The sequence below is a fragment of the Microbulbifer sp. ABF4_107 genome (assembly GCF_056312215.1).
The window spans coordinates 1,158,545-1,389,230 of sequence record NZ_CM149983.1; the positions used below are offsets into that span (position 1 = coordinate 1,158,545).

The window sequence follows — 230,686 nt, forward strand, 5'->3', positions numbered from 1 at the left end:
CATGAAATTGTTGATCACCCGGTGGAAGATGGTGCCGGTGTAGAAATCGTCGCGGCAGTACTGCAGGAAGTTCGCGGCGGTCTTCGGTGCCTTGTCAAAATCCAGTTCGATGGCGATATCGCCGTAAGTGGTGTGCAGAGTGATCATAAAATGTCCTGTCCGGGGTCGGTTTGGGGCGGCATGATACTCTGTTCACAGACCGACGCAAGCCGCGCAGGCTGGCGGCATACAAGCAGTGAAAACCCCATGCGGCGGCAGCCATCTGCGTTATAATCCGCCGCTTACTTCGAGTAGTTGATTTAGAGAAAGCCATGACATCCGAGAGCAAGCCCGCTCACTTCCTCCAGAACATCATTCGCGAAGACCTGGCCGAGGGCCGCGTCGAGCAATTGACCACCCGTTTCCCGCCGGAACCCAACGGTTACCTGCATATCGGCCACGCCAAATCTATCTGTTTGAATTTTGGCCTGGCGAAAGAGTTCGGTGGCGAATGCAACCTGCGCTTTGATGACACCAACCCGGCCAAAGAAGAAGAGGAATACGTAGACGCGATCAAGCGCGACGTTTCCTGGCTGGGATTCGATTGGGCAGGGGATGTGCGCTACACCTCGGACTACTTCGACCAGTTGCACCAGTGGGCCATTTACCTGATCGAGCAGGGCAAGGCCTACGTCTGTGACCTCAATGCTGAGCAGGCGCGGGAGTACCGCGGCACCCTGAAAGCGCCGGGTAAGAACAGCCCCTTCCGCGATCGCACCGTGGAGGAGAATCTGGACCTGTTTGCGCGCATGGCCGCGGGCGAATTCGATGAGGGTAGCTGCAGCCTGCGCGCCAAAATCGATATGGCGGCGCCGAACATCAACCTGCGCGACCCGATCATCTACCGCATCAAAAAAATTGCACACCACCAGACCGGTGATAAATGGTGCGTGTATCCGAGCTACGACTTCGCCCACGGCCAGTCCGATGCCATCGAAGGGATCAGCCACTCCATCTGTACCCTGGAGTTTGAAGACCACAAGCCGCTGTACGACTGGTTTATCGAAAACCTGCCGGTGCCGGCGCGCCCGCGTCAGTACGAGTTTGCCCGCCTGCACCTGAACTACACCGTGGTGTCCAAGCGCAAACTCAAGCAGCTGGTGGATGAGGGCTTTGTGGACGGCTGGGACGACCCGCGTATGCCCACCATTTCCGGCCTGCGCCGCCGCGGTGTGACTCCGGCTTCCATCCGTCAGTTCTGTGAAATGATTGGGGTGACCCGTTCCGACTCCACCGTGGACGTGGGTATGCTGGAATACGCGATCCGCGACGACCTGGACAAGAATGCGCCGCGCGCCATGTGCGTGATGAAGCCTCTCAAGGTGACCCTCACCAATTACCCCGAAGGGCAGCAGGAAATGCTGAGCGCCCCGGGCCACCCGGTGCGCGAAGATCTGCCGGCACGAGAGCTGCCGTTCACCAAGACCGTATATATCGAACAGGAAGACTTCCGCGAGGAAGCCAATAAGAAGTACAAGCGTCTGGTACTGGGCAAAAAAGTGCGCCTGCGCAACGCCTACGTGATCCAGGCGGACGAAGTCGTCAAGAACGATGCCGGTGAGATTGTGGAAGTCCTTTGTTCCGTGGACCTGGATACCCTGGGTAAAGATCCCGCCGACGGCGTCAAGCCGAAAGGCGTGATCCACTGGGTGTCTGCGGACAACAACGTGGATTGCGAGGTACGCCTCTACGACCGTCTGTTCAATGAGGAATCCCCGGACGTGGGCGACAAAAACTTCCTGGAGTCCGTCAACCCGGACAACCTGCAGGTGCTGACCGGCTGTAAAGCCGAAATCGGCCTCGCCGAAGCCCAGCCGGAAAAGGGTTACCAGTTCGAGCGCAACGGCTACTTCTGTCGCGACAGCAAGTACGGTACCCCGGAAAAGCCCGTGTTCAACCGCACCATTGGCTTGCGGGATAGCTGGGCCAAAGAGCAAAACAAATAGGCTCCGGTCGCTGGATTCCGGCATGCGCCGGAATGACGGTATTCAAAGTTCGTCATGCCGGCGAAAGCCGGTATCCAGAGCGTTGGCACCGAGCCAGTAGGGTGGATAAGCGAAGCGCATCCACCACTAGTTACTACAAAGTCACATAATCAGAAACAGTGAGAAGAGATGTCTCTCAAGGTTTACAACACCTTCTCCGGTGAAAAGGAAATCTTCACGCCCATTCAGGAAGACCGCGTGCGTATGTACGTGTGCGGCCCGACCGTGTACAACCGTGTGCACATCGGCAACGCGCGTCCGGCGGTGGTGTTCGATACCCTTTATCGCGTACTGAAAAGCCTCTACAGCGATGTGGTGTACGCGCGCAACATTACCGACATCGACGACAAGATCATGAAGGCCGCGCGGGACAACGGTGAAGAAATTGGCGTGTTGAGCGCGCGCTTCGCCCAAGCCTATTTCGAGGATATGCAGGCGCTGAACACCCTGCAGCCGGATGTTACGCCCTACGCCACCGAGCACCTGCCAGAAATGATCGCCATGATCGAGGCGCTGGTAGACAAAGGGCACGCATACGCCGCGGAAGGGCACGTGCTTTTCGCGGTGGAATCCATGGAGGATTACGGCAAACTCTCCAAGCGCTCCCTGGACGATATGCTCGCCGGTGCCCGTGTGGAAGTTGCGCCGTATAAAAAATACGCCGGTGATTTCGTGCTGTGGAAGCCGTCTTCCGAAGGTGAGCCCGGTTGGGACAGCCCCTGGGGTTACGGCCGTCCGGGTTGGCACCTGGAATGTTCGGCGATGATCAAGAAACACCTTGGGGATACCATTGATATCCACGGCGGCGGCCGCGATCTCACCTTCCCGCACCACGAGAATGAGCGCGCCCAGAGCTGCTGTGCCAACGGCAAAGACTTTGTGCGTTACTGGATGCACAACGGCTACGTCAATATCGACGGCGAGAAGATGTCCAAATCCCTGGGCAACTTCCGCATGGTTAACGACCTGCTGCAACAGTACCCCGGTGAGGTATTGCGCTTCGCATTGCTGTCTGCTCACTACCGCTCGGAGCTGAACTTCAGCGCAGATTTGTTGGATCAGGCTTGGCGTACCCTCGATGGTTTGTACGGTGCACTGCGTGAAACCCAATCCGTTGAAGCGGCTGAAGCGAATCTGGAAGGCTCCGCATTTATCGAAGCTCTCCACGACGATCTGAATACGCCAATCGCGATCAGCGAGCTGCATCAGCTGGCGCGCGAACTGAACAAGGCCGCCGATGCCGATAAGCCGGCACTCAAGGGGCAGTTGCTGGCCGCAGGCGAGATGCTGGGAATTCTGCAGTTGGATGCAGAAGCTTGGTTCAAGCAATCCCGCGGTGGCGACGAGATCAGTGAAGACGAAATCGAAGCCCTGATCGCCGAGCGTCAGCAGAGCAAGAAAGACAAAAACTTTGCCCGTGCGGATGAAATCCGTGAGGAACTCAAGGCTAAAGGTGTGGTGCTGGAAGACAGCCGCGAAGGCACCAAGTGGCGTCGGGAGTAATGTTCGGATAAGCGCTACTTAAACCGTCATACCGGCGTATGCCGGTATCCAGTTCGATGCTCCGTAGCCTGGATTCCGGCGTGAGCTTCGCTGCTCTTGCGAGTCGCCGGAATGACGAAAGAGAAGATAAAAAATTAGAGAAAACGACCATGAAAAAGATCTTCACAGTTGCATGTATCCTCTCCGCCGCCTTCCTGCTCAGTGCCTGCGAACCAAAACGCGGCTCCGACGCCTGGTGCAAGAAAATGGATGAAACCCCCAAAGGCGACTGGAGCTTCAAAGACGCCGGTGACTACACCAAATACTGCGTGCTAAATCAAAAACCTGAAGACCAATAAGTCGTCCACTCGGAAGCCTGCCCGTTGTTTTTCGCAGATTCCTATCAGCACTTCTTCCGCCCGCTCACCGGTAAATACCGCGAGCAGGTGGTCGAATGCCTGCGCCTGTTATACGAGCGCCTCTACACCGCCAAGGCGGACTACGGCGAGTCGCTCACCCGCGAACAGATTCTGGAAATCTTTTCCGAGGCCCTGACCCGAGCCCCGCAGCTGGACAGTGACGGCAGTGCGGAGCCGGAAGGGCGCTTTCGCGGTTTGCGCGAGCAGTCCGTCTGGGTGCTGAACAGTCTGGTGGAGTTTGGCTGGCTGGAGAAGCTGGTGGACACCGCCACGCTCACCGTCTCTTATCCTTTCAGCCGGCGCGGTCGGCTGTTTACCCAGCCGCTGGTGGAGCTCAACAGCACCCGCGTGCGCACCCGCCACCGCAATACCCGCAACACGCTTAACTCCCTGGATGCCTTTGCCAACCGCGGTGAGGTGTACGACCTGATTGACGCCTGGGAATATTCCGAGCGTATCGTCGCGGACTTCACCGATATGATTGCGGAGCTGGAGGAGCGCAAGCGGGAGATGGTACGCGAGGTGGAAGCGCAGATTCTTGTGCAGCAGGCCACCGACGAATTCTTCTCCTTTATGGAGAGTCGCTTCCAGCCGGACCTGGCGATCCGCCTTTCCGCGGATAGCGTGGAAAAGCATCGCGACAGTATCAGCCGAGTCATCGGCCAGATTCGCCGCAAGGACAACAGCAAGAAAGCCGAGTGGGAGCAACGCCTGCGCCAACAGTTGCCGGAACTGCACGCGGAAGGGCAGTCTGTGCTGTGGCTAATGCTGGACACCATCGAAGACCGCATGCGCCGAGCCTGTGAAGTGAAGCTTCCGGCATTGCGCCAGGCCCTGCAGGGGTTTACCAAGCGTGCGGAAATCATCATCCGCCAGCTGAGCTACCTGCAAAGTACCACCGAAGGGGCCTTTACCGATCTGTGCCAGGAGCTTGGTGCAAACAGCGATCGCGACGAATTGCTCGGCAAACTGGGTAGCGACCTGTCCGCTTTCCAACTGCGGCTATATGACCCCAAACAGACGCAGCTGTGGCAGCGCAGTCGCCGGCAGCCGGTCAACACGCTGGTGGAAGACGAAGCGCCCATCAGCGACGAAAGCCAGCGCGACATACTGCTGCAGCAGTTGCTGGATCAGGCATTCAATTTCAACAGTAGTGACTTGCGAAGCTATCTTTCCAGTACCTTGGGCAGCGGCCAGCGGGTGAACAGCCGCGACCTGCCGTTGAGGAATGCGCGGGATCTGCTGGCCATGAGTCATGCGCTGGAGGCCGCAGCGGTATCGCAGGACGGCAGTGGTCCGTTTATGGAAGTGCACTTTACCGGCGACGTAGCGAGTAATGATTACTTCCAGCAATTTGATGAATACACGCTTGAATTGAAAACCGAGTTGAACAAACGTGATTGAACAGGCACTGGAAGAGGCTTTGGCCCAATCCAAACTCACACGCAGCGAATTTTCCGAGCTGTTGGTGCGGTTACTGGACTACGGCGTCATTTGCCGAGATGAAAGTAATATCGAAACGGTGCTCTATGACCGTTTTCAACGCTGCGAGCAGATCGTCCGCGAGTGGATAGCGCCACTGGGGCTGCGGCTGCAGCATGACAGTCGCTTTCAGTTTATCCGCGTGTACCCGCCGGGCTCGGAAGTGCCGGGAATGCCCGATCAGGAAGAGCCGCATCACGGTGGCTTCCGCGCGCGACTGTCGCAGCAGGAAGTCGCAGCGATTCTGGTGCTGCGAGTGGAATACGACAAGTCGCTGCGCGAAGGGCAGGTGGACGACCACGGCTGTGTTGCACTTACGCTAGAAGCGCTGGAGCTGGGGTTACGCAACCTGCTGAAGATGTCCCTGCCGGACAAACTGGCCGAGCGCAAGCTACTGCTGAAAAAACTGCGGCAGCTGCGCCTGATTCAGTTCAATGGGGATGACAGCGAGTCTGCGGCCGAGTTCCTATTGCGGGTGCGCCCGACCATTGCCCAGTTTGTGAGTGAGGCTGCATTGGCTCAATTGCTTGAGAGCAGTTCGAAAAGTGAAGTGCCGGCAGAATCGGCAAAAATAGAGCGGATTACGCCTGTGAGCGAAGATCACAGCTTGTTTGCAGTGGAAGAGTAGAACCGTCATTCCGGCGAAGGCCGGAATCCAGAGCTACGTAGTACTGGATGCCGGATCAAGTCCGGCATGACGAAAGTGCATCCGCCAATGAGAAATAATTAAACCGAGCACACGAAACGTATGTTTCTGAAAAAACTCATGCTGATCAACTGGGGCAATATCCCCCAGCTGGAATATGACTTTGGCCCGATCAATCTGTTTTCCGGTGGCAATGGTTCCGGTAAAACCACCGCCGCCGATGCCATTCAGACACTGATGACCGCCGCCCACGATACTCTGTTTACCTTCAACCCGGGACAGGACGAGACCACCCAGCGCGGTCGTGGTGGCAAGCAGGTACGCACACTTGCGTCCTATGTGCTCGGTTGTGACGACGGCAGTTACGCGCGTCTCAAGCCTACTGATTGCTATATTGTCGGTAACTTCTATCCGACCGATGGCGAAGATGGCGAGCCCTTTACCGCCATTATGGGCATTCGCGCGCATCTGGATACCAGTACCAAGCCGAGCCAGGCGCGCCAGGACAGTCTGAAGTTTTTTGTTATCCCAGGTGAACAGCTGGCGATGAATGATTTCATCAAGGAATACAAAGACGGCAAACACCTGTTGCCGCTGGACAAGTTTTACGGTGTTGTCAGTAAACAGTTCGAGCGGGTAGAGGAGTACGACAAGAAAAAAGCGTACCTCCGTCGACTCTACGGCGCGCTGCGCGGCCGCAAAGACGCAGTGCCGGATCGCGAAGCCACTCATGCAGCACGTACCTTTGCCAACTTTATGGCCTACAAGCCGGTAAAGAGCATCAACGATTTCGTCGCCCAGGAAGTGCTGGAAAAGCGCGACCTTGGCGAAGCCATCCGCTCGGTTTCCGAGCTGATGAAAACCATCCACGGCATGGAGCTGGAAGCGCGGGAGATTGTCGATCGCGTCGATGCCCTGCAACGCATTGCTGAGTCCGCGGAGCTCTACACCGAGCAGTGGCTGCAACTGCGCGTGCAGGAATATCTGCAGGCCAAGCACCAGCAACTGCGTGTGCAGAAAACCTACGTGGAAGGTAAAAATCGACAGAAGGAAACCCGGGTTGAGCTCGAGCGCACTGGGCAGGAAATTCAGCAGTCCGAGAACCGCGCACGTCACCTGAACGAGCAGTGGGTGGCAGTGCAAGCGCAGCGCCAAGGCATATCGGCGCTGCGCGCCAAAGACGAGCTGGACCGTAAAATCGCCGAGGCCAACCGCACCTTGTCTTCGCTAGCGGCACCACTTGCCAGCCGGCAGCAGGTGTTCGCATCCAATCAGGCGGCGGCGGGTGAACTGTTGTCCTTGCTCAGCACGACCTCGGTGTCACTGGAGATACCGGCTTTTGGCGATGGCGGGCTGGTGAAGTCACTGAAAGCGGTCGGTCGTAGCGATGCGCTGCCGCAATTGGATGGGCTGCTCGCCAAGGACTGGATTGACCTTGCTGCTCAGGAGTCGTTGCGCGATCAAGTGGCCAACGCCGAAGCTGTGCAAAGCCGCCTGGTGCGCCAGATGACTGAGGCCGAGGCCGGCGAGATTACCCTGCGCGATCAGGTTAATGATCTCGTATCTCGCGGCGAGCTAAAGGTGCAGCAGTTGCAGAAACAGCTGCACACCCAGGAATCCCGCATTCAGCATTTGCAATCCAATCGCGTGCGCTACCCGCAATATGTCGATCAGGCGCTGGCGGCCATTCGTGAGCAGTGCCCGCAGGCGGAGCCGCAGGTGTTGTGTGATTTTGTGGAAGTGCTCGACGAGCGCTGGCAGATGGCGGTGGAGGGCTATTTGGGTGGGGCGCGTTTCTCGATCATCGTCGATCCAGATTACGAGGCCGAGGCCATCGCCGTGGTGCGCGCCATACCCGGCCGCAGCAACCGCGCGCGGGTGATTCAGGGCGACAAGGCTCGGTGCGATGCAGAGCGCATGGACGCGCCGAAAAATTCGATCGTCGACTTGATGACCTTCAATCACAAGACCGCGGAATACTATCTGCGGGCATCCTACGGCACCGTGTTGCAAGTGCGTGACGCACAGGAGCTGCGCGGCACGCGGCGCGGCTTGACCCCGGAAGGACTGGCCAGTGGCAATTACAGCATGTGGCGCTGCGATATCGACGACAGCGAGCTGGTGTTCGGACAGGGCGCACGCGCGCGGGCGCTGGCTGCGCAGGAGCGCGCGCTGCAACAACTACTAAAAGAAGCCGGGCAGATGCACGAGCAGCAACAACAGCTGCGTAACCTCGCACAGGCCGTGCGCAGCCTGACCCCGCTCAAACTCCTGGATGCGGTGGATGCCGCGCTGGACGCCCAGCGGCAGGGGCGCAATGCCGAGCAGGCACTGGCAAACCTGGACCTGGACGACGGCCTGGAGCTGGAGCAGCAGGCCAATGCCCTGCATGAAAAACTCGAAAGCGAGCGCCAGCAAGGTGCCGGGCTGCAAAAGCTCGCCGGCAAACTGGAGAGCAATCTCGACAGTATCGCCAAGCAGCTACAAGCGCTGTCCACGCAACTGGATCAGCTCGACGATGCGCTGACGGACAGTGAAGCAGCGGTGCAGCGTATTGCACAGATCACCCCGGATTTCGATGTGGAGTCCGTGCTGCAGCAGGCAGACCAGCAGGCTGCACAAGCGGATGACGGCTTTGATTTCTCCCAGGATGTGGCCGAATGGCGCGGGCTACTGCAAAAGTACAGCCACCATTTGCTAAAGGCGGTGATGGACTACAACAGCAGTTGTAGCACCGGCGACACGCTTTCTTTCGATCCGGATTTTGCCGGTGGCCACAATGAGGCGCAGTTCAAGCTGGTATGCCAGCTGGTGGAGCAGTTGAATGCGCTGCGCAACCGCCTGAAAAACAATCTGCTGGTGGATCGTCACGAGCAATTGCAGGGCCTGAAGAAGTCCTTCAACACCACCTTTGTCACCCACCTATGCCATGCGATTTACCAGTCGATCAATGACGGTAGGCGGGTGCTGGATGACCTGAACGGCGAGCTGGAGCACCACCGCTTTGGTGCAGACCGCGAGCGCTTCCGCTTCGACTACCGCTGGGTGCCGGAATTCAAGGAGTACTGGAATTTCTTCAAGGCGGTGATCGAGCTGCCCAATCTCGGTGAAGAGCAGAGCCTGTTCGATGCGGACCTGGAACCCAAGCATCAGCAGGTGCGGGATAAGCTGCTGAATATGTTGCTGAGCGAGGACGAGCAGCTCGCCCGCCGTGAGCTCGACCGCATCAGCGACTATCGCAACTACCGCAACTACGAGATCTACAAAGAACCTCAGGGCAAGGAGCCCATCGCGCTCAGCCAGTACGGCACCGGCTCCGGCGGCCAGCTGGAGACGCCCGCGTATATCATCCGCTCCGCCGCGGTCACTTCCGCGTTCCGCTTCAACGACGGCAACAGCCACCTGAAAATGGTGCTGGTGGACGAGGCCTTCTCCAAAATGGACGAATCCCGCTCCCGCGAGGTGATCCGGTATCTGACCGAAACTCTGGGTCTGCAGCTGCTGTTCATCATGCCCAGTAGCAAGTCGGGTCCCTTTATGGATCTGATTTCAAACCAATTCGTGTTCAGCAAATGCCCGAGCCCCAAACCCATCGGCGAGCTGAATACCCGGGTTTACGTAGACCGCAAGGTGTGCAATCAAGAGAAAATCGCCAAACTCTGGGCCAACCACCGCCGGACTATCCGGCAACAGGCAAGTCTGGAGTTCCTGGATCTGCTTGAGACGGAAGACGCGTGAACACTCTCGGGTCAGTATCGCCTCTGGCGGGGTTGCAGCACAGCGACGAATTACTCAAGTTGCTTGGGTTCGTTGTTGATCGATTGGATCGTCGACTCAAGCAGAGTGTGAAAACACCGTCGCGACCAATCGTGCTGAACCCTGATAACCCCAATGGAAATGCTGCCCGAAGTCTGGTGGCAGTCCTGCGAGACCCGACAGTTTCTGAGTCAGAATTTTGGGGGGAACTTTGCTGGGTGAGTCGGAAGTTCGAATGTTTCAATATTGAAGTGACTGCTAGAAAAAGAGCGCTTTCTGATCCCGAGTGGGTCAATGCGAAGTTGTACTTTAATGATTCTGCGGAAGCCATGGTCCGACGGTGGCTGGGACGGCCGGCGACAGATCCCCGGGATGCTGAATGGCGAAGTGCGTTAGAGATACACCTGAATTCCTTTGAGGCGACCGAGGAAATTTTGACCTGGAAGCGTCCGGAATTGCCGCCTGGGTATTCGGATTATGCCCAATTTTTGTCCTGCTGGGGTTCAATAGGGGCGGCTTTATCTGCCGGCGGCGGTGCCAGTTGGCGGCACCTCTCTGCACGCTGTTTTTTAGGGGATTCGAAATTTTTGGAATCCGAGGCGCATCAGTCGTTGGTGAAGAAATTTTATCCGAGGCTTTCTGAAAAAATTATCTCTCGCCCACTCTTACTGCATGTGTACCTGCCTAAGAGTATTGAGCGTGTGCTGATCATAGAAAATCAGGATTCCTTTACCGAGCTGGCCGCGTTTGGTCCTCAGTCTACCGCTTTAGTATACGGAATGGGGTATCGGGCTGGTGCGACGAGGGTGCGGCAAGAGGGTGTGCCTCATTTCAGCCTGTTCGGTTGCTCGAGAGAGGCGGCTGCGCTTAGGCAGTTTGAGCAGTGGTGGGTAAGGCAAGAGGATCAGGGCTGGGACGTGTATTTTTGGGGGGATTTGGATTGCGCAGGGCTCGACATCGCAGCCAGCCTGAAAAAGAGTTTCCCAAACCTCGATTGTTGGCCTATAGGTTACGCGCCCATGCTAAGAGAACTTGCGGCGGGTAATGGCCACACTCCTGAGCAAGCTGGTAAAGGTAAGCAGAGGGCCTTAGTCGCTACGGGATGTGCCTATGCAGACACATCTCTACTGCCAGCCATTGCCGAGACCGGCAGATTTGTTGACCAAGAAGTTGTTTCGGTGCGCGACCTGGTGGGTGTCACTTGCTTGTAGTCAAATTCTACGTCTAAAACGGTTGTGATTCTTTAGTCACTGATTGATCTTGCGTTTTACACGCGAGTTCACGGAACATATACCCAACTCCGGTACCATTTATCGAAGAACTGGTACCAGAAACTTTAATGAGAAACGCGTAAGCAGGGGAGGCTTGAATGCGTCAGTTTTCGATTTTGTTGGTCTTCGTGGTGGCCTTTGGAGGCGCTGCAGTGTTGTATGAGCAGGAAAGTCGCAAGGTAAAAGGGGTTTTGTCCCAGATTACCGACCTCCAGGCCAAGCTGGGTGATATGCAGGCAGAGATCAATCGCCTGAATGCGGAGCTGGAAGCCGTCAAGCTGTCCGAACGCCGCCGCCCGAACCTGAACAATATTGCCAGCCGTGTGCTCAAAAATGAGCCCGCAGCACCCAGCGCACCAGTAAGTCAGCCTGGGCCAAATGCGCGCAAGCGCGCTCTGGTGGCCGGGGACGTTACCACTACCGGGCCTGCGATCCGCTCGAATCAAGCGGAAAGTGACGATAGCGAGTGGGCAAAGCCCACGGTGGACGCGGAGGCGTATGAGACTCAGTCCGAGTCTGAAGCACCGGTAACAGACCCTTACCAGTAACAGCAGTAACTTGGTTGCATGACGGAACCGGCGGACTTTATTCCGCTCTATCCAACCCGTACAATCGCCCGAAAGCCCGCTGACTGCGGGCTTTTGACTTTCTGGTACTGGAGTCACCTTGCGGACTCCAATGTTTAGAGGGCGCTATGACGGTGACTACTTTCTACCAATCTCTCTCCAGTCAACTGGCCGGCCTACTGACCGGTGAACGCGATTGGCTGGCCAATACGGCCAATGCCAGCGCGCTGTTGTGGCTGGAAATGCCCGATATCAACTGGGCTGGGTTCTATTTCCTGCATGGCGACGAGCTGTGTCTCGGTCCTTTCCAAGGTAAGCCAGCATGTACTCGCATTGCGGTCGGCGCCGGTGTTTGCGGTACCGCCGTGAAGACGGGGCTGCCCCAGTTGGTGGAAGATGTACATGCCTTTCCGGGGCATATCGCCTGTGATGCGGTCTCCGCATCGGAAATCGTGGTGCCGCTCTACAATGGCGAACGCTGCATCGGCGTACTGGATATCGACAGCCCGCAGATCGCCCGCTTTACCGAGCAGGATCTTGCGGGTATCGAGCTGTTCGCAAAAACATTGCTGGAACACTCGGACCTTCCGGCCGGTTAAGGACAATTGGCTCAGGGATGGCAGTAATCTGGCAACAGCGCCGCGGGGGCGACCACTACGAAGTGCGAACCCACGGCGCAACGGTAAGGCTCTATAGCAACGGAGTGTTCCATTCCCAGTGGAACCCGAAAGACCCGCTCAAAGGTTCCCTGTGGGAACTGTTGCTACTGCCTGTTTTCTTTCGTCCTCCCGAACAGTTCAAGCGCGTCCTGCTGCTTGGCGTGGGCGGCGGCGCGTTGATCCGGCTGTTGCAGACGTTCGCAGGGACGGTATCCGTTGTGGGTGTGGATATTGACCGGGTGCACCTCAATGTTGCGAGGCGTTTTTTTGGTGTGAAGGGCGCAGAGCTGATCTGCGGGGATGCCAGGCAGGTTGTTGCAGAGTTTCAGAATTCTTCGGCTGAGCACTTTGACTTGGTGGTCGACGATCTGTTCGGTCACGTTGATGGCGAGGCACAGCGAGCCATTCCCGCTGACCCACAATGGTGCGCTCAATTGCTGAACCTTCTCGCGCCCCAAGGGTTAGTGGTCAGCAATTTCGGCAGCCGCCGAGAGCTGCTGAACAGCGGCTGGCGAGCCCCGGATATTCGCGCCCGATTGGCCCAAGAAAACGGCACCTGGACCCTGGAACATCCCGAATACGAAAACTGCATTGGCGCCTTTAGTCGAGCGCCCCTAATTCGCAAAGAGTTAAAGTCCCACGCTCCAGCGGCCATTAATCCCGGTAACGTCCGCCGTAAACTGCATTCCCGCCTGCGCCCGCTTCCATAGCTTTCTGCCAAGCCGGTATTTAGGTTGGCGGGTTAATGATCCTTGAGTCTATACTGGTTTTAGTCAGTTATTTTCCCGGGACCAGTTGATGCGGTACAAGACCTTGGAAGATGTGATCCAGGAGGGGAGGGAGTTCCACTTAAAGTTGAGTCGTCAGTATGAAGAGTTTGAGCTGCTCTCTGCGAATGAGCGCGCGAGCCTGTTGCTGGATCAGCTAAAGCGAAGAGAAGTCTCGATGTCCCATACCCTGGAAAATTTCCGGGATGATGTGGGGGAAGGTGCTCTGCATACTTGGGTTCAGTTTGCGCCTGAAGGGCGTGAGCCGGAATTGCTCCAGCGTTTGCGCAAAATTGATATATCGGATGTGGACGCCATTGGCCAGTTGGCAATGGAGATCGAGATGTACCTTGCCGATCAGTACCGCGATCTTCTACTGATTGCAGATACGCCCTCAGCAAAGCACGCGCTGGAAAGGTTGCTGGAGTTAGAGCGCCTGGAGGAGCACACCTTGTCGGTGAATCTGTTTAATTTGCGTGACTATTGAGTGGGCAGCTTGCACTGAAATGGTTTGATAATCGCGCGAAGAGTTAGCGTGTCAGTCGGTATACGCAGAACCCTTTCGTTTTTTCCAGCAACTCTACCTTGAGGAAGAGTTGCTCGGCCTTTTTTCCCGCGGGAATAAATTCATTCACGACAAACAGGCCCACGCCTCCGGGGCGCAGAATTCTGGCTGCTTGAGTCAAAAACCTGTCGGTTAGATCCCCTTCAACCTGAAACCCCTGATGAAATGGCGGGTTGCAAAGAATCAGATCTGCGGAAGCGCTGTCGATCGCCGACCCTGCGTCGCCGGGAATCACTTCTCCTGGAATTTGCAGCGCAAAGAAATTTTTGCCGCAGGCGTTCAGGGCTGCCGCGTTGTTGTCTGTAGCCTGAATGCGCACATGTGTAGTCAACGTTGCCAACTGCTGGCTTAAATAGCCGTAGCCACAGCCAAGGTCGACCGCGGTGAACGGAGTTGGGCGCAGGTGGTCTGTCAGGTGGGTGGCCAGCAGGGCACTGCCGACATCGATCTTATTCCAGCCGAACAGGCCTGGCTTGGAATAGAGGCCGTCCAGCTCCATTAAACTCCGAAGAGACGGATAATCGCTGTCATCCAGTTGCGGGCCTGGAGTTGCACCAGCGGGCAGAATGCTTCGGCTCAGGTATTCGGTGCCGTGCTTCAGAAGATTTTTCGTCGTTCCAAAGTACTGTGCGGTTTTCTGCGCATAGGTTTTGATACCACTGTTCTTGCTGCCCAGCAGAATCAGCTCGCCGTTTTCGCGCAAAACGCTCGGTGCGGAATTGATGACATGGTGCACCGCCGCCTTTTCCTTGGAAACGGGATAAATAATCTGCGAGAAATCCGAGCCGGCTTTCGCCAGCTTGAAGTCTGAAAAAATGGCGGTAATCCCACACTGTAGTGCTGCCTGCACCAGGTCCCAGCGGTTACTGAGCAGCGTGCCAGAAAAGGCGAAGCCCTGGGTTAGCAGGGCTTTGGCGTTTTCATCTGCGATCCACAGAGTGTTTGCATCACTGTCGCGTAACAGTTGGGAGAGCATGGCAGACATAAACAGATTCCGGCGGAAGTGATCGGAGTGAATCAGCCAATACTGGCGACTTCTTCTGGCGTCAGTGGGCGGTATTCCCCTTCCGTCAGCATCTCGTCCAACTGGACCTCACCGATGCTTTCCCGGTGTAGCTCCAAGACCTTGTTGCCAAGGGCGGCAAACATGCGTTTTACCTGGTGGTAGCGGCCTTCGGTAATGGTGATGCGCACTTCGTTGCGGTAAAGGATTTCAAGCTTGGCGGGTTTGGTGCGGGTCTTCTCGTTATTGAGCCAGATCCCTTTTTCAAACTTCTCTACCGCATCGTCGGCAATCGGCTCCGCCAGGTGCGCATAATACGTTTTGGCGCACTGGTGGCGTGGCGAGGCAATCCGGTGCGACCACTGGCCGTCGTCGGTAATCAGTACCAGTCCGGTGGTGTCGATATCCAGGCGCCCGGCGATATGCAGTTTCTGCAGGTTCGGCTCATCCAGCAGGTCCAGCACGATGGGGTGCTCGCCATCTTTGGTGGCGCACACGTAACCGAGAGGCTTGTTCAGCATAAAGTAGCGCGGACCGGCGGCACTTAGTACGTCCCCGTCCAGGCACAGCTCGTCGGTATCGCTGATTTTGGCAGAGGGGTCGGTTACCGCCACGCCATTGACGGTAATCCGCTCCTGGCGTGCGGCACGCTTTACGTCCGCCCGGGACAGGTCCGTGACCTGGCTGACGGCCTTGTCTAGCCGTATGGATGTTGAAGAAGTGGATTTAGCCAAGTTTCTTCTCACCGGAATCAACAGATTGGTAAATCAGGGTGTTGATGGTCATGGGGCCAACACCACCGGGCACCGGAGTGTAGGCAGATGCGCGCTCCGCCAGAGGGCCCAGCTCGATATCGCCCACGCCACCCGGGTGGTAGCCCGCATCCACAACCACGGCGCCATCCTTGATCCATTCCGCCTTGATAAACTCCGGGCGACCCACCGCGCCCACTACGATGTCGGCTTGGCGGATATGGTCTGCCAGGTTTTGGGTGCGGGAGTGGCAAATGGTCACGGTGGCGTTGGCATTCAGCAGCATGGCGGCCATCGGCTTGCCGAGAATGGGGCTGCGGCCGACAACAACGGCGTGTTTGCCTTGCAGTTCGATGTTGTAGGCTTCCAGCAGGCGCATAATGCCTTTGGGGGTCGCGCAGCCGTAGGCCTCTTCACCCATCGCCATACGGCCGAAACCGAGGCAGGTTACACCGTCGACGTCCTTCTCCAGGGCGATCGCATCAAAGCAGGCGCGCTCGTCGATCTGCTCCGGTACCGGGTGCTGCAGCAGGATACCGTGTACGTTCGGGTTGGCGTTCAGCTCTTCAATCTTTGCCAGCAGCTGCTCGGTGGTGGTAGAGGAGGGGAGTTCCACCTGCAGGGAGTCCATGCCGACACGGCGGCAGGCATTGCCCTTCATCTTTACGTAGGTGGCGGATGCGGGATCGTCGCCGACCAGGATGGTGGCCAGAATCGGCGTTTGACCGCCGCTCTTTTCCTTCATCGCCGTCACGCGGGCAGACAGTTCTTCTTCTGTTTTCTGGGCAAGGGCCTTGCCGTCCAGAACCAGTGCAGACATAGAGTTTTCTCAACCTGAACAGGGAGTACCGGTGCCAAGCGGGCAGGGCACTCATTGGGTGTAGGAGCGAGCAGGCCGTCGAGGACTGCTCTGCTACAGCTTAATTTAGGCGCGGCATTTTCGCACAAGCGGCGAACATTTTCCCTATTCAGTCACTCATAAGTTCACCACATTGGCGAAAGGCTAAACTACTTTAAAAAAGAATGGCTTAGCGCCGTTGACACCCTAGGGGGGCGCAAGTAATATGCGCGCTCTCGAACGGGGGGACACCCTCGGGAAAGAAACGGGGCATAGCGCAGTCTGGTAGCGCGCCTGCTTTGGGAGCAGGATGTCGGGGGTTCGAATCCCTCTGCCCCGACCAATTTACCGGGTTTTCTTGCGCCCGTAGCTCAGCTGGATAGAGCATCCGCCTTCTAAGCGGATGGTCGCAGGTTCGAGTCCTGCCGGGCGTGCCATATCCTTGATGGTGGCTGCGAGCTTGGCAGGCTAGGAATAGTCCGCAGCGAGCTTCTAAACGCAGGACTATTCCGGCCCATCAGCTGTGCTGATGGGCGTAAAAATCGCCGCAAAGCGGTGCTTTGCAAGCGGCGATTTATACCCTGCCGGGCCCTGTGCCGGGTTGGGGTGCGGTGGAAACATCGCCGTTGTACAGCCACAGTGTGCAACGTTAAACACCGCTCAATGGTGGCCGTAGCTCAGTTGGTAGAGCACAGGATTGTGGCTCCTGAGGTCGCGGGTTCGATCCCCGTCGGCCACCCCATATAAAACCCTTGTAAATCAAGGTCTTAGAAACCCTGCCAAGTGCAGGGTTTTTTGGTTTCGAGTGGCGCTGGGTGGGATTATTGTAAATCCGCAGTGCGCGTCACCTTATCACCATTCCATTGCCAGGCGCTGTTGCCATTGCTTTGTACACGTAACGTGTGCGTGCCCGCGGACAAGGTAACCGGGGAGGGCAGGGCGAAGTCTACGTAGCTTTCCCAGTCGCCGGTATTGCTGATGGCGATAGTGCCCACATTTTGGCCATCGACGGAAACCTGGGTGTTAATATCTCCTGACATCGGAGTTGCTGCCGCAAGGGTAAGCACGTAATTACCGCTATTGGCTACATCCAGCTAGTACTCTGCCCAATCACCGCTGGTGTTGTAGTTGATGTTACTGCCATTGTGGTTGAAGCCAGGCACCGTATCGCGAGACACGCTCGCCCCGTCTTTCCCGGTGCTATAGAAATCTCCCAGCTCAACGGTGGTCACGTCGCCCTCTGTGCTGCCGCCGGAACTGCCACCTGAACTACCACCAGAGCTGCTGCCGCCACTGCTGGAACCGCCGCCGGTCGCCACCGGCTTATAGAAACGCACCCAATCTACGTTATAGGTATTGCGATTCGGATCGGCCAGCTCCGCATCTGTAGGAGTGATGCCGTTGTCGGAGCGCCAGCCCTGGTCTTCCATATTGATAATGGCGTGCATCGGTTTGCTCAGGCCGGTGCCGTTGGTAAAGCCGTTGGGGTCGATAATGTCGGGCCCGGACGCCGTGCGTACCAGCTGCCCATCCACGTAGTACTCGAGATGCCAATGGTCACGCCAGTAAACGCCCACACGATGGTAGTCGCCGGCCCAGCGGGTGCCGTTGCCGTCGGCATACCAGGTGCTTTCGTCTTTTGGCTGGTAATCCTGAAACGGCTCGCGAATGAACACATGGTGCGAGAGATGCAAGCGCTCTGCAAACCACTCCTGCCCCGGACGGTCACTGCCGTAGGCCTCGATCACGTCGATCTCTTCGGTGGAATCCGCACTCAGCAGCCAGAAATCGGAAGCCAGCACCATATTGCTCAGCTTGGCTCGCGCTTCCATATACAGCGGATAGGTGAGGGTGGTCTTTGAGGTAATGCTGCCCAGATACACCTGATTGGTGCCCGGCTTGCGGCCGGATTTGATCTGCAGGCGGCCATCGCTGACCTGTGAGTATTCTGGGTACCATTCGGTCAGGCCCGGCCCGGTCCAGGGGTTGATAAAGCCTTCCTTCCAGCGCTCGTAAAATACCGTGCTTTTACCGGCAGCCGGGGCCTCATAGTTGAAGTCGTCGGAAAGCGGGTGCAGCTCCCAGACATTGCCTGCGCCCGGGTCTGCCGGCACCGGGATGCCGTCCCAGTCCGCAGCGGTTGCTCCCGTGCCCAGCAGGGGTGCGAGGAGGGTGATGAGTAAACGGTTCATCGCTTCTTTCTCCTTGGGTTTTTTATCGTTATTCCCGGGCACCTTATCGCAAACACCACTCTTTGTTAACAATTAACTATTGACATTGAGTGGTGAGGCGCACAGGATGGCTGCGCAGTCTGCGATAGGCGGGATATTCATTCGCCGCCGCGCGGGCCGCATCGGAAGGTTCAACTCAATAACAAATAAGCGCTCGATGCTCGGTCACCTGGCGGCAGGTATGAGGTCTGAGCTTCGAGCCTCCAGATGGAGAGAGAGCATCCATGCCTATCTATAACAAGCGCTTTACCCTGAGCGCCTTGTCCGCTGCCGTGATCAGTGCGGCATCTACCGGTGTTTACGCCCAGGAAGCGAGTAACAACACACTGGAAGAAATTACCGTGACCGGCATCCGCCAGTCCCTCACCAACGCCATGGACATCAAGCGCGATTCCGCCGGTGTGGTCGACGCGATTTCCGCGGAAGACATCGGTAAATTTCCCGATACCAACCTGGCTGAGTCCCTGCAACGTATTACCGGCGTATCCATTGATCGCAGTAATAACGAAGGCAACAAGGTTACGGTGCGCGGCTTTGGCCCCAACTTTAACCTTGTGACCCTGAACGGTCGTCAGATGCCGAATTCTTCGGCGCTGCAGTCTGAAGGGATTACCCGCAGCTTCAAATTTTCCGAGATATCCGCAGAAAGCGTGTCCGGCGTTGAGGTATATAAAACGGGTAAAGCCGATGTCTATTCCGGTGGTATTGGTTCTACTATAAATATCAAGACTGCGCGCCCGTTTGATTACGACGGCTTTGTCGCTTCTGCCAGCGTAAAAGGCGTAATGGACACCAGTGTCGAAAAAGGTGATACCGTAACCCCGGAAATCGCCAGTATGGTGAGCAGCACCTTTTTTGAAGATAAATTGGGTGTGCTGGTGGCAGTGTCCCACGCTGTGCGCGATAGCCGTAGCGAGTCCGTAAGCACCCAGGCCTGGGTACCGAATTATGGGGTGGCAGATACTTCCGCTATTGACCGTAGCAAGAACCCGGAAGGGACTTATTGGGCACCCTGGACCTTTGACGTAGACGTGGCCGACCACCAGCGCGAGCGTCAGAATGCGCAGCTGGTTGTGCAGTTTGCGCCGGTTGACAACGTAACGGCGACCCTGGATTACACCGCGTCCCGTTACGACGAAGATATTTCCATGAACCGCACCAGCGTCTGGTTTGACAGCTCCACCGGCGTAGCGGACAGCAACGGTACCGTAATCAACCCAAGTGTCCAGAACGACGAGCTGAACTTCTGGGCGTGGAATTATCAGTTTGTCACAGACAATGACTCTGTCGGGTTGAATGTCGAATGGGATGCAACCGAATCCCTGAGCTTCGGCCTGGACGTGCACGATTCTACCTCCCACTCCCAGCCGGGCGGCATTCCCGCAGAGACCATCGCAAATACCAAGAACCCGGGTAAGTTGGTGGATATTACCGCGGACTTTTCCAGCGGAAGTGGTTTACCAGGTATCAGCTTTGACGACTCCGCGCTCGCTGGTGGTGCATTTTCTCCAGAAAACATCGCTTCCGACCTGTTCCAGGAACGCGGCCTGGAAATCGAAAATCAGATTCAACAGGTCCAGCTGGACGGTACCTGGGAGAACCTGGACGACGGTGCGCTCAAAACCATCAAATTTGGTATTGCCAGCACGGATTACAAGGTGGATTCCTACGATAGCCAGTCTTTTGCCTTTGTAGATCTGGGGGACTTGGCATCTCTCGGTATCGACTTTGAAGAGCGGGGCGACTTTGGCGATCAAATTGGCAGTAACGCTGGGCTTTTCCCACTGCTTGCTGACTATGAGGCATCTGACTTTATCGATGCGGTTAAAGCCAGCGGCCAGTACTTCGAGGCAACACCAACCTTCAACAAGGTTGAAGAGGAAACCCTGGCGGCCTTTGTTACGGCCGATTTTGAAACCGAATTTAACGGCTACCCCGTTCGCCTGAACACCGGGCTGCGGTTTGAAGATACAGACGTGGTCGGTACTTCAATCCAGAACGGCATTCTCGGTCTTAGCTACTGGCACGATGAAGAACTGCGCGAAGTCAACGATGACACGCCAAGCGCCGATACCCTGGAAGGCAGCTACACCCGCTTCCTGCCGAACCTGGACGCGAGCATTGAACTGACCGAAACGCTGGTTGCCCGTACCTCGTACAGTCGTACTCTGAGCCGCGCGGATATCTCAGCGATGTTCCCGTCGACTTCCTTGAACGTTTCACGCCCTGGCGGTCCATTCAATGCGTCCCAGGGCAACCCGGGGTTGTTGCCGATTACATCCGACAACTTCGATCTGTCTGTCGAGTATTACTACGACGAGGGTAGCTATGCGTCTGTGGGGTACTTCAAAAAGTACGTCGAAAACTTTATCGGCGCAACCTTTGAGGATCGTGTAATCAATGATGTGAACGGTAATCCGATTACTGATCCAAGCATCAACCCGCGCCCGGGTTGCCCGGATTCCACCGGTGCAAATCCGGCCTGTTTGGGCACTGGCAGCGATCCGGTGGTTACCTGGAATGTAGCAACTCCCGGAAACCTGGAAGATGCGGAAGTTTACGGCTGGGAGCTGGCTGTTCAGCATATGTTTGGTGACAGCGGGTTCGGGGCGATTTTCAACGCGACACTGGTTGACGGTGATGTTGATTACGATGTTTACGACAATGAAAATGTCTTCGCACTGACAGGTATGAGTGACTCCGCGAACCTGATCGGCTTCTACGAAAAAGATGCCTTCCAGGCTCGTCTGGCTTACAACTGGCGCGATGACTTCCTGTTGGCCACCCGTCAGTCTCAGATTGGCGGCCAGCCGGTATTCACTGAGGCCTACGGTCAGTGGGATCTGAACGCCAGCTACGAAGTAACTGAAGACATTTCCGTCTTCCTGGAAGGCCTGAACATCACCGAGGAGACGATCCGTCGCCACGGCCGTTTCTCCAACCAGCTGGTTAGTGCCCAACAATACGGCGCTCGCTACAATATTGGTGTTCGCGCCAAATTCTAAGTGAGAACAGTATTGTTCATGTAATACCAGGGAGGGCTGCCACAAATGTGGTGGCCCTCTTTGTTTGAAATTGTAATAAATAGAGGTCAGAGATGACTGATCCAGTAAAGTCAGTGGTCATTCTTGGCGGCGGCACCGCCGGTTGGATTACCGCCGGCACACTCGCTGCCCGCTTTAAAAAAGACCAGGCAAACCCCGTCAGTGTCACTCTGGTCGAGTCGTCCAATGTGCCGACCATTGGCGTAGGGGAGGGCACCTGGCCCACCATGCGCAGTACCCTGAAAAAGATGGGTATTCGCGAGACCGATTTTATCCGTGAATGTAACGTAGGATTTAAACAGGGGGCTAAATTCGCCCGCTGGACCAGCGGTGCAGAAGACGACTTCTACTACCACCCCCTGGTTCTGCCGGAAAATTTCAACCAGTTCAATCTGGCCCCTCACTGGCTGAGTAGCGACCGGGAGCAGTCTTTTTCGGACACGGTCTGCCCACAGGAGGCCCTGTGCGAGCACAATCTGGCGCCCAAACAGATCGGCACCCCTGAATATTCGGCGATAGCAAACTACGCCTACCATTTGGACGCCGGAAAATTTTCCGGGTTCTTGCAGAAACACTGTTCTGAAAATCTCGGTGTGCGGCATATTCTGGCTGAAGTGACCGCAGTGAATGCGACGCGAGTCGGTGATATCGCCAGCCTGCAAACAGAAACCGCCGGGCAAATTTATGGTGACCTGTTTATCGATTGCAGCGGTTTCCGCTCGCGTTTGCTAGGGGATCACTACGGTATCCCGTTCCGCTCCTGCAAAGACGTGCTGTTTATCGACAACGCGCTAGCGGTTCAGGTCCCGTACGAAAATGAAGACAGCCCCATTGCCACCCACACCATCTCAACTGCCCAGAGCGCCGGTTGGGTGTGGGATATTGGCCTGCAGAATCGCCGCGGAGTAGGGCATGTATTTTCCAGTGCGCATACCGACGAAACCGGAGCCTACCGCGAGCTCGCCGCCTACCTGAACCTGAGTGAGGCAGAGCTGGATAGCATGGGGGTACGCAAAATCCCCATCGTACCCGGCCACCGGGAAAAATTCTGGCACCGCAACTGTGTAGCGATTGGGCTTTCCGCGGGATTCCTGGAACCACTGGAAGCCTCTGCACTGGTGCTTGTGGAAATCTCGGCAAATATGATTGCCGAACAGTTTCCGGCCAGCCGCGCAGCGATGGATGTGGTGGCGCGCCGTTTTAACGATACCTTCCTGTACCGCTGGGACCGCATCATCGATTTCCTGAAGCTGCACTATGTGCTCACCCAGCGCACCGACAGCCGCTTCTGGATCGACAACTGCGACCCGGCGACGGTGCCAGAGAGCCTGCAGGAACTGCTGACCTTGTGGCGCTACCAGCCCCCGTGGCACGATGACTTTGACCGCGCCGTGGAAGTGTTCCCTGCCGCCAGCTACCAGTACGTGCTCTATGGCATGGGATTTAACACCGAGCCCAGTGCATTCGGCCTTTCGGAACAGTATCAGACGCAGGCACAACAACTCCTGCAGCAAAAAAAGTCAGCCACACAGCAGTTACTCGCAGGCCTGGATAATCACCGCGACCTGATCAATAAAATCTGCCTGCACGGCATGCAAAAAATTTGAACGAGAGAAAAACAATGATCGCTCAATCTACCTCACAGAATGGCAACGTGGTTGCCCTCAACAACGAAAGCCACCGCAACCTCACCGTCGTAACCCAACGCGGCGCCGAATACGGCGAAGCCACCCACCTGATTCCAGTGATTGCCAATGAACTGCGCAACCTGGTACTCGAATACCCGGTTTGTATCACCAAAGATCCCAACAACGGTCAGTTCTCACTCTGCGCATTGCTCGGCTTCGAACCCGGCGAAAACCTCTATCTGAACGGTGACCGCTGGGATGCTCAATACATCCCCATGCACATCCGCCGCCAGCCATTTATGGTCGGCTACAAAAAACCACAGGCAACTCCCGGCGAAGACAAGGGAGCTGTAATCACGCTGGACCTGAACAGCAAACGGGTTAAAGAAGAAGGCGGGGAGGGCGAGCGCCTGTTCGACGATGAAGGCAACAATACCCCGTTTATGCAACAGGTCAGCGACCTGATGGGACAGTTGATGGCCGGCATGGAATCCACCACCGCGTTCCTCAACATATTGGCAGACAACGACCTGATCGAACCCGCCCATATTAACGTGCAGTTTGCCAGTGGCGAACAGAAGCGTTACGAAGGCCTTTACACGATCAACGAAGAAAATCTGCAAAAGCTCGACGCGGATAAACTCGTGCATTTTCATCAACACGGATATTTGCAGGCGGCGTACTGGTTAGGGGCGTCTATGGGGCAGGTGCGGAAGTTGATAGCACTAAAAAATACAAAACTGAAATGAATTAAAACTCTCGAGAGTTTGATGCGAAGACGGTGATGCCGGGTATAGCTTTGCTAGACCTTCTAAAACAGGGACGTTTTAGAAGAGCCCCCATGGGCCTGAGGCGCCGCGTTGAAGCGGCCGGGCTGGGTTCACGGCGTGTCTAGCAAAGCTATACCCGGTGGCACCGGCGCCACCAGGCGTATAAAAACTATTAACTGGGTAGGTCAGAACTACTTACAGACTCTATCGGGTGAGACTGCGGCCAGCCGGCAAACTGTCGATCCTTTGTTGGTTTGGCATCCCAGGGCCAGCATTCCAGGTGATACTGTCCCCCTGCGTGGTCCACTACTGCAATGCCGTAGCCCTCACTTTTCAGATTCCGGTCCGAAACAAACTTACCCCAGGTCGTATTGTCATCGCTGAACTCCGCATGGGTAATCTTCGGATTGGCACTTGCCAACACCCGCATATTATTGCCGAACGGATCGGTAAAATTACCGGTATTCGGATCGTCCCCAAAGCGGTTATCCAGCTTGCCAAAGCCTTCAAACCAGCGCTGCCAGAAAGCCGCAGAAGCCGGGCCTGAGAAAAACAGCGCTCCGTGCGGTTCATTATCGTCTGCCGGGAAGGCACCACTGTATTGTCGTGCCACCAGCCCCAGATGTTGGTCACCGGCAAGCACCAGCGCCTTCGCATCTTCCACCAGTTTTACCGCCCGTTTGCGCCCATCCGGTGGATAGCAGTTGGCATCGTAGTCTATCAGGCCCTTACCTTCCTCGTCGGTCTGCGGGGAACCCCAGATGGAGGCAGTCAGGCAGATCTTCGGCATGCCCTGATCCATGGTGGCCCAGTCTCGCAGGAACTGCTCCTGGCGCGCACCCAGCAGATCACCGGTTACCGTCAGGCGGTCCGCCTCATAGTCTGGTGCGGATTTGAACTTGCGGTCTTCCACCATGGCAAAGCTGGTGCCACCGTAAACAAAGTGGGCGTAAGTGACCGGGATACCGTGGCGGATGGGCGTGGGGTCATAGGCATCCGGTGTGTGGCTGCTCTGGATACGGTACACCATCTTTACCAGATCGATATCGTGCTTGAAGCCGCCGTCTTCCTCCCGCGGGCCGCCGGTGGCATCGCCCTTGTTGCCCCACAGGTTACCCTGCAACACATCGTGATCGTCCACCAGCACAATCGACGGGCGGTTACGCACCGACTCGCGGAAGGTCCAGTACCACAGATACCAGCGGTACAGGGTGTCCAGTTTTGCCTGGGGAGTATCGCGGCCGTAGCGAGTGGGGAAGGTCTCGTAGTACTGGTCACCGGCGAACACATACAGATCCGGTTGGTGACTGTCGCAGTGGTTTACCAGTGTGTTGTGCGGGAAGAAGATGCTGTCTTCGGTATAGCGGCCGAGGATGCGCTCTTCCGGAATATGCTTTTTGAATTCCGTTTCATCCAGGCTTTTCGCCGTGGGAATGATGCAGGAATAGAGGGCAATTTTGAGTGGGCGCGCATTGCCCGGGTCCCGCGCAATAGTGCCGCTAAACAGCGTTTCGTCGCTGTCGGCGAAGCGTATCCGGTAATCGTGATCCCGGCTCGCGTCCCAGCCGCTGATGCGGAAAGCGGCGAGATACCCGTCTTCGATCGGGCGCTCGGCACCCAGCTGCCATTTTCCTGTGCCTGCAGTGCGGTACTCCAGCACCGCGCTGGGGTTCGCCGCAGTATCAATGGGCATAAACTGCGCAGACAGTTTCATTACCGGCTGTTCACCGCTGCTGTTCAGGCTGTGCATACAGCCCATGACCTGTCCCAGCGCGCGCTGCGGGTCATGGGTAATTTTTTCACCGCCGGTCTCAATATCCGCAAACCACCAGCGTGCACCTTCCGCATCGGTGGGTGGTGAGGAAACCAGCATCAGGCCGCCGCGCAGTTGTTCCGCCGGCACATCGTTGCGCACGGCAAAACCAAATTCCTCACCACTGTGGGCATCACTGGCGATGAGGCGCACATCAAAGCGGCCATCGGCCACCGGGTCGATATGGCAATCCAGCTGAATTTCCCGCTGGCCCACTTCCGAGATACTGGTGCTGCCTTCCCGCTCCAGGCGGGTAAACGCCATGCTGTTTTCCTGATCAGAAAAGTCCCGGAAACCCAAGTTGCCGCTCTCATCCAGCACCGCCATAAAGCCGCCGTTGGTGCCGCCCGCCCGTTGCGCCAGCGCCGCGCCCCGGTAATCCAGGGCACCGGCACCAACACCCAGCAGAAAACCGCAGAAGCCTTTGGCCTCCGGTGTCAGCAAGCCCACACGGGCGCGGATTCGGCCGGGCTTGTGCGCCTCGTTTAGTTCCCGGGTAAGTATGGACGCGGTGCGCACCTCGAACGTCTTGTCCCCCTGTAAACACTCCAGGCGGCCGCCGCTGCATTGCCAGTCCTGCAGGCGGTTGCCCCAGAAGTGGCCACCCAGCCAGTGTTGAGTGGTTTTGGGCAGTTCGCCAAGGGGAGTGGTTTCCACCAGTTTCGGGCGCGCTGCCGCCATGGCGACGGCCAGGGAGGGGGGAAGCGCGGGCGCCAGCGCGGCACCGGTGCCAAGTTTCAGAAAGCTTCTTCTTTTCATGGTCGGGTTTCCGTTTTCTCGATCGGATTTATTGTTCGCTGAGTGCAGGTGTTGTTATTGAACGGCGGAATACTTCGGCATCCACCAGCGCCCCTTTGTGTTGAATCACCAGCGCAGACACTTTGGCCGCATGTGCAATGGCGTCGCGCGGGCTCAAGCCCTGGCTGCGGTAGGCGAGATAGGAGCCATTAAACGAATCCCCGGCAGCGGTGGTGTCCACTACCTGAGCAACCGGGGTAATCGGCTCCAAAAACTGTTCCGTCGGCCCGCGGTAGCAGACTCCATTGGGGCCGTCCTTGATCACCAGCTCTTCGATATCAAAGTCATCCAGGAAATCGCAGGCACCGTCAAAGCTTTTCACCCCATACAGAGCCGAAAGGTCCTCAATACCGGGCAATGCTAGGTGCGCGTACTCAAAGGCGCGCGCGTACTCCGCTCTGGTCTCTTTGACCGAGCTCCACAGCTTGGGGCGGTAGTTCGGGTCAAACACAATGCGGGTGCCGGCGCCGTGCAGTTGCTCGATAAGTTCCCAGAACGCGGGGCGGGTATTGGGGGTTAGCACGGCCAGAGAGATACCGCTGAAGAAAAACAGGTCCGGGCGCGGGGCGATGCCGCAGGGCAGGTAACCGCCATCCCCAGCCACCTGGGTGGCCTCGCGAAATAGTGGCATCACCTCCCGGGCCGCAGAGTCCGATCGCCAGTAGCTGAAGCTGCGCTCACCCCGGTTATCGGTATTGACCATATACAGCCCCAACTGGCGGGTGGGGTGGCGAAACACCAGTGAGGTATCGATGGATTCCTGCTCAAGGGCAGCCTCCAGCCCATGGCTGGCTGCATCGTGGCCGACCGCGGTCATGAGGCGCACCCGGTCATTGGGACTGACCAGTCTCTTGAAGTACACCGCCACACTGTGCACGTCCCCAGCGTAGGATTGCTGGAAGATTCCGGGCTCCCGCTGGCTGAACTCCACCATGCTCTCTCCCAGAATTACCAGATCTGTCATAGCAGTCACCTTTATACGTTGCCTTATACGCGCCATCTGGGACAATTCGTGCCACTAAATGAACTAATGGCAATTAAGTCACGCCGCTTGCGTGGTGAGGGTCTGGGACGAGAGGATTGCACCTTTACTCCCCCAGGGCGACCTTGTAAATTGTCAACAACGGGCTGCGAAGAAACGCGTAGCTTATTAAAAAATGCTTATAAAACAATAACTTAAAATATTTAGGCTCGGATCGCCTCAAGCTGGCGGCTGACGCCCCCTTCACCAACCATTAAACAACGGATTTAGATTGTTAACAATCAACAGTTGACATGGTTTCCGGGGTTGGTGGATGATTAAGCCATCGATGGAAGAAACCCACTAGATAACAAAACCGGGTCTTCTTTCGAAAACTAGGGGCGGCGCCACTAGCGGTATCAGTGAATGCCGAATTGATAATAAAAATGCGATCCGATGGAGAGAGTGAGCCATGTCTACGTCCACTGTACGTAATCGCTTCCGTATGTCTGCACTGTCAGTTGCCGTACTGTCCGTTTGTAGCGGCCAGGCATTTGCACAGGAAGACCAAAAAGAAGATGAAAGCCAATATCAGGCACTTGAAGAAATTCAGGTGACCGGTATTCGTGCCAGTATCGAAAAGTCCATTGATGACAAACGCTACGGCGGCAACATCAAAGACACGATCAACGCCGAAGACATCGGCAAAACCACCGACCAGAACATTGCAGAAGCCTTGTCCCGCGTGACCGGTGTTTCCATGCAGACCGCTGACGGTGAAGGCACCACCATCACCGTGCGCGGCGCCAATGCGCAGCAGAACAACATCAGCTTGAATGGTGTGCAGCTGGGTTCTACTGGGTTCAGCCAAGCAGTGGATCTGTCTGCTTATTCCGCAGATATCCTCTCAAAAATCGAAGTGGTGAAAACCCCCAGTGCAGACCACGATGAAGGTTCGCTGGGCGCGAATATCAATCTGGTTTCTGCCAAACCGCTGGAAGTAACCGAAGGGCTGAATATTACCGGTCAGGGCCGCTATAACGATTTGTCTGAGAAAGAAGATCACAAAGCATCGGCAACATTCACTGGAAAGTTTTTTAACGGTACTTTCGGGGTAATCGCAACCGCATTTGATGAAGCCAACTCTGTTCGGAAGGATCAGTTTTCTCAGGATACCTGGGGCGCGCGTAGCTCTCAGCGTGCAAGAGACGAAAACGGCAATATCGTAAATGATGTTACGGGCCTTGTTCCGTTCTACACAAAAATGCAGCTGCACGAAAATGATCGTGACCGCCAGGGGGTAAACCTTGGCCTGCAGTGGCAGCCTAATGACGATACCGAGCTCAACGCAAACCTGAGCTGGAATAAGCAAGAAATTGATAACACCATGCATGAAGTTTCTGTTCGTGCGGGTGACTACTATACCTACCAGAATATGGTGGAAGGTGATGACTACTTGTGGCTCGGAATTCCGTCAGAATGGACAGACCCACAAGAGGATTGGCATACCTACGATTCAGAATCGCGTACCTTTACAAAATACCTGAACCGCAACTCTGCGGGTGACTTGACGCATCAAATCAACAAATTCACCAATGAAAATCGTATTGCGTCTGTTGATTTCAGTCATTCATTTACTGACGAAGTAATGGTCAGCGGTGGCCTGAACTACTCGAAAGCGGAAGAAATTCCGGATCAAGCTCTGTATGTCAATATGCAGAACTACCGTCGAGTTAACGCATGGTTGGTGCGACAGGCTAGCCCGGAAGAGCTTGAACCCGTAGGTTTCGACTGCTCAAGTGGTAAATGTAATATTGTAGCGGGCACCGGCCTAATTGATTACGGTACTGTTCTTCATCCCGACCCGGCTGCTCTGTGGGATAACACTAGTACCACGATGTTTAACCCAGACGACCTTGAGGCTCAACACCTTGCCTATCTGGCGCGCACCGTTCGTGCAGTAGAAGACACCCAGCAGTCCGCGTATTTTGATGTGGATTGGGATGTGGATTTTGCCGGTGTTCATCGCCTGGAGTTTGGTGCCAAGGCGAGTAAACGGGAAAAATATGTTGATAATCAGAGTGGGGCATTTAATTCGATTGGGGAAGGTGTAACGGTTACTGATCCTGAAACTGGCCGACCGTTTACCATTGTGGAAGGTATTACCGATATTGATGGTAACTTTATTGCCGAAGGATCGTTCCCTGTTGATGACTTCATGCAATCACTGGGGTATGCGGATAACAACGTTACCGATGGTTGGAATACGATTTCTGCTGAGAAAGCATTTATCACTGCGCTGAATAACCCAGCAGCAGCTTTTATCCCAGATGATACTGAAACTCGCTCCGCTGATCTGGATACCCAGGCTATCTATTTTAAAGCGAATTTCTCTTTCCTGGATGAGGCGCTTTCCGGTGATGTCGGTCTGCGTTACGTTAATACCACGGTAGATACCAGCGGTTATTCCGGTGTTAATTTCTACAGCAGTACCGGTAATCTGGGTAAGGTGCTGGATGTGTTCAAACTGCAGGAGCTGCGTGACTCGTCAAATCCCGCTTGTGCGCCTGTTCTGGATTATGATCCGTCAATTATCCTGGATGACCCATCCACACCAGATGTCAATGAAGGTAATGCGGGCGATCCGCTAAATCAGCAAGAGCTGCGCTGGTCTCGCCTCGATGGTATGGGGTGGGATACCAAAGGTACCCTGGATACATCTGATGATACCCGTATTGACGCTCAGGGGCCCTGCTACGACTCGTACGCTGAACGCGACAACATGAATGAGTGGTTCCTGTGGCGCTATTCTGATCTGTCCACGGAGCAGAATTACGGCACCGAACGCGATGCCAACGGCAATGTGATTGTTACCGAAGATCGCAGTAATCGATCCTTTGCGGTGACTGGTGAGCACGAGTACGACGTATTGCTGCCGAGCTTGAACCTGAACTATGTATTCAATGACGAGTTGATTGGTCGCCTGGCTTTATCTAAAACCATGTCGCGCCCTCAAATCGACTCACTGCGCCCAGGATTCAAAGTTCAGGAAACTGTTTGGGCTGATGAAGCTGGCCGTGGTAACGCGATTACTCTGACAAACACCAAACTCGATCCGCTGGAATCCAAAAACCTGGATCTTTCTTTGGAGTGGTACTTCGGGGATAACGCGCTTCTCGCCGCGGGCTTGTTCTACAAAGACATGACCAACTTCGAAGAATCTCAGACGATCATTACCTATATGGATGACCTGCGTGACCTTGGGTTGGATGAAAATGAAGGACCTTACGACACTGCAGATCTGATCAAAACCGCTGACGATCTTGAAGGCTGTATGCCACGTCGTATCGAGGGTACCCAAGAGTACGCATCCGATTGGTTGTTCTCTGATGATCTGGCGGATCTGTGTGCCAAGTTCCAGACTACTACCATTACTAACGGTAAAGGTGCGGAGATTCTGGGCGCAGAGTTCCAGTACACCCAGACTTACGACATGCTCCCGGGTGTGTTTTCTGGTCTCGGTACCATGTTCAACTACACCTATCAGGATAGTGCCTACGACCAGGAAGTTTCCTCGCTGGACCCGAGCGTAACACTGCCGGAGCTACCGGTAGCCTTTACACCTGAGCATAGTTATAACGCGACGGTGTTCTGGGAAATGAATGGTCACCAGCTGCGACTGGCTTACCAGGGCACTTCTGACCAGCTGGCACAGCGCTCATGGGAAAGCGGCTCTCTTTGGCAGGAAGGGCGAGGAACGCTGGATCTATCCGCCAGTTATGCTCTGAACGACAATATCACCTTGTCATTCAATGCGGTTAACCTGACCGACGAGAAGGTGCGCCACTATTTTACCAGCCGCTTTATCGAGCTGCCTGACGAGAATGGCAACATGGTTGTGTTTGATGAAGGTAACCCGCTGGATGGTGGTAACGATGGACGTACTACCATGGAATACAAAACCGGCACCTTCTACCGGTTCGGTGTTCAGGCGCGCTTCTAACTCTCATTTTGTTATTGATTTGTCATTGTGATTTGCCGCGCCTGGAAACAGGCGCGGCTTTTTTAACTATGAATAAAAAGAAACTGATCATTGTCGGCGGTGGAACTGCCGGGTGGATGGCCGCGCTGATGCTGCAAAAGGCTGTCGGCGATGCATGGAATATTGAACTTATTGAGTCGAGCAAGCGAGGAATCATTGGTGTTGGGGAGGGTTCTACTCCGGCTCTAAAGTCATTCTTTGATGAGGTTGACATTTCCGAGCATGAATGGATGCCTGCTTGTAGCGCTACCTACAAAACAGGGATCACATTTGATCGTTGGTCGGAAAAACCGGGATTTGAGAGCTACTTTCATCCGTTCTATAGCTACTTTGATCGTGATCGCGCCAAGGCGCTAATTCACAATTCGATCGTCAGGCGCTCGGGGAAAAATGTGCATGCACACCCGAATGTGTTTGCTTATAACCACTACCTTTCTGAAAAAAATCTCTGCCCGGTTACGCCCTATCACTTTCCATTCGAGGTACAGTACGGCTACCACTTCGATGCCGGCCTGCTGGCACAATTCTTAAAGAATACAGCATTGGCGAGAGATGTCATTCATCGGGATGCGCTGATTACTGATGCTACCCTCGATGGAAGGGGCAATATTCTTAATGTCACTGATGAGACGGGACAAGAATTTTCTGCGGATTGGTTTATTGACTGTTCGGGATTTGCGGCTTTGCTGATCGGGGATACGATGAAAACACCGTTCAAAAGCTACGCAGACACTCTGTGGAATGATCGGGCCGTAACCCTGGCGATGCCACCGGAAAAAGAGCCATCCTGCGAGACTGTGTCAACAGCGTTGAAGAGCGGATGGGCTTGGCGAATTCCTCTGAAAAGTAGGGTGGGCTACGGCTATGTGTATAGTAGTCGCTACACCAGTGCTGAAGTGGCGGAGGCAGAGCTGCGCGAACATGCTGGAGCAGATGCTTCCGTGGAAGTGCGTCATCTTTCCATGAAAATTGGTCGGCGTGAACTGCACTGGGTAAACAACTGTGTTGCGGTTGGCCTCTCGCAAGGCTTTATTGAGCCGCTTGAAGCAACTTCCCTAGCATTAACACAGCAAACAATCTCTCGATTTATTAATGCGTTTAAACACGGAAATACCGATCAAGGATTTCGCGATATTTTCAACCGATCCGTCAATAAAAGTTATGACGATGTGCGGGACTATATATCCGTTCATTTTCTGATCAATAGCAGGTCGGATACCCAGTACTGGATTGATAATCGTGAAAAGCCCGGCCCTGCGAGTCGTGAGATATGTGCTGTATTCAATTGCTGGTTCGATAGCGGCGATCTTCCGGGATTGCTCAAGCACTTGAAGATTGATGGGGCATACAGTAATCACTCGTGGCACTATATTTTGTGTGGTATGGGGTTGTTCCCAGACGAGAGCGCCCTGGTTTCGCCCTCACAAGAGGATGTCGATAAAGTAAATCTGGAAAATTTTCGCGAATTTTTCAATCGATGCGCTCTGAATCATCAGCCTCACGGCGAGTTTCTGAATAGCTTTTCTAGCGATGAAGCCTGATATTTTTCTCCTTGTGGAAGGCTCTAATCATATCCAGGCGGTAAAGGAGTAAGTTTATATGCAAAGGCGTAAGTTTTTAGTCGACATGGCGGCTGTGCTCGGTTGTAGTCTCGCCTCACTCAATGTAAAGGCTGTAAACGTAGCCCTGTCGTACTCGCCCCGTCCTGCGGCTTCTACCGAAGGTTTGAGTGGCGATTTTTTAGATATCATCTCCGATATTATTATTCCTGAAACGGATACGCCATCGGCGAGCCAGGCTGGAGTTCCCGGCTATATTCAGTATTATCTGACTGAATTTCTTTCTCCTGATATGTCGAAGGAGCTTATTCGAGACGTAAATTCTCTATTCTCCACTGACGTGTTTTTAACATTACCTTCTGAAGTTCAAATACACCGAGTCCAAGAATTGGATGATTTTCTCGGAACGGATAATGAATTCGTTGCATATCGAAAGCTCAAAGAGCTTATCGTAATCGGCTACTACACCTCCCAAGTCGGCGCCACTCAAGCGCTACGTTACGACCCGGTTCCAGGCCCCTACAAAGAAATCAAGCTGGCAGAAGTCGGGCGCGCCTGGTTGTAACGCGAAACATGTCTGAAGGAAAGCAATAATGAGCAATACTGAATACGACGTAATCGTCGTCGGCTCCGGTATGAGCGGCGGTTACGCGGCGAAAGAATTCTGTGAAAAGGGCTACAAAACCCTGGTGCTGGACCGGGGTGAGATGGTCAAACACGGTCAGTATAAAACTGAGGGTAAAGCTCCGTGGCAAATGCCTTTCCGCGGTGATGTGCCGGAGGAGTTCAAGGCGGAGCAGCATATCCAGAAAGAGGTGTATATCTACAATGATTACACCCGCCACCACCTGATCAATGACAAAGACCACCCTTACGAACAGAAAAAACCGTTTATCTGGTACCGCAGCGCCACGGTGGGTGGCAAGTCGCTGATCTGGGGTCGGCAGAGTTACCGCTGGAGCAAACTGGATTTTGAATCCAACAAGCTGGATGGCAATGGTATCGATTGGCCGGTGCGCTATGAGGATATCGAGCCCTGGTATGACCGGGTGGAGCGGTTTGTGGGAATCTCCGGTAGCTATGAAGGACTCGATGTTTTGCCCGACGGCAGGTTTCTGCCCGCATTGCCGCTCAATGTGGTAGAGCGGGATATGAAAAAGAAAATTGAGAAAACTTTTCCGGGTCGTCACTTTATCCCTGCGCGGGTCGCGCATCTCACACAACCCCAGAAGCAGCACCTGGAACTGGGTCGGGTGCAGTGCCAGGCCCGCAGCGAGTGTCCTCGCGGTTGTTCATTTGGTGCCTACTATTCTTCCAATTCGGCGGCGCTGCCGGCCGCCGAGCGCACCGGCAATATGACGCTGGTGGCGAATGCCCAGGTTCAGGAGGTGCTGTACGATCAGGCCAGCGGCCGCGCCACTGGCGTGGCCTATGTTGATATGCGCAGCGGAGAGCGCAAGCAGGTGTCTGCGCGTACCGTATTTATGTGTGCCTCTACACTGGCCTCGGTACAGATTCTGCTGAATTCAAAATCCGAGGCCTTTCCTGAAGGGATTGGCAACCGGTTTGATGTGCTCGGTCGTTATGTGATGGACCACTGTGGCGGGGGCGGGGCTTCGGGCATGGTGCCTGGTTACCTTGAGGACTATTACAAGGGACGCCGCCCGGGCGGAGTCTATATTCCCCGATTCCGAAATATCAATAGTAAGCACGGAAAGTTCGAACGCGGCTATGGTTTCCAGTGCGGTGCCAGCCGTGCAGGGTGGCACTGGGCCAAAACGGGAAAGGGGATTGGCAAAGCCTTCAAGGAAAGCGTGAGCCAGCCGGGCAACTGGTACTTCACCATGTGGGGTTTTGGCGAGAGCCTGCCGAGGTATGAAAACCGTATCTATCTCCATTCGTCCAAAAAAGACAAGTGGGGTATGCCATTGCTCGTCACCGATGTGGCCTATGGAGAAAACGAAAGCGCGATGGTGCGGGATATGAGCGATACCGCAGTTGAAATGCTGGAAGCCGCGGGGCTTAAAAAAATCCGCCGCTTTGAGGGCGAGGCACCGCCGGGAGGCGCGATTCACGAAATGGGTGGCGCCTGTATGGGGCATTCGGTGGAGACCTCTTACCTGAACAAGTGGAACCAATGTCACGATGTGAAAAATCTGTTCGTCACCGATGGTGCTGCGTTTTCATCCGTCTCCTGTGTGAATCCTTCGATCACCTTTATGGCGTTTACCGCGCGGGCGGTAGACTATGCCCATCGCCAGATGGCGCAGGGACAAATCTAGGGAGAGGCCGAATGACAAAAACACACACAATCCGATCATTGGCATCACTGCTGGCCCTGATGACAGTGGCCGGCCCTGCTGCTGCCAGCCAGTTCAAGACTCTGTTGTTTACCAAAACAGCGGGTTGGCAACATGACAGTATCCCCGCCGCAGTATCCGCGCTCACCGAGCTTTCCCGGTTACACAACTTTGAGGTGATGCACACGGACAGTGCGGAAGTTTTCACCGCGGAAAACCTGCAACAGTTCGATGTGGTCGTTTTTTTGCTGACTTCTGGTGATGTCCTGAATGAGCAGCAGCAGGATGCATTCCAGGACTTTATCCGCGCAGGGAACGGATATGTGGGCGTCCACTCTGCAGCGGATACCGAGTACGACTGGTCCTGGTACCGGGGCTTGGTAGGGCGGAACTTTGTGATTCATCCCGCAATACAGTCTGCGAAAGTGGATGTGCTGGAGGCGGGATTTCCGGGTGCCGAGTATATGCCAGCGCGTTTCCTGTGGACCGAAGAGTATTACACCTATGGGCCGGAGCACAGCGATTCCCTGAAGTATCTTTTGTCCGTGGATGAAACCACCTACAAGGCACAGGCCGCATGGGGTGATGTGAAGTCCAACGGTATGAGTGAGTTTCATCCCGTTGCATGGTACCAACAGTACGATGGCGGCCGTGCTTTCTACACGGGCCTCGGCCATTTGCCGGCGTCCTACGGTAATGCCATGTTTTTGTCGCACCTTTATGGTGGAATTTACTGGGCCGCGACCGGAAGAGGGATCGAATAGGTTCCGATGATCTCGACCTTTAACGTTTACTGAATCATTAAAAAACCCCGCCCTGGTAACAGGGCGGGGTTTTTTGTTTTACCTTGTGGTCAAGGAGACTTAGTTGCGCACCGGCACGGTGCTGTAGTCTTTGACAACCAGGTTGGCGACGGTCAACTCACCATTGTGTCGGAAGTCGACGCTGATGGTGTTGTTGGCCTGCAGTACGTCAGCCGGAACGGGAATCTCCAGGGTGTTGAAGTACCGTTCTGCCGCGTTCTGCTTGCGTCCACGCCAGTCCAGTGGCGTCTCAACGGTCTGGCCATTGATGGTCAGGCTGTCGATTTGCAGCAGGCTGTCGGGGTTGTCGTCTTCACCCGGAAAGAGGGCCACGGTAAGGCGCAGTTGCGCTTCCGCATAGCCAGCCGGAACCGTTACGTTGTTCACCTGTAGCGTTTTCGCACCACCGGCGACGGAGATACGGTGCGGCTCACTGCCGCCACTGACGCTCTCACCGAAGTATTTTTTCTCGTCCATGGTCTGATTAACGGCGATGTTGTTGCTCAGGGAGTAACGGAGTACAACGGTGCCGTCGGCCGCCAAAGTGAGATTACTTGGTGCTTGCTGCATATGATGACGATCGGTCACGGTGTCGAAGCTGCCATCGAAGTGCATATTACGCATTTCAACATTTTGTACAGCAGACCCAAGGCCCGCGACATCGAGATTGATGGTAGTTGCAACGGTTTCCAAGTTGTTGATGATGACAAACAGCTCATTGCCGTCTACATAGGATTGCACCTGCACATCCGCATCGCTGGAAACGCTGTCAACACGGGTACCGTCGACATCAGCCCACAGCTCAAAGAACTGAATATAGTCAGACCAGTGCCAGTCGTCGTTATTCAGCTGAGACTCTTTCATCATGCTGTAGTGGTAGGGCGCGGTACAGGTGCGCACTTCTTCATAGCCACAGCCGAATGGCTTGTAGCCCCACAGTGGTTTGGCTGGAGTAAATGGCATTGATTTGATCACGTAATCCGGGCGATCGAGAATCTGCATCAGCATACCGTTGAAGGACTTGATCACCTCGGACTCATAGCGATTGTTATGGGGCAGATAGTCCCAACCACCCTGTACGGCACCGTATTCGGAAAGCACGATTGGGGTGCGATTGGCCTCGCCGTTTTTATGCACCTCGTACCACTCCATCATGTCCAGCATGGCGGGCAGGTGACCACCGCGGCGCAACGTGGAGCGAGAATCATCGTTTACTCCAGGCCAGTCATAGACGTGTACTGCATAGAAGTCCATGTTGTGGCCGGCGGCATCCATGAAGCCTTTCCACATAACGTCCCACTGGTACCAATCCTGATTGCGCGTGTCATCCACGGTGGTGGTCATGGCCTCGCGGAAGAAGGCGCGTGCACTTTCCTGGACTTCCGGGTCTTCGTTGGTAATCCACTGGTCGTAGTTATCGTCCGCAAAGCGGGAGATACCATCGCGACGGTAGAAGTCGTGCTGACCCCAGGTCATACCGCCAATCATGGGTGCTTCGTTGCCCAGCTTGGAGCGGATTTCCTGTGCTACGAGGTTGTGGTATTCCCACAGTGTTTCCTGGTTGGTGACCATAAACTTGCCGGTTTTCATTTCCATATCCGGTTCGTTGATCACTTCCCAGTACTTGGGCATGGGGTCGCCCAGGTAATCGTTGCTGGAGTTGGCGTAGTAGTGCTTCAGGTACTGGCCCATCCAGGCAGCAGAGGTCTCGATATTCATCGGCTGCCAGTTGTGCCAGGTTTTGCCGTTGTCATACCAGCTCAGAGTCGGGTAGGTTGGGTGCGGGTTGGTACCGGCGATTAGCTCAGTACTCTCAGCACTGAAGCGTTTGTAGAAGGGATTGCCTTCGTACAGTTCACGTAGCTCCTGCCCACGTTCCACCATGTAGTCCATATCCGGCCAGTTGTCCCGGTTTGGATCTTCCTTGGTGTCTTGGAATTTCCAGGTGGCGGTACCGTTATCGCGACCGAGTGTCACATCCAGGGTATTTACGAAATAGTTCAGCTTGTCCGAATGACCGTTCCAATCATTTTCGTAAATGGTGGTGTGTGCGGTGATGTGGCGCTTGCGTCCGAAGTCGGAAACACCGTTCACACTGTGCTTGATATTGGCGTTGACCGTTACCGTAGCGGCGTGGCTGTTACCCACTTGTGAGGCAGAGCAACCAGACTCATTGGCAAACTCACCTGCAGGGGTAGAGGGGCAGTTGTCCGCACTGTTGGCGATACCGTCGTTATCGCTGTCGGCAAAACCGGTACAGCCAGATGGGTCGACATTTTGACCGAACGGGGTGTTTGCACACTGATCGGCACCGTTCAGTACGCCGTCGAAGTCGTCATCGTCTCCGCCGGGGCTGGCACAGCCGACCGCGTTGACAAACTCGCCGGCGCCCGTGGTCGGGCACTGATCCAGATTGTCGGTAATGCCATCTTCATCGGTGTCCAGTTGAGAGGGCGCACAACCTACGCTGTTGGCGGTTTCTGCTGGGTCCGTGCTCGGGCATTGATCGTCCACATCCGGGGTGCCGTCGCCGTCGCCATCAAGGGCCAGGTTCGCATCGCCCACACGTTCAAAAGTGGCGTAGTCGATATTGAACTGGAAGTCCTGACTGCCCGCGCCGTAGATGCGGATGGTGAGGTCGCCGGCGAACAGGTTGATTTCGCTGGAGGCGTTGAGCAGATAGAAAGTGTCCCAGTCGCCCCCCTGGCTTTGTACATCAGTGGTGTTCTTGATGACCAGCTCACCCTCGTGGTCGGTGGCCATCAGGCCAACAGACGTTCCGGAAGTGTTGCCGGTACCAACGAAGAATTTCGGACGGTAAAGACCGGATTGATCCAGGCTCAGGTTGTACTCGAGGTAGTCGCCACTATTGAAGTAGTTCACCGCCGTACCGCCGTTGATGGCGTAGGTATCGATATCACCACCCACAACGTGTGCACTTTCGGCCTGCAGGGTGAAGGTGCCGGAAACCGGGCTGCCGTTACCGGGACTGCTACCACCGGAGCTCGAACCGCCGGAGCTTGAGGAGGACGAGCTCGACGAACTGGAAGAAGAGCTTGAGCTGCTACCACCAGAGGAGCTGGAGCTACTGGATGAGCTTGAGCTGGAAGAAGATGAGCTGGACGATGAGCCGCCGCTGGAGCCGGAGCCTGCGCTGTCGTAGCTCAGTTCAAAGCGATCCAGGTTCCACTGCCAGTCGCTGCTGCCACCGCCGTACACGCGGATCTGCTGAGCGCCGGCGGGCAGGTAGACACTGCCACCGACCAGTGCCTGGAAGTTATCCCAACCGGCGTTGGGAACACTGGTTTGTGCCAGAGTCTGCCAATTGCCACCGCTGTTGTGCTGGAAGTCAATACGACCGCCGTTAATCGCTGTGCCAGCGAAATAGGTCAGGTCGTAGTTGCCGGCCTGGGGAATGGATATGGTGTATTCCGCGTAGTCGCCTTTATTGACGTAGTTAATCGCCGTCGCACCGTTTACGGAGTAAACGCTGATTTTTTGTGGTTGGCCATCGGCGTAAGTACCACCGACCTGGGAGAAGCTCTCTGCTTCTACGGTGAGGTCGAGGCTACCACCGCCACTGCTACTGGAGCTGCTGCCGCCGCTGCTGGAACTGCTACTGGAACCGCCACCGGTGCTGACGTGGGTGAGTTCCAGTGCGTCCAGGTTCCACTGCCAGTCGTTACTACCAGAGCCAACCACACGCAGATTGACCGTGCCCGCCGGCAGGGAAATGTTGCCGGCATCGAGTGGCTGGAAGTTATCCCAGTTTCCGGCGGGAACAGCTTTTTTAACCAGCGAGGTCCAGCTGGAACCACTGCCGATCTGGAAGTCGATCTCCGCACCGGAGGCCACGCTGGTACCAATCAGGTACTGGAGGTTGTACGTACCCGCTTCGGCTACTTGCAGGGAGTACTCGGCGTAGTCGCCTTTGTTGACGTAGTTGATGGCGGTTACGCCGTTGACTGTGTAAACACTGATTTTTTGTGGCTGCCCATCAGCGTAGGTGCCGCCTACACTGCTGAAGGCTTCCGCCTCGATGCGGTAATCCGCCGCCGTCGCTGCCGTACTGAAGGCGATACCAGCGGCCAGCACAGACTGTGCCAGCGCCAGTGGGCGCCTGGGGTAAGGGAGTTTCATCGCTTGCTCCGAGATTGAGACACGGTACATCGGGTGTCGTTATTATTTTCGAACCGCTCGGGCGTTCCGCCGGTACCTCGGAATGGCGGAGCGCACAGTGAGTGGCTCCAGATCGACTGCAGTTGCCGCAAAAACCGTATGTTGTGAAAGGTTTGGAAGTGCGGCGTTGTTAGCGTTATATCTGCCGTCACAAGGATTAAACAATAAACTGTTAACAATCTACAATATGTTTGATTGGAATTGTCGTGTAATTCGCTCATGTTTTTTGCGGGGATGAGAACTGCCTCTAGTTCTCGAGAAGTGGAGGGGGAATAAAAGGCAGGCCGGGGTTGGAAACCACCGGCCTGAAAAGGGTGAAAAGAAAGCTGAAAAAGCTCGTAGTTGTTTTTTTCTATGAACTTGAATTATTCACGGACGCCACGCGCGAGTGCTGACGAGGTATTGAATACCTGCAGTGTTGCCGTACTGACAAAACCTCCTTCGTCCTCAAACACGATTTCTACGATGTTGTCCTCATTCAGGTATTCGAGATCCACGGGAATTTCGAGTACTCCAAAAAACTGTGCGCGGCCTTTGCCGCCGTAGTACTGATCGTACCCCTGGTAATCTTCCGGGACGGTGACCGCATTACCGTTCACCGTAACGCTCGGCGTCAGGGATTTGCCGTGCTCGCGACCAACGCCCAAGCGTAGTACCGCTTCACCAGTATCGCCAACCACCACGTCATTAATTGCAAGCTGCAACTTGGCATCGGCACTGATGGCCTGCTTGTATTTGTCGGCGTAGTATTTAGTTTCTGTCCCATCACCATCAACGGCAATTGAGTTCGTATAAGTCAATTGCAGAATGGTCGTCGCTTCGGACTTCAGCGTGTACATCTGTGGCAGTTCTGCTCCGTCACTTACGTCCAGCACCGGCTTGCCATCCGTGTCGTAATAGAGTTCTTTGATGGTTGCGCTTTGCAGGCTGTTTCCATCGACACCCAGTGCAGCCAGGTTAAGTTCGGTGTCTTCCTGCTCCAGATTGTTCAACACCAGGTAGGCCGTTTTATCATCTACATAGGCGTTTACCTGAATATCCAGATCGCTGGCCCAACTATCTACCCGCGTGCCTTTTACGTCAGACCATAGCTGGTAGAACTTCACAAATTCTGTATATACCCAGGCGTCTCCGGTCTCCCCTTCGGCTTCAAATTTCTGGCGCATCAGGCGGTTGGTGTAGGGCACCTCGGTACGACCCCATTCCGCTTTGATGGTGACAAACGGAATGGATTTCAGGATCTGGTCCGGGCGCTCCAGCATATTCATGGTCAGGCCATTCAGCGCGCGCAGCTTGTAGCCGTCCCGCTCCGGAGTCCAGGGGTCGTTCATCATGCTGTGCACGGTGGCACCAATTTCGGAAACCAGAAACGGCATTCGCTCGCCGGTTGCCATCAGGCTGTACTGTTCGAGCATGTCGAAGGTGGCTTCCACGTTACTGCCGCGGCGCAGCTGGCGAGTACCGTTGAAAGATGGGAAGTCATAGAAATGCACGGACAGGAAATCCATGTTCGTGCCGGCAATATCGATAAACAGCTTGTCGCGCTCTTCCCAACGGTTGAAATTGTCTTTTTCTAAGTCTGGGAAAGCAACGGTGTAACCGCCGATCAAGACATTTTCGTGGGAAGCCAGGCCCCACTGGTCCCGGTAGGCTCGGACTTCATTAGCGACCGCATTGTGGAATTTGAATACGTCTTCCGGTGTAGTGCCTGCGTCTTTATCTTTCGGATAGTCAACGAGGTCATAGAGCGGCTCGTTCATCACTTCCAGAAACACGGGCTTCGGTTGACCGTAGGTGTCACTGCCGCCGCGATTGAAATACTCGTAGAGGTAGTTCGCCATATAGTGGCCGACCGCCGTGCCCAGTGGTTCTTCCTCAGTGTCGGTTTGGGAGAATGACCAGCCCATGCCCACGTCGTCACCGTTGGGCCAATAAGGGTGCTGTTGACCACCGACAACCATATCCGTTGCCCGATGCTCGTGCTTCCGTGCCAAGGCCGCGTTATCGGTAGTGCCTTCGGTGTAATTCCAGCGCACACCGCCGCCATTGGTTTTTGCTGCCTCAACATCAATGAAACCGGCGCGTGTGCCATCCTCCGGGAGCTGGCTTAATTGCCACTTCATACCGCCGGTATCCCGCCCGAAATACACGTCGTAGCCTTCTAGGAAATTGGTCATCAGGTTCGGGTCGTCATTGGGGGCGCCGGCGCTTTGCGAGTTGCCGCCAAACCAATCGTTCTCAATATTGGAGGCATGCACAGTAATAAACTTGCGCCGATCAAATTCTGATTCCCCACCAACGGTGTGACGCATATTCAGATTGAAGTCTACTTTTACCGCATCGTCAGTTGGGGGCTCGGGTTCCGCAGGCTCTGCCATGGTGGTCACCGAATAGTCTGCGCTAACGCCGCCAATAGTCAGTGACGCAGTGACTGCGGTGATGGATTCGGTACTGGTGGTGACACGAACGGAAATGGTGTCCCCGTTATTCACGGTACCTGCGTCACTGGTGAAATCCCCGTTGTTTACCGAGTACTCGCCACCACTAACGCTGATGTTGGCCGCGGTGTTAATGCCGGAGACAGTAATGGTATTGGAGATGTAGGTGGTGCCCATTTCGGCATCGGAGACGGCGGTAAAGGAGAACGCATCTGGTCTCGTGTCCTGTTGGGTTTCGCCACCGTCTTGTGGCGGCTGGTCATTGCTGGAACCGCCACTGCCGCCGCCACCGCAGGCAGCCAGAGCGGCGGTGAGGGTCAATAGGGCAAATCGTGCGGGCAGGGAATGCGGCTTCATCCGTTCTCTCCAATCTCGTTTTATGATTTTTGTAGGGAAGGATGCTAATAGCGTCGTGATCTATTTGTAAATGGTAAATTGTTAACAAAGTGGTCAGAGTTGGAACATTTATGCCAGGCGTGTCTTTTTGGCGGGGTAGGTGGCGCTTGAATATAAATTGAGCGGAGAGCGCCTCAAAATCGTTGTAGATTGTTAACAAAAAAGGTAGTGTCGGGTTCAGAGCAGTCCCACCTTGCGTCGATAACCAACAATAATGGGTAAAGTGATGATTGAAACTACCGCGAAAGTCCAGGCATTCCTTGGGCAATCCCCCGTTCCTTTCTATTCCAATGGTGCCTGGGTGACCGGCGGCACCAGCAAGTCCATGGCGGTGGAGAACCCCGCAGATAAATCTCCCCTGGCTAACATTGCGGAAGCGGTCGCCACCGACGCGGAACAGGCCATTGAGGCTGCACATACCGCGTTTCAATCCTGGCAGGACACCACACCCGCCGAGCGCGCCACGCTGCTGCGCAAACTCGCGGATCTGTGTGAACGGGATGCAGAAGAGCTCTCGCAGCTGGAAGCTCTGGATGTAGGCAAGCCGGTAGAGAACGCCCGAGGCTTTGACGTCCCCTTTGGTATCGAATGCCTGCGCTACTTCGCGGACCTGTGCGAAAAGGAAGAGTTTGAAACCCCGTTGACCCTGACCGGTATGAAGCAGGCCCGCAAGGTACGTCTTCCCTACGGCGTGGTCGGCTTTATCTTTCCCTGGAATTTCCCGTTGACCCTGTGCCAGTGGGGCATTGCGCCGGCACTGGCCGCGGGTAACACCGTGGTGGTTAAACCGTCTGAAGTGACTCCGTTGTCCACTCTGTATCTCGCCAAGCTGGCAGAAGAGGCGGGTTTCCCTGCGGGCGTCATTAATGTGCTGCCCGGTGACGGTCCGGAAGTGGGTACCGTGTTCACCCGCCACCCGAAAGTGCGTTTTGTTTCCTTCACCGGCTCCTCCCGGGTTGGCCGCCTGATTGGCGAAGCCTGTGGCGCGAACCTGAAGCCAGTGAAGTTGGAGCTGGGCGGTAAGGGTGCATCCATTATTTGTGACGATGCCAATACCAGCGCGGCGGCAGCCGGCCTTGCCGGAGCCATTACCCTGAATACCGGGCAGGTATGCTGCACCGCCACCCGCTGGATTGTGCATGAGAGCGTCGCCTCTGAATTTATCGATAAGGTAAAGGCGGAGCTGGACAAGGTGCTGATCAAAGCGGGTATGAACGAGAACAGCCAGATGGGCCCGCTGGTCAGCGAACGTCAACTGAATACCGTCAACGGGTATATTCAGCAAGGCCAGGAACAGGGCGCCGAAGTGGTTTACGGTGGCAAGAATATCTCCGATGCGGAGCGCTCCGGTTATTACGTCAGCCCAACACTGCTGATGGGCTCTGAAGAAAACATCTGTTTCCGCGAAGAAATCTTCGGCCCGGTCGCCTATATCACCACCTTCAAAGACGATGCGGACGCACTGCGTCAGGTCAACAGTCTGGACTACGGCCTCGCCAACAGTGTCTGGACCGGTAACAACGACCGCGCCATCGCCATTGCCAAGAAAATGGTTTCCGGCAATAGCTGGGTCAATGCCCACAACGTATTTGCTTACGGACTCCCCTACGGCGCCTGCAGTGCCAGTGGTATGGGTGGCGGTGTGAACAGCCGTGAAACCATGCTGGACTACACCCGCAATCTGTCGATTGCCGAACCCGAAGAGGAATAAGTGTGGATCAGGTAGCGTTATGTAATTACCTGATCGACAAAGGTCTTCTGCTCTCACAGGATGCAACCTTTACCCCGCTCTCCGGCGGGGTTTCTTGTGAAATCCTGCTGGTAGATGACGGCCAGTCGCGCTTCGTGGTGAAGCGCGCGCTGGACAAGCTCAAGGTAAAAGATGATTGGTTTGCGGATATCAAACGCAATATCACCGAACAAGAATACCTCCGCTATGTGGGCGTATTCCTGCCGGAATCCGTACCCGCCATTCTCTACTCTGATACGGAAAATTACTTTTTCTGTATGGAGATGATTGAAGGTGGCCTGGAAAACTGGAAGTCCCGCCTGCTATTGGGCGAATACGACCGGCAGTACGCGCGCCTCGCCGGCGACTATCTTGGAACCATTCACCGCCGATCTCTCGGGGATGCGGTTGCCCGGGAAAAATTTGACACCCTCAAAGACTTCACCGAACTGCGGCTGGATCCCTACTTGCTGAAAACCGGAAGCCGACACCCGCAGTTGAATGCGTATTTCACGGCAGAAGCCGAGCGGATTGCGGGTACCAGAACCTGCCTCATTCACGGTGACTACAGCCCCAAAAATCTGATGGTGGGCAGTGGCCGGCTGGTGATACTGGATTGTGAAGTCGCCTGGTACGGCGACCCGGTATTCGATGTGGCCTTTCTGTTGAATCATTTCCTGTTGAAAGCGCTGTACCGGCCCAAAAATGCCGCGCAGATACTCGGCCTCGGCCTGAAAGTGTGGGAAAGCTACGCCACATCTGCAGATGCGGTCGTCGACGACGCATTCGAGGCGCGGCTGTGTCACCTGTTGCCCATGCTGATGCTGGCCCGGGTGGATGGAAAATCCCCGGTGGAATACCTCGACAGCAGCCAGCAGCAGACCGTACGGGATTTTGCGTACGCAGTAATTCCTGATTCCCCCAAAACACTTAACCAACTTGTCCACCAATGGACCGAGCTTTTGACCGCTGAATGAATAACGGTAAGAAAACCATGAATATCCAGAGTATTGACGCCTTTCAGATTTACGATTCCCGCGGTTTTCCTACCGTAGAAGTACAGGTCACCCTCGAAAGTGGCGTCAGCGGTACCGGCCTGGTGCCGAGTGGTGCATCCACCGGGCAGTTTGAAGCGCTGGAATTGCGCGATGGGAACAAGGCGCGCTTTCGCGGCAAGTCCGTCTTCAAGGCCATTGAAAATATCCAGAAAGAAATCGCCCCCGTGTTAAAGGGGATGCCGGTCACCGATCTGAAAGCCATCGACAACAAACTGGTGGAGCTGGACGGCACTACCAACAAATCCCGCCTCGGCGCCAACGCCACCCTCGGTGTGTCCATGGCGTGTGCCCGCGCTGCGGCCAATGCTCGCGGTGTACCGCTGTATGAATACCTTGGCAAAGGGCAGGGCACCCTGTTGCCGCTGAACGAAATTCAAATCCTCGGTGGCGGTGCACACGCCGACTGGGCCATCGATATTCAGGACTTCCTGATTATCGCCGTGGGTGCCAAGACCTACGAAGAAACCCTGGAAATGACCTTCAATATCTACCACGCCGCCGGCGAAGTGATGAAGGCGCGGGGAAAAAGCGTCGGTCTTGCCGACGAAGGCGGTTGGTGGCCCGCATTCGACAGCAACGAAGAACCTTTCGAAGTACTGCTGGAAGCCGTGCGCATGGCGGGCTATGAAGCAGGCAAAGACGTTGCCATCTCACTGGACATCGCTGCCAGCGACCTCTTCGATGGTCAACGCTACAACCTGAAGAAAGATGGTGCTTCCTTCACGCCAACGGAATTCTGCGACCTGATGATCCAGTGGTGTGACAAGTACCCCATCATCTCCATCGAAGACCCCTTCGCCGATACCGATTTCGACAGCTGGAAGCGTTTCACCGCAGAAGTGGGCAAGCGCGTACAGGTTATCGGCGATGACCTGTTCACCACCAATATCGAACGCATCCAGAACGGTATCGACAGCCAGCTCGCCAACTCGGTACTGATCAAACTCAACCAGATCGGCACCGTTTCCGAAACCATGGCCGCCATCGAAATGACCCAGCAAGCCGGCTGGCTCCCCGTCGTCTCCGCCCGCTCCGGCGAAACCGAAGACGCCTTTATCGCCCATCTCGCTGTTGCGACCAATGCGGGCCAGCTAAAAGTAGGTTCCTTTGCCCGCAGTGAGCGGATGGTGAAATGGAATGAGGTACTGCGGATTGAGCGGAGCCTGGGTAGCCGGGCGCGGTTTGTGGGGGCGGAGCTTTATCAGACAATATTTTCCTGACTGGAAATCACCTTCAGAGCAGATACAAAAAAACCGGAACTGAATTCAGATCCGGTTTTTTGTTTTTAGAATCTGGCAGGTCAATTGCTCAATACAAATTTGTCCAGATTCCACTGCCAATCATTACCCCCCACACCATGCAACCGAATCTGCTGGCTTCCCGCCTCCAGATAAACACTGTTGCCAGATACCGCCTGGAAGTTGTCCCACCCCTGGTTGGGAACGGTGGCGATGGTTTTGCTGTTCCAGCTGCCGTTCTCGTTCACTAGAAACTCAATACTCGCACCGCTAACGCCGGATCCCGCGTAGTAGGTGATGTTGTAGTTTCCGGTGGCAGGGACGTTGATGGTGTAGTCGGCGAAGTCCCCTTGGTTGACGTAGTTGATCGCGGTGCTTCCATTGGTGGTGTACACGCTGATCGCCTGTGCCTGGCCGTCGTCAAAGGTCCCGCCGACGGTGTCGAAGTTTTCCGCTTCTACGGTGACGCTTTCACCGCTACTGGGGGGCGGTTGGGTGCCATTGTCTTCGACTTGGGTGAAGCGGATTTCATCCCCGTTCCACTGCCAGGCGCTGCCGCCGGTACTTTGTACGCGCACGGTGTGCGTGCCGGCGCTGGCAACGTAGATGGGATCGGCGAGGGTGAAGGTGTCGTACAGCTCCCAGGCGCCGGTGCTGCTCATGTTGATGGTGCCGGAGAAACTGCCGTCGAGGGAAATATCGGCACCGATGCCCGCGGTTGTCGGTGAGGCGGCAACCACGGAGACCTGGTAATAGCCCGCGGCAGGGAAGTTGACGGCGTAGTCGCCCCAGTCGCCCTGGGTGTTGTAGTTGATGTTCTCGCCGTTGGCATTGAAGCCGACCACGGTATCGCCTTCGACGGCGCTGCCGCTTTTACCGGTATCGGTGAAGCTGCCCATTTCTACGGTGATGGTGTCGCCATTACCGGTTTCGCCACCATCGCCGGGGTTGCCACCGCCATTGTCGCCACCGTTGTCGCCCGCCGGTACCGGTTTGTAGAAACGCACCCAGTCCACTTCAAACCGGTTGCGGCTGGAATCCGCCAGTTCTTCGTCGGTGGGGGGCGCGGTACCCTGGGCATCGCGCCAGGGCTGGTGCTCGGCATCAAAGATGACCTGCATGGGTTTGCTGAGACCGGTTCCGCCCGTGTAGCCGTAGGGGTCAATCATGTCCTGGCCGGATACGGTGCGTACGTGCTCGCCGTTTACGTAGTACTCCAGGGTCCAGGGATCAATCCAGTAAACACCAATACGGAAAAACTGGTCGCGCCAGGTGCCGCCGTTGGGGTTGGGGTACCAGCTGCCGGCGTCTTTGGGCTGGTAGTCCTGGAAGGGTTCGCGGATGAAAACGTGATGGCTCAGGTGCAGGCGCTCGTCGAACCAGGTCTCGCTGGGGCGGTCGCTGCCGTAGGATTCCAGTACGTCGATTTCCTGGGTGGAGTCGGAACTGAGCAGCCAGAAGGCATTGGCCAGGGTGAGGTTGGTGATTTTGGTGCGCGCTTCCATGTACAGCGGGTAGGTCATGCTCTCCTTGGAGTGAATCGCACCGGTATGGACCTTGATGGTGCCGGGCTTACGGGTGGCCTTGATCACCAGGTTGCCGTTTTCCACGGAAGAGTTGGGCGCGTGGTACTCGGTCTCGCCCGGGCCGAGCCAGGGGTTGATAAAGCCTTCGCTCCAGCGCTCAAAAAAGGTGCTGCTTTTGCCGTTTGCGGGGGCGCTGTAGTTGAAATCGTCTGACAGTGGGTGCAGCTCCCAGGTGTTACCGGCGCCCGCATCGGCGGGAACGGGAATGCCATCCCAGTCTGCGGCCATAGCGGCACTCGAAAGTAGGGGGGTGGAAAGGATCAGCGCAGCCAGTGCGCGTTTCGAGGTCTTCATCGCTTTGCTCCTTGCGCTCCATCCAACACTGGATGAGCGGGTTATTGTTATATCGGAGCGCTTAGGTTACTGTTAATTGTTAACAATTTGAAGCGGCTGATGATTGTGCAGGTGTGGATTGGGTATTCGTTCGCATTTTCTGGGTTTCAGAGCTGCCTCACCTGGACACAACACCGGCCAACACCAACCAATAACAATCAATAACAACGACGATGCAGTAGCGGTATGAAAGCAGCCAATAAATTCGGAGTTCTCGCGCTGATCTTTATCAGTGTGGTGATCAACTATATGGACCGCACCAATATCTCGGTGGCGGCCAATGCGATTTCTCAGGACCTGAGTCTTACCCCGGTTCAGATGGGGATTATCTTCTCCGCCTTCGCCTGGACCTATTCCATCATGCAGATTCCCGGTGGAATGATTGTGGATGTGGTGAAGGTACGGATTCTGTATCCGTTTATCCTGGTGGCCTGGTCGTTGGCGACCATCGTGCAGGGACTGGTCAGTTCTCTGGCGGCGATGGTCGGATGCCGTATGGCAATCGGCTTTTTCGAGGCGCCATCCTATCCCGCCAATAACAAGATCGTTACCCAATGGTTCTCTCAGCAGGAGCGGGCCAGCGCGATTGCCGTATACACCTCTGGTCAGTTTATTGGTCTGGCCTTTCTGATGCCGGTACTGGCCCTGATTCAGGAGTGGTTCGGTTGGCGCGGGCTGTTTATTGTCTCCGGTGTGATCGGCATTGTGTGGGCGGCGATCTGGTACTGGCTGTATCGTGAGCCCGGGGGTGAGAATAGCGATGCGACCGGGCATGAGAAGGGACAGAAGTCGTCGGGAAGGGAGAACACTGAAACACCGGCGGCGGTCAGCTGGGACAATATCCGTCTGGCATTCTCCAGCCGCAAGCTCTGGGGTATTTATATCGGGCAGTTTTGCCTCGGCAGCACCTTGATCTTCTTCCTTACCTGGTTCCCGACCTATCTCGCCGAATACCGGGGAATGGGAGATCTTAAAACCGGTTTACTGGCATCGGTGCCGTTTCTGGCGGCTTTTTGCGGGGTGTTGCTTTCCGGGTTTACCTCGGACTGGCTGGTGCGGCGTGGCTTCTCGAACGAGTTTGCGCGCAAGACACCGGTAATTCTCGGCCTGCTACTTTCCGGCTCCGTGATTGGTGCTAACTATGTGGACTCGATTGCCGCCGTTACCTTTTTCCTGTCCCTTGCCTTCTTCGGCAACGGTCTCGCTTCCATCAACTGGGTATTTGTCTCCCTGATCGCCCCGAAGCAAATGGTCGGTTTGGTGGGAGGCTGTTTCAACTTTATCGGTGGTCTCTCCGCCGTAACCATCCCCGTAGCCATTGGCTTCCTGGTACAGGATGGTGACTTCCGCCCCGCGCTGGCCCTGATCGGAGCCCTGGCATTGCTAGGGCTGTGCGCCTATGTGTTCCTGGTTGGGAAGATTGAAGAAATTCCCATGCAGCGCCCAAATCAAAACCCTGATCTCGAAGATGCCAAGCCTTCGGCTTGACCCCTCTACCTGAAAATATTGATGAGTCGATTTATGAACTTCCCGATAAAACAACTTTCAGCCGCTGTTTTTCTTGCAACCCTGATCAGTGGTTGTGGCGATGATGCCCGTTCCAACGCTACAGAGTCGGCTACGGAAAATACACAAGCGTCCGAGAAAGGTGGTGATGCCAAATCCCTGTGGACGTTTGAACAGGGGCAGGTGCCGGCTGCAATACAGCTTGAGAATGCGGATGCCCGTATGATTGATGGGGAGACTGGCAAGGCGCTGGAAGTGCAGCTGCGTACCAAAACCCAGTACTCGGCGAATCTTACCTTCGCCCCTGAGCAGCCGTGGGACTGGAGCGGTCTGGGAAATTTTGCCTTCGCCCTGGATATCGCCAATCCGAAGGCCTCTTCCGTGCACCTGTACGTTACCGCGACGGACAAAAACGGTAAGGCGCACAATCGCAGCTTCGCGGTGCCGGAGAAATCCAGCGGCACCTATTTTATGGAGTTGAAAGGGCCGGATCTGATGGTGGAGACCGGGATTCGTTCCAACCCACCCGGCTGGGACTCCGAGTTTCAGGACATGATCTACCGCTGGGGTGATAAGCAGTTGGATGTCAGTGCGATTGAGAGCATCGCCTTTACGGTTACCGGGGTACTTGAAGACAAGACCCTGGTGATCGACAACGTACGGTTGATTCAGCCCAAATCTCTGGATAAAGACTACCTCAAGGGGCTGGTGGATGAGTTTGGCCAGAACGATAAGCTGGATTTCGCCAACAAGATGGAATCCCTTGAGGAATTGCGTGCAATCTCTGCAGAAGAGCAATCACAGCTGCGCAAAACGCCGATGGATGGCCGCTCCCGCTTCGGCGGCTGGGCAGAAGGGCCGCAGCTGGAGGCGACCGGCTATTTCCGCACTGAGAAAGTCGATGGCAAATGGGCTTTGGTAGATCCGGAGGGCCATCTGTTTTTCTCCACCGGCATTGCCAATGTACGTCTGGCCAATACCTCTACCATTACCGGGTACGACTTTGACAAGTCCAAAGTTCCCCAGCGCACTCCCGGCGATCTGACGCCAGAGGATTCTCTCGGTCTTAACCGGGTGCCCGATGCGGCCATTCCGACGCGCCACATCAGTTCACCGCTACGCGCGGAGATGTTTACCTGGCTGCCGGAGTACGACGAGCCTCTGGGACAAAACTTTGGCTACCGCCGTGAAGTGCACACCGGTGCTGTTGAGCACGGTGAGACGTTCAGTTTTTACCGGGCCAATTTACAGCGCAAATACGACATTGCCGATGAAGAGCAATTGATGGCGAAGTGGCGGGAAACCACCGTTGATCGCATGCTCAGCTGGGGTTTCACTTCCTTCGGTAACTGGATTGATCCCGATTACTACCAGATGGATCGCATTCCGTATTTTGCCAATGGCTGGATTATCGGCAATTTCAAAACCGTGAGCAGCGGCAATGATTACTGGAGCCCGCTGCCGGATCCGTTTGACCCGCTGTTCAAAGAGCGCGCCTATATCACTGCCGAACAGATTGCCAGGGAAGTGGCCAACAACCCCTGGTGCGTGGGTGTATTTGTGGACAATGAAAAGAGCTGGGGGCAGGAGGGTTCCACCGCTTCCCAGTACGGCATTGTGATCAATACTCTGGGCCGCGCTGCGGATGAAAGCCCGACCAAGGCGCAGTTTGTGGAACTGCTGCAGGATAAGTATGGCGAAATCGGCAAGCTGAATGCTGCCTGGAATATTCAGCTGGCGGATTGGGACAGCTTTGCAAACGGTGTGGCGCTGACCGACTTCAACAATGCCATGGTCGAAGACTTCTCCACCATGCTGGAGCATTACACCGGTCAGTACTTCAAGATCGTGCGGGAAGCCGTCAAGCACTATATGCCCAATCATATGTATCTGGGCGCACGTTTTGCCGACTGGGGAATGACGCCGGAGGTGCGCAGCGCTGCGGCGAAATACGCGGATGTGGTGAGTTACAACTACTACAAGGAAGGCGTCAGCGATAAGTTCTGGCATTTTCTGGAAGAAATCGACCGCCCTTCCATTATTGGTGAGTTCCACAATGGCGCACTGGATTCCGGCCTGCTGAACCCGGGTCTGATCCACGCCAGCTCCCAGGCCGATCGCGGCAAGAAATTCGCCGAGTACATGAACAGCGTGATCGACAATCCGTACTTTGTTGGCGCGCACTGGTTCCAGTACATCGACTCCCCGCTGACCGGCCGTGCTTACGATGGCGAAAACTATAACGTGGGCTTTGTATCTGTTACCGACATCCCTTATGAGCCGTTGGTGGAAGCGGTCAAGGAAGTGAACCAGAACCTCTACCAGCGGCGCTTCGGGAAAGCGGCAGGTTCCAGCAGCGAGGCCAATTGATCATGAAGCGATTTCCGGCTTTGCGCCTGCCTCTTGTAGCCCTTGCGTTCATTGGTTCCGGTTGTGCTTGGGCAGATGTGTATTTCACGGAAGTCAGTGAAGAGCACGGGCTGAACACCGAGCCGACCTGGAAATACGGCGGCCCTGCTGTTGCGGATCTGAACGGTGATGGTCGTTATGAATTGTTGCTGAGCAATCACGACAAGGTGCCTGCACAACTATTCTGGGGCGGGGCTGATGGACACTACCGCGAGCACGATTCACCGCTTATGCGCTGGGACGTACACGGTATTGCGGCCGGTGACTATGACGGGGATGGTGACCAGGATGTGGCGGTCGCGCTCGGCGGGGGTAATGGCACCAGCCCGCAACCGCCGCGGATCCTGAAGAACGACAGGGGTAACTTTCGCGATATAACCGTCGGCAGTGGTATCGAAAATATGGGCGCCCGCGGGCGCTCGGTGCGCTGGGTCGATATGGATCTGGATGGAGATCTCGATCTATTGCAGATCAATGCGGTCATGCTGCCCGGCGAAACAGGACCACGGAATATCTTGTTCGAAAATATTGGCGAGGATCAGTTTCGCTATCGCCCCGCACCGGCGTTCGAGCAGCTGGAGGCCGAACGTGTATTGATTACGGATTTTAACGGCGATCAGGTCAGATGATCTGATCGCTTTCTCCCCACTGAGTCTGTGGGCGGGCAATGGCGACTTTGGCTTCCGAAATGTCACCGGGCAATGGTTGTCGAAGGGTATAGACCTGGAATATGTGATGGCGGTGGCCGAGGCCGACATCGACAACGATGGCGACCTGGATTATTACCTGGCCCGCGGCAAAACGTATTACCAGATCGCCAACAACGCGGTGTCATTTGATACCGCCAGTGGACGTCTGGACCTGCGCGATGAAGGTAATCGCAGTCGCGACGGAATTACGTTTTACAGTGACGGGCCGCTGCAACTCAATGAATTTTTCCATTGGCAGCGCGGACAGGAAATTACCCTGCCGGTGCATCTCGGCGCGAATGGAGAAACTCTGGCCACCCCAGCGGGCAAATCCCTGGTGACCGTGTCTCCGGAGAAGGCGCAGGGCTTTCCCGCAGAACTGAGCGAAAATGGCTGGCATCTCGGCGTGGTGGAGCAACCGGATTCCCGGGCGACAGGCAATGGCCCTTACCAGTGGCGTCTGGAGTGGCTGTTAAACGGTGATCTCGCCTGGGATATCCGCGCCAGTGTACATGGCGTTAAGCAGATAGCGCCTGACTGGACGCCCCAGGCGCTGGGCGTTGCCGATATCCTGTTGCGCAACGATGGCCGGGGTTTTACCGACATCAGCGACCGTCTTCCCCCACAAACTGCCGACAATAACTGGGGCGTGACCACCGGGGATCTCGACAATAACGGCTACGCCGACTTTTTTGTGTACCGCTTCGGCGAATTGCACCGTCGGGTAGAAGATCTTTTGTTGTTGAATCACGATGGCGATTCTTTCCGGCAGGCATCCAGTCACGGCGGCACCGTTCTGGGCCAGTCTGGTCACGGCGACATGGGCGCGGTGTTTGATTTCGATCAGGACGGTGACCTGGACCTGCTCAGTGGAGATGACGATCAGGGGCGCTGGCATCTGTTCGAAAATGGGCTGAATCCCCATAAATCTCCGTCGGCTAAAAATAATTACCTGCAGGTGCGCGTTGGCTACTCAGTCAAAGGTACCGATCCAAAGGGTGCCGAGGTTTCCCTAACCAGCCCCCAGCGTCGCTATCAAAGAATCGGCGCGGGCAGCGCAACCCACTCACAGGGGCAGCTGGATATCGCCCACTTTGGCCTGGGGCGGAGTAGTGACCCGGTAGATATTCATGTGCGCTGGCGCGATGGCACCGAGGTGACGTTTAATGGCATCTCGGTAAATCAGAGAGTGTTGGTAAGTGGAATGGACCGTAGACAGGGCAAGTAAGTCAGTGTTGATTGGTCAGTCGAAAGGAATGGAATTTGGAAAGTCGAAAGAATAGGTTGACCCGTCGCAAGCTGGTGCTGGGCATCCTGTCCAGCGCCCTCGGCGCACTGCCGTTAAGCGCCGCGGCCAGATCGCTGTTAACGAACAGTCGGGCTACCGCGACAATGAACGATAAAACGAATCGCGAGGAAGTGAGCGTGAGTGAGCATTCACAGAATTCTGCCGGAAGCAATGAGGCGGAAGTTTTCGACCAGCGTATCTGCAGCCTGGGTGAAGGTCCCCTGTGGCATCCGGAACGCAAAAATCTGTACTGGGTGGACCTGCTGAACAAGCGGGTGCTTGGCAAGGGTGCCGATGGCGAGCAAGTCTGGGAATTTGATGAAATGCCCTCGGCCATTGGCTGGATTGATCGGGACCGTCTTCTGGTTGCCTGTGAAAGCGGCCTCAACCTGATGAGCCTGGAAAGCGGCGATAAATCGGTGCTGTGCGAACTCGAACCGGATCTTCCCGGCAACCGCAGTAACGATGGCCGCGCCGACCCCTGGGGTGGTTTCTGGATTGGCACCATGGGCAAGGAAGGGGAGCCGAACCAGGGCAACCTGTACCGCTGGTACAAGGGTGAGCTGCGCCAACTGGACAGCGGTATGACGGTGCCGAACGGGATCTGTTTTGATCGCGCGCGCAACCTCGGCTATTACGCAGATTCGGCCAAGGGTGTGATTTATCGAGTGCCACTCAATGAAGCCGATGGCTGGCTCACAGGAGAGCGCGAAGTCTTTCTCGATTTGAGTGACAAAGGTCTGATTCCGGACGGTGCGGTAATGGACGGGCAGGGGAATATGTGGTCCTCCCTTTGGGATGGTGCCCGTACCCAGTGTTTCACCCCCGCCGGCAAGGCCACTTCCGCACTCAGCGCCCCAATAATTCGCACCACCTGTCCGGCATTCGGCGGCGATGATTTTACCGATCTGTACGTGACCACCGCCGCGGTCGGACTGGAGGATGAACCCGGTGCAAAGGTCGCCAACGGGGTAACCCTGGTGTACCGCAATGCGGTGAAGGGGCAGCCTGAACCCGCGGTAATTATTTAACAGAGCAATGAGCGTGCATAAATCATGAAATTGATTCCGATAGTACTCGCCGTTGCACTTCTATCCGTAAAGACGGTGGCAAGTGCGATGGAAAAGTTTCCAAGCCAGGAGCGATCTGGCGGCGACGGGGCAAACAAACCCAATATTCTGTTGATACTTGCCGATGATCTTGGTTATGCGGATACCGGTTTTACCGGAGCCAAAGACATCAAGACCCCGAATCTTGATCAGCTGGCGAGTGAAGGGGTGGTAATCGAGAATGGCTACGTCAGTCACCCCTATTGTGGTCCCTCTCGTGCCGGTCTGTTGACCGGTCGCCACCAGGCGCGTTTCGGGATGGAAAACAACAGTACCTATTCGCCTTTTGACAACTATATGGGGCTGCCCGTCAGCGAGAAGACCTTTGCCAAGCGTCTGCAGGAAGCCGGGTACTACACCGGGCTGGTTGGTAAGTGGCACCTCGGTGCGGCACCTCCGTTTCATCCGAACAATCGCGGCTTCGACCACTTTTACGGGTTTCTTTCTGGCGGCCACACGTATTTTCCGGAGGGGGTTTCCAACAAGATTTCTCTGGAAACAGTGGATGGTGTCAACGATTATATGGCCAACGAAGGTGGCTACCTGCCACTGGTGCGCAATGGTGGCGCCGGTGAGCTGAACGAATACCTGACCACGGCCCTGAGTCGCGATGCCGCCGAGTTTGTGCGGGAAAGTACAGATCCTTTCTTCCTGTTCCTGTCATACAATGCGCCGCACTCACCGCTGGAGGCGCCGGAAGAGACCATCGAAAAATACCGGAATATTGAGGATCCGGAACGCCGTATTTACGCGGCGATGATCGATGAGATGGACGCTGGCATCGGCATGGTGATGGACGCGCTTAAGGCATCCGGAAAATTTGACAATACCCTGATCTTTTTCCTGTCGGATAACGGTGGGGTCTACCCGGAATACTGGATGCCCGATAGTGATTGGGCGGATAACACGCCCTTTCGCCGCGGCAAGGTCAGCCTGACGGAAGGTGGCATTCACGTCCCATTTATTCTGCACTGGCCGGAAAGACTTGAGCCCGGTCGATTTTCCGGGCTGGTTTCCTCTCTGGACATTGCCGCCACTGCAATGGCTCTGGGGGAGACTCCGGCACCCGAAAAGCCACTGGATGGCGTGAACCTGATACCTTACCTGACCGGTGCTGCAGAGGGTTCACCCCACCAGGCATTGTTCTGGCACCTTGAGGAAGGTGATGGGAATACCTGGGCGGTGCGTACGGAAGATGCGAAATATATGCACCAGACGCTGCCGGGTGTAGGGCGCAGCTACTTTGATATGCGGAATGATCCCTATGAGCAGATAAATCGGGTGGATCAATTTCCGCAGCGTCAGGCAGAACTGGCAGAGTTGTGGAATCAGTGGAATGCTGGCAATCAACAGAACGTGCTGCAACAGGCCTCCGAGTACCAGAAGAGTCGGCAGGCGTTTTACAAGGCGCTGTATGAGGAGCGTGTAAAGCAGGCGCGTGAACGCGAGCCAATTGTGGTGCAATAATCCGGGAATAAACCTCGACAAAAAGCGGCGCTTTTTTTGAGCACCGCTTTTTTACATTCATTTTGTCAATTACTGTTGAGTAGCGGATTCAGGGACTTTCGCCTTGCGGTATTCGTCCATCCGCTGCATGGCGTGTCCTTCATATTCGCGTTTGAGCTGCCATCTGGGGCGTTCCAGTTGCAGTTCCCACTGGAAAAGCTTGCGGTACAGCGCAGCAACTATGTCCGGGTGTGCTCCAGCAAGGTTGTTGAGTTCTCGAACGTCTTTCCCCAGGTTATACAGTTCGGCAGGGCGATCGGGGAAGCGCAGTAGCTTCCAGTCACCATCGCGAATTGCCGCGCGGTTCTCCTTCTTCCAGTAGAGCGATTGGTGCGGTTTTCCGCTTGCCTCGCCACTGACGAAGGGCAGCAGGTTTACACCATCGATACCCTCGAGTGTGGAAGTCTGGCCACCGGCGGCGGCGTAGAATGTCGGTAACAGATCCAGCAGGCTAATGGGGGCCGGAAAGGTATGCTTTGCTGGAATTTGCCCGGGCCACTGCATCACAAATGGAACGCGGATACCACCCTCCAGGTGTGTGGCCTTGGTGCCGCTCAGTGGAAAATTGTTGGATGCATTCTGGTCCGTGGGCCCGCCGTTGTCGTTAGTGAAGACAATCAATGTGTTGTCGGTCAGTCCGTATGAGTCCAGCGCATCCAGTAGTTTGCCCACGCCACGGTCCAGTGCGCGGGTCATGGCCGCTACCTTCTGGCGATTGCCGCTCAGTTGTGGAAAAGCTGCCAGGTCTTCTGGCAGGGCGTCCATGGGGGCGTGTACGGCAGTGAAGGAGAGGTACAGGAAGAAAGGATTGTTTTTGTTGCGGGTTACAAAGGCTACCGCTTCATCGGCAAGTGCGTCAGTAAAGTACTTTGGTGTTTCCCCGTAGGCGCCAAAGTCGCGTTCGAGAAAATCTTCCCGGCGGTGGTTCGGATTGCTTTCAGTAAAAGGAAAGTAGGAGCGGGCACCGCCGCGAAAGCCGTAGAATTCATCGAAGCCCCGGTTCATTGGGTGATAGCGGTCCGCATTGCCCAGGTGCCATTTGCCCAGAATGGTGCTGCGGTAGCCCAGTGGCTTCAGGTGATCCGCGATAGTTTTCTCAGCCAGCGGTAACCCCATATCGTCCCCGGTTGTGCCGCTGGCACTCATATATCCGGGCACATTGTTTTCTTCATAGCCAAACCGCTGCTGGTATTTACCAGTAACCAATCCCGCGCGAGACGGGCCACAAACCGCCGCGCTGACGTAGGCCTGTTCAAAGCGGGCACCATTCTCCGCGATGCGGTCAATATTCGGTGTCTGGAATACCTCACTGCCTTGAAAACTGAAATCTGCGTAGCCCGCGTCATCCGCCAGAATCAGAATAATATTGGGCTTTTGTGCGGCCTGCGCCGTGGCGGAAACCAGGATCAGCGCGACGAACGCGGAAAGGACGCGCAGTGTGGCGAATAAGCGGCGACAGCCACCGGTATGGTTGTGGTAAGACATGGAAAACCCCAATGCTGGATGATCGGGGTAGTGTACCGTCATTTGTATATTGTTAACAAAGATGTGGCGTGGTCATTTGAATCTCAAAGGACCAGTTATGGGCAGTGTGGGGTGGAATCGCCGGCGCCGTCCCCCTGTCCAGAAGTTCCCGCAGGCTGTCGGCGTTGCCAATCGCCGGCTCCAGTACCAGATTGAAATAGGGCGCACCGCCATCCCCGGCCCAGCCCCGGTAGTTGAGCCACAGGGCGATATGGGGCACTTCCGCCGGTGGCAATACAAAATGCAGCGCTTCACCGGTTGCCGGATTCTCCAGCCCGGCTATGGCCAGCGAATTACCGCTGGTGCAGTCGGATAGGTCCTGATGGGAAAGTAACTTTGCAGCGTATCCGCTATCGGTATCCGGGTCTGGAATGATCGCCATATCGATACCGTTCGGGGTTAGTGGCCAGCTAAACTGATCGCCGGTGGTCAGTGGCGCATGGTCGCTGGCGTAGGAGCAGTAAAGTTGGTGGTTCTCCGGCAATCGTAGTTTCATTCCTGGTGCAATGGCGAGAGCAGGGTGCAAACACCAGCTAAAGGGGACGGCGCTGTCGCTCTTGTTTCGTACGCAGTATTCGAATCGGATTGTTCCCCGGTCCGGGGCGACGGTCAGGCGGCGTTCGAAAACCACAGGCAGTGACTGGCACTGCTGCTTCATCAGCAATATCGCTGAGCCATCGTCTGCCGTTCTGCATTCGTGCTCGGTCCAGTTGCGGCCATACAGTTCGCCATGATCTGGCAGTGGGCGGCCAGGCCTGCTGCCTACCGTCTGGGGTAGTTCACAGGCATCCACACTTGGGAAGCACTCATCAATGCCGCCGGTGTCGTGTTGCTGGGTGTAGCTGTGGTTGAGCTTGGCGGCTTTGTAAACGCTCCGGTCGCTTTGCCACAGCCACTCACGGTCGCGAGTTTTTATACTCACGATTTTTCCCCCTAGTGCGGGAACTATGGTGAGAATCACAATCGAATTTTGAAGATGAAAGGCGGAAAACCCGGAAAAACTTCCTTGTGATATGGATGCGACATTATTTTTACTTGGCATATATCAGCTTTTCTGACCTAAGGCTTTGAAAGACGCTCATATTATCCACAACTGATCGGATGTTGAAAATTCATGGGTCAAGCTACTTTAACGATCAGAATATGAGACTTCTCAATTCCATTAAGCCACCCATGGGGTGTATTCGGCTTGAAGGTAATAAAATCCCCCGCCTGATACTGCACGCCCTCGGTACGGTTTTCTTCCGCGTCGCCCGCGTATAGCGTGCCGTGCCCGCTGGCCACGAATGCAAGCCAGGCTTCATCTGACGTGTGGATAGGGTACTCCACCGCGCCCGGCTCGATTTCAAACTGAAACATGAAAATACCGGCATCTTCCACGGCACGGGCTTTCCAACCGGGCATATTTTCGTGGCTGGTAAAGGCCGGGGCATCGGAGGTTTCGATACCGCTGGCACCCTGGTATTCGAACATGATGTGATGCTTGGACATGGTGTTTCCTCTCTTTATTTTTATGTCTGGTTATTGCTGTAGTTTGGATAGAAAAACGGGGACATATGCCCCCGTGTGATTTTCTGGAATCAATTGCAGTTCAGATACACCGCACGCTTCTGCAAATAGCCCTCGATACCGTAAATCCCATCCTCGCCACCGATACCACTGCGCTTGTGCCCGGAGTGGTAGCCCTGGATGTAGCCGACAATCTGTTTGTTCACGAACACGGTGCCCACTTCCAGGCGGCTGATGCCGTCCATGATTACCCGGTAATCGTTGCTCCACAGGTAGCAGCTCAGACCGTCGTTGCGGCGGTTGGTGATTTCTACCGCTTCATCGAACGAAGAAATTTTGACGATCGGCAGTACCGGGCCGAAAATTTCTTCCCGCGCGGCGGCCATATCGGCGGTCACGTCGGTGAGCACGGTGGGCTGGTACCAGTTGCCGTTTTCAAACTCGGGGCCTTGCGGGCGCGCGCCGCCGCAGGCGAGGGTGGCACCGGCTTTGATGGTTTCCTGCACGATGGAATCCACCCGGTCCAGGCCTTGGGCAGTCACCGATGGGCCCATGCTGGGGTTGTCCATGGGATTGCCTACTGTCAGTTCTTTGACTTTTTCCAGCACTTTGCGGGTAAATTCCTCCGCGACCTTTTCGTGTACCAACACCAGTTCCGCACAGATACATACCTGGCCGCAGTTGGCGTAGCGGGAGATCACTACCGCATCCACCGCCTTGTCGATATCCGCATCGTCAAGCACGATAAACGAGGCCTTACCCCCCAGTTCCAGAGAGACTGCGGTGACGTTTTCCGCTACCGCGCGGCAGATGGCCTGGCCGGCGCGGATGCTGCCGGTGAGGGTGACCAGCTGGGTGATGGGGCTTTTTACCAGGTGCTCACCCACAGCGATGCCGCTGCCGCTGATGATATTGATCACGCCCTTGGGGATACCCGCTTCTTCCACCGCCTTTGCAAATTCCATGGCGGTTACCGGGGTGGCCTCGTGGGGTTTTACGATCATGGTGTTGCCGGTCACCAGTGCCGGACCTACCTTGCGGCCGATCAGGGCCAGTGGGTAGTTAAACGCGCACAGGCCGACGGTCACGCCGTAGGGGACTTTTTGAATCCACAGCTGCTCACCGGCATTGTCCGACGGGAAGATATTGCCTTCGATGCGGCGGGCGGCTTCGGCAGAATAGGTGAGGTAATTGAGCGTATCGTCGAACTCGCCGTAGGCTTCGTTCAGGGTTTTACCCTGCTCCAGTACCAGCAGTTTGGCAAACAGGTCGCGCTTGGGTTTGAGGGCTTCTATCAGGTTGAACAGGTGGCGGCCGCGCGCGATGGCGGGGAGCATTTTCCAGCTCTGCAGCGCCGCCTGCGAGGAAGCGAGGGCGGTGTCAGCCTGTGCCAGCGTGCAGTCCGGGACACTGGCAAATATTTTGCCGTTCGCGGGATTTTCCACTGGGAGCTTACTATCACTGTCGACCCATTCACCGTCGATATAACACTGGTAATGTTGTTGAGCGGTTTCCGCTATCTGTGTACTCATCATCTTCTCCGTCGCATATTTTGTTTGTTGTTCGGTCGAATCTGTGGGTTGGGTGCTACTGGTCGGGAGCTACTGATTGAATACCGGTGCTCGCTTTTCAACGAAGGCTTTCAGTCCCTCCACCGCATCTGCGGTTTCATAGAGAGAGTCTGCCAGCTTCGCCTCTAGCGCGAGGCCGCGATCCAGCGGCAGGGAACTGCCTTCACGCAGTGCACGCTTGGTGGCCGCGATGGCGTGTCCGGGACCGCGGGCGATTTCTTCGGCAAACTCGGCGGTGCCGGCAGCCAGGGATTCCGCGCTGTAGACGCCGTCCAGTAAACCCAGCTCCTGGGCCTGGGCGAGCCCGAAGGTATCGCCGGTAAGCAGGATCTCCATGGCGGCGCGGCGGCCGATCCGGCGCACCAGGCGCTGAGTGCCGCCATTGCCGGGGATTAGTCCCAGTTTGATTTCCGGTAGGCCGAAGCGGTAGTTGCCTTCTGCCGCGAAAATAAAATCGCAGGCCATGGCAATTTCCAAACCGCCACCGAGGCAGTGGCCGGCGACTTCGGCAATATAAATCTTGCTGCTGTTCTCGATGGCGTTGGCGTTCTCCCGGGCAGCGGCGACCAGGGCGAGGTTTTGCTGCACGCTGTTGTTTTCAAACACTTTGATATCGGCACCGGCACAGAAAAATTTCGGTAGCGCGCTGTTGATCACCACCACGCGTACGCTGTCGTCCTGTTCCAGGGTGCGAATGACAATGCCGATTTCCCGTAGGAATGACTCGTGATAGGCATTCGCTGGCGCTAGCTGCAAGGTAATGTGGGCCACCCCGGGGGTAGACTTTGATAGCGAAACATTCGATTGCGAATGGCGCTCATTCATGACCGATTCCTCTCATTTTTCACTTCTCATCTCTCATCTTTGATTTCGTTATTAATGACGCCCTGGTGTTGCCCCAGTTTCGGCGCGGGTGTTCTTCCCCACAGGCACTGTTCGTCAATGCGAATGGGGCAGCGGCTGGTGGTCAACTGGCTTTCGCCGGACATGGGCAGGGACTGCAGCATGTCGAGGGATTTGAAACCGTCGTGTGCCAGCAGTTGATTCCAGTCGAGGACCTCGGCACACCAGATATCCGCCGGCTCGAGCAGGGATAGCCAGTGCGCGGTGGTCTGCGACCGCAGGTGATCGGCGAGAATCTGTTTGATGGCGTCCCGCTCGGCAAAGGCGAGGGTCGGCTCGCAATAGGGCAGTAGTGCGGGGCAGTCGAGCAGTCGCGCAAGGTCTTCTACGCGGCCCATGGAGAGCGCGATATAGCCGTCGTTGGTCTGGTAAAAGCCGTAGGCACCGGCCACCAGTGCGTGGGCGCCATTGACGGCGGCCCGCTCGATGGTCTGCTGAGAATCCTGTAAGGCGATGGTGAGTGGCTCGAACTGAAAATCCAGCATGGCTTCGAGCATGCTGATCTGTACCAGGCTGCCTTCACCGGTAAATTCCCGGGAGAAAGCGGCGGCGAGAATGCCCTGCACCAGCTGCGCGCCGGTAAAAATATCCGCAACCGGTACACCCATGGCTACCGGGCCATCGTCGCGGCTGCCGGACAGCCAGGTGAGGCCGGAGAGCGCCTGCAGCAGCAAATCCTGTCCGGGACGTTCGGCCCAGGGGCCGGTGTCGCCGTAGCCGGTAATTTCACCGTAAATAATGCGTGGGTTTATGGCTTTTACATGGTCGTAGTCGAGTTCCAGTCGCTGCGTGACACCGGGACGGAAATTGACGATCAGGATATCCGCTTTGCGGATCAGCGCGTTTAGCGCGTCGCGCTGGGCCGGATCTTTCAGGTCGAGGCAGTAGCTTTCCTTGTCGCGGTTGATGGCGTGGAACAGGGTGGATTCCCCTTCCAGCATACAGTCGGAAAGGTACAGGTTGCGCCCGTCTTCGCCGCGCTCGGGGCGCTCGATTTTGATAACCCGTGCGCCCAGGTCGGCCAGGCGCAAAGCCGCAGAAGGACCAGACAGAAATTGAGAGAAGTCGAGTACCAGCATACCGGCGAGCGGTTTTTGGAACTGGCTCATTGTGCGGCCTCCCGTTGGCATAAACCCGCGAGCAAAGTGTCGCGAATGTGATTGGTATCTTCACCCAGGCGTGGGGCGGCTGTAGCACTGGTAAAGCGCTGGCCGTTGATCCGCAGTGGGCAGCGGGTGGTGTTTACGGTGACCGCACTTTTCCCCGGTGAGCTGTGGTGGTCAGCCGATGAGGTGGGGCGGGAAACCTGCAGCTCCATGGCCACGGCCTTGAAGGCGGGGTGGTGGAGCAGCTGGTCGTAATCCACCACTTCCGATGCCCAGATGCCGGCGGCATTCAGGCGTGTCATCCAATGGCCGGTGGTTTGGGTGCGCAGGTGTTTTGCCAGTACGGCTTTGATCGCATCCCGCTGGCTGAAGGCTTCGCTATCACTTTTATTCAGTGCCGGGCACTGCAGTGCTTCGGCCAGTGGCCCGAGCGGTCCCATGGAAATGGCAATCCAGTGGTCGCTCGTTTGATAGATACCGTAGGGCGCGCCGAGGAATGCGTGGGCATTGGCAATCTCGCTGCGGCTGGCCAGTTGGCGGCCGTTGTTGAGGTAGGTGGTGAGACCTTCGAACTGAAAATCCACCATGGACTCCAGCAGGCTCGCCTGCACTTTGGCGCCGATACCGTGTTTTTTCCGGCGCACCAGGGCGGCGAGAATGCCCTGTGCCAGGTGCGTTCCGCACAGCATATCGGCAATGGCGAGGCCCAGGGGTACCGGGCCGTCACTGTGATTACCGGAGAGCCAGCCCACGCCGGAAACCGCCTGCGCGAGCAAGTCCTGCCCGGGTTTGTGCACCCAGGGTCCTTCGTTGCCGTAACCGGAGACTTCTCCGTAAATAATCTGCGTGTTAAGGGCTTTGACACTGGTGTAGTCGAGGCCAATTTTTTCCATCACGCCAGGGCGGAAGTTGTGGGTCATCACATCCGCCCGCGCGATCAATTCGCGTACTGCATTCAGGTCGCTCGGGTTTTTCAGGTCCGCACAAAAGGACTCTTTGTTGCGGTTAATGGTGTGGAAAAGCAGGCTGTCGCCATCCACCCACAGGTCTTTGGTGGCGAGACTGCGACAGGCGTCTCCGCTGCCGGGACGCTCTACCTTTATCACACGCGCGCCGAGATCCGCCAGGCGTAGGCCCGCGTAGGGGCCTGCCAGGTACTGGCTGAATTCGAGAACGGTTATACCTTTTAACGGTTGCATCATAAATTTCAGTGGTTGTTAGCTTTGACGTGATTTCACGTACAGCGCATTAAGCTGATCAAGTAGGGTATTTGCGTCGCCACCGTACATCAGGTAGTTGCGAATGGGCGCGCCGGCGTTGTCCTGGAAAAACATATGCCCATGGTAGCGTGGACGCAGGAAGGCGCGGTCCAGGGTGGGCAGGGTGTTGGTGAAGTAGTTGTTGGTCAAATGATTGGCAGACTCGCTGGTCCAGGCTTTGCGGTGCCCCGGTTGTCCACCGTACTGGATGTAAAAGGAGGCCTGCAGTTCCGGGTTGCCGGCAAACTCCACGAATTGTGCGGCCACTTCCGCGTGCTTGGTGTGCGCGGAGATGGCGAGGCCGGTGCCGCCCAGGGTGGTTTTCAGGTGGTCACCTTTGGGGCCTGCGGTCACGGTATCGCGGAATTCCAGCAGCTTGCGCGCATAGCCGGGTTGCGCGTAATTGGCGTAGCCGTAGGCGAAGGGGCAGTAGGCGAAGTCGTCACTGCGGGTCATGGCCTCGTACACCTTGATGGGATTCCAGTCGAAGCAGCGGCGATCCAGATTGTCGGACAGCGCCTTCAGCATGCCCAGGGCTTCGATACCCACTGCTTTGCTCACGACTTCTTCGCCCACACAGGGATCTTCACCCATGGCGGAGCACAACATGTAGAAGTTCATCAGGGTGTCCTGGGGAATACTGGGTACCGCCACCAGACCTTTTTCCGCCAGTGCCATAAGGTCTTCCCACATTTTGGGTTCTTCCAGTCCTTTTTCTTGCAGCAGGTCCGGGCGCAGTGACGCGACCGGGGTGGCGGCGTCCAGGGCGAGGGCCCACTGCTGGCCATCGTAGTGATAGGAGGTGTGAGAGTGCCCCACGGCATTGTCTGCCTGGTCCTTGAGGAAGGCGGCGGGCAGGTGCTCGTCCAGGGGCAGGATGACTTTTTCCCGTGCGGCAAAACCGGTCCAGGGGTGATCGATCACCAGCAGGTCGTAGCGGCTGGCGAGGTCGTCGATGGGGTGGTCGGCAAAGGCCTGCAGTGAGCGCTTGTCCCACTGGATGGTGACATTGGGGTTCAGTTCTTCAAAGCGCTGGGCGGCCGCCACCATGGGGGTAAAGCCACGGGTATGGTTCCAGGTCATGCCACGCAGGACGATGGGTTCCGCCGCCTGCTGTGGGGCGCCTTGCTTCAGTTGGTCGATGTCGGAGCTGCTCATAGTTTTCTCTCGATTCTCTCTAGAGTGTCTCGCTGTGCGAGGCGCGGGTGCTGGTCCGGGATTAGGGGCACCCGCAGGTTGGCGGCTCATCAGGATTATATTTTTATATTTGAAAGTGTTGTTCAAGTATAAAAATCGTTTTTTGGTGGTGTCAACCTGTGCTTAAATGCGCAGGCTTAACAAATCGATAAATTGGATGGGTCAGGGGGAAGCAGTGCCCGAGAAAGTGAGCGCAAAGGCCGGCAGCCAGAAGAATGGCAATGGCGCGAATAAATACGCGGTGCCCGCGCTGGATAAGGCGTTGGAGATACTGGAGTTTCTCGCCGCGGAATCGCTTCCGCTGTCCCAGTCGGATATTGCCCAGGGTATCGGGCGTACCAATAGTGAGATCTTCCGGGTGCTGGTTGGCCTGGAGTCCCGGGGTTATCTGCTGCGGGATGAGGTGTCTGGCAAATACCGGGTGTCTCTCAAGCTGCTGGAGCTGACCCGTACCCTGTCGCCAGTATCGCAATTGCGCTTTGCGGCGCAGCCGGAGATGGAGGCGCTGGCGGCACGTCTCGGCCAATCCTGCCACCTGAGTGTGATCCACCAGGGGCAGCTGATGGTGGTGCTGCAGGTGCAGAGTCCCGGGCCGGTTTCCCTGTCGTTCAACGAGGGTACGCTTTTCCCGTTGCTGCAGACCGTATCCGGGCGGGTGTTGCTGGCGAACTGTGAGGCCGGGCGCCGCGCCGGCCTTCTGGCGAAAACCGCTGTCCAGGAAGGTGAGGCCGAGCTCGAACACTCGTTGCTGTCGGTGCGCGATCAGGGGTTTGAACTGCGGACCAGTGAATTGACCGATGGCGTGACCGATTGCGCAGCCCTGGTAGGACAGCCGGACGGGGCGACCATTGCTGCACTGGCGGTTTCCAGCCTGACGTCGGTAGTGGGTAAGAAGCTGGAGCGGGAAGAGCTGGTGCGGGCGGTGCGGGAATCTGCCGCGCGAATCAGTGCGTCGCTTGGCCTCGGACCGGGGCAGTGAATAAATATATTCAAGAGTTAAAAAAACGCCCCTGAAAAGGGGCGTTGAAGCGAGAGAAATGCTTGCATTGCGGTACAAGCAAAGGTCACGAAGAGTCAATCGCAACTGACAAGGTGCACCGGATTCCATCACTGGGAGAGTCTCCGGTGTAAGAGAGAAATTGTTCAGGCGCCCAGTGCTTTGGCGCGGTTGGCCGCGTCCACCATGATGCGCGCCTTGTCCGCGATCTGGCTGGCATTGTCGCCGGCGGCGTAAATATTGGAGCCGAGGCCGAATCCGCGGGCACCGGCTTTCCAGTACTCTTCCATATTGGTATCGGTGATGCCGCCCACCGCCAGGGTGAGGATGTCTTTCGGTACCACGGCGCCCAGAGAAGCCAGATATTGGGCCGGGAAGTCCGCCACCGGGAACATCTTCAGCACCCGGGCGCCGGCTTTCAGAGCGTTGAACGCCTCGGTCGGGGTGAGACAGCCGGGAACCGAAATCAAATCCCGCTCTAGGGTGGCCTGGATCACCTCTGGGTCGCAGTTTGGCGAAACAATGATCTTTCCGCCCGCATTTTGTACACTCTGCACCTGTTCCGGGGTGAGTACGGTGCCGGCACCGCAGATGGTGGTTTCACCGAATTCATCCATGATTCTGGCCAGCCGCTCGATGCTTTTGAGGGGCTCAACCGGTGAGTTCAGTGGGATCTCGATAGCGCGCACGCCGGCATCCAGCAGGGTGTTGGCGACCATGTCGATCTCGTCCGGTGTCACGCCACGAATAATGGCGATCAGCGGGCAGGCCTCCAGGGCCTGATGAAACTGTTGGCTCAACATCGGGTCTTCCTGTGCTGTTTTCTGTTTATTCCCGGTGACGGGACAGGATGGATGCAGTATAAAGGGACTCAGGAATATTTGTATATAGTTAATTGTTAACAAAAATGGATTAGGGTTGTATGATGGGCCAACATCAAGTGGTGGCCGACCGTGCAACCAGAAGATACCTGAAGGTACCCCTGAAGAGGGTGGCAGGTATCAGCGGTCGGAGTACCCATAACAATAAAGAGGGTTATCCGATGAGAGGATTCCAATTGACCGCCTTCAAATTTGCCGCGATCGTGGCATTTGGCGGTTTCATCTTTGGACTGGATGCGGCGCTGATCTCCGGCACCGTGCGTTTTATTACTGCCGAATTTACCCTGTCCGACTTGCAGGTGGGGACCGTGGTCAGTGCGCCCGGTTTCGGGGTGATTTTTGCGTTGATGGTCACCGGGCGGATTTGTGACGCTTGGGGCCGTAAATCGGCGCTGCTGATTATCGCCGCTCTTTATCTTCTTTCTGCCGTTGGCTCGGTGCTCGCCCCCAATTTTGAAATGTTGGTGGCGGCGCGCTTCCTCGGTGGCCTTGCGTTTACCTCCCTGTCTCTCGCCTCCATGTATATCGGCGAGATCGCCCCGGCCAATATGCGCGGCAAGCTGGTCTCCATGAACCAGATCACTACCGTAGTGGGGCTGTCGGCGGCGTACTTTGCTAACTACCTGATTCTGCAGGCGTCCAATGCGGACGCAGCCTGGGTGGGCGCGCTTGGGATCGATCAGTACACCTGGCGTTGGATGCTCGGAGTGGAAGTGATTCCGGCGCTGATCTGGCTGTTGATGTTGCTGGCCATTCCCGAGAGCCCGCGCTGGCTGGTACTGAAAGGGCGCCTGGATGAGGCCCGCGACGTGATGGGCAAGTTGATCCCCGCTGGCCATATCGAACCGCAGATCCAGGAAATCCAGGAGAGCGCCGCGGCCGCGCCTACCGGCAGTTTCCGCCAGCAGGTGGCAGAGATTTTCAAACCGCGCCTGCGCACCGCCTTTTGGGTTGGCCTGGTGATCGCCATCGCGCAGCCGATTACCGGTATCAACGCCATTATGTTCTACGCGCCCACGGTGTTTGAGCAGGTGGGTATCGGCACCAATGCCGCCTTTATGCAGGCAGTGATCGTCGGCGTAGTGAGCGTGATGTTCACGATTCTGGCGCTGCTGCTGATTGATCGTCTTGGGCGCCGCCCACTGGTGCTGTTCGGCCTCGCCTGGGGTGGTGTCAGCCTGTTTCTGTGCAGCTGGGCGTTCAGTCAGGCCAGCTATGAGTTGACCGCGGCTTCGCTACAGGCGCTGGCGAATGCGAATATTGATGTGTCTGGCTTGCAGGCTTTGGTCGGCACTGCCTTTGAGAGCGATGTGGCCTTCAAGCAGGCCATGTATGAGGCGCTCGGCGACGCAACCGCGCGGGCCAACGAGGGTGTGCTGATCCAGAATGCAATCCAGATCAACGCTAAATTGGTGTTGATGGGCATCATGTGTTTCATCGCCGCGTTTAACCTGTCCATCGGGCCGGTGATGTGGGTGCTCTTCTCGGAAATTTTCCCCACGCATGTTCGCGGTGTAGCGATTCCATTCTTTGCGCTGATTGTGAGTACCGTCAGCTACTTCGTGCAGCAGTTTTTCCCCTGGCAATTGAACAATATGGGCGCGACGGAAATCTTCCTGTTCTATGCCGCCTGTATCAGCGTGAGCCTTGCACTGCTGTTCCGTCTGCTGCCGGAAACCAAAAACAAATCCATCGAAGAAATCGAAGCGACCATGGTGCGCGCCTGAGCGCGCACTGGTGGACCGATCAAGAAAGTGAGAAGTCTTCATGTCTAAAGCCTTGCTGGATCAGAAGGTTGTTATCGTCACCGGTGCCGCTGCAGGCATCGGTTGGGGTATTGCACAGGTGTGTGCCGAGGCGGGTGCCAAGGTGGTACTGGCGGATATCAATGATGCGAGTAACCGGGTGGAAACCCTGCGCGATCGTGGTTTTGAGAGCGCCTATTTTCCGCTGAATGTGGGGGACGCTTCCGCCATTTCTCCGTTTATCGACGAGGTCTTCGAAAAGTTCGGGCGCATCGATGGCCTGGTGAATAACGCCGGCGTCACCATCGAGGGGGACTTTCTCGACTTCGACTTGGACAAACTGGACTGCCTTTGGGAAGTCAACCAGCGCTCGGTATTTCTGTTGTGCCAGGCGGCAGCGCGCCGCATGCAGCCTGGTGCGACCATTGTGAATATTGCCTCCAATCACGCTGGCGCCAGCGTGGCCGGCTACGAAATGTATTCCGCTACCAAGGGGGCGATCGTCGCCATGACCCGCGCCATGGCCTGGAGTCTGGGGAAAAAGGGGATCCGCGTAAACAGCTTGTGTCCGGGGCTGACTAAGACCGAAGCGGTGGCGAAAGTCGCCGATGAAAATCCGGCGCTGGCGGCGTCTTTCGATAATATGCACGCGGACAAAAAATACAACACGGTGGAGGAGGTCGGCCACATTGCTGCCTTCCTCCTGTCGCCCTGTTCCGGTGCCATGACCGGCTCCAATATCACCGCAGACCATGGCCTCAGTGCCAGCCTCTGTCCCACCGACGATCTGAAATGAGCGGAGTGCGAGCATGAAGATTAGCGATATCAAGGTTTACCCGGCCTGGGTTGGACACCGCAATCTGTGCCTGGTGAAGGTGGAAACCGACGAGGGAATCTATGGCTGGGGCGAGTCCGGTCTATCCAGTCGCGAGCTGGCGGTGGCCGGTGCGGTAAAACATTTCCGCGAGTTTCTGATTGGCCGTGATGCACGCAACATTGGCGCCCTGTGGCAGGAGATGTACCGCAGCCAGTATTTCGAAGGTGGCCGGGTGCTTACCGCAGCCATTTCTGCTATCGACATCGCCCTGTGGGATATTGCCGGCAAGGCGCTGAACGTGCCGACCTATCAATTACTTGGCGGCAAGCAGCGCGATGAAATTCCGCTGTTTGTGACTTCGACCAAATCCATGGGGCAGGCGCTGCTGGATGACTTCCGTGCACTGCGGGAGCAGGGCTGGGAAGTGATTCGTGCAACCACAGGCGAACACGGTTCGCCCACCGAGCCCACCACGTTTGATGTGCGCAAATCCATTGCCGCCGCAGCCGGGAGCTTGAAGGAAATCCGTCAGGAGCTGGGGGAGGAGTTGGTGCTGGGTATCGACTATCACCACCGCCTCTCTGTTGCCGAAACCGCGAGTTTCTGCCAGAAACTGGGCGAGGGTGTGCTCGATTTTCTCGAAGAGCCAATCCGCGATCAGTCGGTTACCGCGTACCAGGGGCTGCGCAAACTGGTGAATGTGCCCTTTGCCATCGGTGAAGAGTTCGCCAGCAAGTGGGACTTTATACCTTATATCGAAAACGATCTCACAAACTTTGCCCGTATCGACGTGTGCAACGTGGGTGGTTTGACCGAGGCGATGAAAGTGGCGGCGATGGCGGAAAGCCACTACATCGACATTATGCCCCACGACCCACTGGGCCCGGTGTGTACCGCTGCCACCATTCAGATGTGCGCGGCGGTGCCAAATCTTTCCTGGTGTGAGATTGCGCCTTACGACAGCAACAAATCCGATCACGACAAGTATTTCATCAACCGCCCGAAAGAAGTGAATCGGGTGTATCCGGTGGGCGATGCGCCGGGCATCGGCATCGATGTGAATGAGGAAATGCTCGCAGAGCAGTCTTTCAAATTCTGGGAGGCACCAAGACTCTACAAGCCCGACGGCAGCTACACCAATTGGTAAGAAATCTACTGCGCGTGCGCCTGGCGGCGTTCGATACGATTTCCAGCATTGATGAAAATTGATAATTAGAACGAGTAAGACGATGGAAACCAAGACCACTTCCAAGTATTCCCGCCAGCTGCTGTTGCGCTCCGTGCTGAGCCTGGCCGTTGCTGCCGCCACCCTGGGTGGCCTGGCTGCGTGTTCTTCCGGTGACAAGGGGGGTGAATCCAGTGCGGTTGCGAAAGTCTCTGCGGACTCCAACCTGTTGGCCGAAGATTTTTTCCTCGAAAACTTTAACGAGGGTGGGATTCCCGCATCGGTGCAGGTCAATAATGGCACCGCGAATCTGGTAGACGATGGTGCCGGTGGCAAGGCGCTGCAGGTGAAGTTGAAACTGCAGGAAAACAACGGCGCGGGCCTGGTGATTCAGCCGGCGGAAGCCTGGGACTGGAGTGAGTTTTCCGACTTCAACCTGGCGTTTGATGTGGCCAACAATGGTGACGAGTCCGTTCAGATCGATGTCACCATGGGCGATAAGAATGGGGATTTCTACACCCGCGGCCTGGTGGTACCTGCCGATGGTGTGTACCGTACCTATTACGCCAAGCTGCACGGGCACGACCAGGAAGATCCGAAAGCGGCCGCACAGAACGAATTCAATTTTGCCTCTGGTCTGCGCTCCAACCCGCCAACCTGGCAGTCCGACGATATTATGCTGCATTCCTTCTGGGGCAAGAAGCTGCTGGATCTGAGTGGCATTACCCAGATTTCTTTTGGCTCCGACGGCAGCCTGAGCGATCGCCAGTACACCATCGACAATCTGCGCCTGCGGGCAAACCCGGCCATGGATGAAAATTTCCTCACCGGACTGTTGGACAAGTACGGTCAGAACGCCAAGGTGGACTACGAAGGCAAGATCCACTCCGATGAAGAACTGGAAAAGGTAGTGGCAGAAGAGCTGGCGAGTCTTTCCGGCAAGCCCAACAGCGACCGCTCCAAATTCAGCGGCTGGAAAAATGGCCCGCAACTGGAAGCCACCGGCTATTTCCGCACGGAAAAAGTCAATGGCAAGTGGGCCATCGTGGATCCGGAGGGTTACCTGTATTTCTCCACCGGTATCGACATTATCCGCTTGTCCAACTCATCCACCATTACCGGATACGACTACGATCAGGACCTGATTCCCAAACGCAGCGCCGATGAAGTCATCGCCGAAGACGATCAGCCCCTGAACCGGGTGGACGAAAAAGCCTGGGCGACCCGAGAACTGATCTCCAAAACCCGCGCCGATATGTTCAACTGGCTGCCCGGTTACGACGATGACCTGGGTAATCACTACGGCTACCGCCGCGAGACCCAGTCCGGCCCGCTCCGACACGGTGAAACGTTCAGTTTTTACAGCGCCAATTTAGAGCGCCGTTACGGGGAAACCTATCCCGAGTCCTACCTGGATACCTGGCAGAAAGTCACCATCGACCGCATGCTGGACTGGGGCTTCACTTCCCTGGGTAACTGGGCGGCGGATTCCTATTACAGCGAGGAGCGCATTCCGTTTGTGGCCTTTGCGGACATCATCGGTGAGTTCAGCACGCTTTCCAGTGGCTTTGATTTCTGGCATCCGGTGCCGGATCCGTTTGATCCGCGCTTTTACCAGCGCACCGTGGTGGCTGCACAATCGGTCAGCAAGCAGATTGACAACAGCCCCTGGTGCATGGGCATTTTCTTCGACAATGAGCAGAGCTTCGGTCGACTGGAAAGTGATGAGTTGCATTACGGTATTGTGATCAATGCGCTGTCGCGGGATGGCGCGGACACCCCGGCCAAGGCCGCGTTTACCAAAGTGCTGAAAGAAAAATACGGCACCATCGAGGCGTTGAATAACGCGTGGAATAAAGAAGTGGCGAGCTGGGAAGCGTTCGAGAAGGGCATGGATTCCAGCCTCACTACCGATGCCCAGCGCGAAGACTATGCGACCCTGTTGTTCGAGTACGGCAATCAGTATTTCGGCACCATACGCAAGGCGATGAAGTCTGTAATGCCGAATCACCTGTACCTGGGGTCCCGTTTGCCGAGCTGGGGTATGCCCCCGGAGATTGTGAAAGCGGCGGGCAAGAATGTGGATATCATCAGCTATAACCTGTACGAGGAGGGCCTGGTGCCGTCCAAGTGGGATTTCCTGGCGGAGATCGACAAGCCCAGCCTGATCGGTGAGTTCAGTTTCGGTTCCGACGACCAGGGCCACTTCCATCCGGGGATTGTGATTTCTGCGGACCAGAAAGACCGCGGCCGTATGTTCAAGAACTATATGCACTCGTTTATCGACAACCCCTGGTTTGTGGGTGTGCATATGTTCCAGTACATGGATTCGCCGATTACGGGCCGCGCTTACGATGGCGAGAACTATGCCAACGGATTTGTTTCCGTGGCGGACGTGCCTTACGTGGAAATGGTCAAAGCGGCCAAGGAAGTCCACGAGGGGCTGTATGAGCGCCGCTTTGGTGATGTGAAGCCTGTCGAGTGATTTTTCGAGCGCTGTAGATAGTTCGGTGGCGGCGACGCTGCCGGGCAGGGCTTCCCAGGACACGCCGTGAACCCGTCCATGGGGGCTCTTCCACGAGGTCCCTCTCGCGGAAGGTCGTGGAAAGCCCTACCCGGCATCGACGCCTGCTCGAACAGATAGGTGGTTCAAACGTGCCTGCGCCAAAAGCCGGGCGATGGAGACAAGCGCGGTGCCCGAGAGGGCATCGCGCTTTTTTTATTGGTAAAACAAAGGTTTAAGCCCCTCAAGGGACATTGAAACGTTTACATTGAGTCTGGATGACTGTAGATTGTTAACAAAATATTGTTGATAAAACAGAATGACGATCTTTTGGTTCCGGGTAGCTCAATGTCGATCTCTTCTTCCTCAGTTCAATGTCTGTTGAAGCAACTTCGTTTCGGAGTACTGTGGCTTTCTGTGCCTCTTGTGCTGCTGTCTGCCTGCGGTCAGCCAGGCGATAAAGGCGCAGTAGTTGCGGGTCCGGGCAATGAGCACGAATACCCGCCGGTTTTATTGATTGGTGGTCGCGGGATCCCCGCAGGTGTGGAAGGGCAGGGAGTGTCGCTTTCCCGACTGTCGGTGGACACCGGAATCTCCCCGTTGCAGGCGATTTTCTCCAAAAACACCTACGAGCCGCGACTGGATCTTGCCCCGGATTCCGGCTGGGACTGGAGTGGTACCGGGGAGAATATCGGTCTGTCCCTGAAAGTAACCAATCCCGGGGACCACTCGGCGCAGTTGTTTGTGTCAGTCTACGATGATGAGACTTACGGTACCCGCTCGTTCAATGTGCCCGCGGGCGGGACCGGTACTTATTATTTCGATCTGAATGGTCCGGCACTTGCCCTGGATACCGGTATGCGGGATGCGCCGGCACTCTATGATAACGCCGCAACGGCGATGACCTGGATGTGGGGCAGCAAGTCACTGGATCTGGCGAATATCCGCCGTCTCGAACTCAATATGAAAAGTATCCTCAGTGACCGGACTCTGGTGATTGAGGATATATCCCTGGCGGGCAATGGCGATTTCCAGCCGCAGAAGTTGCAGGGAATTTTCGATCAGTACGGCCAGTATGTGCCCGAGGATTACCCGGAAAAAATCCACAGTGACGACGGGCTACGCGAAAGTGCCGAGCGCGAGGCGGAACAGTTTTCCGGCCCAGCTGGATTTACAGATCGCTCCCGGTTTGGTGGCTGGGCCGAGGGGCCGCGGTATAAGGCAACGGGATATTTTCGAACGCAAAAAGTCGATGGCCAGTGGGCGCTGATCGATCCCGAGGGGTACCTGTTTTTTGCCACCGGCGTCGACAACATGCGCATGGACAACACGGTCACCATGACCGGTGAGGATTTTGCGAATCCAGAAACCGAAGACGGGAAGACCATTGCATCCGAGCTGCGACGCAACCTGTTCCAGTGGTTGCCGGATAGCGACGATCCGCTCGCGGCGCATTATTTTTACCGCCCGGTAGTACACACGGGGCCGATGGAAAAAGGGCAGGGCTTCAGTTTTTATCGGGCCAATCTGCAGCGCAAGTACGGCCCGGAATTTATGCAGCGCTGGCGCGAGGTGACTATTGATCGCCAGTTGGCCTGGGGATTTACCACTCTCGGGAACTGGGCCGATCCCTCCCTGTATGACAACGGCAAGGTGGCGTATGTGGCCAACGGCTGGATTCGCGGCAATCATAAAAGAGTCAGTAGCGGCGAAGACTACTGGGGGCCGCTGCACGATCCGTTTGATCCTGAATTTACCGCATCCGTTCAGCGCACCGTCGCTCAGGTTGCCTCGGAAGTCGAGGACGACCCCTGGTGTATGGGCGTGTACATCGAAAACGAGCTGAGCTGGGGCAACACAAAAACCGATGCCGGCCACTTCGGCCTGATCATTCATACCCTGACCCGGGATGCGGCGGATAGCCCGGCCAAAGCGGCGTTTGTCGATATCCTGAAAAGCAAATACACCAGCGTGGAGAGCCTGTCCCGCGCCTGGTCCCACCCGGTGGATTCCTGGGCCGCATTCTCCCGCGGGTTTGACCTTGCCGAGTCTGCCGGCGGCAAGCAGCCCATTGCGGGGCCGCTGCGCGAAGATTTCTCCCTTTTACTGGAAGCGCTTTCCAAACAATTTTTCTCAGTGGTGCAGCGCGAGCTGGCGGCGGTAATGCCCAATCATCTGTTCCTTGGTGCGCGCTTTGCCGACTGGGGTATGACCCCGGAAGTGGTGCGCGGTGCCGCTGCCCATGTGGATGTGGTCAGTTACAACCTCTATACCGAGGGCCTCGCGGCAGACAACTGGGATTTTCTCGCCGAGATCGACAAACCCTCGATTATCGGGGAGTTCCATATGGGCGCCACGGATTCTGGCAGCTTCCATGCCGGTCTGGTTTCCGCCGAGAGCCAGCAGGAGCGGGGCGCCATGTTCCGCGACTATATGCGCACCATCATTGATAACCCTTGGTTTGTGGGTGCCCAGTGGTTCCAGTACATCGATTCGCCGGCCTCCGGGCGCGCTTGGGATGGCGAGAACTACAACGTCGGCTTTGTCACCGTGGCGGATGAGCCCTACGGCCCGCTGGTGGCCGCAGCCCAGGCGCTGAACCGGGAACTGTATCCGCGGCGATATGGGCAAAAAAAATGATTGATGTTAATTGTTAACAATATACAATGGTTTCATTGATTGAGGTCTAATCAATGGATGTATTGAAGTGCTAATAAGAAATCACGGATTTTGGGGTTCCTCCATGCTGATGGAAGTACAAGAGCAGGCGAAAGAACTGCTGTCTTCGAGCACCATCGCCGCCACCAAGGTTGAGTATTACCAGATTCCCCTGGCAGAAGTACTCTCCGATGCGCGCCACGGTGACCATACTCACTTTGAGGTTCTGGTGTTTCGTGTGCGCTGCCAGGACGGCCTGGAGGGCGTGGGGTATACCTACACCGGTGGTCGCGGCGGTCGCGCCATTTACTCGCTGTTGCAGGACGATATCCAGCCGCTGCTGGAAGGCCGCGATGCCTCGGATATCTTCGCCATCTGGGAGGGGATCCAGTCTCACCTGCATTACGTTGGCCGCGGTGGCCTGCTGAGCTTTGCGCTGTCGGCGGTGGATATCGCCCTGTGGGATCTGCGCTGCAAACGTCTGAATCTGCCCCTGTGGAAGGTGGCCGGCGGCGTTGGGAATACCACCAAATGCTATGCCGGTGGCATCGATCTGAATTTCCCTGAGCCCAAACTGCTGGACAACATTTGCAACTATCTGGCGCGCGGCTTTAACGCGGTCAAGATCAAGGTGGGCAAGGAAGACTACCGGGAAGACGTGGCCCGCGTGGAAGCAGTGCGCAAGCTGATCGGTGATGACGTCACCTTTATGGTGGATGCCAACTATTCCATGACCGTGGAGCAGGCGGTGCGCTTTGGCCGCGCGATCGACCACTGCGATATCACCTGGTTTGAAGAGCCCACTATTCCCGATGATTACCTGGGGTACGGCCGTATTGCCGACGCCATCAATATTCCCTTGGCGATGGGGGAGAACCTGCACACGGTGCACGAGTTCACCTATGCCATCGCCCAGGCCAAGCTCGGTTTCCTGCAGCCAGATGCCTCCAATATCGGCGGTATCACCGGCTGGCTGAAAGTGGCGGAACTGGCCTACGCGCACAACCTGCCGGTGTGCAGCCACGGCATGCACGAACTGCATGTATCGCTGATGGCGAGCCAGCCCCACGCCGGCTACCTGGAAGTGCATTCATTCCCCATCGACGAATACACCACCCGCCCGATTGTGCTCGAAAACGGCCGCGCTGTTGCCTCTAACGAGCCGGGTACCGGGGTGACTTTTGATGAAACTCTGCTGCGACCACATCTGGTCAAGCATTCTTAACAGGTGAAGTTCATGCAAGCTCAAGCTGCACAGTATGTCGGCAACAAATCGTTTGAAGTTGTGGAAGGTCGCTGCGATGCACCAGCGGCGGATGAGGTTCGTCTCAAGGTCGGTTACGTGGGAATCTGCGGCACCGATATGCACATCTACCACGGTGTGATGGACCAGCGTGTACAGCCGCCCAAGGTTGTCGGCCACGAAATGTCCGGAGTTGTGGATGCGGTGGGTGAAAACGTAAAGGATTACGCCGTGGGCGAGCGCGTTGTCGTGCGTCCGCTGGATTACTGCGGTGATTGCCCGGCCTGCGATGAGGGTCACAGCCATATCTGCCACAACCTGAAGTTTATGGGCATTGACTCTGTCGGTGCTTTCCAGAGCTACTGGAATGTCAAAGCCCGCACCCTGCATAAGCTGCCGGAAAACGTTTCCCTGAAGCAGGGCGCACTGATCGAGCCGCTGGCGGTAGCCTGCCACGATATCTCCCGTGCGCGCCTGAAGGCCGGTGAAAAAGCGGTGATTCTTGGTGGTGGTCCTATCGGCCAACTGGTGGCCCAGGTTGCCTTGGGTATTGGTGCCGAGGTAATGATCTCAGAACCGAGCCCGGAGCGTCGCGCGTTTGCCGAGAAAACCGGTGCGCTGGCGGTAAACCCCATCGAGCAGGATCTGAAAGCGGCGGTGGAAGACTGGACTCGCGGCAAGGGCGCAGACGTGGTCTTTGAAGTGTCCGGTGTGCAGCCGGCAGTGGATGCCATGACCGACATTGCTGCCGTGCGCGGACGCATCTGTATGGTGGCCATCCACTCCCAGAAGCCACAGCTGGATCTGTTCAAGTTCTTCTGGCGCGAGCTGGAACTGGTGGGTGCCCGCGTATACGAAGCGGCGGATTTCGAGCAGGCCATTGAGATGGTCGCCAATGGCAAGATCGACCTGGTGCCATTTATCAGCAAGGTCGCACAACTGAATGATATCGGCAGCGCATTCGCCTCCATGGATGGCAATCCGTCCGGCATGAAAGCGCTGGTTTCCTGCGGCGCTGAAGACTGAGCCGCACATCCGAGAACGAATTGAAGTGAGAAATACTATGTTGGATAAATTCAGCCTCGCCGGCAAAAAAGCCCTGGTCACCGGCTGCAACCGCGGTATCGGCAAGGCCATGGCCGTGGCGCTGGCGGAAGCCGGCGCGGACGTGATCGGTGTCTCCGCCAATCTGGATCTGAATGATTCTGAGGTAGGCCGCGAAGTGGCCGCCGCGGGCAAACAGTTTTTCCCCTACCAGTGCGATTTTTCCGACCGCAGTTCTCTGTATGCCTTTATTGATAAGGTAAAGAGTGAGCATAAAGAGATCGATATTCTGGTGAACAACGCGGGCACTATTTTGCGCGCACCGGCGGCCGAGCACGGCGATGACCTGTGGGACAAAGTGATTGAAGTAAACCTGAATGCCCAGTTCATCCTGAGTCGGGAGATCGGCAAGGAAATGGCGGCGCGCGGTGCGGGCAAGATCATTTTTACCGCATCGCTACTGACCTTCCAGGGTGGCATTACGGTGCCGGGTTACGCGGCCAGTAAAGGCGCCATCGGCCAGATTACAATGGCACTGTCCAATGAGTGGGCGTCCAAGGGCGTCAACGTGAATGCGATAGCGCCGGGCTATATCGCTACGGACAATACTCAGGCACTACGCGAAGATAGTGAGCGCGCCAGCAGTATTCTCGCGCGTATTCCCCAGGGGCGCTGGGGTGAGCCGGAAGACTTCAAGGGCCCGATCGTATTCCTGGCCAGTGAAGCCTCCAACTATATGAATGGCAGCGTCGTCCTGGTAGACGGCGGCTGGATGGGGAGATAACTCATGGCTCTCGAACTGAAAAACAATGCCTTGAAAAACAACGTCAACTTTGTGAATGGCGAGTACATCGCCTCCAAAGCGGACGGCATTATCGAAGTGCTGAACCCCAGCACCGGCGAAGTGCTCGGCAGTATTCCCAAGGGCTGCGCAGAAGATGCAGACAAGGCACTGCAGGTTGCCAAGGCCGCGCAAAAAGCCTGGGCCAAGCGCACCGCGCGGGATCGCGCTGCACTGCTGCGTAAATTCGCCGCGGCGATTCGTGAGGAAACCGAAGCCCTGGCGGAACTGCTGGTGAAAGAGCAGGGCAAGCTGATCAGTGTTGCACGCGGAGAAGTTGGCGCAACCGCCACTTTCATTGAATACGCCTGCGACAACGCGCTGACCCTGGAAGGGGATATTCTTCCGTCCGACAACGAAGATGAAAAAATCTACATCCACAAGGTGCCCCGCGGTGTGGTGGTCGCGATTACTGCGTGGAACTTCCCGCTGGCACTGGCCGGCCGCAAAATTGGCCCGGCCCTGATCACCGGCAACAGCATTGTGATCAAGCCCACCCAGGAAACCCCGCTCACCACCATGGAGCTCGGCCGCATCGCCAACGAAGTGGGTATTCCGGCAGGGGTGCTGAATATCGTCAACGGCGAAGGCTCCATTGTCGGTCAGGCCCTGTGCGAGAGCCCGCTGACCGCAATGATCACCATGACCGGCAGCACCCGCGCTGGCCAGATCATTCACCAGGCCAGTGGCAAGCACATGATTCCGGTGATGCTGGAACTGGGCGGTAAGGCGCCGTTTATTGTGATGGAAGATGCGGACCTGGATAAAGCCGCGGAGGCCGCGCTTTGGACCCGGTACGCCAACTGCGGTCAGGTGTGCACCTGTGCCGAGCGGCTGTATGTGCACGAGAGTGTGTACGACGCCTTTATGGCCAAATTCCTGCCCAAGGTGCAGGCACTGAAGGTCGGCGACCCGCTGGACGAAAACACCCAGATGGGCCCCAAAGTGAATGCCCGGGAGATCGAGCATATTCACGAACTGGTGCAGAAAAGTATTGCCCAGGGCGCCGAGCTACTCACCGGTGGCAAGCCGGCACAGGTTGCAGGTTTTGAAGGCGGCAACTGGTATGAGCCCACGGTGCTGGGCAATGTGACACAGGACAATGTCCTGGTACACGAAGAGACCTTCGGGCCGATTCTGCCCATCGTAAAAATCTCCAGCATCGATCAGGTGATCGAATACACCAACGACAGCGAATACGGCCTGTCCGCCTATCTATTTACCGAAAACCTGCGCTACATCCATCAGTCCATCGCGGAAATGGAAGTGGGCGAGGTGTATGTGAACCGCGGTATCGGCGAGCAGCACCAGGGTTTCCACAATGGCTGGAAGCTGTCCGGTATCGGCGGTGAAGACGGCCGCTACGGCCTTGAGCAGTATGTGGACAAGAAAACGGTTTATCTTTCGGAGGCTTGAGCAGCCTCTGGACTCTTCCTTTCATCTCATCAGGATGAACACCTTTGCGGGGACTCTAAGTCCCCGCTTTTTTTATCTTTTATTTTTGCTTTGTGGCTATTTTCGCCATAAGTTCCGGGCATAAAAAAGCCCGGCACTTGGCCGGGTTCCGTGTGCGGATTCGGTATTATTTGATGTTGGCGCGAAGTGCAGTGGTCGCCACATTGATTTTATTGGCCTTGAGCGCTTGCAGGATCGCGCGGTGCTCGTCCACGCAGTCTTTCGGCTTGGAAATACGCTTGTAGTTCATGCGCATACGCAGCACGATGGGGTACCAGAGGTTGGTCAGCTCATCGCCGCCAGCGGCCTGCACCAGGTAGCGGTGAAAATCGATATCCGCTTTGGTGACCTCGTTGAATTCCTGCGCGTCAAACGCGTCTTGCAGGCGTACCAGAATATCCTCAAGCTCGGCAAAATCCATTTCTGACAGCTTGCCTTTCAGCTGGGAGATGGCGAACACTTCGATACGCCGGCGGATATCCACCATCAGTTCCTGCATGGACGGATCCAGCACACTGTTTACCGATACGCCACAGTTGTTTTTGGCGACTAGCAGCCCCTCTTTGGTGAGCTGCAAAAGTACGTCTCGCACCGGTCCACGGGAGACTCCGAAACGATTGGCGAGCTGCTGCTCGTTGAGTTTTGTGCTGGGGGCTAGCTCTCCGGAAATAATGTCGGAGCGCAATTGGTCCGCGATCTGCTCGCGCACCGGAATGATCTTTGTGGCTTCACGCATAATGGATTCTGCTACCAATTATCCTAGGGTGGGGAGTCTGTCCCACCGTGTCTGACGTTCTTTAGCTCAAGCTTCTTGCCCTGTACGCCCATGCTCGCTCTATCTACCGACGTGACTGGCCCTAGAAAAGCTGCAGCGACTTGTAACAAATCTACAACAGGTACCTGATTAAGGGATAGTACCCCAGACGAACAAAAAAATCGCCATTAAACTGTTAACAATCAACAGTTAAGCTGGTTAAATCTAGTGTTTACGGGACCTTCGAGCAACTAATCAGTGGTTTCGAGAGCGGATCAATATGGATTGTCCGTTAATGGTCAACAATCAACCAATAGATAATTCAAATAGGTCGTCGGGGTGCCCCAATGAGTGAAGTTTTGGTGTGTGACTGGGGAACCAGTAGTTTTCGGCTGATGAGGGTTGGTGAGCACGGAGAAATAGTTTCACAGATCAGTACCGATTGTGGGGTAAAAAACCTCAAACAGGCGGATATGGAAGCCTACTTGAAGGTGCAGCTGTCGGCGATAGGTGGGTCTGATTGCCCTGTGATCCTGTGTGGCATGGTGGGGTCCGGCATTGGTTGGTATGAAGCGCCCTATGTCGACTGTCCGGCTTCAAAGACTTCGCTTGCCCGGGATCTGGTAAAGATTCCGGATACCGACCTGAACGCCTGGTGTGTACCCGGTGTAAAGCGCATAAGCAATACGGGCGCTGCTGACGTGATGCGGGGAGAAGAGACCCAGGTGGTAGGCTGGCTGACCCAGGCAAGCCCAGAGGAGCAGGCGAGGAGCACCCTCTGCCTGCCGGGAACCCACAGCAAGTGGGTCCAAATTGAAGGTGGCGAGATCTGTAGCTTCAGCACAGCTTTCACTGGTGAGCTCTACGCTCTACTCAATGACTACAGCGTGTTGGTTCAAGGGGAACAGGAATACTGTGCCGAAGCATTTCATGCGGGCTTAGCAGCCAGTGCTGATGAGACCGGGCTGATTCATCAGCTTTTCAATGCTAGAAGTCGTGGGGTTTTGGGCCTGCAACCGATAGCTGCCAGCGCGGTGTACCTATCAGGGCTGCTGATAGGAAGTGAAGTGGCTGCCATGGCGAGATCACTGGAAAAAGGGAGCCTTGTCCACTTAATTTGTGGGGACTATTTAGCAAAGCCCTATGGCCGGGCACTTGAATACTTTGGCCTCGCCTTTAAGCACTATTCCGGAAGCACCTACTCCGCGCTGGGATTGTGGGCTATTGGTGATGAGTGCTTATTTTGATCGGCAGGAGTGTTAGTTTGACCGGAATCCAGTTGACATGAAGACTGAGTCTTGGCCCGTTGTACGTCCGAAACCTGGGCCATTGCGGTGCGACGTGACCATTTTACTGCGATAGTAAAGTGGTGTGCATATATACAGCTCGGTGGTGTGGTAACATTTGCAACATCACGGCGCCATGCGGGTTACAAGGGTGTCATCAACGGGGTGGCTTACCACTGCGATCCACATAAGTCATTGATTTATAATGATTTTATATCTGGTTGTGGCTCCTGAGGTCGCGGGTTCGATCCCCGTCGGCCACCCCATATTTGACCTTTTGGTCCCGCAAACCCGGCTATATGCCGGGTTTTTTGGTTTTGGGACGGTATTGTTCTATCGGTTGCCTTTACCCACACTGGGGCGATCTAGGATAATGCGCGCCAGTTCTATCTTTTTCGGCTGGGGAATCAGTCGGGATTTTCTATTAGCAAGTTCAAAAAAGTACTTAGGGGAAGAGCGTGACGGAAGTAGTCGAGCGTAAGGCAACCAATGTTCATTGGCACGATGGTGAAGTTACCCGTGGTGACCGTGCGGCAATGCTGGGTCATAAAGGTGTGACTCTGTGGTTCACCGGTCTGTCCGGTTCCGGTAAAAGCACCGTTGCGGTTGCTGTAGAGAAAGCGCTGACGGCCCGTGGCGTTCTGACTTACCGTCTCGATGGCGACAATATCCGCCTCGGTATCAACTCCAACCTGGGTTTCTCCGCGGAAGACCGCCAGGAAAACATCCGTCGCGTGGGCGAGATTTCCAAGCTGTTTGCGGATACCGGCGTAGTCGTTCTGAGCAGCTTCATCAGCCCGTATGCGGACGACCGCGCCATGGTGCGCAAGGTCCACAAAGAGGGCGACCTGCCGTTTATGGAGGTGTTTGTAGACTGCTCCCTGGAAGCGGCCGAAGAACGCGACCCCAAGGGCCTCTACAAGAAGGCCCGCGCCGGCGAAATCCGTGGATTCACCGGTATCGATGATCCCTACGAAGCGCCAGAGGCACCAGAGCTTCATTTGCGCACGGACAAAATGACATTGGAAGAAGAAGTTGAAGCGGTGATCAAGTCCCTTCAGGACCGCGGTATCATCGTCTAATTTCGACGCTTCTTGTAGAAGCCTGCTTGCGGCGAACCCGGGGTTCTAAAAACCTCCCAACAGGTTCGCCTGCAAGCAGGCTCCTAGCTCCGACGGGTTTGGGAGTCATCGAAATCCTCGTTGGCCCAGCCACCGAAGCAACATTAGCCAAATGTTCTCCTGCCACCCAAGTTCCGACACTTAAGTTCTTTGATTTCTCCCTCCTTGCTGTCTAAGTTTTAAACGACAACCCCTGCCAAATATTCTTCGAGTAATCTCGCCCGCCAACCGGCCCACGCTTTTCCCGGCGCCACATATACTGTTGCTGTGCCCGCAGTTTTTGATGACGAAAGGTTCGTCTCTTCGGTGCACAGGGATACATAGCGTACGGAGGCGCATATGGCTTGGAGCGCAAGGAATTTGACTGCGCGATTTGGGGTTCGGCGTGTGGTGACAAGTTTTGCTGTCGCACTTTTTGTTCTGCTTGGGCTGGGCACCTGGTTTGTTTACGAGAATTTGCCAAGGTTACCCGGTGTGCCCAAAGCACCGGTGGTGGGAGTTCCCGAAGGGGCGCTGGATCACTCCCCGCAGTCGGCTTACCTCGGGGATCACCCACGGAAGAGCGGTCGCCCCACAGATTATTTTCCTTTCCCAATTGCCATTGGTGAAAGTGGCCCTGTTGAAACACTTTTTTCCGGGCCGTCTACGTATCCATTTTTATGTGGTCAAAATAAGGTAACCAATAAGCAGCCGCTGGTCGACAATCACAGCGGTGAGGGTATTCCGATTTTTGACCTTAATGAAAAAGGGGAGCAGACGGATGAAGTGGTTGGCTATAGCCGCGACTGTAGCCACGCAACCTCCGTGTCCTATTTTTATCGAAGCTCGATAGATGGCCAATTCCATCCACTGGAGGATGCGAATGGGGATGTTGATCAGGTCACTGTCAACGGCCGCACTACCGACTTTGTGGTGCGCCTGGAAACAGGCACTATTAACCGCTTCTTTTACGCTATTGCCGTTTTGAGAGGCGACGGTGAAACGGCAGAAAATCCGAATACCAGTAATTGGAATAAGCGGCTGATCTATCAATTTCGCGGTGGTGTAGGTATCGGGCGCAGCCAGGGAGATATCGGGCGTCATCACATCGTTGAGCGTCGCGAAGACCAGCTTGCGCGCGGCTACGCCGTTGTGTACTCCACCGCGAACCAGACCAGTAATCATTACAATATCTGGTTGGCTGAAGATACTGCCCGGCGCTTGAAAAAACAATTCGCCGCATTATATGAAGAGCCTTTGTATACCGTCGGTATCGGTGGCTCCGGCGGCGCTATTCAGCAATACCTGATCGCACAAAATGCCCCCGGTGTTCTGGATGCGGCGTTACCACTCTATTCATATCCGGATATGGTGAGTCAGACTATTTATGTTTTTGATTGCGAGCCACTTGAATATTACTTTGATGTGGTAGCCGCGGGTAATGAGCGGTGGAAGGAAGTTTCCGAGCGCGAAGCAATCATCGGCCTTGCGACCAAGGCTGGCTTCGAGCATCGATTCAAAATCCTGGAAGACGCGGTAGGGTTATTTGATGGCCGCTATAAGGGTACCGCCAATGGAGCCTCCGAGTGTGTGCAGGGCTGGAGAGGTTTGGTACCGTTGGTGAACAATCCGAATTTTATTCATTTCAGCGCCAGTTTTGCGGATTCGGTGGCAGAAAAGACCCATTGGACACATTGGGAAGATCTGCGGAATTTCTATGGCGCGGGGCAAGACGGCTACGCCAACAGTGCCTGGGATAATCAGGGTGTTCAGTATGGCTTGAACGCACTAAAGCAGGGCAAGATCGATATCGATGAGTTCCTGCGTCTGAATGCAACTATCGGTGGTTGGAAAGATCCGACGGAGCAGGGCGGTGAGAAGCTCTGGTTTATGAATGGGGATGTATTCCCTGTCGAGCTATCGGTGTGGAGTGAGCACAATATGAACCTGGGTGGCCTGGATAATCCGGCCCCCAGAAGTGTTGCGGACGTTGAAGCTATAGAGGGGATTTACCGGTCAGGGCATGTATTTCTAGGAGATGTAGAGATCCCCATCGTCGACTTGCGGCATTACCTCGATGGAGAGTTGGATATGCATCATAGCCTCGCTTCCTTCTCGAGCCGCGAGCGTATCCGGCGGGCGCGGGGGCATGCAGAAAATCAGCTGATCTGGATGAGTCACAAGAAGTATGACCCAGTTGACGAAGCTCTCGACATTATTGACCACTGGATCCAGAAAATTGCTGAAAATCCTGAGCGGGGCGTTGCTGGCAACAAGCCGGTAGAGGCGACAGATCGTTGTTTCGACGAGAGCGGAAATGTACTGGCGGCGGGTCCGGAGGTTTGGGACGGCGCCTGGAACCATAAATCCGACGGTGCCTGTATGCAGCGTTACCCCATTTACAGCACTCCCCGGCAAATGGCCGGCGCACCGATAACCGGTGATGTGTTCAAGTGTGCGTTGCAGCCACTGGAGCGGGCTATCGCCAAAGATACCTATGGCGCGGCTACTGGAGCGATTGTTTCGCGTATCGATGATATGCGGCGGATCTTCCCGGATGGGGTTTGCAACTATAACGAGCCCGACATTGGGCGTCCAAAAGGCCCGCTATTCCAGCAGGGTGGACCCGTCATCATCGCTGGCCAGCCGATAAATGCTGACTATCGCTTGCAGCCAGAGCAGATTGCCGCTGAGCCGGAATTGAAGGATGAAGTCGTGCCGACCCCCGTGTCAGTAGATGCAGTCCCGGAGGAAGATTAGCTCGAAAAATCAACGACTTAGGTCAATAAATAGGCGCCGGAAAGTTTTTGAATTTTTTGGCGTCTTTTTTGTTGACTCTAAACCACAGTCCGGTAAGATGCGCCTCGCTCTCGGGGGACAAGCCCAGAGCAAAACGGAAAACTTGATAGCTTTTAGCTTGAATAACAGTTGCCCGAAAGGGTGGTTAGCTCAGTTGGTAGAGCGGCGCCCTTACAAGGCGTAGGTCACAGGTTCGACCCCTGTACCACCCACCACTTCCTCAAAGGAAGCACTACCGCGGACCGGTAGTTCAGTTGGTTAGAATGCCGGCCTGTCACGCCGGAGGTCGCGGGTTCGAGTCCCGTCCGGTCCGCCAGATACAAAAAAGCCCCTGATCGAAAGATCAGGGGCTTTTTTGTATCTGTTGGATCGGCGTGCGAAAGCCCCCGTTTGACCAAATCGCAAAGCGATTTAGGACGCCAAAGGCGCCCGAAGGGTGAGTGGCGCAGCCGCGAATCAGTCCCGTCCTGAACTCGGCAAAATGTTGGCTAGCTTGCGAACAGGGGCTTTTTTGTATCTGTCAAACCGGCCGGGGCGGCGCCATGGAGGCATTTGCCATTTGTCCAAAATGGGAATATATTTAGGTCATATGTCCTCTAATTCAAGCTCGGAGGCAAAATGGCCAGTCCAGCCCATACCCCGCAAGTCTGTGAAGAACAGGTCCTCCTCGAGGCAACCCTCAATACCGCCAATCATCTGGGCCTGAAAAAGAAAGAGCTCAGCGAAATCATTCATCTAGATGACCGCACCCTGCGCCGCCGCAGTGGTCTCGCCCCGCACAGTGCCGAAGGCCAGCTGGCTCTGTTACTGGTTCGAGCCTACCGATCCGCCTTTGTCCTGATGGGCGGAGAGGAGGGAGCCAGAACCTGGTTTGCCACCGCCAATCGCGCACTGAACGGCGTTCCCAAAGAGATTGCCCGTCGCATTGACGGCCTGGTGCGTATTGTTACCTATCTTGATGCCATGCGGGGCAAGGTGTGATTGACCTGCGCGATAAAATCCGCCAGTCCACTATCCGCTTGTTCGGGCGCCTTTACCGCATTATTGAATCTCAGGAAGAGGTCGCCACCCGCGGCCTTGTCGACAGTCTGCAAAAACAGGAAGTGCTGGAAAATCTCCTTGAGCAGAGCAAGCCCGCGAGGCTACAGGGAAGTGAGGACCTGCACTACCTACTTGCAACGCCATTTCGTTACCCGCCGCTCCCGTGGGGCTCGCGTTTTGGTGGCGTCGCCGAAAGTGGTATTTTTTACGGTAGTAAAACCATCGACACTGTACTTGCCGAGACTGCTTACTATCGGCTGCTGTTTATCAGTGATATGGAGCAGTCCCCAGTCGCCCCCGTCACCAGCTTCCATCAGGTTTTCTCCGCTAAGTACTGCGCAGATCCGGGTGTTCGCCTGCAGTCGGCGGATTGGCAGGCGCACTGGCCGCAAATCACCCACTGCTCGGAGTATCGCTTTTGCCAGCAGTTGGGTGCACAGGCGCGAGAGGTGGGTGTTCAGGGACTTGAGGTCCCGTCTGCGCGCGCGCTGTCCGCCGGGTTGGTGAAGCTGCCGATGACTGGTGTGGAGGGCATCAATATAGCCTTGTTTACACCTCAGGCGCTTTTGCGCCGCCCGCCTACCATGGAAGCTGAAGTTACTGCCGAGTCTTCAAACGACGGTGTGACCTTCCTCATCAAGTCCGGGAGTGGGGTTCAGACCAGATATTTCCCGCGAGAACTGTTTCAAGCATCCGGCCAGATTCCCCAGCCCGCATGATCCGCTATCTCACTGAGCTGAGCCTGGAGGCCTTTGTAGAGGCCGCCAGGAATGTACCTTATCAGCAGATTGAGTCTGACCTGTTTCCCGGAATCGACCTCTGGATCCGCCGCGACGACCTTATTGACCCCGTTATTTCAGGCAACAAAGCCTACAAGCTGATCTTCAACCTGTTGGAGGCGCGGAATCAGGGCAAAGATACCATCGTCACCTGCGGTGGCGCCTGGTCGAACCACATCCACGCGACAGCCGCTGCGGGGCAGCGGTTTGGGTTCAAAACCATCGGGGTCATTCGCGGCGAGAGGCCGCCGACGCTGAGTGCCATGTTGCAGGACGCCGAACGGTTTGGGATGGAATTGCGATTTGTTTCCCGGGCTGTCTATCGGGAGCGGGATGAGAGCGGGTTTTGGTTGCGGTTAGGGTTGGTTGGTGACCGGTACTGGTTTGTGCCGGAGGGTGGGGCGAATGTACAGGGTGCTCGGGGTGTCCAATTGTTGAGCGAGGTGATTGGCGAAACCCGTCCTGTAAACTTTGAGGAGTACTGGTTAGCAGCTGGTACCGGTTTGACACTTGGGGCTTTAGCAGGTGGGGGCGCGCAAGTCGGAGAGGTAATGGTCAATGGCGTTGCTGTATTAAAAGCTGCCTCGGCTATACAGCAGGTGGCAAGTGGTTGGAGCGGGGGTTGTGCCACGGTGTGCCGTCATGCAATCAAAGTCGTGGCTGGTAGTCATTGTGGCGGTTACGCCAGGACCGATGATCGGTTAAAGCGGTTTAGTGAAGTTTTTGCGGGGGCCAGCGATATACCTCTGGAGCGTGTTTATACAGCGAAGGCCGGTTTGGGTTTAAGTGAGTATGCCAGCCAGTGCAACTTTGTTTCTCAGGCTCCCTTTGAGCGGAAAAAAATTCTCCTATTGCACACCGGGGGGTTACAGGGAAGCAGGGGTTTTTCCTAGGCGTTAGCGTAAGGGCTGTCTATTTTTTGATCTAAAATATTGTGGTTCGACGTGTGCGTTCAGGTTCGGCATAATCACCCGCGAATTTTATAGCAATGATACGCTACGAGGGGGTTTTGTGCGTAAGGGAATCATTTTAGCCGGGGGGACCGGAAGTCGGCTCTACCCGCTGACGAAGGCTGTCAGTAAGCAGCTGATCCCAATCTACGACAAGCCGATGATTTACTACCCCCTGACGACGCTGATGTTGGCGGGTATCAAAGATATCCTGATTATTTCAACCCCTCAGGACTTGCCGGCTTTCCAAAATCTCCTCGGCTCGGGTGAGTCGTGGGGGATTAACCTGTCATACGCTGAACAACCTTCTCCAGACGGCCTCGCCCAGGCATTCATTATTGGTGAGTCATTTATAGGTGGCGACGACTGCGCATTGGTGCTCGGTGACAACATCTTCCACTCCCATGACTTTATGAATCTGTTGCAGCGGGCTTCAGGTCAGGTAAAAGGGGCAACAGTATTTGGCTACCATGTCAACGACCCTCGGGCCTACGGAGTTGTTGAATTTGATGAAGACGGTAGAGCGTTGTCGATCGAGGAGAAGCCCGCGCACCCCAAGTCGAAATACGCAGTAACTGGATTGTATTTCTATGACAATCAGGTCATTGATATCGCAAAGTCTATTCTTCCATCTCCGCGTGGAGAGCTTGAAATTACAGATGTAAACCGGGCATACCTGGAAGCCGGCACATTAAACGTTGAAGTGATGGGGCGTGGAGCCGCGTGGCTGGATACGGGCACCCACGACAACCTGCTGGCAGCCAACCACTTCGTACAAACTATCGAAGTGCGCCAGGGGCTCAAGATTGCATGCCCGGAAGAGGTGGCTTTCCGAATGGGGTATATCACTGCCGAGCAGTTACAGATCCTCGCCCAGCCGCTGCTGAAAAGCGGTTACGGAGAATATTTGCTGCAAGTGATTGAAGACCGGGTATTTTAAGCGTGGAGATAATCAATACCAAATTGCCGGACGTTAAAATTCTGCAACCCAGAATTTTCGGTGACGAGCGCGGCTTCTTTATGGAAACTTTCCGGGACAGCTGGTTCCGTGAGCATGTTGCCGATGTCACTTTTGTGCAAGATAACCATTCTAAGTCGGCACATGGAATTCTACGCGGTTTGCATTACCAGGCGCAGCAGACACAGGGAAAGCTGGTGCGTGTGGTCCATGGGGAAGTGTTTGATGTGGCTGTGGACATGCGTGAGGGGTCTCCTACATTTGGCCAGTGGACCGGCACTTTGCTGTCAGCGGAAAACAATCGCCAGTTCTGGGTGCCTGCGGGATTTGCCCACGGGTTTTATGTCACCTCTGACTCCGCAGAATTTGTATACAAATGCACGGATTACTACCACCCGCAGAGCGAATACAGTCTGCGCTGGGATGATCCGGAAGTTGGCATTGCCTGGCCTCTGATCAATGGCGCAAAACCGCAACTCTCGGAAAAAGATGAGCAGGGGCTGCCCCTGAGCAAGGCGCCGAGGCTTCCCTATGTGCGCTGACGTAAAAAGGGCGCTGGTATTTGGCAAAAGCGGGCAGCTAGCCTGGGAGCTTCATCGTACTTGCCCGGTAAATTGGAAGGTTGAACGGCTGGGAAGCGCCGAAATCAATTTGCTAGACCCTGCACAAGTCGCCGATGCCATTGGCGGATATAAACCGGACCTGGTGATTAACGCCGCTGCGTACACATCGGTCGATAAAGCCGAGTCAGACCGTGATGCCGCCTTTGCCTTGAATCAGCACGCGGTTGCCAATATCGCCGACGCTGTCGCACTCCAGGAATGCACCGCGCTGGTACATGTGTCAACGGATTTCGTTTTCAACGGAAAGTCTTCCACGCCCTATACCTGCTCCGACGACACCAACCCTTTGAGTGTTTATGGGGAGAGCAAGCTCGCCGGCGAGCTCGAAGTACTCAAGCGGCACCTGCCGCGCAGTATTGTCTTGCGGACCTCCTGGGTATATTCCAGCCACGGAAGCAATTTTGTAAAAACCATGCTCCGGCTAATGAGTGATCCCGCTCGGGAACAGCTTAATGTGGTGTATGACCAGGTCGGCACGCCTACCTGGGCATACTCGCTGGCGCAAGCCATTTGGCGGGCCGGGGAGCAGTTAGTGGAGTCTGAAGCGGTCAATCCCGGGCAGGTCTTTCACTGGACAGATGCAGGTGTTGCTTCCTGGTACGACTTCGCGGTTGCGATCCAGGAATTGGCACTGGCAAGAGGCCTGCTTGAGCGCAAAATCCCAATCAAGCCCATCCCCCATACGGACTACCCAACTCCCGGTGCGCGACCGGCATATAGTGTGCTCGATAAGGCGCCGTTCGAGCACGCTTTTGGTGTGACACCCGAGCATTGGCGCAGCCAGCTCGAGTCCATGCTTCTCGAGTTGGCTCAACAAGAAAATTAACAAGCGGTTTGGAATAATTCATGAGTTCAGGCAAAGCGCCAGCAAAATTATTGGTCACTGGCGGCGCAGGCTTTATTGGGGCCAACTTCGTACACTACTGGCTGGCTGCATACCCACAAGACACAGTTGTTGTACTGGATGCACTCACCTACGCGGGAAACCGTGCCAGTCTTTCGCTTGTAGAGGAGCATCCTGGCTTCACGTTTGTACAGGGCGATATCTGCGATACGGAACTGGTCGAGCAGTTGCTGACCCAGCACAAGCTCGACACCATTGTGCACTTCGCGGCGGAGTCCCATGTTGACCGCTCCATCACCGGGCCGGATGCGTTTATAGAAACCAATATCATCGGTACATATAGCCTGTTGAAAGCCGCAAAAAAAGTCTGGTTGGACCTGCCTGCAGCGGATGGCCTGGACCCCATCAAGCACCGATTCCATCACGTTAGTACCGATGAAGTGTATGGAACGCTGGATCCAAACGACCCACCGTTTTCGGAGCTAACCGCCTATGCCCCCAATTCGCCGTATTCGGCGAGTAAGGCTGCCTCAGACCATCTGGTGCGTTCTTACCACCACACTTACGGTCTGGAGGTCACTACCTCAAACTGTTCGAACAATTATGGCCCCTACCACTACCCGGAAAAACTGATCCCCCTGATCATCACCAATATCCTGCGCAACAAGCCTCTGCCTGTGTATGGAGATGGTAAGCAGGTTCGCGACTGGCTCTATGTGGAGGATCACGCCCGGGGTATTGACCTTGTACTGACGCAGGGACAGCCTGGCGAAAATTACAATATTGGTGGCCACAATGAATGGCAAAACATTGAGATTGTTCAGCTGGTCTGTAATTTGCTGGATGAAGCTTTTGCTAAACAGCCTGATCTGGCGAAAAAATACCCAGAGGCAATATCTGCAATTAACGCGAATAGCACTGCATTAATTGCGTACGTCAAGGATCGCCCGGGCCACGATCGGCGCTACGCCATTGATGCCGAGAAAAGCCGTCGTGAGCTTGGTTACGAGCCGGTAGAGAGCTTTGAAACCGGTATTCGCAAAACGGTAGCATGGTATCTGGAGAATGAGGGCTGGTGGCGTGAGCTACTGAGCGGCTGATCTGTGCGAAATTTGACCGATCTGGGTTGATGCTGGCACCTCGATAAGTGATTGGTGAGCTGACAGCGGTGTGGTGAATACCAAGTTGGTACGGACGTTCAGTCGCGTTCGACTCCAGATATTGCATAAGGCATAATCGGCTGTTCTGTCGGATACTTGTGGGTGTGTCGCTGGCTCCGCGCGGTTTCGAATTAAAATACCGGTATTGATAATAAAGTTAACGTTGCAAGGGCCCTAAATTCGGGCACCAGTTGGGTTGGGGGAGTGGTGTCGGAATTCCAGAATATCGGCCTTATTGGCCGAACGGAAAGCGAAAGTGCGGTTCTCTCGCTCAAACGCCTAATGGCGTTTCTTGAGCGGGAGGGCTACTCCGTCGTTCTTGAAAAGAATACGGCGAATGATGTTGCAGGCCACAACGCTCGCGTATCCAGCAAAGACAAGCTTGGCGAGCTTTGCGATTTGGTCATCGTTGTAGGCGGTGACGGCAGTCTGCTGGCTGCGGCACGCGCACTGGCTAAATTTAGCGTCCCACTCCTTGGTATCAACCGTGGCCGCCTAGGCTTTCTGACCGATATCACTCCCGATGAAATTGAGCAAAAAGTAGGTGAAGTGCTTGCCGGCAAGTATATGGCCGAGAGTCGCTTTCTGCTCGATATGTCCGTTACCCGCGACGGCAAACCCGTCGGTAAAGGCTCCTCACTCAATGATGTGGTAATTCACCCTGGTGAATATATCCGCATGATCGAATTTGACCTGTTTATCGATGGTCAGTTCGTATATACCCAGCGCTCCGATGGCCTGATTGTCTCGACGCCGACAGGTTCTACCGCATATGCACTATCGGGTGGGGGCCCAATAATGCATCCAAAGCTGGATGCTATTGTGGTCGTGCCCCTTAATCCGCATACGTTAAGCAGTAGGCCGATCGTCGTTGAGGGCAGTAGCGAATTCAAGCTTGTTGTTAGCGGGCACAATACAACGCACTCGTATGTCACTTGCGATGGGCATGATCAGGTAATCACGGAGCCGGGCGACGTGATTAGAATTCACAAAAAGCCGCACCGGCTGACACTGATCCATCCGATTGGCCACAATTTTTACGAGACGTGCCGTTCGAAATTGAACTGGCAAAATAATTAAAAGTACGTTTGAGGTTTAAACTTCCAATGACGAGTATTACCCCCGTAATTTTATGCGGTGGCTCCGGAACACGGCTCTGGCCCAAATCCCGAAAAATGCTACCGAAGCAGCTTCTCAGTCTCACTGGGGAGCAAACCATGCTGCAGCAAACTCTCGAGCGTGTACGGGGATTCAATCGGCCGATTATTGTCTGCAATGAAGATCACCGCTTTATGGTGGCGCAGCAGGCCCAGGATATCGGCTTCGAAGATTTCACCATGATCACTGAACCGGCGGGTCGTAACACCGCCCCTGCGATCGCCTTTGCCGCTATTTCTGCCACACAGCAGGACGAGTCAACAAACCTGCTGGTACTTCCTGCAGACCACCTATTGGAAGACGTTGAGAGCTTCCACCGAGCTATTGATGTTGGTCTGCAGAAATCCGCAAGTGGTGGCCTGGTGACGTTCGGGATAGTACCGACCGCACCGGAAACTGGCTATGGCTATATCCAGAAAGCAGAAGGGGAAGATGGACAGGTTCTTCCTATTGCCCAATTTGTTGAGAAACCGGATAAAGCAACCGCAGAGCAATATATCGAGAGCGGAAATTATTACTGGAATGCCGGTATGTTTCTGTTTTCCGCAAAGAGCCTTCTGGCGGAGCTCGCGAGCCATGCACCAGCGATACACCGGACTTCGGTTGCGGCGATAGAAAATGCAAAAGTAGAAAGCGATTTTGTAAAGCTCCGCCTGGATGATATCAACGCAATCCCAGAAGACAGTATCGACTACGCGGTAATGGAAAAAACAAATCGTGGATTTGTTGTTCCACTGGCGTGCGGCTGGTCAGACGTAGGCTCCTGGTCGTCTCTCTGGGAGGCATTGGATAAGGACAACGCAGGAAATGTTGCACTTGGGGATGTCATTCTCGAAGACTGCAAAAACTCTCTGGTGTTTGGTGAAGACCACCTGGTTGCCGCGGTAGGCATTGAAGACCTGGTGATCGTGGATACAAAGAATGCGACCCTGGTTGCACCGAAAGATCGCGCCCAGGAAGTGAAGGCGATCGTCAGTAAAATCAAAACCGCTGGCCGTGACGAACACGAAATCCACCGGGAAGTGGCGCGACCCTGGGGCAAATACGATTCCATCGGCAGCGGCCCGCGTTTCCAGGTAAAGCGAATTACCGTCAATCCAGGTGCCAGCCTCTCACTGCAAATGCACCACCACCGCGCGGAACATTGGGTTGTGGTATCTGGTACTGCTGTTGTTGAAAGGGATGGTGAGCAAATAATGCTTTCTGAGAATGAAAGCGTGTATATCCCGATTGGCGCAAAGCACCGATTAAGCAACCCCGGTATCTTGCCTATTGAGCTAATTGAGGTGCAAAGCGGAAGTTATCTTGGAGAAGATGACATAGTGCGTTTTGATGATGTTTATGGGCGAAGTTAGCATTTAAAAATAGAGCATTTGGGTCGGCTAGAGATGAAAGGCTTTGGAAGATGAGCGACGAGATGGTTTTAACTAAAAATCTGGCAAGTGCAGAGGCAGAACTCGAACTAGCTAGGCTGCAAATAAATCAGCTGAAAGAAGACATTGAGTCCTCTAAAATCAAGCATGATGTGCAAGTTGCGTATTCGCTGGCACTCCTCAAAATACGTCAGTTGAACGAGGAAGTAGATTCCTTGGAGCGTTACGCTGAAACTAGTCAAGGTAGAGACGCGGAGCTTGAATTAGCACTTATTCAACTAAAGCGCCTTCAGAGTGAATTGGAAACTAATCTTAATAGTGACTACCAGCAGTATGTGGCAGAAAAGCAGGTTGATTTAGGGCCCAACGGCGTATTTGCGAGCTGCTTGACTCTTAGGCTACTTAGGCTTTATCAGGTTAGAGTCGAAGGCAATGCATTCGCTAGCTAATCGTGTAAACAGTATGCAGGTAATTCGCTTAATCGTCCTCGATCCTGGGTTAACAGTGAATGGCGGTCATCATGCAGCTTTCTATGAGACAGTTCAGCAAGCAGTGTCTCGAGGAGATATTAAGTCGCCAGTTGAATATTACTGTCATCGCAACGTGTCGTCATCGAGAATGGCGGGATACAAAACCGGAAGCGTCCAGTTAACTCCATATTTCGCAACGAACTTCTATTGTCACTATGGAAACAATCCCAGCTTTGATAGGGCTAATTCCTATATTGCGCATCTTGGCATTGAATATCTTCGACTTTTTAAGCATCTCTTAGTCAAGCCAAAAGCAAAAACGGACGAGGATGACACCCAGTCTTCTTTGCGAAATGACCAGAAAATATTGATTTTCTATCCGGCAATGGAGTGGTTTCATTTAATGGCTCTTGATTTTGCGCTGCAAAATCTTTGCCCAACGATATTGTCTCCAAATGTCGAACACCGAATTTGTCTGATGTATAACCCTGGGATAGATTATACTGGAAAAATTATTGACTCAGTGAAACGCATTAGTTACAAGTTGGCCTGCAATGCTGTATTGAACTGGGAGGGCGTAAAACTATTTGCATCAGACTTTGAGCTGGTCGAGCACTATAATAGTCTGCTGGAGGGTAAAGCAACTATATCTTTGCATCCGCAATACTTATTCAGCCCAATGAGGAGCTTAAGTGTTGAAGGTGGAGAGGCTTATGGGGGGAAAAAGCTGGCGCTATATTTTGGTGATGCCAAAATTGAAAAGGGATTTAATAGGTTGCCCGAGCTTGTTCAGCGGCTATTACCTATTTTAGGTCAGCGCGATCAGATAATAATTCATTATGTTTCTCAGGGAAATTGCCCGAAGCTGCTGGATTCAGAACGTAAAATTCGAGAGATCCAAAAAGTTGATTCTCGTGTTCGTGTGATTGATAAGTATATTCAAAATCAAGAACTGCAGTCTATTCTCCGGGAGTTGGATGTTTTTATTTTCACCTATGATAATGAGCACTATAGAAATAAATCCTCAGGATTTTTATGGTTACTTGTAGGTAAGAAATGCAGGCTGATTTTTCTAGGTGAAAATTGGTTGTATAGAGAGGCGTTGAGGCTAGGGCAGTGGTCATATTTAGTAGCTTTAGAAGAACTTGAGCATGCAGTAGCATTCACCTTAAAAGAAGATGAGCAATTTTCGCGGGGATTGAGAGAGCGGCCTCCCGTAGAGGGCTATTGTGGAAGTATTTTTCAGCCATTTTTCAGTTGGCTGTTTTCGTCATCTCCAGGCTAAGTTCAGAATGAATTATCTAAATTTCCTCTAGGTCACTTATGTCAAATAAACGAACACGACTTCAGTCTCAGATAGAGTATGCGGGACATAAAAGGGCTGCATTACAGTCCGAGCTTGAGGATCTGAGGGAGACCTATCAACTTGAAATTCAAAAGTTAAAACTGAAGATTGAGGAGAGTCAATCAATCCAAGATGAGCTGCAGCGGGAGGTTGGCAGAATCGAAAGTGCCAAGTCTATTCTCGAGCAGGAGCTGGATCGATTGCGCTCTGGTTTTTTCCAGGGGCGTAAGGTGCAATGTTTAGCTGAGCTTGATTCAACAAGTGGCAAAAAACTGAAAAAATCTCTAGATCTTATGAAAGTTGAGGTAAGTAATGGTGAAAGTTTTGAGTTGCTGCCTAATGGGTTTGAAAACCGGCTAAAAATTCTCGAAGTGGAAGTACAAATTTTGAACCATCAATTGAGCCTGGCATATCAAAGAGACCAAACATATAAAAAATGGAAATTATCTAATCGAAATCTAGTGGATGAGGCAGTTAGTCCGAATCTAGAGGAGCTGAGGGCAATTTCTCCCTCTCAGCTCGGGCAGGACCTGTGGGTTTTGGATAAGCTAAATTTTAAAAAAAATGGCTTTTTTGTTGAGTTTGGAGCAACCAATGGCATCTTGCTGAGCAATACCTTTCTGTTGGAGCGCTACTTTGGATGGCGGGGTATCTGTGCAGAGCCAAATCCAAAGTTTTATAAAGAATTAGAAAGTAATCGCTCTTGTATAGTGAGTGATGCATGTATCTCGGGAAAGTCGGGAGAAGAAGTTGATTTCCTTCTTGCCGGTGAATACGGCGGGATATCTAAGTTTGCATTTTCTGATTCGCACGCTGACAAGAGAGCTGCGTATGAAGTGTCTGGTGCTACGATGCCTGTGAAAACCGAGTCACTGCTAGAATTTCTTTTGCGTCTTCAATCACCGCGGACCATAGATTACTTGAGTGTAGATACTGAGGGAAGTGAGCTCGAAATTATAAAGAATTTTCCATTTCAGGAGTGGGACATAAGAATTATTTCTGTAGAGCATAATTACGGAGAATCCAGGCCAGTAATTAAAGAATTGCTAACTTCAATTGGCTATGTATGTGAGAGTCTCGAGTGGGATGATATGTACTATCTCCCGTGCGGATTTAAGTTGTTTTGACGGGAGTGAAAGTGAATTTTGATAGTTTAGTCCGTTTGTACCAAAACGGTGATTTCGAGAAGTTATTGCAAAGCTGTTGCGCAATGGTTCAGGCTAAGTGCGTCAAGTTTTCAACTTATGAGCTTGCCTATGATATTTGTAAAAAAGTCTTTGATAAGACTGGGCAGGAAAATGATATTTATTTTTCGAGAGACGTTTCAGTTGTTACTATTAACTTTAATAATCTTTCGGGCCTAAAGAAAACGGTTGAGTCTGTTCTCTCTCAGACGGCGAGAAATAAAATAAAGTATATCGTTGTCGACGGAGGCTCAACAGATGGATCGCTAGAGTACCTTGAGTCTGTTGCAAGCGAAATAGATATTTGTGTTTATGGGCGAGATGGCGGTATTTACAGCGCGATGAACCGTGGTTGCAAATTTCTGACTGACGGCTATACAGTTTTTATGAATTCCGGAGATTCTTTTTCTGGCGATTTAATTGTAGAAAGTGTATTGAAGCTGATTGATGAGCTTGGGAGAAAACCTGCTGCGATCTACGGGGCCGTTAATTTGGGAAATGGGGTGGTTTGGCGTCCTAAGCCTTTGCGGGATCTATGGAAAGGGATGGCGTTCTCTCATCAGTCGTTATTTCTAAATAATAGTTTTCTGAGAGGCTGTCCATTTAACGAGGGCCGTAAGATTGTCGCTGACTTCGAGCTTATCTACCAAGCGTTCTGCCAAAATGGCGATTTCGTTGATAGCGATATGTTGGTGGCGGATATAGAACCGGCCGGTGCATCGAGTGACTATATAACTCGGACGATAGAGCGTTGGGATGCTGTAAGATCTCAGGGTGAGGCTAGTGTACCCTTAGATACAGTCGACGAATATTATAGGTGTTTACTTCAAGACCCTGAGAAAAGTAATTTGTTTCCCGAGGTTTCAGCTCAATCATCTGCTTTAGGGGCAGGTGTAGAGGAGCGCCTTGTATTTTTGATTTCTATGCCTCGCTCCGGTTCAACCATGTTGCAAAAAATATTGATGGCAACCGATGCAATAGACTCAGTAGGTGAGCCGTGGGTGATGCTCCCATTGTTGAGTATGTATGATGAAGACTTGTTGGATTCAAAGTATGGGGTCAGTTTGAGTGTTAGGGCCTACGATGCACTTTGTAATGAAAGGGGGCTGGATTCTGACACCCTTCATTCGGCACAGCGGGCGTACGCCATTGAAATGTATGAAAAAATTATCGAGGATTCGAAGAAGATGTACTTCCTTGATAAGACTCCTCGTTATATCTATGTTGCTGATAAACTAGCAACTTTGTTTCCAAAGGCTAAGTTCATAGTACTGCTAAGAGATCCTGCGGATATTTTGAGCTCTTACCTCCACACATGGTTTAATGGTGATGCAAACAAACTTCTAGGTGATAAGTTCTGTAAGTATGACTTCACTCATGGATTTGGCCGCCTTGCTAGCTTTGTTAATTCTGACTTTTCAAACATGCATGTCGTTAAATATGAAGATCTTGTCCGCCAGCCTGAAGAGGTGGTAAGGAGGCTATGCAATTATTTGGGAGTAAAGTTCGATGCAAATTGTTTGAGCTATAATAAGGGGAGATCTATAGACAAAAAGTTCTCTTTCGGAGATCCGGAAAGTGTTTATGTGAAGAGGTCTCCTGATGCAAATAACACTGGGAAATGGCTGGAAAAGCTAAAAAATAATTCACTGAAAAACGAATTTCGTAGCGTCTATGATCTTATTCCGGGTGATGTCGTTCAAGCTCTAGGGTACTCTCGTTCTGATGTTGTGTCGCATGCAATGACCGAATTAGAGCTGAAGAAAGTGAAAGATTTTTTCGGGTATTTTGAAAAAGTATACTGTATAAACTTACCTAATAGTGTAGACCGAAGAGCGCATATTTCTGAAACATTGGGGGAGGTTCTTGGAGAAAATTTTGAATTCTTTAGCGCAAGTAGTGTAGAAGATGAGCTTGTTAAACTAGCTTACGATAATGACAAAGTGCTTGAGTTTCCCAGCTGTTTCCGTTGTGGGCAATTAAGCTGCGGAAAAAATGATTGTAATAATGTCCTGATTCCAGCTCAGGTTGCAACGTTTATTACATATAAACGGCTCTGGGCGCATATGGTTGATAATGACATAAAGAATGCGTTGATAATTGAAGATGACATTGTTTTAAATGATTATATAGGTGCGATATTAGGTTCGGCTAGATTTTACTCTGATCTTGATAATACAGGAATTAATTCTGAGAAACCTACTTTGATAAGATTAGGTTGGGCTTTAGGCGATGATCATCAGTACTATGGTGAATATCAATTCATCACAGATGATTTAAAAATGTCAAATCCTTGTCACGCTATAAATGGATCTTTTGCAAAGCATTGTCTCGAAAAGAGTGATTTTATAGGCACTACAGTGGATGTCTTTCAGCATATCCATGCTATTGATAAGAGTGTGAGTAATTTCACTCTAGTTCCCCCCCTAGCCCATGAGCTTTCTTGGAGTACCGGTAAGCTTGCTTCATTGATTCATCCGAAAGAAATTCACTTGAACTTTTTGGAGGGGCGCAGCGTTGGGTCCGACGTGATCGAGCTTGAAAAAGAAAAGTTTCAGAATCATAAAAAGCACGTGAATTCTTATGAGGCAATTATTTACTGTAGAAAAGAAAATATTGCTGATTTTGAGTCTGCTTTTAAAGGTGAGGTAAAAATTCGAGGGCGCTCTTTTAAGTCAAGCTTTATATGTTCAGAAAAAGTTTACTTAAGGCCTGTAAAGGATCAGCTATTTTTGGGTGCGGAAAGACTGGTTCATTCACCGGAGAAAATTATTGTTGTGCCTGACCCGATTGACTTTACGCGAAGGGCTCTCGAAGGAGGTCCTGCTTTGCAAGATCTAATTGTCGAGTGTTCGTTTGATGAGCTGCAAATATGTCCCCCTCAGTTGGCTGCTAGCTCTGGTCTCTCGGCGGAGGCTGCCATCCAAGGGTGTTTTAGTTGGTATTCTGAGCTTGCGAAGAGTGGTTGCCAAATTTTAACACTTTCTCAAGATTATGTTCGGAAAGTTCTGGGTGATTACTCTGAATCACTAAGTCATACAGGGGCGTACTGTAGTTTAGAATTTGTGTATCAATTTTTCCGAGATGTTAGGGGGCTCTCTACTGAGAGTGTAGAGTATCTTGAGCGCTTTTATGGCCTGGAATCTTTCTCGGATAAGACAGGAGTAGATTCTTGGGTTGATCAACGGGAAGAATTGACCAGTGTCTGAATATTTATTACGGGATTTCGCTGAATTGGCCACGATAAACGGTAAATTCGGCGAAAGTTGTCGACTTTCGCTCTCTGACATTACTGTTCGAGCAATAAAAAGTGGGGTTCTTAGGCTTACTATTAATTCAGGAGTACCTAATAGAGAAATCGAAAATGTTGATATATTTATTGGGGCGCGAAGTGGATCTATTTCGTTGACTTTTAGTTATTCCGGAGCCAAGTGTTATTTTGGAGACAACACATCTGGCGCATTTGATGTTAGATTTTTTAGAAACTCTCACTTTAAAATCGGTAATTCATCGACTGCAAACGGTGTTAAAGCAGTACTGGATTTGTCAGATATAAGTATCGGTGAGGATTGTTTGTTGTCAGACGATATCCTGATTCAAGCTGCGGATCAACATGGTATTGTTGATCTTCAAACAGGAATGATAGTAAACAACGTTCCTCAGAAAGTGCACGTGGGTGATCATTGTTGGATTGGTCGAAAAGTTACCTTATTACCAGGTGTGGTAGTAGGCGAGGGAAGTATCATCGGTGCCTGCGCTGTTGTCACTAAGACTATAGGGCCTTGTAGTTTAGCGGTTGGCTGCCCAGCGCGAATAGTAAAATCAGATGTTTCTTGGAGTAGGGCTGCTACGCAACTTGATGGTTGGTCAAAGAAGCTTGTAGAACAATTTAATTTAAACGGTATCTCTTCTTAATTTTATGAAAAAAGCTTTAATTACAGGTGTGACTGGTCAAGATGGTTCATATTTGGCCGAGTTTTTGCTTGAGAGAGGTTACGAGGTTCACGGTATCAAGCGCCGTGCGTCTTTATTTAATACCGAACGCGTCGATCATATCTATCAAGATCCCCACGAGAACAATCCGCGTTTTTTCCTCCATTACGGAGATTTAACTGACTCGTCGAATCTAACTCGTATTTTAAAGGATGTGCAACCGGACGAAGTGTACAACTTGGGTGCACAGTCTCACGTAGCCGTTTCCTTTGAGGCTCCGGAGTATACTGCTGACGTGGATGCGATGGGCACCTTGCGGCTGCTGGAGGCGATTCGTTTCCTAGGTCTGGAGAAAAAGACCCGCTTCTATCAGGCTTCGACTTCCGAGCTTTATGGCTTGGTCCAAGAGATTCCGCAAAAGGAAACTACTCCGTTCCACCCGCGCTCGCCCTATGCGGTGGCCAAAATGTATGCCTATTGGATTACGGTCAATTATCGCGAGTCCTACGGTATGTATGCCTGTAACGGGATCTTGTTTAATCATGAATCCCCTCGCCGTGGTGAAACCTTTGTAACCCGCAAGATTACCCGTGGTATTGCCAATATTGCGCAGGGCCTGGAGCAATGTTTGTACATGGGTAACCTTGATGCCCTGCGCGACTGGGGGCATGCGAAGGATTACGTGCGCATGCAGTGGATGATGCTGCAGCAGGAAGTGGCCGATGACTTCGTGATCGCTACCGGCAAGCAGATTTCGGTGCGTGAGTTTATCCGTATGTCTGCTCGGTATGCTGGCATTGAACTGGAGTTTTCCGGTAAGGGTGTGGACGAGATCGCGACGGTCAGCGCGATCACGGGAGATAATGCGCCAGGCGTTTCTGTTGGTGACGTAATCGTGCGAGTAGATCCACGCTATTTCCGCCCTGCAGAGGTTGAGACACTCCTGGGTGACCCTTCCAAAGCCAAGGAAAAATTGGGGTGGGTACCAGAAATCACCGTTGAAGATATGTGTGCGGAAATGGTGGAGGCCGACCTCGCCAAGGCTAAGCAGCATGCGTTGCTCAAGGAGCACGGCTTTGATGTGTCCGTGGCTAAAGAGTAGGGCGGGGTTGATATGAGCAAGAAACGGGTTTTTGTTGCCGGTCATCGTGGGATGGTCGGTTCTGCGATTATTCGTCAGCTTGAGCTTCGCGATGATGTTGAGTTGGTTGTGCGCTCTCGTAATGAGCTGGATCTGATCAGTCAAAACGCAGTATTGGCGTTCTTCTCCAGCGAGCGGATCGACGAAGTGTATCTGGCTGCCGCCAAGGTGGGTGGTATCCATGCCAACAATACGTATCCCGCAGAGTTCATCTACGAGAACCTGATGATGGAGTGCAATATCATCCACGCCGCGCATCTTGCCGGTGTGGAGAAGCTGCTGTTCCTGGGCTCTTCTTGTATCTATCCCAAAGAAGCGGAGCAGCCGATGGCAGAGTCTGCGCTTCTGTCGGGGCCGCTTGAGTCCACCAACGAGCCCTACGCGATTGCCAAGATAGCCGGTATTAAACTCTGCGAATCCTACAATCGCCAGTACGGACGCGACTATCGTTCGGTCATGCCCACTAACCTATATGGGCCCAATGACAATTTTCACCCGGAAAACTCCCATGTAATCCCCGCGTTACTGCGGCGCTTTCATGAGGCGAAAGAGCGTGGAGATGCGGAAGTCGTAGCATGGGGTAGCGGTACACCGATGCGGGAATTCCTGCACGTAGACGATATGGCCGCGGCCTCTGTGTTTGTGATGGAGTTGGATCGGGCGCGCTACAGTGCGAATACCGAGTCCATGCTGAGTCATATCAACGTCGGCACCGGCGTGGATTGTACAATCCGTGAGTTGGTCGAAACGGTCGCAGAGGTAACGGGATTCCGGGGTTCTATACGGTGGGATACCAGTAAGCCCGATGGCACCATGCGCAAGCTCATGGATGTGGATCGCTTGTCGAAGCTTGGCTGGCGGGCCTCTACCACCCTTAGAGATGGGCTGCAACAGGCCTATTCATGGTTTCTCGAAAATCAGGCGGATTTCCGCCGATAGCACCTCTATCTGCCGGGCGTAACCGCCCGGTCTCATTTCCCCTGTAATTCGCTCTCAAATTTGGCCGTACACGGCTGATTCCCCTCGGGTTCGTGGGTATAATTCTACGTTTTTTATAATGAAGGCCATTTGACCGGGTACGCGTTGGCGTGATGCGGTCAGGAATACAGTTGGAGTACAAAAAATGAGCAGTATTGAGCGCGGTGAAGTTGAAGCGATGGCCGACGATTTACGCTATTTTGAGGCGCTGGTGAAAGATAATGTCCAAGCGCTGCAGGCAAGTGTGGTGGCCGCTGTAGAAGCCAGTGCGAACCCCTATGATCATTTGAAGGCTGTGGCGGACGTGCTGGTTGAGAACCAGGCGCAAATGTCTGCTCGAATTAAGATATTAGAGCAAGTGTTGCTTAGCAAGGCCACTGTAGACACGCGGATGCCTACGATGGCGCAACCGGTAGCGGAACATAACTACGCGCCCCAGGCGCGAGTAGAGGTATCCGCGGCGGTGTTTGGTGAAAACCAGAATATGTACGGTGTTGAATATACACCCGAAGGCCTTGCCTATAGTTGGACCGGGCCAGCACCGGAGATTGTGTTTGACGTGCCGGTACTGCGAAATGTCGACAAGGTGTTTCGTCTGGGCTTTATCTCCGCGATGGATGACGACGAGTTGCTCAAAGAGGCCAAAATCCTCGTAGATGGGCAGGCGCAACAGGTGGATCTCGATTTTGATGGGCAGACGCGCGGCCTGACCTGCCGTGTGCCGGCGAGTGAGGGTGCTCGGGCTACGCGGATTGAAGTAAAACTGGTCCGTACATTAAGCCCAGCGGAATTAGGTAATGGCGAAGATCAGCGAAAGCTCGGACTAGCGGTCACTGGGTACCGGGTTTGCGATGGAGAAGGTCAGTCCAACTGACTGGCAGTTGGTAGCTTCCCGTGAGAAAACTGATTTTACATTACCACCTGTTCAAGAATGCAGGTTCATCGATTGATGAGATCCTTCGTCAAAGTTTTGGCGATACCTGGTTAAAGTTTGATAAAGAGACTTCCTCGGCAAAGATTCTGCCCGCGGATATGCAGGGGTTTATCGATCGACATCCGACGGCACGGGCGATTTCCTCCCACCAGGCGATGCCACCTCTGCCCCAGGGGGAGTATGAAGTCTTCCCGTTGGTGTTCCTTCGCCACCCGCTCGATAGAGCGCGCTCTGCGTACCTTTTCGAGTGGAAAAAGCAATTGGGGTTAACCGAACCGAAGGGTACTTTTGCGGAATACGTTCGGGAGAAACTGGACCCGCAAAACCATGGTCCTATTGCTGATTTTCAAGTATTGCAACTGTCGAACGAATCAGTTGAAGGTGACAAACCGCGGCATGCAACCACTGGCGAAGAGCGTTTGGAGCGAGCAAAAACGTTTCTTGAAGAACTGGCTTTCTTCGGTCTGGTTGAGCGGTTCCACGAGTCATTGCTGCGTATGCACTTTTGCCTACAGTACCATTTCCCCGAGCTAAAAGTCATAAATAGACAGATAAATACTACCCAGGTTGCTGCACAGCAGTTGGAAGATAAATTGATGACTGTTCGACGGGAACTTGGTGAAGCGCTATACGGGGAGCTTTGTGATCGAAACAAGTACGATCTGGAGCTGTATAAATTTGCGTGCGCCCGCTTCGATTCGGTCGTTCCTAGAGAAAGTTGATTTTTAATATTCGGGGGTTTTATGAGTGATTCTGTAGAGCAGCTGTTGCTGGATAAATACAAGTCAGAAAAAGAGAAAGGTGAATATCTGTTTCACCGTTTGTGCGTTTCCTATGCCAAGGTTTATATGTTTCGGCGGTCGATTTTAGGGCGCTTGATCGGCCATGTTGAGCGTGTTGTCCGCTATGCGACCTTTCGTGCATCATCAAAAAGCGAATTGACGCAACTATACGAGGCTGCATTACAGTTTCAGGAAGAGCGTGGAGTCGATTTTCACACCGTATTGAAAGAACACGCAAAAAGTGCCTGAATCGGCAATTATGGATGTATTTAAGCCCAATGAATGAAACGTGTAGTGAGCGACCCGAAGTGCTAGAGCCTCAAATCAGCAATGATATTGAAGCAGAAAGTGAGAAAAATGCGTATCTGGCCGGAGAGCTTGAGCGCTTTTCTTCGGGTATGAGTCAGGTTGCGCAGAGTAAAATCGGTAAGGTAGCACTGGCGCTTGAGGCCTTTGGCCGCCGGATTCCGCTGGTGGGGGGGCGGCGTTATTTGGACGAGGCTCTGGATATCGCGCGCTTGCCGGCAGACGAGAGAACCAGCTTCGCCCACATGGTTTCGCCAGCAGCGATTGGTTCGCATCGCTCAGAGTATCTATCGTCTGCGTATGCCCAATTCATTGAGAGTGGTATCCCGGCTGACCCAGAGCTACTTGACGAAGAGCATCTTCAAGCTCTGGAAGATGTAAATTCTCAGCTATATCAAAAGGTGGTACATCAGCAGGCCGCTATCGGAAGCGCGTTACGTGGCATGCGGGGGGCATTCAATCGGTTGGCAGATTGGGCGGCTGCAAAGCTGACGCGCCGAAGCGGGAAGGCCGGTTATCTTTGGAGTCTTTGGTCCGACTATAAAAGCTTTAAGTGCGACCATGGGGAAGATCTTGCGGCAGCAGAAAGCCGTGGATTTAATCGATTAAAGTATCTCATTCAGGTTTTACGGTACGCGCTGGCCAACCCTTACGCATGCCTACACATTTTTACCTGGCATCGCTTTAAACGCTTGGTGCGCGTACTCCTCGGAATAGAAAAATTGAATGGCGCCGCTTGGATTGAGCAGCGCTTCCCGCTAGATGCAAATGTGGCAGAGAAACCGGTTATTTTCCCGGTTGACGAGGTGTCATCTAAGTCTGTAGAGCTCACCTTTCCGGCGTACGAGAACCCACTGGTCAGCATTATTATTCCGGTGTACAACCAGTACCCCACCACGTTGTCCTGTCTGCAATCTGTTCTGGCACACACCAGTGATATTCCATATGAAGTGATCATTGCCGATGACCGCTCGAGTGATATTACGGAGTCCATCGGAGATCGCATAAAAAATATTCGTGTTGTGCGCAACGATGTCAACCTGGGCTTTTTGAAAAACTGCAACAACGCCGCGAGATTTGCTGAGGGGCGTTATCTTGTCCTTTTGAATAATGACACCAATCCGCAGCCAGGTTGGTTGCAATCACTATTGGATGTGGTCTCAACGCAGAAAAACGTCGGACTAGTTGGTCCCAAGCTGCTATTTGAAGATGGAGTATTGCAGGAAGCGGGTGGCATTATCTGGCGCGATGCGAGTGGCTGGAACTATGGTCGAGGTCAAAATCCGGACTTACCCGAGTTCAATTATGTTCGGGACGTAGATTATATCTCTGGTGCCTGTGTACTGCTTGAAAAGGGGTTGTGGGATGAGCTAGGGGGCTTCGATGAGCGTTTTTGTCCCGCTTATTATGAAGATACGGACCTTGCGTTCGAGATCCGAGCTCGCGGCTTGCGGACGGTTTACCAGCCTGCATCGAAGGTGGTGCATTTTGAAGGTGTAAGCCACGGTAGCGATATCAATTCTGGTATCAAGAAGCAGCAGCGTATTAATCAAGTGGTATTGCGCAAGAAGTGGAAGGCCGAGCTCGAAGCGAATAGCTGCGATGTGGGTGTTGATGTATTCGATGCGCGGGAAAGAGCGGGCGACCAGCCGACAGTGTTGTTTATCGACCATTACGTGCCTTTTTACGATAAGGATGCCGGATCCAGGTCGACCTTCCTCTATGTGAAAACCATGGTTGAAATGGGGATTCGGGTTAAATTTCTCGGGGCAAATTTCTTTCCTCACCAGCCATATACCGAGACCCTTCAGCAACTTGGTGTTGAAGTGCTATATGGTGAAACAATCGCTCGGAACTGGAAACTCTGGCTTGAGGAGAACGCAAAATACCTTGATGTCATTTATCTGCACCGGCCACATATTACCGAAGATTTTATAGCGGAAATTAAGGCGCTTAAGAATTGTCCGCGCTTGGTTTACTTTGGGCATGATCTTCATTACCTGCGTACAGAGCGTGAAGCCGTGGTCGCTGGTGACGAAAAGCTAAAGAAAGATGCGGAAAGCTGGAAGGCGCGCGAAACCCGGATTTTTCAGCAAGTGGATACCGTGCTCTATCCATCGGATGTGGAAGTGGATGCTGTTCGGGAAATCGCACCTGCTACGGACGTCGCGCAATTACCTCTATATGTACTCGACTCTGCAAATATCGAGCCTTACGAGTTTTCTGCTCGAAAAGACTTACTGTTTGTCGGTGGGTTTACCCACACTCCGAATGTTGATGCGGTCCTGTGGTTTATAAGTGAGGTGATGGAGAAGGTCCGTGCCGTTGACCCTGAGGTGCGCCTACATGTCGTTGGTTCCAATGTTCCTGATGAAATCAGTGCTCTTGCTTCAGCAAATGTAATAGTGCATGGCTTTGTGAGTGATGCCGAGTTAGAGCAGCTTTACCGTGCTGTTCGCGTTTGCGTGGTTCCTCTTCGTTACGGTGCCGGTGTGAAGGGGAAAGTTCTGGAAGCATTGCAAGCCGGTGTACCATTGGTTACGACACCAATCGGTGCAGAGGGAATTCCAGCATCCGAAACAGTTATGGCCGTTGCTGAGAGTGCCGATGATTTCGCACACGAATTGATAGCGCTATATACCAAAGAATCCCTTTGCGAGAAGCAGTTGGCTGAGCGCCCGGGTTTTATTGAGCAATTCTTCAGTAAGGAAGTGGTCAGAGGCGCTATTGATAGGCATATTTTGTGCGGTATTGACGAGTGACGGGATAGCCGTGCCCCCTGATGCGCATAAAGGAATAGTCAAGGTACTTGGTTGCGTTTGGAGTCTTAACGTTGTTTTTAGCGTGTCCGGCACTAATAGAATGAGTTGTATTTTCTATGAAGAGTCTTATTAACAGCACAGCGGCACTTTTTGTTAGCCGTAGAAAGATTTGCCGGCAGTTTATCGTCGTAGCACCTGCTCGATTTTTCTCCGACGTTCTAGTGAGTTTTATAAAAAGCTTTCTTGAACTGTTCGTTTTTATTTTGCCGATTAAAATCGTTCTGATTTTGGCTGCGCCGCAGATGCCTGTAATGTTTGACAGGTTTGTGCCCGGAATCTCCCGGGCCGAATGGGCTGGGATTCTCACGGCCCTGATTGTGGTGCTCCATATTGTAGTGTTGATACAGGACTGGTATTTAAATCAATCGGCGGATAAATATGCGAGAAAATTTTCTTTTTTGCATAAAAAGGGGCGCTTTACGGGCAATGATTTTCTGATTTCGGCATACAACGGCATTGTAAGTGCAAGAGGAAGTACATTTCTGCTGTTGGCATTGAGCCTGGTAATCGGGTTTGTATATCTGGACTTCCTGGCATTTTTGGTGGCTGCGCTAGGCTTTGTGGTCGTGGCCGCTGCAGTGCTGGCTTCGGCATCCAGTAAATTTCGTGATGCTTTTCTTGATAGTCCGCCCACAATACTGGGTAGAGCCTCCAATCTGATTTTTATCGCTTGTTTTTGTTTTCTGGTCTATGCCTTCGTTCTCTCTGAGCGGCCACCGGAGTTTCTTCAAGGGGTCGTATCTATAATCCTGGGCAGAAGGCTGTTGGGAGCAGTGACTCAGAAAGCGAGTAATCTTGTCTGGTTTAGTAAGAAGAAAGCTGCAGTTCAGAAGCTGTTCTATCGTGGGCATGCAAAGTTACCGGGAGCGGGTAACAGTGGTGCCTTTATTGACAAAATGTCACAAGGGTCACTGGAAGAGTTTACTTCTGAAGCCTTGAGCGCGCTCGGGGTACAGGTGGGGTTAGACTCCACCTGTGAATGGGTCGAATCACCTTTTCCCTGGATGAGTCTTGTTCAATGTTGTTCTGGTGATGCAAATTTGTTGCTTAAGGTTTATGAAAGCAATAAGGCGAGAACAGCAAAAAACGAGCTGGAACTCTACCCCGATCTCGAGACCTTGGGGGTTATCCCGAAGTTCATTGGGGTAACCGAGGTGGGTGGCTATCAGGTCCACGCATTTGAGCTGGCCGCGGGCTGGAACTTTACTCGAGATCGGGACACGATCATCAGTGTACATTCTAGGCTTCAACTACTTACTTTTGACTCGGCGTTAGTTGAAGAGTACTGCTCGGTCCATCCCACGCTGACAGATCGGATTAACCCTGTCCTACTGTCACGACTTTCGCTTTTAGCCGATTCTGACGAAAAAATCAGGCTTGACTCTCTTGTTGAGCAGCTTCCAGCCATATCCGAAAGGATCAAGGTTTTACCTCTCAGTCTGGTGGTTCAAGACCCGGTTGTTAAACAGTTGACTCTTCATGAAGATGGCCGCGATTGCTTGTTGGGCCTGGGAGACTGGAAATTAGAGCCGCTCGGATTCCATCTATGGCCTTCAGACTCACCCGAGAAAATTGCTGAAAACATTATCTCAGCACACGCGGATTATGAAGAGGGTGATATAGCTGAGGCTGCCTTGGATATTCAGTTTTGCGGTTTGCTCGCAATGTTGGAGCGTCACTGTAGAGGCGGACGTTTACGTGAAGGAATCAAGGTTGTGAACCAGATCCTAGCGCTACTGGAGGCTCAGAGTGTGGGTAGCGAGGAATTGTTTACCTCAGCTTGAGCCCGGATCGGCCAATGCGACTCTTATGGTGCCGGTGGCTCGCCGTTTGCAAATTGTAGCGTTCTATTTACACCCGATACAAAGCCGGGTACAGAAGAATTGATGGACTGTGGTTTTATGCGTTTAGTTATTACTCATGGGCATATTTTCAAAAATGCCGGAACAACCTTCGATTGGGCTCTGCGGCGATATTTTGGCAGTGCATTCTGCGATCATCGCGACGACCAGCCAATGCGGCAGCGCGGAGTTGATTACCTTCAGGAGTTTTTGATCGGAAACCCGGAAGTCAAGGCCATTTCTTCACATCATATGTGCAACACATCAGGCTTACAGGGCATAAAGTCGGTACCTGTATTTTTTCTGCGTCATCCGTTACTACGAGTGCTCTCCGTATACAGTTTCGAGCGCAAGCAGAAATCTGATACGCCGGGTGCCGAAGCTGCAAAGAAATATGATTTGAAGGACTACATCAAGTGGCGTATGGAGCCAGATGTTGGACGGACGATTCGGGACTACCAAGTGGCATATCTTGCGTCAGAGTGCAAAATTCGGAATTCTCAAATTATCGGAATCAAGCACCTTGCCGCTGCGGCTAACAGGCTCAATGACGGATCACTGGTAGGCCTCGTAGAGGATTTTGATCGTTCTATGGCGCTGATTGAGTTAGAGCTCGGGAAGTATTTTCCAAATTTTGACTTAAGTTATGTGCGTCAGAATACGACGCGTTCCCTGCAGGCAGAGCAACGCAGCATTAATTATCTGGCCGGGGAAATTGGGGATGAGGTTTTTGACCTATTGGTTGAAAACAATAGTTTTGACCTGGCTCTATATCGTATGGCGAAAGAGTCTCTTGCCCAGAGAATCGCCAAAATTGAAGACTTTGCAGTACGCTTTGAAAATTATCGCAGTAGATGTGAGCAGCTGAGCCTCGGTAAAAAGCGCGCTTAGTCAATTTGCCCGAGTACAACGGCTACCGCGTATCTGGTTTGTCTGTGAGCCGGGTGCAGTAGGCTGGATGCTCTTATAAAATTTATTCGGACTACTTGCTGAAGGTCAGGTCTCTGTCGCGGAGATCTGCTACCGGGTGGGTTGAGACTATTTATGATTGCAAGATTTGTTCGTTCAATATTTGGTCAGCGACAGGAAGATTCGGCGAGGTCACGCTGGGACGAAAATTATTTGGGACCTGCTATATATGGCATAGACACTATGCCTTTCGAGGTTTATGTTGGGAAAAGAGTCTCAGAAGTAAAAATCGATCTTGCAGATACAAACCATCTTCACCTGGCAGATGTCCTTTTCAATATCCATAGTACGTGGGTTTCATTAAAGGATTATGACAGTCTGTCTTTTGAGCAAAGTTCTGCCGTTAAAAATGACAGAGTTTTCGATATCGCTTCGTTAGCGAATGGGACGAGTGCCTTTTTTTCTACCCGGATGGAAGAAAACCCGCATGTCATTGTGCGTTTTCCACATGACATTGAATTAGAGGCACTAAGGATTGTTAACCGACGAGATGGTCTTTGGCATCGGGCCCGAAACCTTCGGGTTTCTGTTTGCGCTGATGGACGATGGTATCCTATTTACGATGGCTCTGACCTCCAGTCTCGCCTAACGTGGTTGAAACGAACCGTTGAAAACCTTCCTGTTTCTGATTCACCTCCGGTTGATGTTTGTAATTTGCTTTCTGAGCTTCAGAATTGCATCTGCACTAGTCCGTTAACCATTGAATCCTGTTGTGGGATAGTCGAGAGGTTCGGGGCAGAGTATCAGTTTCCATCTAGTAGTATCGAATCGGTAGACTTCTTTAGTTCTAGTTTGGCCCGCTCCCTATCCAGTGTATTTAGCTTCTTCGAGTCGGGGCTAAGCTTTTTTGCGGCACGTTTTTCCATCAACATGCTGGTATGCCATGGTTATCGAAGAGATGCATTTAGACTGTACTCTATTGCCGCTCGTTCTTTATCTGAAGCCGAATTAAAATGCATTGAGGAAGATGTCGAAGTTATTGGGCACAAGAAGTATCAACACCCCTTAATCCCTGCGGCTCATACCTTTGCCCGTCCTTTGTCCAGTTATCCCCGCGAAACCTTACTTGATACTATTGATGCAGTTGTGAAGTGTCTGCATGATTCTGATAAGGCTTTGTTGCTTTGTTATGGAACGCTATTGGGTTTCTATCGAGATAATGACTTTATTGCCCACGATGATGACATTGACTTGCTGTGTATCACGAACGTAGGGCGGGAAGGATTACACGAAGTTGCAAAAGAAATTGTAGAAAATTTAAGCGAAGCTGGATTTCGGGCGCAAATAAACTTTAATAATCGCCGTGAAGGCTTACCGTTTATTCAAGTGTTTTCCAAGTTGCATAAAGTGCATCTGGATATTTTCTTGGCGTTCGAGTCCGGCGGAGAGCTATTGCTTCCGATGCGGAACGTTAACTATTCCAGTGTTCCCGCGTCCATATTGCAGCCTGTTGCAACCAAAGAGTTCTTTGGTCGGGAATACCAGGTACCTGCGGACATTGAGGGATTTTTGGTTGCGCGCTATGGGGTGAACTGGAATGTACCAGATAAGCACTTCCGCGCGAATGAGCATGGAAAGCGCTAAATCCAGTTTTGTGAGAGTTGATATGAGTAAAACAGTTATTACCTATGGCACATTTGATTTATTTCATGTTGGACATGTGAGATTGTTAAAGCGGTTGGCCAATTTGGGTGACCGGTTAGTGGTAGGATGCTCGACGGATCAGTTCAATGAACTGAAGGGTAAGCAGACTATTATGAGCTATGAGCAGCGGAAAGAAGTTCTTGATTCGTGTCGTTATGTGGATGGCGTGTTTCCGGAATCGAATTGGGAGCAAAAGCGAACGGACGTCATTAGAGAAAAGGCGGATATTTTCGCGATGGGGGATGACTGGGCTGGGAAGTTTGACGACCTTTCTGACATCGTAAATGTAATTTATTTGCCTCGAACCCAGGATATTTCCACCACGGAAATTAAAGAACTTGTGGCGTCAGTGAAACAAGACAAAAAGCAGGAGTTACTCAATGTCTGCGATCACTTGATTTCGCTGGCATCGCGATTGTAGCGAAACACAACTGAAAGTTTGTGTCTTGTGTATTTTAGAATTAATGATTTGGTAGGGGCTATATTTTGGGCGAGTTAATATTGCAGCAGGGGAAATGGGGGGGGGGCCGTTCCTTCCTGGTCGCTCCTAAACTCGAAATTGAAGTCCCCGGCCTTGATGTGTTTGCCTTTGTGTTGCCGGTAAATGCGCAACTAGATCATCTCATTATATCTCTTGAAGATGTAAACAACCTGCACTTGTCAGAAATTGACTTGAAAATCGAGGGGGAGTGGGTCTCGCTACGTGAAGGAATCGTGAGAGACTGTTCGCAGAGCTCCATCATGCGCAACGATCAGCGCTTTTCATTGGAAAGTTGGTTGAGTCGAAAGTCCGCATTTTTTTGTACAAAAAAAGAGTGCCAACCATGGGTGAACTTTTCTCTTGAGAAGACATACACAATAGAGGCGATTCGTCTACTCAATCGACGCGATGGCTTATGGGATAGGTCACGAAAAATACGGATTGACATAGGGGCTGAAGCCTCAGGCAGACAATGTATCTTTGATGGCTCGTCATCTGTCTCGGTATTATCCTTTTTACATTCAAGGCTCCAGCAGCTCGACGGAGAACTACTAAACCGATCACTGGGTGAACATGCCGGAATTACCTACAGAATTCTTGACCTCGCTCTACGGTCGCGATTTGGGTTCTGGTGTTTTTATCGATACCTCCCGCGGCTTATCGGACGAGTAGCTTCTCTCTTAGAGGCGTGCCTGGAACGTAATTTCGAAACGTATCAGCAAGGCTCGGAGGAGATCTGGAAACTTTGCTGGATCTGTATGCAATTGGTTGATAGGCCCAATCTCGCACTTCGCAAGGTGCTTATTTCGGCTCTTATTTTATCTGGAAAAGGGCGACACGCCTTTCGCTACTTCAAACATACGATCCGAGATTGGGGTGATGAAGAGGTGAGTGCTCTTGAGTCTATGGTTGCCCGCGTGGGCGAAAAGTTAGACGGCACACCACTGATTATTGGTGCCCACGATTTTAGTCGTTCGCTAAGAAGTTACCCCAAGGACATCTTGTTTGAAACGGTAATCGATGTGCTGGATGTGTGCCGCCTTAATGAGGACGTCTTTGCGTCAATGATCTGTTACGGAACACTATTGGGGCTCTATCGGGATGGCGACTTCATTGCGCATGATGATGATATTGATTTGCTGGCAGTTGTAGATAGCTGTCACTGGGGAGGTATCGAGCCGCTGTGTAACAGAATCAAAGTAGAGCTGCGCAGGCGAGGCTTGACCGTTCGAGAAACCAGTACAAACGATAGTTCTCGGACACCGCTACTTCAAATTTATTCCAAATCTCACCCAGTCAATGTCGATTTATTTTTTGGCTTTTTAGCCAGGGATCGAATTAAACTTCCGATGGCGAAAGTTCGCTACGCTGATATTCCCGCGAAGCTGCTACTTCCTGTCCAGAAGTGGCATTACGAACAGTACACTATGGACGCACCTGGAGATATTGAGGGCTTTCTTGAGTCAAGATATGGTGCTGGCTGGGTTTCGCCCGACCCTCTTTTTCGGGCGAACGAATATAAGAAAGGTTAACTCGAACTCTTGCTAGCTTTTGTACGAGGAAGCTAGGTGAGTTTTATAATCTGGTTTCAAAGGCTAAATGAACGTAATAGTGTTTCAACATGACATGTATCGCCGTATCGGGTTATTTCGGAAACGAGTCGATTACTATAGAGATTTATATGCGGGTAACGCTGACTTAAATTTACTAGCATTTGATGAGAAGAGAGCGAAAAAATTTATAGTTCGAGAATACGGTAATGCTTGGCTTCACGTCTATGAAAACTGTATTCCGTGGGCAATGAAGTCTGATATTTTCCGTGTTCTGGCTATTTATAGTTTGGGTGGCCTTTATATCGATTCGAAGTTTACCGTTAAGTGCGTTCCTAAATTTGTAAAAGAGGAGCCACAGAAGCTGCACATTTGCGAGTGGCATGATGGTGGAATTTTGAATGGTATTTTTTATGCGCCAAAGAAACACGCTTTGCTCGCTGATCTGATGGCCGATATATACTCAAATATAACTGGTCAAAATAGATCAAATTGTGTATTTAGCGCTACTGGTCCGGCAGTTTGGCGACGATTACTGTGTGACTTGCCCGAGGGGGTCAATGGTCCGTACACGGTAAAGCCTGGCTTAGTGGATTTAGTGTCCGTATTTACCAAGCGAGCATTTTTTAGGCATTATGGTGCTCATCTAGACGTCGAGAATACTCGTGGAACGAGCGAACATTGGTCGGTTTTTCAAAAATCGAACCCGATTTTTCGTGACGCGGATATAAGGAAATAAGCTGCATCGTTTTACTCTCAACGTAAGTGTGAGTCCTCTTGCGCTTGAGGTTATCCTGTCATTTACCACTCCTTTCATGCGCCTGTAACCTTTTAATCATATTTCCGTAACCTTATCAAAATATGATTGCCTAAATTTCAAGGGTTTGACTCTTCACCGTAACGTTTTAACGAAGCGCTAGTGGTGCTAACTAGGTGGTCTGTATGAAAAAGGTATTGGTTCTCGGTGGCGACGGATTCTGTGGCTGGCCTACTGCACTTCACCTGTCCGAGCATGGGCATGAAGTGCTTATCGTTGATAATTTATCTCGCAGAAATATCGACAACGAGCTGGGTGTCACATCTTTGACACCTATTTCTTCTATGGAGCAGCGTCTTTCTGCCTGGAAGGAGGTTAGCGGGAGAAATATTCGATTTGTGAACATCGACATCGCTACAGAATATCGGGAACTGCTGGATCTAATTCTGGCGTTTGAGCCGAGCACGATTGTCCATTTTGCAGAGCAGCGTGCTGCGCCATATTCAATGAAGTCGGCCAAGCACAAGATATACACTGTAAGCAATAATTTAAATGCCACCCACAATGTGTTGGCAGCGATTGTGGAGAGTGCTTTAGATATCCACCTTGTTCATCTGGGAACTATGGGTGTCTATGGATATGGTAGCGCGGGTATGAAAATCCCTGAGGGCTACTTGAATGTCAAAATCCCGAAAGATTCTGGTGATGTCATAGATCAGGAGATCCTGTATCCGGTAAACCCCGGAAGTATCTATCACATGACCAAAACGCAGGATCAACTCTTTTTCGCATACTATAACAAAAACGATAATCTCCGAATTACCGATCTTCATCAGGGTATTGTTTGGGGAACTAACACTGCGGAAACCAATCGTGATGAGCGACTTGTTAACCGCTTTGACTATGATGGGGATTACGGAACGGTATTGAACCGTTTCGTTGTACAGGCAGCTGTCGGTTTCCCCCTTACTGTGCATGGTACAGGTGGGCAAACTCGGGCATTTATTCATATCCAGGATACTGTGCGCTGTATTCGGCTTGCTGTAGAGAACGAGCCTGAGACTAATGAGCGCGTCCGAATCTTTAATCAGATGACGGAAACACATAAAGTCAGGGACTTGGCCAATTTGGTTTCTGATTTATCCGGTGTTGAAATCAATTATATGAGCAACCCTAGAAACGAAGCGCCAGAAAATGACCTTCACGTATCGAATGACTGCTTTCTGGCTATGGGGCTAAAGCCGATACTTTTGTCTGAAGGGTTGTTGGCGGAAGTAAACGATGTCGCCAAGAAGTACGAGCACCGCTGTGATCGTTCTAAGATTCCATGTGTTTCTTATTGGACGAATGCGCAAAAGAATAATGCAGTTACTGCCGAGACTGTGCTGCAACCGGCTTGATGCATCGGGGGGAGGGGCTATTCAGTCCCCCGCCAATCGATTGATTGACTAGGCATTATACCGAGGTTCATTTCCTGATGAATTGCTCCACTGAAGAATTTTTGGCGAAATTGGCTAACTCCGACACACCTCGGCAGCTCGTCGACGAAATTGGAGCCTCATTTACATCGAGTGAAGAACGGTTGTACTATTTTGTCGAAGCTTCCGATATGGCGCTCCGAAAGGGACAGCAGCAGTTTGGTATGTTGCTCAACTTGTTTTGCACATTCTTGGTGGGCAGAGGCGATATCGATTCCGCACACTCGATTATTTTCAGATATCAAGACTCTAATTTAGCTGTTATCCCGATTAACCAGTCACAAATCATGTTTCGCAGAGGGAACATTGATTCCGCTATTGAATTTGCCAGAAAGATTAATATTAAGTGTAATTGGTCTGCATCTGTAGCCGCCAACTTGTTGCTGACGTATCACGACTGGGCTTATTTAGGGGAAACCCTTGGAAAAATAGAGAAGCATGCGCGTCCGGACGTTTTTCGTGAAATTTTGAACAAGTTTCAAATTTTCACACGGCACAATGTCGTTGATGGGTTTAACGCATCTGTCCCTATTTTCTGTATCAACCTTGATCGCGATGAGCATCGCTTTATTGGACTGGAGAAGCTATACGGGAAAACCCTGTGTAAAACACAGAGACTCCCGGGAGTACTCGGAAGTTCAGTCCCAATGTTGATGCGAAAATCCGTATTCCGAACACAGCTTCCGCCAAACTCCATCGGCTGCTGGACATCCCAAATTCGCGCACTAGAGCGTGTAGTGGAGTCCGGCGAAGACTACGGCCTTATTATCGAGGATGACGGATTGCCAGGGTTTCAATTCAGCTTTTCGAGATTGCTGGAGGTTGCGCCAAAAGATTTTGACATTTGCTTTCTGAATGATCGCTCCATTCCTGGATGGTGGCTAGACTCTAATCGAAAGCTAGACCTACTCAACGTTAATGAAGTGTACAGCGACGTGGCGGAAAGTGTGAGAGCTATCGGTGCTGATGGGTATCTGGTGTCACGTGCTGGTGCTGAGAAAATTTTGGAAGATTTGGCTCGGAACGGCGCGGCAAAGCACTACGATTGGCAGATATACTCATACGGAATTGGTAGTATCTCGCCTGATGATGATCGTCATGTTAGCAAGATAATTAGAAGTACTCGTCAGATCTCGTCTACTGATCTGCGCCTAAATTCGTATGTTTCTACAATTCCTTTTGTTGTGCACCGACCTATGGGATTTAATGCCCGAATCCACTTTAGAGCGAATGCTTAATGTGTAACGTAAAACAAGAATTTGATGTGTCTGTCTGTATTTTTCGTTATAAGTCACTTGTTATCTATTAGCTCGGAAAGTACAACCTTCATTTGGTGCAGCTCGGATTTGCTTAATTTGTAGCTACGCGCTGGCGTTTCGGCTTCATAGTGGAAAAGCTCTTTTTCAGAAAAGTATCGCTGTGCAACCTCTGAATCGCGTCTTCTATTTCGCGTTATCAACCATTTAGAGATTAAGTGCGGAGTTTGCACGCGCTCGGAAGGAAACTCCTTGTTTAACAGCGGCAGAGTCATATATAGGCGGTGCTGGCAATATTTTAGGGCTTCGCCTGTTCTGTTTAAATGCAATTTAAACTGCAATACTTTTTGATTTAGTGAGGGGTTGGTGGTGGACTTTGCAAGTCTTGGTATTTTCTCTATATCAATACTGAGTCCATGGGTTAGGAAGTCGGCGCGAATGTCATTGTTTGTAAGGAGCTCGCGCTGAAATCGTCGAACAATTAACCTACCTGGAAACTGTTTCTCCCAGCGCTGTAGGAATCGACGATAATTTACCGAGTAACTGGTAAGAAAGTAGCGTCTTATTGAGCCCTTATAATTGCTCGCGTGAATCCACTGTGTGTATGCGGATGCTAAATAATCGACATGATTACGGAGGTAAACGACGACTTTTGTATCATGCTTTCGAAAAAGATTTCTTATGAGCTGTGGGTGACAGTTCTGAAATGCTTCCGAGCTCAAGATAGGTGTGAACTGATCGTTATCAAATAGTTCCTCGTTCAAGGCCGCTGGGAGGCTTGCCCCTGTTAGTGGGCTGATAAATCCCGTAAATCGACCTGCATTTGGCTCGGCGATTTTATGATGCCCGCGACCTTTCCGTGCTTCCTTGGGGTAGTAGTAACCAAACTCTTTGAGCACGTTTGTATTTTCTATAAGCCAATTTTGTATTGCGCTGCTACCAGTTTTGTGGCGCCCAATATGGAGTATCAGTTTTTGCATTATTCTGTGTATTCTGTATCCAGTCTCATCCGGATTGCTATCTAGCCGGGTTACTTTGAATTCGCGAGTGTAAAGCGAATCGCACTGGTTACATGGTATACCAGTTGTTTCGTTGGTAAGCCTCTGCTTTTCCGGTTGCCAATATGAGTGGCTTGTACACATGGTATGTAATATGTGGGTTGCTTTGCTAATCCTGCTCTACGGCAGATGTCGGCATCCTCATAGTACATGAAGTATTTTTCATCAAAACCTTGGATTTCCTCGTATGTACTAGCCCGAAAGCACAGGTATGCACCAGAGGCCCAGTCGGTTACCTCGTTTCCATGTTTAATTCGCTTTTCTACGTTACTTTTCTTGCTGTTAAAAAAGTATCTATAAGCAATATCTTTCAGAGTGGGAAATGAGCGGATGTTATCGTCTGGTGTTCCATCAGGTTTTAGTAAGTTGGGAGCTGCGACAGTATATTGGTTTGCATTCATAATCTCTGACAGTTGGATAATGTCAGCTGCCGAAGTAATAATGTCTGGGTTAATGCAGAAAAAATAATCATCTTCCTTGAGGCCTAAATTTTCTTTCGCGTGACGATAGATTTTATTGTTGTTCGCTCCGAACCCTTGCTGTGTAGTATTTTCAATTAGCGGGAGGTTATATTTATCGCAGTACTTCAATAATGCAGTGTCAGGGACGTTGCTAAGAATGATTGGGAAAATCTTTTCCGAAGATTTCCTCCACCTATGTGGGCGAAGGTCTTCTGCGACATTGAGCGCGTGTCGGTGAGATACAATAGCCACAAAAGTCCGGGGAGTTTCTGTCGTGGTCGCTGCCGTTGTAAGATTAGAATGATTGTCTGTTTTCATCAAATTGGTTTGTATCGGTCTATTCCCTAGTTTCCCGCAAAAAGCTTGGGCAGGGCATTATCATGGGGCTCTGGGTGCTGGGCGGAGCTTTCTTCAATTAATCTCTGAACGAGTATTTGAACTAGCTGTCGATTAATGGGCTTTGCTGGGTTTTGATAAAGCGCATCATTAATTTCCTTTTCTAGTTTTTTCAACTCTGCAAAGTACTTTGGTGGGTGGTTGGTGTATTTCCGATTATCTGTAGCTACTTCCTTCTTCCAGCTAGCCAGCGCAGCTTGCAGTTCTTTTGCTGAGCCTGATTGGGCTGCGCTATATAAATCGTGACCTGAGTGAATAGCAGGTGCTTTTGGCTCGTCAGTAAATTTATTTTGGTGTGGTCGTCTTGATATATACAGGTATAAGATCCAGAACAAGTGGGATGCAATTGCCGCAATAGCTACTTTCTGCCAAAACCCTGGTTCCACTTCTTTTACGCTGGCGCTTTGATTAGTGGGGGGCGTGAGGTTACCGGGCGCGGCAGTATTTGCTATCGGAGTCCCAGAAACATTAAATCGAAATGCCGGCAACTGTGTAGCCCGCTGACGCCCGGTTTTTGTATCCCACCAGGTGATTGTGACAGCCGGTAGCTGATAGCTCCCCGGCTTGGTTGCGACGATGGCTGTCGTTTCTATGCGACTACCAGTAATACCCGTAACACTCGGTTGATCCTCCTGCTGCGGCTGATCCGGGTAGGTTTTCAGGCCCTCGATATTAAGCTTTTGCAGAGGGGGTAATTGGGCGGCTCTCAGCCCCTCCGCACGCAAGGTAATAATCCGTGTAATCGGCTCCCCGACCTTGAACTCTTCCGGGTCCTTGGACCAGCTTTGGACCAGCCCGAGGCTGGCCGCCGGCAGCCAGTGACTACCACTGTAACTGTCCGGTTTCGGCTCTACCTGTACGGTTTTCGCTTCCGAGCGCAGGCGAACCCGTTGTGCGTTGCGGTTAAACAGGGAGAAGGGGTCTCTTCGGCCGGTGACGGCGACGTAGTTGAGCGCGGGGATTTGCAGTTCGCCAGAGCTTTCCGGGAATACCGCATAGGTCAGTTCATAGACGGCATGGCCCACGCCTTTGATTCTGCGCTCGAAGCGTTGCTCATCCACCTTTTCCACGTGGGCACCGGGTATCTGCAGCGGGTCGGTGGCGATGTCGTGCAGGCCAACCGTGGTGTAGAGGCGGACTTTTACCAGGAGCTGTTCTTGTACGTACAGTTTGTCCTTGTCCAGTTCGACTTCCAGAAATGCTTTGCGATTGTCGCTGCTGGGTGTCTGGCCGGCTTTGTTGACGGTGATGGGGATGGCATCGGAGACCTGGCCGTGCAGGTGCAGGGAAGGGACGAAGAGTTTCCCTTCCTTCAGTGGGGCGAGGATCAGGGTCCACTCGACGAAGCTCTCTGCACGGCCATTGATGACGCGATACTGGTTGGACTGCTGGCGGGAGAGGACTTCGAAGTCCTGTTCCAGCAGGTTGAAGTCTGGCTGGCCGCCGCTTTGGCTACCGCTATAACGCAATGTCAGGTTCAAGGTCTCGTTGATAGCGAGTTCGTTGCGGTCTACGGACGCGGTCAGGTCCTGGGCGCTGGTTGACAGCGTGACCAACAGGAGGAGTGGCAGCAGGACCAGATAGGCGAGCCGGGCGGATCGTGGGGTTTTCGCGCGTGCGCGCGGTTCGCCTGCAGGCAGACTCCTGCGGGTGGGAAAGGAGTAGTTATCCACTTGGCTTACCATCTTTGGGTGGCTCCGTTTTCCGGGGGCTGCCATTCGCCGGCGCGATAGGCGCGACGGCGTTGCAGGCTTTCATATTTGAATTTTTCTCGCATCAGACCGGCGGGATCATCAGGGATCTGCCGTAACCATTGGTCCAGTGCCTGCTGGGTTTCCGGGTCCAGTTCGCTTTGGGACTCTTGTGGCTGGGCGTTGGCCTGTTGTTCGGACTCTTCGCCGTCCTGGTTTTGCTGCTGGCTATCCGCCTGCTGTTCCTGTTGTTCTTGATCGGATTGGTCTTGCTCGCCCTGGTTAGCGTCTTGTTGCTGGTCCTCTTCACCTGCCTGCTGCTGGTTTTGGGATTGTTGCTCTTGTGAGGACTGATCGGAATCGCTCTGCTGCTGATCCTGCTGCGATTGATTCGACGATTGCTGATCCTGCTGCCGGTTTTGCTGCTGATCCTGATCCGGTTGCTGATCGCCCTGTTGGGATTGCTGGTCTTGTTGCTGCTGCTGTTGCAGTTTTTTCAGCTTTTCGGCGATTTTTTTGTTGTGGTGCGCGTCGGCGAACTCGGGGTTTTGCTGGATAGCCCGGTCAAAGGCTTCGATCGCCTGATCAAACTGGCCTTGCTGGGTGAGGCTGTTGCCGAGATTGTAGAGACCCTGTGGGTCAGCGCTTTCGGCGAAGCTTTTCGCGGCTCCTTCGAATTCACCCGCGCGGTATTGCGCGGTGCCGCGCCATTGGGAGTTTTCAAAAATTTCGGCTGCAGCTTGAGGATCGCCTTGCTGCAGAAGTTCCTCCGCCTGCTGGTTTGGCGTTTGCCAAAGGTTGCTGGCTTCCTGTGCGCCGGCATCCGGGGTTGCCAGCAGTGCCATTAATGGGAGGCTGAGTGGCAGGGTGCAGGCGAGGGTGCCTCGGCGGAACAGGAATAGGGCGAAGGGTAGTATCAGCAATACCAGCCACGGGCCTTCTTCATTCCACTGGTCGAACTCCCGCTCGGTGAGCTCCGCCTGTTGCGGCGAAGCGTTGTCCGGCAGTACTCGGGCAATATCGCTGTCATCCACGGTGATCTGGGCAAACTTGCCGCCGGTGCTATTGGCCAGGCGTTGTAGTTCGCGGCGATCGAAGTTGGCAATGATGATCGAGCCGCTGTCATCAGTAATAAAACCACTTCCCGTATTTTTCGGGATTGGGCTGCCTTCCCCGCTGCCTACCGCAAGGATGGAAAGGGTCGCGTTACTGTTGTCCATTTCTTTTTTGATGGTCCCCACGGCAGCTTTCGCAATACCGTCGGTAACGGCGAGCAAGCGCCCCTGACCACCGGCACCGTCTTTCAATAGTCGCAAACCTTCCTGTACGGCCATTTCAATATTGCTGCCCGGAACTGGCATGATCCTTGGTGACAGGGAAGGTACCAGGTTGGCGATCGTGGCCGTGTCATCGGTAAGCGGCGTGACGATATGGGCTTCTCCCGCATAGGCTACCAGTGCCGTCAGCCCGTCTTTACGCTGATTGAGAATATCGAGGATTTTCAGGCGTGCTCGGGTCAACCGGTTGGGTGACAGGTCCGTGGCCATCATGGACGGTGACAGGTCCAGCAGAATAACTACTGCGTCCTGATTGCTGTACACCGGTGTCGGCAACTTGCGCCAGGCCGGCCCGGCGAGGGCCACAATAGCGCAGGTTAGCAGTGCGAAGATCAGTGTAAATAACCAGGGACGTTTTTCACCACCTTTCAGCAGCAGATGCGGGAGGAGGTCGGGGTCGATGATTTTTTGCAGCCGGCCACTGGCAAACACCGTGCGAGCCAGCGCCCAGCAAAGCAGTGCCGCGGGCAGGATCAGCAGAAGGGTGCCCGGCCGCAGGAAATGGAACTGATGGAGGTCGGCGAGGAAGTTCACGCGGGCTGGCCCCCGTTCTGCTTGTCGCCGTTTCTGCTATTGCGCAGTTGCAGCTCTGACACTCCAGATGCAATCAGGGGCAGGGCGGCCCAGAGGAGGGAAAGCAATAGCGCGATACCCAGTGGCCAGACATACAGGGACTTCAGTGGGCGGTAGGTTTCCGCTTCCTGTTCCACGGGTTCCAGTCGATCGAGTTCCTGGTAAATCTGCACCAGTTCCTGGGGGTTGTGTGCGCGGAAATACTTACCGCCGGTCTCGTCGGCAATGGCCTGCAGGGTGTCGCTGTCGAGATCCCGGGACGGATTAACCCGGCGCGCGCCAAAGCGGGAACCGAGCAGCCCCGGCTGCACCATTTCGTCGGCACCGACGCCGATGGTATATACGCGCACGCCGGCCTGTTTGGCCAGCTCGGCGGCTTTCAGTGGGGCGACTTCACCGGCGGTGTTGGCGCCGTCGGTCAGCAAAATCAGTACGCGCTGATCTGCTGGCCGTTGGGTAAGGCGCTTTACAGAGAGACCGATAGCGTCGCCAATCGCGGTTCCCTGACCGGCAAAGCCGATCTGCGCTTCATTGAGCAGGGTATCGACGGTTTGCCGATCGAAAGTCAGTGGTGCCTGCAAATAGGCGCGGGTCCCGAAAAGCACCAGGCCGAGTCGATCGCCCTTGCGGCGCAGTACAAAATCCCCCACCACATTTTTTACCGCGGTAATACGCATGGCAGGATTACTGTTCAGAATCATGTCCGGGGTTTCCATGCTTCCGGATATGTCCACGGCGATCAGCAAATCGCGGGCGCTGGTGGTCTGGGTAATGGGCTCTCCATACCACTGGGGGCGGGCGGCGGCACAAAGCAGCAATACCCAGAGTAGCCAGAGCATCAACAGGTTCCAGCGGTTACCCGCGGCGCCGCCATTTTTTTCGGGCAACTGCTGGTAATAAGGCACTTTAAGGGCGCTGCTCAGTGGTTCACTTTTGGGCAGCAGCTTGCGGGCAAGGAGAGGCAGCGGCAGTAGCAGAAATGCCCAGGGCAGTCCGAACTCAAACATGCTCGACCTCGGGGTTCTTATGCGAATCGTTCGGTTTTCCCAGGTTCTCTTGCCGCTGGTGATTGTGCATCCACTCCTCGGCGTATGTACGCAGTGTATTCAGGCTGTGAGCATCGGGGTCTTTCGCGCTGTACAGGCTCTCCAGAATGGCTCGGCGCGCGGCTTCCGGCATCGAAGTGTCGGCGGTGGACTGCAAAAAGCGAATCCATTGCTCGCCGGTAAGTGGACTGCATCGGGCGCGACCAAAGGTGACCACCGCCACACGCTTGAGCAAAACGTTGATCGCCTCGACAGCGCGAGGCTGCTGCAAATCGAGATCTTTTAACAGGCGAACACCTTCAATTCGGTACTGCTTTTTCTGACGCTGGCGGCGCCAATAAAAAAACAGCCAGACAGCGGCAAATACCAGGGCGGTTAATGTGCCCGCGAGTATCCACCAGCCCGGGGCCAGTGGCCACCAGCCAATAGGGGCTGGCTCGTGAATATCCTTGAGCTGTTCCAGCAACTGCTGCATCTCTGGTGTCAGTTGCGGCTGCTGGGGTGGTGCGGCCTGTTTGACCAAGGATCCCGCCGATCTCACGCGTGCCTCCGGCCCGGGGAGGGTTGTCGGTCGCCATAGGTGGCGAGCAAGCGCGGTACGACCGGCCGGGTATTATCAAAGTCCAGCAGTGGCAGGCGCAGCCGGCGACACAGTTGCGCGGCGTTTTCCCGAACCTCTTGCTGGTGACGGGCGAAAAACTGGCGTAACCCCTGGTTTCCCTTTCCTAAAAAGGTGCGCTGCTGACCATCGCTGATGGTGACGGCCTGTTGCGGAAGCTCCTGTTCCAACGGATCGGTTACCCGCAGTACCTGGAGGTCCGCATGTCGGGTGAGTGAGTACAGGGCCTGCTCACAATTTTGGTCGAGATCGTGGCAGTCGCTGATCAGGAATACGGCGCTGCCCGGACGGGCAACTCGGCGAGCTTCTTCTAACAGCGTGGATAATGCCTGGGAACCATTGGCGGGGATTGGGCTGCTCAGTGCGGTCGCCGATTCGACCATTCCGTGAATGGCTGCGAGCACTGCGTGGTGGCTGCGCCGCGGGCGCACTGTGTTGACGTCGTTGTCGTCGAATATCAGTGCGCCGATGCGGTCGCCGTGCTGTAGACCCGCCCAGCTAAGGGCGGCAGCGATGCTGCAGGCCGCCACAGATTTGAATGCATTCTGACTGCCAAAGAACATGGGCGAGCGCAGGTCCAGCAAAATTACCACCGGGCGCTCGCGTTCCTCCTGAAACAGTTTGGTATGCGTTTTCCCCGTGCGTGCGGTTACCCGCCAGTCGATGGAGCGGACGTCGTCACCCGGCTGGTAGTAGCGAACTTCTTCGAAGTTCATGCCGCGCCCGCGGTAGCGGGTAAGCAGGTTGCCCGCCTGGTCGCTGCGGTTGACCCGGGGCTTGAACAGGCGCAACTGCCGGGCGATATGGCGCAGACGCACCAGCGGTGCCACCTCGGGGTAGGCGCCTTTCAGTTCAAGCTCGTTGTGGTTCAGTGCTTCAACCACTTGGGTTCCTGTTTGCTTCTTTCATTGGGTGTGTTGGCATTTGCCCCTGTTTCTTCTGAATGTCGGATCAGGTCCGGCATGACGCTGCATTTTCGTCATCCCGGGCTTGACCCGGGATCCAGCGGGTTTGTTCTTTCAGCGGGCACGAATTGCGCTCGAACCCCGCGTTCACTGGATGCCGGATCAGGTCCGGCATGACGATGTTTACGCCTAAATCGCTGGGACCAGTTGCAGCAGGCGACGGATGACACGGTCGGCGTTGGCGCCGGCAGCCTCGGCTTCGAAGCTCAGTAGCAGGCGGTGGCGCAGTACATCCGGGGCAATTGCCATGACATCGTCCGGGGTGACGTAATCGCGCCCGGAAAGCCAGGCATAAGCGCGGGCGCAGCGGTCCAGTGCGATGGTGGCCCGGGGGCTGGCGCCGAAATCGAGCCAACTGGCGAGTTCACTGTCGTAGCGCTGGGGCTCGCGCGTGGCGATGACCAGCTGCACGATATAGGTTTCCACGGCCTCGACCATGGTCAGGTCGAGTATCTCCCGGCGTGCGGCGAACAGGGTTTCTTGGCTGATGATATTTTCCGGCTTGCCTTCACCGTGGCTGGCTTCCGCGCGGGCCAGTTTCAGAATCTTGGTTTCTGCTTCCGCATTCGGGTAGCTGAGATTGACCTGCATCAGGAAGCGGTCGAGCTGCGCCTCCGGCAGGGGGTAGGTTCCCTCCTGCTCGATGGGGTTCTGGGTGGCCATCACCAGGAACAGCTCCGGCAGGGAATAGGTTTTGCGTCCCACACTGATCTGCCGTTCTGCCATGGCTTCCAGCAGCGCCGACTGTACCTTGGCCGGCGCCCGGTTGATTTCGTCCGCAAGGATCAGGTTATGAAACACGGGTCCTGGCTGGAAATGGAATTCACCGGTTTCCGGGCGGTAGATGTCCGTGCCGGTGATATCCGACGGCAACAGGTCCGGGGTGAACTGCACCCGATGAAAGTCGCCCTCGATGGCATCTGCCAGGGTTTTGATCGCTTTTGTCTTGGCCAAGCCCGGCGCACCCTCAACCAGAAGGTGCCCATCGGCCAACAATCCTATGAGAATCCGATTGACCAAAGTCTCCTGGCCAATAATCTGCTGCTCCAGCCAATCACCCAGAATTTTTATCTGCTGGCGTGTGTCCATATCGTCACTTCTTTTGCCGATTTCCTGTTTCAATACGCTGCCGCGGAGCGGTGGCTATCTATGCTTTTTGAGGTGCCCTCTTATATATAGCCACTTGTCCGAAGTCTGCGGGCAGGTCGATTTTAGCGGCAGTTGGCTGAGAGGCAAATGCCGCAGGGATTACCCGCAATCAAAGGCGGAAGAGTAGACAATTATTCTGTCGTTTTGTTCTACCTTGTAAGCGCGTGGCAGTGAATTGGCGCTTGTAAGGGTGAAGTGCGCGACAGGTGTGATCAGGCGGGCAGAGCCAGGCACCCGGAGGTGCCGCTCAGACAAATCAGCCGGGTGTGATGGCGATCGCACCGGAATGGGAGGATGTACGTGAATATGGCGACGGTCATTACCGATAGCCGGGAAGAGCTGCTGGAGCAGGTCAGCAGTGTCATTCGCGATAAGCTGGGGGACAAGGCGGGGCCGGTGGTGGCCTTTGCTGAGCAATTTTTGAACCAATACCCGCTGGAGGATTTGGCGGGCAGGCGATTGGTGGATGTCTACGGGTGTATTTACACCTGTTGGGACTTCATTCAGCAGCGCAGCGCCGCTGAGCCCAAAGTGCGGGTGTACAACCCTCGCCTGGAAGAGCACGGCTGGGAGTGCTCCCATACCGTGGTTTGTGTACTGCAACGGGATATGCCTTTCCTGGTTGATTCCGTGCGTATGGAGATCAACCGTCGCAATACGGTAATCCATTCCATTAAAAGTACTGTGATGCAGCTGCAGCGTGACGACAGCGGGCGTCTTCAGCACTTGATATCTGCCACACATCGACAGAGTGACAGCCGCCAGGACGACCCGCGCATTACCAGCGAAGCGCTGATCTACCTGGAAATCAATTTAGACACTTCCGCTTCTCACGCCTCGGATATGGCGCGGGCACTGAAAGACGTGCTCGGAGATGTCGAACTGGTGGTGGACGACTACGTTCCCATGCTCGACACCTGCGCAGCCATGGAGGATCAGCTGCAGGCGGGTATTGCCGATAACGATACCAACCTGGAAGAGGCCAGCGCCTTCCTGCAGTGGATGCGTGACGGCAACTTCACATTCCTCGGTTATCGCGAATACGAATTCTCCCAGCAGGGCGACAAGAAAGTCCTGCACGAGGTGGAAAATCGCCGCCTGGGGATCTTCAAAAAGCTGGAGGAGAGTGCACAGCCGACCCCCGAGTATGCGTTTAATGAGGGCAAGCAGCGTTTCTACCAGGGCCCCAACTTCCTCACCTTCGCCAAATCCTCGGTGAAGTCCCGGGTGCACCGGGCGGCCTATTCGGATTACGTCAGCATCAAGCGCTACGACGACAAGGGCGAGGTAATTGGTGAGTCGGCGTTTATGGGCCTCTACACCTCGCCGGTGTACACCGAAAGCCCGTCCAAAATCCCGATCATACGCCGCAAACTGGCTTCGGTCATCGAGCAGAGCGGCCTTTCGCCCACCAGTCATGATGGCAAGGCACTGAAGCGTATTCTGGATACCTTCCCCCGGGACGAGCTCTTCCAGAGCAGCACCCGTGAACTTTTCGACACCACCCATGGCGTACTGGCCATGAACGAGCGAGCACGCTTGCGGCTGTTTATGCGCAAGGATCCATTTGGCAAGTTTGTGTCGGCCATGGTGTACGTACCGCGGGACCAGTTCAACAGTGAGGTGCGGGAGAAAATCAGCGACCGTATCGCCCGCGCGATACACGCCCTGGATTCCGACTTCACTACCTATTTTTCAGAATCGATCCTCGCCCGGGTACACCTGGTATTCCGGGTTGACCCCAATGAACCCGTGGAATTTGATGTAGCGCGACTGGAGGCGCAAATCGTGGATATTACCCGCAGCTGGGAAGACGTATTCCATAGATCCCTGATTGAAACCCACGGGGAAGAAGAGGGCAGTCGCCTGATTGGCAGTTACGGCCAGGCATTTCCCGCCGGTTACCGCGAAGATTTTGAGCCGCGTATCGCGGTGCAGGACGTTACCTCGATTCAGGAGCTGAGTGACGACAACCGCGTGGCCATGAGCTTCTACCAGCCGGTAGGGGCTGAGCCCGGCAGCCTTCGCTTCAAAGTGTTTAATGTTGGCGCTGGTCTGACTCTGTCCGATGTGATTCCGGTATTGGAAAACCTGGGGCTGCGCGTGATGGGGGAATACCCGTACACCATTCGCCCGCGCGGCAAGCAGGACGTGTGGATGCACGAATTCCACCTGGAGTTCGGTCTGCCCACCCGGATTGACGCCCAGGCGTCCCGCTCCCTGTTTCAGGATGCTTTCGCGGCGATCTGGGACGGGGTTGCGGAAAGCGATTCCTTTAATCGCCTGGTACTGGCTGCGCGCCTGAACTGGCGTGAAGTCACCATGCTGCGCGCCTATGCCCGCTACCTGAAGCAGACCAAGTTCAGCGCCAGCCAGTCTTATATTGCGGCGACCCTGGCGAACCATGTGGAGATTACCCGCAATCTGGTGGCTTTGTTCCGCGCTATGTTTGACCCGCGCATCAACTCTGCCGACCGCCAGGACAAGGCGCGGGTAGAGCGCCTGATCAGCAAGATTCACGACGGTCTCGACGCCGTCGACAACCTGAATGAGGACCAGGTGATCCGTCGCTATCTGGACCTGATTCGTGCAACCTTGCGCACCAACTTTTTCCAGCTGGATGAGAACGATCAGCCAAAGGACTACATCTCCATCAAATTCAGCCCGCGGGATATCCCGAATATCCCCGAGCCGCGTCCTCTGTTCGAGATTTTCGTCTATTCGCCCCAGGTGGAAGGCGTGCACCTGCGTGGTGGCAAGGTGGCGCGCGGTGGCCTGCGCTGGTCCGACCGTCTGGAAGACTTCCGTACCGAAGTACTGGGTCTGGTAAAAGCGCAGAACGTGAAAAATGCGGTGATCGTTCCCAGTGGCGCCAAGGGTGGTTTTGTCGTGCGCAAGCCGCCGGCGGACAACAGCCGGGAAGCCTTTATCGAATCCGGAATTCAGTGCTACAAGACCTTTATCCGCGCCTTGCTTGATGTCACCGACAACCTGAAAGATGGCGAAGTGATTCCACCGGAACGGGTGATCCGTCGCGACGAAGACGATCCCTATCTGGTTGTAGCCGCGGACAAGGGCACAGCGACCTTCTCGGATATCGCCAATGGTATCGCCGCGGAATACGATTTCTGGCTGGGAGATGCGTTTGCGTCCGGCGGCAGTAATGGCTATGACCACAAGAAAATGGGTATTACCGCGCGCGGTGCCTGGGTCTCAGTGCAGCGTCATTTCCGCGAGATGGGTATCAATGTGCAGACCGAGAACTTCTCGGTGATCGGCATTGGCGATATGGGCGGCGATGTGTTCGGTAACGGTATGCTGTTGTCTGAGCACATCTGCCTGCAAGGTGCCTTCAACCATTTGCATATTTTTGTCGACCCAAACCCGGACGCCTCCAGCAGCTACCACGAGCGCAAGCGACTGTTTGAGCTGCCGCGCTCCAGCTGGGCGGATTACAACCTGAGCCTGATCTCCAAAGGTGGCGGGATATTCGAGCGCCGTGCCAAGTCGGTGAAAATCAGCCCGGAAATGAAGCAGGCGTTTGGCATTGAAGCAGACCAGCTGACGCCAAACGAACTGATCAGTGCGATGCTGAAATCGCCGGTGGATCTGATCTGGAATGGCGGCATCGGTACCTATGTGAAAGGCAGCGCGGAAAGCCATGCTCAGGTGGGTGACAAGTCCAACGATAACCTCCGGGTTAACGGCAGTGATCTGCGCTGCAAGGTATTCGGTGAGGGTGGCAATCTCGGTATGACCCAGCGCGGTCGTATCGAGTTCTCGTTGAAAGGCGGGCGCTGCAATACCGACTTCATCGACAACGCCGGCGGCGTGGACTGCTCTGACCACGAGGTGAACATCAAGATCCTGCTGGACAAGGTGGTTGCCAATGGGGATTTGACCGAGAAGCAGCGCAATCAGCTGCTGGAGGAAATGACCGAATCCGTTGCCGAGCTGGTTCTCACCAACAACTACGACCAGACCAGCGCGCTCAGTGTGGCCGCCTACCAGGTGGGCGATCGCTTTGACGAGTTCCGCCGCGTGATCAACGCTCTGGAAAGCGAAGGGCGCCTGCGTCGCCAGCTGGAATTCATCCCGGACAATGAGACTCTGAACGAGCGCCAGAGCAAAGGCCAGTACCTGACACGACCAGAGCTCTCGGTCCTGATTTCATACGTCAAGGTGAAACTGAAAGAAGAGCTGCTGGGTGCGCACATCATCGACGACGACTATGTGCAGGCGGCCGTGGAGTCCGCGTTCCCGCCCGCCTTGGTGGCACGATATAAAGGCCTGGTCTACGACCACCAGCTGCGACGGGAAATTGTGTCCACCCAGGTGGCCAATGAAATGGTCAACAGCATGGGGATCACTTTCTTTCATCGCATCAGTGGCGCTACCGGTGCGGATATCGACACCATTGCCGCTGCCTATATCAGCGCGCGGGATGTGTATCTGATGCCGCAATTCCAGGACGGTGTGGCCCTGCTGGATTATCAGGTGCCCGCCGAAATGCAGTTGCAGCTGATGAGCTCCATGATTGGTCGAGTACGCCGGGCCACGCGCTGGTTCGTGCGCAATCGTCGTGGCGAACTGGATCCGGCGAAGGAGAATGCGCTGTATCAGGAACCGGTGCGGCGCGTGATCCGGGCGTTGCCCGAAGTACTGAGCGGTGAGCCCCTGCGTGAGTGGCAGTCCCGCCACGAGCAGTTGATGGCTGCGAACGTGCCGGAAGATCTCGCGCTGTTGGCGGCATCGCCGACCTACCTGTTCTCGGCACTCGGCATATCCCACACCGCGGCACGTAGCGATCGTCCAGTAGAAGAGGTCGCCAAGACTTACTTTGCACTGGCCGACAGGCTGGGACTGTACTGGTTCGGGAATCAGATCATCGACTTGCCGTCGGAAACGTTCTGGCAGTCCCAGGCCCGCGAAACCAGCATGGACGACCTGGACAGCCAGCTCGCTCGCCTCGCCACGCATATTTTGCGACTGGCAGGGGACGACGGTCTCGACGTGGACAGCGCAGTGGATCACTGGGTCTCCGTTATGGCGCAGCCGATACAGCGCTGGGAAAGCCTGATGAAGGAGCTGAAGTCCTCTATTCAGGGAGACTTTGCCATGTTTACTGTTGCCCTGCGGGAGTTGATGTATCTCGCCAATGCCACCGCCGACCAGGAATCCCTGCTGGCGGACTAGGTATCAGCCCGAGCGGTCTGGCGGGCCCGGTTTTTCGTTCGGCCCGCTTTTTCGTACAATACCCGCGCCCCACCCGGATACCATCCGGGTGGGGCTTTATCGTATCTACGCCGTTCAAAATTCTGTAAACATTTGCCAGGAAGCCCATGTACCAGCACTTACGCAAAGCCCTGTTTGCTCTTGATCCCGAGCGCTCGCACCACCTGTCGATGGATGCCATCGGTGCGGCAGAGCGTCTGGGGCTGATGTCGCTGTTCAGCAAGCCGGTCCCCGACGATCCGGTAGAGTTGATGGGCTTGACCCTACCCAACCCGGTTGGGCTTGCGGCAGGACTGGACAAAAATGCCCAGGCATTCAATGGACTCGGTGCCCTGGGGTTCGGGTTTGTTGAGGTGGGCACCGTCACCCCGCGCCCGCAGCCCGGCAACCCGCATCCGCGTCTGTTCCGCCTGCCTGAAGCGGAGGCGATCATCAATCGCATGGGCTTTAACAATGAAGGTGTTGATTATCTGCTGGAGCGGGTAAAACGCCGTCGCTATTCTGGCGTTCTGGGCATCAATGTAGGCAAAAATTTTGATACCCCGGTGGAAAAGGCCGCGGATGATTACTGTATCTGCATGGAAAAAGTGTACGCCCACGCGGACTACATTACAGCGAATGTTTCTTCCCCGAACACCAAGGGACTGAGAGATCTGCAGTTTGGCGATAGTCTCAGTCAGCTGTTGAATGCGCTCAAAGAGAAGCAGGCACAGTTGGCCACTGAACACGATCGTTACGTGCCACTGGCAGTCAAAATTGCGCCGGATATGGACGATGACGCCATTGCCCAGGTGGCGAAAACGCTCCGGGATCACGAGATCGATGGTGTCATCGCCACCAATACCACCATCGACAAATCCTCGGTTGAGAGTCTGGAATATGGCAGTGAGCAGGGCGGTTTGAGTGGTCGGCCGCTGACCGAGCGATCGACAGAGGTCATTCGTAAATTGTCGGCGGCACTCGACGGCAGTATTCCGATTATTGGCGTGGGGGGAATTTTTGACGGTGAGTCCGCCGCGGAAAAAATCCGCGCCGGTGCTACGGCGGTGCAGATTTACTCGGGGTTTATCTACCGCGGGCCGGAGGTCATTCGCGAAGCAGCGGCAGGCATTGCCGAGTTGCACAAAGCGCGGGTGATGGAGCGGGGCGAGTAGCCCGCACCTGGCTTTAGGGTCGACTGGAAACCAAAAAAAATCCCGGGCCAATACGTATGGGATCGGCTCGGGATTTTCTTACTCAATAACGAAACAAGCACGTGACAAACGTATGCGTTACATTGAGTAAAACCGTTCAATTTTCAGTGTAGAAGATGGCTGCGGAACAGTCCTGTCTTCATGTTTCGGCTGTTACATACTCTCCATGCGCTGGGCCTGGGCCGCGCGCCCGAAGCCACTCCAGATATCCTCTCGCCCCTGTCGCCAGCCGTTCACCCACTCCTGGTGCAAAGATCCGTTCTCGTGGGGGCAGCTGTCGTGATTTCTGCCCTGTACGGCAGCAACGTAACCTTTGTGGAAAGCTCTATCGTTGGGATTACGTTTTTGACGTTTCATAGATGTGATACCTCTTTCTGGTTTTTGTGCCGGGCGACAAAACTGCTGCACCGGCTTCACCCAATTTTCCCCCTGCGCGTTTTCCAGCTTATTGTGGAGCTCGGCCGGTGAGAAGAGTTGCAGTTAACCAAATTCACGCGCCACCGGGAATGAACGGTTTTTTCTGAAAACCGGGTGTTTAGGCGTAATCCGTCTAGGCGCTGAAAAGTTGTTGCAGCCCGGCGCGGACCGGGCAGAACAGAATCCCGGTTTGCGGTATGCTTGCGCCACCAGAGTATCGGTTGGCCAAAATGGCCGGCCAGTATTTGCCAAAATGCCACGCGGCGGCGATCCCGTGATCGTTGCCGCCCTGTGAGGTTGAACCCTTGACTGAGAAGTTCCAATTTACCGCCACCTGCCCGAAAGGCCTGGAAAATGTGCTCGCCGAGGAGCTGCGCCAGCTGGGCGCAGAGGTCGAGCGGGAGCAGCCTGCGGCGGTTCGCTTTACCGGTGACCTGATGATGGCCTACCGGGTCAATTTGTGGAGCCGCATTGCCAACCGGGTACTACTGAATCTGGGGCAGTCCCGTATCGAGGATGCCGAGGCGTTGTACCGTGCAGTGGCAGATGTGCCCTGGGAGGAACATATCAGCCCGACAGGTGTGCTCTGGGTGCAGTTTTCCGGTACCAACCGTGAGATTCGCAACAGTCAGTTTGGTGGGCAAAAAGCCAAAGATGCGATCGTCGACCGCCTGCGCAAGGTCACCGGTGCGCGCCCGGACGTGGACAAACGGGACCCGGACCTTTCAGTCATGCTGCGCTTACATCGCGATGTGCTGGAGATCGCGATCGATCTCAGTGGCGACAGTTTGCATCGCCGCGGTTACCGCACCCATATCGGTGCGGCACCGCTGAAAGAAAACCTCGCCGCTGCACTGCTGATGCGTGCGGGCTGGCCGAAGATTGCCGAGGAGGGCGGGGCACTGCTGGACCCCATGTGCGGTTCCGGTACTTTCCTGGTGGAAGCGGCCCTGATGGCTGCGGATGTGGCGCCGGGTCTTTTACGGGAAGAGTTTGGTTTCGAGCGTTGGCTCAATCATCAGAGTGATATCTGGCTGACTCTACGAGAAGAGGCACTGCAGCGCCGCGCCGAAGGGCTGGCAAACCCCCTGCCGGAAATTCGCGGTTACGATGCGGATGCCAAGGTGTTGTTCGCGGCTGAATCCAATATTGCCCGCGCAGGTTTGGATAAACATGTACGAGTGAGCTGCCGTCCTGTTGCCGCCTTCAAGGTGCCCAGCCATCGCGAAGTGCAGCCCGGCCTGGTGATCGTCAATCCGCCCTATGGTGAGCGCCTGGGTGAACAGGAAGCCCTGCGTGAAACTTACGCAGAGCTCGGCCAGCAATTGAAACAGGAATTTTCCGGATGGAAGGCAGGCATCTTTACCGGTAATCCGGAGCTGTGCCATTCCACCGGGCTGCGTTCACATAAACAGTACAAGCTGTTTAATGGCGCGATTCCCAGCCAACTTCTTCTATTTGAAATTCACGGCCAGTCCGCAGAAAAGGGCGGTGACAGCAGCGCGCCACGCCTGTCGGAAGAGGCCCAGATGGTGGCCAACCGCTTGCAGAAAAATCTGCGCACGACCGGCAAGTGGGCCCAGCGAAGCGGCATTTCCTGTTATCGCCTGTACGATGCGGATTTGCCCGAGTATTCCGCGGCCATTGATATTTATCACTCCCTCGAGGGCGAGCGCTTCGCGCATGTTCAGGAGTACCGCGCCCCGGCAAATATTCCCGAGCAGAAAGCGCGTGGTCGCCTGATGGATCTGGTGCGCGCTACCCGGCACGTGCTGGAGCTGGCACCGCGCAATATCTCTATCAAAGAGCGCCGCCGCCACAGTCATAAAGACAGTGGTAGCCAGTATCAAAAACAGTCTGGTCAGAAGTTCGGCAGCCAGAAACGCAGCGATCAGACGTCCGGAGACTTGCCGCGTACTTTCTGGGCCGAAGAGTATGGGGCGAAGCTGGAAATCAATCTGTGGGATTATCTGGATACCGGTTTGTTTCTGGATCACCGCCCGGTACGGCAATACTTGCGCAAACTTGCAAAAGGCAAGCGGCTACTGAATCTGTTTTGCTACACGGCGACAGCCACGGTGCAGGCGGCAATGGGTGGTTGCAGCGAAAGCACCAGTGTCGACCTGTCAAAAACCTACCAGGCGTGGGGGCAGCGTAATTTCCGTGAGAATAGCATGGACCCTTATCGCCACCAATTGGTCGAGGCAGACTGCCTGCAGTGGTTGAAGGCGGCACAGGATAATCGGCGAGGGCACTACGATGTCATTTTCCTCGACCCGCCAACCTTCTCAAATTCGGCGAAAATGCAGGGGGTTTTGGATATCCAACGGGACCACCCGGAGTTGATTCGACAGTGTATGGCGCTCTTGAGTAAGGCCGGAGTGTTGCTGTTTTCGAACAACCTGCGCAGCTTCAAATTCGACGGGGAATTACAAAGTGAGTTTGCCGTGGAAAACTTGTCGGCAACGCTGCTGGATAAAGATTTTCAGCGCAACCCGAAGATTCACAATGTTTGGGAAGTTCGTGCGCGCTGAGATCATCCAGCCTGGCTATAGCTCCATTACCAGCCGGAAACCAACTTCTTTGGAGCGGGCCTGCTCATTGAGGCCGGTACGGTAATCGGAGCTGATATTGCGCAGCGGTTCACGCATGGAGCCGCCGCGTACTACCCGCAGGTCGCAATTTTTCAGCTGTACCGGGCGAGCATCGCTGCGGTGGTTGGTGAAATCACCGAGGAAGCAGTCCTGCACCCATTCCCCCGCATTCCCCGCGGTATCGTAGAGCCCGAAACTGTTCGCTTTGTAGTTGCCCACCGGCGCGCTGGAAATGGAAAACAGTGAGTTGAATTCACTGGCACAACCTCGGCGGCAGTTTGCTTTGCCTCGGGCACTACCATCACCCCACCAGAAAGGGGTTTGGCTGCTGGCTCGCGCCGCATACTCCCATTCCGCTTCACTCGCCAGGCGATATTTCTGGCCGCTCTGAGCACTCAACCATTTCGCGTAGTCTTTCGCTTCCTGCCAGCTGACATTGATAACCGGTCGTGTGCCGCGCCCCCAGCCCTGATCCCCTGGCAGGCCCTGGCCGCTCGCTTTGGCGTAGCGATCGTAATCGTTGAATGTGATCTCGTGGGCGCCAATCGCATAGGGGCGGCGGATGGTAATTTTATGCTCCGGGCTGGTGAACGGGCGCGCGTTGTTTCCCATGGTGAATGTGCCCGGGGACACGACCACCATTTCCGGCCCTGTGCCGCCATCTTTCAAGGGAGACTGGAATGACCTGCCGGGGAAAAACTTGCGTTCAAGTTGCACCGCCAGGTTAACGTCGGCGGTGCTGATTTCAATCCAGCGTCGCACCGTGCTGTAGCCGGGCTTGCTGACTTCTATATCGTAGCGGCCCGGTTCCAGGGCGATGCCCGGGGAATATCGCGGCACAATATTCATAATGCGGATACGTGCGTCTTCCGGTTTGGCGGAAACCATCAGTGCGAAGCTGGGTACGGTTTCTTCTGGCGCTGCCGGATTTTCTCCGCCTGTGACTGCCGGTACGGTGGCGCTCTCCTTACTCGCGCCAGCGTCGCTCGCAACTTTATCCGTTGCGCTGTCACTATCCGTTTGTGCAACGTCATCTACTGGTTTTGCTTCAGCCTCGGAGGTGCTGGCCTCTCTGAGAATAGGGCGTACCTGATTGGCCATCGATACTGGCCCGGTTGCACTTTCAACCTGGACCGGGCCGGGTAGGGTATTCGCAGTGCTATCCGGGACGGCCGGAGTGTCGCTGGTTGTTGGCAGCAGGATTTGCGATGTCATGTCCATCGCGTTGTTTACCAGTCCGGACTCTGTCTGCCACTGGAACTTATTGCTGAACAGGCTGAACAGCACCCACGCAAGGGTAAAGCTCACTCCCAGCATCCCAGCGTACAGCCAGGAGCGTTTTTTCACCGGCGCCGTTTGTTGCATAACCTGCTGAAGGCGCATGATGGTTTGCTGTTCCGAGCGCGGATTCTGCTGGTGCAAGGGCTTGTCGCGCAAGCGCGCCCAGGCCGCGGAAATACGATCGGACAGGGTGCCGTACAGCGTCATGACCAATGCGCGCAGCAGGCTGGACACTCGGACGGAGGTGTTATTCAGCTTGGTGTTTGGCGCCGGTGTTTTACCATCCAGGGCGGCCAGCAGCTGATCGATCGTGTCGACAACATCCAGGCCACGCTGAAAACGTTGTTCAGGGTCTTTGGCCAGGAACCGGTCGATGAGTCCCTGATACAGTGAGTGACGTGCCGGCAGGCGCGGGATGGGGTCGGTCAGATGCTTGATTGCGATGGCCACCGCCTCTTCTGCCTGGTAGGGCACCGCGCTGGTCAACATCTCGTAAAACACCACGCCGAGGCTGTAGAGATCCGCGCGCCCATCCACTGCAGCACCGCGCGCTTGCTCAGGGCTCATATAGTGCGGTGTGCCCACAACCATACCGGTGTTGGTCATGCGCGTGGTGCGCGCCACTGCTCGCGCTACACCAAAATCGGTGAGCACCGCCGAGCCGTCTTCGCGGAACAGGATATTTTCCGGTTTCAGATCCCGGTGGACATAGCCTTTGTTACTGGCGTGATCCAGCGCCATGGCAATCTGGCGGGTAATATGCAGCGCTTCCAGAGGCTCGATAGCGCCTTTGGTGAGTGCATCTGCCACAGATCCACCGGGAAGGTAGTCCATGGCGATGTAGTTGAGGCTGCGGTAACGGCCGATATCGTGAATGGCGACGATGTTGGGGTGGGAGAGCTGGCCGACGATATTGGCTTCGCGCTGAAACCGCTCGCTGAAAATCGGATCCGCATTGAGCACCGGCGACATCACCTTGAGGGCCACTTGACGCCCCATACTGCGCTGGGTGGCCAGGTACACGGTAGACATGCCACCCTGATTGATTTTCTTCAGGATCTGGTAGCCGGGAATTTCCAGCGAAGCGACGCCGCTGCTGACTACTTCCATTCGAGCCCGTTCCTTTTTATCCGTTCAGCAGCTGCCAGGCCGCGTAAACACTTGCCGAAAAAATTATCGCAAGTGTAGCGATTCTTCGGATCAGTTTGCCCCGTGCGGAACGAAATTTGCGGGACACAGGTGGCTGCTCGGATGTGCGGGAGTTCCGGTTTTTTGACGCGGGCTGACCATTTTTGTCAACGCTGTACGCATTTTCACCGGGCTTGCCCGAGGCTTCATTTGGGGGGGCGCTGATTACCTGCACGGTAATGTTATCGCGGCCGCCAGCGTCCAGTGCAGCAGCGATCAGCAATTCACTGGCGCGCTGGTTGTTCGCATTTTCCGTCAGTACCTGGCAGATCTCTGAGGTGCTAACGTCATTGCTCAAACCATCGCTGCACAGCAGCAATTTCTGGCCGTTACCCCAGGAAAATGACGCGCGGTCGATTTCCAGGCTGGGATTGGCCGAGCCGCCAATGCAGCGAGTGATGACATGTCGGTTCGGGTGGTTTGCCGCTTCTTCCTGATTAATGGCCCCGGAGTCCACCAGCATTTGAACGTAGGAGTGGTCCACGGTGAGCTGTTTCAGCGTACCGTGCGGGAATGCAGTGTCGGGGGATTCGGAATCGGCGGCAGTCTTTTCCGGGGGTGTCCACAGATAGGCGCGGCTGTCACCAACCCAGTAAATATGAAAATAGGGGCCATCTTCTGCCACTACGACCGCCGTGGTGCCCATGGCGGCACTGCTGCTTTCATCGCCGGCGAGCAGGGCGTGAGCGCGGCGAAGGGCTTGTTCGTAATGGCGGTCGGTGGCGGAGGAGCGTTGAATTTCTTCGACAACGGTCTGGCTGGCAATCTCTCCGGCCTGGTGGCCACCGAGGCCATCGGCCACGACCCAGACTCCGCGGGTCTCGTCACCCCAGAACGCATCCTCGTTCTGTTCACGGCGGTATCCGGTGTGGGTGGCTCCCGCACTGCGCGTCGTTGCGCGGACGGCGGGTTGGCTCACACCACTTGGGTGTTCCCGTAGGTTGGCTTCACTCACTGGTATGCAACTACCTGTTACCTGTCGTTATTGTCGAAAGCGCCAAACATACTGTTTGCCTCTATCCCCACGCCCGAATTCCGTGGGCTTGGGACTTTTCTCGAGGTAAATGGCGCTTCCATACTAGAGCCTGAGGGCATTGTAAGCTGCAAACGGAATCACAGGCCAATGAAATTGGCCGTGATAAACTGCCAGCGATGTTTTCAGACACTCTGAACGTGAAAATTCTCCGCCAAGGGCCGACGGCTGGCGGAGATTCGGTGCATCGACACTTGGCGCTACCGATGTAACGGCCTCCGGTACGACGAGAGGCGCCCATGTCGATCAATATGATTGGTTAAAAATTGTACGCCTTTTGGCGCCTTCAAGGAAGCCCAAACCATGTTGAAATTGTGTGACGTGAAAGATGCCAGCCAAAGCGTGTGGCTGGTGGCACCCAAGGTCACCATCGGGCGGGGTAGTCAGTGCGACCTGACACTGGCCGACCCGTCTGTGGCAAAGCTGCATGCCGAGATTCTGGTGGATGGCGAGGAGCTGGCGCTGCGCAACCTGTCTGGCGGTGGCCAGATTGCAATCAATGGCAAACAGGTCGAGGGCAGCTGCGCACTGCGCCGTAACGACCGGATTCAGCTGGGCAGCAGCAATCTTGCGGTGGTCGACCCGAAAATTACCCGCATGAAAACTGCCGGCAATGCAGCCAATGTGTCTTGGGCGCTGCGCGCAAACCATCCCGCCATTGTGGGGCGCGTGTTCCCGGTGCGGGAAACCAGCGTGGTTGGGCGCTCGGACGAATGCGATCTCACCTTTGCCATGTCGCATCTCTCCCGGCGCCATGCGCGTCTTGAAGTGCGTGAAGGGTTGTTGTTTGTGGTGGATCTTGGGTCCGCAAATGGCACCTTTCTGAACAATCAGCGAATCACCGAGTCCCGCGTGCGTCGTGGCGATGAGCTCCGTTTCGACAGCCTCAGTTTCAGTGTCGTGGGTCCGGCGGATGACCTGGATAAAACCACTGTGCGCCAGGCGGTCGCCATGCCGGAAGTAGCCCGCCAGAGCGCGGCACTGGATCAGGCGATACATCGTGGGCGCCAGGGTGACCAGCGTGGCGTCGTCAGAGAGGGGGAGGGCTTGACTTCCGACGCGGCGCGGTACAGTGGTGACTCTGCTGCCGCCGGCAGTAACAGTGGATGGATTTGGCTGGGCGTTTTGGTGTCCTGCGCTGGCATTGCCGGTTTTCTCTGGGCGCAGGCGCAGGGGTTGGTGTAAACGGTGGCGAAACGGGACCTGATTCTCTACACCACCCTGGGTTGCAGCCTGTGCGAAAAAGCCAAGGTGGAAATCTGGCCAATGCTCGACAAATACCAGCTGCGGTTGAGCCCAGTGGATATTGCGGACGATGAAACACTGAGCCGACTGTTTGGCTGGAGTATCCCGGTGGTTGGGCTGGGGGCGACCGACGACGTGCTTTGCTGGCCGTTCACGGCCGAAGAACTGGACACCTGGCTGGCCGCGAGGCCAGCCTGATTTATTCGCTTCTCACTTGATTCTCACTTCTTTTTTAAGCCGCTTCCGTCACTTCACCACTTGGTTTCCGCCTCGTTTTTATTGAGCAGTGGCGCCTTGTTGCCACTGCGATACGCGTAAATCACCGAGTAGGAAAGCACGTTCTGTACATATTTCCGTGTTTCGCTGTAGGGGATTGTCTCGATCCACACATCAAATGGCAGTTGCTTATTCGTGTCTTTCAGCCAGCGCGATACGCGAGTTGGCCCGGCGTTGTAGGCGGCGGCCGCGAGGAAGCGATTGTTGTCAAAGCGATTCAGGAGTGAATTCAGGTAATAAGCGCCGAGGTTGATGTTGGTGCTGGGATTCAGGAGGTCCCAGCTGCGCCGGTAGGGAACGCCTGCCTTGCGAGCTGTTGCCTGCGCCGTCGATGGCAACAATTGCATCAGTCCCATGGCGCCAGCGTGGGACTTCGCATCGTGGCTGAAATGGCTCTCCTGGCGCGCAACCGCGAGCACCAGATAGTCGTTGAGTGCTGTTGATTTGCCCATGCGTTTGGCCACATCGCTGACGATGTCGGAAAAAGCCAGCGGGAAGCGCAACTCCAGGTCGTCCAGATAGTCCGCAGCGAGAATCGACTGGATGGACTTGTGATACCAGCCCCAGGCACTGGCGATCTTGCCGGCGGTCATCAGCTCTTCGGTGGTCATTGGATCAGTGGCGTAGTCCCACTCCCGGCGCGCGTGGTAGAACTCGCCGATGGCCTGCAACTCACGGGCGCGTTGCATACCGGGTCTCGCCGCGACTTCATTGACGAGTTTCGGTGTAATGGGGGCGGGGCGGTCCACAAAACTGTAGTCGGCGCCAATGGTGTCCGAGGCGAGGAAGCCGTAGTAACTGCGCTCGGCAGCGGCCTGTTGGTAGAGCTTTTTCGCCAGCGCCTGGCGGGCAGGGTCCTTTTTGCCAGTCGCGGTGAGTTGAGCATCGATGGCCCGGGCTTTCCAGTAGAGCCAGCGATCCAGCTTTTGATCTTCCGCAGGCAGCTGATCGATCCAGAACTCAATCTGCGCCCAGTCCATCTCGCGCAGGGACTGGCGGATCAGCCACTCCGAGGTGCGCAAGTCGTAAAAGCCGGGGTTATTTTTAATCAGGTCCTGCAGGCCCTGTCTATCGTCCTGGCGCGCGAAACGCAGCGCCAGGTACTGCAGATAGTCATCGCGCTCTTCATCGCTGTACAGGTAGCTGGCACTGTAGCGCTCCCACGCCTGGCTGGCCTTGGGGGCATCCTTGATCGCCAGGCGGCGCAACCCGATGTCAACGATATCGCGGTACTCCGGTTCTTCACGGATGTACTTGTCGTAGTTGAGAATCTGCTCTGGCTTGCGGTACACCGCGCGCATCAACTCGGCGCGGGTGGCCCGGGTTTTGTCCAGCTGGCGGGCGATAAAGGCGGCAAGATCCAGGTTGCCCGCCCGTACGGCCAGCGCGTGGCGCTTCCAGGCGCGCTCCTGGGTCAGCCCGCCATCCTTCATCCAGCGTGCGAAGGCTGGGTCGCACTCTTTGGGCTGGGATGCGCCCACGGTCCACAATTCTGCGATCAGATCGTGGGCTTGCTGCTTGTCGCCATAACGGGAAAGGGCGTCGACGTAATAACAGCGCAGCTGGGTGCGGCGGATTTTCTCCGGATCATAGTATTTCAGGTAGGCCTTGAAGCGGTCGCGTCCACCCAGCTCGCGGAGCACGCGAATACGCATCCAGTCACCGATGGCACTGCCCTCATACTTATCCAGAAAGGCGTCTATGTCATCGTAAGGCAGACGGGAAAGGCGCTTGCTGAGCTCCCAGTACTCGATATAGGGCAGCAGTGGATAGTCTTTCAGCTCTTTTTTAAGTGCACTCAACCGGCGCTGGTCGTTGTTGGCAATGGCAAGGCGCGCTTGCTGCAGTTTTTCCCGCTGTGCAACTGCGGCCTTGGCCTCGGCGGTATCTGCTGCCAGAGCTGTGGTCGTGCCGGCCAATAGCGCGGCGGCCGTGAACATGAGGCTGGTAAAGAGAGTGGCGAATCCCTTGCTGCCAATCGACATACTGAAAACCCGATTGCGAAATCGCTTATTCGATGGGATGAAGAATAATGCGTAAAATGGCCTTTTTACACGGACGATGACACAAACTTGAGCGAGGACGGGTCATCCTGACTTTCCCGCTTCTGATTTGTGTGAACGTCTCAGACACATTGTAGTGGTTAATTATGTTGCTTCAGTTGGATGGCGTCGGATTGCGCTATGGCGTGCAGGTTCTGGCGGATGGTGTGAGCGCCAAGGTGGATCGTGGAGACCGGATATGTCTGGTTGGACGCAATGGTGAGGGCAAATCCAGCCTGCTGAGCCTGATTGGCGGCAAGGGTGACCCCGATGAAGGGGAAATCGTCCGCCAGACCGGCTTGGTGCTTGCCACCCTGGAGCAGGCGCTGCCGGAGGACTGCGATCAGTCCGTGTACCGATACGTGGCGGAAGGCCTGGGTGATGTCGGCGTCTGGCTTGCCGAGTACCGGGACAATCTGAATCCCGATCTGCAGGCGAAAATCGAAAACGCCCACGGCTGGGAGCTGTTGGCGAAAATTGACAGCGTGCTGGACCGCCTGGATCTGGATGAGAGTGCGCAGGTGAAGGACCTTTCCGGTGGCTGGCAGCGCCGTGCCGCACTGGCGCGGGCACTGGTGACAGAGCCGGACCTGCTGATCCTTGACGAGCCCACCAACCACCTGGATATCGCCGCGGTTGAGTGGCTCGAAGACTTTCTGTCCAGTTACCGCGGAGCGCTGCTGTTTGTGAGCCACGACCGCGCGCTGGCTCAGCGCCTGGCCAATACCGTGTGGGATCTGGACCGGGGTATTTTGCGGGTATTCAACTGTCCGTTTGACCGCTACCAGCAGGAAAAAGAAAAGCAGCTGGAAGAAGAGGCCCGCAACGACGCTTTGTTCGACAAAAAGCTGGCCCAGGAAGAGACCTGGATCCGCCAGGGAATCAAGGCCCGGCGCACCCGCAATGAAGGTCGCGTACGGGCACTGAAAGCCCTGCGTAACGAGCGCAAGGCGCGCCGGGATCGCCAGGGTGTAGCGAAGATGTCGCTCGATTCCGGGGAAAAGTCCGGCAAGCTGGTGGCGGAAATGAAAAACGTCACCTTCGCTTTTGGAGGCGAGAGTGGAGGCGAGAGTGGAGGCGAGAGTGGAAGCGAGAGTGCCGCGGAACAGGGCCGAGAGGCGCCACTGATTCGCAACCTGAATTTCACCCTGATGCGTGGTGACAAGGTGGGTCTGATTGGCCCCAATGGTGTCGGTAAAAGTACCCTGATCAAATTGCTGCTGGGGGATTTGGAGCCTCAGCAGGGCAGTATTCGTCTCGGTACCAAACAGCAGGTCGCCTATTTTGATCAGCGCCGTGATGTGCTGAATCCGGATCTCAGTGTGGTCGACAATATCGCCGAGGGCCGCGAGAACATTCAGGTTGGTGGTAGCAGCAAGCATGTTATGGGCTACCTCGCCGATTTTCTGTTTACCGGCGTCAAGGCGCGCACCAAAGTGGGCGCACTGAGTGGTGGAGAGCGCAACCGTGCGCTATTGGCCAAGCTGTTCAGTCAGCCCGCCAATATTCTGGTGCTCGATGAACCTACCAATGACCTGGATGTGGAAACCCTGGAGCTTTTGGAGCAGTTGCTGCTGGATTTCCCCGGTACCGTGTTGCTGGTGAGCCACGACCGGGCATTTCTCGACAATGTAGTAGAGAGCTGCCTTGCTTTTGAGGGCGAGGGCATGGTTCGGGAATATGTCGGTGGCTACGAAGATTTTGTCCGCCAGGGTGGCAAATTTCTCAGTGCAGAAGAGCAGTTGAAGGCGCGCAAGCAATCTGCGGAGCAAGATCGGGTACCCAAGGCTGCGCCCCCCGCGGCAGACAGCAAACCGGCCGCAAAGGCGAAAAAGCTCAGTTACAAGCTACAGCGGGAGCTGGATGCGTTACCGGCGCAAATCGAAAAACTGGAAAACGAGATTGCCGCGATGGAAGTGGAGATCGGCGCTCCGGATTTCTACCAGCAAGACAGTGGAATGGTGCAGGCGCGACTACAGGTAATGACGGAATTGCAGACGGCGCTGGAAGCGGCATTTGAGCGATGGGCAGAGCTGGATAGCATGTAACCCTTTAATGGTCCACCTTTCTGGGGCGGGTACGTCAGTACCCGCCCTGGAGCCTGTCCGCTCGATTATTCACTCGGTGGGTGAACCCGGACTGCCAATACATCGCAGCCGGCACCGTGCAACACGCCGTTGGCGGTAGACCCGAGCAGGAGGGCCAGGCCGTGACGTCCGTGGCTGCCAATCACAATCAGGTCGCAGCCACTTTCTTCCGCAAGGCGGTGGATTTCCGTTGCCGGTTGCCCAAGCACTACGTATTGACGATCTGCCGGAATATTCAGGCCCTGCGACGCTTTGCGCAGTTGTTCCTTGGCCTGGTTTTGAAGCTGCTCCTGCACTTCGGACAAGTCCATTGGAATATCCCCGCCGTAAGCAAAGGTCAGCGGTTCGATGATATGCGCAAGACTCATCTGCGCACCCGAGCAGGCCGCGATTTCACTTGCGCGCGCCAGTACCTGGGAAGATTCTACCGATAGATCCAGTCCAACCAGAATGTTCTTATAGCCTGACATGGGCTCTCCTCAATCTCCGTTGGTATTTCGCTTAGTTGGAATTTCGTATAAGTCATGCATGAACCAGCGGCAATCGGATGAAAAATATCCGGCCGTCGATGGCTTCATTCAGTCTACTTTAAAAAAACAGGCTTGACACAACCGCCCCGTTGCGGAGAAAAATGCGCGCCTAAAATTGGTGTCGCGCCCGTTTGGGGTGATGCGATATCGCGTAAATTGTTCGCTCTCGATTCTGACAGGAAAACCATCATGGCCAGTTGGGTGCCTATTGTTGTCGTCATATTTGCCGTTGTCCTGGTGATCGGCCCGGTAATGTGGCTGAAGCCCAGCAGTCGCGATCGCATGCTTGCGGATTTGCGTCAGAAGGCTGCCAGTGCGGGCCTGAAAGTGCAGATGCAACCCCTGCCCGAGGCGCTGGGGCAGGGCACTGCAGCGACTTACTTCTCGCAGTGGCGTAACCCGCGCCGGTTACATACCGGGTGGGGGGTGGAATTACAGCGTATGTCACACGAGATGCATTTCAGCGGCCAGTGGGACTGGCGCAAGGGGCGCGCGGCTGTTGAGGCGGCACAATCAGCGCTGAAAGAACTGATCGACGCATTGCCAAGCGATGCCACCGCCATATTTGCGAATGACAGTGGCCTCGGCGTGCAGTGGCGCGAGCGCAGTGGTGAGAGCGGGTTTGCAAAGATTCAGGAAGCACTGGCGGCACAGCGGCCAGTAATAGAAGAAGCAATACGCGAGCCTTCCCGCGGTGAGGCCGGAAAGGCCTGAAAGGGCGTGTGTCACACGTGGTAAAACTGGCCCCGTGGCAGATCTGGGCTACTGTTTTAACCGATTGAACGATCCCTGGAATCTCCGGTCACAGGCGCTGGTAACAGGCAGGAATTGGTAACCAATTTGACTCTGATTTCGCCGATTTGCTTGACCACACTGGGGGCGGAGCATATATATTCGCGCAGCGCATTGCCGAAACCGAATCGGGTGCGGTGTGTGTGAGTAGTAAATTTTCTATTAAAAATCAAAAGCTTATGGGTAAATCACTGGTCATCGTCGAGTCACCGGCGAAGGCGAAAACGATCAACAAGTATCTCGGAAAGGATTTCGTGGTGAAGTCCAGTATTGGTCATATCCGAGATCTTCCTACCGGTGCATCGGCGAAACAGGCCGTGGATCCCAAAGAGCGTGCGCGCCGGGCCGCAGAAACCCGCAAGCTGTCGCCCGAAGACAAAGAGGTCTACAAGCGCAAGAAAAGCCGTGAGCAGCTAATCAAGCGCATGGGTATCGACCCGGATCACAACTGGGAAGCGCACTACGAGATTCTGCCAGGTAAAGAAAAGGTGGTGGACGAGCTGCGCAAGCTGGCCGCCAACGCCGACCACGTTTACCTCGCGACGGACTTGGACCGCGAGGGAGAGGCGATTGCCTGGCACTTGCGGGAAGCCATTGGTGGCGATGAGCAGCGCTACCGCCGTGTGGTGTTTAACGAAATTACCAAATCCGCCATTCAGGAGGCGTTCCAGGATCCGGGCCCCCTGGATATCGACCGGGTCAACGCGCAGCAGGCGCGCCGTTTCCTCGACCGCATCGTGGGCTACATGGTTTCCCCGTTGTTGTGGGAGAAAGTTGCCCGCGGTCTTTCCGCCGGCCGCGTGCAATCTGTTGCGGTAAAGCTGGTAGTAGAGCGCGAGCGGGAAATCCGCGCGTTTATTCCGGAAGAATACTGGACCCTGTTTGCCGATACGCAAACGGCCAAGTCAGACGCCCTGCGCCTGGAAGTGAAAAAGCAGGCCGGTGAGGCCTTCAAGCCCACCAACGAAGAACAGGCCATGGCGGCGCTGAAGGCGCTGCAGTCCAGCGACTTCACCGTGAGCGCCCGGGACGACAAGCCCACCAGCTCCAAGCCCAGCGCACCTTATATTACCTCCACGTTGCAGCAGGCCGCGAGCAATCGCCTCAGCTTCAGCGTGAAAAAAACCATGATGATGGCCCAGCGCTTGTATGAAGCGGGTTACATCACCTATATGCGTACCGATTCCACCAATCTGAGCGCCGAAGCCGTATCTTCTGTGCGCGAATTTATTGGTGAGAATTACGGTGATAAATACCTGCCGGAGAATCCCAACCGCTACAGCAGCAAAGAGGGCGCTCAGGAAGCGCACGAAGCGATTCGACCTTCCGATGTGCGGGTAAAACCGAATATGCTGTCCGGTATGGAGCGCGATGCCGAGCGTCTGTACACCCTGATCTGGCAGCAGTTTGTGGCCTGTCAGATGACGCCGGCCCAGTTCACTTCTACGTCTGTTGTGGTTACCGCCGGTGACTTCGAACTGCGTACCCGCGGCCGCGTAATCCGCTTTGACGGCTTCCTGAAAGTCGCGCCGGTGCAGAGCAAGAAAGACGAAGATCTGGTGTTGCCGGACATCAAGGTCGGTGAAAAACTGAACCTGAAACAGCTGGATCCGAAACAGCATTTCACCAAGCCACCGGCGCGCTTCAGTGAAGCGGCACTGGTAAAAGAGCTGGAAAAACGCGGTATCGGCCGTCCTTCCACCTATGCATCGATCATCTCCACCATTCAGGATCGCGGCTACGTGCGCCTGGAGAACCGCCGTTTTTACGCGGAAAAAATGGGCGATATCGTTACCGACCGCCTGAGCGAAAGCTTCACCGACCTGATGGATTACGGTTTTACCGCGAGCCTCGAGGAATCTCTGGATACCGTGGCGGAAGGTAAAAAGGGCTGGAAAGACCTGTTGAACGAATTCTATTCCGACTTCAGCAAGCGTCTCGAGGTGGCACAGGATAAAGAAGGCGGTATGCGTCGCAATGCGCCGACGGATACGGATATCGAGTGCGGTACCTGCGGCAGGCATATGCAGATCCGCACCGGCTCCACCGGTGTGTTCCTCGGCTGTTCCGGTTATGCACTGCCGCCCAAGGAGCGCTGCACCAACACCATGAATCTGGTGTCCGGTGAAGAAGCGGTAGATGCGGAAAAAGACGAAGATGCGGAAACTCGCCAGCTGCGAGACAAGCGCCGCTGCCCGAAATGCGGCACCGCCATGGATAACTACCTGGTGGATGAGCAGCGCAAGTTGCATATCTGCGGTAATAACCCGGACTGTAGTGGCTTCGAGGTAGAGAAGGGCACCTTCAAGATCAAGGGCTACGATGGCCCGGTCATCGAGTGCGACAAGTGTGGCGCGGATATGCAGTTAAAGTCCGGCCGTTTCGGCAAGTACTTTGGTTGTACCAGCGAAACCTGCAAGAACACCCGCAAGCTGCTGAAGAGTGGCCAGCCGGCACCGCCCAAAATGGATCCGGTACCCATGCCGGAGCTGGCCTGCGAGAAAGTGGATGATACCTATATTCTCCGCGACGGCGCCTCCGGTCTGTTTTTGGCTGCCAGTCAGTTCCCGAAAAATCGCGAAACCCGCGCACCCCTGATCAAGGAGCTGCTGCCGCACAAGGACGAAATCGATCCCAAGTACAGCTTCCTGTTCTCTGCTCCCACCGAGGACAACGAGGGCCGTGATACGGTTGTGCGCTTCAGCCGTAAAACTCAGGAGCAGTATGTCCAGAGTGAGGAAGAGGGCAAGGCGACCGGTTGGAAGGCGTTCTATCGCGATGGCAAGTGGCAGGTAGAAGCGCCGGCTAAAAAGGCTCCGGCGAAGAAAAAAGCTGCCGCGAAAAAGGCCCCGGCCAAAAAAGCGGCTGCCAAGAAGGCGCCAGCCAAGAAAAAGGCTGCTCCAAAAAAATCCCCGGCCAAGTAATTGGTCGGAGACCTGCCGACCCGTCATCCCGGCGAAGAGCCTGTGCCGGACTTGATCCGGTAACGGGATCCAGACCTATCCGTCATCCCGGCGAAGGCCGGGATCCAGAATCCCAGAGGTATGCAGTTTGAGTAATCCCTATACCGGTACCGTCGCTTCGGCGCTGCGTAAGGCCCAGCTGCTGCTGCAATCCAGCGCGGAAGCGGGCAATACGCCGTTGCTGGAGTCCTCCCTGCTGGAAGCGGCGGTGCTGCAGTTGTGGCGTGGTTACCGTGCGTTTCTGGCGGAGCAGGGGCATCAGATGCAGTTGGGTTTTGCGGCCGGTGCTGAGCCGGAAACAGCGCAGGCGCTGGCGTCCCTGGTGTCCCAGCGTGGCAAATTCAGTGGTGAAGCCAATGAGCTGGTCAGTCTCGCAGAAAACCCCGATAGCTGGTTTGCGGGGCTCTTCGCAGCCTGGCGTAAATTGTGGGTACTGAGCGCCTCTGGTTCAGTAAGCTCTGGCTCTACCGGTTCTGCTGCGCAGGCGGCGCCCTCCAAACCTGCTGCCACCGTCCAGTCCATCATCCCGGTACGCCAACTGGATAGCGCGGCCGAGGCCCCTGACCAGCCTCTCACCCGTGAGCGGGTGCAGCAGTGGTACCAGTCCCTTTTCGAGCTGATCCAGCGCCAGAGGGCCCACAGTCAGGAGTGGTAGGGTGTGGTACACTGGCTCCAAATTACGCGGTTAGTGGAGAAGTGAATGTCTACCGAGACTTACGAAATCATCGAGTTGTCCAATGGTGATGTAGCGTTGCGACGCGCTGGTCACAAGGGAGAACCGCTGGTGCGTATTCATTTCTCGGACGAGAGCCAGCATTTCCTGCGCGAGCACAAGGTGGCGGTGGCCCGTGCCATGCTGGAGGCGGGGATCGAAGCGGTACAGGACATCAACGAGATGGAGCCGGAGCCGTTTGAGGAAGAAGAGGTGGATCTGGCCGAGCACACGATTCACTGAACATTCCGTGGTTAATTCGCAGACATAAAAAAACAGGGCAAAAGCCCTGTTTTTTTATGTTCGAAGTGCGAGACACGGGATGTTTGGCGACTTGTCATCCCGGCGAAGGCCGGGATCCAGAAAACCTGCGGGCTCGTCGCTCCGAACCGCCATTATCAAATCGGGTTCTGGCGAATCACGCCCACCGCCAAACCTTCAATGGCAAAGCTGCGGTCCCGCATGTCCACTTCGATCACATCAAAGTCCTGATTCTCCGGCAGCAGCTGCACGGTGGCCTGATTGCCGCGACGTTTAAAGCGCTTCACGGTGACTTCGTCCTCGATGCGCGCAACAACGATCTGCCCATTGCGAATATTGTCAGTGCGCTGCACGGCCAGTAAATCGCCGTCGAGAATACCCGCATCTTTCATGCTCATGCCGTGTACGCGCAACAGGTAGTCCGCGGGTGGGTGAAAAAATTCCGCGGGAATTTCGCAGTACTCTTCGATATTTTCTTCCGCCAGAATCGGGTTGCCGGCGGCAACGCGGCCAACAATGGGTAAACCACTGTTGTAGTCGGGAATTCGAATACCGCGGGAAGCGCCAGCGACCATTTCAATCGCGCCTTTGCGGGCCAAGGCTTTCAGGTGTTCTTCCGCGGCATTGGGTGAGCGGAAGCCCAGCTCCTGGGCAATTTCGGCTCGGGTGGGCGGGTAGCCCGTATCATCCAGATAGGATTTGATCAGTTCCAGTACCTGAGCCTGGCGTGCAGTGAGGTTTGTCATGGGCTCCTTCCTGTTGTCTGTATTTATATACAGTTGCTGTGATTATATACAGATTTCAGGGGCGCGCAATCATTGCCCGATTGCGGGGTTGCGGTGGACTCGCGGCACGATGACGGCGGGCACTGGCCGGAGCGATCCGTCAGTAGCCCTCGTCAGTACCCGGAAACGAATCTCCTTCAAGCCGGTCAATGACGCTTTGCGCGGGAGAAAAGATCGGGCTGCGGTAGCCTGCGTCTTCCTCATCCTGCATTTCGTCGGCAAAGGTGCCATAACCTGCATTGGCGTCTTCCGGAGCGGCGGCGCCAATTACTGGTAGCGACGGCCAGTTCTGGAACTCGATTTCGTCCAGGCTGCCGTCCACATACTGAATTTCGATCGTGCGGGCGGGATGGTCAACGGCAACCACTTCAAACAGGTCGCCAGTATCAAAATTTTCAAACCAACTGCCAATTTCCGGAGCGATTCGTGCCATGGCGTGCTCCTCCTCTTTTACTGCTTTGTTGTCTTCGCCTTCAGTTCCATCCCGGCGCTTTCAGAACTTGTACACTCGTTCTAATGTGGTGGACGCAAGCTTGGTACTCCCGCGGGGTGGAGAATGGCTTGCGCAGGTTTCATCGTCGGCGGACTGTGCTAGTCTCGCGGTAAAACAAGCGTTTAAATTGTTGGTTTGAATTGGTGTGAAATCGGCATGAGTCAGTCAGACACAGTCCATCGTATTCTGGACGCCGCTGAAGTCCTGTTCGCGGAGCGGGGCTTTACCGAGACCTCCCTGCGTACCATCACCAGTACCGCCGGGGTGAACCTGGCAGCGGTGAACTACCATTTCGGTTCTAAAAAAGAACTGATTCAGGCTGTTTTCGAGCGGTTCCTTACACCTTTTACGGCCACTCTCGATCAGGAGCTTGCGCGCAGGGCGGGGGCTGGTGAGCCACTGCAACTGGATGATCTGCTGCAAAGCCTGTACCGGGTGGCGCTGGCCGGTCTGGCCAGTCAGGGGCGCGACCCGAAACGCTTTATGCGATTGCTCGGTCTGGCGTATACCCAGTCCCAGGGGCACTTGCGGCGTTTTATCGTATCCCGCTACGGTGACAGCTACCGGCGCTTTGCCGGGCAGTTGGCGGCGGCTCTGCCGCACGTTGACCCGGTGACCTTCTACTGGCGTCTCTACTTCATGCTTGGCGCTACGGTCTTTTCTCTTTCGAGCTTTGACGCCATTGAAGCTATCCTACGGGAAGATTTTGGCGCCCAGAGCAGTCTCGAGGAGACCCTGGCGCGCCTGGCGCCCGCGGCCGTTGCCATGCTCACTGCGCCCATGCCGGGAAACAACGCCGGCGACGTCGATTAAATTCAATGTGGAGTTCATGCGGATGTCTACCCCGATTGGCCCGGTAATGATTGATGTCGAAGGGCACACCCTCACCGAGGAAGAGCGCACGCTGCTGCGTCATCCCCAGGTGGGTGGACTGATTTTCTTTGCGCGGAATTTCGAAAGCCGGCCACAGCTGGAGGCACTGATTGCAGAGATTCGCGCCGTGCGCCCGGAAATCCTGCTGGCGGTGGATCAGGAAGGGGGCCGGGTGCAGCGCTTTCGCGATTCTTTCACCCGAATTCCCTCAATGCAGGCGCTTAGTGCCCGGGCCGATAAACAGCAACTGGAAGATGTGGGCTGGTTGCTGGCCGCGGAGTTGCTGGCGGTTGGCATCGACTTCAGTTTCGCGCCAGTGCTGGATGCGGACGACGACTTCTGCCGTATTGTCGGCGATCGCAGCTTTGCCCGGGATCCACTAAAGCTTGCCGAGAAGGCGCGCCCGTTTATGGCGGGTATGCACGACGCGGGCATGGCCACGACCGGCAAGCACTTCCCGGGGCATGGGCAGGTGCTCGAAGATAGTCATGAAGAGTTGCCCGTGGATCAGCGCCCCCTGGAGGAGGTGCTGTCTTCCGATTGCATACCATTTAGCGAGAGTATTGCGGCCGGTGAGCTGGAGGCCGTGATGCCGGCGCATATTCGTTTTGCCCAGGTGGATGAAAATCCGGTGGGTTTTTCCCGGTTCTGGCTGCAGGAGATTCTGCGCAAGCGCCTCAAATTTGATGGCGTTATTTTCAGTGACGATTTGACCATGGAGGGCGCGGGCGCTGCAGGCGGCTACCGGGAGCGTATTCACGCTGCCATGGCGGCAGGGTGCGATATGGGCGTGGTCTGTAATAATCGTGCAGGTGCCATTGAGGTGCTGGAGGCTTTGGAAGGGTTTACACCGGATCCTGCATCCAGCAAGCGCCTGGAGCGGATGCGCGGCCGCGGGGAAATTCAATCCTGGGGTGCACTGAAAAAGAGTGAGCGCTGGCAGAAAACCCGGCAGTGGCTGGCCTCCTGGATGTAAATACCGTGCCTTATTTGTTAAAAATGGTGCGCACGTTTGTTTGTACAGCAATAAATTTCAGTAACTAATGGAGTTGTTTGTGGAGTCAGTTACAGCGTTTTTGCGCTCTCTGGTGGGGGATGATCGTTTCTGGATTGCCGAAATATTTGTCGTCGTATTGATCACGGCTACTGCGTCCTGGGTTCTGGGACTGTTTGTTAACCGGCTGCGCGAGCGCGCGGAGCGAACCGTCAACCCCTGGGATGATGCGCTGGTCAATTCGATCAACCCGCCCGCGTCGATTCTGGTCTGGTTGCTGGGGCTATCGTTTGCCGCTGCCCGTGCCGGTGACGCGACCGGGGCAGAACTCCTGCTCTGGCTGGATGGCAAACCCAGAGCGATAGGCTTTGTCGTGGTGGTTACCTGGTTTGCGCTGCGTTTTGCGAAAGAGGTTGAGCAGAATCTCGCAGATCCGCGCTACGCGCGTAAGCCCGTCGACACAACCACTGTGCGTGCCATAGGCAAGCTGGTGCGGGCCTCCATCATGATTACTGCGGGAATGGTTGTCATGGAACGGCTCGGGTACAACCTCAGCGGGATACTGGCCATGGGTGGCATCGGTGGCCTGGCAATCGGTTTTGCCGCCAAAGACTTGCTTGCGAATTTCTTTGGCGGGCTGATGATCTATCTGGATCGCCCGTTCAAAGTGGGGGATTGGGTAAGGTCGCCGGATAAGGAAATCGAAGGGACGGTTGAAGATATTGGCTGGCGCCTGACCCGAATTCGTACTTTCGACAAGCGCCCCTTGTATATTCCCAACGGTGTGTTTACCCAGATCTCGGTGGAGAATCCGTCGCGCATGCTGAACCGCCGGATTTACGAAACCATCGGTATTCGCTACGACGATGCGCAGCGGATGGCGCCCATCGTGAAAGAAGTGCGGGCGATGCTGGAGCAGCACCCGGAGATCGATACCAATCAGACGCTGATCGTAAACTTCAATTCATTTGCGCCCTCGTCACTGGATTTCTTTATTTACACCTTTACCAAGACCACGGATTGGGTGCGTTATCACGAAATCAAACAGGATGTGTTGCTGAAGATCCTGAAGATTGTCGAAGATCAGGGGGCCTCCTGTGCCTTCCCAACGTCGACCTTGCATATCGCGGATATACCAGAGTTGGCGTTGGGCGATCGGCGTGCCGAACCCTCCAGTCCGCTGAGTGCTTGAGTGCCTTCATTTGATCGCGGCTCGATGCCCCGAGTTTCGAGCGGAGAGGGGTGCAACGAATGTCAGGTTTGTGCGTCTGGGCTTGTTCGAGATTTGGGGCTTTAGAGCATGAAAAGTCAAAAAGTGTGGCACTTTCGTTACTGAATTGGTGATATGTTGCGCATTGTAGGTGGGAAGTAACATTAATTTCACGTGCAAACCTAGACAGTGGCGCAGTTTTATCTAAGAATCGGTAACGACTTGTTCGACATGTCGGATGGGTGCTTCGAGACAGTGGCCGGCCTCCAGATCTTTCTCTTTAAAGGTTTGGTTTTATCGGCACGGCCACCGCAATTGGGGTAGGCGAGTCGCCCGCAACCGGGGCGAACGCAATAACAATAAATGAGGTTGGCTTAATGAGTGATCGCGTTACGGGTACCGTGAAGTGGTTTAACAATGCCCGGGGTTATGGATTTATCACCTGTTCAGAAGGTGCGGAAGATATTTTTGTTCACTACCGAAGCATCCGCGGCGACGGCTACAAGACCCTGAACGAAGGGCAGTCGGTAGAATTTGAGATGCAGCAGGGCGACAAGGGCCTGCTGGCAGAAGACGTGGTTCCCTGCGAGTAATTCGCGACCTCGTTTAGGTTGGCTGTCGGCAGTACGCTGAATCTTCGACGCTGGCGCCAACCTCAATAAAAAAGCCCACAGGGTAGCAGGATGTACTGCTATTCCGTGGGCTTTTTTGTGCGCGAATCCGGCCCCGGCTGGAGCGTTAATTCCAGGTTAGTCGACGAGTCCGGTCGGTTCGATGTCTTCTTCCGGGGAAGGCGTCACCGTCCGCACCTCGATCAACACCCCGAGCTTGGGGTGGTCAATATAGTGCAGTTCACCGCTGCGCAGGCGGCGCTCTTCCTGCAGTACCGCTACGCGTTTCGCGATTTTCTCCATCGGCAAGGCGGGAGCGCCAATACCGTCGATTTCTCCACTCTCGCCGTGAAACACCGCACGATCTGCGCTGGTGCTGAAGCCGCCGCTGGTGGTGTCGCTGTAGCTGTTCGGTGCGCTGCCCTGGTGGGCAGCTGACGTCAGTCCCATGGGCTCTTCGTTCAGTGTGTCCGCCTGTTGCGCAACCGGGGCGCGTGGGCGCGCGGGTACCGCGATGCCAGCCGGGCCGCTTTCATCAGCGGATGGAAAGCTGCTCCCCGTTGCTGGATTCCACTGGCCGCCATTCCCCGCTTGATCCGCCCACTCGCTCAGCCACAGATCAGTGCTCAGATGCAGGTAGCGCGATACGCTGAGTGTGACACTGCCTTCCAGCTGGTGATGATCGCCGCTGACTTCGCCGCCGCTGATGACTACCGCCGGCGCATTGCGTTCGGTTTGAAGAATCTGGCGCCAGGTCTTGTGAAACAGGACGTTGTAGGCGCGATCCCGGCTCAGGGCTGCCACCTTATTGTCCAGCTGATTGGCTGCTGGCTGCAATACCGGCGCCATGGGGTCTCCGGTGGACGGAGTGTTGAAGTCTACCCACTTTCGGTCATAAGAGAGCGCTGGGTTTGTCGGCCAGGTCTCCCGGGAGGTGTTCATACCGTCGGTGCGCGAAAACACCACCAGCTCGATCTCAAACTGGGTGCCAGCGTAGCCGGCAGCCTGGGTGCCGCTAGCGCCAACGATCAGGGGGAGGCTGGCCGCAAGGCAGGTGACCGCAGTTGCCGCCTTCACTTTAATGGAACGGGTCAGTCGCTGGGCGACCGTGGTCTTGAAAGTGGTCATTATCGATACCGCGTTTGTTCTAAACCGCTTTTATGGTGTTGCCAGAGGCTGGCGCTGGCGAATAATTCAACCATGTTAGCACCCTTTGGCGGCGGGATCTGCCGCCGGTGCCGCTATTGAGACAGCTGTTGCAACACGTCGTTGACCTGCTGCAGACGCTGCTCTGGGCCGCTCTCGTCGAGGACAAAGTTGAGCTGGTTGGCCCCTTGCAGCCGGTAGGTGGTGGGGCGGGTCTGCACCAACTTAACCAGGGTCAGTGGGTCCACATTGGCGTTGTCGGCAAACTCGATGCGTCCACCGGTGGCGGAGGCCTCCAGCTTGCGGATCCCCATCTTGTTGGCGTTCAGCTTGATCTCGGTGATGCGGAACAGATGTTTGACTGGTTCCGGCAGCAGGCCAAAGCGGTCGATCATTTCCACCTGCAGCTCCTTGAGCGCGTCTTTGTCTTCGGCGTTGGCGATGCGCTTGTACATGATCAGACGGCTGTGTACATCCGGCAGGTAGTCGTCCGGTATCAGTGCCGGCACGCGCAGGTTCACATCCACGGCGGGGGATTCCAGCGGCTCGTCGATATTCGGCGTGCGGCCCTCGCGGATCGCTTTCACCGCGTGGTCGAGCATTTCCATATACAGGTTGAAGCCGACGCTCTGGATCTGGCCGCTCTGTTCTTCGCCCAGCAGCTCGCCGGCGCCGCGAATTTCGAGGTCGTGGGTGGCCAGGGTGAAGCCCGCCCCCAGATCCTGGGCCTCGCTGATGGCCTCCAGGCGCTTGACCGCATCGCCGGTCATGGCGCGCTTGTTGGGGGTCAGCAGGTAGGCATAAGCCTGGTGATGGGAGCGGCCCACCCGGCCGCGCAGCTGGTGCAGCTGGGCCAGGCCGAACTTGTCCGCGCGTTCGATCAGAATCGTATTGGCGGTGGGGATGTCGATACCGGTCTCGATGATGGTGGTGCACACCAGCACGTTGAAGCGCTTGTGGTAGAAGTCGCTCATCACCTGTTCCAGCTCGCGCTCGCGCATCTGGCCGTGGCCGATACCGATACGGGCTTCCGGCACCAGTTCCTGGAGCTCCCGCGCGATGCGCTCGATGCTTTTCACCTCGTTGTGCAGGAAGTACACCTGACCGCCGCGCAGGATTTCCCGCAGGATCGCCTCTTTGATCAGTGCGTCGTCGCGCTCGCGCACAAAGGTCTTCACCGACAGGCGCCGCGCTGGCGGTGTGGCGATCACGGACAGGTCGCGGATGCCGGCCATGGCCATATTCAGGGTGCGCGGAATCGGGGTGGCGGTAAGGTTGAGGATATCCACCTCGGAGCGCAGGCTCTTCAGCTTTTCTTTCTGGCGCACACCGAAGCGGTGTTCCTCGTCGATAATCAGCAGGCCCAGGTTTTTAAATTTGAGGTCGCTCTGCAGCAACTTATGGGTGCCGACCAGGATGTCGACCTTGCCTTCCGCAATGCGCTCCTTGATCGCTTCCACTTCCTTATTGCTGCGGAAGCGGGAGATCACCTCAATACCGAGCGGCCAATCCGCAAAGCGATCCTGCAGGGACTGGAAGTGTTGCTGCGCGAGCAGGGTGGTGGGCACCAGCATCGCGACCTGTTTGCCACCGTGGGCGGCGACAAAAGCGGCGCGCATGGCGACTTCGGTTTTACCGAAGCCCACGTCGCCACACACCAGTCTGTCCATGGGCTTGTCGGACAGCATATCGCCGACCACCGCTTCGATGGCCAGCTGCTGGTCCGGGGTTTCCTCAAATGGGAAGCCGGAGGCGAATTCCCGGTACGCCAAGCCCGGGTCGCCAAAGGCGTGCCCGACACGGGCTTCGCGGCGCGCGTAAATATCCAGCAGCTCGGCGGCGGCATCGCGGACTTTTTCCGCGGCCTTGCGTTTGGCTTTCTGCCAGGTTTCGCTGCCCAGTTTGTGCAGTGGGGCCAGCTCTTCGTCGGCGCCGGAGTAGCGGCTGATCAGGTGCAGGCTGGCGACTGGCACATACAGCTTGGCGCCGTCGCCGTACTCGAGTGTCAGGAATTCTGCCTGCTGGCCGTCAATATCCAGGCTTTGCAGTCCTTTATAGCGGCCCACGCCGTGATCGATATGCACCACCGGTGCGCCGATACGCAGTTCTGCCAGGTTTTTGACCGCGTTGTCCGCGTCTTCTTTCGCCTTGCGCCGGCGGCGTTGCTGCAGCACCCGGTCGCCGAAAAGTTGCGGCTCTGCGATCAGGTTCAGGTCCGGACCGGCCAGCAGCATGCCCTGGTCGATGGGGGAAACGGTAATCGCAAATCGATCGTCGCTGTCGAGGAAGTCCTGCCAGCAGCGAATGGTTTTTGGCTTCAGTCGAATACCGTGTAACAGCTCCAGCAAGGCCTCGCGGCGACCGCCGCTTTCCGCACAGAACAGCACGCGGCCTTTGTATTCCATTAAATACGCTTCGAGCGCTTTCAGCGGTTGCTCGGATTTTCCGTCCACCGGCAGGCTCGGTGGCTTTGTGGTGGCAAAGTTGTAGTTGCCTTCCGCCTCCGGCAGCGACTCGTTGGAGAAAAAGGCGCGCGGCAGGCTTTTCAGTGCACCGTAGAATTCATCGATATTCAGCAGTACCTGACGCGGCTCCAGAATTGGTCGGGTCAGATCGCCACGGCGACTCTGGTAGCGGTTTTCCGCTTCCCGCCAGAAGGACTCCACCGGCTGTTGCAGGTCGCCCTGAATGAATACCTGACTGTTGTCCGGGAGGTAATCGAACAGGCTCGCGCACTTGTCAAAAAATAGCGGAAGATAATATTCGATACCCGCCGGGGCGATTCCGGCGCTGATGTCCTGGTAAATGGAAACCGGGCCCGGGTCGCAATCGAACTGTCCGTGCCAGCGCTCGAGGAATTTCGCCAGCGCCGGCTTGTGCATGGGGAATTCCCGCGCGGGCAGCAGGTGAATCTGTTCAACCTTGTCCACGGTGCGCTGATCTTCCGGATCGAAGGTGCGCAAGGATTCGATTTCGTCATCGAACAGATCGATGCGGTAGGGCAGGTTGCTGCCCATGGGGAAGATATCCATCAGCGAGCCGCGCACTGCGAATTCGCCGTGTTCGTACACCGTATCCACGCAGTGGTAACCCGCCTGTTCCAGCAGTTTGCGCTGGGTGTCCAGATCGAATTTCTGTCCCTCCCTGAGGATCAGTGCATTCCCTGCGACATAGTCTTTGGGGGCTAGCCGGTGGAGCAGGGTGCTGATCGGCACGATGACTATGCCGCTGCCCATCTGCGGCAATTGGTAGAGCGTGGCCAACCGGTCCGAGATGATGTCCTGGTGTGGTGAGAAGGTGTCGTAGGGCAGAATTTCCCAGTCCGGGAACTGGAAAATGTTCAGCCCTTCGCCGGTGCCGTCGGCATCCCCATCTCGCCGCGGCTTGTTAAAAAATTTCAGCTGCACCTCAAGTTGGTGCGCTTCCTGGCTGTTGCGCGCAATCAGCAGGGTAGGCGCAGTGCTGGCACGTGCGGCGTTCAGGATGGCCAGTGCGGCGCTGGCGCCGTGCAGTTGACCCCAGAATTGTCGGTCATTCTGGTTGCGAAATGCGGGTGGGGACAAAGGGGGGAGCTGACTCATCTTTCCTTATAATTCCGTGCTTTCTGACCACTGCTGGCCGGGGAGGGGGCGTATTGTAGCGGTGAACCGTGACCGTTGCAGGTTTCGGGTTCGGCAGCTTGGAACGGGTGCCTGGTCGGGTGTTCATCCAGCGCGATTGAAAGCAGCGTTTTCCCTGGCGGGAAATGTAGTTTAACTACAGTTTTTAGGCTGTTTTTTGCCCTGTTGCGCGGCCTCTGGTGAATACACATAATTCGCCCGCCTTCCGGTTGGAGGCAGAATTTTGAGCCATCCTTGGTGATACGTTCGGTGAAATTCTCCGACCCTGGCAAGCCCCAATTTTTACTTTGCAGAGGTGTCTGACTGTGACTCAGAAGCGACCGAAGCCCGCTGACTTTTTCAAGGACTGGAAAGCGCGTGAAGCGCTGGCGGAATCCATGATTCCGATGATTGGCAAGCTCAACCGGGAAAGCAACGTCGGCATTTATATGTACGGCCAAAACCTGGTGAACCGCTCCGTGCTCAGCATCATGAAGGCGCATCGCTTTGTGCGCCAGGTGGAAGAGAACGAGCTGTCTGAGTTTGAGACCTATCCGGTTCTGGAGGCCATCTGCAAGCTGGAGCTGGGCCCGGTACATATCGACCTGGGAACCCTCACCAACAAATACATGCGCGATCAGCGCGGGCTGTCCATCGAAGACTTTGTGCGCGACGAGCTGTCTGACGCCTCCGGCGCTGGCAAGCCGCTGCCGCAGTCTCAGGACGTCGTGATCTATGGTTTCGGCCGCATCGGCCGCCTGGTAGCGCGTCTGCTGATTGAGAAGGCCGGTAGTGGCGATGTGCTGCGTTTGCGCGCCATCGTGTTGCGCAAAGGTAAGGCCGACAACGATCTGGTCAAGCGCGCGTCCTTGCTGCGTCGCGACTCGGTACACGGCGCCTTCAATGGCACCATTCGCGTCGACGAAGAGACCAGCACTCTGATCTGCAACGGCAACGAAGTGAAGGTGATCTACGCCAACTCCCCCCAGGAAGTGGATTACACCCAGCACGGCATCAACAATGCCCTGATCGTTGACAGTACCGGCGTGTGGCGCGATGAAGAAGGTCTCTCCCAGCACCTGGAGAGCAAGGGTGCCGGCAAGGTGCTGCTGACCGCGCCGGGCAAGGGCGACCTGAAGAACATCGTATACGGTATCAACAACGGCGATATCACCGCGGACGACAAGATTCTGTCCGCTGCGTCCTGTACCACCAACGCCATCGTGCCGGTGCTGAAGGCGATGATGGACAAGTACGGTGTTGAGCATGGTCACGTGGAAACCGTGCACGCCTACACCAACGACCAGAACCTGATCGACAACTACCACAAAGGCGAGCGCCGTGGCCGTTCTGCGGCGCTGAACATGGTGCTGACTGAGACCGGGGCCGCCAAGGCAGTATCCAAGGCGCTGCCGGAGCTGAAAGGAAAGCTCACGGGCAACGCCATCCGCGTGCCGACCCCGAACGTGTCCATGGCGATCCTGAATCTGCGCCTGGGCAAGGAAACCACCAAGGAAGAGCTGAACGACTACATGCGCGATGTGGCGCTGCACTCGCCGCTGCGCCAGCAGATTGACTTCACCAACTCCCCGGAAGTGGTGTCCAGCGACTTCGTGGGCTCCCGTCGCGCCTGTGTATTCGACTCCATTGCCACCATCGTAGATGGTGACAGCGCGGTACTCTACTGCTGGTACGACAACGAGTTCGGCTACAGCTGTCAGGTCGTACGCTGTCTTGAGGATATGGCAGGGGTCCGCTACGAGTTGTTCCCGAAGAAGGACTGAGCGGGCAATCCGCATCAGTGGGGGTAATCGGCAGGGCCGCTGGCCAGGCAGATTATTCCCGCGCCACCGCTGGTGGTCCGGCCAGTGGTGGCGCCTCCAACTAAAGTCGTTGTTTTTTCAGCAAAAAATTCCTCATCTTGGGGCTATTTGGCCCTATCTGCTCTGGTAAACCCCCGGTCCCATCCTTATAATGCGCGCGATTTTGCGGGGCTGCTGTGCGCCGGGAATTCTTGCGCAAAGATTGCGGGTTGCGAAGGCAATAGCGGATCTTTGCATCCCGGCTGTGAGTGACTTTTTCTTAATACCTGATAGGTGCCGACCGGCCAGACGCGCCGGGACCAGTGGCCGTCGATGTGTGGCTGCTCTTTTTGCGGTACACCTCGAGGCTTGTGTCAGGCTCTCCAAGGCTTAAGCCCCCGCTCCGGGTTTCCTTTTCTTCCGGGCCCAAAAGGCCCAGAAATTTTTAAAACCTACTAAATCTACCAACTTAGAACTAGGCACAGGCGTATGAGAAAGATCCGTCGGGGATTGGATTTACCCATATCCGGCGCGCCCGAGCAGGTCATCTATGATGGCCCTGCAGCCAAGACTGTTGCGGTGATCGGTCCCGATTACAACGGGATGAAGCCCACCATGGCAGTTGCGGAAGGGGATAGCGTCAAACTCGGACAATTGCTGTTCACTGATAAGAAGACAGACGGTGTTCGCTACACCGCCCCGGCCGCCGGCCGTGTGGTTGCAGTCAACCGCGGCGTACGCCGTGTACTGCAGTCCGTCGTGATCGAAGTGGAAGGGGACGAAGCCGAGCAGTTTGCCAGCTACAGCGCTGACCAGCTCGCCACCCTGACCGCAGAGCAGGTACGCGTAAACCTGGTGGAGTCCGGCCTCTGGACTGCCCTGCGTACCCGCCCATTCAGCAAGGTGCCGGCCCTCGACGCCCAGCCTTCTGCGCTCTTCATCAATGCCATGGACACCAACCCGCTGGCGGCTGACCCGGTTGTGGTCATCGCCGAGCAGCGCGATGCGTTTGCCCAGGGTGTTGAGATCCTGTCCAAGCTGGCCGACAAGACCTTTGTCTGCACCGCGCCGGATGCGGATATCCCGGTTCCGAGTGCCGCCAGCATTCAGCGCGAAGCCTTTGCTGGCCCGCACCCTGCTGGCCTGTCCGGTACCCATATTCACTACCTGCACCCGGTCAAGCCCGGTCGCCAGGTATGGTCCATCGGTTACCAGGACGTGATTGCCGTGGGCAAGCTGTTCGAAACCGGCAAGCTGTACACCGACCGGGTGGTTGCCCTGGGTGGCCCGCGGGTGACCAAGCCGCGTCTGCTGCGCACTCGTCTGGGCGCAGATCTGACAGCGCTGGTCGCTGGTGAGACCGAAGGCAGTGACAACCGTGTAATCTCCGGCTCCGTATTCGGCGGTCGTACCGCCAACGGTGCACTGAGCTACCTAGGTCGTTACCACAACCAGGTGAGCGTGCTGGAAGAGGGCCGCGAGCGCCCGATGCTGCATTACTTCACCCCTGGTGCGAATCGCTTCTCCGTGCTGCCGATCTATATCAGCCGTCTGATGAAGAGCAAGCTGTTCAACTTCACTACCAGCACCAATGGCTCTGAACGCGCGATGATGCCAATCGGCACCTACGAGCGTGTTATGCCACTGGATATCCTGCCGACTCAGCTGCTGCGCGCACTGGCGGTTGGTGATACCCAGGTTGCCCAGCAGCTGGGTGCTCTCGAACTGGACGAAGAAGATCTGGCGCTGTGCACCTTTGTGTGCCCGGGCAAGTACGACTTCGGCTCCATTTTGCGGGACAACCTCACCCGTATTGAGAAGGAGGGTTAAGGATGTTGCGTAAACTACTCGACTCCATGGAGCCGCATTTCCATAAGGGCGGCAAATACGAAAAGTTCTACGCGCTGTACGAAGCGATCGACACCGGTCTCTTTCAGCCTGCGGACCGCACCAAGGCCACCGCACATGTGCGCGACGGTATCGACCTGAAGCGCATCATGATTACCGTGTGGGCCTGCGCCATGATCCCGATGTTCTACGGTATGTGGAATGTGGGCTTCCAGGCCAACACCATCATTGCGGGCATGGAAAATGTGGATCTGAGCGGATGGCGCCACGCCATCATCGGCGCTCTGTCCGGTTACGATGCCAACAGTGCCTGGGATAACCTGATCCACGGCGCCATGTACTTCCTGCCCATCTACGCGGTGACCTTCGTCGTCGGTGGTATCTGGGAGGTGCTGTTCGCAGCGGTTCGCGGTCACGAAGTGAACGAAGGCTTCTTCGTTACCTCCATCCTGTTCGCACTGACCTGTCCGCCGGACTTGCCCCTGTGGATGGTGGCGATGGGTATCAGCTTCGGTGTAGTGATCGGTAAGGAAGTGTTCGGTGGTACCGGCAAAAACTTCCTCAACCCAGCACTGACCGGTCGTGCTTTCCTGTTCTTCGCCTATCCGGCGGCCATGTCTGGTGACACCGTGTGGACTGCCGTTGACGGCTACACCGGCGCCACTGCGCTGTCTGTCCTGGCGAGCGAAGGCATCCAGAACGGTGCCGTGGGCGTACCTACCGGTCAACTGACCTGGCTGGACGCGTTCCTGGGCAACATGCACGGCTCTATCGGTGAGACCTCCACCCTGGCAATGCTAATTGCAGGCGCGATCCTGATCGGTATGAAGATCGCCAGCTGGCGTATCGTTGCCGGTACCCTGCTGGGCATGATGGCCACCGCCACCATGTTCAACTTCATCGGTTCTGAAACCAACCCGATGTTCGGTGTGCCCTGGTACTGGCACCTGGTGGTGGGCGGCTTCGCCTTCGGTCTGATCTTCATGACCACCGATCCGGTATCCGCCGCCATGACCGATGCTGGTCGCTGGTGGTACGGCATTCTCATCGGCGTGATGTGTGTATTGATCCGCGTGGTGAACCCGGCATTCCCGGAAGGCATGATGCTGGCGATCCTGTTCGCCAACCTGTTCGCGCCGCTGTTTGACCACTTCGTTGTGCAGTCCCATATCAAACGGAGGTTGGCACGTGGCTAATAAAGATTCAGTTAAAGGTACTCTGATTGTTGCGCTGGTACTGTGTATCGTCTGTTCCGTGGTGGTCTCCACCGCGGCGGTGATGCTCAAGCCCACGCAGGAAGCCAACGCCGCGTTGGACATGAAGAAGAACGTACTGCTGGCCGGTGGCCTGATCGAGCCGGATCAGACCAGTCGCAAGGCGATCGAAGAAGCCTTCGACAACGTTACCATCAAGTACGTGGATCTGCGCACTGGCAAGTTCACTGACGAAGCGCCGGCAGGTGGCAGCGGTCGCGCTGCCTCCAAAATCGCCAGCGCCAGTGAAAAGCTGCCGGCGGATCAGGACACCGCAAAAATCATCCGCCGTGAGAACATCAAAGAGGTGTACCTGGTGGAAGAGAGCGGTGAAATGCAGCGCATCATTCTGCCGGTTCGCGGTTACGGCCTGTGGGGTCAGCTGTACGGCTTCCTCGCTCTGGAAAAAGACCTGAACACCGTTGCCGGTCTGGGTTTCTACGAGCACAAGGAAACACCGGGGCTGGGTGGTGAAGTGGACAACCCGCGCTGGAAATCCCAGTGGGAAGGGAAAGAAGTCTACGACGCTGACGGCAGTGTTGACCTGACGGTTGTGAAAGGCAGTGTAGATCCCAACAGTCCGAACGCCGAACACAAAGTCGACGGTCTGTCCGGTGCGACCCTGACCAGTAAAGGTGTCGATAACCTGGTCAAGTTCTGGCTTGGCGCTGACGGTTACGGTCCCTTCCTGAAAAACCTTAAAGCAGGGGAGGCATAAGCATGAGCATGAAATTAAAAGATACTCTGCTGGAGCCGGTATTCAACAATAACCCCATTGCACTGCAGATCCTCGGTATCTGTTCCGCACTGGCGGTAACCAGCTCGCTGCAAGTGACGCTGGTAATGTGTATCGCACTGACCACGGTGGTGGCTTTCTCCAACACCGCGGTCTCCCTGATCCGCAAGCAGATTCCAAACAGCATCCGGATCATCGTGCAGATGACCGTGATTGCCTCTCTGGTAATTCTGGTAGACCAGGTGTTGAAGGCCTACGCCTACGATATCTCCAAGCAACTGTCCGTATTCGTTGGTCTGATTATCACCAACTGTATCGTGATGGGTCGCGCGGAAGCCTTTGCCATGAAGCATGGTCCCAAGGACAGCTTCTTCGATGGTATCGGTAATGGCCTGGGCTACAGTGTGATCCTGATCGGCCTCGCATTTATCCGTGAACTCTTTGGTGCGGGCAAACTGTTCGGTGTGGAAATCCTGCAAACCGTGAACAACGGTGGCTGGTACGTACCGAACGGCATGCTGCTGCTGCCGCCGAGTGCCTTCTTCCTGATTGGTCTGTTCATCTGGGCAATTCGCGCCTGGAAACCGGATCAGGTGGAAGAGGACGAGTTCAAGATTGCGCCCAACTCAAAAATGCCGTTGGCGCAACAGGAGGCCTGATCGATGGAACATTTTATATCTCTCATCATCCGCGCCGTTTTCGTAGAAAACATGGCGCTGGCCTTCTTCCTGGGGATGTGTACCTTCCTCGCGGTATCCAAGAAGGTCGAAGCGGCGATTGGTCTCGGTGTTGCGGTAATCGTAGTACTGACCATCACCGTTCCCGTTAACAACTTGATTTACACCTACCTGCTGAAAGACGGTGCACTGGCCTGGGCCGGTTATCCGGAAGTGGACCTGAGCTTCCTCGGTCTGCTGTCTTACATCGGCGTAATTGCGGCACTGGTACAGATCCTGGAAATGTTCCTGGATAAATACGTACCGGCGCTCTACAACGCTCTGGGTGTATTCCTGCCGCTGATTACCGTGAACTGCGCCATCATGGGTGCGTCTCTGTTCATGGTGGAGCGCGAATACAATTTTGGTGAAAGTGTTGCCTACGGCTTCGGTGCCGGTCTCGGCTGGGCGCTGGCGATTGCTGCTCTGGCGGGTATCCGCGAGCGCATGAAGTACAGCGACGTACCGAACGGCCTGAAAGGCCTGGGTATCACCTTCATTACCGTTGGTCTTATGTCGCTGGGCTTCATGTCCTTCGGCGGCATCGACATTTAAGCGGGGAGGTTGAATAACATGGAATTAACGGATATTTATTTCGGCGTCGGCATGTTCACCGTGATCGTGATCGCGCTGGTTGCCATCATTCTGGCTGCCCGCTCGCGACTGGTGAACACTGGTGACGTCAACATTGTGGTAAACGGTGAGAAGACCCTTACCGTGCCTGCTGGTGGCAAACTGCTGCAGACTCTGGCTGCCAACAACCTGTTCCTGGCTTCTGCCTGTGGTGGTGGTGGTTCCTGCGCACAGTGTATCTGTGTGGTGGAAGAGGGTGGTGGCGATATGCTGCCCACCGAAGCGCAGCACTTCACCCCCCGTGAAGCCAAAGAAGGCAAGCGCCTTTCCTGTCAGGTTGCTGTTAAGCAGGACATGAAAATTGAAGTGCCGGAAGAAGTGTTTGGTGTGAAGCAGTGGGAGTGCACTGTGGAATCCAACCCTAACGTGGCTACCTTCATTAAAGAGCTGACCCTGAAGCTGCCGGAAGGCGAGAACGTAGATTTCCGCGCAGGCGGTTACGTTCAGCTGGAAGCGCCGGCCCACCACGTTAAGTTCTCCGATTTCGATATCGAAGAAGAGTACCGTGGCGACTGGGAGCACTTCGGCTTCTTTAACCTGGAGTCCAAGGTCACCGAGCCAGTGGTTCGCGCCTACTCCATGGCGAATTACCCGGAAGAGAAGGGCGTTGTTAAGTTCAACATCCGTATCGCGACTCCGCCGCCGCGCACCGAAGGTATTCCGCCGGGCCAGATGTCTTCTTACGTCTTCAATCTGAAGCCAGGCGACAAAATGCGTGTGTACGGTCCTTTCGGTGAGTTCTTCGCCAAAGAAACCGACAACGAAATGGTCTTTATCGGTGGTGGTGCCGGTATGGCGCCGATGCGTTCCCACATCTTCGACCAGCTGAAGCGTCTGCACTCTACCCGTAAGATCAGCTTCTGGTACGGCGCGCGCTCCCTGCGCGAGATGTTCTACGAAGATGACTACAACGGCCTGCAGGACGAATTCGACAACTTCAAGTGGCACATTGCCCTGTCGGATCCGCAGCCGGAAGACAATTGGGAAGGCTACACAGGCTTCATCCACAACGTGGTGTACGAAAACTATCTGAAGGACCACCCGGCGCCGGAAGACTGTGAGTACTACATGTGTGGGCCGCCCATGATGAACGCGGCAGTGATCAACATGCTGAAGAACCTGGGCGTTGAGGATGAAAACATCCTGCTCGACGACTTCGGTGGCTGATCACCCATGATTGGAAGTGACAACACATCCACGAAAGCAGGGCCGATGTATTCGGCCCTGTTTTTGTTTGTGCATTCCGGCTTTCCGCTCCGTGCCTCGGCTGCGTTACTGATCGTCTTCCTGTTTGCGCTGTCCGGCTGTAGCCAGGAAAAGTCTGTCTGGAAGCTCACCGGCCCCACCATGGGCACCGCCTACCACGTCACTGTGGTGGATGCACCCACCGGGCTGGCTCGGGCAGAATTGCAGTCCATGATCGATGCCGAGCTGGCAGCAGTGAATCAGGAGATGTCTACCTACATTCCTGATTCTGAACTGATGCGCTTTAACGGCGGCCCGGTATCACAGCCGGTGGCACTGTCGCCCAATCTGGCATTGGTGGTCGGGCAGGCGCTGGAGATCTATCGCAACAGCGGTGGCGCTTTTGATGTCACGGTTGGCCCACTGGTTAACCTGTGGGGCTTTGGACCACAGCCCGAACCTGAAACGATACCGGCAGCACAAGAAATTGATGCGCTGCGCGCGGAGATCGGCTCCGATGCGCTGACTCTCAAGGGCCAGCAGCTCAGTCGTAGTCGCCCGGTTCAGATCGATCTGTCGGCCATTGCTAAGGGCCATGGAGTAGATCGCGTGGCGGATCTGCTGCTCCAGCAGGGAATTGATAACTTCCTGGTGGAAGTCGGTGGCGAGCTGCGCACTGCGGGGGTCAATCCCGCCGGGCAGACCTGGCGGATCGGTATCGAGCGGCCATCTGCAGGGCAGGTGGTTCAGAAGCCGATCCAGGTGGCGGGCAAGGGCATTGCGACCTCCGGTGATTACCGCAACTACTACGAGCGGGATGGCAAACGCTACGCGCACACCATTGATCCGCGCACCGGCAGACCGGTAGAGCACCGGCTTGCTTCGGTGACCGTGATCGCGGACACCTGTGCCATGGCAGACGGCTACGCCACCGCGCTCAATGTGATGGGTGCGGAGGCTGCGTTAAAATTGGCAGAAGAGCAGCAATTGGCGGTTTTTCTGCTGGTAAAAACCGATTCCGGGTTTGAAGAGCGCGCGAGCAGCGCTTTTGCGCCCTATCTAGCAAATCAGGCTGAAAGTCAGGGGAGGTAACCGTGACTATTTATATTCTTGCGTTCATTGTTGTACTGTTGGTCATTACTGGCATGGCACTGGGTGCCATCGTCCAGAACAAGCCGCTCAAAGGTTCTTGTGGTGGACTGAACAAGATCGGCATGAAGAAAGACTGCGATATTTGCGGTGGTGATGACGACGAGTGCGAAAAAGAGCAGGAGCGTCAACGCCAGGCCGAGCTGGCTAAGACTGCGGCAGCGGACCTCGCCTACGATGCAACCGTGAAGGGCGAGCAGGACAAGTAAGCAGCCGGTCAGCGGGAGCGGCAAAATCAATACGCGCACACATATTCGGATGGAGAAGAGTACTGCCGGCCGGCAGTGCTCCCGATAGCAAACGTAAATTAAAACCAAGACAGTACTTCAATGGCAGATTCCAAATACGATCTGGTAGTGATTGGCTCCGGCCCCGCTGGAGAAGCTGCGGCCATGAGCGCCGCCAAAAAAGGTTTGCGCTCGGCAGTAATTGAGCGCAGCGTTGCCGTCGGCGGCAACTGTACCCACAAGGGCACCATTCCTTCCAAAGCGCTGCGTCATTCGGTCAAGCAGCTGATGCGCTACAACACGCAAAGCGTATTCCGGGCACTGGGTGAACCCCGTCGCCTGACCTTTCCGCAGGTCATGCGCACGGTGAACAAGGTCATTAATCACCAGGTGGAGATGCATACCAGTTTTTACGCACGCAATCGCGTAGATCTGATCATCGGTGATGCCAAGTTTCTCGATGCCAACCGGGTGGAAGTGCAGTTGGCAGATGGTGCCAAGGAAATTATTACCGCGGAAAAATTTGTCGTGGCCACCGGCTCTCGCCCCTATCGGCCGGCGGACGTAGACTTTGACCACCCGAGGGTTTACGACAGTGACACCATCCTGGATATGGAGCATACCCCGCAGGCCATTATCATTTACGGTGCCGGTGTTATCGGGTGCGAGTACGCCTCCATTTTTGCCGCGCTCGGTATCAAGGTTGACCTGATCAACAGCCGTGAGCACCTGCTGGAATTCCTCGACGACGAAATCTCCGACGCGCTCAGTTACCACCTGCGTGATATGGGCGTCACCGTTCGCCACCGGGAAGAGTACGCCAAGGTAACCGGCAGTGATCGCGGCGTGGTGATGGAAATGCAATCCGGTAAGCGGATTTCAGCGGATGCTCTGCTGTGGTGCAACGGCCGTTCCGGCAACACCTCGAGCCTTGGGCTGGAGAGCGTGGGTCTGGAAGCCAACCACCGCGGCCAGCTCGCGGTAGACGAGCATTACTGCACCTCGGTGGAAAATATTTTTGCGGTGGGCGACGTGATTGGCTGGCCGAGCCTGGCATCGGCATCCTACGATCAGGGCCGCGCGGTAGCTGCCGCGATTGTTGGCCGTGGCCACCGTGTCATTGAAGACGCGCCCACCGGTATTTATACGCTGCCGGAAATTTCTTCCGTCGGTAAAACTGAATCGGAACTGACCAGTGCCAAGGTGCCATACGAAGTAGGGCGCGCTCTGTTCAAACACACCGCACGTGCACAGATTTCCGGCGAGCGTGTGGGCATGCTGAAGATCCTGTTCCATATCGAAACTCACGAAATTCTCGGCATCCACTGCTTCGGTGCAGAGGCGGCAGAAATCGTGCACATCGGCCAGGCCATCATGAAGCAGCCGGCGCCGAACAACAGCATCGACTTCTTCGTCAACACCACCTTTAACTATCCAACCATGGCGGAAGCGTATCGCAGTGCCGCACTGGACGGTCTCAATCGGGTAATGCGCCTGTGACCGAGCCCTCAGCGGACGAATTTCGCAAACTGATGGAGGGCATCTTCGAGCAGGTGCCCTTTGTTCGTGAAATTGGACTCAAGTTACACGATTTCAATTTTGCCGAGCAGACCTTGTCGGCGAAGTTCGGGCGCACGCCCAAGCTGATCGGAAATCACTTCCACAATATCCTGCACGGCGGTGTGATCGCGACGGCGCTGGATACGGTTGGAGGTTTTACTGCGATGGTGGCAGCGTACCAGCGCATGGGTGGTGCCATTGACTGGGAAGAAAAAGTTCAGCGGCTCACTCGCCTGGGTACCGTCGATATGCGTGTGGACTACCTCAAGCCCGGCCGTGGGGAGGAGTTTGTCTGCGAGGGTTCGATACTGCGGGTGGGCAACAAGTTGGTGGTAACCCGCATGGCGCTGTACAACGAGAAGCAGGAGCTGATCTCCACCGGCACTGCGACCTTCCTGTACTGATACCGCGGGCGTCAGATTCGGGCACAAAAAACGCGCTGACTGAAAAGTGAGCGCGTTTTTTTGGCCTGAATTCCGTTTTTTGTCCGTGTTTCGCCTTAGCCCCGGTGCTTGGCGACGGTGTGTAACACACGGTCGTATTCGAAGTAGACGAAAAAGTCCGCATACTCCCAGCGGGTGATGGCTGGTTCGCCCACCGGCCCCTGAATATTGAGCGGCTCACCGAATTCCTCGGTGACTTTTTCCCGTTTCTTGCCGCGCAGCTGGTCAGCCTCGGCTGCGTAACCCTGTTCGCCAACGGGGACTTCAACGGTGTCTGCCTGAGTGAATGCTGTGCCGAACAGGGTGGCACAGGTCAGGCTGGCGAGTGTCAGGTTGCGCATGCGATTGCTTGAGAACATTGGGGCTCTCCGGTCTGATTATTGGAGTCTGATTATGGACGTTGTCACGATTAAACCAGATATTCTGCCGAAACACGCGGCATCTTTCACGTTTTTCATGTGCCGCACCGATCGGCGTCTTTTACCGCCCTGTGCTAGGCTGAATCTCGAACAAGGATAACCGGACAGTCACGGATGAGGTTTGCGCACTTCTTCACCAGTGGTGGCCTGCTGGTTGGCACCATCTTTTTCGCGCTCTCGCTGACACCCTCATTGATTCCGCGGGAGGGTGTCACCCAGGGGGTGATCTCCGGCGTTGCACTAGCGGCAGGCTACGGTGTGGGTGTCTTTCTGACGTGGCTGTGGCGGTTTTTGGAACTGCCATCGCTGAGTGACAGGACCCGCACCCAGCTGCGCTGGGCGGTCAGCGGGGCGTGTTTGCTACTCGCAGTTGGATTCCTGTGGCGGGCCGCCCACTGGCAGAATTCGGTTCGCGCATTGATGGGCCTGGAAGAGGCGCCCGGTGTCCGCCCCATGGTGATCGCGCTGGTGGCGGTGGTGCTGTTCCTGGTATTGCTACTGATCGCCAAGGTATTTCGTCGCTTGTTTTATTTTCTGGCCGCCCGCTTCCAGCACCGGGTGCCCCGACGGATTGCCGGGCTGCTGGCACTGTGCGGCGCTTTAGCGCTGTTCTGGGCGGTATTCAACAAGTTACTGATTAAAGAGGCGCTGTACCGGGTTGATGGTATCTATCAACGCCTGGACGCCAGCGAAGCGCCGAATCTGCCAGCACCTACCGGCAAACTGGAGCCGGGCGGCCCGGATTCCCTGGTGCGCTGGCAAGATATGGGGCATCAGGGGCGACGCTATTTGTCTCTCCGCCCCAGGGCGAAGGACATCGCCGAAGTCACCGGCGACGCCAAGGATCCCGTCCGCGTCTATGTTGGGTTGAACGCTGCCGATACCCCCGCTCAGCGCGCCAAACTCGCGCTGGATGAGCTCAAGCGGGTAGGGGGCTTCGAGCGCTCCTACCTGATTCTGATCACACCCACCGGCACTGGCTGGGTCGATCCGGGTGCCATCAATTCGGTGGAGTATCTGTTAGGTGGCGATGTTGCCAGTGTGGCCGCCCAGTACTCATATCTGCCAAGCCCGATCGCTCTGATGACCCAGGATGCCTATGGTCGCGAGACAGCGCGGGCGGCTTTTGAGGAAATCTATGGGTACTGGCGCAAGTTACCGGGCGGCTCCCGTCCCAAGTTGTACCTTTTCGGCCTGAGCCTGGGTGCGCTGAACTCCGACCGCTCCTTTGATTTTTACGACATCATCGACGATCCGTTCCACGGCGCCCTTTGGACCGGGCCGCCGTTCCGCAGTGATACCTGGCGCATGGTGACCGCAGAGCGGGACAAGGGCTCGCCCGCCTGGCTACCCGAATTTCGCGGGGGGGCTGTGGTTCGCTTCGGCAATCATTTCGAGGGTTACAACCGCGGGGATGCCAACTGGGGCCACTTCCGTATCGCCTACCTTCAGCACGGAAGCGACCCCATTGTGTTCTTTGATCCAAACGCGGCCTACCGGGAACCCGCCTGGATGAAAGGCACCCGCGCGCGGGATGTGTCGCCCGAGCTCAAGTGGTATCCGATTGTCACAATGCTCCAGCTCGCCATGGATATGCACGCGGGCGTCGCACCGATGGGGTACGGGCACAGCTATGCGCCGCAAGACTATGTGCGTGCCTGGCATCAGTTGCTGGCCGTACCCGGTTGGGACAAGGCAAAAATCGAACAACTCAATAAACATCTATCAAAATGGAATCCTCGCTGAATTATGTCGTCCAAACCTGAGTGCTTGCCACCTGGTACCGGGGCGGCGCATCCGGCTCTAAATACTTGGATTTCTTGGCGTTTTTCCGCTTAAATCACCGATATGATAAAACCTGTTCCTCTTTATATCGGCCTGCGCTATGTGGCCGCCCGCCGACGCCAGCAGTTTATTTCCTTCATTAATGGCTTCTCCCTCCTGGGTATGGCACTGGGGGTATTCGCGCTGATCGTGGTGACTTCGGTCATGAACGGTTTCGATCGAGAGTTGAAAACCCGCATCCTGTCGGTTGTGCCTCACGGATTTGTGGAGCAGAAGGGCGGCCTCGAAGATTGGCCTGCCATCGCAACCCGGTTACGCGAGCAGCCACATGTGCAGGCGGCGAGTCCATTTGTGCGCGGCTTCGCGCTGCTGGGGGCCAACAATCAATCCCAGGGTGTGGAGTTTCAGGGGGTTGACCCGGCGGCGCTGCGGGAAGTGTCCGCAGTGGGCGAGCATATGCTGGTGGGCAGTCTGGATGGGCTGGAGTCGCGCAGCTACAACATCGTACTCGGGCGTATTCTCGCGCGTCAGCTCGGCGTCATGCCCGGTGACAGTGTCATTCTCACCCTGCCGGATGTGGTGATTACCCCCGCCGGTATTTTCCCCCGTACAAAACGTTTTACCGTGGCCGGTGTTTTCTCCGTGGGCGCTCAGGTAGACCAGAATATGGCGCTGATGCACCTGGACGACGCCGCGCGCCTGTTGCGCATGCCCGGCAAAGTACAGGGGCTGCAGCTCAAGTTTGACGATATGAATAACGCCCTCGGTCGTGTGCAGGGGTATGCATCAAACCTTGGGGAAGGCTTTACCGGCGAAGACTGGAGTCACTCCCAGGGCAGCCTGTTTCAGGCGGTCAAAATGGAGAAGACCGTTGTGACGCTGATGCTGATGATCATCGTCGCCGTGGCCGCATTCAATATCGTTTCCGCGCTGGTGTTGATGGTGGCGGACAAGCGCTCGGACATCGCGGTGTTGCGCACCCTCGGATTAACCTCTCGCCAGATCATGGCGGTGTTTGTGGTGCAGGGTAGTGCGATAGGTATCATCGGTGCGCTGGTCGGCGGTTTGCTCGGCACCCTGATCGCGCTCAACTTGACGGATATTGTGTCCTGGATAGAAGGCGTGATTGGCGCGCAGATTTTTGACCCGCGGGTATTTTTCGTCAGCTTCCTGCCGTCGGAATTCCGCCTGGGCGATGCCATTATGGTGTTAAGTGCCGCGATCATTATGAGCCTGCTGGCGACCCTGTTCCCGGCCTGGCGCGCCGCACAAATTGCCCCAGCCGAAGCGCTGCGCTACGAGTGATCGTGGTGCCCACAAACTGGATTAGATAAAAGATGAATAGCCAAGTGGAAATACACCCGGAAGAATCGACCCCGTACCCGGCCGCCGATGTGGTACTGGCCTGTCGTCAACTTTCCAAATCCTACCGGCAGGGCGCCAACGAACTGGCGGTACTGCGGGGTGTGGAATTGGAGGTGCCTAAGGGTGAGCGTCTCGCCATTGTCGGCGCGTCCGGCTCCGGTAAATCCACCCTGTTGAATTTGCTGGGCGGACTGGACACGCCAACCTCCGGCGAGGTCTGGGTAGGCGGCAAAAACTTGGCCGCACTCAATGCCAACGAGCGCGGCTGGTTGCGCAACAGCAGCCTCGGTTTTGTGTATCAGTTTCACCACCTGTTGAACGAATTCAACGCGTTGGAAAATGTGGCCATGCCGCTCCTGATCGGCAAGCAACCGGTCTCCGAAGCCCGCGCGGCGGCCACGGAAATGTTGCAGGCCGTTGGCCTCGGTGCGCGCCTGGATCACAAGCCCGCGCAACTCTCCGGCGGCGAGCGCCAGCGGGTGGCCATCGCCCGCGCACTGGTGGCGCGTCCGGCGTGTGTATTGATGGATGAGCCCACCGGTAACCTGGACCGCGCTACTGCCCAGGAAATTCACAAACTGATGGACCGCTTAAACAGCGAAACCGGCATCAGCTTTGTCATCGTTACCCACGACCCGGATCTGGCCGGCGCGCTCGACCGCTGCCTGCACCTGGTAGATGGTGAATTGGTAGAAGACTGGAAACCAGGCGACGGTGTTTAAGGTGAAAAATGTTTAAGCCATTACCCGCCTATATCGGCCTGCGCTACGCAGGCGCCCAGCGCAGCGACGAGGACTCCGCCGGACTGGTGTCATTTATTTCCGGCCTGTCCATGATCGGCCTGATTCTCGGCGTGGCGCTGATGGTCATTGTCATGTCGGTGATGAACGGGTTTGACCGCGAACTGCGTGAGCGCATTCTCGGCATCATGCCACACGCCACCGTCTACAACACCAACCCGGATATCAACTGGACCGCATTGCGCGATCAGATTGCGGCCGCCGAAGGTATTACCGCTGCTGCAGAAGTGTGGCAGGTAAATGGCCTCGCCAAAAACGGATTGGAAGTGACGCCGTTACTGGTGCAGGGAGTAAACCCGGAAACCATCGTCAATGTCTCGACCATCGGCGATTTTCTACTGCCGGGCAGTTTTACCGCGCTGACCGGTGACCCAGCCGAGCCGGGTATTATTCTCGGTAAAGGCATGGCCGATAAACTGGAAATCGGTGTGGGCGAGCAGCTCTCCGTGATCGTGCCGCAGAGTGCCAGTGGCAATAGTGGCGGGCGTTCTGCAGCGCAGCTTGCCGGGTTCAAGGTCGTCGATATTTTCCATTCCGGCACCGCGCTGGACCATTCCCTGGCGATCGTGGACTGGGCACAGGCAAAAGCCCTTGCCGGCGGGGCAGGGGGCGCGGGTGTGCAGATGCGCATGCAGGATATGCTGCGTTCCTTCTCCGTATTTCAGGGCCTGTTGCATCAACTCCCGGTCGAGGGCTATTACGGTAACGACTGGACCGGTACCCACGGCAACCTCTACCAGGCGATCCAGATGTCGCGCAACCTGGTGAGCCTGCTGGTATTTCTGATTATTGCTATCGCGGCGTTTAACGTGGTTTCCACGCTGGTAATGGTGGTGATCGACAAGCACGGTGATATCGCGATTTTGCGCACCATGGGTGCGAGCACCAAAGAAATATTGCTGACCTTCGTCAGTCAGGGGGCACTGGTTGGCCTTGTGGGTGCGCTGGTCGGTGGTGCGCTCGGGGTGCTCGGCTCGCTGGTGGTCACCGATGCGGTGGCGGGGCTGGAATCCCTGTTTGGTATCCAGTTCTTAAAGTCTGATGTGTATCCGGTGGATTATCTTCCGTCGGAATTGCAGTGGGGGGATGTTGCGCTGGTGGTCGGGGCGGGATTCCTGCTGAGTCTTATTGCTACCCTTTATCCCGCCTTCCAGGCAAGTCGCGTGCAACCGGCGGCTGCATTGCGACAGGACTTCTGATACATCTTAAACAAGCGTCATGCCGGATTTGATCTGGCATCCAGCGGACCGAAGCACTGGATCCCGGGTCGAGCCCGGGATGACGAAGAGGGCATACCCGTCATGCCGGACTTGATCCGGCATCCAGCGGATCAAAGCACTGGATCCCGGGTCGAGCCCGGGATGACGAAGAGGATGTACCCGTCATGCCGGACTTGATCCGGCATCCAGCGGATCAAAGCACTGGATCCCAGGTCGAGCCCGGGATGACGAAGAGGGCATACCCGTCATACCGGACTTGATCCGGTATCCAGCGGACCGAAGCACTGGTTCCCGGATCAACCCCGGGATGACGAAAACGCACTCCCCGTCATGACGAGAAAGTGCCCCCCGCAGCGCGAGGGGCACGTCACTTACTGGTGGTCAATCCAGTAATCATAAACAACCACTTCACCGTAATTGTCCGGGTGATCCGCAAACTCACCTTCGCGGTCGGCATTACTCTGTGTGTAATTACCGATCTTGAAGTAGGCGTCCCCGTAACTACGATCCATCACATAGTCGTTGGAACCGTCACGCACCAGGTACTGGTCGGCATTGCCAGACAGGAAGGCGTTGGCAAGGTTGCCGTCTTCGCTGTAGTAGGCGTAGTGCCGGCCATCCACCACTTCGAAAATAATTTCGTGAGTGGTGCCCAGCTGGTAGCCGGTTTTGATGGTGAGATCATCCCGCAGCTTGCCGCCGTTAAAACTCAGGAACAGGTGATCGCCTTCCAGTCGCAGGACCATAGCGTCATCGATGCCTTCACTTTTATTGCCGTGAATCTGCGTTGCTACCAGGTGATCTTTCACCATCGGCAGATGGGTGATCGCCTGCTTCACGTACACGATGTGTTGACCATCCGTGGTCCAGTAAACATCCACGCTGCCGTCCGGCTCACGCTCACGCAGCTCCGAACGGATGTAGCTGGAGTTTGGCGTGGTGCCATTGTCGGTACGAATCGGAGCGTAAAACACCATACCGTCGCCCGCATCGTTTACGTAGAAGTACTCGTTGTTGGGTTCGCCGCACAAGGTTTTATCTTCTTCACCGGTGGGGTAGGTGATCTTCCACTGGTTGCAGTTTTCCATCAGGTCAGACGGAACAGAACCGGAACCGGATGACGACCCACCAGAGGAACCGCCGGAAGAACTGCCAGAAGAGCTGCTGGAAGAGCCGCCGCCAGAGCTGGAGCTGGAAGAACCGCTATCACCGTCGTGGGTAACCTCAAAGTTGTAAAAGGAAACCTGGGCGTAATCGCCGCTGTCGCCACCATTGTTCTGGTTATAGGAACCGGCTTTAAAGTAGAACCAGTCATCGTTGTACTCTTCCGCCCAGAAAATGGTCTGACGTGCCCAGGTGCCATCGGCCTTGGTCACTGTCACGGTCATTTCACGGCCGTCGACGTTGACTTCGTAGCCCCACTTCTCGCCAAGTGCGATACCGTCTTCTACCGGCTCTACGGTAGAGGTCAGGCCGTACTCGTTGGTGCCGGATTCGCCAAACAATGGAATGAAGATTTCGGTATCGGAATCTTCATAGGCCATGTACACCCAACCTTTGGTGTGCCCAGGCAGTTTGCGGTAGTACACCTTGAACGGCTCGTTGTCAGACGCGTGAATCTGGCCAACAACAACGCGGCCAACACGCCACTCAGAACCGGAATCGTAGGTGTCCGATACGCGGTCTACAGAGATTGTGGCTTTCATATTGCCATTCACGCCCGCAGCAGCGCTTTGGTCAGAGCTGGAAGCCGTGGAAATTACCCAGTTGTTGCCGAGGCTGGTGGTACCCGCACTCTCATTCAGCATTTCCCGCAGTTCACTGCGCGAGTAGGAAGAGTTGGAGGTAGAACCGCCGTTGTTGGGGCATTGGAATACCATTGCGCCAGTTCCGCTGTCCGTATAGAACTCGTTGGCGCTCACTTGCGGAGGGTATTCTTCACTGGCATCCGGATAGGTGATCTTCCATTTGCTCAGGTCAAAGTTTTCATCGGGGTCGGCGGACGGGTCGAGGTTGGCCAGTGGCAGAGTGCCACCAGAGCCATACTCCAGGCAGCCCACGGTCACGCTGCTTCCGGTGCTGGAGGTTTCACAGTTCCCGGAGCCACCACTGCTGCTGCCACCGCTGCTGCTACTGCTGCTTCCACCGCCTACTGGGTCGGTGTTGCCGTTCTCTTCACTGACGCTCATCTCGGTCAGAGAGTTCCAGGAATTCGAGCTATTCCCGTAACCCACGTAGCGCACGTAGCGCGCTTCGGTTTCAAACAGAGAGAAGTTTTCCTGCGCAGTGGAATTCCCGCTGCTGACACCGCCGTAAAGTACGGTTTCCCAAGCGGAACCATCGTCACTGGTCTGGATGTCGAACGACGAGGTGCGCTGATCCCCCTTGTAGAATGCAATATTTGCACTGCCCACTACCTGCGACTGGCCCAGGTCCAGTTGCAGCCACTGGCCACTGCCATCTGCGGACCAGCGGGTTCCCAGGTCATCGTCCAGAACATTTTCCGGGCCGTTGCCGTCATCGCTGCTCGCAGTGGCGACCACCGCTGGCTCACAGGCCGGGCACCCGGGGTCGCCCGGATCACCGGGGTCATCTTCTGAGGTGGTGATATCCACTTCACTGATGCTGTTCCAGTCGTTGGAGGTGTTGCCGTAGCCCACAATGCGCACGTAGCGCGCGCTGGTGTCTGTCACATCAAATGTCTGCAACGCCGCGGTACTGGAAGGCTGGTCGCCGGAGAAAACCGTCTGCCAGCTGCTGCCGTTGGCAGAGGTCTGAATATCCAGGGTCGCGGTTCTCTGGTCGCCTTTGTGCAAAGCAATTTGAAGAGCCTCGACGGTGTAGCTGGTTCCGAGGTCATATCGGATCCACTGTCCGTCACCCTGGGCGGACCAGCGTGTGGAGAGATTGTTGTCCAGAGTATTTTCAGGTGTATTGCCATCATCGCTAGACGCAGTGACACCCACAGGATCAGCAGCAAAACTCACTGTGGCTTGCGAAGCAAGCAACAGCGCAGCCGCCAATTTCATAGGCGAGTATTTCTGCACATTCATTACATAATTCCTTGCATTATTGTTTTTCACGGCGCGCACGAACCCACGGACAAGCTTTTACAGAAAGCTCGCCTGGAGAGTGTGCCGCGCGATGAAATTCATTAAAGAAATTATTACAAACTACGAAACCACGAACGTGGTCATTGCAATAACGATCAGGCCGATAGTTATTATGGGGATAAGGCCTGATCGATATTTACATTACTGAAACGAAAAATCGTTCGTCAATTAAAATCCCGAGAATTTGAAGTAATTGGTTGACCAGTTCGAATTTTTCGAGAACTGCGTCAAAATCACGGTACTTTTTCCGAAGAAAATCCTGTTTAAATGGCGGTGAATATTTAATGGAAACAAGTCAGAAGTAGGGGAGTTGGCGGGGAAAGATGGGAAAAAAGAAAAACAAAGAGTGACACCGGCCGGGAATGCGAGAGTAAATCTGTGAACGTTTTTCAGCTTTGATCGAGCTGGGATTTGCGTTGAGCAAGGCGCGCCTTCCAACGCTTCACCACCTGCCAGCGCCAAATGGCCTGCATCGCAAAATATGCGGCGGTGGCAAAAAAGATGGCGAAAATCAGTGAGCCGGAAAACAGCGGCAACCAGATACGGCCGACTTCTTCGGTGAGCCATTCCCAGGACAATTCGATCTTGAATTGCATGGGCGGGGTGCCGAGTATCCATGCGCCAAGTTTGTAAGCACTATAGAAAATCGCCGGCATGGTGACTGGGTTGCTGACCCATACCAGAGCCATCGACAGAGGCAGATTGCAGCGGAACCACAGCGCCAGCAGTGCGGCGATCAGCATCTGGCCGGGGAGGGGGAGGAAGCTGGTGAAGATCCCCACGGCAAAGGCCACCGACACCGAGTGGCGGTTCAGGTGGAACAGGTTGGGGTCGTGCAGCAGGGTGCCAAGGAACTTCAGGCCGTTGTTGGCGCGCACCTGTTCGGGAGTTGGCAGCCAGCGCCTGATAATACTCTTAGGCATGATGTTGTTCTGCTCGGTACTCTCGAAATTGGGTCCGGTCGGGTTACCGGTACTACATAAACGGCGGAATTGGTGTTCAATTGCCGACACTTAATAAGGATAGAGTGTTCAGCATAGATTCCGCTGGCACGGGCTTGGCCGGCGCGGGCGCTATTATGCCCATATCGCTATTTCAAGACTACCATTCCCGGCCGGAACCGCGAGAAGTACCCCGGTTCCGCTCCGATCCCTCCAGATCCCTCCTTAATGACAGCAAGTTCAGTCCTGAAATTCGTGACCTGAGAGTCAGTCGCTAAATGACAAAATGTTGACACAATTTGCAGTTGACGCGGAAAAGTTGGGCAAATATCCTGCTTCAAACTAAAAAGTGTCGACAATCTTGTAGCGGCACCACCAGCAAGAGAATCGGGATAGCGAAGACGATGGAATCCGCCAAGCACCATTCGAGCGACATGCCAGAAGCCGCGGCCGCCGTGCCAGATACGGATGCGCCCTCGGTTTCCACCGGCAAGCCCGCCCGCGGCACCCAGAGCCTGGCGGACCGTCTGTTCCTGTCTCTACGCAAAGATATCGTCGAAGGCCGTATCGCTTCAGGCACCAAGATCAGCGAGCCGGAACTGGCCCGCCGTTTCGACGCCAGCCGCGGCAGCCTGCGCGAAGCCCTGATGCGGCTGGAATCCCTCAGCCTGATCGAACGCAAGGTCAATGTGGGCGCACGGGTGGTCGAGCTCACCGAACGCGGCCTGCTGGAAATCTACGACGTGCGTGAGGCCTTGGAAGGCATGGCCTGCCGCCTCGCCGCCGAGAACCGCAGCGAAGAAGACCTGGTGGAACTGCGCCAGATGCTTAACCGCCACGAGCAACAGGAAGAATTGCAGAAGGGCACCGCCTACTACCAGCCGGAAGGGGACTTCGACTTCCACTTCCGCATCGTACAGGCCTCCCACAACGACCTGCTGATCGACACCCTGTGCAACAAACTCTATTACCGCGTGCGCATGTACCGCTACCAGCTCGGCATGGCCAGCCCCCGCGCGCACCGCGCCTTCCGCGAACACAGCCACATTATTGAAGCTATCGAAGCAGGAGATGGCGAACTGGCAGAAATCCTGATGCGTCGCCATATCCGCGCGTCGCGCAGCAATATCGAAAACAAGCTTTCCAAGCAGAGCTAACGAATTAATCAGAATCAATGAGAAACGAGGCAGTTATGAGCAGACCAGAATCCGCCGGCGCACGCTTTCGCCAGGCCCTGAAAGACAACCAGCCGCTGCAGGTTGTCGGCACCATCAATGCCTACACCGCCATCATGGCCGAGCGCATCGGCCACCAGGCGATCTATCTGTCTGGCGCCGGCGTGGCCAATGCCTCCTACGGTCTGCCGGACCTGGGCATGACCAGCCTGGATGACGTGCTGGAAGACGTACGCCGCATCACCGCCGCTACCAAGCTGCCGCTGCTGGTAGATATCGACACCGGCTGGGGTGGTGCATTCAATATCGCCCGCACCATCAAAGAAATGATCCGCGCCGGCGCCGCTGCGGTACATATCGAAGATCAGGTCGCCCAGAAGCGCTGTGGCCACCGCCCGAACAAAGAGATCGTCTCCAAAGAAGAAATGGTCGACCGCATCAAGGCCGCAGTCGACGCCCGCGATGACGACGACTTCTTCATCATGGCCCGCACCGATTCCTTCGCACAGGAAGGTCTCGAAGCCGCCATCGACCGCGCCCAGGCCTGCATTGAAGCCGGCGCCGACGGCATCTTCGCCGAAGCCGTGACCGAACTCGAACACTACCGCGCCTTTAAAGACGCATTGAACGTCCCGATCCTCGCGAACATCACCGAATTTGGTAAAACCAAGCTGTACAACAAAGCCGAGCTGGGCGAGTCCGGCGCCGACATGGTCCTCTACCCACTGTCCGCCTTCCGCGCCATGAACAAAGCCGCGGAAAACGTCTACAGCAGCATCCTGCAAAACGGCGACCAGCAGGCGGTTGTCGACACCATGCAGACCCGTGCGGAACTGTACGACTACCTGAACTACCACGAGTTTGAAGACAAGCTCGACGCACTCTTTAAGAAGTAATCGATCCACCCACCGTCATCCCGGCGCATGCCGGGATCCAGAGCGGAGGTAGCTAAGAACCACCAAACTGGATGCCGGATCAAGTCCGGCATGACGAACAACATACCCAGCGTCATCCCGGGCTTGACCCGGGATCCAGTCAAAGGTTGTCGACAGGCACCGAGCTGGAAACCGGCATACGCCGGCATGACGAGCAACATACCCAGCGTCATCCCGGGCTTGACCCGGGATCCAGTCAGAGCTTGTCGACAGGCACCTGACTGGATACCGGCATACGCCGGCATGACGAAGTAAAAAACTTAAATTGAAAGGGGAATTAGAGATGGCAGAGAAAAAAGTTGGCGGAGCAGGCCTGCGTGGCCAGGTAGCTGGTAAAACCGCACTTTCCACCGTAGGCGTATCCGGCTCCGGCCTCACCTACTGCGGCTACGACGTAAAAGACCTGGCAGAAAACTGCGAGTTCGAAGAAGTCGCCTACCTGATCTTCAACGGCGAGCTGCCCACTCAGGCCCAGTTGAACGACTACAAGGGCACCCTGAAAACCATGCGCGGCCTGCCTGTAGCGCTGCGCGAAGTGCTCGAACGTATCCCCGCCGACGCACACCCCATGGACGTCATGCGCACCGGCTGCTCCATGCTCGGCAACCTCGAAGGCGAAGAGTCTTTCGACCAGCAACAGGACCGCGCCAACCGCCTGCTGGCTGCATTCCCGTCTATCATCTGTTACTGGTATCGCTACAGCCACGACGGCGTGCGCATTGAAACCGAAACCGATGACGATTCCATCGGCGGCCACTTCCTGCACATGTTGCGCGGCGAAAAGCCGAACGACCTGCACGCACAGGTAATGAACGTCTCCCTGATCCTGTACGCAGAGCACGAGTTCAACGCCTCCACCTTCACCGCGCGCGTTTGTGCCTCCACTCTGTCTGACCTGTTCAGCTGCATCACCGGCGCCATTGGCTCCCTGCGCGGCCCGCTCCACGGCGGCGCCAACGAAGCCGCGATGGAACTGATCGAGCGTTTCTCCTCTGCGGACGAAGCCGAGAAAGAACTGCTGGGCATGCTCGAGCGCAAGGAAAAAATCATGGGCTTCGGCCACGCGGTCTACACCGAGTCCGACCCGCGCAACGCCATCATCAAGCAGTGGTCCGAAAAGCTGGCTGCCGACGTTGGTGACGACGTACTGTACCCGGTATCCGTACGCTGCGAAGAAGTCATGTGGCGCGAGAAGAAGCTGTTCTGTAACGCCGACTTCTTCCACGCATCCGCGTACCACTTCATGGGGATTCCCACCAAACTGTTTACGCCGATCTTCGTGATGAGCCGCGTAACCGGCTGGGCCGCCCACGTATTCGAACAGCGCGCCGACAACCGCATCATCCGCCCAAGCGCGGAATACACCGGCCCGGACCTGCGCAAGGTAACCCCGATCGCCGAGCGCTAATTGCTTTCTAAATCGTCATTCCGGCGAATGCCGGAATCCAGCTCCCCCAAACCACCCGCGGGCACTGGATCCCGGACCAAGTCCGGGATGACGAAAGAAATGCCCATCATTCCGGCCTTCCTGTCATTCCGGCGAAGGCCGGAATCCAGTCCCCCAAACCACCCGCGGGCACTGGATCCCGGATCAAGTCCGGGATGACGGGTAAAGAACATCAAGCACCAATCAACCCGAACGGGTGATATACGATGAACACCGAATTCCGCAAACAACTCCCCTGCACAGACCTCGATTATTTCGACACCCGCGAAGCCGTCGAAAAAATCCAGCCGGGCAGCTACGAAAAACTCCCGTACACCTCCCGCATCCTCGCGGAGAACCTCGTACGCCGCTGCGAACCCGAAAACCTCACCGCAGCCCTGAAACAAATCATCGAGCGCAAACGCGACCTCGACTTCCCCTGGTTCCCCGCGCGCGTCGTCTGCCACGATATTCTCGGCCAGACCGCACTGGTGGACCTCGCCGGCCTGCGCGACGCCATCGCCGAAAAGGGCGGTGACCCCGCCAAAGTAAACCCGGTCGTGCCCACCCAGTTGATCGTCGACCACTCCCTGGCCGTCGAACACCCCGGTTTTGAAAAAGACGCGTTCGAAAAGAACCGCGCCGTGGAAGAGCGCCGCAACGAAGACCGCTTCCACTTCATCAACTGGACCAAAACCGCGTTTGAAAATGTCGACGTCATCCCACCCGGTAACGGCATCATGCACCAGATCAACCTGGAGAAAATGTCTCCGGTAGTGCAGCAAAAAGATGGCGTCGCCTTTCCGGATACCTGCGTCGGTACCGACAGCCACACCCCGATGGTGGATGCGCTCGGCGTAATCTCCGTGGGCGTGGGTGGCCTGGAAGCTGAAAGCGTGATGCTCGGCCGTGCCTCCTACATGCGCCTGCCCGACATCGTCGGCGTCGAGCTGACTGGCAAACTGCAGCCGGGCATCACCGGTACCGACATGGTACTGGCCCTGACCGAGTTCCTGCGCCGCGAGCGCGTGGTCGGTGCGTATCTCGAATTCTTCGGCGAAGGCGCCTCCAGCCTGAGCCTGGGCGACCGCGCCACCATCGCCAACATGACGCCGGAATACGGCGCCACCGCCGGCATGTTCGCCATCGACGAGCAGACCATCGACTACCTGAAGCTCACCGGCCGCGACGACGAGCAGGTAGCACTGGTAGAGAAGTTCGCCAAAGAAACCGGCCTGTGGGCAGATTGCCTGAAGAATGCGGAATACGAGCGCGTACTCAAGTTCGACCTTTCTGCTGTAGGCCGCAACCTCGCCGGCCCCTCCAACCCGCACGCACTGCTGCCGGTCTCCGAACTGGCGAATCGCGGTATTGCCAAAGAGTGGAAGGAAGAAGAGGGCCTGATGCCAGACGGTGCGGTAATCATCGCCGCGATCACCAGCTGTACCAACACTAGCAACCCGCGCAATATGATTGCCGCGGGCCTGATCGCGCGCAACGCCAACAAACTCGGGCTGACCCGCAAGCCCTGGGTAAAAACCTCCCTGGCACCGGGCTCCAAGACCGTAAAAATGTACCTGGAAGAAGCCGACCTGCTGCCGGAACTGCAGCAACAGGGCTTCGACGTGGTCGCGTTTGCCTGCACCACCTGTAACGGCATGAGCGGCGCGCTGGACCCGAAAATCCAGAAAGAAGTCATCGACCGCGACCTCTACGCCACCGCCGTACTGTCCGGCAACCGCAACTTCGACGGCCGTATTCACCCCTACGCCAAGCAGGCCTTCCTGGCTTCACCGCCCTTGGTCGTTGCCTACGCCATCGCCGGCACCATCCGCTTCGATATCGAAAAAGATGTACTGGGCCAAGACAAAGACGGCAACCCGGTGACCCTGAAAGATATCTGGCCGAGCGACGAAGAGATCGACGCGATCGTCAAACAGAGCGTGAAGCCCGAGCAGTTCCGCGAGGTCTACATCCCGATGTTTGACCTCAACAAAGCGGAAGCAGAGAAGGGCGAGCCGCTGTACCACTGGCGCCCGCAAAGCACCTATATCCGCCGCCCACCATACTGGGAAGGCGCACTCGCTGGTGAGCGCACGTTGAAAGGCATGCGCCCGCTGGCAGTACTCGGTGACAACATCACCACCGACCACCTGTCGCCGTCCAACGCCATCCTCGCCAGCAGTGCTGCCGGTGAATACCTGGCGAAAATGGGCCTGCCGGAAGAGGACTTCAATTCCTACGCCACCCATCGCGGCGATCACCTCACCGCCCAGCGCGCCACTTTCGCCAACCCGAAACTGTTGAACGAAATGGTGCGTGACGAAAGCGGTGCAGTGAAGCAGGGCTCTCTTGCGCGCATCGAGCCGGAAGGCAAAGTCACCCGCATGTGGGAAGCCATCGAAACCTACATGGACCGCAAGCAGCCGCTGATCATTATCGCTGGCGCCGACTACGGCCAGGGCTCCTCACGCGACTGGGCCGCCAAAGGCGTGCGCTTAGCAGGTGTCGAAGCCATCGTGGCCGAAGGCTTCGAGCGTATTCACCGCACCAACCTCATCGGCATGGGCGTACTGCCCCTGGAATTCCAGCCCGGCACCACCCGCGAGACCTTGGGATTAGACGGAACCGAAACCTACGACGTACTAGGCGACCGCACCCCAGGCACAACCCTCACGCTTCTAATTCACCGCAAAGACGGCGAAACCATAGAGGCCCCAGTAAAGTGCCGCCTCGACACCCAGGAAGAAGTCTCCATCTACGAAGCCGGCGGCGTACTACAACGCTTCGCCAACGACTTCCTAGAAGCCGAAGCCAACGCCTAAACCCGCTTAAATCGTCATGCCGGACCCGATCCGGCATCCAGTAAAAACCCTCGTCATACCGGACTCGATCCGGTATCCAGAGGATCGAAGCACTGGACCCCGGGGCAAGTCCGGGATGGCGAAAGAACCAAACCGTAGGGCGGATAAGCGCAGCGCATCCGCCATTTTCGCGAGAAGCAAAATGAAATTCGCCCCCCAAATACGTATCCCAGCCACCTATATGCGCGGCGGCACCAGCAAAGGCGTCTTCTTCCGCCTCCAAGACCTCCCGGAGCCAGCCCAAACCCCAGGTCAAGCAAGAGACAACCTGCTACTCCGAGTAATCGGCAGCCCCGACCCCTACGGCAAACAAACCGACGGCATGGGCGGCGCCACCTCCAGCACCAGCAAAACCGTCATCCTGTCGAAGAGCGAACAGCCCGAGCACGACGTCGATTACCTGTTCGGCCAGGTCTCCATCGACAAGCCCTTCGTAGACTGGTCCGGCAACTGCGGCAACCTCACCGCCGCCGTGGGCGCCTTCGCCATCAACAGCGGTTTTGTGGATGCCGCGCGCGTTCCTGAAAACGGCATCTGCACCGTGCGCATCTGGCAGGCCAACATCAAGAAGACCATCATCGCCCACGTGCCGATCACCAATGGTGAAGTACAGGAAACCGGTGATTTCGAACTGGACGGCGTCACCTTCCCCGCGGCAGAGGTCCAGATCGAATTCATGGACCCGGCGGATGGCGAAGGAGCCATGTTCCCCACCGGCAACCTGGTGGACGATTTAGAGGTGCCCGGCGTTGGTACCTTAAAAGCCACCATGATCAACGCCGGTATCCCCACGATCTTCGTCAATGCAGTGGATATCGGTTACACCGGCACCGAACTGCAGGAAGCCATCAACGGTGACGACAAGGCACTGGCCATGTTCGAGACTATTCGTGCCTATGGTGCGAAGGCGATGGGCCTGATAGAAAACGTGGAAGAGGCAGCCGCTCGCCAGCATACTCCCAAGGTCGCGTACGTCGCGGCACCGAAGGATTATGTGGCCTCTAGTGGTAAGCAAGTGGACGCAGGTGATATCGATCTGCTGGTGCGCGCACTGTCCATGGGCAAACTGCACCACGCCATGATGGGCACCGCCGCCGTCGCCATCGGCACCGCGGCTGCAATCCCCGGTACCCTGGTCAATGAAGCCGCCGGGGCAGGCGAGCGCAACGCCGTCACATTCGGGCATCCATCTGGCACCTTGCGTGTCGGTGCGGAAGCGGAAGTAGCGAATGGGCAGTGGAGTGCAACCAAGGCCATCATGAGCCGCAGCGCGCGGGTTCTGATGGAGGGGGGGGTGCGGGTGCCAAACGACTACTTTTAGCGGCATTGTGTGTCAGGCCACACAATGGTTTGCGGCTGCCGATACCCAAGAGACATTGCTGGCTAGATACAAGAAAACCCGGTTACCTGTCATAGGAAACCGGGTTTTCCAGACCCCGCTTTACACTGCAATACAAATGTAGACAGCTTCACCGTAATGCAAGGAATTTTGTGACTTTTAGTCACCGGCTCGACATATCGTCGTCGCCACGCGGACTAGTTACCTGTTGGCATTGGCAGGCTAATACCTTCTTTCTCTAGTGCCTCTCGCACATGCTTCAATCGCTGATAATCACTGAGCGTGATTGGGCCAGTATACGTTTCGCTTTGTGGTTTGCGTGGCGGATACTCGACGTAGGTTTTCATCAGCTTTTTAATCGATTCATTAATCGTGACAAGAGTCCAGGTGCGCTCGGTGAAGTTGTTCATAAACAGGTCATACCGTTCCTGAGGGTCCTGCCAAAGATCGAATACCTGCGGCACAGTGGCGGCATACTTTGATCCACCTTTCCAGCCTAGATTGGTATCAACCGAGAGGCCGCCAGTAGGGGCGCCATCGTCACCGCGCAGGTTGAAAACGGCTTTGTAGTTTCCGACACGGGCAGCACCGGGAGAAAGTTCATTCTCTGTAAAATAGAACCAGGAAGTGCGTTCGCTTTTTCCGGAGCCCGCGAGCACTGGGGACATGTCGTAACTGTCGAAGTAGATTGGCTGACCTTCGCGATCCTTCTTGGGAAGGGTTTCCCCGGCGAGGGTGGCAAATGTGGCCATCAAATCTAGGCCGCCGAGAATATCGTGGTTATGCACGCCAGCTGGGATCGTTCCTGGCCACACGGCAATGGCCGGAACCCGATTTCCGCCCTCACGTACTGTGCCTTTGGTGCCGCGGAAGGGGGTGTAACCAGAATCGGGATAGACATCCTGCCAGGCGCCGTTGTCCACCGTGTAGAAAACCAGGGTTTTCTTGTCCAGACCCAGCTCGCGCAACTTGTCCATTACATGGCCTATACGCGTGTCCAATTCCACCACCGCGTCGGCATACTTCGATTTGGACATCGACTTGTGCTTGAACTCTGGCGCCGGCATGTTGGGCTGGTGGTTCTTCATGAAATTAATACTGATAAAGAAAGGCTGGTCGGGATTTTTCGCAGCTTCCTCGAGAAAACTCAGCCCCGCTTTTTCGACATATTCATCGACGAAGGGCAAGCCAACTACACCTTTCTGTGGTGTGTTCACATACTGACCGTTGACTTTCCAATCTTCTTTCGCTTTCTCGCCCGCGTTACCAGACATTGAACCTTTGGTTACTTTCTCGAACATGGCGCGAAGTTTGGGGTCCATGTCTGGGAACCAGGTGGGGTCGCCATAGGTGTAGGCGTTAGCATGATAAAGGAAGGCGTGCTTCATCACGTCGTAACCCTGGGCATTGGGTAGAGCGTAGTCCGACTCGCCTAAGTGCCATTTGCCGGTAAAGTAGGTTTTGTAGCCCGCCTTTTTTAGTACCGACCCCAATGTCCACTCGGCTTTGGGCAGTCCGCCACCCTGGCCCTGGAACGCCACGGTGGTCATACCACTACGATTGGGAATGCGTCCGGTCTGAATCGCAGCCCGACCCGGTGTACAACTGGGCTGCGCGTAGAACGAGAAGAAACTCATGCCATCGGCGGCCATTCGGTTGATATTGGGCGTGGGCATACCGCGCCCCTCACCCCCTCCGTAAGGCCCCAGATCGCCCACACCAGTGTCGTCGGATACGATCAGCAGGATGTTCGGCTTACTGCCGGCTATTTTCGCTGGGGTCGTGGTGGGCTGAGCAGCTACTTGGGAATCTGCTTGCTGTTGCGGTGACGGCCGCGTGACTTGTGTTTCGGCACCTCGAGCGAGACTCGCTGTATTATTTGCCGCACTGGCCTGCTTCCAGACTCCAGCGGAGTTGTTGCCGTCACACGCTGCCAAAGCAGCTGACAATAACAATACTGGGTATAAATAACGCATTGTTGATCCCTGTAGTGTAAGTAAATTTCTCATAGCCCCTCAAAGTATTTAGCCGAAGCAAGTTAACTGGTGGGCCTAGATAAGTTGAATGAATAGAAAGGCTGTGATCTCTACTTCATAAAATTAGACGATGAATTACGTATTGCAGCCCGCGCAGGAATGTTGCCGACGCGAAAGTAAACGCTAGCTTGTTCCCAATAGTGTTTCCGCTCAAGCCAGTCTGTACGAGGGGCTTCCGATTCAATCGTTTTTTTACGCTCTTAATCGAAAGAAAAAACTCGTTTCCAGTCTCCCTTGATGCTGATTACGACCCAACCTTTGCTTTTGGCCTCTTTCATCAGTGATTCGGAAAAGGTGCCGAACTTTGTGTCCGGTAGCCCTTTAGCGGGACCATAGGCGTACTCGCGTTTGTCGTCGTCGTGGAAGACCAGGCCGCTCAGACTGGATCCGTTACCGGCTGCAGTCCATTCAAGCATCTGACGATCACCGTCAGAATTTCCAAAGGCGACGATGGGGCGACGGCCGATAAACTTGTTGATGCCCACGGGCTTGCCGGATTTATCGTCAATAAAATCGATCTTGGGAAGACGCATAAGTACTGGCTTCCCGTTCTTCATCTCGAATTTTGTTTCGATACTGGAGCCAATCACTTGCTCCGGAGGGATACCGTAAACAGCTTCGGTCATCGGGCGCATAAATTCGACACCTCCGCCGGAGACGATGTAGGTTTTGAACCCGTTGGCCCGCAGATACTCTAGCAGTTCAAGCATCGGCTGGTAGGCGAGCTCAGTATAGTGACGATTGAAGCGCGGGTGTTTTGCTGTTTTGAACCAATCTGTGACTACCTGCTCAAACTCAGCCGTACTCATACCTGAGTGGGATGCCATTACCAGTTCGGCAATGCCTTTTTCGCCGGATGCGGTCAGCGCGTCCAGGTCGTTGTCGAGGACCGCTTTGAAAGGTTGTTTGGTTTTCCATTCTGGGTGCTTGGGCGCCAGCACCTTGATGCGGTCGAGTGCAAAGGCAAGTTGTGTATACATTGGGTGTGAAGGCCACAAGGTGCCATCGTTATCGAAAGTGGCAATTCGGTCTTCGGGCCTTACATAGTCAGGGTTAGACTTATCAGTAACCTTATCCACGAACTTGACGATGGCGTTTTTTGTGGCGCCGTCATTCCATGAGGGGAGAGGATCTGTAGCGCTAAACGCCCCGATTGAGAGGGTGGAGAATGCGATCAGCGTCAATAGCTGTGTAAAAAGGTGGCGAAATTGATGTCTCATGACTGCCCCAGTGAAGTTCACAAAAAGGTAATGTTTTCAGCCCGAAGGCTTTCTTGCCTTGGTAGCCTTGGATGCAAAAAACTGAGCGGGACTCTTCATCTGTAGTCGGATCAGTCGTAACCCGGCTCCGAAAAGCCGCCGTAGCGCCAATAGCTATTTCTTAAGGCACATCCCTTCGGATGCTGTGTTGAAAACCCACAAAGAGGTTAGTACATGGATGGCTTCGGGGCTATGTGGTCACCGCTCTATGTGCACGATGATTGAGGTGATTTGATGAGTTTAAAAATTAACGACCGGGAATCAAAAGCAGTTGGCGTTAGAATGGAAAATTTGTCGCGATACGATTCGCTACGTCCGCTATCTTGCAATAGTTCCCTACAGAAAGTCGCGTGTAAGTCGTGATAATTCACATGCTTCCTTCCCCGGCAGCGATACTTACTATCCCCGGGAGCCTGCTTCTAGGTGCGTGGGATAACGTCCTCGGTCTATTCCATTGAGTGAAATTCAATAAGCGAACATATAGTTATCTCGTGAATTCAAAGGAAAATGCAACGGCATGGAAAAATTTTTTCATAGTGTAAGGTTTCGTATTGGCGCTTTATTTACCTGTATTGCGATTTTTGCAGGGAGCTCCTCCGGTGCAATGGCGCAAACCTCTGCCGGAGCGGAAGATTGGGAGTTTGGCGCGGAGGTATACCTTTTTGGTGCGTCTATTGGTGGTACTTCTGCCAATGGCGGCGATATCGATATTTCGTTCCGCGAACTTCTCGATGACCTGGATATGGCTTTTATGGGCGCGATAGGAGCGCGTAGGGATAGATTGACCCTGGCCATGGATATGATCTATCTGAATGTGGAGGAAAAAAATGACAAGCAACTTACCCTGCCACTATCTAGGGAAGTTGATATCAAAGGCGACACTGATATTAAGCTCAAGGGCTTTATTGGCACGCCAACAGTGCGCTACGCTCTGATTGATAGTGAAAGAGGGCATCTGAACATCCTGGGCGGTGCAAGATATCTGTGGCTAGACGCGTCGATCGATGTGCGCGTCTCCGTGGAGGCGCGATCTATCAGTACACGTATCTCTGATACTGGTAGCGTTTGGGATGCTATTGTGGGCGTCAACGGCGAATACAACCTGTCTTCACGTTGGTATTTGCCTTTTCATTTGGATGGTGGGGCCGGCGATTCGGATTCCACCTGGCAAGCCTTTGTTGGGGCTGGGTACAGGTGCAATACTTTAGATTTCATCTTCGGCTATCGGTATATGGATTGGGATTTTGACGGTGCACATAAGGTCCTAAATGATCTTGACCTGAGTGGCCCTATAGCAGGGTTTAAATTTTCATTTTGAGTGATCTCAGGATGTTAAATTTTCAGCGAAAAACACTCGATTGAAAAATCTTCGTGTAGATTCGGGTATGCTTTTTGGGGCTGAATACATGAATAAAAATGCAATAGAAATTTCATGTCACACTGAATGTTCGATTTCTGAACAGACTTTGGCAGAAATGAGTGGAGCTTCCTGGTCCGCGTTACAAAGTTTAATGGTTCGGCCCAAAGATGCGCTGAAAAACTTAGTTTTTTTTATGTCGACGGCTTTGGCGGCACTTTGCATTGCATGTTCCCATAAGCCTCCACAGGTACAGCCGTTAGCGCAATGGTCGCCTGAACGCAATAGGGAAGTTCGTGAATTGCAGGCAAGTGGGCGATCCCCGGATATCGCTGTTTTGCTAGCTTTTTCTGGGGGAGGTACTCGTGCTGCGGCATTGTCTTACGGAGTTATGACGGAACTGGCTCAGACTAAGATCCGCACAACGTACGGCTACCGTTCACTACTTCAAGAAGTCGATATGATATCTTCGGTATCCGGAGGTAGTTTTACAGCAGCATATTACGGACTGTATGGCGATCGACTGTTTATTGACTACGAGCAGAAGTTCCTACGAGCTGACGTCCAAGGAGCACTGATCGGAAAGACGCTGAGCCCATCCAATTGGTCAAAATTGGCAAGCTCCAGGTATGGGCGTGGGGATCTTGCTGCAGAGTATTACGATAAGATTTTGTTTAATGGTGCCGAAATGTCTGCGCTTCAGCGACCAGATTCTCCTTGGGTGGTAATAAACTCAACAGACCTAAGTACAGGTGTGCGGATTCCCTTTATTCAAGAGATGTTTGACCTATTTTGTGTAGATGTAGGGAGCTTTTCAGTCGCTCGTGCTGTGGCAGCATCGTCCGGTGTTCCGTTAATTTTCTCTCCCATCGCGATGCAAAATTTAGCCGGGGGCTGCGGGTTTGAGCGGCCTCGCTGGGTCTCCGATGCATTGGCAGAAGAGGGGCCTACTTCTCGTAAAATAGTCGCACGGCAAATTGAAAGGTATCTCAACAGGGAGCAGCAGCCTTGGTTACATTTGGTGGATGGCGGTATTTCAGACAATTTGGGTTTACGGAGTTATTATCGAACGCTTGAGTTGGCCCCGGATTTTTCTAGACCTTCTAGATATTTACCTCACTTCAAAGCTCGTCATATACTGCTGGTGCTTGTAAATGCGAACTCACATCCACATCAAGAGTGGGCCCGAGTTCCGAGTTCGCCGCCATTACTTGAAGTGGCTGGAAGCGTTACTGGTGATCAGATCTCTCGTTTCAGTGAGGATACTGTTTTACTTACTCGGGAGATTATGGAGCGCTGGGCTCAGGAAAACTCTACCCCCGATCGCCCCGTTACGTTCCGCTTTGTTGAAGTTAGTTTTGATCAGGTAGAAGACTTCAGTGAGCGCAATTACCTGAATAATATCGGTACGAATTTTAAGTTGAGTGATACAGAGGTGGATAGATTGATTTCCGCAGGTCAAGAGCTGCTGGGACAGTCCACGTTATACCAAGATTTTGTCAGAGAGATACAAGAAAACAAATAGGTCCTTCATTCGCTAGGGGGTGGAGTAGTTCTGATAAATATCTGTACGCGATATCTGTTTCTTTGGCTGATAACTGATTATTATTCTTTTCTTTGGTTAGTCAAAATTTGTTTGGTACTTTCGCCCAGAACTTTGTATTCCATACATGTCTTCCTGGGACATTGCGGCAAGCTCGCTGCAGTTGTGTGGTCTCCAAATTGCCAGTGACCGCTTCACACGAAAAAGGCCCTTGCGGAATTAATTGCCAACGTACAATTTCCGTCCATAAAAACGGGCGCCGAAGCGCCCAATAAAATCTACCGAATCTTAAATGTCAGAAGGAAAATTTGTAGCCCACTGACAGATTAAACATCCAGGGATCATAGATGTAGTCCCCGGAATAGGACTCATAAATCGGCTCTACATTCGGCGGCGGTGGTACGTCATCCATCAGCTGCAAGCGCATATCTGTCATGGATCGTGCATAAACCGCGGCAACGTTTACCAGCCATGCGCTCTCGCGTCCGAAATTGAAATCCATACCCACTTGCCAGGTATAACCCCAGGAAGATCCCAGGTCGAAGTCGCCGCGCAGGCCGAAGTCGGCCAGGTCGTCGCGCACTTCACGGCTTAGGCCGCCTTCGCCGAAGTCGGTATAGCTAACGCCAGCACCGATATACGGCTGAACCATGCAGGTCTCATCCAGGGGGTAGAATTTCAGGCTTGCGGTGCTGATGTCGGCGTCAAAACTGGCAATATCCCGAAACTCGACGTTGTCGAAACCCAGCGAGAAAAAGCCGTCAGCGTGGCTGCTGGTATGGTTGTCGCCGTCCATATAGGCCAGCTCGATGCCCCAGTGCTCTACAGGCTTCCACTCGAGGTTCATATACCAACCCCACTCGGAGCCGGGATCGACGTTGGAGCGGAACGCGTCGAAATACCGGTAGGTATCATCGACGAAGCTGACGTCGTCATCGCCCGGGGACATATAGTATCCGCCAACGCGAACAATAAAGTCCTGTGGGCCGGTCAGGCCGAAGGCGCCCGCAGAGGCAGGGGTGGAAAGCGCCAGTGCCAAGGGCGCCAAGAGAGGTGCAAATTTCAACATCCTTTTCATCCGAGGTAACTCCTTATATACCCGTGGAATAAAAAGTGTAATACAGCCATTTATGACTTAAGGCGAAAACAGCTAGCTTTAGGTGCCAAATAGCAGGGTGCCGGTATTTCCGTTCAGCTGATTCAACGTTAGGTCGCCGGGCCCTGATGGTCTATTCACGTTTCAGCGACATTTCGGTCACATTTGCATTGTTAACCTCCCACCGATTCACCAATAAATATCGGCAGATTGTTGTCGGGGCAATAAAGGGAATAACAATATGAGCAGGCAATTGACACAGGTATCGCGGTTGACGTTATCGGCGCTGTTGATGGGAACTCCACTTTTTACCCACGCAGCGGAAACCCCCGGTGCGCTGACGATTGTGGTGAAGGATCAGAATACGGACCGGCCACTCTCATCTGCGCAGATTGTGATCAGGGAGCGGGATACCAACTCCACGCGGTCGGTGGAAACCGACGCACAAGGCCGCATTGTCGTCGATCTGCTCGACCCCGGTCTTTACTCGGTGAATGTGGTCAAAGGTGGGTTCAGTTCCTCCTATGAGCCCAGTGTGCGCGTGGTTACGCGCAAGAATGTCAAAATTGAATTCGACCTTCGCGAGCAGGCGATTGAGGAGGTCGAGGTCCGGGCGCAGCAACCGGATGCATTTGCGTCCGCCAGTAGTACCTACCTCGATCGAGAGGCGTTGCGCAGTGCAGTGGGTGGTGGCTCGGACCCGCTGCTCTCGCTGGATGGTTTGCCTGGCCTGGCGTCCGCCAGTGAGTTCGCGAGCTTCAGCGTGCGCGGCCGCGGCCCAAGGGACAATTTGCTGTTCGTTGATGATTTTCCGTTTGATAAAGCGGTGCACTTTGATGCGACCTTGGGCGAAGAGGAAGATATCGGTGGCGGCGGCCGTTTCTCGATCTTCGCGCCGAACGTGATCGGTGGTGCAGAGTTTTCGCCCGGTGGGTGGAGTGCGGCTTATGGGGGCAGGGCGGCATCGCTACTCAACCTGGAGGTCGCCGATGGCAATCCAAGCCCTTCCGCGAGTCTGCGCTTCGACATTGCGGGCTATGAAGTGGGTTACGATGGTCCTGCCGGTCTTACGGAAGACTCTACCTTGCTCGTTTCTGCCCGTCGTCTCGATTTCGGTTCGTTTTTTGAAACCATCGAAGAGCTCGATATTGGCGCGCCGGTGCTGAGAGATGTGATCGTAAAGTCGGTTGTGCCCATCAATCAGGCCAATACGCTCGAAGTACTTCTGATAGACACGCACGAAGACTATTTTCGCGATGTGACCCACGTTTTTGCGTCGCCCAATTTCGAAGACGCGGCGCTCCAGAAATCCGAACAGGATAGTGATTTGTACGGTTTCACATTGCGGTCTCTGATCGGTGAAGAAGCGGTGTTGACCAACAAGGTTTACTACCGCACCAGCGACAAGATCAGTTCAGAGGGGGAATCCTTTCCGGATCTCGTTCCTGAGGGATCGCCCGCGTCCAGTTTTCCGGTGCGGGAAGACATTATTACCATCGGTGAGGGTGAGACAGAGATCGGCTGGCGGGGCGACTTCGAGACAGTGAATCAGTGGGGCGTGTTCAGCGCTGGTGTTCGCGTAACGCAAACGGAACTGGACTATAGCACCGTCCTGGATGGCGATTGGATTCGGTTTGTCTACGACGACGATGATTTCAGGCCAGACCCGGACCAGCGTTCCATTGTACTGACACCCGAGAGCATCAATTCTTCGCTCAATCAGAAAGCGACGAGCTATGCGGGTTACGCCGAGCAGGTGTTTGAGCGGGGCGATTGGGATTTTCGCACTGGCTTGCGCCTGGAGCGGGACGGTTTTGCAGACGAAAGCTTCGCGTCGCCCAGGTTCAGCGTCAATTGGCGGCCGGGGAATACCTTCCGCTATTTCGTGACCGCAGGCCTCTTTCATCAGTCCCCACGGTTCTTAGACCTCGCCGCGAATGAGTCAAACGACCTTGGGAACGAAGAGATAACCCACGCCAGTATCGGGGCTGAATACTTTCCGACCAGCAATTGGTCGGTGTTGACGGAAGCATATTATCAGAACCTCGACAAGCTGGTGGTAGACCTAGATCGGGCAAGTGGTACCTTTGCCAACATCGGCGACGGTACATCCTACGGTGTGGATGTGGTGGCCAACGGTACGATTCGCGAGGGCATTTACGCTACCGCGACATACTCCTACAACGATGCCGAAGTGGACCGGAAGGACGGTCGCGGTGCCGTCGCCGCCGAGTTCAACCGCGAGCATGTCGCTACCCTGGGCCTGACCTGGGAAATCAGCGACCGCTGGAAGGTGGCCGGGCGTTACAAATATCTTTCCGGCAGACCAGACGATGCGTTTATCATTCATTCAGACGTGTTGGGGGAGGGCGAGCCTTTGCGCTATTCGAAAGAGATCACTGAGCGCAATGTCGGCCGCAAAGACAGCACGGCCATGTTGAACGTGCGGGTGGATTATCGCCGCGCATTTGGCCCGGTGGATGCAACGGCTTTTCTCGATGTCATTAACCTGACTGCGGCGTCATCGAGCGACGATACGGATTTTGATTATCGCCGAGGGGTTGTGGTGCAGGATGATAGCGAGGCCGAGCCGCTTATTGGTCTGCGTTTGGACTATGCGTGGTAAAAAGCGCATGGTAAATAGTGCGTGGTAACTCGTAACGGGCAAGGGGATCGTTGATGGTACAAGCGCTGGGTGAAGCACCGATTAGAGTGCTGATTGTCGAAGATAACCGCGATATTTGCGAGAACATCGCCGCGTATCTTGATAAGCATAACTATGTGCTGGATTTTGCCTATGACGGTATCAGCGCTATGCACCTGGCGTTAACCAACCCGTTCGACGTGATTGTGCTGGACCTGATGCTTCCGAGGATGGACGGCCTCAGTTTCTGCCACAAGCTGCGAGTGGATGCGGAAGTGGAAACGCCCGTGCTGATGCTGACCGCAAGAGATACGCTGGACGATAAGCTCAAGGGGTTCGAGGTGGGTGCCGATGATTACCTGATCAAGCCATTCGCACTGCAGGAGCTGCACGCGCGACTGCAGGCGCTGTACAAGCGCAGCCACGGAAAAGCCACCAGTTTGTTAACGGTCGGTGATCTGACATTGAATCGCTCCACCTTACAAGTACGCCGCGGGGGGCAGCGGGTCGAACTCACTCCCGCGGGTATGAGATTGCTGCAACGACTGATGGAGGCGGCCCCGTCTGTTGTCGCTCGCGATGAGCTCGAAACCTTGCTGTGGGCGGACGAGCGTCCCGATGGCGATGCGCTTCGCTCGCACATGTACAAGCTGCGCCAGGCGATCGATCGGCCGTTTGAAAACCCGCTACTTCATACGGTACATCGTATCGGGTACCGAATTGCAGAGGATGTTGAGTAATGTACCGCTACAGTTTACGCAAGCGCGTCGCCATTGCATTTGCGATGTGTGTTGCGGTTCTCAGCGTGGTTTGGGGGCTCGCGTTCTTCGGCGCGATGAGGTTGAGCGAGGATCGTGTCCTTGTACGTCAGCTGCAGCTTGCCGTCGAAAATTATCCCACTATGTCGATAAACCTTCGTGCATACGATGACATTGGCAGCCTGCCGGAATCTCTCAGGGAGTGGGCGCAGACAAATCCTGCCGAAGGACTGTATGAATTCGAGTCCGAAGAGCTCCATGTAGCGGTAGTGCCATCTGAAAGCGGACAGGGAACCGCCTTTGTGGTTTACGACGTTGCCGGGATTGAGGCTGCGTCATCAGAGGACTGGTGGTTATTGCTCGCGATCACCGGGGTAGTGGCTGCACTTGGTGTGCTTGGTTTCGGGCTGGGAATTTTTGTGATGCGCAGAGCGGTCGCCCCAGTCGTGCAGCTCGCGAAGGTGGTCGCGGAGATCGACCCGAAAAAGCTGGCGGCCGAAGATCTCAAACGCATTGAGTCCTACCGGTTTGGCGATGATGAGGTCGGCGTGCTCGCCACGACCATTGAGAAGACCCTTGAGCGGATCAGCGCGTTTATTGATAGGGAGCGATACTTTACCGGTTCTGCCAGCCATGAGTTGCGGACGCCGATCACCGTGATCATGGGCGCGCTGGAGCTGCTGGAACAGAGCGATCTTTCTGCGGCCGATGCGAAGGTGGTTGAGCGAGTGAAGCGTGCCACTTTTGAAATGAAAGCCACCATTGAAATGTTCTTGTGCCTCGCTCGCGAAGCCGACGATGGCTTGTACGACGAACAGTTTTCAGTAATGCCGCTGGTAAGCCAGGCGATAGATCAGCAGCGCCATCTATTAAACGGGAAATTCGTCGACGTAGAAATCGATGATCTATCCAAACCCGTTGCCAGCGGACATTCCCAGGCGTTTTCTATCGCGGTCAATAATCTGGTGCGGAATGCATTCCAGCACACCCTTGACGGCCAGGGGCCAATCACGATTCATATCAGAGATCGCGCGCTGTTTGTCACCAATCAGGTTAGTAGTGCGGTGAATGAGCGGCACACACCCATCGAGTCTGTGTCGCCGCAAGGGTATGGTCTTGGCCTGGGAATCGTTGAACGGCTGTGTGAACGCAATGGCTGGTCGTTTTCATTGGACGCGGATGAAGCGCGTGTAGCGGCCCGCCTTTCCTGGTGATGAGACCAGGTCGCCCGGGGGCCCTTAAGCTCGGCGCTGGCAATTGCTGATATCTGTGTATTTATCCAGTAAAATGCCTGCAATCTCTAATCCAAGTATCAAGCCAGTACAGCCTCTTGTCCCAAGGATTTCTCCTCACCCGCCACAGCTTTGATCAGCGCGGCAGCACCTGTATCCACTACTGGCTGGCCACACCCGAGGGCCCGGTCAAGCTGGTTATTGAGGGTGAGCGCCCGGTTTTTATGGTCAAAGTGGCGGATCGGCCCCAAGTATCCGAGGCGCTGGCCGGCATCCCTCATGATTGGCAGCAGCTGGGCTTCCAGACTTTTGGCCGCGAAGAAGCGGCCATGCTGTATTTTCCTACGATCGATGTCCACCGCCGGGCCCAGACCCTGTTGCAAGATCGCGGGATCGAGATATTCGAAGCGGATTTTCGTCTCCACGATCGCTACCTGATGGAGCGCTTTGCCCGGGGTGGCCTCTACTTTGAGGGTGTGGCCCGGGCCAAAGAAGGTTATACGGAATACCGCAACGTGCGTCTTAAGGGCGCAGAAGTTCGGCCAGAGTTCAAGGTGGTTTCCCTGGATGTCGAGTGCTCCGGCCAGGGTGAGCTGTATTCCATAGGCCTGTATGGGCACGACGTGGAAGAGGTGCTGATGGTGGGGCAGCCCGAAAGTGCTGAAACCACCATCCACTGGGTGGATGACGAACGGGCGCTGCTGCAGGCCCTGGAGGCCAGAATCCAATCCCTGGACCCGGACATCATCATCGGCTGGGCCGTGGTGGATTTTGATTTTCGGCTGCTGATTAAACGGGCCGGGCGCCATGGTCTGCGCCTTAAGCTGGGGCGCGGCGGCACCGATGCCCGCTGGCGGGATGGCCGCGAAGGTAATCAGGGCTTTGTGACACTGCCGGGCCGGGTGGTGCTGGACGGCATCGACGGGCTGAAGAATGCCACTTACAACTTTGAAAGTTTCAGCCTGGAGTTCGTGGCCCAGACGTTGCTTGGTAGGGGTAAGGACACCGAAGATGTAGACAACCGCCTGGCCGCGATTGAACACGACTTTCGCCATAACAAACCCAAACTCGCCGCCTACAACCTCGAAGACTGCCGTCTGGTCTGGGACATCTATCAGCACACCCGCTTGCTGGATTACCTGCGCCTGCGGGCTCAGCTCACGGGCCTGGAGCTCGACCGCAGCGGTGGCTCGGTGGCGGCTTTCACCAACCTCTACCTGCCCAAGTTACACCGCAGCCGCTATGTGGCGCCCAACCTGCCGGCCGACGGCGGTCTGGCGAGCCCCGGTGGCTATGTGATGGACTCCCGGCCGGGCCTGTACGACAACGTACTGGTGCTGGATTTCAAGAGCCTGTATCCGAGCATTATCCGCACCTTCAAGATTGATCCTATGGGCCTGATTGAGGGGTTGGCTGACGGATTGACTGGCGAACTGTCGGATGACGAGGCAAGTGAGAACAGCATCCCCGGTTTTCGCGGCGCGCGTTTTTCCCGCGACAAGCACTTCCTGCCGGACATCATTACCAATCTCTGGGCACAGCGGGACATTGCCAAGCAGGAAAAGGATGCCGCGCGCTCACAGGCGATCAAGATCATCATGAACTCCTTCTACGGGGTACTGGGAAGCGGGGGCTGCCGTTTTTACGACACGCGCCTGGCCAGCTCCATCACATTGCGCGGTCACGAGATCATGCAGCAGACCGCTCGCTGGATTGAGGAGCTTGGTCATCAGGTTATCTACGGCGATACCGACTCCACCTTTGTCTGGCTGAGTGGCAAACCCAGCCCGGAAGAGGCGGATGCGACCGGTAAGAGTCTGGCCAGCGAGATCAATACACGCTGGCAGAACAAACTCAAAGATGAGCTCGCGCTGGAATGTGAACTGGAGCTGGAATTCGAAACCCACTACCAGCGATTTCTGATGCCCACCATTCGCGGCTCCGAGGCCGGCTCCAAGAAACGCTATGCGGGCCTGGTGTTGAATGGGGACGAAGAAAAGCTGGTATTCAAGGGCCTGGAAACCGTGCGCAGCGATTGGACTGTGCTCGCCAAGCAGTTCCAGACACAACTCTACGGAATGGTGTTTAAGGGCGCTGATCCGTCCGGCTATATCCGCGAGATGGTGGAGAAAACCCGGGCAGGGGAGATGGACGAGCAGCTGGTGTATCGCAAACGGCTCCGGCGCAAGCTGGAGCAATACGTCAAAAATATTCCGCCCCAGGTGCGCGCCGCACGACTGGCCGATGAACACCGCCGCCAGCAGGGGCTGTCACCCAAATACCAGAACAAGGGCTGGATTCGTTATGTGATCACCCTCAGCGGTCCGGAGCCTCTGGAGTACCGTCAGTCACCGATCGATTACCAGCACTATATCGACAAGCAACTTAAGCCGGTGGCGGATGCCATATTGCCATTTATCGACCTGGATTTTGATTCTCTGGTGGATGGGCAGTTGGGGCTGTTTGGGGCGATCGACTGAACACGTTTTCCTGATCAATTTTCCCTTCAGTGGATGCCTTAATCTCAGCCGGCCAAACCAGCCCTGCACGAATTCCCGCCAGCAAAATCACAAGGGATGTTTCCAACGCTAGGAAAACTCCAATCGGGTGGCCAGGCACACCACGCGCTACCAAATAGACAAGGTATGCCGCAGTCAGCAGGTTACCGACAAGCCCGATGTTGAGCGCATACCCGCGGGCCTGCCAGAGCGGTTTGGCAATTAGGGCATTCAATGCCGCGGTGGTGGCGAGCATTGCACCGGGGAGAAACAACAGAATGCGACGTTGCAGGGCTGTGTCCGGGTGCCAAATTTCCGTCCAAACTGCACCAAAGTGTCCGTATGCGCCCAGTGTGAGGAATATGGCGAGAAGCAACGCGCTTACCGCAGCCAGGTTATACAGAGAGTTGCGCTGCAGCCCTGTCGAGGCAGTGGCAACTGGCGTACTAGAAACCAACATCGCGCTCTCCGACGTTGGCCAACCCACATTCATACGCGAAAACCACGGCCTGGGCGCGATCGCGCAATCCCAGTTTTGACAGCAGGCTGGATACGTGGGTTTTTACCGTGGCCGGGCCGATAAACAGGGCTTCGGCGATTTCGGCATTACTTTTGCCGGCGGCAATTGCCGAGAGTACTTCGCGCTCCCGGGAGGTGAGCCGTTCCAATCGCTCGGTCAGGTCGCTTCCGGTTGCCAGTTTTTGCGCGAATCTTCCGATCAGGCGTTTGGTAATTCCCGGGTCCAGCATGGCGCCGCCATCGGCCACGGTGCGCACGGCCTCTACCAGTGATTCTGGCGGAATATCTTTGAGTACAAAGCCGCTCGCGCCGGCCTTTAGTGCGCGGAATATGTATTCGTCTGGGTTGAATGTGGTGAGGATGATGACCTTGCTAACGTTACTGGTGGCGCTGTCTGTACTCAGGATTTGTGCCGTGGCTTCCAGGCCATCCATTTCCGGCATGCGGATATCCATCAGGATGATGTCCGGCTGATGCTCCCGGGCTGCGGTTGTCGCCTCGCAGCCGGTACCGGCTTCTGCCACGACTTCAATATCGGGCTCGTTATCCAGTACCAGCGCGAAGCCACGCCGCACCAGCGCCTGGTCATCCACCACCATTACACGAATCATTGTGATCTCCCATCTTCAGTGGGCAGTTGCGCGTAGACTTCAAAGCCGCCGCGATCTATTGCGCCCGCGTGCAATTGCCCCCCGAGTAATTCAGCGCGTTCGCGCATGCCGGTAATACCGTGTCCACCACCGGACTGTTCTGACTGTGTTTGCTGGCTTTGGCTGTGCCCGTCATCGCGCACGCACACAGTTAGTTCGCCCGGTTCTGCGCGCACACTGACATGCACGCTGGCCGCAGCACCGGCGTGTTTGATTACGTTGGTTAAGGATTCCTGGACGATGCGATAGGCGGCGAGGGCGGTTCTGGCAGGTATGCGGCTGAGATCGCCCCGGGTTTCATACTCCACTTTGGCCAGGACTTGTCGCACCTTTTCGATCAGGGCGGGCAGGTCGCCCAGATCTGGTTGTGGTGTCAGCGTTGTTCCGTTGCTGACCGGGCGCAGGACACCTAAAAGGTGTCGCATTTCTGCCAGAGCCTGGCGGCCAGCGGCTTCCACCGCAGCCATGGCTTCGCTCGCTGCTTCCGGATTGTTGCGGCAGATGGTTCTGGCTGCGCCAGCCTGCACGGTCATTAGACTCACCTGGTGCGCCACTATATCGTGCATCTCCCGCGCAATGCGGGTGCGCTCGGCGATTACCGCACGCTCAGACTCGGCGTTGCGTTCGCGCTCCAGATACGCCGCTCTTTCTTCCAGCAAGCGCAGGTATTCACCGCGAAAACGCTGCCGCCGGCCAATGTGCCAGAGTGCCCACGCCAGCATCAGCGCGACGGTTCCGGAAGCGGTGGGCTGGATCAGAACGTTTACGTCGACCGCGATATACGCCAGCGTCGCCAGCATGGCGGCCAAACTGATGCGGGCATTGGGTTCATAGCGCCCGAGGCTGTAGAGAGAGAATGCCATCGCGACAATGCCATTGGCGGGCAGGCCGAGCTCCAACAGGAGGCTTGCGCCAAGGATCACGCAATGCACCTGCCAGGGGTGCGTGCGGCGCCAGAGCAGAGCCAAGCTGCCGACGAAGGCGCACTGGAACGCGGCAACGTCCCAAAGACTCTGCAGGGCCAGCACATCATGAGCTTGTTCGCGGGACCACATCAACATCGTCAGCAGAAAGGCGAACAGGGCAATCAACAGGTCCGTGAGCTGTGGCCGGCGCTCGAATGGCCCGCGCCATGGCCGCCTGGCCTGGAGTGACGAAGCACCGGCCTGGTGCTGCTCCGGCTCTGCTGTGTGGTGAGGTATTGACTTCATTGCTGCATGCTAAACCAGCTGTGGTGGGCTGTCATGGGCCTTGCGGATGAGCCGGGCGCAGCGTCATCTCCACCTTTTGGGGGAGGTCAGATTCCTGCCTGTGGCGGATGTGTAGAAGCGCCGAAATGTTGACTATGCCTGCCAGGTATATTCAGCAGGAGAAAAATGATGAACGACGCTGTACTTAGTCCGGTAATATCGCGCTCAATTGATACGAACCGCGCAATTGATCTAACCGTAAATCTGTGGTTTTGCATCGCGGCTGCCGGGCATGCCGTATTCCTTATATACATTCTCGCCGTGTTTTTTCCGCCGATTGCGCAGTCCGGTTTGCACGGGCTGGAGGGCTTGCACCTGCCGGCGGGTTTTCGTGATGGTGATACGCTGGGGAATCTGGCGGCAGCGGCTCATGTTCTTTTGGCTGCAGTCGTGATTGGCGGTGGCCCCCTGCAGCTGACCCCGGCAGTGCGCCGACATTTTCCAGGGTTTCATCGCTGGCTGGGCCGCAGTTACCTCGTTGCAGCGGTGATCAGCTGTGTGGGTGGCCTCTATATGACCTGGACCCGCCACAGTATTGGTGGCCTGGTGTCTCAAGTTACCATCTCCGTCGATGGGGTGTTGATTCTGCTATTTGCTTTTCTGGCTGTGCGCGCGGCGATAGCGCGGCGAATTGCCGACCATCGTCGATGGGCGCTGCGTCTGTTTATGGCAGCCAGCGCAGTGTGGTTTTTTCGGGTGGCACTGATGGGCTGGGCGATGCTGACGGGCGGATGGGGGATTGACTGGAAGACCTTTACCGGGCCCTTTCTGTACGCGCTGGGTGTCGGCCAATACTTAATTCCGCTGGTTATGCTCGAGTGGTACTTCTACTGTCAGCAGCGCAATGCGGGGCAGGGGGTACAGATCGCATTTATTGGTACTCTGCTACCCCTGACAATATTTATGGCCATCGGTATTTTTGCCGCTACCATGGGGATGTGGTTGCCTCGGATGTAGTCCGGCCACGCCCGCTCACAACTGGAGATTAAGCGCAATGAATACTGCTCCCGCATACTATCCAATCGGTACCCCCGGCACGCCGTGGGCCGATGCGGAACGTGCCGAGTGGTTGTCACGTCAGGCCCGTCACCGCAGCTATACGTCTGAGGTGACAAGCAAGATTGAACGTCTGAGTGATCGCTTCGACGTGGAAGAGTACGGTCGGCTGGAATACGGCGGCGAAAGATTTCCGCTGCTGGCAATCTGCAGCCGCGATTGGAATGACAACCTACCCGTGATGCTGGTGACGGGCGGCGTACACGGCTATGAAACCAGTGGGGTGCACGGCGCGCTGCAGTTTGTCGATCAACATGCCGCAGATTATACCGGCCGGGTGAATCTGCTGGTGGCGCCCTGCGTCAGCCCCTGGGCTTACGAGCGTATTCACCGCTGGAACCCCAATGCCATCGATCCAAATCGTTCCTTTTACGACAACAGTCCTGCCGAAGAGTCCGCAGCCCTGATGCGGCTGATTTCGCCAATCCGCGATCGAGTGGTCATGCATATTGACCTACACGAAACCACCGACACCGACGAAACCGAATTCCGCCCGGCACTGGCCGCCCGCGACGGCAAGCCATTTTCCCCGGGCGGCATTCCCGACGGTTTTTATCTGGTGGATGACAGCGAAAACCCGCAGCCCGAATTCCAGCAGGCGGTGATTGCGGCGGTAGAGCAGGTGACCCATATCGCCCCGGCGGACGATAACAATGAAATAATCGGCTCACCGGTGGTGGCCCGTGGAGTGATCGAATACCCGCTAAAACAGCTGGGACTGTGCGCCAGCGTAACCAGCGCGCGCTACAAGACGACAACCGAAGTTTACCCCGACAGCCCGCGTGCGACGCCCGAGCAGTGCAATGACGCGCAGGCCGTAGCGGTGTGCGCGGCGATCGATTACGCGTTGACGCACCGATAAAGACTTGGCGGCTTGCTATGGATTATCCGATTGCTGTTGGAATTGCATGATTACAATACCCCGCCCTTGTTTCAGATAGGTATGGAACCGGTCGACGATGGCTGACGGGAGTCCGGCTTCCTCAACAATGGCGTAGCCGAGCGATTCATAAAACGGAACCAGGTGCTGATAGGGGAAGGTGAAGGTGCTGTTGTCGTAGGCTTCTGCCATGTGGGTCAGTAGCAGTCGTGCGATACCTTTGCCGCGGTGTTCTTCGGCGACCGCCACGCCGGTCAGTAGCTGGCTGTCGGTCAACTTGCGTAGAGTGCCGCAGGCCACTATCTGGTTTCCTGAATCTCTTATCACCAGACAGGGATCGTGCCGCCGGGCTTTGCCGCGGAATTTGTGGGTGCGGTAGAATTTGTTGGCTAATGGCATCTCTGCGTCGGAGAGCCACTGGGCAGTATAAGATTCAGTCGATTTTTCCGAGTTCATATCACTCTATGCCACGCGAAACCTGCCCAACTTGCCAGCGTCCGCTCAAGGTCTGTTACTGCAGCGCGCTGGTCCATATCCCCAATCGCATCAAGGTACTGATCATACAGCACCCCCTGGAGGAGAAGCACCCGTTCAACACTGGTCGCATGGCGCGGTTGTGCCTTGATAATAGCGAATTGCTGGTGGCGGAGAGATTGTCGGGTGAGGATCTAGGAGAATTACTGCGGCCGCGGTCTGCGTTGCTATATCCGTCGCTGGAGTGGTTGCCGGAGGTGGAGCAGATAGCACCGGGCGCGGAAGAAGCTAACGCATTGGAACAGTTGGTAGTGATCGACGCAACCTGGCGTAAGTCCAAGAAGATGCTGCACCTGCATCCTGAGCTTCAGCGGTTACCCCGATTGAGTTTTGCCGGTGAGCAGCAGTCGAACTACATCATTCGCCACTCGTCGCTGGAAAACAGTCTTTCAACCATAGAGAGTATTGCTCTGGCGATGGGGCAGCTCGACCCCGCGCGTGATTACCAACCGTTGCTCAAACCATTTAAGTACATGGTCTCCCTGCAAGCCGGCCGTGGCCAGTAGCACATATAGCGCTACTGGGTATTTCACTTTCGCGATATTTATTGAGCTGGAAGGCGGCTATTTGAACCGCTCCGGGTTTCGCGGAGGCTCCACTTTTTGAGAGAATGGAGCCCATATGAGCAAGCACCCTAAATTTTCCCCTGAAGTCCGTGACCGGGCCATCCGGATGGTCTACGAAGTTCGGGAGTCCCACACGTCGCAGTGGGCCGCTATCGAGGCCGTGGCCAGCAAGATCGGCTGCACCGCCCAGACACTGAGTAGCTGGATTCGCAAGGCTACTGCGCCTGCGCCCCCATCAGCCCCGGTTGCCGATGCCCGCGTCAAGGAACTGGAGCGCGAGGTTCGCGAGTTGAAGCGGGCCAATGAGATCCTCAAGCTGGCTAGTGCTTTTTTGCTCAGGCGGAGCTCGACCGCCGTTTAAAGTGATCTGGACGTTCATCGACAACCATCGGGAGCGGTTCGGGGTCGAGCCCCTCTGCAGGAGCCTGCAGGCGGCCCCGTCAGCCTATCGCCGTCATGCCGCCCGACGGCGCAATCCCACACTGACGCGGGGCCGCACCAAGCGGGACGCGGCCCTGTCTGCGGACATTCACCGCGTCTGGACGGCGAACCGAGAGGTCTATGGTGCCCGCAAAATCTGGTACCAGATGCACCGCGAGAACCTGCCCGTGGCACGGTGCACCGTGGAGCGCCTGATGCGGGGCATGGGTCTCCAAGGCGTGGTCAGGGGCAAAAAAGTTCGCACGACAATGCCGGACCCGGCGGCGCCCTGTCCCCGGGACCTGGTCAACCGCGAGTTCAAGGCTGAGCGGCCAAACCAGCTTTGGGTGGCCGACTTCACCTACGTTTCGACATGGCAGGGCTTTGCCTATGTAGCCTTCATCGTCGACGTCTATTCACGCTTCATCGTGGGCTGGCGAGTCAGCCGGCACATGCAGACGGACTTTGTCCTGGATGCGCTGGAGCAGGCGTTGCACGCGCGGTAACCGGCTCCGCACCGACTCGTGCATCATAGCGACCGCGGCTCGCAGTACCTATTTATCCGCTACGGCGAACGTCTCGGTGAAGCCGGTATCGAGCCCTCGGTCGGCAGTGTGGGGGACAGTTACAACAATGCCTCGGCCGAAACAATTACCGGTTTGTACAAGGCTGAACTGGTCCACAAGCAGGGGCCCTGGAAAACCGTAGAGGCGCTGGAATGGGAAACACTGAACTGGGTGACCTGGTTCAACCAGCAGCGCCTCCTTGAACCCATTGGCAATATCCCGCCTGCGGAGTTTGAGGCATTATACGAGCAGAGTCAGGCCGCTATCCCGCAAGCAGCGTGACTCAAACCAATTAGCCTCCGCGAAACCCGGAGCGGTTCAATTACAGTTTTGTACCTGCTGGAAGTATGGCTTATAGATCACGTTCGCATTGTCGAAAAAGGGGATATTCGATAGAAGTTTCATACTGGTGAACTTGAGATGATTCAAAGGGTTTCCTCGCAAGTGTGCGATTCTGCCAAATAAATTCGAGTAGGATTTTATCGCACGCACTCGCTTATCCCGGGCCAATATATAAGTGCGTATCAACGTCTGGTCAATACGCTCTCTGGAGTGATTTCCAAGAAGATGTACCAGCGTTGCCGCATCTTCAAAGGCGAGTGACGCCCCCATGCCCAGATTTGGGGAGATTGCGTGTGCAGAGTCTCCAATTCGTAAATTTCCGCTACTAGTCATCCAGTGGACTTCTGATTCGGAAATTGCATCAAATCTAATCGGTGTTTCTTCGCTCATAGCGTCGCTGACTCGGTGGCCGAGGTCTCCAAAACTCATCAGGATCTCGCGCAGTTGCGGCGTGCGAAATTGTGACTCGAGGTCAAACTTGCAGGGTTGGGAGCATAGAAATACATAGGTGCTGGTTGGGGAAATCGGGAACACGCCTAGTCGATATTTTCCATTATGAATTTCATATGCGTGCCGCGGTTCGCTGCCGTCACTGATTACCCAGCGCCAAACTCCTTGCTTTGAGTGTTGCTGTTTTGCTATTTCACGCGCCAAACCATTTATGCCATCGGCCAACACTACGTCTCGTGCAATCACCATTTTGCCGGATGAGAGCGTTAGTCGGGTCGCTCCGCCTTCGCGGACGCTGGAGATCACGCGCGTGTTAGACAGGCAATGGTTTTGGTCGACATGTCTGTAGAGCAACTGGTGCAAGGTTGGCCGCGATGCGGAGACCACCGGGTAACCTCGGTATCCAACGGGTTGTGTGACAACCCGATTCCTTCTCGGGGTTCCGAAGACCATATGGGTTAGCGGTACATAGTCATTCAGGTGCCGATAGTCGACGCCAAGCTGACTCAGTGCATGTAGCCCATTAGGGTGCAGGACAATACCCATTCCATCGGACACAGGAAGGGAGCGCTGTTCGATCAGGCGATAGGATCTTCCTGCTGCCTCCAGTCCGCAGGCGGTCGCTAATCCAGCCAGTCCCCCACCTACAATCACGACATCTGCATCCATTCGTTACTCCTCCATTTTCCTTGTACTGCAGTGCAATATCACTGCGGTACATTTGGGTGGTGGGGATGAAATCACACGCATCCAGTCAAGAGAAGCCTTTCGTCACGAATTTACGCTAAAGATATTGGCTGATGCGCTGGCTATTTGCGGATAGGAAATCTATCAAGGGTTATCTACAATACACGGCCTTCCGTTCCCCCTTGATCAATAGAGCCCTCATTGTGACCCAATCTGACACAGACTACCCCCGCGATTTCCAGTCGCTACCTTTACCAAAGCCTCTCCTGAAGAACCTGCAGGATCTGGGCTACGAGCGCCTGACCGAGATTCAGGCGGCAGCGCTGCCGGCCATTGTGGCGGGACAGGATGTCATCGGGCAGGCGAAGACTGGCTCGGGCAAGACGGTGGCCTTCGGTCTGGGGTTGTTGCACAAATTGCGGGTTGAGCAGTTCCGGGTTCAGTCGCTGGTACTTTGTCCCACCCGGGAGTTGGCAGACCAGGTCGCGCGGGAGCTGCGCAAACTGGCGCGGGCCATCCACAACATCAAGATTCTTACCCTGTGCGGCGGTATGCCTTTTGGACCGCAGATTGGCTCCCTCAAGCACGGGGCCCATATCGTGGTCGGTACTCCGGGGCGAATTGAGGATCACCTGCGCAAGGGCAATCTTGATCTGAGCCATGTGGATACGATGGTGCTGGACGAAGCCGACCGCATGCTGGATATGGGATTCCAGGCGGTGCTGGATCAGATTCTGGCAGAGCTGCCGAAGGAGCGTCAGACACTGCTGTTTTCCGCTACCTACCCGAATACCATTGATGCACTGGCAACCCGCGTGCTGCGGGACCCGGTCAAGGTGGAAGTGGCCGCGGCGCACACAAAGAGCACCATTGAGCAGAACTACTACCGGGTGGAAAACAATGAAGCGCGCCCTGGAGCGCTGTATCAGCTACTGGCCAGTTACGATGCCTCGTCAGCGCTGGTGTTCTGCAATACCAAAAAGGAAACCGAAGAAGCGGCCCAGTCCCTTAAGCGCGCAGGCTTTGCCGCCCTGGCCCTGCACGGAGATATGGAGCAAAAGGACCGCGACCGCACCCTGGCGCTGTTTGCCAACGGTAGTGCCTCGGTTCTGGTGGCAACGGATGTGGCGGCACGCGGGCTGGATATCGAAGAGTTGCCGATGGTAGTGAATTACCATCTGTCCCGTGACCCGGAGGTGCATGTGCACCGCGTTGGTCGTACAGGGCGGGCAGGGCAGAAGGGCGTGGCGCTCTCAATGGTAAGTAAAAAGGAAATTTACAAGCTGGAGCGGCTGGAAGAACTGATGCAGCAGAAAATTACTCTGCTGGAAGTGCCCGAGCTGTCACGGGGAATTGCGCCGACACGTCCGGTGATGTCCACGCTGCAGATCGACGGTGGCAAAAAACAGAAGGTGCGTGCCGGTGATGTTGTGGGTGCCCTGACCGGCGACGGTGGTATCGATGGCACACAGATCGGAAAAATCCAGCTGTTCGACTTTTCTACCTTTGTGGCGGTAGAGCGGCCCGTTGCGAAAAAGGCATTGAGCAAGCTTTCCAGCGGGAAAATCAAAGGGCGAAAGTTCCGCGCGCGCATCGTGGGGGTTTAACGCGCATCAATTTCCCGGAAGCCCTATTGCAAACCGGTCGGGGTGCAATAGGGCCGCAAAGAGCGATCAGAATCGGAGGCGAACCCCCAGTGCCCCGTCCACTTCAAAGCCTTCCTTATAGTCCACATCGCTGAACGCGTAATGTGGCACTGCCTGAATGTAGGCCTCCAGGCTCGGTGCAATACCAAAGCTCAACCCAACCGGCAGACGAACGCCGGTTTGGTAATAGTCGCCATTGCCGTTACCGTCCCGATAAAAGCCGCCCGCATCGATGTAAGCATGCATGGTGCCCAGATTGTTGCTGAAGTTCTGCAAGCGCATATCAACGGCGATGGCGTCGCTGTTGAAAAAGATCGAAGTTCCTCGCAACTGTGCGGTCACGCCCAGCCCCAGGTCGTGGGCGACACCGAGGCCAACCCCTGTCTTGTTGGCTGCGAATGTCGGAGTGCTCAGGATTGCGAGCAAAAGGGGAAGGGCGATCTTGCGCAGATTCATCGAAAACGTCATGGGTACCTCGTCGGTGGGACAGATTTGGAGGGATAGTTCCGAGGCGCGAGTATAAAGTTGCGGGTATATGGCGCTGTGTTTGCTCTCACACTTCCGAGTGAGAGATTCTGGTTGATAGTTGTGTGGGCGACATTGGGTAGTACAAAAATTGAGCAGTTGAATCGTTCAGTCTCGCATTTGGTGGGGTACTGGGGGCTATGTCTTTGTTTTATAGGAGGATTCAGCTAATATCCGCGCAAAATACTGTCTCGCAAAAACATGGTGTGGGTTCAAAACATCGGCTGAAACCCTGTGGCCGTTCATCGTGTGGCGTGATAATAAATTACTAAGTCATAAGCAATTTCAGCTTATTAATTCTAATAAGCTGGCCAAGGTTATATATGAGCACAACAATCGACTCTAGAACCCTCGTTGATTACGATGGAAATCGCGAAAATAATTTCACCCTAATTAGGTTGGTATTTGCTTGGCTTGTTCTATTTGGCCACAGTTTTGCGATCCAGCCCACTCATGGCCTTAAAAATCCACTAAATCGAATTTTTGAAGGTTCGGAATGGATTGGCAGTTTTGCAGTGCATGGCTTTTTCGTGATTAGCGGGTATTTGGTGTGTGCCAGTCTACTTAATCGGGGCGTTAAAGATTACGTTATTTCAAGAGCGCTTAGAGTTTTACCCGGGTTGATGGTTTGTGTTCTTCTTTCGGTGTTTGTTTTAGGGGCCGTGCTTACGGCACTGCCGCTGGCCGAGTATTTTTCAAGTCCAAAGACTTGGGAATATTTGAAAAATGGATTTTCTATATTTCGTATGGAGTGGACCTTGCCGGGGGTGTTTGAGGAGAATCGCCGGAAGGCCATAAATGGATCACTTTGGACGCTGAACGTCGAGATATATTGCTACTTTTTGCTTGCTTGTATCGGTTTGATCGGCGTACTTGCTAAGAGAGTCCTGGCGAATTTCACATTAGCTGCAGTACTTGCTTTCGCATATTTTAATTTTGGAGATGTTCCTCTTTTGGGGGTTAACAGCAAGTGGAGCAAGCCTGGACTGTTTTTTCTCGTTGGTGTGTTTTTCTACATAAATAGAAGTCTTATCCCGGTAAACGGAAAACTATCCATTTTTTCTTTAATAGTTCTGGTGGGCTCATTCGGCAAGGATTGGTACTTATATGTTGCCCCTCCATTTTTCGCATATCTTATTTTTTATATCGCTTACGCAACAAAAAATTTAAATATAGATAGAAAGTTGGGGGATATTTCGTACGGTGTATATATTTACGCGTGGCCGATCCAGCAGGTGGTTGCTATGTCGTTTCCTGAGTTGAATCCGTATGAGCATACAGTGTTGGTTACTGTAATTGTTTTTATCATCGCTTACTTTTCTTGGCACTATGTAGAGAAAAAAGCACTCAAATTGAAGCCTAATCTTATGGCAATTACTAACGTATCTCGATTCTATCGAGCCCCTACTGCGTCGTCCGCTTCGTAGTAGTTTGCCGGGTCGGCCTGTGTCATGTGTTAAATGCAGGCCGGTACGCAGTAATGTAAGCTAAATGTAGCCCTTACATTTTTATTCAAAGTCTTTTTTTTAGGCTCGATTGACCAATCCCAATGCCTGGTAGCTCCCATGGAAATCAGCGTCAACTTCCTCGAAAACCTGCGCCTTGAAGCCAAGTTCGACGACTTCACGGTCATCACTGATCAGCCGATCCGCTACAAGGGTGACGGTTCGGCGCCCAGCCCGTTCGACTATTTCCTGGCTTCCTCGGCCCTGTGCGCGGCCTACTTTGTGCGGGTTTACTGCCTGGCGAGGGATATTCCTACGGACAATATCCGCCTGTCTCAGAACAATATCGTGGATCCGGAAGACCGCTACAACCAGATCTTCAAGATTCAGGTGGAACTGCCGGAAGATATTTCTGAGAAGGATCGGCAGGGCATTCTGCGCTCCATTGACCGATGCACCGTGAAGAAGGTGATCCAGACCGGGCCGGACTTCCAGATCGAGACGGTGGAGAACCTGGCCGAAGATGCCCAGGCACTGCTGATGGTGGAGCCGGATGCGGAACACCAGACCTTTATCGAAGGTAAGGATCTGCCGTTGGAGCAGACCATTGCCAATATGACGAAAATTCTTGCCGACCTGGGCATGAAGATCGAGATTGCTTCCTGGCGCAATATCGTGCCTCACGTCTGGTCTCTGCATATTCGTGATGCAGCTTCGCCCATGTGTTTTACCAATGGTAAAGGGGCGACCAAAGAGAGCGCTCTGTGTTCTGCGCTGGGCGAATTTATTGAACGCCTGAGCTGCAATTTCTTTTACAACGACCAGTTCTTTGGCGAGGAAATCGCCGATGCCGAGTTCGTGCACTACCCGAATGAAAAATGGTTTGCACTGGAAGACGACGATGCCTTGCCTGAGGGCATTCTCGATGACTACACCCGGGAGATTTACGATCCGGAAGGTGAACTGGGTGGTTCCAATCTGATTGATACCAATTCCGGTCGTGCCGACCGCGGTATCTGTGCCTTGCCGTTTGTGCGCAAGTCCGACGGCGAGTCGGTGTATTTCCCGTCCAACCTGATCGAAAACCTGTTCCTCAGTAATGGTATGAGTGCCGGTAATACCCTGGCGGAAGCCCAGGTGCAGTGCCTCTCAGAAATCTTCGAGCGGGCGGTGAAAAAGGAAATTCTGGAGCAGGAAATTGCACTGCCGGATGTACCTAAAGAGATTCTGCAAAAGTACCCAGATATTCTCGAAGGTATTGAAGAGCTGGAAAAGCAGGGATTCCCGATTTTGGTAAAAGACGCCTCTCTCGGCGGCCAGTTTCCGGTGATGTGTGTGACGCTGATGAATCCGCGCACCGGCGGCGTATTTGCATCCTTCGGCGCACACCCGAGCCTGCATGTGGCGCTGGAGCGCAGCCTGACCGAACTGATGCAGGGGCGCAGCTTTGAAGGTCTGAATGACGTACCCCCGCCGACCTTCAACAGTCTCGCCGTTACCGAACCGCACAATTTTGTCGAGCACTTTATCGATTCCACCGGTGTGGTTTCCTGGCGCTTCTTCAGCGCCAAGTCCGATTATGAATTCGTTGAGTGGGACTTTACCCCGAAAACCAAGTCCGGCGATCATGCAGATACCAATCAGACTGAGGCGGAACGCCTGTTCGCAATCCTGGAAGACATGGGCAAAGAGGTCTATATGGCTACTTACGATGACCTGGGTGCATCGGCCTGTCGTATTCTGGTACCCGGCTATTCCGAGGTTTATCCGGTAGAAGACCTGATCTGGGATAACACCAACAAGGCGCTGGACTACCGCGAAGACATTCTCAACCTGCACCGGTTGGAAGATGAAGCACTGGAGGAACTGGTTGAACGACTGGAAGAGAGCCAGATCGACAACTACGAGACCATCATTACGCTGATTGGTGTGGAATTTGATGAGAACACCGTCTGGGGTCAGCTCACCGTTCTGGAGCTGAAGCTGCTCATTTATCTCGCCCTGCAGCGTCATGAAGAAGCGCTGGAGCTGGTGGAGACCTTCCTGCAGTACAACGACAATACCGTTGAGCGCGGATTGTTCTATCGCGCCGTGCAAGCGGTGCTGGAGATTGCGCTGGATGAGGATCTGGCGTTGGAAGACTATCGCTATAACCTGAATCGGATGTTCGGTGAGGAAACCATGGATGCGGTGGTGGGCTCAGTCGATGGCAGCCTGCGCTTTCATGGCCTGACGCCAACTAATATGCAGCTGGAAGGCCTGGACAAGCATCTGCGCTTGATCGAGAGCTATAAAAAGCTGCATGCGGCGCGGGCGGCTAGGTTTCAGGGGTGAGTGCTGGGGGCGGAGCCGGTGGGGCTGGATTCCGGACTTCGCCGGAATGACGGGAGTGCTATTTCTCTCCCCCGTTACCCCCGCGAAGGCGGGGGGGCAGGTATTTTGGAGGTATTAGTTAAAGGCGGTGTGAATCAATACGATCAATTCAGGCTCGCCGAATCTTCCGATTGCTCTGCCTGATCATTTTTCTTCACGTATCCATCCTCATCCAGCTCAACAATCGGCATGCCCAGTTCCGCGATGCTTTCGCGAATATTGGCCGCGTCGCCAACCACCACAATCGCCATATTCTCCGGTTTCAATAAGCCGGTAATGACCTTGTTCAGGGTTTTACGGTCGGTCTCTTTAAGCATGGCGCCTTGCTGTGAGCGGTAGTCCAGTGGCAGGTCGTAGCGCAGGATGTTGTTCAGCAGGCTGAGCTTGTCGCCCGGGGTTTCGTACTTGCGCGCTTCCTGTTGGCCGATGGCGGAACGGAGATAATTGAACTCGCTCTCGGTCATGCCTTCGCTGTCATACTTGGCAAACTCTTTGAGTACTTCATTCAGGGCGTCTGCGGTTGCGTTCTTTTTCACCTCTGAGCTCATCATGTATTGGCCTTCCTGCGGCTCGCCGATCAGGTAAGAGCGGGCGCCGTAGGTGTAGCCTTTGTCTTCGCGCAGGTTGAGGTTAATGCGGCTGTTGAAGTTGCCACCCAGCGGGAAGTTGCCGAGATAGGCCAGGTAGTAATCGCCCAGCGCATCGTAGGGCAGGCCATGCTGGGCAACGCGCAGACTGGACTGTGCCGCGCCTTCCTTGTTTACCAGGTAGACGGTGCGACCGTCGATTTCCGGCTTCTGCAGTGCGATAGCGGGGCGCACCGGTTGTGCGATCTTCAGCTTTGCCAGCCCTTCCAGAGATTTGATGATCTTCTCGTGGGGCACACTGGTACTGACGGTCACTCCGCTCAGGTGGGCGGGGAAGTGGGCGTTGTAATACTGCTTGATGTCTTGCAGGGAAATCTGCTCGACGGTACCCGGCAGGCCGTCGCCCGGATAGCTGAGCGGATGCTCGGTGCCGCGCATCACTGCGCCTACCGCACGGGTCGCCAGACCTTGCGGGGTCTTGCGGGCCTGTTGCAGGCCCTCAATGGTCTGCTGTTTGATGCGGTTGAAATCTGTCTCGGTGAATGCCGGTTTCAGCATGCGCTCCATCATGAGGGGGATCGCTGCATCCAGATGCTTGGCGAGCACATTCAGCGTGACGGTGGTTTCATACTGGCCGCTGCTGACGCTGACACTGGCGCCCAGGCGCTTGAGTGCTTCGGTGAACTCGGCGGCACTGCGCTCGGTGGTCGCTTCGCTCATCAGGGAGGTCATCAGCGAAGTGAGACCGGCTTTTCCACGTGGCTCATCCCGTTGGCCGAAATCAAAGACGGCGCGCACGGTGACGGTGGGGGTTTCATCATTCTGTACCGCCAGCAGACGAACGCCATTCTCCAGTTTTCCATCCTGAATCGCCGGCAGTTCAACCTGCGGGTTCACACCGGGCGTTGGCTGGACACTGCGGTCAAAAGTGTCTTTGACCGGGCGCAGAGCGAGGGCTTCTTCCTCGTCGGCGTAGCTTTCCGGAATGGTGCGCTTCCACTCGTAATTCTGTTTAGCGGCGGCCAGTTCCGGCTTGCCGTTTGGCACCACGCTGAGTAGCACCGCGGGCTGTTCGGCGATGTACTGGTCGAATACCCGGGTGACGTCATCGGTGGCGACAGACAGATAGGCATTGATCTCTTTGTCGATACCTTTGGGGCTGCCGGTATAGGTTTCAAACGCGGCGAGAGTAGATACTTTGCCGGAAACGGATTGCAGACCGAACACGCGCCCGGACTCGTAACCCGCTTTGAATTTCACCAGGTCATCTTCGGTCACACCGCGGCTGGCGAATTCGGTCAGGGTATCGCGCACCGCCTGTTCCATTTCCGCCAGGGTTTCACCGGAGGCGGGGTTCTGGATCACGATAAACCACATTTCACAGGCCAGCTCCTTACAGGAGTGGCTGACGCTGGCCGACACGGCGCGGCCGGTTTGCACCAGGCGCTGGTACAGCATGGAATCCTGTCCCTGGCCGAGAATCGCGGCGGCGGCATCCAGAGCGGGTTCATCCGGGTGGCTGTAGCTGACGGTGGGCACCATCATTGCCAGAGCCGGCAGGTGGATATTGTCTTCCAGGGTAACGTAACGGTCCGCGTCCAGTTTGGCGGGTTGCTTGGGCAGGTTTTCGACTTCGGGGCCCGCGGGGATCGGGCCGAAGTATTTGGCCACCCATTCCAGGGTTTTGGCTTTGTCGACGTCGCCACCGATGGTGAGCACGGCGTTGTTTGGGCCGTACCAGCGCAGGAAGAAGCGTTTCAGGTCGTTCAGGTCGGCGCGGTCGAGATCCTCCATCCAGCCGATTACCGGCCAGGAATAGGGGTGGCCATCCGGGTAGGTGGCGGCGTACATGGTTTCCAGGGCGCGGCCGTAGGGGCGGTTATCGACGCGCTGGCCTCGTTCGTTCTTGACCGTTGCGCGCTGCACTTCAAACTTTTCCTGAGTGACCGCATCAAGGAACACCCCCATACGATCCGATTCCAGCCACAGCACGGTTTCCAACTGGTTGGCCGGTACCGTCTGGTAGTAGTTGGTGCGGTCGGTGTTGGTGGTGCCGTTCATGCTGCCACCGGCTTCGGTGATGATGCGGAAGTGTTCCTCGTCCGCCACATTGACAGAGCCCTGGAACATCATGTGTTCAAAGAAGTGGGCAAAGCCGGATCGACCCGGATCTTCTCGGTTGGAGCCTACGTGGTAGGTCACATCCACGTGCACCAGCGGGTCGGAGTTGTCTTCGTGCAGGACGACGGTGAGACCGTTGTCGAGTTTGTATTTGCTGTAGGGGATGGCGATCTCAGCACCTTCGCCATCAAAGGTCTCAACCAGGGAAATGCCGGCGGGTAAACTGGCTTGTTGTGCAGCCTCCGGAGACGCTTCGCTGGTGGCGGATGTCTGTGGGGATTCAGGATCGGCGCCCTTGCTGCAGGCTACCAGAAGTGCGGATGCGAAAATCAGTGCGATTTTTGTGCGATGCATGACGGTAGGAGACCTTTTTATTTTCAGAATCTCCGATCCTAGCACAGCTGGCTGATTATGCCGGGGCCTCGACATGGCTTGCGCCACTGATGCGCCGCGTCTGACGCAGTTTTCTTTTTTCCGTGCGCCAGTAAATGAGAAGGGGGCGCGACCCGTAGGTGGCGCCCCTTTCGAATGGAGACCGTATGGGGTCTCGCGGAGTGCTGAAAACCGTTCTGCCTCAGAACTTGAATTCAGTACCTACGCCAACGTAGCTACGTGCGTAACTGTCTGCAGCGGTTTCATCGGTGTAGAAGGTAAACACCTTGGCCGCTTTGGACAGCTTGTAGTCCAGGCCTAGGCTGAAAGTTTCTCCATCGGTTTTTACGATGTCAGACTGGCCGTATTGCGCTTTCGCAGTCCAGTTGTTGATCTTGTACGCTACGGAAGTCATCCAGCCGTCCTGTTTGCTGCTGTCTGCTTTTTCCTGTTCTTCGTACAGTCCGCCAACCTGCAGGTTGCCGAAATTGTATTGCGCGACAAGACGCGACACGTTCCAGTCGTTGGCCTCTACGTCCATATCGTAGGCGTAGGCCAGGTAAACACCGTTGTTATCGTAAGCAAATGCAACGGAAGTACCATTGTCGCGCGTGTCGATCAGTTCGCCGTCGTCATCGAGAATTTCTGCGTCTTTATTGCTGACGTAAGCTGCGGCAACATGGAAACCACCGAATGACGGAGTGGTGTACTGCAGGTTGTTGGATTCGCGGTTGTCGCTTTTGGTGATCAGGCTTTTGATGTCACCCTCAAGGTCGTTGAACAGATCCACTTTCTTTTGTGCGATTTTGAGCGGAGTATCGAACTTGCCGCCGATTACCTGGCCAAAGCCACCTTCGAGGCCGGCAAAGATATTGCGCTGGGTGAAGGTGTCACCTTCGCCATCCATGTTGACCTGGTATTCCATTTTGTAGATGCCCTTGATTCCGCTATCAAGGGGCAGCTCGCCTTTTACACCCAGGCGGGAGGCATTACTTTTCACATCGGTCGCTGCACCGTCACCTTCGTCGTTGGACTGGAAGGAGGCGTTGGCCTTACCGTAGAAGTCAAAAATTTCTGCGTTGGCGAAAGAGGGAAGTACGGCAACCAGCGCGAGCGACATGGCGGTCTTTTTCATGGGGGGCTCTCGTAATGTTTGTAAAAGAAGGAACGCTGTGTGTTCTTGAGTTGCGCGCAGTTTGCTGCGGAATTGTTACAAACATGTGAAAGATGAAAATAAAATGAATAAATTGTTACGGATCCGTGTGCGGTCTGACAGGTGTGTCAGTTAACGTTGGCCTGAAGTAGCGAAATTCCTCAGGGAAAGCCTTAAAAGGGGCGGGCTCAATAAGGACGGGCCTTAAAGGGGTAGAGATAACATTGGACGTTCGACCAAATCTCGTGGTGGGTCTCGGGGCCTGTGGGGCAGGTATCGGCCAGGTTGCGTTCTGGCCCGTTTTGCCGGGTTCCCGTGAATTGGTCGGTGCCATTTTGCTTGGTCTTCTGGCATTGGGCGTGGTGGCGATAGTTAGCGGTGCTATGCGTCGGGATTCGGGCCTGCCAGCTTCGCTGTTAACCAGAGTCTTTCTGCCATTTCTGGTTGGGACCTGTTGGGGGCTTTGGGCGAATCACCAGTCTCTGGAGCAGCGCCTGCCCGGAGACCTGCACGGCTCTGACCATACACTGGTGATACAAGTGGTTTCCCTGCCGCAAAGTGCACCGGCGGTTTCCTTTTTTGGCACACCTTCAAGCGCAACTCGCGGTTACCTGGATGCCCGCTTTCGCGCACGCGTCGTCGATGCAGAAGATCACCGCTTTCTCGACCGCAAGCTGCAGCTCGGCTGGTACCGGGTGGCGCCCGCGGATGCCGCGCGCCTTGAGGCCGGAAGCAGTTGGCAGATGCGCGTGCGGGTGAAGGAGCCCCGCGGCAGCGTTAATCCGCACACCTTCGACTACGAGGCTTGGCTGCTGGAGCAGGGGGTGTTTGCGACGGGTTATGTGCGCGATCGCGACTTGCAGCCGCAGTTTCTCGCCCGCGGGACGGGGATTGATCGAATGCGGGAAGAGATCCGTGGTCAGCTCGCGCAGGACGTGAGCGGGACGCAGCGATATCAGCAGGAGTCACTATTGCGCGCGCTGTTGCTAGGGGATCGCACGGGAATCAATGATCGGACCAGAAACCTTCTACAAAACACCGGCACCGCGCATTTATTGGCGATTTCTGGGCTGCATGTGGGGATGGTGGCGGTTTGCTTCTTTCTATTGGGCGGTGTGCTGGGACGTGTGGCCGGGGTGTCTGGTATCCGGTGGGGTGGTAACCCTCTGTATCTGGCTGGCGCGGCAGGTGTATTTGCAGCCCTCGGGTATACGCTGATCAGTGGTGCGCCGTTGTCTGCCCAGCGGGCGCTGGTGATGGTCGTCGTGGCGATGGCGGCCATAGTCCTGCGGCGGCGGTTGAATGGCCAGCTGGGGCTGACGCTGGCCCTGTGCGTGATTCTGATCTGGCAACCGCTGGCCGTTCTGAGCGCCGGGTTCTGGCTTTCCTTCGTTGCGGTGGCGGTGTTGCTGCTGCGATTTCAGGGGCGCGAGCGGGTGGAGGACGGGCTGACTGAGACGGCGCTGGGGCTGCAGTCATGGCCCTACAGACTGTGGGGCTGGATCTTGAATGGCGCGCGCAGTCAATGGGCAATCGTCATCGGCCTGCTGATACCGTCGGTGCTGATCTTTCACGGGGTAAGCCTCAGTGGGTTGGTGGTCAACCTGGTTGCCATTCCCTGGGTCGGCCTGACGATTTTACCGCTTATTCTGCTGGGCGCCTTGTGTCCGTTTGAGCCAGTCGCAGTGCTGCTGTGGTCCCTGGCTGATGTGCAACTGGTTTGGCTGATCGCCTTTCTGGAATTCGCCGAGCAACTTGCACCGGGCTGGCGTTCTCTGCCGGTTCCGGATGCCTGGGTGCTTGTCTTGGCGGCGCTCGGCGGCCTACTTCTGATATTGCCGAGGGGGATTCCCGGGCGCGGATTGGGGTGGCTGTTGATCCTGGTGCTCGCCGTAGGTACTACCAGCTGGCAGCGGCCGTTGCCGGAATTCTTTGCATTGACTGTATTGGACGTGGGGCAGGGACTCGCCGTTACCGCGGTCTCGCGTGATTCCACGGCAATCTTTGATACCGGCGCGAGTACCGGCGGGGGCTGGAGCGCCGGGTCGAATATCGTCGCGCCCTACCTGCAGGCTCAGGGGCGGGAAGCGGTGGAGGCACTGGTGGTCAGTCACGGAGATCGCGACCACGCGGGCGGTGTCGCCGGCGTACTGGAGCAACTGGATGTGGCAACCATGATCGCGCCCGGGAGTCTCGGCGTGCGGCTGTCGGCGGGCACGAATGTCGAGCCTTGCCGTGCCGGGCAGGTCACCCGACTGGGAGATCTCTCGATCCGCTGGCTATGGCCGCGCGCGACTGCGTTGGATGGAGAGGAAAATGACCATAGTTGCGTGGGACTGCTGCAGTGGAAGCAGGTCCGCATTCTTCTGACCGGGGATATCTCCAGCCGCGTGGAGGCGCAGTTGAAGGGCCTGTATCCGGATATGGGCCCGGTCGATGTTCTGGTGGCGCCACACCATGGCTCGCGCACATCGTCTTCGGCGGCACTCATTGAATGGGCGCGGCCGGAACGGGTGGTATTCAGTGCGGGGTACAGGCACCGGTTCGGGCACCCGCATGCAGATGTGACTGCCAGGTATCGATCTGCCGGTGCGGCGCTGTTCAATACCGCTCAAGAAGGTGCCATTCAGTTCCACTGGAATGGTGTCGGTGAGCTCGATATAGCGCGAGCGCGCGACGGTGGCCGCTTTTGGTATCGGCATCACAGCAACAAAAAAGATAACAATCAGATACTTAGCCACCGCCAATAGCTGTGGTAGAGTTTGGCGCTGTAGTGCTGAATGAGTGCCGAATGGCTCGGCCTGGCACCGGAGTTTGCAGGGGATCTCTCCGTAAAACTCTCGATAAACCATAAGAATCCCGTACGCAGTCTGGGGCACAAACGTGTTAGAAATCATCAAATCCGGCGGCTGGCTGATGCTGCCAATCCTGCTTTGTTCCGTTGCCGTTATCGCTATTTTCATTGAGCGCCTGTGGACCCTCAACGAGCGCAAAATTGCGCCGCGGACCCTGCTTGGGGATGTGTGGGGGAGCCTGCGTAACAACCAGCTGACCACCGAGAAGATCAAGGAGCTGCGCGACTCCAGCCCGCTGGGGCGTATCTTTGCTGCGGGGCTTTCCAATTCCAAGCACGGCCGCGATGTCATGAAAGACAGTATTCAGGAAGCTGCCAGTCAGGTAGTGCACGACCTGGAGCGGTTCCTGAATGTGCTGGGCACCATTGCCGCGGTTGCCCCTCTGATTGGCCTGCTCGGAACCGTGGTGGGGATGATCCAGGTGTTTACCGCCATCATGCTCGAAGGCACCGGTAACGCGGGTGTCCTTGCCGGCGGTATCTCCCAGGCATTGATCACGACGGCCGCTGGCCTGAGCGTGGCAATTCCGGCGCTGATGGCGCACCGCTACTTCCAGCGCCGCCTGGATAGCATTGTGGTCACCATGGAGCAGGAAGCCGTCAAACTGGTGGATGCGCTGCACAGCGACCGCCGTATCGAAGCCGCCTGAGCCGTAGCCAGAGATTCAGGAGCGCTCGATGCAATTCCGTCGCCAAAGCCAAGAGCAGGATGGGGTCAACCTCACACCACTGATCGATGTGGTGTTCCTGCTGCTGATTTTCTTTATGGTGTCTACCACCTTTACCAAGGAAAGCCACCTCAAACTGAACCTCCCCGAGGCCGCCGGGCCCCAGGCGGAGGCGCCGCCATCTACCATTGAAATTCTGATCAATGCGGATGGTTCCTACTCTGTGGATGGACAGGCTCTGATCAACAAGAAGCTTGTTACCCTCAAATCGGCACTGTCGGAAGTTTCTGCTGGCGAGTACAATCGCCCGCTAATCATCACCGCTGATGCCACTGCCGAACACCAGTCAGTGGTTCGCGCCATGGATGCCGCCGGACAGTTGGGGTTTGTACACCTCAGTATCACCACGCGGCAGCCTGACGAACAGTAATCTATAAGTGTTGATGCGGGCGGCGATAGCACCGGCCCCTTAGCCCTTTCACATCCACCCGCCCGCACCCTGCGGGCGGCGTTGTTTGACGGGGTGGTTAACACACGACCTGATTGTTTATGGATAAATCCCCGCAACCGGTTCGCAAACCCAAGAACGGAGCCAGGACCTACCGTCGCCTGCTCTCGTATGCCGCGCCACATTGGGCGGTGTTTGTGTTGGCGGTGTTCGGTTTTCTGCTGTTTTCCACCATGGAAGTTGCCCTGATTGCGGTGACAGAATTGCTGCTGGATGCGGTGGGTGCTGGTATCGATACCGGGCGTGGGTTCCTGTCCAAATACGTTGCCTCTTATTTCCCCAATGGCCAGATGCCACAGGAGACTGCCCGCTGGCTGGTGCCGACGGGGATGCTCTTCATTATTGCACTGCGCGCGGTTGGCAATTTCGTCGGCAGTTATGGTCTGGCGTATGTTGCGCGCGCGGTGATTCACCAGCTGCGTTCCGAGCTGTTCGAAAGCATCGGCCGCTTGCCCAGTAGTTATTACGACCGGTACACCGGCGCTTTCCTGATTTCCAAGGTGGCGTATAACGTGGAGCAGGTCACCAACTCCATTACCAAATCACTCAAGACGATTTTCCGTTCGTCGTTCACCGCGATTGGATTACTCACCTATCTGCTGATGGTGAACTGGAAACTCACGCTCACCTTTTTCCTGTTTGTACCGATTATTGCGGCCATTGTCGGCATTGTGGGCAAGCGTTTTCGCAAGCTCAGTCACCGCATTCAGAACACCATGGGGGACGTCACCCACGTTACCCAGGAAGCCATCAACGGCTACGAAGTGGTGCGCATGTACGGCGGCCAGGAATATGAAAACGGGCGTTTTCAGGCGGCGAGCAATGCCAACCGCCAGCAGTTTATGAAACTGGTGGTGGCGGATAACGCGAGTGTTTCGGTGATTCAGATCCTTGTAGGGCTCGCCACAGCGGTGCTGGTCTGGTTTGCGCTGGCACCGGGTATGGTGGAATCCATGACCGCGGGCGTGTTTGCCTCTTATATCGGTGCGGCGGCTTCCCTGGCCAAGCCTATCCGCAACCTGTCCGAGGTGTACGCGGAAATCCAGAAGGGGATCGCTGCCGCGGAAAGCATTTTCGAGGTGTTCGACGCACCCAAAGAGCCGGCCGAAGGCGACGCGGTACTGCCGCTACAGGTGACCGGGGAGGTGACATTTGAGCATCTCGGTTTCCGCTACAACGACGACGGCCCCGAAGTGCTTTCGGGTATCAATTTCACCGTGCGCGCGGGGCAGACGGTGGCCCTTGTGGGGGCTTCCGGTTCGGGCAAAACCACACTGGTGAGCCTGTTGTCGAGATTTTACGAGCCCACCTCCGGCCGAATACTGTTGGACGGGGTCGATATTACCCGCTTGCCGCTGGCGGATCTGCGCGCGCAGGTCAGCCTGGTTTCCCAGAATATCGTGCTGTTCAATGACACCGTGTACCGCAATATCGCGTACGGGGAGCTGGAATCGAAGCCGGATGCCGATGTGCAGCGTGCGGTGGATCAGGCACACGCGCGCAGCTTTATCGAAGAGTTGCCCCAAGGGCTGCAGACGGTGCTTG

The 230,686-nt window shown here is 55.2% G+C and carries 171 protein-coding genes, 5 tRNA genes, 1 pseudogene and 1 other annotated feature (2 of these 178 cut by a window edge); of the genes and pseudogenes, 125 read left to right on the forward strand and 52 right to left on the reverse strand.

Annotated elements, in window-relative coordinates; all coding sequences use genetic code 11:
- Positions 1-147: the 5' end (the start) of a peptidylprolyl isomerase gene (locus tag ACYX4K_RS04800; protein WP_475093250.1), read on the reverse strand. It extends 363 nt beyond the left edge of the window; the window shows 147 of its 510 coding nt (coding positions 1-147); its start codon is at positions 145-147; the stop codon falls past the left edge of the window.
- A 164-nt stretch (positions 148-311) separates the two neighbouring features.
- Between ACYX4K_RS04800 and ACYX4K_RS04805 the strand changes: the two genes are divergently transcribed.
- From ACYX4K_RS04805 to ACYX4K_RS04855, 11 genes are all read left to right on the forward strand, one after another.
- Complete coding sequence (locus tag ACYX4K_RS04805) at positions 312-1,985, forward strand: glutamine--tRNA ligase/YqeY domain fusion protein (RefSeq protein WP_475093249.1); 1,674 nt, start codon at positions 312-314, stop codon at positions 1,983-1,985.
- Between the two features lie 168 nt (positions 1,986-2,153).
- Positions 2,154-3,527 carry a cysteine--tRNA ligase gene (gene cysS / locus ACYX4K_RS04810; protein ID WP_475093248.1) on the forward strand — a complete coding sequence of 458 codons (1,374 nt, stop codon included), beginning with the start codon at positions 2,154-2,156 and terminating at the stop codon, positions 3,525-3,527.
- A gap of 149 nt (positions 3,528-3,676) precedes the next feature.
- Entirely contained in the window at positions 3,677-3,865 is a 189-nt protein-coding gene (locus ACYX4K_RS04815) for a DUF3012 domain-containing protein (protein ID WP_475118662.1), read from the forward strand.
- Between the two features lie 24 nt (positions 3,866-3,889).
- Positions 3,890-5,329 carry a Wadjet anti-phage system protein JetA family protein gene (locus ACYX4K_RS04820; protein ID WP_475093246.1) on the forward strand — a complete coding sequence of 480 codons (1,440 nt, stop codon included), beginning with the start codon at positions 3,890-3,892 and terminating at the stop codon, positions 5,327-5,329.
- Entirely contained in the window at positions 5,322-6,035 is a 714-nt protein-coding gene (locus ACYX4K_RS04825) for a DUF4194 domain-containing protein (protein WP_475093245.1), read from the forward strand. Before ACYX4K_RS04820 ends, ACYX4K_RS04825 begins: the two co-directional genes overlap by 8 nt.
- Positions 6,036-6,155: 120 nt before the next feature.
- Positions 6,156-9,791, forward strand: coding sequence for an ATP-binding protein (locus ACYX4K_RS04830; protein ID WP_475093244.1), 3,636 nt, complete (start codon positions 6,156-6,158; stop codon positions 9,789-9,791).
- On the forward strand, positions 9,788-11,020 hold the full coding sequence (locus tag ACYX4K_RS04835) for a Wadjet anti-phage system protein JetD domain-containing protein (protein ID WP_475093243.1): 1,233 nt from the start codon (positions 9,788-9,790) through the stop codon (positions 11,018-11,020). Before ACYX4K_RS04830 ends, ACYX4K_RS04835 begins: the two co-directional genes overlap by 4 nt.
- Positions 11,021-11,178: 158 nt before the next feature.
- Positions 11,179-11,628 (forward strand): hypothetical protein, encoded by a 450-nt coding sequence (locus ACYX4K_RS04840; protein WP_475093242.1) that lies wholly within the window; start codon positions 11,179-11,181, stop codon positions 11,626-11,628.
- 146 nt (positions 11,629-11,774) lie between these two features.
- Complete coding sequence (locus ACYX4K_RS04845) at positions 11,775-12,245, forward strand: GAF domain-containing protein (protein ID WP_475093241.1); 471 nt, start codon at positions 11,775-11,777, stop codon at positions 12,243-12,245.
- A gap of 17 nt (positions 12,246-12,262) precedes the next feature.
- The gene (locus ACYX4K_RS04850; RefSeq protein ID WP_475093240.1) at positions 12,263-13,015 is read left to right on the forward strand and encodes a methyltransferase domain-containing protein; all 753 of its coding nucleotides are present in this window, start codon (positions 12,263-12,265) and stop codon (positions 13,013-13,015) included.
- A gap of 88 nt (positions 13,016-13,103) precedes the next feature.
- On the forward strand, positions 13,104-13,559 hold the full coding sequence (locus ACYX4K_RS04855) for a hypothetical protein (RefSeq protein ID WP_475093239.1): 456 nt from the start codon (positions 13,104-13,106) through the stop codon (positions 13,557-13,559).
- Positions 13,560-13,602: 43 nt separating this feature from the next.
- Here the strand turns inward: ACYX4K_RS04855 and ACYX4K_RS04860 are convergent, their stop codons facing one another.
- The 3 genes from ACYX4K_RS04860 to folD are packed head-to-tail and all read right to left on the reverse strand — an operon-like array spanning position 13,603 to position 16,212.
- The gene (locus ACYX4K_RS04860; RefSeq protein WP_475093238.1) at positions 13,603-14,622 is read right to left on the reverse strand and encodes a class I SAM-dependent methyltransferase; all 1,020 of its coding nucleotides are present in this window, start codon (positions 14,620-14,622) and stop codon (positions 13,603-13,605) included.
- 32 nt (positions 14,623-14,654) lie between these two features.
- Positions 14,655-15,374 carry a 16S rRNA pseudouridine(516) synthase RsuA gene (rsuA, locus tag ACYX4K_RS04865; RefSeq protein WP_475093237.1) on the reverse strand — a complete coding sequence of 240 codons (720 nt, stop codon included), beginning with the start codon at positions 15,372-15,374 and terminating at the stop codon, positions 14,655-14,657.
- Positions 15,367-16,212: a bifunctional methylenetetrahydrofolate dehydrogenase/methenyltetrahydrofolate cyclohydrolase FolD gene (gene folD, locus ACYX4K_RS04870; protein ID WP_475093236.1), complete on the reverse strand. Its 846-nt coding sequence runs from the start codon at positions 16,210-16,212 to the stop codon at positions 15,367-15,369. The genes rsuA and folD overlap by 8 nt, the downstream gene beginning before the upstream one ends.
- Positions 16,213-16,496: 284 nt before the next feature.
- Here folD and ACYX4K_RS04875 point away from each other — a divergent pair.
- The 3 genes from ACYX4K_RS04875 (at position 16,497) to ACYX4K_RS04885 (ending at position 16,972) form a co-directional block, all read left to right on the forward strand.
- A tRNA-Pro gene (locus tag ACYX4K_RS04875) sits at positions 16,497-16,573 on the forward strand.
- Between the two features lie 17 nt (positions 16,574-16,590).
- A tRNA-Arg gene (locus ACYX4K_RS04880) sits at positions 16,591-16,667 on the forward strand.
- Between the two features lie 229 nt (positions 16,668-16,896).
- Positions 16,897-16,972 (forward strand) — tRNA-His (locus ACYX4K_RS04885).
- Between the two features lie 79 nt (positions 16,973-17,051).
- Here the strand turns inward: ACYX4K_RS04885 and ACYX4K_RS04890 are convergent.
- Positions 17,052-17,324, reverse strand: coding sequence for a carbohydrate-binding protein (locus ACYX4K_RS04890; protein WP_475093952.1), 273 nt, complete (start codon positions 17,322-17,324; stop codon positions 17,052-17,054).
- Entirely contained in the window at positions 17,325-18,422 is a 1,098-nt protein-coding gene (locus tag ACYX4K_RS04895) for an RICIN domain-containing protein (RefSeq protein ID WP_475093235.1), read from the reverse strand.
- A 263-nt stretch (positions 18,423-18,685) separates the two neighbouring features.
- On the opposite strand from ACYX4K_RS04895, the gene ACYX4K_RS04900 reads away from it, so the two are divergent.
- The 3 genes from ACYX4K_RS04900 (at position 18,686) to ACYX4K_RS04910 (ending at position 23,882) form a co-directional block, all read left to right on the forward strand.
- Positions 18,686-21,466 carry a TonB-dependent receptor gene (locus tag ACYX4K_RS04900; protein WP_475093234.1) on the forward strand — a complete coding sequence of 927 codons (2,781 nt, stop codon included), beginning with the start codon at positions 18,686-18,688 and terminating at the stop codon, positions 21,464-21,466.
- 92 nt (positions 21,467-21,558) lie between these two features.
- Complete coding sequence (locus ACYX4K_RS04905) at positions 21,559-23,112, forward strand: tryptophan halogenase family protein (protein WP_475093233.1); 1,554 nt, start codon at positions 21,559-21,561, stop codon at positions 23,110-23,112.
- Between the two features lie 14 nt (positions 23,113-23,126).
- On the forward strand, positions 23,127-23,882 hold the full coding sequence (locus tag ACYX4K_RS04910; RefSeq protein WP_475093232.1) for a SapC family protein: 756 nt from the start codon (positions 23,127-23,129) through the stop codon (positions 23,880-23,882).
- A 193-nt stretch (positions 23,883-24,075) separates the two neighbouring features.
- Here ACYX4K_RS04910 and ACYX4K_RS04915 read toward each other — a convergent pair whose 3' ends face one another.
- On the reverse strand, positions 24,076-26,475 hold the full coding sequence (locus tag ACYX4K_RS04915) for an alkaline phosphatase D family protein (RefSeq protein ID WP_475093231.1): 2,400 nt from the start codon (positions 26,473-26,475) through the stop codon (positions 24,076-24,078).
- Positions 26,476-26,503: 28 nt separating this feature from the next.
- Positions 26,504-27,478, reverse strand: coding sequence for a sugar kinase (locus ACYX4K_RS04920; RefSeq protein ID WP_475093230.1), 975 nt, complete (start codon positions 27,476-27,478; stop codon positions 26,504-26,506).
- Between the two features lie 469 nt (positions 27,479-27,947).
- Between ACYX4K_RS04920 and ACYX4K_RS04925 the strand changes: the two genes are divergently transcribed.
- The 5 genes from ACYX4K_RS04925 to ACYX4K_RS04945 all read left to right on the forward strand — a co-directional run bounded on the left by ACYX4K_RS04925 (position 27,948) and on the right by ACYX4K_RS04945 (position 36,140).
- Positions 27,948-31,478: a TonB-dependent receptor gene (locus tag ACYX4K_RS04925; RefSeq protein WP_475093229.1), complete on the forward strand. Its 3,531-nt coding sequence runs from the start codon at positions 27,948-27,950 to the stop codon at positions 31,476-31,478.
- Between the two features lie 68 nt (positions 31,479-31,546).
- Positions 31,547-33,058: a tryptophan halogenase family protein gene (locus ACYX4K_RS04930; RefSeq protein WP_475093228.1), complete on the forward strand. Its 1,512-nt coding sequence runs from the start codon at positions 31,547-31,549 to the stop codon at positions 33,056-33,058.
- Positions 33,059-33,116: 58 nt separating this feature from the next.
- Positions 33,117-33,641 (forward strand): gluconate 2-dehydrogenase subunit 3 family protein, encoded by a 525-nt coding sequence (locus ACYX4K_RS04935; protein ID WP_475093227.1) that lies wholly within the window; start codon positions 33,117-33,119, stop codon positions 33,639-33,641.
- Positions 33,642-33,669: 28 nt separating this feature from the next.
- Positions 33,670-35,358: a GMC oxidoreductase gene (locus ACYX4K_RS04940; RefSeq protein ID WP_475093226.1), complete on the forward strand. Its 1,689-nt coding sequence runs from the start codon at positions 33,670-33,672 to the stop codon at positions 35,356-35,358.
- An 11-nt stretch (positions 35,359-35,369) separates the two neighbouring features.
- Entirely contained in the window at positions 35,370-36,140 is a 771-nt protein-coding gene (locus ACYX4K_RS04945; protein WP_475093225.1) for a ThuA domain-containing protein, read from the forward strand.
- Between the two features lie 99 nt (positions 36,141-36,239).
- Here the strand turns inward: ACYX4K_RS04945 and ACYX4K_RS04950 are convergent, their stop codons facing one another.
- Together ACYX4K_RS04950 and ACYX4K_RS04955 are read right to left on the reverse strand one after the other, a co-directional pair.
- Entirely contained in the window at positions 36,240-40,319 is a 4,080-nt protein-coding gene (locus tag ACYX4K_RS04950; RefSeq protein ID WP_475093224.1) for a carbohydrate-binding protein, read from the reverse strand.
- A gap of 404 nt (positions 40,320-40,723) precedes the next feature.
- Entirely contained in the window at positions 40,724-43,153 is a 2,430-nt protein-coding gene (locus ACYX4K_RS04955) for an agarase (RefSeq protein ID WP_475093223.1), read from the reverse strand.
- A gap of 265 nt (positions 43,154-43,418) precedes the next feature.
- On the opposite strand from ACYX4K_RS04955, the gene ACYX4K_RS04960 reads away from it, so the two are divergent.
- From ACYX4K_RS04960 to eno, 3 genes are read left to right on the forward strand one after another with little or no spacing between them, the layout of a single operon-like run.
- A complete protein-coding gene (locus ACYX4K_RS04960) occupies positions 43,419-44,903 on the forward strand; it encodes an aldehyde dehydrogenase family protein (RefSeq protein WP_475093222.1) in 1,485 nt (494 codons plus the stop codon).
- A 2-nt stretch (positions 44,904-44,905) separates the two neighbouring features.
- Positions 44,906-45,898, forward strand: a complete 993-nt coding sequence (locus ACYX4K_RS04965; RefSeq protein ID WP_475093221.1) for a phosphotransferase family protein — start codon at positions 44,906-44,908, stop codon at positions 45,896-45,898.
- A gap of 17 nt (positions 45,899-45,915) precedes the next feature.
- A complete protein-coding gene (eno, locus tag ACYX4K_RS04970; RefSeq protein ID WP_476178775.1) occupies positions 45,916-47,199 on the forward strand; it encodes a phosphopyruvate hydratase in 1,284 nt (427 codons plus the stop codon).
- Positions 47,200-47,279: 80 nt separating this feature from the next.
- Here eno and ACYX4K_RS04975 read toward each other — a convergent pair whose 3' ends face one another.
- Positions 47,280-49,097, reverse strand: a complete 1,818-nt coding sequence (locus ACYX4K_RS04975) for a carbohydrate-binding protein (protein WP_475093219.1) — start codon at positions 49,095-49,097, stop codon at positions 47,280-47,282.
- A 225-nt stretch (positions 49,098-49,322) separates the two neighbouring features.
- On the opposite strand from ACYX4K_RS04975, the gene ACYX4K_RS04980 reads away from it, so the two are divergent.
- From ACYX4K_RS04980 to ACYX4K_RS05005, 6 genes are all read left to right on the forward strand, one after another.
- Positions 49,323-50,624, forward strand: coding sequence for an MFS transporter (locus ACYX4K_RS04980; protein ID WP_475093217.1), 1,302 nt, complete (start codon positions 49,323-49,325; stop codon positions 50,622-50,624).
- Positions 50,625-50,657: 33 nt separating this feature from the next.
- Complete coding sequence (locus ACYX4K_RS04985) at positions 50,658-53,012, forward strand: beta-galactosidase (protein WP_475093216.1); 2,355 nt, start codon at positions 50,658-50,660, stop codon at positions 53,010-53,012.
- Positions 53,013-53,014: 2 nt separating this feature from the next.
- Entirely contained in the window at positions 53,015-53,680 is a 666-nt protein-coding gene (locus tag ACYX4K_RS04990) for an FG-GAP-like repeat-containing protein (protein WP_476178776.1), read from the forward strand.
- A 76-nt stretch (positions 53,681-53,756) separates the two neighbouring features.
- Positions 53,757-54,968 (forward strand): ASPIC/UnbV domain-containing protein, encoded by a 1,212-nt coding sequence (locus ACYX4K_RS04995; protein ID WP_476178777.1) that lies wholly within the window; start codon positions 53,757-53,759, stop codon positions 54,966-54,968.
- A gap of 35 nt (positions 54,969-55,003) precedes the next feature.
- Positions 55,004-56,059, forward strand: coding sequence for an SMP-30/gluconolactonase/LRE family protein (locus ACYX4K_RS05000; protein WP_475093214.1), 1,056 nt, complete (start codon positions 55,004-55,006; stop codon positions 56,057-56,059).
- 87 nt (positions 56,060-56,146) lie between these two features.
- The gene (locus ACYX4K_RS05005) at positions 56,147-57,604 is read left to right on the forward strand and encodes a sulfatase family protein (protein WP_475093213.1); all 1,458 of its coding nucleotides are present in this window, start codon (positions 56,147-56,149) and stop codon (positions 57,602-57,604) included.
- Positions 57,605-57,673: 69 nt separating this feature from the next.
- Here the strand turns inward: ACYX4K_RS05005 and ACYX4K_RS05010 are convergent, their stop codons facing one another.
- The 8 genes from ACYX4K_RS05010 to ACYX4K_RS05045 all read right to left on the reverse strand — a co-directional run bounded on the left by ACYX4K_RS05010 (position 57,674) and on the right by ACYX4K_RS05045 (position 66,673).
- Entirely contained in the window at positions 57,674-59,128 is a 1,455-nt protein-coding gene (locus ACYX4K_RS05010; RefSeq protein WP_475093212.1) for a sulfatase-like hydrolase/transferase, read from the reverse strand.
- 52 nt (positions 59,129-59,180) lie between these two features.
- Positions 59,181-60,209 carry an aldose epimerase family protein gene (locus tag ACYX4K_RS05015; RefSeq protein ID WP_475093211.1) on the reverse strand — a complete coding sequence of 343 codons (1,029 nt, stop codon included), beginning with the start codon at positions 60,207-60,209 and terminating at the stop codon, positions 59,181-59,183.
- Between the two features lie 77 nt (positions 60,210-60,286).
- Complete coding sequence (locus tag ACYX4K_RS05020) at positions 60,287-60,658, reverse strand: cupin domain-containing protein (RefSeq protein WP_475093210.1); 372 nt, start codon at positions 60,656-60,658, stop codon at positions 60,287-60,289.
- An 89-nt stretch (positions 60,659-60,747) separates the two neighbouring features.
- The gene (locus tag ACYX4K_RS05025; protein WP_475093209.1) at positions 60,748-62,208 is read right to left on the reverse strand and encodes an aldehyde dehydrogenase family protein; all 1,461 of its coding nucleotides are present in this window, start codon (positions 62,206-62,208) and stop codon (positions 60,748-60,750) included.
- Positions 62,209-62,277: 69 nt separating this feature from the next.
- Positions 62,278-63,072, reverse strand: a complete 795-nt coding sequence (locus ACYX4K_RS05030) for an enoyl-CoA hydratase/isomerase family protein (protein ID WP_475093208.1) — start codon at positions 63,070-63,072, stop codon at positions 62,278-62,280.
- A gap of 26 nt (positions 63,073-63,098) precedes the next feature.
- On the reverse strand, positions 63,099-64,259 hold the full coding sequence (locus ACYX4K_RS05035; protein ID WP_475093207.1) for a CaiB/BaiF CoA transferase family protein: 1,161 nt from the start codon (positions 64,257-64,259) through the stop codon (positions 63,099-63,101).
- Positions 64,256-65,455, reverse strand: coding sequence for a CaiB/BaiF CoA transferase family protein (locus tag ACYX4K_RS05040; RefSeq protein WP_475093206.1), 1,200 nt, complete (start codon positions 65,453-65,455; stop codon positions 64,256-64,258). Before ACYX4K_RS05040 ends, ACYX4K_RS05035 begins: the two co-directional genes overlap by 4 nt.
- 18 nt (positions 65,456-65,473) lie before the next feature.
- A complete protein-coding gene (locus ACYX4K_RS05045; RefSeq protein ID WP_475093205.1) occupies positions 65,474-66,673 on the reverse strand; it encodes an ABC transporter substrate-binding protein in 1,200 nt (399 codons plus the stop codon).
- Between the two features lie 214 nt (positions 66,674-66,887).
- Between ACYX4K_RS05045 and ACYX4K_RS05050 the strand changes: the two genes are divergently transcribed.
- The gene (locus tag ACYX4K_RS05050; RefSeq protein WP_475093204.1) at positions 66,888-67,691 is read left to right on the forward strand and encodes an IclR family transcriptional regulator; all 804 of its coding nucleotides are present in this window, start codon (positions 66,888-66,890) and stop codon (positions 67,689-67,691) included.
- 164 nt (positions 67,692-67,855) lie between these two features.
- On the opposite strand, the gene ACYX4K_RS05055 is transcribed toward ACYX4K_RS05050, so the two are convergent.
- Positions 67,856-68,512 (reverse strand): 2-dehydro-3-deoxy-6-phosphogalactonate aldolase, encoded by a 657-nt coding sequence (locus ACYX4K_RS05055; protein ID WP_475093203.1) that lies wholly within the window; start codon positions 68,510-68,512, stop codon positions 67,856-67,858.
- A gap of 239 nt (positions 68,513-68,751) precedes the next feature.
- On the opposite strand from ACYX4K_RS05055, the gene ACYX4K_RS05060 reads away from it, so the two are divergent.
- The 9 genes from ACYX4K_RS05060 to aldA all read left to right on the forward strand — a co-directional run bounded on the left by ACYX4K_RS05060 (position 68,752) and on the right by aldA (position 82,022).
- The gene (locus ACYX4K_RS05060) at positions 68,752-70,317 is read left to right on the forward strand and encodes an MFS transporter (protein WP_476178778.1); all 1,566 of its coding nucleotides are present in this window, start codon (positions 68,752-68,754) and stop codon (positions 70,315-70,317) included.
- A 40-nt stretch (positions 70,318-70,357) separates the two neighbouring features.
- Positions 70,358-71,131 (forward strand): SDR family NAD(P)-dependent oxidoreductase, encoded by a 774-nt coding sequence (locus ACYX4K_RS05065; RefSeq protein WP_475093201.1) that lies wholly within the window; start codon positions 70,358-70,360, stop codon positions 71,129-71,131.
- 13 nt (positions 71,132-71,144) lie between these two features.
- Complete coding sequence (locus tag ACYX4K_RS05070; protein WP_475093200.1) at positions 71,145-72,299, forward strand: mandelate racemase/muconate lactonizing enzyme family protein; 1,155 nt, start codon at positions 71,145-71,147, stop codon at positions 72,297-72,299.
- A gap of 82 nt (positions 72,300-72,381) precedes the next feature.
- A complete protein-coding gene (locus ACYX4K_RS05075) occupies positions 72,382-74,802 on the forward strand; it encodes a beta-galactosidase (RefSeq protein WP_475093199.1) in 2,421 nt (806 codons plus the stop codon).
- 366 nt (positions 74,803-75,168) lie between these two features.
- On the forward strand, positions 75,169-77,460 hold the full coding sequence (locus tag ACYX4K_RS05080; protein WP_475093198.1) for an agarase: 2,292 nt from the start codon (positions 75,169-75,171) through the stop codon (positions 77,458-77,460).
- 103 nt (positions 77,461-77,563) lie between these two features.
- Positions 77,564-78,703, forward strand: coding sequence for a mandelate racemase/muconate lactonizing enzyme family protein (locus ACYX4K_RS05085; RefSeq protein WP_475093197.1), 1,140 nt, complete (start codon positions 77,564-77,566; stop codon positions 78,701-78,703).
- Between the two features lie 12 nt (positions 78,704-78,715).
- Complete coding sequence (locus tag ACYX4K_RS05090; RefSeq protein ID WP_475093196.1) at positions 78,716-79,747, forward strand: zinc-dependent alcohol dehydrogenase; 1,032 nt, start codon at positions 78,716-78,718, stop codon at positions 79,745-79,747.
- A gap of 37 nt (positions 79,748-79,784) precedes the next feature.
- Positions 79,785-80,549 (forward strand): SDR family NAD(P)-dependent oxidoreductase, encoded by a 765-nt coding sequence (locus ACYX4K_RS05095; protein WP_475093195.1) that lies wholly within the window; start codon positions 79,785-79,787, stop codon positions 80,547-80,549.
- Between the two features lie 3 nt (positions 80,550-80,552).
- Positions 80,553-82,022, forward strand: a complete 1,470-nt coding sequence (aldA, locus tag ACYX4K_RS05100; RefSeq protein WP_475093194.1) for an aldehyde dehydrogenase — start codon at positions 80,553-80,555, stop codon at positions 82,020-82,022.
- A 166-nt stretch (positions 82,023-82,188) separates the two neighbouring features.
- Here the strand turns inward: aldA and ACYX4K_RS05105 are convergent, their stop codons facing one another.
- Positions 82,189-82,797: a GntR family transcriptional regulator gene (locus ACYX4K_RS05105; RefSeq protein WP_475093193.1), complete on the reverse strand. Its 609-nt coding sequence runs from the start codon at positions 82,795-82,797 to the stop codon at positions 82,189-82,191.
- Between the two features lie 365 nt (positions 82,798-83,162).
- On the opposite strand from ACYX4K_RS05105, the gene ACYX4K_RS05110 reads away from it, so the two are divergent.
- The 33 genes from ACYX4K_RS05110 (at position 83,163) to ACYX4K_RS05270 (ending at position 120,739) form a co-directional block, all read left to right on the forward strand.
- Entirely contained in the window at positions 83,163-84,062 is a 900-nt protein-coding gene (locus ACYX4K_RS05110; protein WP_475093192.1) for a 2-dehydro-3-deoxygalactonokinase, read from the forward strand.
- Between the two features lie 497 nt (positions 84,063-84,559).
- Positions 84,560-85,183: an adenylyl-sulfate kinase gene (gene cysC / locus ACYX4K_RS05115; protein ID WP_475093191.1), complete on the forward strand. Its 624-nt coding sequence runs from the start codon at positions 84,560-84,562 to the stop codon at positions 85,181-85,183.
- A gap of 378 nt (positions 85,184-85,561) precedes the next feature.
- Positions 85,562-87,961, forward strand: a complete 2,400-nt coding sequence (locus ACYX4K_RS05120; RefSeq protein WP_476178779.1) for a DUF6351 family protein — start codon at positions 85,562-85,564, stop codon at positions 87,959-87,961.
- 178 nt (positions 87,962-88,139) lie between these two features.
- Positions 88,140-88,215: transfer RNA gene (locus ACYX4K_RS05125), tRNA-Val, on the forward strand.
- A 24-nt stretch (positions 88,216-88,239) separates the two neighbouring features.
- A tRNA-Asp gene (locus ACYX4K_RS05130) sits at positions 88,240-88,316 on the forward strand.
- A gap of 302 nt (positions 88,317-88,618) precedes the next feature.
- Positions 88,619-88,981 carry an MbcA/ParS/Xre antitoxin family protein gene (locus ACYX4K_RS05135; RefSeq protein ID WP_475093189.1) on the forward strand — a complete coding sequence of 121 codons (363 nt, stop codon included), beginning with the start codon at positions 88,619-88,621 and terminating at the stop codon, positions 88,979-88,981.
- Positions 88,978-89,760: an RES family NAD+ phosphorylase gene (locus ACYX4K_RS05140; protein WP_475093188.1), complete on the forward strand. Its 783-nt coding sequence runs from the start codon at positions 88,978-88,980 to the stop codon at positions 89,758-89,760. The genes ACYX4K_RS05135 and ACYX4K_RS05140 overlap by 4 nt, the downstream gene beginning before the upstream one ends.
- A complete protein-coding gene (locus tag ACYX4K_RS05145; RefSeq protein ID WP_475093187.1) occupies positions 89,757-90,713 on the forward strand; it encodes a 1-aminocyclopropane-1-carboxylate deaminase/D-cysteine desulfhydrase in 957 nt (318 codons plus the stop codon). Before ACYX4K_RS05140 ends, ACYX4K_RS05145 begins: the two co-directional genes overlap by 4 nt.
- 118 nt (positions 90,714-90,831) lie before the next feature.
- Positions 90,832-91,710, forward strand: a complete 879-nt coding sequence (gene rfbA / locus ACYX4K_RS05150) for a glucose-1-phosphate thymidylyltransferase RfbA (RefSeq protein ID WP_475093186.1) — start codon at positions 90,832-90,834, stop codon at positions 91,708-91,710.
- Positions 91,711-91,712: 2 nt separating this feature from the next.
- Positions 91,713-92,270 (forward strand): dTDP-4-dehydrorhamnose 3,5-epimerase, encoded by a 558-nt coding sequence (rfbC, locus tag ACYX4K_RS05155; RefSeq protein WP_475093185.1) that lies wholly within the window; start codon positions 91,713-91,715, stop codon positions 92,268-92,270.
- On the forward strand, positions 92,260-93,177 hold the full coding sequence (rfbD, locus tag ACYX4K_RS05160) for a dTDP-4-dehydrorhamnose reductase (RefSeq protein ID WP_475093184.1): 918 nt from the start codon (positions 92,260-92,262) through the stop codon (positions 93,175-93,177). Before rfbC ends, rfbD begins: the two co-directional genes overlap by 11 nt.
- A 20-nt stretch (positions 93,178-93,197) precedes the next feature.
- Positions 93,198-94,295 (forward strand): dTDP-glucose 4,6-dehydratase, encoded by a 1,098-nt coding sequence (gene rfbB, locus ACYX4K_RS05165; protein ID WP_475093183.1) that lies wholly within the window; start codon positions 93,198-93,200, stop codon positions 94,293-94,295.
- Positions 94,296-94,562: 267 nt separating this feature from the next.
- Complete coding sequence (locus tag ACYX4K_RS05170; RefSeq protein ID WP_406827617.1) at positions 94,563-95,435, forward strand: NAD(+) kinase; 873 nt, start codon at positions 94,563-94,565, stop codon at positions 95,433-95,435.
- Between the two features lie 26 nt (positions 95,436-95,461).
- Positions 95,462-96,868, forward strand: a complete 1,407-nt coding sequence (locus ACYX4K_RS05175) for a mannose-1-phosphate guanylyltransferase/mannose-6-phosphate isomerase (RefSeq protein WP_475093182.1) — start codon at positions 95,462-95,464, stop codon at positions 96,866-96,868.
- A 50-nt stretch (positions 96,869-96,918) separates the two neighbouring features.
- Entirely contained in the window at positions 96,919-97,335 is a 417-nt protein-coding gene (locus ACYX4K_RS05180) for a hypothetical protein (RefSeq protein WP_475093181.1), read from the forward strand.
- 55 nt (positions 97,336-97,390) lie between these two features.
- On the forward strand, positions 97,391-98,641 hold the full coding sequence (locus ACYX4K_RS05185; RefSeq protein WP_476178780.1) for a hypothetical protein: 1,251 nt from the start codon (positions 97,391-97,393) through the stop codon (positions 98,639-98,641).
- A gap of 38 nt (positions 98,642-98,679) precedes the next feature.
- Positions 98,680-99,828 carry an FkbM family methyltransferase gene (locus ACYX4K_RS05190; protein ID WP_475093179.1) on the forward strand — a complete coding sequence of 383 codons (1,149 nt, stop codon included), beginning with the start codon at positions 98,680-98,682 and terminating at the stop codon, positions 99,826-99,828.
- An 11-nt stretch (positions 99,829-99,839) separates the two neighbouring features.
- A complete protein-coding gene (locus tag ACYX4K_RS05195; protein ID WP_475093178.1) occupies positions 99,840-103,094 on the forward strand; it encodes a sulfotransferase in 3,255 nt (1,084 codons plus the stop codon).
- Entirely contained in the window at positions 103,087-103,800 is a 714-nt protein-coding gene (locus tag ACYX4K_RS05200; protein WP_475093177.1) for an acyltransferase, read from the forward strand. Before ACYX4K_RS05195 ends, ACYX4K_RS05200 begins: the two co-directional genes overlap by 8 nt.
- A 4-nt stretch (positions 103,801-103,804) precedes the next feature.
- Positions 103,805-104,920: a GDP-mannose 4,6-dehydratase gene (gene gmd, locus ACYX4K_RS05205; RefSeq protein ID WP_475093176.1), complete on the forward strand. Its 1,116-nt coding sequence runs from the start codon at positions 103,805-103,807 to the stop codon at positions 104,918-104,920.
- Positions 104,921-104,932: 12 nt separating this feature from the next.
- The gene (fcl, locus tag ACYX4K_RS05210) at positions 104,933-105,898 is read left to right on the forward strand and encodes a GDP-L-fucose synthase (protein WP_475093175.1); all 966 of its coding nucleotides are present in this window, start codon (positions 104,933-104,935) and stop codon (positions 105,896-105,898) included.
- A 184-nt stretch (positions 105,899-106,082) separates the two neighbouring features.
- Positions 106,083-106,811 carry a hypothetical protein gene (locus ACYX4K_RS05215; protein ID WP_475093174.1) on the forward strand — a complete coding sequence of 243 codons (729 nt, stop codon included), beginning with the start codon at positions 106,083-106,085 and terminating at the stop codon, positions 106,809-106,811.
- A 20-nt stretch (positions 106,812-106,831) separates the two neighbouring features.
- Entirely contained in the window at positions 106,832-107,593 is a 762-nt protein-coding gene (locus ACYX4K_RS05220) for a hypothetical protein (protein ID WP_475093173.1), read from the forward strand.
- Between the two features lie 21 nt (positions 107,594-107,614).
- Positions 107,615-107,902 (forward strand): hypothetical protein, encoded by a 288-nt coding sequence (locus ACYX4K_RS05225; RefSeq protein ID WP_406827634.1) that lies wholly within the window; start codon positions 107,615-107,617, stop codon positions 107,900-107,902.
- Positions 107,903-107,931: 29 nt separating this feature from the next.
- The gene (locus ACYX4K_RS05230) at positions 107,932-110,721 is read left to right on the forward strand and encodes a glycosyltransferase (RefSeq protein WP_475093172.1); all 2,790 of its coding nucleotides are present in this window, start codon (positions 107,932-107,934) and stop codon (positions 110,719-110,721) included.
- 116 nt (positions 110,722-110,837) lie between these two features.
- Positions 110,838-112,565, forward strand: a complete 1,728-nt coding sequence (locus ACYX4K_RS05235) for a hypothetical protein (RefSeq protein ID WP_475093171.1) — start codon at positions 110,838-110,840, stop codon at positions 112,563-112,565.
- Between the two features lie 117 nt (positions 112,566-112,682).
- Entirely contained in the window at positions 112,683-113,513 is an 831-nt protein-coding gene (locus ACYX4K_RS05240; protein WP_475093170.1) for a hypothetical protein, read from the forward strand.
- A gap of 153 nt (positions 113,514-113,666) precedes the next feature.
- Complete coding sequence (locus ACYX4K_RS05245) at positions 113,667-115,175, forward strand: LicD family protein (RefSeq protein WP_475093169.1); 1,509 nt, start codon at positions 113,667-113,669, stop codon at positions 115,173-115,175.
- A 22-nt stretch (positions 115,176-115,197) separates the two neighbouring features.
- Positions 115,198-115,656, forward strand: coding sequence for an FAD synthase family protein (locus ACYX4K_RS05250; protein WP_406827640.1), 459 nt, complete (start codon positions 115,198-115,200; stop codon positions 115,654-115,656).
- A gap of 80 nt (positions 115,657-115,736) precedes the next feature.
- A complete protein-coding gene (locus ACYX4K_RS05255) occupies positions 115,737-117,248 on the forward strand; it encodes a LicD family protein (RefSeq protein ID WP_476178781.1) in 1,512 nt (503 codons plus the stop codon).
- Between the two features lie 79 nt (positions 117,249-117,327).
- A complete protein-coding gene (locus ACYX4K_RS05260; protein WP_475093167.1) occupies positions 117,328-118,005 on the forward strand; it encodes a glycosyltransferase family 32 protein in 678 nt (225 codons plus the stop codon).
- 203 nt (positions 118,006-118,208) lie between these two features.
- Positions 118,209-119,423, forward strand: a complete 1,215-nt coding sequence (locus tag ACYX4K_RS05265) for an NAD-dependent epimerase/dehydratase family protein (RefSeq protein ID WP_475093166.1) — start codon at positions 118,209-118,211, stop codon at positions 119,421-119,423.
- 77 nt (positions 119,424-119,500) lie between these two features.
- The gene (locus tag ACYX4K_RS05270; RefSeq protein ID WP_475093165.1) at positions 119,501-120,739 is read left to right on the forward strand and encodes a hypothetical protein; all 1,239 of its coding nucleotides are present in this window, start codon (positions 119,501-119,503) and stop codon (positions 120,737-120,739) included.
- A 53-nt stretch (positions 120,740-120,792) separates the two neighbouring features.
- On the opposite strand, the gene ACYX4K_RS05275 is transcribed toward ACYX4K_RS05270, so the two are convergent.
- From ACYX4K_RS05275 to ACYX4K_RS05310, 8 genes are all read right to left on the reverse strand, one after another.
- Positions 120,793-121,737, reverse strand: a complete 945-nt coding sequence (locus ACYX4K_RS05275; protein WP_475093164.1) for a hypothetical protein — start codon at positions 121,735-121,737, stop codon at positions 120,793-120,795.
- 50 nt (positions 121,738-121,787) lie between these two features.
- Complete coding sequence (locus ACYX4K_RS05280; RefSeq protein WP_475093163.1) at positions 121,788-122,594, reverse strand: glycosyltransferase family 2 protein; 807 nt, start codon at positions 122,592-122,594, stop codon at positions 121,788-121,790.
- A 26-nt stretch (positions 122,595-122,620) separates the two neighbouring features.
- Entirely contained in the window at positions 122,621-124,345 is a 1,725-nt protein-coding gene (locus ACYX4K_RS05285; protein ID WP_475093162.1) for a BatD family protein, read from the reverse strand.
- 5 nt (positions 124,346-124,350) lie between these two features.
- Entirely contained in the window at positions 124,351-126,234 is a 1,884-nt protein-coding gene (locus tag ACYX4K_RS05290; RefSeq protein WP_475093161.1) for a vWA domain-containing protein, read from the reverse strand.
- Positions 126,231-127,280: a vWA domain-containing protein gene (locus ACYX4K_RS05295; RefSeq protein ID WP_475093160.1), complete on the reverse strand. Its 1,050-nt coding sequence runs from the start codon at positions 127,278-127,280 to the stop codon at positions 126,231-126,233. Before ACYX4K_RS05295 ends, ACYX4K_RS05290 begins: the two co-directional genes overlap by 4 nt.
- On the reverse strand, positions 127,273-127,842 hold the full coding sequence (locus tag ACYX4K_RS05300; protein ID WP_475093159.1) for a DUF4381 domain-containing protein: 570 nt from the start codon (positions 127,840-127,842) through the stop codon (positions 127,273-127,275). Before ACYX4K_RS05300 ends, ACYX4K_RS05295 begins: the two co-directional genes overlap by 8 nt.
- A 14-nt stretch (positions 127,843-127,856) precedes the next feature.
- Entirely contained in the window at positions 127,857-128,822 is a 966-nt protein-coding gene (locus ACYX4K_RS05305; protein WP_475093158.1) for a DUF58 domain-containing protein, read from the reverse strand.
- A gap of 210 nt (positions 128,823-129,032) precedes the next feature.
- Positions 129,033-129,992 carry an AAA family ATPase gene (locus tag ACYX4K_RS05310; protein ID WP_475093157.1) on the reverse strand — a complete coding sequence of 320 codons (960 nt, stop codon included), beginning with the start codon at positions 129,990-129,992 and terminating at the stop codon, positions 129,033-129,035.
- Positions 129,993-130,346: 354 nt separating this feature from the next.
- On the opposite strand from ACYX4K_RS05310, the gene ACYX4K_RS05315 reads away from it, so the two are divergent.
- Together ACYX4K_RS05315 and ACYX4K_RS05320 are read left to right on the forward strand one after the other, a co-directional pair.
- A complete protein-coding gene (locus ACYX4K_RS05315; RefSeq protein ID WP_475093156.1) occupies positions 130,347-135,248 on the forward strand; it encodes an NAD-glutamate dehydrogenase in 4,902 nt (1,633 codons plus the stop codon).
- Between the two features lie 146 nt (positions 135,249-135,394).
- Complete coding sequence (locus ACYX4K_RS05320) at positions 135,395-136,441, forward strand: quinone-dependent dihydroorotate dehydrogenase (RefSeq protein ID WP_475093155.1); 1,047 nt, start codon at positions 135,395-135,397, stop codon at positions 136,439-136,441.
- A gap of 192 nt (positions 136,442-136,633) precedes the next feature.
- Here the strand turns inward: ACYX4K_RS05320 and rmf are convergent, their stop codons facing one another.
- Positions 136,634-136,837, reverse strand: a complete 204-nt coding sequence (gene rmf, locus ACYX4K_RS05325; RefSeq protein ID WP_081847914.1) for a ribosome modulation factor — start codon at positions 136,835-136,837, stop codon at positions 136,634-136,636.
- Between the two features lie 365 nt (positions 136,838-137,202).
- On the opposite strand from rmf, the gene rlmKL reads away from it, so the two are divergent.
- The gene (rlmKL, locus tag ACYX4K_RS05330) at positions 137,203-139,431 is read left to right on the forward strand and encodes a bifunctional 23S rRNA (guanine(2069)-N(7))-methyltransferase RlmK/23S rRNA (guanine(2445)-N(2))-methyltransferase RlmL (protein ID WP_475093154.1); all 2,229 of its coding nucleotides are present in this window, start codon (positions 137,203-137,205) and stop codon (positions 139,429-139,431) included.
- Between the two features lie 15 nt (positions 139,432-139,446).
- Here rlmKL and ACYX4K_RS05335 read toward each other — a convergent pair whose 3' ends face one another.
- Both ACYX4K_RS05335 and ACYX4K_RS05340 read right to left on the reverse strand, forming a co-directional pair.
- A complete protein-coding gene (locus ACYX4K_RS05335; protein ID WP_475093153.1) occupies positions 139,447-141,882 on the reverse strand; it encodes a bifunctional serine/threonine-protein kinase/formylglycine-generating enzyme family protein in 2,436 nt (811 codons plus the stop codon).
- A 16-nt stretch (positions 141,883-141,898) separates the two neighbouring features.
- Positions 141,899-142,879, reverse strand: coding sequence for a PP2C family protein-serine/threonine phosphatase (locus ACYX4K_RS05340; RefSeq protein ID WP_475093152.1), 981 nt, complete (start codon positions 142,877-142,879; stop codon positions 141,899-141,901).
- A gap of 417 nt (positions 142,880-143,296) precedes the next feature.
- Here ACYX4K_RS05340 and ACYX4K_RS05345 point away from each other — a divergent pair, with 417 nt between their 5' ends.
- Both ACYX4K_RS05345 and ACYX4K_RS05350 read left to right on the forward strand, forming a co-directional pair.
- Positions 143,297-144,178 carry an FHA domain-containing protein gene (locus tag ACYX4K_RS05345; protein WP_475093151.1) on the forward strand — a complete coding sequence of 294 codons (882 nt, stop codon included), beginning with the start codon at positions 143,297-143,299 and terminating at the stop codon, positions 144,176-144,178.
- Positions 144,179-144,181: 3 nt separating this feature from the next.
- Positions 144,182-144,436, forward strand: a complete 255-nt coding sequence (locus ACYX4K_RS05350) for a glutaredoxin family protein (protein ID WP_475093150.1) — start codon at positions 144,182-144,184, stop codon at positions 144,434-144,436.
- Between the two features lie 53 nt (positions 144,437-144,489).
- Here the strand turns inward: ACYX4K_RS05350 and ACYX4K_RS05355 are convergent, their stop codons facing one another.
- Complete coding sequence (locus tag ACYX4K_RS05355) at positions 144,490-146,499, reverse strand: transglycosylase SLT domain-containing protein (RefSeq protein WP_475093149.1); 2,010 nt, start codon at positions 146,497-146,499, stop codon at positions 144,490-144,492.
- A 164-nt stretch (positions 146,500-146,663) separates the two neighbouring features.
- Between ACYX4K_RS05355 and abc-f the strand changes: the two genes are divergently transcribed.
- Positions 146,664-148,604, forward strand: coding sequence for a ribosomal protection-like ABC-F family protein (gene abc-f / locus ACYX4K_RS05360; protein WP_475093148.1), 1,941 nt, complete (start codon positions 146,664-146,666; stop codon positions 148,602-148,604).
- 65 nt (positions 148,605-148,669) lie between these two features.
- Here the strand turns inward: abc-f and ACYX4K_RS05365 are convergent, their stop codons facing one another.
- On the reverse strand, positions 148,670-149,113 hold the full coding sequence (locus ACYX4K_RS05365) for a universal stress protein (RefSeq protein WP_475093147.1): 444 nt from the start codon (positions 149,111-149,113) through the stop codon (positions 148,670-148,672).
- 249 nt (positions 149,114-149,362) lie between these two features.
- On the opposite strand from ACYX4K_RS05365, the gene ACYX4K_RS05370 reads away from it, so the two are divergent.
- From ACYX4K_RS05370 to ACYX4K_RS05385, 4 genes are all read left to right on the forward strand, one after another.
- On the forward strand, positions 149,363-149,887 hold the full coding sequence (locus ACYX4K_RS05370; protein ID WP_475093146.1) for a hypothetical protein: 525 nt from the start codon (positions 149,363-149,365) through the stop codon (positions 149,885-149,887).
- A 257-nt stretch (positions 149,888-150,144) separates the two neighbouring features.
- Positions 150,145-152,889, forward strand: coding sequence for a type I DNA topoisomerase (gene topA, locus ACYX4K_RS05375; protein WP_475093145.1), 2,745 nt, complete (start codon positions 150,145-150,147; stop codon positions 152,887-152,889).
- Positions 152,890-153,016: 127 nt separating this feature from the next.
- Complete coding sequence (locus tag ACYX4K_RS05380; protein ID WP_475093144.1) at positions 153,017-153,583, forward strand: hypothetical protein; 567 nt, start codon at positions 153,017-153,019, stop codon at positions 153,581-153,583.
- Between the two features lie 45 nt (positions 153,584-153,628).
- Positions 153,629-153,883, forward strand: coding sequence for a hypothetical protein (locus ACYX4K_RS05385; RefSeq protein ID WP_475093143.1), 255 nt, complete (start codon positions 153,629-153,631; stop codon positions 153,881-153,883).
- Positions 153,884-154,038: 155 nt separating this feature from the next.
- Here the strand turns inward: ACYX4K_RS05385 and lexA are convergent, their stop codons facing one another.
- On the reverse strand, positions 154,039-154,647 hold the full coding sequence (lexA, locus tag ACYX4K_RS05390) for a transcriptional repressor LexA (RefSeq protein ID WP_406827658.1): 609 nt from the start codon (positions 154,645-154,647) through the stop codon (positions 154,039-154,041).
- 139 nt (positions 154,648-154,786) lie between these two features.
- Entirely contained in the window at positions 154,787-155,119 is a 333-nt protein-coding gene (locus ACYX4K_RS05395; RefSeq protein ID WP_475093142.1) for a DUF6763 family protein, read from the reverse strand.
- Positions 155,120-155,335: 216 nt separating this feature from the next.
- Between ACYX4K_RS05395 and ACYX4K_RS05400 the strand changes: the two genes are divergently transcribed.
- From ACYX4K_RS05400 to ACYX4K_RS05415, 4 genes are all read left to right on the forward strand, one after another.
- Entirely contained in the window at positions 155,336-155,992 is a 657-nt protein-coding gene (locus ACYX4K_RS05400; protein ID WP_475093141.1) for a TetR/AcrR family transcriptional regulator, read from the forward strand.
- Positions 155,993-156,014: 22 nt separating this feature from the next.
- On the forward strand, positions 156,015-157,028 hold the full coding sequence (nagZ, locus tag ACYX4K_RS05405) for a beta-N-acetylhexosaminidase (protein WP_475093140.1): 1,014 nt from the start codon (positions 156,015-156,017) through the stop codon (positions 157,026-157,028).
- A 67-nt stretch (positions 157,029-157,095) separates the two neighbouring features.
- Positions 157,096-158,238 carry a mechanosensitive ion channel family protein gene (locus tag ACYX4K_RS05410; RefSeq protein ID WP_475093139.1) on the forward strand — a complete coding sequence of 381 codons (1,143 nt, stop codon included), beginning with the start codon at positions 157,096-157,098 and terminating at the stop codon, positions 158,236-158,238.
- Between the two features lie 395 nt (positions 158,239-158,633).
- Positions 158,634-158,849 carry a cold-shock protein gene (locus tag ACYX4K_RS05415; RefSeq protein ID WP_160153794.1) on the forward strand — a complete coding sequence of 72 codons (216 nt, stop codon included), beginning with the start codon at positions 158,634-158,636 and terminating at the stop codon, positions 158,847-158,849.
- A gap of 156 nt (positions 158,850-159,005) precedes the next feature.
- Here ACYX4K_RS05415 and ACYX4K_RS05420 read toward each other — a convergent pair whose 3' ends face one another.
- Both ACYX4K_RS05420 and mfd read right to left on the reverse strand, forming a co-directional pair.
- Complete coding sequence (locus tag ACYX4K_RS05420) at positions 159,006-159,995, reverse strand: CsiV family protein (protein WP_475093138.1); 990 nt, start codon at positions 159,993-159,995, stop codon at positions 159,006-159,008.
- A 113-nt stretch (positions 159,996-160,108) separates the two neighbouring features.
- Positions 160,109-163,594 carry a transcription-repair coupling factor gene (gene mfd, locus ACYX4K_RS05425; RefSeq protein WP_475093137.1) on the reverse strand — a complete coding sequence of 1,162 codons (3,486 nt, stop codon included), beginning with the start codon at positions 163,592-163,594 and terminating at the stop codon, positions 160,109-160,111.
- Between the two features lie 338 nt (positions 163,595-163,932).
- On the opposite strand from mfd, the gene ACYX4K_RS05430 reads away from it, so the two are divergent.
- From ACYX4K_RS05430 to ACYX4K_RS05480, 11 genes are all read left to right on the forward strand, one after another.
- Positions 163,933-165,396, forward strand: coding sequence for a glyceraldehyde-3-phosphate dehydrogenase (locus ACYX4K_RS05430; RefSeq protein ID WP_475093951.1), 1,464 nt, complete (start codon positions 163,933-163,935; stop codon positions 165,394-165,396).
- Positions 165,397-165,903: 507 nt separating this feature from the next.
- Positions 165,904-167,244, forward strand: coding sequence for a Na(+)-translocating NADH-quinone reductase subunit A (locus tag ACYX4K_RS05435; protein WP_475093136.1), 1,341 nt, complete (start codon positions 165,904-165,906; stop codon positions 167,242-167,244).
- A 2-nt stretch (positions 167,245-167,246) separates the two neighbouring features.
- Entirely contained in the window at positions 167,247-168,458 is a 1,212-nt protein-coding gene (locus ACYX4K_RS05440) for an NADH:ubiquinone reductase (Na(+)-transporting) subunit B (protein WP_475093135.1), read from the forward strand.
- Positions 168,451-169,233 (forward strand): Na(+)-translocating NADH-quinone reductase subunit C, encoded by a 783-nt coding sequence (locus ACYX4K_RS05445; protein WP_475093134.1) that lies wholly within the window; start codon positions 168,451-168,453, stop codon positions 169,231-169,233. The genes ACYX4K_RS05440 and ACYX4K_RS05445 overlap by 8 nt, the downstream gene beginning before the upstream one ends.
- An 8-nt stretch (positions 169,234-169,241) precedes the next feature.
- Positions 169,242-169,910 carry an NADH:ubiquinone reductase (Na(+)-transporting) subunit D gene (locus ACYX4K_RS05450; protein ID WP_475093950.1) on the forward strand — a complete coding sequence of 223 codons (669 nt, stop codon included), beginning with the start codon at positions 169,242-169,244 and terminating at the stop codon, positions 169,908-169,910.
- A gap of 3 nt (positions 169,911-169,913) precedes the next feature.
- Positions 169,914-170,522, forward strand: a complete 609-nt coding sequence (gene nqrE / locus ACYX4K_RS05455; protein WP_043316477.1) for an NADH:ubiquinone reductase (Na(+)-transporting) subunit E — start codon at positions 169,914-169,916, stop codon at positions 170,520-170,522.
- 18 nt (positions 170,523-170,540) lie between these two features.
- Positions 170,541-171,767 (forward strand): NADH:ubiquinone reductase (Na(+)-transporting) subunit F, encoded by a 1,227-nt coding sequence (nqrF, locus tag ACYX4K_RS05460; protein ID WP_475093133.1) that lies wholly within the window; start codon positions 170,541-170,543, stop codon positions 171,765-171,767.
- Positions 171,768-171,812: 45 nt separating this feature from the next.
- On the forward strand, positions 171,813-172,877 hold the full coding sequence (locus tag ACYX4K_RS05465; protein WP_475093132.1) for an FAD:protein FMN transferase: 1,065 nt from the start codon (positions 171,813-171,815) through the stop codon (positions 172,875-172,877).
- Positions 172,878-172,879: 2 nt separating this feature from the next.
- Complete coding sequence (gene nqrM, locus ACYX4K_RS05470; protein WP_475093131.1) at positions 172,880-173,143, forward strand: (Na+)-NQR maturation NqrM; 264 nt, start codon at positions 172,880-172,882, stop codon at positions 173,141-173,143.
- A 120-nt stretch (positions 173,144-173,263) separates the two neighbouring features.
- On the forward strand, positions 173,264-174,661 hold the full coding sequence (gene sthA / locus ACYX4K_RS05475; RefSeq protein WP_475093130.1) for a Si-specific NAD(P)(+) transhydrogenase: 1,398 nt from the start codon (positions 173,264-173,266) through the stop codon (positions 174,659-174,661).
- Complete coding sequence (locus ACYX4K_RS05480) at positions 174,658-175,125, forward strand: thioesterase family protein (RefSeq protein WP_475093129.1); 468 nt, start codon at positions 174,658-174,660, stop codon at positions 175,123-175,125. The genes sthA and ACYX4K_RS05480 overlap by 4 nt, the downstream gene beginning before the upstream one ends.
- A gap of 95 nt (positions 175,126-175,220) precedes the next feature.
- On the opposite strand, the gene ACYX4K_RS05485 is transcribed toward ACYX4K_RS05480, so the two are convergent.
- A complete protein-coding gene (locus ACYX4K_RS05485) occupies positions 175,221-175,523 on the reverse strand; it encodes a hypothetical protein (RefSeq protein WP_475093128.1) in 303 nt (100 codons plus the stop codon).
- 174 nt (positions 175,524-175,697) lie between these two features.
- Between ACYX4K_RS05485 and ACYX4K_RS05490 the strand changes: the two genes are divergently transcribed.
- From ACYX4K_RS05490 to ACYX4K_RS05505, 4 genes are all read left to right on the forward strand, one after another.
- A complete protein-coding gene (locus tag ACYX4K_RS05490; RefSeq protein ID WP_475093127.1) occupies positions 175,698-177,329 on the forward strand; it encodes an alpha/beta hydrolase in 1,632 nt (543 codons plus the stop codon).
- Between the two features lie 102 nt (positions 177,330-177,431).
- Entirely contained in the window at positions 177,432-178,673 is a 1,242-nt protein-coding gene (locus ACYX4K_RS05495; RefSeq protein WP_475093126.1) for a lipoprotein-releasing ABC transporter permease subunit, read from the forward strand.
- 32 nt (positions 178,674-178,705) lie between these two features.
- The gene (gene lolD / locus ACYX4K_RS05500; protein WP_475093125.1) at positions 178,706-179,455 is read left to right on the forward strand and encodes a lipoprotein-releasing ABC transporter ATP-binding protein LolD; all 750 of its coding nucleotides are present in this window, start codon (positions 178,706-178,708) and stop codon (positions 179,453-179,455) included.
- A gap of 8 nt (positions 179,456-179,463) precedes the next feature.
- The gene (locus tag ACYX4K_RS05505) at positions 179,464-180,732 is read left to right on the forward strand and encodes a lipoprotein-releasing ABC transporter permease subunit (protein WP_475093124.1); all 1,269 of its coding nucleotides are present in this window, start codon (positions 179,464-179,466) and stop codon (positions 180,730-180,732) included.
- 392 nt (positions 180,733-181,124) lie between these two features.
- On the opposite strand, the gene ACYX4K_RS05510 is transcribed toward ACYX4K_RS05505, so the two are convergent.
- Positions 181,125-183,806, reverse strand: a complete 2,682-nt coding sequence (locus ACYX4K_RS05510; RefSeq protein ID WP_475093123.1) for a polysaccharide lyase family 7 protein — start codon at positions 183,804-183,806, stop codon at positions 181,125-181,127.
- Between the two features lie 449 nt (positions 183,807-184,255).
- Positions 184,256-184,789 carry a DUF2062 domain-containing protein gene (locus ACYX4K_RS05515; RefSeq protein ID WP_475093122.1) on the reverse strand — a complete coding sequence of 178 codons (534 nt, stop codon included), beginning with the start codon at positions 184,787-184,789 and terminating at the stop codon, positions 184,256-184,258.
- A gap of 422 nt (positions 184,790-185,211) precedes the next feature.
- Between ACYX4K_RS05515 and ACYX4K_RS05520 the strand changes: the two genes are divergently transcribed.
- From ACYX4K_RS05520 to prpF, 5 genes are all read left to right on the forward strand, one after another.
- Positions 185,212-185,964, forward strand: a complete 753-nt coding sequence (locus tag ACYX4K_RS05520; protein WP_475093121.1) for a GntR family transcriptional regulator — start codon at positions 185,212-185,214, stop codon at positions 185,962-185,964.
- 35 nt (positions 185,965-185,999) lie between these two features.
- Positions 186,000-186,878 carry a methylisocitrate lyase gene (gene prpB / locus ACYX4K_RS05525; protein ID WP_475093120.1) on the forward strand — a complete coding sequence of 293 codons (879 nt, stop codon included), beginning with the start codon at positions 186,000-186,002 and terminating at the stop codon, positions 186,876-186,878.
- Between the two features lie 322 nt (positions 186,879-187,200).
- Positions 187,201-188,325 (forward strand): bifunctional 2-methylcitrate synthase/citrate synthase, encoded by a 1,125-nt coding sequence (gene prpC, locus ACYX4K_RS05530; RefSeq protein WP_475093119.1) that lies wholly within the window; start codon positions 187,201-187,203, stop codon positions 188,323-188,325.
- A gap of 245 nt (positions 188,326-188,570) precedes the next feature.
- Positions 188,571-191,168 (forward strand): Fe/S-dependent 2-methylisocitrate dehydratase AcnD, encoded by a 2,598-nt coding sequence (gene acnD, locus ACYX4K_RS05535; RefSeq protein WP_475093118.1) that lies wholly within the window; start codon positions 188,571-188,573, stop codon positions 191,166-191,168.
- 181 nt (positions 191,169-191,349) lie between these two features.
- Positions 191,350-192,528, forward strand: a complete 1,179-nt coding sequence (prpF, locus tag ACYX4K_RS05540; protein WP_475093117.1) for a 2-methylaconitate cis-trans isomerase PrpF — start codon at positions 191,350-191,352, stop codon at positions 192,526-192,528.
- Positions 192,529-192,743: 215 nt separating this feature from the next.
- Here the strand turns inward: prpF and ACYX4K_RS05545 are convergent, their stop codons facing one another.
- Entirely contained in the window at positions 192,744-194,522 is a 1,779-nt protein-coding gene (locus tag ACYX4K_RS05545) for an arylsulfatase (protein WP_475093116.1), read from the reverse strand.
- 260 nt (positions 194,523-194,782) lie between these two features.
- Positions 194,783-195,802, reverse strand: coding sequence for an HAD family hydrolase (locus ACYX4K_RS05550; protein ID WP_475093115.1), 1,020 nt, complete (start codon positions 195,800-195,802; stop codon positions 194,783-194,785).
- Between the two features lie 556 nt (positions 195,803-196,358).
- Between ACYX4K_RS05550 and ACYX4K_RS05555 the strand changes: the two genes are divergently transcribed.
- Both ACYX4K_RS05555 and ACYX4K_RS05560 read left to right on the forward strand, forming a co-directional pair.
- A complete protein-coding gene (locus ACYX4K_RS05555; protein WP_475093114.1) occupies positions 196,359-197,159 on the forward strand; it encodes a hypothetical protein in 801 nt (266 codons plus the stop codon).
- A gap of 40 nt (positions 197,160-197,199) precedes the next feature.
- Positions 197,200-198,723: a patatin-like phospholipase family protein gene (locus ACYX4K_RS05560; RefSeq protein ID WP_476178782.1), complete on the forward strand. Its 1,524-nt coding sequence runs from the start codon at positions 197,200-197,202 to the stop codon at positions 198,721-198,723.
- A 313-nt stretch (positions 198,724-199,036) separates the two neighbouring features.
- Here ACYX4K_RS05560 and ACYX4K_RS05565 read toward each other — a convergent pair whose 3' ends face one another.
- Positions 199,037-199,819 carry an OmpW/AlkL family protein gene (locus ACYX4K_RS05565; RefSeq protein ID WP_476178783.1) on the reverse strand — a complete coding sequence of 261 codons (783 nt, stop codon included), beginning with the start codon at positions 199,817-199,819 and terminating at the stop codon, positions 199,037-199,039.
- Between the two features lie 259 nt (positions 199,820-200,078).
- Between ACYX4K_RS05565 and ACYX4K_RS05570 the strand changes: the two genes are divergently transcribed.
- The 4 genes from ACYX4K_RS05570 to ACYX4K_RS05585 all read left to right on the forward strand — a co-directional run bounded on the left by ACYX4K_RS05570 (position 200,079) and on the right by ACYX4K_RS05585 (position 206,951).
- Entirely contained in the window at positions 200,079-202,463 is a 2,385-nt protein-coding gene (locus ACYX4K_RS05570) for a TonB-dependent receptor (RefSeq protein WP_475093111.1), read from the forward strand.
- Between the two features lie 53 nt (positions 202,464-202,516).
- Positions 202,517-203,221, forward strand: coding sequence for a response regulator transcription factor (locus ACYX4K_RS05575; RefSeq protein ID WP_475093110.1), 705 nt, complete (start codon positions 202,517-202,519; stop codon positions 203,219-203,221).
- Positions 203,221-204,453, forward strand: coding sequence for a sensor histidine kinase (locus ACYX4K_RS05580; RefSeq protein ID WP_475093109.1), 1,233 nt, complete (start codon positions 203,221-203,223; stop codon positions 204,451-204,453). The genes ACYX4K_RS05575 and ACYX4K_RS05580 overlap by 1 nt, the downstream gene beginning before the upstream one ends.
- A gap of 116 nt (positions 204,454-204,569) precedes the next feature.
- The gene (locus ACYX4K_RS05585; RefSeq protein WP_475093108.1) at positions 204,570-206,951 is read left to right on the forward strand and encodes a DNA polymerase II; all 2,382 of its coding nucleotides are present in this window, start codon (positions 204,570-204,572) and stop codon (positions 206,949-206,951) included.
- On the opposite strand, the gene ACYX4K_RS05590 is transcribed toward ACYX4K_RS05585, so the two are convergent.
- Genes ACYX4K_RS05590 through ACYX4K_RS05600 form a run of 3 tightly spaced genes read right to left on the reverse strand, consistent with a single transcriptional unit; the run spans position 206,887 to position 209,349 of the window.
- Positions 206,887-207,429 (reverse strand): hypothetical protein, encoded by a 543-nt coding sequence (locus tag ACYX4K_RS05590; RefSeq protein ID WP_475093107.1) that lies wholly within the window; start codon positions 207,427-207,429, stop codon positions 206,887-206,889. The two genes, ACYX4K_RS05585 and ACYX4K_RS05590, sit on opposite strands and share 65 nt — an antisense overlap.
- Positions 207,416-208,099, reverse strand: coding sequence for a response regulator (locus tag ACYX4K_RS05595; RefSeq protein WP_475093106.1), 684 nt, complete (start codon positions 208,097-208,099; stop codon positions 207,416-207,418). Before ACYX4K_RS05595 ends, ACYX4K_RS05590 begins: the two co-directional genes overlap by 14 nt.
- A complete protein-coding gene (locus ACYX4K_RS05600; RefSeq protein ID WP_475093105.1) occupies positions 208,096-209,349 on the reverse strand; it encodes a sensor histidine kinase in 1,254 nt (417 codons plus the stop codon). Before ACYX4K_RS05600 ends, ACYX4K_RS05595 begins: the two co-directional genes overlap by 4 nt.
- A 168-nt stretch (positions 209,350-209,517) precedes the next feature.
- On the opposite strand from ACYX4K_RS05600, the gene ACYX4K_RS05605 reads away from it, so the two are divergent.
- Together ACYX4K_RS05605 and ACYX4K_RS05610 are read left to right on the forward strand one after the other, a co-directional pair.
- Positions 209,518-210,345, forward strand: a complete 828-nt coding sequence (locus ACYX4K_RS05605; RefSeq protein ID WP_475093104.1) for a DUF2306 domain-containing protein — start codon at positions 209,518-209,520, stop codon at positions 210,343-210,345.
- Positions 210,346-210,382: 37 nt separating this feature from the next.
- Complete coding sequence (locus ACYX4K_RS05610; RefSeq protein WP_475093103.1) at positions 210,383-211,306, forward strand: M14 family metallopeptidase; 924 nt, start codon at positions 210,383-210,385, stop codon at positions 211,304-211,306.
- A 15-nt stretch (positions 211,307-211,321) separates the two neighbouring features.
- Here ACYX4K_RS05610 and ACYX4K_RS05615 read toward each other — a convergent pair whose 3' ends face one another.
- On the reverse strand, positions 211,322-211,780 hold the full coding sequence (locus tag ACYX4K_RS05615) for a GNAT family N-acetyltransferase (protein ID WP_476178784.1): 459 nt from the start codon (positions 211,778-211,780) through the stop codon (positions 211,322-211,324).
- An 8-nt stretch (positions 211,781-211,788) separates the two neighbouring features.
- On the opposite strand from ACYX4K_RS05615, the gene ACYX4K_RS05620 reads away from it, so the two are divergent.
- On the forward strand, positions 211,789-212,364 hold the full coding sequence (locus tag ACYX4K_RS05620) for a tRNA-uridine aminocarboxypropyltransferase (protein WP_475093101.1): 576 nt from the start codon (positions 211,789-211,791) through the stop codon (positions 212,362-212,364).
- A 115-nt stretch (positions 212,365-212,479) separates the two neighbouring features.
- Positions 212,480-213,692, forward strand: a pseudogene (locus ACYX4K_RS05625) (IS3 family transposase).
- Positions 212,749-212,864, forward strand: a sequence feature (AL1L pseudoknot). Its footprint overlaps the pseudogene before it by 116 nt.
- A gap of 36 nt (positions 213,693-213,728) precedes the next feature.
- On the opposite strand, the gene ACYX4K_RS05630 reads toward ACYX4K_RS05625, so the two are convergent.
- Positions 213,729-214,871 carry an FAD-dependent oxidoreductase gene (locus ACYX4K_RS05630; RefSeq protein WP_475093100.1) on the reverse strand — a complete coding sequence of 381 codons (1,143 nt, stop codon included), beginning with the start codon at positions 214,869-214,871 and terminating at the stop codon, positions 213,729-213,731.
- A 221-nt stretch (positions 214,872-215,092) separates the two neighbouring features.
- Between ACYX4K_RS05630 and dbpA the strand changes: the two genes are divergently transcribed.
- Positions 215,093-216,496: an ATP-dependent RNA helicase DbpA gene (dbpA, locus tag ACYX4K_RS05635; protein ID WP_475093099.1), complete on the forward strand. Its 1,404-nt coding sequence runs from the start codon at positions 215,093-215,095 to the stop codon at positions 216,494-216,496.
- A 66-nt stretch (positions 216,497-216,562) separates the two neighbouring features.
- On the opposite strand, the gene ACYX4K_RS05640 is transcribed toward dbpA, so the two are convergent.
- Entirely contained in the window at positions 216,563-217,003 is a 441-nt protein-coding gene (locus ACYX4K_RS05640) for a hypothetical protein (RefSeq protein ID WP_475093098.1), read from the reverse strand.
- 380 nt (positions 217,004-217,383) lie between these two features.
- On the opposite strand from ACYX4K_RS05640, the gene ACYX4K_RS05645 reads away from it, so the two are divergent.
- Both ACYX4K_RS05645 and ACYX4K_RS05650 read left to right on the forward strand, forming a co-directional pair.
- Positions 217,384-218,487, forward strand: coding sequence for an acyltransferase family protein (locus tag ACYX4K_RS05645; protein WP_475093097.1), 1,104 nt, complete (start codon positions 217,384-217,386; stop codon positions 218,485-218,487).
- 138 nt (positions 218,488-218,625) lie between these two features.
- Entirely contained in the window at positions 218,626-220,839 is a 2,214-nt protein-coding gene (locus ACYX4K_RS05650) for an OsmC domain/YcaO domain-containing protein (RefSeq protein WP_475093096.1), read from the forward strand.
- 143 nt (positions 220,840-220,982) lie between these two features.
- Here ACYX4K_RS05650 and ACYX4K_RS05655 read toward each other — a convergent pair whose 3' ends face one another.
- Positions 220,983-223,940 carry a M16 family metallopeptidase gene (locus ACYX4K_RS05655; RefSeq protein WP_475093095.1) on the reverse strand — a complete coding sequence of 986 codons (2,958 nt, stop codon included), beginning with the start codon at positions 223,938-223,940 and terminating at the stop codon, positions 220,983-220,985.
- A gap of 220 nt (positions 223,941-224,160) precedes the next feature.
- Positions 224,161-225,093: a porin gene (locus tag ACYX4K_RS05660; protein WP_475093094.1), complete on the reverse strand. Its 933-nt coding sequence runs from the start codon at positions 225,091-225,093 to the stop codon at positions 224,161-224,163.
- A gap of 242 nt (positions 225,094-225,335) precedes the next feature.
- Here ACYX4K_RS05660 and ACYX4K_RS05665 point away from each other — a divergent pair, with 242 nt between their 5' ends.
- The 4 genes from ACYX4K_RS05665 to msbA form a co-directional block, all read left to right on the forward strand.
- Entirely contained in the window at positions 225,336-227,861 is a 2,526-nt protein-coding gene (locus tag ACYX4K_RS05665; protein ID WP_475093093.1) for a DNA internalization-related competence protein ComEC/Rec2, read from the forward strand.
- A gap of 133 nt (positions 227,862-227,994) precedes the next feature.
- The gene (locus tag ACYX4K_RS05670) at positions 227,995-228,615 is read left to right on the forward strand and encodes a MotA/TolQ/ExbB proton channel family protein (protein ID WP_475093092.1); all 621 of its coding nucleotides are present in this window, start codon (positions 227,995-227,997) and stop codon (positions 228,613-228,615) included.
- A gap of 28 nt (positions 228,616-228,643) precedes the next feature.
- Positions 228,644-229,063, forward strand: a complete 420-nt coding sequence (locus tag ACYX4K_RS05675) for an ExbD/TolR family protein (RefSeq protein ID WP_475093091.1) — start codon at positions 228,644-228,646, stop codon at positions 229,061-229,063.
- A gap of 119 nt (positions 229,064-229,182) precedes the next feature.
- Positions 229,183-230,686: the 5' portion of a lipid A export permease/ATP-binding protein MsbA gene (gene msbA / locus ACYX4K_RS05680; RefSeq protein WP_475093090.1), read on the forward strand. 335 nt of this gene lie beyond the right edge of the window; the window shows 1,504 of its 1,839 coding nt (coding positions 1-1,504); its start codon is at positions 229,183-229,185; its stop codon lies off the right edge, out of view.

Excerpts from the sequence above, each read along its gene's own strand:
- ACYX4K_RS04940 (WP_475093226.1), top strand. The coding sequence starts at position 33,670 with ATGAGCAATACTGAATACGACGTAATCGTCGTCGGCTCCGGTATGAGC.
- ACYX4K_RS05245 (WP_475093169.1), top strand. The coding sequence starts at position 113,667 with ATGATTGCAAGATTTGTTCGTTCAATATTTGGTCAGCGACAGGAAGAT.
- acnD (WP_475093118.1), top strand. The coding sequence starts at position 188,571 with ATGAACACCGAATTCCGCAAACAACTCCCCTGCACAGACCTCGATTAT.
- lexA (WP_406827658.1), bottom strand. The coding sequence starts at position 154,647 with ATGACAAACCTCACTGCACGCCAGGCTCAGGTACTGGAACTGATCAAA.
- ACYX4K_RS04955 (WP_475093223.1), bottom strand. The coding sequence starts at position 43,153 with ATGAAGCCGCATTCCCTGCCCGCACGATTTGCCCTATTGACCCTCACC.
- ACYX4K_RS05090 (WP_475093196.1), top strand. The coding sequence starts at position 78,716 with ATGCAAGCTCAAGCTGCACAGTATGTCGGCAACAAATCGTTTGAAGTT.
- ACYX4K_RS04930 (WP_475093228.1), top strand. The coding sequence starts at position 31,547 with ATGAATAAAAAGAAACTGATCATTGTCGGCGGTGGAACTGCCGGGTGG.
- ACYX4K_RS05085 (WP_475093197.1), top strand. The coding sequence starts at position 77,564 with ATGCTGATGGAAGTACAAGAGCAGGCGAAAGAACTGCTGTCTTCGAGC.
- ACYX4K_RS04895 (WP_475093235.1), bottom strand. The coding sequence starts at position 18,422 with ATGAACCGTTTACTCATCACCCTCCTCGCACCCCTGCTGGGCACGGGA.
- ACYX4K_RS05070 (WP_475093200.1), top strand. The coding sequence starts at position 71,145 with ATGAAGATTAGCGATATCAAGGTTTACCCGGCCTGGGTTGGACACCGC.
- nqrF (WP_475093133.1), top strand. The coding sequence starts at position 170,541 with ATGGAATTAACGGATATTTATTTCGGCGTCGGCATGTTCACCGTGATC.
- ACYX4K_RS05135 (WP_475093189.1), top strand. The coding sequence starts at position 88,619 with ATGGCCAGTCCAGCCCATACCCCGCAAGTCTGTGAAGAACAGGTCCTC.
- ACYX4K_RS04910 (WP_475093232.1), top strand. The coding sequence starts at position 23,127 with ATGATCGCTCAATCTACCTCACAGAATGGCAACGTGGTTGCCCTCAAC.
- ACYX4K_RS05675 (WP_475093091.1), top strand. The coding sequence starts at position 228,644 with ATGCAATTCCGTCGCCAAAGCCAAGAGCAGGATGGGGTCAACCTCACA.
- ACYX4K_RS05345 (WP_475093151.1), top strand. The coding sequence starts at position 143,297 with ATGTTGAAATTGTGTGACGTGAAAGATGCCAGCCAAAGCGTGTGGCTG.
- sthA (WP_475093130.1), top strand. The coding sequence starts at position 173,264 with ATGGCAGATTCCAAATACGATCTGGTAGTGATTGGCTCCGGCCCCGCT.
- ACYX4K_RS05215 (WP_475093174.1), top strand. The coding sequence starts at position 106,083 with ATGAGCAGTATTGAGCGCGGTGAAGTTGAAGCGATGGCCGACGATTTA.
- nqrE (WP_043316477.1), top strand. The coding sequence starts at position 169,914 with ATGGAACATTTTATATCTCTCATCATCCGCGCCGTTTTCGTAGAAAAC.
- ACYX4K_RS04840 (WP_475093242.1), top strand. The coding sequence starts at position 11,179 with ATGCGTCAGTTTTCGATTTTGTTGGTCTTCGTGGTGGCCTTTGGAGGC.
- ACYX4K_RS05415 (WP_160153794.1), top strand. The coding sequence starts at position 158,634 with ATGAGTGATCGCGTTACGGGTACCGTGAAGTGGTTTAACAATGCCCGG.
- abc-f (WP_475093148.1), top strand. The coding sequence starts at position 146,664 with ATGTTGCTTCAGTTGGATGGCGTCGGATTGCGCTATGGCGTGCAGGTT.
- ACYX4K_RS05110 (WP_475093192.1), top strand. The coding sequence starts at position 83,163 with ATGAGTGAAGTTTTGGTGTGTGACTGGGGAACCAGTAGTTTTCGGCTG.
- ACYX4K_RS05020 (WP_475093210.1), bottom strand. The coding sequence starts at position 60,658 with ATGTCCAAGCATCACATCATGTTCGAATACCAGGGTGCCAGCGGTATC.
- ACYX4K_RS04860 (WP_475093238.1), bottom strand. The coding sequence starts at position 14,622 with ATGTCTGCCATGCTCTCCCAACTGTTACGCGACAGTGATGCAAACACT.
- ACYX4K_RS04915 (WP_475093231.1), bottom strand. The coding sequence starts at position 26,475 with ATGAAAAGAAGAAGCTTTCTGAAACTTGGCACCGGTGCCGCGCTGGCG.
- ACYX4K_RS05335 (WP_475093153.1), bottom strand. The coding sequence starts at position 141,882 with ATGGAAGTAGTCAGCAGCGGCGTCGCTTCGCTGGAAATTCCCGGCTAC.
- ACYX4K_RS05190 (WP_475093179.1), top strand. The coding sequence starts at position 98,680 with ATGTCAAATAAACGAACACGACTTCAGTCTCAGATAGAGTATGCGGGA.
- ACYX4K_RS05145 (WP_475093187.1), top strand. The coding sequence starts at position 89,757 with ATGATCCGCTATCTCACTGAGCTGAGCCTGGAGGCCTTTGTAGAGGCC.
- ACYX4K_RS05615 (WP_476178784.1), bottom strand. The coding sequence starts at position 211,780 with ATGAACTCGGAAAAATCGACTGAATCTTATACTGCCCAGTGGCTCTCC.
- ACYX4K_RS05105 (WP_475093193.1), bottom strand. The coding sequence starts at position 82,797 with ATGCGTGAAGCCACAAAGATCATTCCGGTGCGCGAGCAGATCGCGGAC.
- ACYX4K_RS04990 (WP_476178776.1), top strand. The coding sequence starts at position 53,015 with ATGAAGCGATTTCCGGCTTTGCGCCTGCCTCTTGTAGCCCTTGCGTTC.
- ACYX4K_RS05365 (WP_475093147.1), bottom strand. The coding sequence starts at position 149,113 with ATGTCAGGCTATAAGAACATTCTGGTTGGACTGGATCTATCGGTAGAA.
- ACYX4K_RS05030 (WP_475093208.1), bottom strand. The coding sequence starts at position 63,072 with ATGAATGAGCGCCATTCGCAATCGAATGTTTCGCTATCAAAGTCTACC.
- ACYX4K_RS05485 (WP_475093128.1), bottom strand. The coding sequence starts at position 175,523 with ATGTTCTCAAGCAATCGCATGCGCAACCTGACACTCGCCAGCCTGACC.
- ACYX4K_RS04850 (WP_475093240.1), top strand. The coding sequence starts at position 12,263 with ATGGCAGTAATCTGGCAACAGCGCCGCGGGGGCGACCACTACGAAGTG.
- ACYX4K_RS05075 (WP_475093199.1), top strand. The coding sequence starts at position 72,382 with ATGGAAACCAAGACCACTTCCAAGTATTCCCGCCAGCTGCTGTTGCGC.
- ACYX4K_RS05040 (WP_475093206.1), bottom strand. The coding sequence starts at position 65,455 with ATGCAACCGTTAAAAGGTATAACCGTTCTCGAATTCAGCCAGTACCTG.
- ACYX4K_RS04950 (WP_475093224.1), bottom strand. The coding sequence starts at position 40,319 with ATGAAACTCCCTTACCCCAGGCGCCCACTGGCGCTGGCACAGTCTGTG.
- ACYX4K_RS05315 (WP_475093156.1), top strand. The coding sequence starts at position 130,347 with ATGTACGTGAATATGGCGACGGTCATTACCGATAGCCGGGAAGAGCTG.
- ACYX4K_RS05355 (WP_475093149.1), bottom strand. The coding sequence starts at position 146,499 with ATGTCGATTGGCAGCAAGGGATTCGCCACTCTCTTTACCAGCCTCATG.
- ACYX4K_RS05515 (WP_475093122.1), bottom strand. The coding sequence starts at position 184,789 with ATGCCTAAGAGTATTATCAGGCGCTGGCTGCCAACTCCCGAACAGGTG.
- ACYX4K_RS05005 (WP_475093213.1), top strand. The coding sequence starts at position 56,147 with ATGGAAAAGTTTCCAAGCCAGGAGCGATCTGGCGGCGACGGGGCAAAC.
- ACYX4K_RS04900 (WP_475093234.1), top strand. The coding sequence starts at position 18,686 with ATGCCTATCTATAACAAGCGCTTTACCCTGAGCGCCTTGTCCGCTGCC.
- nagZ (WP_475093140.1), top strand. The coding sequence starts at position 156,015 with ATGTCTACCCCGATTGGCCCGGTAATGATTGATGTCGAAGGGCACACC.
- ACYX4K_RS05025 (WP_475093209.1), bottom strand. The coding sequence starts at position 62,208 with ATGAGTACACAGATAGCGGAAACCGCTCAACAACATTACCAGTGTTAT.
- ACYX4K_RS05175 (WP_475093182.1), top strand. The coding sequence starts at position 95,462 with ATGACGAGTATTACCCCCGTAATTTTATGCGGTGGCTCCGGAACACGG.
- folD (WP_475093236.1), bottom strand. The coding sequence starts at position 16,212 with ATGTCTGCACTGGTTCTGGACGGCAAGGCCCTTGCCCAGAAAACAGAA.
- ACYX4K_RS05395 (WP_475093142.1), bottom strand. The coding sequence starts at position 155,119 with ATGGCACGAATCGCTCCGGAAATTGGCAGTTGGTTTGAAAATTTTGAT.
- ACYX4K_RS05645 (WP_475093097.1), top strand. The coding sequence starts at position 217,384 with ATGAGCACAACAATCGACTCTAGAACCCTCGTTGATTACGATGGAAAT.
- ACYX4K_RS05080 (WP_475093198.1), top strand. The coding sequence starts at position 75,169 with ATGTCGATCTCTTCTTCCTCAGTTCAATGTCTGTTGAAGCAACTTCGT.
- ACYX4K_RS04830 (WP_475093244.1), top strand. The coding sequence starts at position 6,156 with ATGTTTCTGAAAAAACTCATGCTGATCAACTGGGGCAATATCCCCCAG.
- ACYX4K_RS05230 (WP_475093172.1), top strand. The coding sequence starts at position 107,932 with ATGAATGAAACGTGTAGTGAGCGACCCGAAGTGCTAGAGCCTCAAATC.
- ACYX4K_RS05385 (WP_475093143.1), top strand. The coding sequence starts at position 153,629 with ATGTCTACCGAGACTTACGAAATCATCGAGTTGTCCAATGGTGATGTA.
- ACYX4K_RS05590 (WP_475093107.1), bottom strand. The coding sequence starts at position 207,429 with ATGTTGGTTTCTAGTACGCCAGTTGCCACTGCCTCGACAGGGCTGCAG.
- ACYX4K_RS05435 (WP_475093136.1), top strand. The coding sequence starts at position 165,904 with ATGAGAAAGATCCGTCGGGGATTGGATTTACCCATATCCGGCGCGCCC.
- ACYX4K_RS05095 (WP_475093195.1), top strand. The coding sequence starts at position 79,785 with ATGTTGGATAAATTCAGCCTCGCCGGCAAAAAAGCCCTGGTCACCGGC.
- ACYX4K_RS05660 (WP_475093094.1), bottom strand. The coding sequence starts at position 225,093 with ATGAAAAAGACCGCCATGTCGCTCGCGCTGGTTGCCGTACTTCCCTCT.
- ACYX4K_RS04925 (WP_475093229.1), top strand. The coding sequence starts at position 27,948 with ATGTCTACGTCCACTGTACGTAATCGCTTCCGTATGTCTGCACTGTCA.
- ACYX4K_RS05655 (WP_475093095.1), bottom strand. The coding sequence starts at position 223,940 with ATGCATCGCACAAAAATCGCACTGATTTTCGCATCCGCACTTCTGGTA.
- ACYX4K_RS05180 (WP_475093181.1), top strand. The coding sequence starts at position 96,919 with ATGAGCGACGAGATGGTTTTAACTAAAAATCTGGCAAGTGCAGAGGCA.
- ACYX4K_RS05370 (WP_475093146.1), top strand. The coding sequence starts at position 149,363 with ATGGCCAGTTGGGTGCCTATTGTTGTCGTCATATTTGCCGTTGTCCTG.
- prpB (WP_475093120.1), top strand. The coding sequence starts at position 186,000 with ATGAGCAGACCAGAATCCGCCGGCGCACGCTTTCGCCAGGCCCTGAAA.
- ACYX4K_RS04985 (WP_475093216.1), top strand. The coding sequence starts at position 50,658 with ATGAACTTCCCGATAAAACAACTTTCAGCCGCTGTTTTTCTTGCAACC.
- ACYX4K_RS05065 (WP_475093201.1), top strand. The coding sequence starts at position 70,358 with ATGTCTAAAGCCTTGCTGGATCAGAAGGTTGTTATCGTCACCGGTGCC.
- prpF (WP_475093117.1), top strand. The coding sequence starts at position 191,350 with ATGAAATTCGCCCCCCAAATACGTATCCCAGCCACCTATATGCGCGGC.
- ACYX4K_RS04975 (WP_475093219.1), bottom strand. The coding sequence starts at position 49,097 with ATGAAGACCTCGAAACGCGCACTGGCTGCGCTGATCCTTTCCACCCCC.
- ACYX4K_RS05235 (WP_475093171.1), top strand. The coding sequence starts at position 110,838 with ATGAAGAGTCTTATTAACAGCACAGCGGCACTTTTTGTTAGCCGTAGA.
- ACYX4K_RS05420 (WP_475093138.1), bottom strand. The coding sequence starts at position 159,995 with ATGACCACTTTCAAGACCACGGTCGCCCAGCGACTGACCCGTTCCATT.
- ACYX4K_RS04805 (WP_475093249.1), top strand. The coding sequence starts at position 312 with ATGACATCCGAGAGCAAGCCCGCTCACTTCCTCCAGAACATCATTCGC.
- ACYX4K_RS04845 (WP_475093241.1), top strand. The coding sequence starts at position 11,775 with ATGACGGTGACTACTTTCTACCAATCTCTCTCCAGTCAACTGGCCGGC.
- mfd (WP_475093137.1), bottom strand. The coding sequence starts at position 163,594 with ATGAGTCAGCTCCCCCCTTTGTCCCCACCCGCATTTCGCAACCAGAAT.
- ACYX4K_RS05225 (WP_406827634.1), top strand. The coding sequence starts at position 107,615 with ATGAGTGATTCTGTAGAGCAGCTGTTGCTGGATAAATACAAGTCAGAA.
- ACYX4K_RS05490 (WP_475093127.1), top strand. The coding sequence starts at position 175,698 with ATGAGGTTTGCGCACTTCTTCACCAGTGGTGGCCTGCTGGTTGGCACC.
- ACYX4K_RS05410 (WP_475093139.1), top strand. The coding sequence starts at position 157,096 with ATGGAGTTGTTTGTGGAGTCAGTTACAGCGTTTTTGCGCTCTCTGGTG.
- ACYX4K_RS05440 (WP_475093135.1), top strand. The coding sequence starts at position 167,247 with ATGTTGCGTAAACTACTCGACTCCATGGAGCCGCATTTCCATAAGGGC.
- ACYX4K_RS05570 (WP_475093111.1), top strand. The coding sequence starts at position 200,079 with ATGAGCAGGCAATTGACACAGGTATCGCGGTTGACGTTATCGGCGCTG.
- ACYX4K_RS05555 (WP_475093114.1), top strand. The coding sequence starts at position 196,359 with ATGGAAAAATTTTTTCATAGTGTAAGGTTTCGTATTGGCGCTTTATTT.
- ACYX4K_RS05620 (WP_475093101.1), top strand. The coding sequence starts at position 211,789 with ATGCCACGCGAAACCTGCCCAACTTGCCAGCGTCCGCTCAAGGTCTGT.
- ACYX4K_RS04855 (WP_475093239.1), top strand. The coding sequence starts at position 13,104 with ATGCGGTACAAGACCTTGGAAGATGTGATCCAGGAGGGGAGGGAGTTC.
- lolD (WP_475093125.1), top strand. The coding sequence starts at position 178,706 with ATGAATAGCCAAGTGGAAATACACCCGGAAGAATCGACCCCGTACCCG.
- ACYX4K_RS05055 (WP_475093203.1), bottom strand. The coding sequence starts at position 68,512 with ATGTTGAGCCAACAGTTTCATCAGGCCCTGGAGGCCTGCCCGCTGATC.
- ACYX4K_RS05400 (WP_475093141.1), top strand. The coding sequence starts at position 155,336 with ATGAGTCAGTCAGACACAGTCCATCGTATTCTGGACGCCGCTGAAGTC.
- rfbD (WP_475093184.1), top strand. The coding sequence starts at position 92,260 with ATGTGCGCTGACGTAAAAAGGGCGCTGGTATTTGGCAAAAGCGGGCAG.
- ACYX4K_RS05630 (WP_475093100.1), bottom strand. The coding sequence starts at position 214,871 with ATGGATGCAGATGTCGTGATTGTAGGTGGGGGACTGGCTGGATTAGCG.
- cysS (WP_475093248.1), top strand. The coding sequence starts at position 2,154 with ATGTCTCTCAAGGTTTACAACACCTTCTCCGGTGAAAAGGAAATCTTC.
- ACYX4K_RS05640 (WP_475093098.1), bottom strand. The coding sequence starts at position 217,003 with ATGACGTTTTCGATGAATCTGCGCAAGATCGCCCTTCCCCTTTTGCTC.
- ACYX4K_RS05575 (WP_475093110.1), top strand. The coding sequence starts at position 202,517 with ATGGTACAAGCGCTGGGTGAAGCACCGATTAGAGTGCTGATTGTCGAA.
- ACYX4K_RS05505 (WP_475093124.1), top strand. The coding sequence starts at position 179,464 with ATGTTTAAGCCATTACCCGCCTATATCGGCCTGCGCTACGCAGGCGCC.
- ACYX4K_RS05310 (WP_475093157.1), bottom strand. The coding sequence starts at position 129,992 with ATGGACACACGCCAGCAGATAAAAATTCTGGGTGATTGGCTGGAGCAG.
- ACYX4K_RS04960 (WP_475093222.1), top strand. The coding sequence starts at position 43,419 with ATGATTGAAACTACCGCGAAAGTCCAGGCATTCCTTGGGCAATCCCCC.
- ACYX4K_RS05565 (WP_476178783.1), bottom strand. The coding sequence starts at position 199,819 with ATGAAAAGGATGTTGAAATTTGCACCTCTCTTGGCGCCCTTGGCACTG.
- ACYX4K_RS04980 (WP_475093217.1), top strand. The coding sequence starts at position 49,323 with ATGAAAGCAGCCAATAAATTCGGAGTTCTCGCGCTGATCTTTATCAGT.
- ACYX4K_RS05060 (WP_476178778.1), top strand. The coding sequence starts at position 68,752 with ATGAGAGGATTCCAATTGACCGCCTTCAAATTTGCCGCGATCGTGGCA.
- ACYX4K_RS04905 (WP_475093233.1), top strand. The coding sequence starts at position 21,559 with ATGACTGATCCAGTAAAGTCAGTGGTCATTCTTGGCGGCGGCACCGCC.
- ACYX4K_RS05520 (WP_475093121.1), top strand. The coding sequence starts at position 185,212 with ATGGAATCCGCCAAGCACCATTCGAGCGACATGCCAGAAGCCGCGGCC.
- ACYX4K_RS05580 (WP_475093109.1), top strand. The coding sequence starts at position 203,221 with ATGTACCGCTACAGTTTACGCAAGCGCGTCGCCATTGCATTTGCGATG.
- ACYX4K_RS05035 (WP_475093207.1), bottom strand. The coding sequence starts at position 64,259 with ATGAGCCAGTTCCAAAAACCGCTCGCCGGTATGCTGGTACTCGACTTC.
- ACYX4K_RS05610 (WP_475093103.1), top strand. The coding sequence starts at position 210,383 with ATGAATACTGCTCCCGCATACTATCCAATCGGTACCCCCGGCACGCCG.
- ACYX4K_RS05280 (WP_475093163.1), bottom strand. The coding sequence starts at position 122,594 with ATGAAAACAGACAATCATTCTAATCTTACAACGGCAGCGACCACGACA.
- ACYX4K_RS05320 (WP_475093155.1), top strand. The coding sequence starts at position 135,395 with ATGTACCAGCACTTACGCAAAGCCCTGTTTGCTCTTGATCCCGAGCGC.
- ACYX4K_RS05010 (WP_475093212.1), bottom strand. The coding sequence starts at position 59,128 with ATGTCTTACCACAACCATACCGGTGGCTGTCGCCGCTTATTCGCCACA.
- ACYX4K_RS05015 (WP_475093211.1), bottom strand. The coding sequence starts at position 60,209 with ATGCCAAGTAAAAATAATGTCGCATCCATATCACAAGGAAGTTTTTCC.
- eno (WP_476178775.1), top strand. The coding sequence starts at position 45,916 with ATGAATATCCAGAGTATTGACGCCTTTCAGATTTACGATTCCCGCGGT.
- ACYX4K_RS05495 (WP_475093126.1), top strand. The coding sequence starts at position 177,432 with ATGATAAAACCTGTTCCTCTTTATATCGGCCTGCGCTATGTGGCCGCC.
- ACYX4K_RS04945 (WP_475093225.1), top strand. The coding sequence starts at position 35,370 with ATGACAAAAACACACACAATCCGATCATTGGCATCACTGCTGGCCCTG.
- ACYX4K_RS05550 (WP_475093115.1), bottom strand. The coding sequence starts at position 195,802 with ATGAGACATCAATTTCGCCACCTTTTTACACAGCTATTGACGCTGATC.
- ACYX4K_RS05275 (WP_475093164.1), bottom strand. The coding sequence starts at position 121,737 with ATGCAAAAACTGATACTCCATATTGGGCGCCACAAAACTGGTAGCAGC.
- prpC (WP_475093119.1), top strand. The coding sequence starts at position 187,201 with ATGGCAGAGAAAAAAGTTGGCGGAGCAGGCCTGCGTGGCCAGGTAGCT.
- fcl (WP_475093175.1), top strand. The coding sequence starts at position 104,933 with ATGAGCAAGAAACGGGTTTTTGTTGCCGGTCATCGTGGGATGGTCGGT.
- ACYX4K_RS05605 (WP_475093104.1), top strand. The coding sequence starts at position 209,518 with ATGAACGACGCTGTACTTAGTCCGGTAATATCGCGCTCAATTGATACG.
- ACYX4K_RS05595 (WP_475093106.1), bottom strand. The coding sequence starts at position 208,099 with ATGATTCGTGTAATGGTGGTGGATGACCAGGCGCTGGTGCGGCGTGGC.
- ACYX4K_RS05295 (WP_475093160.1), bottom strand. The coding sequence starts at position 127,280 with ATGTTTGAGTTCGGACTGCCCTGGGCATTTCTGCTACTGCCGCTGCCT.
- ACYX4K_RS05240 (WP_475093170.1), top strand. The coding sequence starts at position 112,683 with ATGCGTTTAGTTATTACTCATGGGCATATTTTCAAAAATGCCGGAACA.
- ACYX4K_RS05265 (WP_475093166.1), top strand. The coding sequence starts at position 118,209 with ATGAAAAAGGTATTGGTTCTCGGTGGCGACGGATTCTGTGGCTGGCCT.
- aldA (WP_475093194.1), top strand. The coding sequence starts at position 80,553 with ATGGCTCTCGAACTGAAAAACAATGCCTTGAAAAACAACGTCAACTTT.
- ACYX4K_RS05250 (WP_406827640.1), top strand. The coding sequence starts at position 115,198 with ATGAGTAAAACAGTTATTACCTATGGCACATTTGATTTATTTCATGTT.
- topA (WP_475093145.1), top strand. The coding sequence starts at position 150,145 with ATGGGTAAATCACTGGTCATCGTCGAGTCACCGGCGAAGGCGAAAACG.
- ACYX4K_RS04815 (WP_475118662.1), top strand. The coding sequence starts at position 3,677 with ATGAAAAAGATCTTCACAGTTGCATGTATCCTCTCCGCCGCCTTCCTG.
- ACYX4K_RS05545 (WP_475093116.1), bottom strand. The coding sequence starts at position 194,522 with ATGCGTTATTTATACCCAGTATTGTTATTGTCAGCTGCTTTGGCAGCG.
- ACYX4K_RS05510 (WP_475093123.1), bottom strand. The coding sequence starts at position 183,806 with ATGAATGTGCAGAAATACTCGCCTATGAAATTGGCGGCTGCGCTGTTG.
- ACYX4K_RS05045 (WP_475093205.1), bottom strand. The coding sequence starts at position 66,673 with ATGAGCAGCTCCGACATCGACCAACTGAAGCAAGGCGCCCCACAGCAG.
- ACYX4K_RS05465 (WP_475093132.1), top strand. The coding sequence starts at position 171,813 with ATGTATTCGGCCCTGTTTTTGTTTGTGCATTCCGGCTTTCCGCTCCGT.
- ACYX4K_RS04920 (WP_475093230.1), bottom strand. The coding sequence starts at position 27,478 with ATGACAGATCTGGTAATTCTGGGAGAGAGCATGGTGGAGTTCAGCCAG.
- rfbB (WP_475093183.1), top strand. The coding sequence starts at position 93,198 with ATGAGTTCAGGCAAAGCGCCAGCAAAATTATTGGTCACTGGCGGCGCA.
- gmd (WP_475093176.1), top strand. The coding sequence starts at position 103,805 with ATGAAAAAAGCTTTAATTACAGGTGTGACTGGTCAAGATGGTTCATAT.
- ACYX4K_RS05650 (WP_475093096.1), top strand. The coding sequence starts at position 218,626 with ATGGAAATCAGCGTCAACTTCCTCGAAAACCTGCGCCTTGAAGCCAAG.
- rmf (WP_081847914.1), bottom strand. The coding sequence starts at position 136,837 with ATGAAACGTCAAAAACGTAATCCCAACGATAGAGCTTTCCACAAAGGT.
- ACYX4K_RS05270 (WP_475093165.1), top strand. The coding sequence starts at position 119,501 with ATGAATTGCTCCACTGAAGAATTTTTGGCGAAATTGGCTAACTCCGAC.
- ACYX4K_RS04935 (WP_475093227.1), top strand. The coding sequence starts at position 33,117 with ATGCAAAGGCGTAAGTTTTTAGTCGACATGGCGGCTGTGCTCGGTTGT.
- ACYX4K_RS05450 (WP_475093950.1), top strand. The coding sequence starts at position 169,242 with ATGAAATTAAAAGATACTCTGCTGGAGCCGGTATTCAACAATAACCCC.
- ACYX4K_RS05120 (WP_476178779.1), top strand. The coding sequence starts at position 85,562 with ATGGCTTGGAGCGCAAGGAATTTGACTGCGCGATTTGGGGTTCGGCGT.
- ACYX4K_RS05600 (WP_475093105.1), bottom strand. The coding sequence starts at position 209,349 with ATGAAGTCAATACCTCACCACACAGCAGAGCCGGAGCAGCACCAGGCC.